This window comes from Nitrospira sp., assembly GCA_030653545.1.
Classification (GTDB): domain Bacteria; phylum Nitrospirota; class Nitrospiria; order Nitrospirales; family Nitrospiraceae; genus Nitrospira_D.
Window position 1 is genome coordinate 227,472 of record JAURZE010000026.1, and the last position, 168,579, is coordinate 396,050.

The 168,579-nt window shown below is 57.2% G+C and carries 146 protein-coding genes (1 of these 146 cut by a window edge); 23 read left to right on the plus strand and 123 right to left on the minus strand.

Annotated features, from left to right (window positions below; translation table 11 throughout):
- The 3 genes from Q7U39_14065 to Q7U39_14075 all read left to right on the plus strand — a co-directional run.
- Positions 1–548: the 3' portion of an isocitrate/isopropylmalate family dehydrogenase gene (locus Q7U39_14065; GenBank protein ID MDO9119080.1), read on the plus strand. The gene continues 469 nt to the left of window position 1, outside the view; 548 of the gene's 1,017 nt are visible here — the last part of the coding sequence; its start codon lies off the left edge, out of view; the stop codon is at positions 546–548.
- A 38-nt stretch (positions 549–586) separates the two neighbouring features.
- On the plus strand, positions 587–937 hold the full coding sequence (locus Q7U39_14070; GenBank protein MDO9119081.1) for an isocitrate dehydrogenase: 351 nt from the start codon (positions 587–589) through the stop codon (positions 935–937).
- 246 nt (positions 938–1,183) lie between these two features.
- The gene (locus Q7U39_14075; protein ID MDO9119082.1) at positions 1,184–1,603 is read left to right on the plus strand and encodes a Na-translocating system protein MpsC family protein; all 420 of its coding nucleotides are present in this window, start codon (positions 1,184–1,186) and stop codon (positions 1,601–1,603) included.
- Between the two features lie 74 nt (positions 1,604–1,677).
- On the opposite strand, the gene Q7U39_14080 is transcribed toward Q7U39_14075, so the two are convergent.
- The 4 genes from Q7U39_14080 to Q7U39_14095 form a co-directional block, all read right to left on the minus strand.
- Positions 1,678–2,109, minus strand: a complete 432-nt coding sequence (locus Q7U39_14080; GenBank protein MDO9119083.1) for a hypothetical protein — start codon at positions 2,107–2,109, stop codon at positions 1,678–1,680.
- A 9-nt stretch (positions 2,110–2,118) separates the two neighbouring features.
- Positions 2,119–2,622 (minus strand): hypothetical protein, encoded by a 504-nt coding sequence (locus Q7U39_14085; protein ID MDO9119084.1) that lies wholly within the window; start codon positions 2,620–2,622, stop codon positions 2,119–2,121.
- Between the two features lie 3 nt (positions 2,623–2,625).
- Positions 2,626–3,402, minus strand: a complete 777-nt coding sequence (locus Q7U39_14090) for a carboxypeptidase-like regulatory domain-containing protein (GenBank protein MDO9119085.1) — start codon at positions 3,400–3,402, stop codon at positions 2,626–2,628.
- A 129-nt stretch (positions 3,403–3,531) separates the two neighbouring features.
- On the minus strand, positions 3,532–8,286 hold the full coding sequence (locus Q7U39_14095) for a multicopper oxidase domain-containing protein (protein ID MDO9119086.1): 4,755 nt from the start codon (positions 8,284–8,286) through the stop codon (positions 3,532–3,534).
- Positions 8,287–9,052: 766 nt separating this feature from the next.
- Here Q7U39_14095 and Q7U39_14100 point away from each other — a divergent pair.
- Positions 9,053–9,814 carry an SUMF1/EgtB/PvdO family nonheme iron enzyme gene (locus Q7U39_14100; protein ID MDO9119087.1) on the plus strand — a complete coding sequence of 254 codons (762 nt, stop codon included), beginning with the start codon at positions 9,053–9,055 and terminating at the stop codon, positions 9,812–9,814.
- An 8-nt stretch (positions 9,815–9,822) separates the two neighbouring features.
- Positions 9,823–10,455 (plus strand): hypothetical protein, encoded by a 633-nt coding sequence (locus Q7U39_14105; GenBank protein MDO9119088.1) that lies wholly within the window; start codon positions 9,823–9,825, stop codon positions 10,453–10,455.
- 56 nt (positions 10,456–10,511) lie between these two features.
- On the opposite strand, the gene Q7U39_14110 is transcribed toward Q7U39_14105, so the two are convergent.
- The 5 genes from Q7U39_14110 to Q7U39_14130 all read right to left on the minus strand — a co-directional run bounded on the left by Q7U39_14110 (position 10,512) and on the right by Q7U39_14130 (position 18,764).
- Positions 10,512–11,720 (minus strand): sigma-54 dependent transcriptional regulator, encoded by a 1,209-nt coding sequence (locus Q7U39_14110; GenBank protein ID MDO9119089.1) that lies wholly within the window; start codon positions 11,718–11,720, stop codon positions 10,512–10,514.
- A gap of 244 nt (positions 11,721–11,964) precedes the next feature.
- Positions 11,965–13,377, minus strand: a complete 1,413-nt coding sequence (locus tag Q7U39_14115; GenBank protein MDO9119090.1) for a sigma-54 dependent transcriptional regulator — start codon at positions 13,375–13,377, stop codon at positions 11,965–11,967.
- Entirely contained in the window at positions 13,356–15,386 is a 2,031-nt protein-coding gene (locus Q7U39_14120) for a sensor histidine kinase (GenBank protein MDO9119091.1), read from the minus strand. Before Q7U39_14120 ends, Q7U39_14115 begins: the two co-directional genes overlap by 22 nt.
- A gap of 58 nt (positions 15,387–15,444) precedes the next feature.
- Entirely contained in the window at positions 15,445–16,833 is a 1,389-nt protein-coding gene (locus Q7U39_14125) for a sigma-54 dependent transcriptional regulator (protein ID MDO9119092.1), read from the minus strand.
- Positions 16,834–16,835: 2 nt separating this feature from the next.
- Positions 16,836–18,764 carry an ATP-binding protein gene (locus Q7U39_14130; protein ID MDO9119093.1) on the minus strand — a complete coding sequence of 643 codons (1,929 nt, stop codon included), beginning with the start codon at positions 18,762–18,764 and terminating at the stop codon, positions 16,836–16,838.
- Between the two features lie 269 nt (positions 18,765–19,033).
- On the opposite strand from Q7U39_14130, the gene Q7U39_14135 reads away from it, so the two are divergent.
- The 7 genes from Q7U39_14135 (at position 19,034) to Q7U39_14165 (ending at position 26,880) form a co-directional block, all read left to right on the plus strand.
- Positions 19,034–19,909: a formate/nitrite transporter family protein gene (locus tag Q7U39_14135; GenBank protein ID MDO9119094.1), complete on the plus strand. Its 876-nt coding sequence runs from the start codon at positions 19,034–19,036 to the stop codon at positions 19,907–19,909.
- A gap of 11 nt (positions 19,910–19,920) precedes the next feature.
- Complete coding sequence (locus tag Q7U39_14140; GenBank protein MDO9119095.1) at positions 19,921–21,519, plus strand: MFS transporter; 1,599 nt, start codon at positions 19,921–19,923, stop codon at positions 21,517–21,519.
- Positions 21,516–23,030, plus strand: coding sequence for an efflux transporter outer membrane subunit (locus Q7U39_14145; GenBank protein MDO9119096.1), 1,515 nt, complete (start codon positions 21,516–21,518; stop codon positions 23,028–23,030). Before Q7U39_14140 ends, Q7U39_14145 begins: the two co-directional genes overlap by 4 nt.
- Positions 23,027–24,550 carry an HlyD family secretion protein gene (locus Q7U39_14150; protein MDO9119097.1) on the plus strand — a complete coding sequence of 508 codons (1,524 nt, stop codon included), beginning with the start codon at positions 23,027–23,029 and terminating at the stop codon, positions 24,548–24,550. The genes Q7U39_14145 and Q7U39_14150 overlap by 4 nt, the downstream gene beginning before the upstream one ends.
- 711 nt (positions 24,551–25,261) lie before the next feature.
- The gene (locus Q7U39_14155; GenBank protein ID MDO9119098.1) at positions 25,262–25,483 is read left to right on the plus strand and encodes a hypothetical protein; all 222 of its coding nucleotides are present in this window, start codon (positions 25,262–25,264) and stop codon (positions 25,481–25,483) included.
- Positions 25,484–25,739: 256 nt separating this feature from the next.
- Positions 25,740–26,495, plus strand: coding sequence for a trypsin-like peptidase domain-containing protein (locus Q7U39_14160; protein ID MDO9119099.1), 756 nt, complete (start codon positions 25,740–25,742; stop codon positions 26,493–26,495).
- A complete protein-coding gene (locus Q7U39_14165) occupies positions 26,464–26,880 on the plus strand; it encodes a response regulator transcription factor (GenBank protein ID MDO9119100.1) in 417 nt (138 codons plus the stop codon). The genes Q7U39_14160 and Q7U39_14165 overlap by 32 nt, the downstream gene beginning before the upstream one ends.
- A gap of 18 nt (positions 26,881–26,898) precedes the next feature.
- Here Q7U39_14165 and amrB read toward each other — a convergent pair whose 3' ends face one another.
- The 8 genes from amrB to Q7U39_14205 form a co-directional block, all read right to left on the minus strand.
- Positions 26,899–28,140, minus strand: coding sequence for an AmmeMemoRadiSam system protein B (amrB, locus tag Q7U39_14170; protein MDO9119101.1), 1,242 nt, complete (start codon positions 28,138–28,140; stop codon positions 26,899–26,901).
- Between the two features lie 132 nt (positions 28,141–28,272).
- The gene (locus Q7U39_14175) at positions 28,273–29,022 is read right to left on the minus strand and encodes a hypothetical protein (protein MDO9119102.1); all 750 of its coding nucleotides are present in this window, start codon (positions 29,020–29,022) and stop codon (positions 28,273–28,275) included.
- 14 nt (positions 29,023–29,036) lie between these two features.
- Positions 29,037–29,879, minus strand: a complete 843-nt coding sequence (locus Q7U39_14180; GenBank protein MDO9119103.1) for a hypothetical protein — start codon at positions 29,877–29,879, stop codon at positions 29,037–29,039.
- Positions 29,880–29,993: 114 nt separating this feature from the next.
- Positions 29,994–30,644, minus strand: a complete 651-nt coding sequence (locus Q7U39_14185) for a hypothetical protein (GenBank protein MDO9119104.1) — start codon at positions 30,642–30,644, stop codon at positions 29,994–29,996.
- Positions 30,641–31,909, minus strand: a complete 1,269-nt coding sequence (locus tag Q7U39_14190) for a hypothetical protein (GenBank protein ID MDO9119105.1) — start codon at positions 31,907–31,909, stop codon at positions 30,641–30,643. The genes Q7U39_14185 and Q7U39_14190 overlap by 4 nt, the downstream gene beginning before the upstream one ends.
- Positions 31,910–32,061: 152 nt before the next feature.
- On the minus strand, positions 32,062–33,192 hold the full coding sequence (locus Q7U39_14195) for a hypothetical protein (protein ID MDO9119106.1): 1,131 nt from the start codon (positions 33,190–33,192) through the stop codon (positions 32,062–32,064).
- A 109-nt stretch (positions 33,193–33,301) separates the two neighbouring features.
- The gene (locus Q7U39_14200) at positions 33,302–35,134 is read right to left on the minus strand and encodes a glutamate mutase L (protein ID MDO9119107.1); all 1,833 of its coding nucleotides are present in this window, start codon (positions 35,132–35,134) and stop codon (positions 33,302–33,304) included.
- The gene (locus Q7U39_14205; protein MDO9119108.1) at positions 35,131–35,502 is read right to left on the minus strand and encodes a hypothetical protein; all 372 of its coding nucleotides are present in this window, start codon (positions 35,500–35,502) and stop codon (positions 35,131–35,133) included. The genes Q7U39_14200 and Q7U39_14205 overlap by 4 nt, the downstream gene beginning before the upstream one ends.
- 150 nt (positions 35,503–35,652) lie before the next feature.
- On the opposite strand from Q7U39_14205, the gene Q7U39_14210 reads away from it, so the two are divergent.
- The 3 genes from Q7U39_14210 to Q7U39_14220 all read left to right on the plus strand — a co-directional run bounded on the left by Q7U39_14210 (position 35,653) and on the right by Q7U39_14220 (position 37,177).
- On the plus strand, positions 35,653–35,886 hold the full coding sequence (locus tag Q7U39_14210) for a DUF433 domain-containing protein (GenBank protein ID MDO9119109.1): 234 nt from the start codon (positions 35,653–35,655) through the stop codon (positions 35,884–35,886).
- A gap of 500 nt (positions 35,887–36,386) precedes the next feature.
- Positions 36,387–36,839: a hypothetical protein gene (locus Q7U39_14215; protein MDO9119110.1), complete on the plus strand. Its 453-nt coding sequence runs from the start codon at positions 36,387–36,389 to the stop codon at positions 36,837–36,839.
- 5 nt (positions 36,840–36,844) lie between these two features.
- A complete protein-coding gene (locus tag Q7U39_14220; protein MDO9119111.1) occupies positions 36,845–37,177 on the plus strand; it encodes a hypothetical protein in 333 nt (110 codons plus the stop codon).
- 383 nt (positions 37,178–37,560) lie between these two features.
- Here the strand turns inward: Q7U39_14220 and plsY are convergent, their stop codons facing one another.
- The 9 genes from plsY to lepA form a co-directional block, all read right to left on the minus strand.
- Positions 37,561–38,166, minus strand: a complete 606-nt coding sequence (plsY, locus tag Q7U39_14225; GenBank protein MDO9119112.1) for a glycerol-3-phosphate 1-O-acyltransferase PlsY — start codon at positions 38,164–38,166, stop codon at positions 37,561–37,563.
- 226 nt (positions 38,167–38,392) lie between these two features.
- Positions 38,393–38,989 (minus strand): CDP-diacylglycerol--glycerol-3-phosphate 3-phosphatidyltransferase, encoded by a 597-nt coding sequence (gene pgsA, locus Q7U39_14230; protein ID MDO9119113.1) that lies wholly within the window; start codon positions 38,987–38,989, stop codon positions 38,393–38,395.
- Positions 38,990–39,215: 226 nt separating this feature from the next.
- The gene (locus tag Q7U39_14235; GenBank protein MDO9119114.1) at positions 39,216–40,250 is read right to left on the minus strand and encodes a KpsF/GutQ family sugar-phosphate isomerase; all 1,035 of its coding nucleotides are present in this window, start codon (positions 40,248–40,250) and stop codon (positions 39,216–39,218) included.
- Complete coding sequence (gene kdsA / locus Q7U39_14240; protein ID MDO9119115.1) at positions 40,223–41,050, minus strand: 3-deoxy-8-phosphooctulonate synthase; 828 nt, start codon at positions 41,048–41,050, stop codon at positions 40,223–40,225. Before kdsA ends, Q7U39_14235 begins: the two co-directional genes overlap by 28 nt.
- Positions 41,051–42,652 (minus strand): CTP synthase, encoded by a 1,602-nt coding sequence (locus tag Q7U39_14245; GenBank protein ID MDO9119116.1) that lies wholly within the window; start codon positions 42,650–42,652, stop codon positions 41,051–41,053. It lies immediately after the preceding gene.
- 103 nt (positions 42,653–42,755) lie between these two features.
- Positions 42,756–43,556, minus strand: coding sequence for a 3-deoxy-manno-octulosonate cytidylyltransferase (gene kdsB, locus Q7U39_14250; protein ID MDO9119117.1), 801 nt, complete (start codon positions 43,554–43,556; stop codon positions 42,756–42,758).
- A complete protein-coding gene (rfaE1, locus tag Q7U39_14255) occupies positions 43,549–44,559 on the minus strand; it encodes a D-glycero-beta-D-manno-heptose-7-phosphate kinase (protein ID MDO9119118.1) in 1,011 nt (336 codons plus the stop codon). Before rfaE1 ends, kdsB begins: the two co-directional genes overlap by 8 nt.
- Positions 44,560–44,574: 15 nt before the next feature.
- Entirely contained in the window at positions 44,575–45,333 is a 759-nt protein-coding gene (gene lepB / locus Q7U39_14260) for a signal peptidase I (GenBank protein ID MDO9119119.1), read from the minus strand.
- Positions 45,330–47,129, minus strand: a complete 1,800-nt coding sequence (gene lepA, locus Q7U39_14265) for a translation elongation factor 4 (GenBank protein ID MDO9119120.1) — start codon at positions 47,127–47,129, stop codon at positions 45,330–45,332. Before lepA ends, lepB begins: the two co-directional genes overlap by 4 nt.
- Before the next feature lie 156 nt (positions 47,130–47,285).
- Between lepA and bioA the strand changes: the two genes are divergently transcribed.
- The gene (gene bioA / locus Q7U39_14270) at positions 47,286–48,656 is read left to right on the plus strand and encodes an adenosylmethionine--8-amino-7-oxononanoate transaminase (protein ID MDO9119121.1); all 1,371 of its coding nucleotides are present in this window, start codon (positions 47,286–47,288) and stop codon (positions 48,654–48,656) included.
- A complete protein-coding gene (lhgO, locus tag Q7U39_14275; GenBank protein MDO9119122.1) occupies positions 48,643–49,842 on the plus strand; it encodes an L-2-hydroxyglutarate oxidase in 1,200 nt (399 codons plus the stop codon). Before bioA ends, lhgO begins: the two co-directional genes overlap by 14 nt.
- A 7-nt stretch (positions 49,843–49,849) precedes the next feature.
- Here the strand turns inward: lhgO and Q7U39_14280 are convergent, their stop codons facing one another.
- The 26 genes from Q7U39_14280 to Q7U39_14405 all read right to left on the minus strand — a co-directional run bounded on the left by Q7U39_14280 (position 49,850) and on the right by Q7U39_14405 (position 78,802).
- The gene (locus Q7U39_14280) at positions 49,850–50,641 is read right to left on the minus strand and encodes an SAM-dependent chlorinase/fluorinase (protein ID MDO9119123.1); all 792 of its coding nucleotides are present in this window, start codon (positions 50,639–50,641) and stop codon (positions 49,850–49,852) included.
- Between the two features lies 1 nt (position 50,642).
- The gene (gene greA, locus Q7U39_14285) at positions 50,643–51,119 is read right to left on the minus strand and encodes a transcription elongation factor GreA (protein ID MDO9119124.1); all 477 of its coding nucleotides are present in this window, start codon (positions 51,117–51,119) and stop codon (positions 50,643–50,645) included.
- Between the two features lie 14 nt (positions 51,120–51,133).
- The gene (gene carB / locus Q7U39_14290; GenBank protein MDO9119125.1) at positions 51,134–54,406 is read right to left on the minus strand and encodes a carbamoyl-phosphate synthase large subunit; all 3,273 of its coding nucleotides are present in this window, start codon (positions 54,404–54,406) and stop codon (positions 51,134–51,136) included.
- Between the two features lie 20 nt (positions 54,407–54,426).
- Positions 54,427–55,389 (minus strand): M48 family metallopeptidase, encoded by a 963-nt coding sequence (locus Q7U39_14295; protein ID MDO9119126.1) that lies wholly within the window; start codon positions 55,387–55,389, stop codon positions 54,427–54,429.
- A gap of 43 nt (positions 55,390–55,432) precedes the next feature.
- The gene (sppA, locus tag Q7U39_14300; protein MDO9119127.1) at positions 55,433–56,398 is read right to left on the minus strand and encodes a signal peptide peptidase SppA; all 966 of its coding nucleotides are present in this window, start codon (positions 56,396–56,398) and stop codon (positions 55,433–55,435) included.
- Complete coding sequence (gene carA / locus Q7U39_14305) at positions 56,391–57,569, minus strand: glutamine-hydrolyzing carbamoyl-phosphate synthase small subunit (GenBank protein MDO9119128.1); 1,179 nt, start codon at positions 57,567–57,569, stop codon at positions 56,391–56,393. Before carA ends, sppA begins: the two co-directional genes overlap by 8 nt.
- Complete coding sequence (locus tag Q7U39_14310) at positions 57,566–58,102, minus strand: hypothetical protein (GenBank protein MDO9119129.1); 537 nt, start codon at positions 58,100–58,102, stop codon at positions 57,566–57,568. The genes carA and Q7U39_14310 overlap by 4 nt, the downstream gene beginning before the upstream one ends.
- A 3-nt stretch (positions 58,103–58,105) precedes the next feature.
- Complete coding sequence (locus Q7U39_14315) at positions 58,106–59,392, minus strand: dihydroorotase (GenBank protein MDO9119130.1); 1,287 nt, start codon at positions 59,390–59,392, stop codon at positions 58,106–58,108.
- Positions 59,393–59,509: 117 nt separating this feature from the next.
- Positions 59,510–60,430 carry an aspartate carbamoyltransferase catalytic subunit gene (locus tag Q7U39_14320; GenBank protein ID MDO9119131.1) on the minus strand — a complete coding sequence of 307 codons (921 nt, stop codon included), beginning with the start codon at positions 60,428–60,430 and terminating at the stop codon, positions 59,510–59,512.
- A 13-nt stretch (positions 60,431–60,443) separates the two neighbouring features.
- Positions 60,444–60,986 (minus strand): bifunctional pyr operon transcriptional regulator/uracil phosphoribosyltransferase PyrR, encoded by a 543-nt coding sequence (gene pyrR / locus Q7U39_14325; GenBank protein MDO9119132.1) that lies wholly within the window; start codon positions 60,984–60,986, stop codon positions 60,444–60,446.
- 308 nt (positions 60,987–61,294) lie between these two features.
- The gene (locus tag Q7U39_14330) at positions 61,295–62,491 is read right to left on the minus strand and encodes a response regulator (protein MDO9119133.1); all 1,197 of its coding nucleotides are present in this window, start codon (positions 62,489–62,491) and stop codon (positions 61,295–61,297) included.
- Positions 62,492–62,728: 237 nt separating this feature from the next.
- Positions 62,729–63,421, minus strand: coding sequence for a hypothetical protein (locus Q7U39_14335; protein MDO9119134.1), 693 nt, complete (start codon positions 63,419–63,421; stop codon positions 62,729–62,731).
- A gap of 48 nt (positions 63,422–63,469) precedes the next feature.
- Positions 63,470–65,173: a hypothetical protein gene (locus Q7U39_14340; protein ID MDO9119135.1), complete on the minus strand. Its 1,704-nt coding sequence runs from the start codon at positions 65,171–65,173 to the stop codon at positions 63,470–63,472.
- Between the two features lie 69 nt (positions 65,174–65,242).
- The gene (locus Q7U39_14345; protein ID MDO9119136.1) at positions 65,243–66,577 is read right to left on the minus strand and encodes a glutamate-5-semialdehyde dehydrogenase; all 1,335 of its coding nucleotides are present in this window, start codon (positions 66,575–66,577) and stop codon (positions 65,243–65,245) included.
- Positions 66,578–66,725: 148 nt separating this feature from the next.
- A complete protein-coding gene (locus Q7U39_14350; protein ID MDO9119137.1) occupies positions 66,726–67,355 on the minus strand; it encodes a type II secretion system protein in 630 nt (209 codons plus the stop codon).
- A 3-nt stretch (positions 67,356–67,358) separates the two neighbouring features.
- Positions 67,359–67,949, minus strand: coding sequence for a hypothetical protein (locus Q7U39_14355; protein ID MDO9119138.1), 591 nt, complete (start codon positions 67,947–67,949; stop codon positions 67,359–67,361).
- The gene (gene pilO / locus Q7U39_14360) at positions 67,950–68,519 is read right to left on the minus strand and encodes a type 4a pilus biogenesis protein PilO (GenBank protein ID MDO9119139.1); all 570 of its coding nucleotides are present in this window, start codon (positions 68,517–68,519) and stop codon (positions 67,950–67,952) included.
- Positions 68,520–69,143 (minus strand): PilN domain-containing protein, encoded by a 624-nt coding sequence (locus Q7U39_14365; protein MDO9119140.1) that lies wholly within the window; start codon positions 69,141–69,143, stop codon positions 68,520–68,522.
- Positions 69,140–70,018 (minus strand): hypothetical protein, encoded by an 879-nt coding sequence (locus Q7U39_14370; protein MDO9119141.1) that lies wholly within the window; start codon positions 70,016–70,018, stop codon positions 69,140–69,142. Before Q7U39_14370 ends, Q7U39_14365 begins: the two co-directional genes overlap by 4 nt.
- A gap of 114 nt (positions 70,019–70,132) precedes the next feature.
- The gene (locus tag Q7U39_14375) at positions 70,133–71,857 is read right to left on the minus strand and encodes an ATPase, T2SS/T4P/T4SS family (GenBank protein ID MDO9119142.1); all 1,725 of its coding nucleotides are present in this window, start codon (positions 71,855–71,857) and stop codon (positions 70,133–70,135) included.
- Between the two features lie 61 nt (positions 71,858–71,918).
- Positions 71,919–73,133, minus strand: a complete 1,215-nt coding sequence (locus tag Q7U39_14380; protein ID MDO9119143.1) for a type II secretion system F family protein — start codon at positions 73,131–73,133, stop codon at positions 71,919–71,921.
- A gap of 38 nt (positions 73,134–73,171) precedes the next feature.
- Positions 73,172–73,855, minus strand: a complete 684-nt coding sequence (locus tag Q7U39_14385; protein MDO9119144.1) for a LysM peptidoglycan-binding domain-containing protein — start codon at positions 73,853–73,855, stop codon at positions 73,172–73,174.
- Positions 73,856–74,031: 176 nt separating this feature from the next.
- Positions 74,032–74,433, minus strand: a complete 402-nt coding sequence (locus tag Q7U39_14390; GenBank protein MDO9119145.1) for a prepilin-type N-terminal cleavage/methylation domain-containing protein — start codon at positions 74,431–74,433, stop codon at positions 74,032–74,034.
- On the minus strand, positions 74,408–74,914 hold the full coding sequence (locus Q7U39_14395) for a type II secretion system protein (GenBank protein MDO9119146.1): 507 nt from the start codon (positions 74,912–74,914) through the stop codon (positions 74,408–74,410). The genes Q7U39_14390 and Q7U39_14395 overlap by 26 nt, the downstream gene beginning before the upstream one ends.
- A complete protein-coding gene (locus Q7U39_14400; GenBank protein MDO9119147.1) occupies positions 74,911–77,256 on the minus strand; it encodes a secretin N-terminal domain-containing protein in 2,346 nt (781 codons plus the stop codon). The genes Q7U39_14395 and Q7U39_14400 overlap by 4 nt, the downstream gene beginning before the upstream one ends.
- Before the next feature lie 250 nt (positions 77,257–77,506).
- A complete protein-coding gene (locus tag Q7U39_14405; protein MDO9119148.1) occupies positions 77,507–78,802 on the minus strand; it encodes a nucleotide sugar dehydrogenase in 1,296 nt (431 codons plus the stop codon).
- 635 nt (positions 78,803–79,437) lie between these two features.
- Here Q7U39_14405 and Q7U39_14410 point away from each other — a divergent pair.
- The 4 genes from Q7U39_14410 (at position 79,438) to Q7U39_14425 (ending at position 84,575) form a co-directional block, all read left to right on the plus strand.
- On the plus strand, positions 79,438–81,567 hold the full coding sequence (locus tag Q7U39_14410; GenBank protein ID MDO9119149.1) for a choice-of-anchor D domain-containing protein: 2,130 nt from the start codon (positions 79,438–79,440) through the stop codon (positions 81,565–81,567).
- Between the two features lie 308 nt (positions 81,568–81,875).
- A complete protein-coding gene (locus tag Q7U39_14415; GenBank protein MDO9119150.1) occupies positions 81,876–82,553 on the plus strand; it encodes a hypothetical protein in 678 nt (225 codons plus the stop codon).
- A 39-nt stretch (positions 82,554–82,592) separates the two neighbouring features.
- Positions 82,593–83,528, plus strand: coding sequence for a hypothetical protein (locus Q7U39_14420; GenBank protein ID MDO9119151.1), 936 nt, complete (start codon positions 82,593–82,595; stop codon positions 83,526–83,528).
- A gap of 120 nt (positions 83,529–83,648) precedes the next feature.
- Positions 83,649–84,575 carry a hypothetical protein gene (locus tag Q7U39_14425; protein MDO9119152.1) on the plus strand — a complete coding sequence of 309 codons (927 nt, stop codon included), beginning with the start codon at positions 83,649–83,651 and terminating at the stop codon, positions 84,573–84,575.
- Between the two features lie 135 nt (positions 84,576–84,710).
- On the opposite strand, the gene Q7U39_14430 is transcribed toward Q7U39_14425, so the two are convergent.
- From Q7U39_14430 to Q7U39_14695, 54 genes are all read right to left on the minus strand, one after another.
- Positions 84,711–85,727 (minus strand): acyltransferase, encoded by a 1,017-nt coding sequence (locus tag Q7U39_14430; protein MDO9119153.1) that lies wholly within the window; start codon positions 85,725–85,727, stop codon positions 84,711–84,713.
- A gap of 59 nt (positions 85,728–85,786) precedes the next feature.
- Positions 85,787–87,703: an asparagine synthase (glutamine-hydrolyzing) gene (gene asnB, locus Q7U39_14435; GenBank protein ID MDO9119154.1), complete on the minus strand. Its 1,917-nt coding sequence runs from the start codon at positions 87,701–87,703 to the stop codon at positions 85,787–85,789.
- A gap of 28 nt (positions 87,704–87,731) precedes the next feature.
- Complete coding sequence (locus Q7U39_14440; GenBank protein MDO9119155.1) at positions 87,732–88,964, minus strand: glycosyltransferase family 4 protein; 1,233 nt, start codon at positions 88,962–88,964, stop codon at positions 87,732–87,734.
- Between the two features lie 18 nt (positions 88,965–88,982).
- A complete protein-coding gene (locus Q7U39_14445) occupies positions 88,983–89,762 on the minus strand; it encodes an FkbM family methyltransferase (GenBank protein MDO9119156.1) in 780 nt (259 codons plus the stop codon).
- 57 nt (positions 89,763–89,819) lie between these two features.
- Positions 89,820–91,880 (minus strand): Gfo/Idh/MocA family oxidoreductase, encoded by a 2,061-nt coding sequence (locus Q7U39_14450; GenBank protein MDO9119157.1) that lies wholly within the window; start codon positions 91,878–91,880, stop codon positions 89,820–89,822.
- Positions 91,881–92,145: 265 nt separating this feature from the next.
- The gene (locus Q7U39_14455; protein ID MDO9119158.1) at positions 92,146–93,102 is read right to left on the minus strand and encodes a glycosyltransferase; all 957 of its coding nucleotides are present in this window, start codon (positions 93,100–93,102) and stop codon (positions 92,146–92,148) included.
- A 301-nt stretch (positions 93,103–93,403) separates the two neighbouring features.
- Positions 93,404–94,729 carry an O-antigen ligase family protein gene (locus tag Q7U39_14460; protein MDO9119159.1) on the minus strand — a complete coding sequence of 442 codons (1,326 nt, stop codon included), beginning with the start codon at positions 94,727–94,729 and terminating at the stop codon, positions 93,404–93,406.
- A gap of 85 nt (positions 94,730–94,814) precedes the next feature.
- Positions 94,815–95,951, minus strand: coding sequence for a glycosyltransferase family 4 protein (locus tag Q7U39_14465; GenBank protein MDO9119160.1), 1,137 nt, complete (start codon positions 95,949–95,951; stop codon positions 94,815–94,817).
- Positions 95,948–96,592 (minus strand): low molecular weight protein-tyrosine-phosphatase, encoded by a 645-nt coding sequence (locus Q7U39_14470; GenBank protein ID MDO9119161.1) that lies wholly within the window; start codon positions 96,590–96,592, stop codon positions 95,948–95,950. The genes Q7U39_14465 and Q7U39_14470 overlap by 4 nt, the downstream gene beginning before the upstream one ends.
- Before the next feature lie 2 nt (positions 96,593–96,594).
- A complete protein-coding gene (locus Q7U39_14475) occupies positions 96,595–97,809 on the minus strand; it encodes an ATP-grasp domain-containing protein (GenBank protein MDO9119162.1) in 1,215 nt (404 codons plus the stop codon).
- Positions 97,810–97,851: 42 nt separating this feature from the next.
- A complete protein-coding gene (locus tag Q7U39_14480; GenBank protein ID MDO9119163.1) occupies positions 97,852–98,901 on the minus strand; it encodes a polysaccharide deacetylase family protein in 1,050 nt (349 codons plus the stop codon).
- A gap of 67 nt (positions 98,902–98,968) precedes the next feature.
- Positions 98,969–99,121: a DUF5989 family protein gene (locus Q7U39_14485; protein ID MDO9119164.1), complete on the minus strand. Its 153-nt coding sequence runs from the start codon at positions 99,119–99,121 to the stop codon at positions 98,969–98,971.
- A gap of 27 nt (positions 99,122–99,148) precedes the next feature.
- On the minus strand, positions 99,149–99,547 hold the full coding sequence (locus tag Q7U39_14490; GenBank protein ID MDO9119165.1) for an SxtJ family membrane protein: 399 nt from the start codon (positions 99,545–99,547) through the stop codon (positions 99,149–99,151).
- A gap of 31 nt (positions 99,548–99,578) precedes the next feature.
- Positions 99,579–100,727, minus strand: a complete 1,149-nt coding sequence (locus tag Q7U39_14495; GenBank protein ID MDO9119166.1) for a glycosyltransferase family 2 protein — start codon at positions 100,725–100,727, stop codon at positions 99,579–99,581.
- Positions 100,727–102,016: a DegT/DnrJ/EryC1/StrS family aminotransferase gene (locus tag Q7U39_14500; protein ID MDO9119167.1), complete on the minus strand. Its 1,290-nt coding sequence runs from the start codon at positions 102,014–102,016 to the stop codon at positions 100,727–100,729. Before Q7U39_14500 ends, Q7U39_14495 begins: the two co-directional genes overlap by 1 nt.
- Complete coding sequence (locus Q7U39_14505) at positions 102,013–103,047, minus strand: FemAB family PEP-CTERM system-associated protein (GenBank protein MDO9119168.1); 1,035 nt, start codon at positions 103,045–103,047, stop codon at positions 102,013–102,015. Before Q7U39_14505 ends, Q7U39_14500 begins: the two co-directional genes overlap by 4 nt.
- A gap of 243 nt (positions 103,048–103,290) precedes the next feature.
- Positions 103,291–104,526 (minus strand): glycosyltransferase, encoded by a 1,236-nt coding sequence (locus tag Q7U39_14510; GenBank protein MDO9119169.1) that lies wholly within the window; start codon positions 104,524–104,526, stop codon positions 103,291–103,293.
- Between the two features lie 38 nt (positions 104,527–104,564).
- The gene (locus Q7U39_14515) at positions 104,565–105,884 is read right to left on the minus strand and encodes a nucleotide sugar dehydrogenase (GenBank protein MDO9119170.1); all 1,320 of its coding nucleotides are present in this window, start codon (positions 105,882–105,884) and stop codon (positions 104,565–104,567) included.
- Positions 105,885–105,940: 56 nt separating this feature from the next.
- Positions 105,941–106,945, minus strand: coding sequence for an SDR family oxidoreductase (locus tag Q7U39_14520; protein MDO9119171.1), 1,005 nt, complete (start codon positions 106,943–106,945; stop codon positions 105,941–105,943).
- Positions 106,946–107,267: 322 nt separating this feature from the next.
- Positions 107,268–109,115 (minus strand): carbamoyltransferase, encoded by a 1,848-nt coding sequence (locus Q7U39_14525; GenBank protein ID MDO9119172.1) that lies wholly within the window; start codon positions 109,113–109,115, stop codon positions 107,268–107,270.
- A gap of 65 nt (positions 109,116–109,180) precedes the next feature.
- Positions 109,181–110,323 carry a glycosyltransferase family 4 protein gene (locus Q7U39_14530; GenBank protein ID MDO9119173.1) on the minus strand — a complete coding sequence of 381 codons (1,143 nt, stop codon included), beginning with the start codon at positions 110,321–110,323 and terminating at the stop codon, positions 109,181–109,183.
- A 222-nt stretch (positions 110,324–110,545) separates the two neighbouring features.
- Positions 110,546–111,550 carry a glycosyltransferase gene (locus Q7U39_14535; protein MDO9119174.1) on the minus strand — a complete coding sequence of 335 codons (1,005 nt, stop codon included), beginning with the start codon at positions 111,548–111,550 and terminating at the stop codon, positions 110,546–110,548.
- Between the two features lie 381 nt (positions 111,551–111,931).
- On the minus strand, positions 111,932–113,083 hold the full coding sequence (locus Q7U39_14540) for a glycosyltransferase family 4 protein (protein MDO9119175.1): 1,152 nt from the start codon (positions 113,081–113,083) through the stop codon (positions 111,932–111,934).
- Positions 113,080–114,387, minus strand: coding sequence for a glycosyltransferase family 4 protein (locus Q7U39_14545; protein MDO9119176.1), 1,308 nt, complete (start codon positions 114,385–114,387; stop codon positions 113,080–113,082). Before Q7U39_14545 ends, Q7U39_14540 begins: the two co-directional genes overlap by 4 nt.
- A 250-nt stretch (positions 114,388–114,637) precedes the next feature.
- Positions 114,638–114,772, minus strand: a complete 135-nt coding sequence (locus Q7U39_14550) for a glycosyltransferase (protein ID MDO9119177.1) — start codon at positions 114,770–114,772, stop codon at positions 114,638–114,640.
- Between the two features lie 78 nt (positions 114,773–114,850).
- Entirely contained in the window at positions 114,851–116,137 is a 1,287-nt protein-coding gene (locus Q7U39_14555) for an SGNH/GDSL hydrolase family protein (GenBank protein MDO9119178.1), read from the minus strand.
- A gap of 190 nt (positions 116,138–116,327) precedes the next feature.
- Positions 116,328–117,602: a glycosyltransferase family 4 protein gene (locus Q7U39_14560; GenBank protein ID MDO9119179.1), complete on the minus strand. Its 1,275-nt coding sequence runs from the start codon at positions 117,600–117,602 to the stop codon at positions 116,328–116,330.
- A 37-nt stretch (positions 117,603–117,639) separates the two neighbouring features.
- Positions 117,640–119,610 carry an asparagine synthase (glutamine-hydrolyzing) gene (gene asnB / locus Q7U39_14565; protein MDO9119180.1) on the minus strand — a complete coding sequence of 657 codons (1,971 nt, stop codon included), beginning with the start codon at positions 119,608–119,610 and terminating at the stop codon, positions 117,640–117,642.
- Positions 119,611–119,736: 126 nt separating this feature from the next.
- Positions 119,737–120,756, minus strand: coding sequence for a glycosyltransferase family A protein (locus tag Q7U39_14570; protein MDO9119181.1), 1,020 nt, complete (start codon positions 120,754–120,756; stop codon positions 119,737–119,739).
- 233 nt (positions 120,757–120,989) lie between these two features.
- Positions 120,990–122,504 carry an SDR family NAD(P)-dependent oxidoreductase gene (locus Q7U39_14575; GenBank protein ID MDO9119182.1) on the minus strand — a complete coding sequence of 505 codons (1,515 nt, stop codon included), beginning with the start codon at positions 122,502–122,504 and terminating at the stop codon, positions 120,990–120,992.
- 40 nt (positions 122,505–122,544) lie between these two features.
- Positions 122,545–122,781 carry an acyl carrier protein gene (locus tag Q7U39_14580; protein ID MDO9119183.1) on the minus strand — a complete coding sequence of 79 codons (237 nt, stop codon included), beginning with the start codon at positions 122,779–122,781 and terminating at the stop codon, positions 122,545–122,547.
- Positions 122,768–124,762 (minus strand): HAD-IIIC family phosphatase, encoded by a 1,995-nt coding sequence (locus tag Q7U39_14585; GenBank protein MDO9119184.1) that lies wholly within the window; start codon positions 124,760–124,762, stop codon positions 122,768–122,770. The genes Q7U39_14580 and Q7U39_14585 overlap by 14 nt, the downstream gene beginning before the upstream one ends.
- A gap of 72 nt (positions 124,763–124,834) precedes the next feature.
- Positions 124,835–125,374, minus strand: a complete 540-nt coding sequence (locus Q7U39_14590; protein MDO9119185.1) for a serine acetyltransferase — start codon at positions 125,372–125,374, stop codon at positions 124,835–124,837.
- 121 nt (positions 125,375–125,495) lie between these two features.
- Positions 125,496–126,803 (minus strand): glycosyltransferase, encoded by a 1,308-nt coding sequence (locus Q7U39_14595; GenBank protein ID MDO9119186.1) that lies wholly within the window; start codon positions 126,801–126,803, stop codon positions 125,496–125,498.
- Positions 126,800–127,753 carry a hypothetical protein gene (locus tag Q7U39_14600; GenBank protein ID MDO9119187.1) on the minus strand — a complete coding sequence of 318 codons (954 nt, stop codon included), beginning with the start codon at positions 127,751–127,753 and terminating at the stop codon, positions 126,800–126,802. Before Q7U39_14600 ends, Q7U39_14595 begins: the two co-directional genes overlap by 4 nt.
- Positions 127,754–127,975: 222 nt before the next feature.
- Positions 127,976–129,193, minus strand: coding sequence for a glycosyltransferase (locus tag Q7U39_14605; protein MDO9119188.1), 1,218 nt, complete (start codon positions 129,191–129,193; stop codon positions 127,976–127,978).
- Between the two features lie 51 nt (positions 129,194–129,244).
- Complete coding sequence (locus tag Q7U39_14610) at positions 129,245–130,708, minus strand: hypothetical protein (protein ID MDO9119189.1); 1,464 nt, start codon at positions 130,706–130,708, stop codon at positions 129,245–129,247.
- Entirely contained in the window at positions 130,705–131,694 is a 990-nt protein-coding gene (locus Q7U39_14615) for a hypothetical protein (GenBank protein ID MDO9119190.1), read from the minus strand. Before Q7U39_14615 ends, Q7U39_14610 begins: the two co-directional genes overlap by 4 nt.
- Before the next feature lie 14 nt (positions 131,695–131,708).
- The gene (locus Q7U39_14620; protein MDO9119191.1) at positions 131,709–132,641 is read right to left on the minus strand and encodes an NAD-dependent epimerase/dehydratase family protein; all 933 of its coding nucleotides are present in this window, start codon (positions 132,639–132,641) and stop codon (positions 131,709–131,711) included.
- 135 nt (positions 132,642–132,776) lie between these two features.
- Positions 132,777–133,745, minus strand: a complete 969-nt coding sequence (locus tag Q7U39_14625; protein MDO9119192.1) for a hypothetical protein — start codon at positions 133,743–133,745, stop codon at positions 132,777–132,779.
- A gap of 31 nt (positions 133,746–133,776) precedes the next feature.
- Positions 133,777–135,108, minus strand: a complete 1,332-nt coding sequence (locus Q7U39_14630; protein MDO9119193.1) for a DUF4910 domain-containing protein — start codon at positions 135,106–135,108, stop codon at positions 133,777–133,779.
- A 28-nt stretch (positions 135,109–135,136) separates the two neighbouring features.
- Positions 135,137–136,372 (minus strand): class I SAM-dependent methyltransferase, encoded by a 1,236-nt coding sequence (locus Q7U39_14635; GenBank protein ID MDO9119194.1) that lies wholly within the window; start codon positions 136,370–136,372, stop codon positions 135,137–135,139.
- Positions 136,373–136,436: 64 nt separating this feature from the next.
- Complete coding sequence (locus Q7U39_14640; protein MDO9119195.1) at positions 136,437–137,798, minus strand: UDP-glucose/GDP-mannose dehydrogenase family protein; 1,362 nt, start codon at positions 137,796–137,798, stop codon at positions 136,437–136,439.
- Between the two features lie 13 nt (positions 137,799–137,811).
- Positions 137,812–138,945 (minus strand): NAD-dependent epimerase/dehydratase family protein, encoded by a 1,134-nt coding sequence (locus Q7U39_14645; protein ID MDO9119196.1) that lies wholly within the window; start codon positions 138,943–138,945, stop codon positions 137,812–137,814.
- 115 nt (positions 138,946–139,060) lie between these two features.
- Entirely contained in the window at positions 139,061–139,831 is a 771-nt protein-coding gene (gene rfbF, locus Q7U39_14650; GenBank protein ID MDO9119197.1) for a glucose-1-phosphate cytidylyltransferase, read from the minus strand.
- A 219-nt stretch (positions 139,832–140,050) separates the two neighbouring features.
- A complete protein-coding gene (locus Q7U39_14655) occupies positions 140,051–141,349 on the minus strand; it encodes an ABC transporter ATP-binding protein (protein MDO9119198.1) in 1,299 nt (432 codons plus the stop codon).
- 74 nt (positions 141,350–141,423) lie between these two features.
- A complete protein-coding gene (locus tag Q7U39_14660) occupies positions 141,424–142,254 on the minus strand; it encodes an ABC transporter permease (protein ID MDO9119199.1) in 831 nt (276 codons plus the stop codon).
- A 170-nt stretch (positions 142,255–142,424) separates the two neighbouring features.
- Positions 142,425–143,324 carry a DUF3473 domain-containing protein gene (locus Q7U39_14665; protein ID MDO9119200.1) on the minus strand — a complete coding sequence of 300 codons (900 nt, stop codon included), beginning with the start codon at positions 143,322–143,324 and terminating at the stop codon, positions 142,425–142,427.
- Positions 143,321–144,394: a TIGR03013 family PEP-CTERM/XrtA system glycosyltransferase gene (locus tag Q7U39_14670; GenBank protein MDO9119201.1), complete on the minus strand. Its 1,074-nt coding sequence runs from the start codon at positions 144,392–144,394 to the stop codon at positions 143,321–143,323. Before Q7U39_14670 ends, Q7U39_14665 begins: the two co-directional genes overlap by 4 nt.
- Positions 144,366–146,672: an AAA family ATPase gene (locus tag Q7U39_14675; GenBank protein MDO9119202.1), complete on the minus strand. Its 2,307-nt coding sequence runs from the start codon at positions 146,670–146,672 to the stop codon at positions 144,366–144,368. The genes Q7U39_14670 and Q7U39_14675 overlap by 29 nt, the downstream gene beginning before the upstream one ends.
- Positions 146,673–146,676: 4 nt before the next feature.
- On the minus strand, positions 146,677–148,221 hold the full coding sequence (locus Q7U39_14680; protein ID MDO9119203.1) for a hypothetical protein: 1,545 nt from the start codon (positions 148,219–148,221) through the stop codon (positions 146,677–146,679).
- Entirely contained in the window at positions 148,199–148,711 is a 513-nt protein-coding gene (locus Q7U39_14685) for a polysaccharide biosynthesis/export family protein (GenBank protein ID MDO9119204.1), read from the minus strand. Before Q7U39_14685 ends, Q7U39_14680 begins: the two co-directional genes overlap by 23 nt.
- A gap of 207 nt (positions 148,712–148,918) precedes the next feature.
- Positions 148,919–149,602, minus strand: coding sequence for a polysaccharide biosynthesis/export family protein (locus tag Q7U39_14690; protein ID MDO9119205.1), 684 nt, complete (start codon positions 149,600–149,602; stop codon positions 148,919–148,921).
- Positions 149,603–149,702: 100 nt separating this feature from the next.
- Entirely contained in the window at positions 149,703–150,206 is a 504-nt protein-coding gene (locus Q7U39_14695) for a transcription termination/antitermination NusG family protein (protein MDO9119206.1), read from the minus strand.
- A 750-nt stretch (positions 150,207–150,956) separates the two neighbouring features.
- On the opposite strand from Q7U39_14695, the gene Q7U39_14700 reads away from it, so the two are divergent.
- Positions 150,957–151,565, plus strand: coding sequence for a LuxR C-terminal-related transcriptional regulator (locus Q7U39_14700; protein ID MDO9119207.1), 609 nt, complete (start codon positions 150,957–150,959; stop codon positions 151,563–151,565).
- A gap of 182 nt (positions 151,566–151,747) precedes the next feature.
- Positions 151,748–152,251: a hypothetical protein gene (locus tag Q7U39_14705; GenBank protein ID MDO9119208.1), complete on the plus strand. Its 504-nt coding sequence runs from the start codon at positions 151,748–151,750 to the stop codon at positions 152,249–152,251.
- A gap of 1 nt (position 152,252) precedes the next feature.
- Here Q7U39_14705 and glgA read toward each other — a convergent pair whose 3' ends face one another.
- The 17 genes from glgA to Q7U39_14790 form a co-directional block, all read right to left on the minus strand.
- Entirely contained in the window at positions 152,253–153,761 is a 1,509-nt protein-coding gene (gene glgA / locus Q7U39_14710; GenBank protein MDO9119209.1) for a glycogen synthase GlgA, read from the minus strand.
- A 21-nt stretch (positions 153,762–153,782) separates the two neighbouring features.
- Positions 153,783–154,268, minus strand: coding sequence for a hypothetical protein (locus Q7U39_14715; GenBank protein ID MDO9119210.1), 486 nt, complete (start codon positions 154,266–154,268; stop codon positions 153,783–153,785).
- Between the two features lie 20 nt (positions 154,269–154,288).
- A complete protein-coding gene (locus Q7U39_14720; protein ID MDO9119211.1) occupies positions 154,289–154,642 on the minus strand; it encodes a DUF971 domain-containing protein in 354 nt (117 codons plus the stop codon).
- 34 nt (positions 154,643–154,676) lie between these two features.
- Positions 154,677–155,435 carry a DNA repair protein RecO gene (gene recO, locus Q7U39_14725; protein ID MDO9119212.1) on the minus strand — a complete coding sequence of 253 codons (759 nt, stop codon included), beginning with the start codon at positions 155,433–155,435 and terminating at the stop codon, positions 154,677–154,679.
- Positions 155,436–155,490: 55 nt separating this feature from the next.
- Complete coding sequence (mgtE, locus tag Q7U39_14730; protein ID MDO9119213.1) at positions 155,491–156,951, minus strand: magnesium transporter; 1,461 nt, start codon at positions 156,949–156,951, stop codon at positions 155,491–155,493.
- 10 nt (positions 156,952–156,961) lie between these two features.
- On the minus strand, positions 156,962–157,846 hold the full coding sequence (gene era, locus Q7U39_14735) for a GTPase Era (protein MDO9119214.1): 885 nt from the start codon (positions 157,844–157,846) through the stop codon (positions 156,962–156,964).
- On the minus strand, positions 157,843–158,202 hold the full coding sequence (locus Q7U39_14740) for a septum formation initiator family protein (GenBank protein MDO9119215.1): 360 nt from the start codon (positions 158,200–158,202) through the stop codon (positions 157,843–157,845). The genes era and Q7U39_14740 overlap by 4 nt, the downstream gene beginning before the upstream one ends.
- A 185-nt stretch (positions 158,203–158,387) precedes the next feature.
- Positions 158,388–159,674, minus strand: coding sequence for a phosphopyruvate hydratase (eno, locus tag Q7U39_14745; GenBank protein MDO9119216.1), 1,287 nt, complete (start codon positions 159,672–159,674; stop codon positions 158,388–158,390).
- A gap of 32 nt (positions 159,675–159,706) precedes the next feature.
- A complete protein-coding gene (gene gatB, locus Q7U39_14750; GenBank protein MDO9119217.1) occupies positions 159,707–161,137 on the minus strand; it encodes an Asp-tRNA(Asn)/Glu-tRNA(Gln) amidotransferase subunit GatB in 1,431 nt (476 codons plus the stop codon).
- A gap of 2 nt (positions 161,138–161,139) precedes the next feature.
- The gene (locus Q7U39_14755) at positions 161,140–161,457 is read right to left on the minus strand and encodes a YtxH domain-containing protein (protein MDO9119218.1); all 318 of its coding nucleotides are present in this window, start codon (positions 161,455–161,457) and stop codon (positions 161,140–161,142) included.
- A complete protein-coding gene (locus tag Q7U39_14760; GenBank protein ID MDO9119219.1) occupies positions 161,447–161,854 on the minus strand; it encodes a DUF948 domain-containing protein in 408 nt (135 codons plus the stop codon). The genes Q7U39_14755 and Q7U39_14760 overlap by 11 nt, the downstream gene beginning before the upstream one ends.
- Before the next feature lie 33 nt (positions 161,855–161,887).
- Positions 161,888–163,354: an Asp-tRNA(Asn)/Glu-tRNA(Gln) amidotransferase subunit GatA gene (gatA, locus tag Q7U39_14765; GenBank protein ID MDO9119220.1), complete on the minus strand. Its 1,467-nt coding sequence runs from the start codon at positions 163,352–163,354 to the stop codon at positions 161,888–161,890.
- A complete protein-coding gene (locus tag Q7U39_14770; protein ID MDO9119221.1) occupies positions 163,351–163,719 on the minus strand; it encodes an aspartate 1-decarboxylase in 369 nt (122 codons plus the stop codon). Before Q7U39_14770 ends, gatA begins: the two co-directional genes overlap by 4 nt.
- A 39-nt stretch (positions 163,720–163,758) precedes the next feature.
- Entirely contained in the window at positions 163,759–164,046 is a 288-nt protein-coding gene (gatC, locus tag Q7U39_14775; protein MDO9119222.1) for an Asp-tRNA(Asn)/Glu-tRNA(Gln) amidotransferase subunit GatC, read from the minus strand.
- A 148-nt stretch (positions 164,047–164,194) separates the two neighbouring features.
- Positions 164,195–166,024 (minus strand): glutamine--fructose-6-phosphate transaminase (isomerizing), encoded by a 1,830-nt coding sequence (gene glmS, locus Q7U39_14780; GenBank protein MDO9119223.1) that lies wholly within the window; start codon positions 166,022–166,024, stop codon positions 164,195–164,197.
- A gap of 7 nt (positions 166,025–166,031) precedes the next feature.
- Positions 166,032–167,558: a bifunctional UDP-N-acetylglucosamine diphosphorylase/glucosamine-1-phosphate N-acetyltransferase GlmU gene (glmU, locus tag Q7U39_14785; GenBank protein ID MDO9119224.1), complete on the minus strand. Its 1,527-nt coding sequence runs from the start codon at positions 167,556–167,558 to the stop codon at positions 166,032–166,034.
- 23 nt (positions 167,559–167,581) lie between these two features.
- Positions 167,582–168,250 carry a DUF502 domain-containing protein gene (locus Q7U39_14790; protein MDO9119225.1) on the minus strand — a complete coding sequence of 223 codons (669 nt, stop codon included), beginning with the start codon at positions 168,248–168,250 and terminating at the stop codon, positions 167,582–167,584.
- Positions 168,251–168,579 lie beyond the last annotated feature (329 nt).

Genomic DNA, 168,579 nt, shown 5'->3' on the forward strand with positions numbered 1-168,579 from the left:
TCAAGTGGGCAAAAGCCAATGGGCGCAAGAAGATCTACTGCGTTCATAAGGCTAACATCATGAAGATGACCGACGGTCTCTTTCTCGATGCCTTTAGAGAGGTCGCCAAGAAATATCCGGATATCGAGTCCGGCGACATCATCGTGGACAATTGCTGCATGCAGCTCGTGAGAAATCCTGCGCAATTCGATTGCTTGGTGCTCCCGAATCTGTACGGGGACATCCTGACGGATCTCTGCGCAGGATTGGTCGGCGGCTTGGGATTCGCGCCGGGTGCCAACGTGGGCGACAACTGCGCGATCTTCGAGGCGGTCCACGGCTCTGCGCCGAAGTATGCGGGGATGAAGAAGGTGAATCCGTCGGCCGTGCTGGTCTCCGGAATCATGATGCTCCGCTGGATGAAGGAAGAAGCGGCAGCCGATCGGATCACAAAGGCGATGTTTGCCGTTCTCGACGAGCGGAAGCACGTGACGTACGACGTCGGCGGGACGGCAACGACAGACGAGTATGCGCAAGCCATCGTGGATAAGATGCACGCGAAGGCCTGAGTTCGAGATTTTTGGCTGAATGAACAAGGAGAACACCCATGCCTACATGCACTGAAATTGCGAAAGCGACGAAGAAGAAGCGTGAGATCAAATTAGTCGGCATCGATATGTACATCATCACCGAGAAGGGGATCCCGAAGTTCGACGACATCGGGCCGTTCAAATGTGAATTTATTTCGAACCGTGGCACGAAGGTCTGGCCCGGCTTCGTCAGTCCCGATCTGCTGCAGGTCAACTGGTATCGCTGCAGGTTTATGGCGACCAAAGACGTGCAAGACGCGGACGTGAACACCTTCTTGGACGCCTTGACGAAAAAGGGCTGGTGGTGGTCTGCCGCGCAGAAGTTATGGAACTACGACGGCGAAGCCGGATTCAGCAAGGCGTACTAGCCTTGGCCCATTGGCTGCCGCTGCGAGAGGGCGTACCTTTCGCAGCGGCGCCTCAGCACTCACGCTAGAGGAACGCAGCTCCTGATTTACCGGCACCTGACGGCGTACGCCCTGATGCCGCGCAACAGCACGACCCCTGAGCCTTATCCCGGGAACAAGAGGCTTTCCCGGATGACCGGCTCAGCCGCTCACTCGCAGCCCCCGGCACCGGTAAACGGATCAGTTGACCGTATGGAGACAAGACCGATGGTTCCCGCTGCAACCAAAACGAAAGCGGATGTGGAATACCAGGTGATGTTGGCGGTCTTGAACTTCCATCGGGACTATCTTGCATTGCACTATTCCCATGTCCGCATTCAGTTGATCGATAATGTGATTGAAGTCACTCTCGCCCCCCGCCGCCCGATCCCGGCAGAGCAACTCCTCGCGCAGTCGCCTGAAGGCAAAGTCCAACTCCAACAGATGCATACCGCAGCATTCCGCTCCGGAGAAGCCCAGCTGCGCGATCGGCTCCAAGGCATTCTGGGCATCGAAGTTGATGAATTTGTCACCCAGCTCGATGCCGAGACCGGAATCAATACGGTCATCATTCGGCTCGCCAAGCGCCTCGACCTAGTCTTACCCCCCGTATCCAGCAATGAATTCGAGGTCAAACATCTGGCATAGCGGCGCACCCCTCCCGACCCGCCAGTCAGCATGACCGTGACGGTGAAAGAATAGCCGCTCCTCAGCACCCCGCCCTAATTCGTCTTTGCCAATCCCAGAGCTTTGATTGAAGCCCTAGCAGCGGCACTGGCTTTACTTGCAGGATTGAGCAACTGACCGGGATCGGCGTGAACGCCGGCGGCCGATACGCGATTGCACTGTTGAATCACATCGGTGAGGGGCACAAGGGCCTGACTCCGGCGGGGATCTGAATCCGGCAGCTGCTTGAGAATGGCTTCGGCGTCACCGGCGGCGGCTTCGCAGTGATGAACGATCGCCTTGGCGTCCCCCATGCCGCCATGGGCCATCATGTCCTCCACGTTCTTCATCAACGCATCTCTCCGTTCTTGCAGTGTCGGCTCGGATGCATGAGCCGTACGAGGCCCGAACGAAAGACCGCCGGAAAAAACGGTAGCAAGAAGACTCGCACACACAATACGACCGACGGATACATGAAGCTTTCTCACCGGCTCTCCTTAATAGCGCCCGGGCGACTCTTTCATGGTCGTTAACGTGCGATATAGTGCATGGAACTCTTCCGTGGTCAACGCAGGATTCTGCAGCTGCGCCAGCGCCGCCTGGTCGATTCTGGACTCGACCGTGTCGTCGTAATTCGACGAGGCGATCGTCACGAAGCGTGGAGGAAACAATCGTTCCGGCAACAGGATCCCCACCCCCAGGTTATACTTCAGCGCCAGACGGATCGCCTCCCGCGCCTTGTCGGCCGGCACGTCCCGACCAAGGCCGATGTTCTGCGGCGGCTGGCCCAGCCTGGCGAACTGAAAATGAACGTTCGTCAATCCTGCCTGAGTAAATTCCTCGGTGAGTGTCGCCGTTTGGCTCCGATACTGATCGGCCAGTACGACCTCGACACGGCTCACAGAGGAAACTGCTGGGCCCTCGGCGATGACAGCCGATGTCACCATCGTGCCGGTACAGACGGCCATTGCAAACGCAGTCACATATGTTTTCAGCGTCATGCCCTATCTCGCGTCGAAGGTAAATCCGACCGACGCGCTCCCATTGTCGGCCACCGTGACTTCCTGCTCTCTCTCACCCAACACGGGATGCCAGGCCTTGATGCGATAGGTACCGGCCGGAAGATCCTTGATGGCAAAGGTCCCCTCCGTTCCAGTGATGGCATAGTAGGGATTGTCCACGGCCAGTCCGTGCCCCTGCATGAAGGGGTGCATGCCGCATTGCATGGTAACCCCGCGCCGGTTTCCGGTGAACCGGACAATGTCGCTGGTCCCGGCTTTCGTCAGGGCCGGCCGGTGAAACATGATGAAAATATGCTCCCGGTCCCGTTCATAGAACTGCAAATCGTGGGCGACTGAATCCAGATTCACCACGCTGAGCGGATGTTCATTTCTCACGACCGAGACGAACGGCACGAATTGGCAGATATTCGCCTCGAGTTTCGTCTCCTGAAACTCGAACGGCTTTCCCTTCGTCACTCCCTCGATCGTCACCACCACATCTTTCAAGCCCTGCTGTTCGCCGACCGCCACCTCACGCAACAGTCGATAGCCCGAGCCGTCGGACAGCGCCCCGCAATAGACCCGATCATAATACCGTCGCAGCTCAAACCGCTGGGGATCCGGAATGTCACCGGCAAATTGCACCTTTCCCGTCACCGTCCCCCCGTTGGATACCGCCGTTTCCTCATAGGCTGCTGCCGGAGCTGCCCCGATCATGGATCCGCTCAGAATCAGAGAGCCGAAGAAATACGTCACGAATCGATTTATACGTGTTGCCATATGTCCCACCGTAAAACATACATGGGGGAGCGTGAATGCTCCCCCATGGTCTGAGTGATTTAGACCGGCCTGGCACACTGTGTCGGCAGCGCCCTCGCTTCGTGAGCGAGGACGCCGCCTGATTGCTACTTACCGTCCACTCATCGATGTCCGCGCGACGCTTCCGTTGTCGCTCCCGCGCTCCGCCTTTTGGCTGGACGGAACTTGCGGGGCCAACGGAAGGACCCGCTGGTCACCGGTCGGAAGGACCTTGAAGAGTCCCCATTGCCCGGCGTTCGCAAAGCCCGGACGTTGGTTCTTCCACATGTAGTCGCCGACGATCTTATTCGGACCGCCTGCTCCTCCCGTCAGATAGGCGTTGATGACTTCTGAACCGCCGAACTCCATGGTGCTGACCTGGTCGGCACCCTGCATGTACGGCTCATGCGGCCATTCGTGTCCGTCCACGGTGAACAACTGCACCTGCTCGCTGAATGCGCCGAGCACGTGCACCGCCACCGGATCGCCGACATGCGCCTGCAACAGCGGCGTCGAGGGCGAGTCGCCGGTCTTCACACAACTGAAGACCTCGGACACGTCACAGCCCTTTTCCATCCGCCACGCGGTCGGTTCAGACCGGTAGTTGACCGCCGTGATACCGGCGACCTGTTGGATATAGGGCATGAAGCTGACACCCACGATGTTGTCCTCGTCCTGGAACATCAACGAGAAATCGCGGTAGTTCTTCCGATTGTCGTTCCCGGGGATCGTCCGATCCACGATCACGTCGGCGCGCCAGCTGCTCTTCATCGTAATATCGTTGCCCGTCACCGGATCGCGGTAGCGCGATCCCTTCGGACCGACGATGATCGACCCGAACAAGCCGTTCCGTGGATTCTCCACCACGTTCCCCCAGTCTTGAATGAGGGCGGCCAGTTCTCCGTACTCCGGATGCGCGAAGTACGTGTAGGTCTTGCTCTGACCCGGAGCGATCGTTTGATCGCCGGGGTTGTTGCCGACATTGGCGCCGAACGAATCTTTCGGATCGAACGCCATCATATCGACGTGGAATCCGGCCCGTTCTTTGGCCATTTCGTTCTTCAGATTGATCTTCACACAATCCCCGACGTTCACGTGCAGCGTCAGCGGGCTCGGCCGCAATTCACCGGCCTTGACCCGTCCACGATCCTCGTCGAGCACGTACATCTTGCCCTGCTGATTTTCGAAGACCATCTTGCGTTCGAGATCGACTTCCATCGTACCCGGCGCACCCTCGTGATACCGGATGACTTGATCGATCGCCGACACGTTGAAGGACTTCACGGGCGCATCCGCCGGGCAGACCGACGGCGCAGACTTCTGGATTTCTTCACGGCTCGGCAAGGGTTTCAGATCCCCTTGCAGTTCGTCGAAGACCCGGAAGATACCCCAGCTGCCTTCCGCGAAGTGGGACGCGCGGCCGCTATAGTAGAGATAGTCGCCGGCCTGCTTCTGCGGTCCGCCCGCGGCAGGAATCGCCGGGTCGTACCGCTCTCCGATCACCAGATGCACCGTACTGCGCGGCATCGCCATGGTGGCGTACCGCTCCATCGGGAACCAGTGCCCGGTCACGTGCCAGGTGTGCACTTCGTTGGCCGATCCGACCAGCGCCCGAACCAGGATCGGATCACCGAGATAGCTCCGCAACAACGGCGTGCCAGGATCTCCGTGAATACCGGACACAAACAGCTTCGACGGATCCGGATTGTTGGCCAGGCGCACACTCAACGGCTCCACACGCATGCTGTAGCCGCTGCCCGTCGTGGCTTCGCCGCCGTTCAGGAACGTCATCGCCGACTTGTTGATGCGCTCCGGGAACTGGTGCGACGGAGGCCCGTCGACCGTGACCGCTCCCATGCGCGCCTGCGGGTTGTCGGTCATGATCAACTCAGCCGACCGCGCGTTGCTGTCCATGATATGCATCATGACTTCGCGGAAACTGCCCCGGATATGGGCCGAGACCGGCTCCAGGGTGTGAATGTCCGCGATAGGACCGCTCCGGAGTTCCTTTCCGGTGTACGGATCATGATAGGTCGATCGCGGCGGTTCGGTGATGAAGGCTGAGAACAGACCATGTCCCCAGGTATCGGTGCCGAACACGTGATCGTGCCAATACACCGTTCCGAGATCCGCATCGACATACCAGCGCTCGCGGATGAACTCCACGCTCGCAATGTCGTTCTTCTTGTGCGCGTACTTCAATGGCGCATCGAAGGTGATGGTATTGCCCTTGATGTCCTTGATCCGCACGATCTCGAAATACTTCGGATCATCCATGCCCACACCGAGTTCGGTATTGACATGGAACTTGGACGAATTCTTCACCGTGATACTGCGTGAACCGGCTTTCGTATCCGCCGTCAGAGTCGTGTTGCCGGGCAGGGGCATTCCCTTGTCCGGTTGCGGATCCTCCAACATCGTGAAAGCCCGCAGCGACATGTCGTACGAGAATCCGATGGTCGGACCGTCGGACGCGCTCGTGTCGAACTGGAAGAAATGCGGATGGAGATTGATCTTGTTGGCCCATCCCGTCCGCGCATCGTCCGGGATTTCGTTCTTGAAGATCACGTCCACGCAATCGTGCACGTTCCCGCGAATCACCAAGGGTACTTGCTTCTTGGGATTCTTGCGGACTTCCTCTTCCTCTTCATGCAGCACATAGATCATGCCGATCGGATCCACGACCGCGGCGGTTTTCGGGGTCGCCGGCTTGAGGGTAATCGGCAAGGTGATCGAATGGATATTGAAATACTTTCTCGGCGCATTTTCCGGACAGAGGCTCCAGGGCCCCTGCGCACCCGGCACGGGCGGCTCCGTGCTTCTGGTGCCGTCTTCACGGACACGGAACGGCTCCAACCATGGCGCGCCGCCGTGATTGGGCGCAAACGGAGGACGCTTCCCGAGGTGCGGACGCAACCAGGGGAATGCCAGCTTGCCCGTCTGCGGATCGAACGTGATCGCCGGACGCTGCAGCGGAGTCGGCGAGACATAATCCGCCCACTTGTGCGGGGTTTCCGGCTCGTTCATCGCCTTCGTGCCGTCCCACTTCCAGTTCACCACCGTCGCATCGTGCGCTTGCGCCTGCTTGACCTGGTCTTCGGTCTTGCCCGGCAACCCCTGCGGCGGGAGCATGTACTCAACCCAATCCTTGATCGACACCTTCACGGGACTGGCCTTCCAATCCGTCTTGTCCTTGGTGATCTCGTACTTCTTCCCGCCGTACCAATCGACGGTGGTCCCGACCAGCTTGTCGGAGCTGACCGCCAACTTGATCTTGCCCTTGCGATCCGGCAGCTCAACGAGCGGCTTCATCACATCGGTCTGGAATCCGGTCGATTGCAGGGTGTTGTACACACGCCAGAATCCCCACATGCCGGTCACATAGTGCTGAGGAATGTGGCAATGGAACACGAACTCACCGGCCAATGCCTGCAAACCGCCCGAGCCGCCTTCGATCACTTCATCGTAGATCTCGGACGGACCGATAGATTGCACATCCAACCGGTCTGACGTGTCGCTGATCGGCGGGAACTTCACGGGACCGCTCTTCGACAGCGTCGGATCGAGCTTGCTCGTGCCGGGCTGTCTGGCCCAGCGGATCGATCCGCCGTGCAAGTGGTGCGAATGCACGATCTCGGACCCTCCGACCATGCGGAACTTGGCCGGATCGCCAAGATAGGAACGGGGAATCGTGGTGGCCGGATCGCCGAATGTATAGGACCCGTAGCCCTGCGACTCGTCGGCAAATCCCACTAGGTGCGCCTGAATTTCCAACCGCTCGCCGTGCGGTTCGCTGCGGAAATTGAGCAATCGCGCGGCCGGACGATAGGTATCCGTATGGGCATCGCGCTGCGGCAACATGTCGCCCTTGCGATCCAGGAGACGGAACGTCTCGTCGCCCGCCTCATGATAGATAATGACGAATTCGCGGAAGTCTGATCCCTTCTCCACATCGATCATGGCCTCCCAGCCGCTCTTCATCTCTTCTCCCGTAAACGGGCTGAGGAACCGTGATCCGCGCGGCTCGACGACGATCGATCCCAACAAGCCCAGTGAATACTGATCGCGGCTTGCATGGCTATGGAAGGCACGGCCGCCTTCCTGCAGATCGATGGGAAGGTACCACTCGAAGTCACCGGTTTTCCCCGCCGGAACCAGCGCCTCGGGGTTCATGGCATTCGCCGGCTTCCCCGTGCTGGCCACGAGCATTTGGGAGCCGTTGATGATCATGTTCGTCGGCTCGTTCTCGATCTGATTGCGCAATGTGACCCGCAGACAATCGCCCTGGTTCACCCGGATCACGAGCGGCTGAATCAGATCGCCCTGCAACCCGTTCGAAATGGCGCCGCCGGCAAACGTCGGATCTTCGCTGTCCCGCGCTGCCTTGTTCTTTGCTTCCTCCTCACGAATACCCGCTACATTCTCGGTCAACGCATACATGTAGCCCGGATAAAAATCGCCGAACCGGTTCACGGTGATCTCGACATTCATCGCCGTGAGATCATACGCGCGGACCGGCGCCGTCACCGGGCAGCGAGCGCCCTGCGTGACTTGCACCTTATCCGGATCCTCCGCCACCAGCAGCACACCCTGCTGCATCGCATGGGCCCCGGCCCCTTGGAACGGCCCCTTACTCTTGACCTCCCGCTCGATCTGCTCGATCGCCTTCGACATCTTGTCCTGCAGCACCGGACCGGCCTGCGCATGCACCGGCGTCGCCACATCGGCATTGTGATCGACGGCGATATGCCCATCATGCGACATGACCGCGCCTGCAGGCATGGTCCAGGCCAACTCAAGACAGGTCGTCAGTCCCAACACTCCCACTCGCACCCACTTCATTGATACACCCATAGATACACCCATACGTCCAGCCTCCTCCATCAAACAAACCGTCTAGGCACCGTTCACTTCTACCGACCGCGTAAACCCGACCCTATCGAATTCGAAGTCTGGTGAAGGCCAACTTTCATCGGAGGGATCGTCAGGAGGCCGGTCCTTTCTTTCCCGCTCCTCCACCAGACAGCTCTCAATTTCATCCACATAGGAGGTTGACTGCGTATACTTATGTGGACAGGGCTTAGAGCAAATTGTGTTCCCCTTGTCCTACAAGGAACGTTTCGGCGATTTGCCAGGAATCGATGGCAAAGTAGAAACACGAGCGCCTGGTGCAATGGGGCGGCACTGCCCCATTGAACCGGTGCCGAACACACAAATATTTGATGTTATGAATGTCTCAGATTTCTATGAAGATAGGCTGAATGGGGCGCTAGCGCCCCACTCAGCCGTCACCTGAACTGATGGATGTGAATAGAAAATGAAGAGACTTGCGCAGCAGTACAGACCGACTTAGAAACCAGAGGAGACACACCGCATTCAGTCGCGACTCATCTTGCGCCGGTGAAACCTCCGCATTATAGTGCCCCTTCTCTTATTCACGGTGCATACTCCCATGCATAGACATCCCCGCTGCTCTGCATACACATCACGACCTGCGAAGCATCGCGACACCATCAGTGCCGTACTCTGCGTGACGCTCGCGGGCACCTCGTGCCTGCTCGCAGCAACCGCGGCGCCGCCCGATGTATCCGGTCACATCGCAGCAATCACGGAACACGCTAAAAGCTCTCCGATGCAGACCGTGGCAGAAGGCCCGTTCTTCATGGGCACGGCCCGAACACACCACGGATCGTTCAGTCTCGATCTTCAATACGACGACACGGAACAACCGCAACGGCGCGTGTGGCTCAACCGATATGAGATCGATCGGGATGAAGTGAGTCTGGGACAATTCCTGCTGTGGCTCAGACAGCAACAGCGCCCGGTCTCCGAGGGCATGCGCAAATTGATTGAGCATGTCACGACTGTCCATGCCCTGCCGCCGGATACCCTGGCACGCTGGCCCGCGCTGTATGTCAGCTGGTCCGAGGCGTCTGATTTTTGCCGTGCACAGGGGAAACGGCTCCCGACGGAAGCCGAGTGGGAAAAAGCCGCCCGTGGCGAGCAGGCGAGCCTCTTTCCCTGGGGATCACAACCGCCCACGCCGGCGCTGGCAATGTTCGGTCAGCATCATGTGAGCGAGATTCCCATCGTAGCGCCCGTTGACAGTGGAGAGACAGGGCGCAGCCCCTACGGCCTGCATCACATGGCGGGCAATGCGGCCGAATGGGTCGAAGACTGGTTCGGGATTGACTATTACATGACCATGCCGGAACGCAATCCGCCCGGGCCGTCCTCCGGACGGTACAAGGTGGCGCGCGGAGGATCCTGGAAGAGCGCGCCCGCATTGCTGCGTGCAGCCACGAGAAGCGGCGCATCGCCGGACCGGCGGACTACGACAATCGGATTCCGCTGCGCGCGATCCATTACGTCTGCCACCCTTCCGACACCATGAGGACCTTGATGTATTGGATGTGCCTATTGTTTACGATCGGGCTCAGCTTCGGCCCGATCACGCCGGCGCTTCCAGCTGCTTCACTCGACCGCGAACTCCCCGGCTGGAGAAGCTACACCAACGCCCGCTTCGGATTTTCTGTCCGCTACCCTGACACCTGGAAACTCGGCAATCCGCTGCCGGACGGCGTTGGCATCACGTTCCAGCCGCCGATCGATCAGAGCCTCGTCGCGTTGTCCGGCCACATGAATATCCTGGAGGGCACAAGCCAGGATAGCCGACAGACCCTCGATGAATTCGCCGCCGCGCATCGCCGGATCATTACGGACCTCTACAGCAAGAAGAAGGTCGAGATCGCGTGGCAACCGGATCAGATGACGACCCTCGCGGGGTTCCCGGCCAAGCGCCTGGCCTTCACCTACCAGGACGACCAGCATCACGCAATGCTGGAGCTCCATATTTTTTCTTTGGGACGCAACGAAGGCCGCGGGGTACGGATCAAGGTGCCGGTCTCGGCACAAGGCCAATTGATGCCGGCCATCACCAGAATGCTGGAGAGCTATCAGCCCGGACGAGATCAGAACGCGGTGAGCCCCCTGGCGCCGAAACCCGATGTTCCCAAAGCTGCGCCCCGTTCATGACCGGAAACCGGCGCAATGTGCCGGCCACTCCATCATATGTCGATACGTCACAAACCTTACCGCGCTGTACGCAACCGATCCGGCAGATGCGTCAGATCAATGAGCGATCGGTCGGCAAGCACCGCCGCGTGTTCGATGACGCTCCGTAGCTCACGCAGATTGCCGGGCCAGGGATAGTGGCGCAGACGCCGCCGTGCCCGGGGTGTGAAATTCTGCCACATGAGTTGGTCGTCCGTGCCGCCCGCCTGACAAGTCTTGAGAACCCAGTGGGCCAAGACATCGATATCGTCGACTCGTTCGCGCAACGGATGCAGCAGAATCGGAACGACACTCAGCTGCCAATAGAGATCCTCACGGAACGTGCCTCTGCCGCAGAGAAACGTCACATCCTGCGTCGATGCGGCAATGACACGCAAATCAACATCGTAATACCCTTCTTGCCCGAGCCGTCGCCCACGGCGTTCTTTTAGGACCCGAGCAACCTTGGCCTGCAGACGGAGACTAAGGCCGCCGACCTCGTCCAGAAACAGCGTGCCGCCGTGGGCCGTTTCCAACAGGCCGGGCTGCTGACCGGTTGATAGCGTTGCACCGAACAACTCCGCTTCCAGAGTCGATTCGTCACCGGCGATGCAACCGACCGATACGAACGGCTTTGACTGGCGTACGCTACGCGCGTGAATCGTTCGCGCCAGATATTCTTTGCCCGTTCCGGCCTCCCCGGAAATCAGCAGTGCCGCGTCCGTCGCCGCCACACGCTCGACAACTTCACGGACCAGCTGAGTGGCGGTGCTGTTTCCGATCAAGACCCCCTCGTACGCGGGAACGTGACTCCCGGCTAAATTCGCGGCCGGAGCGAGCGGCATATCCAGGCAGGCACGCCCGCTCTCCCCTTCTCGGTTGAGAGCACGCTGCACCACCGTCCGAAGTTCCTGCCCGGTAAACGGCTTAGCCAGATAATCGAACGCGCCGTGCCGCATGGACGCCACTGCGGTCTGAATAGACGCATAGGCAGTCAATAGGACCACCTTGATCGCCGGATCGATCAGCTTGGCGGCTTTCAACAACCCGATACCGTCGAGGCCCGGCATCCGGAGATCGGTGAGCAGGACCTGAGGCCGCTCGCGCTCGATCACCGCCAAGGCCCGATTCGAGTCTGCTTCGACCACGCAATGGTACCGATGCCGGCTCAGAATCCGTCGACAGTTCTCAATGGCATCAGGCTCATCATCGACGATCAAAATCTTCTCTGGTGCCACAATCTCCATACGGTCCTCATTCTTTGTCGCAAGTAAATGGGGTCGAGTATGTTCTGCTGTTCAGCACTCGAGTGCATGAAGAGCTCCAGCCTCTCTTGCTAAGCAATTGCGATGCCGCTGAGAACGAGAATATGGGACAATGACGCCCCATCCCCCCATCCGCATGCAGATGTGACTGAGGAACTCTGGCGAGACACACATGAAGAATGGAGCCGTCGGCTCATACTGGCCGAGGAGGCAGATGGGATTCTGACTAGCTGGGCTCTCGAAGACCGTGCCGTTTCACCATCCGTTCGATCGTCTTACGGTCCACGCCGGCTTCCTGCGCCGCATGGCTCATGTGCCAGCCATGACGCTTCAGGAGTTCCAGAAGGAAACTGCGCTCAAACGAACGAACGACTTCCTGCTTAGCCTGCTTGTAAGATCCCGCTTCCTCCGCATCGGGCTCCTCCGATCGCACAGCGCGAATGCGTTCAGGGAGATGCTCGACCTGAATCGTGGGTCCATCGGCCAGCGCAGCCACCCGCTCGATCACATTTTGAAGTTCACGGACATTGCCCGGCCACGTATGCGCCTTCAAACAAGCCATCGCCGCCGGATCGAAGGATGGCTCAGCCTCGGCCCCCTCACCCCCTCGCCCCCGAAACCGGGTCAAAAACTCCTGCGCCAACACCTGCACATCGCCCTCACGTTCCCGCAACGGGGGCAACAGGATCGGAATCACATTGAGACGATAAAACAGATCGTCGCGAAACTCGCCCTTGCGGCAGGCGTCTTCCAGATCGCGGTTGGACGCCGCGATCACGCGCACATCGATATCCGCATAACGTGTCCCGCCCACGCGGCGGACATGGCGTTCTTGCAACACCCGGAGCAGCCGCGATTGCAGCGTCTGGCTCATCCCGCTGACTTCGTCCAAAAAGACCGTACCTCGATTGGCGACTTCGAACAATCCGACCTTCGCCGCATGCGCGCCGGTAAACGCTCCCTTTTCATGGCCGAAGAGTTCAGACTCCAACAAGGAGTCCGGCAACGCCACGCAATCAAGAGGGACAAATGCCTGGGCGGCCCGATCGCTTTCATCGTGAATGGCCCGCGCCACCAATTCCTTGCCTGTTCCGCTCTCACCGTAGATCAAAATGTTGGCGTCCGTCCGCGCGACTTTTCTGACCAGATCCTTCACAGCGGAAATCGCAGAACTGTTTCCCAGGATGAACCCGATGCCGCTCTTTCTGGCCGTATCGACCGCCGCCGGCCGATCGAGCCCCGCCACAGAGGAACTGCCGATACGCGGCTGTCCGGTCTGCTCAAAGGCTCGTTTGGCCACGTCCTCCAGATTCTTACTGGAGTAGGGTTTGAGCACATAATCCAATGCGCCGTACCGCATGGAGGCTACGGCCGTCTGAACCGTCGCATAAGCGGTCATCAACACGACGTTGATTTTTGGATCAACCCGCTTCGCCTCGACCAAGACACTGATCCCGTCGAGACCCGGCATACGCAGATCCGTAAAGACCAGCTCGGGCCGTTCCTGCTGGATTCGCTGCACGGCGCGCAACGGATCGTGTTCCGTCAGGCAGTCGTACCCCAATCGGCTCAAGATGCGGCGACAGTTGTCCAGCGCATCGACTTCGTCATCGACGATCAGTATCTTGCCTGCTGCCATCCGGCCTCCTGCTGCGATTCCGCCACCGACACCAGCGCGGGAAGCGATACCGTTGCTACGGCGCCGCGCCGGCCGTTCGTAATTTCAAGCCGACCACGATGATCGGCGACAATCCCGTAACTCAGGAACAATCCAAGGCCGGTGCCCTGCCCTTCATCTTTTGTCGTAAAGAAAGGATCGAAGATCCTGCCCAACATCTCCTCCGGAATCCCGGGTCCCGAATCGCTGATCCGTACAAGCACCTGGTCACCCTCTTTGCCAGGGCATCCTTCGGAGTGAACCGACACCAGACCGGAAGGACAGCCGTCTGCCGCCGCATCGATCGCATTGTTGATCAAGTTCAACATCACCGTTTCGATCCGGTCACGATCGCCCATGATCGGCGGCAAACCCGGCAATAACGCCGATTCGATGTTCACCCCCTTCGTGGCAGCCCTCTCCTTGGATGCCTCGACACAGGATCGGAGGATGCAATTCACATCCATGGGTTTCAACACCGTGGCCGACCCGCGAGACAACGCCAGCATGCTTTTGGTGATCCGTGAAATGCGATCCGCCTGACTCCGGATCGCCAGCAAGTCCCGCTGCTGCTCATCTGATACCCCCAACTGTGCGGCTTCGACCTCCATGCACTCGATCCGGTTCAGAATAATCCCCAACGGATTATTGATTTCATGCGCGATCCCGCTGGCCACTTTGCCCAGCGTCGCCAGACGTTCGGAGAACTGCAGCTGTTTCATGTGCTCCGTTACTTCAGCGGTTTTTTCCTCGACGCGCCGGGCCAGATCAGCGTTCAGCGTTTCCAGCTCCATACGCGATGCCTTCAGCCGATCGGCCATATGGTGAACGGCGGTGGCCAGTTCCTCGAATTCGTCGCCGGTCCGGATATTCAGCGGACGGTCATAGGTGCCCTGGCTGATCGCCTCCACACCGGCCTGGAGAATCTGAATCGGCCGGGCGATCCTCGCGGCCACATAGCGCCCCATCGCCCAGAGCAGCCCCAGCATCACCAGGCCGATCGCCGCCAAGTTCCGCACCTGATCCCGAATCGGTGCATAGCTCTCCCCCGGCTGTTGCCGCACAAAGATATGCCAGGAGTTATCCGGCAACGGGAGGCCGGTGACCGGAGCGAAGCCCACCACAGTGTCGGTTGCGCCATGCCCATCGTCCTCTGCAATACCCCATCCGGGCTGCGAGGACACAATCATCGTCATCAATTGACCGGGGATACGATGCGCCTGCCGGGGAAGAATCGGACAGACGAGCGGATTGCCCGCCGCATCGAACAGCATGGCGTGGCCGGTTTGCCCGATCCGAATCTGATTGATCATCGCGAAGAGACTGTCAAATCGATAGGAAGCTTTAACGGCTCCGATCACCGTATGCTGCCGGTCGTCAAGAATCGGCACGGCAATGTCGATGGTTTCCTCGGGCGTCCTAAAGGAGCCCTCTTGTGCGGGAATCAATCCGCTGACATAGACCTGATCGACGCCGCCCGCATGAATGGCCGTCCACCAGGGCTCACGTTCGAATGAATAGTGGTCCGGCTCGGAACTCGCCGCCACCAGCGCCCCGTGCTGATCGGCGATCAACAGACCGACGACCTTGTCCCCGTCCCGCACCTTGGTTTCCAGCAGGAAGCGAGAGAGTTCGGCATTCACCAGCCGCCTGACACCGTCTCCCCCTTTTTCCCAGGCCTGCATGCGCTCCGCGATGAGCGCCTGCGTCTTCCCGGGATCGGCCGGATACGATTGGTTGGCGGCCTCCACCGGTTGGCGCACACGCAACGGCGCTGTGCCGAGCAGCCGCACCCCCTGCACTTCGCCCTGCACCAGCATCGTCACACGATCCGCGGCCTGCACCGCCACCGCCTCGAGGTTGCCGCCGATGACGTCGCGCAGCGAACGCATACCTGACACATAGGCCAGCACAAGGCCGATCAGCAGCGGAATGCAACCCACCAGCACGATCGCCAGGACGATACGCCCGCGTATGGTATGGATTCTCATCGCGGGTATTGTAATCACCACACGGGAGAAAACTCTAGTCGGGCGAAAGAGGGGACGGTTACTCGTCGTGGGTTTTTTTGAGCCGGCGATCCAGCGCGAAGCGGGTCAGACCGAGGTGTTTGGCCGCCAAGGTCTTGTTGTAGTCGGCCAGCCGCAAGACTTCGTCCACGATCGCCCCTTCCACATCCGCGAGCGATTGCTGCCCCAGCTTCATCTCGACCCGAACGACCGGCTCCGGTCCCGGCGCCGTGGTGACCGCCACTTGCTTGCCGGTCTCGCGCAGCTCCGCCGGCAGACAACTCGGCGTCAGCGTCCGTCCCTGGCAGAAGATCATGGCCCGTTCGAGAATATTCTGCAGTTCGCGGATATTTCCCGGATAGTGATACCGCTCCAACAATGTGCGGGCCTCCGGATCCATCTCGGGCACCGGCTTGCCGAACTCCTGCGCGAATCGGACCAGCGCGCGCTGGCAGAGCGGGACAATGTCCTCCCCTCGACTCCTCAGCGGCGGCAGCTCGAATGCGACCACGTTGAGCCGGAAATACAGATCCTCGCGAAAGGCCCCGCGCCCCACTTCCTTCTTCAGATCGCGATTCGTCGCCGTGATCAGACGGAAATCCACGCCGATATCATCGGTCCCGCCCAGCCGTCTGAAGGAGCGCTCCTGAATGACCCGCAACAACTTGGCCTGCATCGACAGATCGAGATCCCCTATTTCATCCAGAAACAAGGTCCCCCCCTCCGCTTTTTCGAGGAGCCCGAGCTTGCGCTGATTCGCGCCGGTAAAGGCGCCGCGTTCGAACCCGAATAATTCGCTCTCAAACAGCTCCCTGGGAATCGCCGTGCAGTTGACCCCGATAAACGGCTCCGACGCCCGGGCGCCGTTGTGATGAATCACCCGCGCCAGAAACTCCTTCCCCGTCCCGGTCTCCCCGAGCAACATCACGGACGACTTGGGATTCTCGGCCACTTCACGGACCTGTTCGAGCAACTGTTTCATCACGTGACTCTGCGCGACCAGGCGGCTCAATTGATATTGACTGTCCCGATGCTCAAGCTCGTCGGCGAGGCGACGGCGGAGCGTCACCACATCCAGCACCCGGGCGACTACCGGATCGATGCCTTCGAGATCGACCGCCTTGATCAAGAAATCATAGGCTCCCAGCTTCATCGCCTCCACGGCATCCTGCACCGTTCCATAGGCCGTCAACATGATCACCATGGCGGACGGGGCCAGCTGGCGCAGATGCTTCAAGGTGTCGAGCCCGTTGAGGCCGGGCATCTTCAGATCGAGCAGCACGAGATCGGGCAACTCGTGCCGGAGCGCCTCCAGGAGCGCTTCGCCGGATTCATACCCGACGGCCCGATGACCCTGCCGGCTCAGCCGCTTGACGATCGCAGCCCGAATCGCCTGTTCATCGTCTGTGACAAACACCACCGCACGCATGCTTACACTCTCCCGATCTGAGAATCCTGACTCAGCGGGAGCCAAATCCTCACGGATGTTCCGGCACCTACTTCACTGGTCATATGAATATCCCCGCCATGGCTTTCAATAATGTTTCTGCAGATCGCCAGCCCCAATCCCGTCCCATGTCGTTTTCCCGTCGTATAAAACGGTTCAAAGACGTGGGGCAGCACCTCAGAGGCAATGCCGACGCCGGTATCTTTGACGAGCGCCACGATGCCCGGCCGATTCTGGCTGGACAACTCGAACACCGTCACTTCGATGGCCGCTCCCTCGGCGGGGGACGCATCAATCGCATTGTGAATGACGTTCAGGAGCACCTGCTTGATCTGATCCCGATCGGCATGAATCTGAGCGGCCTTCGGAGACACTGAGGTCTGAACAGTCAGACGTTTGGCCTGCAAAGGGACGTCGAGCGTCTTAACGACCTCGCCGATTAACCCGGACAGGTCGAAACGGACCGGCGCCAACTCGCGCGGCCTCGCATATTCAACGATCTGATTGACGATGCGATCCAACCGCTTCGCCTCTTTCAGAATCACCTCGATGTCGATCCGTCGCGAATCATCCTGCGCAAAATCATCCAGCAAGAGCGAGGCCGTGGAACCGATCCCGACCAGGGGATTCCTGAGCTCATGGGCGATGCCGGCCGCCACCTGTCCCAACATCGCCAGATGTTCGGCCCGGCTCAAGCGGGACTGCAGATCCTCGAGCGCCGTGATATCGACGTTGAATCCCACATAGACCTGAGGGACGCCCTCGCCGCCGACGATAGGCACCCGCCGGCTCAACACTTTTCGCACTCGGCCGTCCTTGTGCAGAAACCGGAACACCGTTTCGCACGACCGGCCCTCCAGCACCGCCTGTGAAAATTCGGACAGAACCCGATCGCGATCTTCCGGATGAATCCGCCCCCGGAACACATCGGGATCCATCGGATCATCGGGATCCAGGCCCGCCAATTCCTGATTGTAGCGATTGCTAAACGTGATCTGCATGCCCTTCGTGGTGAAGATCCCGAATCGCGCATGATCGACCAAGCCTCGATACTTCGCCTCCGACGTCGCCAGGTGCTCGTTCAATCCTCGAAGGGCGAGCTCGGACTTTTCCATTTCGTTGAGATGGCCGCGAATCTGCGCGCTCATATCGTGCATCACTCTCGTGAGATCCCCGATCTCGTCCCTCCGCTCCAGCACGGCGATCGCCGGCACCAACCCGGCGGGAGAAGAACCGACCGTCGTCGCCAGATTGAGCAGCGGCGCCGCAATCGAGCGGGCGATCAGATACAGGGCGCCGACCATCAATCCGAAGGTGAAGATGCCGCCACCCAGCACCACGAACAGCGTGGAGGTGCGGTCCTGACTCAATTGCGCCAACTTTTCGGCGACGCTCTGCTGCCCGAACCGGTCGAAAGTTCCCATCTGCCGACGGATCTCGACCATCAGCTCGCGCCCCCGCCCCTCCTCCATATAGTGAAAGGCGTCCTGTTTATGACCGCCCCTGATCGCGCGGATCAAAGCCTCTTTTTCCGTCACTAACTGAGCCACCAGCGTTTGAATGTCCCTGAAACGATCAGACTGGTCACCTGCTATCCGTCCTGCAAGATCGCGGCCGATGGCCTCGATTCCTTCCTGCGCGACACGATACGGACGGAGATACCGGTGCTGCTCGGTCAGCACGTAGCCTCGAAATCCTGTTTCCAGATCCACGACGAGCCGCATGTACTCGGCCGCATTCTTTTGCGTCACATAGAGACTGTCCAGCTGTTCTTCGTCCTGCGAAAACGTTTGCACACTCTGGTAGGTCATCACGCTCAAGACGATGAGCGCGACCAGCGGAATGAACGACGCAAGCAGGAGCTTGCGATGAATCGGAAGATTGTTGAACAGGCGGGCGGCGCGCTCTCGCATGGAAACTCCATGAAGCTCTGTCATCCTAGGTGTGAGATCCCTGCCCTGTCAAATGTCTCTTCGGCGCGCAGTCAGATCACCCCGATTACTCCCAATCGCACTGTGCGGGCTGTGCGAAACCGCTCAACACGATTCGGAACGAGCCGAAACTCGGACAATTGCCACGCTTCTCCGCGCGACAACAATGGCACCGAGGTTGCTTCAGTGTGACGTGCGCCGCAAAGCGCTCGACAAACTGAACGCAGCTTGAGAGCAGAAGGAGAATCGTGATGGACTACGTCAAACCTCACGACATCGTGGAAAGCATGCTCGCCGGCGGCACCGTCAAGCTGAACGTGCCCCCTCGCCATCTGGTCATCCGAGGCATGCTGGCCGGCGCCTATCTGGGTATCGCAACCAGCATGGCCGTGACGGTCGCCGTCGAAACAGGATCCTGGATTGCCGGAAGCCTGCTGTTCCCCTTCGGACTGGCGTTGGCGATCCTGCTGGGCACGGAAATCATCACCGGCAGCTTCGCGCTCCTACCCTGTGCCGCCGTCGCGAGCCAGGGAGGGGTCGGAGTGGGTCGCGTGCTGGCCAACTGGGGATGGGTCTTTCTCGGGAATCTGCTGGGCGCGACGCTCTACGCGGGACTCTTCGCCCTCTGCATTACGACCGCATGGGACAGCGCGGTCCCTCCGGTCGGCGCGAAACTGATCGCAATTGCCGAAGCCAAAACGAACTACTATGCCGCCCACGGCTCCGCCGGCCTGCTGACCGTGTTCACCAAAGCCGTGCTGTGCAACTGGATGGTGAGCCTGGCCGTCGTCGCGTCATTTGCATCCAACTCCTTCGGGGGGAAATTACTCGCCATCTGGGGACCGACCGTCCTCTTCTTCTCCCAGGGATTTGAACATGCGGTCGTCAACATGTTCGTGATCCCGGTCGGCATGCTGCTCGGCGCCAACGTCACGGCATCCTCCTGGTGGCTCTGGAATCAAATCCCGGTGACGTTGGGCAATCTGGTCGGGGGCATGCTGTTCACCGGCATGGCCATCTATCTGACTCATCGGGCGGCCGCGCCGGCAGCGAGCGCGTCAGTCCCCGTGCCGGCCGTGGTCCCAACCCCAGTGCCTGAGCCACGCGGCTATTCCCCGTCCTTCTAGATAGGAGCACAATGGCAGCGGTGTTTCTCAGACGATTGCGGGGATGGCGGTTCGTGCTCTTCAATGCCGTCCTCGGCTTGGCCCACATCGTCGTCCTGTTCAATGCCGGTTCGTACATCGCGCTGTTGCCGCATGTCTCCGGCGACCTCGGCGGCGTCCTACCGAGTTTTCTCACCTGGGCACAAACCGATTTCATGGTCGGGTTGGCGCTCGGATTTCCCCTAGCGCGCTATCTCTCCGGCCGTGTCGGCGACTATCGCCTGCTGATCGGCGCGTTCATGGTCTACAGCATCGCCTCCTATCTGTGCGGCGCCAGCGAAACGCTCTCGCAGTTTCTTCCGGCCCGGATCGCGCAGGGGATCGCCGGCGGGATTACCCTGCCGATCGCCCAATCGATGTTGCTCAACGAGTATCCCAAGCGGTTGAAAGCCGTGGCCCTGAGCGTCTGGGGATTGTTCAGCATCACGCCGTTTACGATCGGCATGCCGGTCGGCGGCTACCTGGCGTACCTATTCGGCTGGCGCTCCCTCTTTTATCTGGATTTTGTCCTGACCATGATCATCGTCGGGACGCTCGGAGCACTCCTCCACGGACGCGGGTTCCGCCGACGATACGGGCGCTTCGACCTCGTGGGATTTCTGCTGCTTCTGACCCTGCTGCTGGGCCTGCAGACGTTTCTCAACATGGGTAATGATTTCGACTGGCTGGACTCGCCCCTTCTCCAAGCGATCGGCGTCGTCCTGTTGATCGCCCTCCCCTGTTTCGTGATCTGGGAACTCGGCGAGCGGCACCCCACGCTGGATCTCCGGCTGTTTCAGCACCGTAATTTCCTCATCGGCGTCACGTGCCTGACCATCGGATTCTTTTCCATCCAAGGCCTGCTCTCGCTCCTGGTCGTGCAGATCCAGTTAATTCTTGGCTATTCGTCGAAATTGGCCGGCCTCGCGCTGCTCCCGCTGGTTCTCCTGGGCGCCCCTGCGATCGCCGTCATGCACCTGCTCTGCAAATACATCGATGCGCGCTGGCTGATCTGTCTCAACAGTCTCGGATTTGCCGCCACCTTTTACTGGATCGGCTTGTTCGATGACCCCCATTCGTATGACGAGCTGTTCTGGCCGATGGTCGTGGAAGGCATTTTCCTCGGCTCGTTCTTCACGCCGCTGACGGTGCTGATCCTGCACGGTCTGTCAGGTCCTCTGGTGATGCGCGCGGCCGAGGTCGCCAATCTCTTGCGGGTTGCCGCCGGCGCGTTCGGCATCACGTTCCAAGGCATCGTCCTCTTTCGGCGCGCGCACTTTCATCAACTCAATCTGGCCGACCACTTCGGCGGGCGGCTGTCCATCTCGTACGATCCGCTGGGGCAGTTGACGACCAAACTCATGGAGGCGGGACTCGCGCCGTCGCAAGTGAACGCCAAACTCGGCGCGTTGATCAAACAAGAGGCGGCGATCCTGAGCCTGAACGATGCCTTTCTGGTGGCCAGCGGTCTGTTCCTCGGCATCGGGGCGCTGGTCTGGCTCGCGCATCCGACTCTCGTGCCACTCTCGCCGACTCCGGCGGAAGAGTTGCGGGAACTCCGCGCGGAAGCATTGATCGAGGAGGTGCCATGACATCCCGTTGCATCAGGGCACTGCAACTGCGGATCAACCTCGGCATCGCCTGCGCGCTGCTCTTCGGCAGTTGCGCCTGGATTCCGCCGGGGAATCCTCCCGCCGAGTTGCTCGAACCACCGGAAATGCAAGAGACCCTCGCTGAAGTCGCTAGCCGGCTTCAACAATGGCCGGAGGAACACTGGTGGACGCAATTCAGCAGTCCGGAATTGAACGCACTCATCGAAACGGCCCTTAAAGACAATCCCGGCCTCAAGCGCGCATCGGCGCGGTTGCGTGAAGCCGAAGCGCTGGTGAAAGTGGAAGGCGCGCGGCTGCTGCCGTTTCTGGAAGCCGATGCCTCGCTGACCCACGAACGCATTTCGCAACACGGCGTGTTTGCGGTTCTGAATCCGAAAGTGGCGGGAGACAGGATTCTGCTGGGGATCGTCAATCCACTGAGCTTCCGGTACGAGTTCGATTTCTGGGGGAAAAACCGAGCCACGGTCGAAGCGGCGCTGGGACAAGCGGCCGCGGAAGAAGCTGAAAAGGCCGAAGTGCGCCTGCGGCTGACCGCCGCCATTGCGCGGTCCTATTTCAAAGGGCAAGCACTTCAGCAGCAGCTCGGCATCGTGAAGACCTTGGTCGCCATCCGCCAGAACCTGCGTACACTCGCTGAGATCCGGTTCCGTCTCGGCCTGGATAACGAACATCCCGTGAAAATCGCCGTCGCCGATTATGAAGCGGCGGTTAAACGCCAGACAGGCATCCGCGATCAACTGGATGTTCAGCGCCATGTTCTTGCGCGGCTGGCCGGCCAAGGCCCCGATTATGCGCTCCACCTGTTTACAAAACCGGTCGCCGTCATGCCCGAACAGATTGCAGCGCCCGATCATCTCTCCATCGGGTTGCTGATCCATCGCCCCGATTTGGCCGCAGCTCTCTACCGGGCCGACGCCGCCGCGCGGTTGGTCAAAGTCGCCAAGACGCAATTTTACCCCACGATCGATCTCACGGCCTTCGTCGGATTCAACGCGCTCACGCTGATGAAACACGCCGATAAATTATCCAATCTGCTGTTCAGCGGCCAGAGCAACGCCTATGGCTTCGCGCCGGGGCTGCGCATGCCCTGGTTCGAGGGCGGCCGCCTGCGGGGAGAGCTGGCCGCGCAACGGGCGGAATACGACTCGGCCGTGGAACTCTACAATGAGACGCTGCTCGATGCGATGCGCGACGTGGCCGACAGCCTCAGTGCCTGGCAGGCGACGCGCGAGATGATCGAGTCGCACAAGCGCCTGATGGCCTCCCTCGGCGAAGACGTGCAATTGGCGAAGGTGCGGCTCATCACAGGCCTGGATGACGATCGCGAGGTCTTACGGCATCGCCAGCCGGTGCTGGAACAGGAATATGCGCTGAGAGCGCTGGAAAGCGACCAACTGGTCGCGGCCGTGGATCTCATAGAAGCGCTGGGCGGCGGCTATAAGAATCAGGATATCGAAAAGAGACCACAACACAACCCGAGTACACAATGACCACAACACCGCCCCCCTCCACGACGTCACCGGCACCGGGCTCTTCCCGGATCCACCCCAAGGCCATCCGCGCCCGCCGGAACCGGCGGCTGTTGATCGTGGCCGGACTCGTGCTGATCGCCACCGTCGGCTATCTCAACTACTGGTGGACGCACGACCGGTTCTGGGTCCGCACCGACAATGCGTATGTAACCGGCAACCTCGTCCCGGTTGCCGCGCAAGCCTCCGGGATTGTCACGCAGGTGCTGGCCGAGGAAACGCAATTTGTGAATCGGGGCGACTTGATGATCCGCCTCGACGAACATCAGGCCTACGCGGCGCTGGGGCGCGCGCGCGGGCATCTCGGAGAGGAAGTCCGGCGCATCGCGGCCCTCTTCATGACGAGAAAACAGCTGGCAGAACAATTGACCTCACGGTCTGCCCGCGTGAATCTGGCGCTCCACGACATGGCGCGCTATCGGGCGGCGGCGGCGAGCGGTGCCGTGTCCAAGCAAATCCTCCAAAATACGTCTGATAAACTTCTGTCGCTGGAAGCGGACGTACGGGAAACGCAGGCGGAACTCGATACGCTCGATGCGCAGGTGGGCGGCACGACGGTCATGGCGCATCCGGCCGTCGAGTTGGCCAAACATCAGCTCATCGAAGCCTATCTGGAATATACCCGCCAACAGATCAAGGCACCAATCTCCGGCTATGTGGCAAAACGGAAGGCGCAGGTCGGCGATCGCGTGCATCCCGGCGCGCCGCTGATGACGATCGTGCCGCTGGATCATTTGTGGGTTGAGGCGAATCTGCGGGAAACCGAGCTGCAACATATCCGCCCGGGACAGACGGCGCTGGTCAACGTCGGTCTATACGGATCGCAATACACCTTTCACGGCACAGTCGAAGGACTCGTGCCCGGCAGCGGGAGCGCATTCGCCTTATTGCCGCCGGACAACGCCACGGGCAACTTCATCCATATCGTCGAACGGGTTCCGGTCCGCATCGCGCTGCCGGAACAGGAGATTCGTGAGCATCCGATCAGGCCGGGTCTGTCCACCGTCACGACGATCAATATCGGGGAAACCGGGCAGTCTGTGTGGTCGTCTTCAGCCTCGCCCTCGACGGCCGAGTATGCCACCGATGTCTATGCCGACGAACTTCCCACCGCAGAGGCCATGGCGAAAGAAGTGATGACCAATAATCTCGTGATCGCACACCATGACAAATTGAACGACGTGTTGCTGGCGCGGGAGGACGGGAGCAAGCGACCGGCGGACCTGGAACAAGGCACTTGGCGAAAATCCTCCAAGGCCGTGCCCCCCGTTGATTCAGCCGTGAGGTCCGAACACGTCGATCATCTTTCCCGCTCATTTGTTCCGCGGCACAGTCCCGATCTGGGAGTCTCAGCCTCTCCACTGACCCCCTCCATCGGTCCGGGTTCCGGCTTACTGGGACCGGAGGGAGGACGCAGCCCCTCCCGACTCCGCCTGGACATGGATCAGAACTACGGCAGGCAATCCTTCGATTCCAGATAACTGGTGCCGATCCCCCTGTCAGCACTCCCGATTTGCTGAGCAAACTTCAGCCTCGCCCCCCTCCCCGCACCAAGGCCGCACAGTGCGACCTGTGCGGATTCGCTCGGATTGATCAAGCCCCACGTTAAATATGGCCGAAAATTCAGCCTAGAATAGCGGCATTGCCTTTGCTAGAACCCTAGATATAGGCGGTGACATCCACTCTCACGGGAGGTTGACGATGAAAGATCTGGTGAAGTCATTCGGTGATAGAGAATTGGCGTGGGCCATGCTTGCGATCGCCGGAATACTCGCTTGGAGTACATGGGGACTGATTCCGTAGTCGTTTGACCGCTCCTCCCCCTCCCGACGTTTCGCAGCGGATGTTCCCGCTTCCAGATTTCTCGCGCACCACGTCTCCTCATTACCTCACACTCCCGCACACCCTCCCGGCCTGTGGCCCAACCGAATAACCCGACGACCGCTCCGACACAGGCCGAAGGAACAGTTGCCAGGGCATGACCGGATACTACCCGCGACAACCATGGAATGAGCCATTTCGCTCGATGCGCACCGTGCGAATTGCCAGACAAAGAGAGCCTGACGCCTAATGCCTCACGGCTCTCCATGGAAATCGGCTGATTTGGCGCAATCCGTCGAACTCGCTCGCTGGACCCACTCTTGCAAATTCACGAACTGTCAGGGCCCGACGCACCCCACGGAGGAACCGCCATGCGGCCGAGCGGCGCCGACCTTTTGTCTGCAACCATCGAATCCAGAATTCGCGACCTCGTCGTTCGGGAGCGGACACTCACCTTCACCGGTCTCGCGGCTGCTCTTTCCGACTGTCGATGGATCAGCCTCTTGCGAGCGCTGAACCACCTTGAGCAACAGCAGGTGATCAGCCTCACCCCGCTCCCCTGGGATTACCAAATCTGCGTGAGGACTGAGTAGGCGATGAAGATGTCCTGTCTCCGATGTGGCGGGTTACTCGTGAGGGAACGCCTGTTTGAGGTAAACGGCATGAGCTCCGCTGAACAGGTCGAATGTGATCGCTGTGTGAATTGCGGGTCACTCGAGGACATGATCATCCGTGCCAATCGCCGGCCGTCCAGTCGGCCCCTGCTATCGCGGGAACCCCGTGGCCCACGTGACCGTTCCACGGCCCCCACCGGTGCCTCGATCGATCCACACCGCAAAGGAGGAGCCTATGACATCTCTCAACAGCAGGCACACGGCTATTCAATACACCTTGATAACCGGAGTAGCGCTCCTCTTCCTTGCCACTGCGTGGGAAGTGAAGGGAGCCATTCAGCGGAATGAGTTGAATCATGATTTCGACAGCCAGGCTGCCCGCACCATGCTGGAAGCCACCGTCGGCATCTCTGTAGACGGCCGCTCACATGAGTTGGGAACGGGTGGCGGCGTCATCTTTCTGCCATCGGGCACCATCATTACGAATGGCCAGGTCGTGGACGGAGCGACGGCTGTGGATGTCCGCCTCGCCGACGGTCGACACAGGCAAGGGCACGTGGTCCGGCGAGATCCGTTCACCGATCTCGCGGTCATTCAGCTGGTCGATACCGGGGTACGTTGGCCCCCTCTGAAAACCGGGAATTCTGACCGCGTACGGGTCGGAGACCAAGTCTTTCTCATCGCTGCCACCCAATCGGGCGGAGAGCTGCGCAGGGGCCGCATCACCGATCTCTATCCGATGCAGCGCGAAGTGCGGCTCATTCAAACCAGCATCCCCATCCGATCCGATGAGGCCGGAAGCGCGCTGGTGAACGCGGACGGCCACATCATCGGAATCGTCACGACCGCACTCCCCGGAGGCCGCAGCGTGGCCTCCGCCACAGCCGTCAACTCCGCCAAAGATCTCGTGTTATCAATGGTGGCCGGTCCTGCCCCTTCTCCTCTTCAAGAGGTACCCAATGAAACGCCTTCGCATTCTCCTGTGCGATGATGAATCGCAGATGCTCTCGTTGCTTCAATCGGTCCTGGAGCCCGAATACTCTGTAGTCGGGACCGCGGAGGATGGACAGGTCCTCATCGCGGCCGCGCAAGCTCTACGACCTGATCTCGTGCTGACGGATATCGAGATGCCGCGGATGGATGGTATCGAAGCCGTGCGGGAACTCCGCAAAACACTGCCGGACTGTCGCGTGATCTTTCACACCTCCCACACCGAACCGGAAGTAATGGCGGCGGCATTCTCGGCCGGCGCGTCCGGATACCTGATCAAGGGATCCACGCAGTCTTTGGTCTTAGCCATTCGCACCGTTGTGCGACACGCGTGGAGTCGCGACGAGGAGCTTGCCATCGGACAAGCGGCGTTTCACATGAACTAGAGACCGGCGAGGGCTCGGCTAGAAAAAACTCATCGAGGCGTAGGTGACGGTCGAGTTGTACTGATCGGTGATGCCGCGGTCGTAGCGAAGGACCTGGCCTGATTCGGCTTCGATGAGGCGCAAAAGAGCATAGATGGGCGCGAACCCGGAGATGCGGCGCTTATCGTTCTCGGTGATGATGTACTTGGTGAACTCTTCCGGCTTCCGCTCTTCCACCGGCTTCAACATTTCCAGATCGTGCTGCATCGATCGATGGAACGAGAAGTCCGTCGGCGGCTCTTTATCCCCGTAGCGCATCCCGAGATGGGCCAGCTCCGCCGCCGCGACGACACAGTAGCTGCGGCCTGACGTCTTGAGGATGTCGCGCAGCCCGGCCAGAAACACTTCGACCGATTGCTGGATCGGGGCTTCCGCCATGCTCAGCGCGGAAAATGAGCAGAGAATCGGCACAATGGTAAAGGGCTTCTTGGCTCCTACGATCTGCTGGAGAAACGGCAATTGGAACTCAATCGCATGCTCGGCTTGGTGGCAGAGATCCTCTTCGAACGCCACGGGGAACCGTTCTTTGATCTTCGCCAGCAAGGGCTGATCGGCCTTCACCACACCGAGCGGCGTCTCAAAATCCTTGTCCGTGACGGCAAAGAGATTGTCGAGACCGGCGTAGGCCGTGCCGATGACGACATAGACATCCGGCTGCGTCGCCTCTTGCAGTTCCTTGTAGGCCCAGGCGTAGATCGAACCGGCCTGTTTCAGATCGTAGGTCGGCGCAACCAGCCCCTTGATGGGTTTGCCGGCATTCTCTGAGGGTTTAAAGTCCGGGCCTTCTTTCGACGTAAAAAATCCGTCGATCTGCTTCTTCAATTTCAGGCCGTCCGCCTCGTAGGCGCGGCCGGCAAAGGACGCTGTGCGAAGCGGGCTCTCACGATACTGCGCGCGCTGCTCTCTGCGGGCTTCTTCTGCCCGTTCCCCTTCCAGAAACAGTTTCTGATCGAGGTCGGTTACCAACTGCTCAACCTTATCCGGCATCAGGAACTCACCGAACCGTTTCAGATAGAGGGCCCCCACTTGCTGGAGAGAATGCTCGCCGTCGAAATGCTGAATGATGAAGAAGTAGTTGAGCGGAAGCACCAGCCGTTCCTTGCTCAGGCCGGTCGGATCCCACAACACGATGTACTGCTCTTCTCCTTCCTTAATGGGGGAGAACTGGAGATTGCGCAGGGCTGGATAGTGCTTGGGGTCTTTGGCAGTCGTGGTAGTCATAATGCTCCTTGGTCGAGCGCCATTGTAAAGGAGGGAAAGAAGAAGCTGCAACCGGTGGGGAAAGGCTCAGGTAAAATCGAGGTCGAGAGAACGCGGCCCCCCTCACCCTTCAGCCTTGGCCTCAAACCTCAGTCAGTGAGAGTCCGGCGGCTCGCTTCGGCGCCGTAGGCCGAGGGCGATCAAGGTGCCGACCGTGACCAGCGTCAGCCAGAGTGTCGGCCGCCCGTAGGCGGGATCGGAGTATTCAATCAAATCGGTCAGCCGGCCGATCAGGAGCGACATGCGGGCCATAACCGTATAACCGAAGGCTGCGCCGAACGCGATCATCAGGAACAGGACGCCCGTCCTGGCCACCGCCTTTCCCGGTCCGCTGTGCTCCACTGAGAAGAAGAAGTAGAACAGCACCGAACTCACGCCGAGCAGCACGATGATGACATTGATACTGCTGGCCGGATTCAGCAGATTCCAGGAGAAGGTCACGCCATCCCCCGGCACGAGCATCAGCAACGGCCGGACCGTGTCTTCAATCTGCTTCAAGATAAACGATGATACGGTGCGCGGAATCGCCAGCCCCGCCCCCACTCCCACGATAAACGCAAATGCATAGCGCGACAGCCAGGCGGCTTTCGGCACATAGCGAGTGAGCATGAGCAGACCGATCGTGACGGGAATCAGGAGCGTCCATTCCTGATTCTCGACGATGGGTTTCCAGATCAGATGCAGGATCACCGTGTCATAGGTCTTTACGATCGTATAACCGACCGACACCCCGACATAAAGATTCTCCGCCAGTTTAAAGAGCGGATTATCCTTATACAAAAAGGAGAAGATAAACAGAGTTAACCCTGTTGCGACCCACGCCCCGATAATCGTTGCATCCATGCCTGGTCTATCCTCTATGGCTGCGAACCCTGTTGTCGGGCATGACGCCTGAGCGTGAAGTAGAAAATGTTACACAACGCGACCAGGACGATAATCGCGACGTGAGTGGCCGACTGCGCATCCATCCCCGCCACAGCCCGGCCCTTTTGCCCGATCAGGCTTTCGTATTCCGCCGCGCCCCGCAGCCCGCCGATCAGCCCGTTGATCTGGCCGCTCCGCAGCAACGGGTACAAGCCCGGTGCAATCACCCCCGTGCAGCCGCCGCCCAACTCAAATTTGTACTTGTCCTTCCCGAAGACATACCAGGCCTCGACGCCGGGATTACCCGCCCCCAAACTGATCGCATAGGTGACGTCCTTCAAACTGTTGACCCCCTCCAGTACCAGCTGTCCCTTGGTCGGCTTGCCGCCGTAATCACTGGGGAACGCGTTGTAGAGGTCCTGCCCCATGTTGATGATGACCGCCGTCCCTCCCGGGCTCCACCCGAGAAAGACATAGTCGACGCCGCGCTGCTTACCCGATTCGGTCGCCACCTTGGTCAACAGCTCGTCGGCCATGCCCGTGCCGGAGACCCACAGGGTCATTGCGACCACCCGGAGATTCTTCTTGAAGGCATGGCGGAGAATGGCCACGGCCTGCGGATAGAGTTCCGGCTTCGAGGCGGGATCGAAATCGAGGGAGAGGAGCAGTACCGAACGTTCGGGCAGGCTTTCGATATGATCGTAGACCCCGCGCACTTCCTGAGAAATCTTGATGGGCAGGCCGACCGGATAGAGCAGCGGCAAGAGAGTGCACAGCCCGATCACGACAAAGATGATCCGGCGGTCGATATTGAGCATGCGTTCCGCGAAGGTCACAGAAGCTCCTTCGTCGCTATCAAGCATTCGGCCATCAGCAATCAGCCTTCAGGTTACAAAGGAGCCGCCGACTCCTGAGCTGAGAGCTGACGGCTAACAGCTGATCGCTCATCATCACTCTTTTCCTCCGCCCAGATACGATCGCTCGACGCCGAAGATGATTTTAAACGACAGGGCCACGGCCCCCAGGCTGACGCCGATCAAAATGGCACGGCGTACGGAGGCGTTCAGCACGTTTAGAATCCACTGGGAAATATCCCCGCTGATCGGCACCAGATATTCACCCAGCGGAACGCGGCCCATCATGACGATCACGGCCGCGATCAGCAACACGGCGGCTTCCCGGCTTCTGGCGCGGAACGAGCGATAGGCCGCCGAGGCGATGAAGAACGCCAGAATGGCAAACATGGTTCCTTGCAACGGAACCATCATGAAGTTGTAGACCCAACCGAATGCCGTTGAGACCCCCTCGACACTCTCTTTTCCGTTGGCCCATAAGCCGACCGCGATCGTGCCCAACATGCCGGCATAGAGGACTACGCTGTAGCCCCAACCAGCCTCTTTCCGGCGAATCTTGGCCGCATGCACATGGAACAGACTGGTCACGCCCAGCACGAGGGCAAAACCGCCGATAATCTGGAGCCACTTTGTGGCGGAGGTGAGCAACTGCTCGGAGGCGGGATGCGGCACATAATACTGAGCCGCAAAGATCAGCCCGGTAATCATCGTAATCAGCAGCGGCATCTGTCGGCGAAGAAAGATCATTTCACATCCTTGAAGAAGTCGAGCACGTCCTGTGGCCAGGTGGCCTGCGTCACAACGCCCAGTGTCGCCAACAGCACTCCGATTCCGATCACCGAGAGGATAATGGCCTTCCCGATATCCTGCCCGCGCAGAGTCCCAAGCTGGACCGGTTCACGCGACAAATAGGCGCTCGCGGCATATAGCTCCTCCCCGATCAACGTGTAGTCACAGGTCGTCACGAAGAACGGCAACTGGTGGTCCGAGTCGGTTCCCGCAATCTGAATGGCCCCGGTGCTCGCCCCGGTTTCCGTCAGCAGCAGGGCCTCGGCAAAATACGACCCCATGAAGAAATTCGCCGCCGGCTTTTTGCGCAACATGATCCCGTCGACCGCGGCGGTATAGCTGAACTGATCGCTCGTAATGAAAAAATTCGAATCCTCCTTGAACAGATCCGGCTTCCCCGCTTCCAAATACGCTTGCTTGGTGATTTCCTGGCAGACCGCCATGGTAATGGGATCGCGGTGCGGCACGAGCAGCTCCGTTTCATAGGCCGCCGTCCTTTTCGCCACCCGTCCGAGAATCACCGCCGCGGCAATCGTGGAAGGATCGTGCATATCGTGCGCACCGGTCAGATAGAGAATCGGCTTCCCCAGCTCGGTCGCCCGGCCGATCGCTTCATCCACCGCATCGAGACCAGGGATCCGCCGCAGAAAGATCTCGCGGCGCTTCGCTTGCGCAATGGAAAAAAACACCACGCCCCCGAAGAGGAGCGTCAAGACCAGGTTGTTCACCGAGTTCCAGTTGAACCAGTTGGGAGCCGGGGTCGCATGAAGCAAAGGACCAACCGTTCGGTCCTCGCCTTTGAGCATCGCCACGGTCACCGTATACGCAGTCCCGTCTTTGAGCTCGACACCCTTCCCGTTCCGGATGACGAACTGATGCCAGTTGCGGTCTGCCGTTCTCGTCCACCAGGGTCCCTTGAGATCTTTCACCAGGCGAGTCTGGGCCGGGAACTCGGCGATGACTTTCAGTGAAGCCGCATCCGAGGCACCGGCATCGCCGAGCAACACCTGATAGCGGGCCTCAGGGCCATCCAACGGACTCGGCGCCCAGTTGACCGTGAGGCTTTCGCCTCCATCATTCGGAGTGTCGAACGCCTGCACATTCACCGGCGCCGGCAGCATCCCTTCAGCCCACCCCGAAGACGGAACAAGTCCGACTAGACAGGCGCAGATAAAGATAGCCGGATGGAACAGGCCCCATCTTCGTCCTCTGTCACTACTCATTGGCCCCATCACGACATTCATCTCCACAGGATGCTCAAAAAGTTCGTCCAGCAAGGCCGCAGCCGATGAAGGCACCGGAGGCGTACCCTCTGGGGTACGTTGAGGATGCCTTCAAGGTGAGAACGCCGCTGGCGGACTTTTTCAGCATCCTGCTACGAACCTTCGATGACTTCGATATTCGTTCTGGGAATGACGGCAACCTGCCCGTCCGGGAATCGCACTTCCAGCACGCGCGCGTCGCTTTCTGTGGGAATCTTTTGGAGACCTGTGGGCAACGCCGAGACCTCTCCGATCTTGCCGAACAGCGGATCGCGAATGATGCGCACCGGATCGCCGATCCGGATGCCCTCGCGCTGCGGTGCTGCCGTCGCTCCGGCCTGTGCCGCACCGGCAGGTTTCGCGATGATGATCTCGGGCCGAATGACCCCGGCGCGAATCTGCGTGGCCCCGGAAATCGCCGCCTTCTCCCCGGCATGGGCGGAGAGCAGCGTAAAGGTCTTCTGCGCCATGGGGATCGTCCCGAACCCCTCCGTAAGGATCAGCGTGAACCCCACTTGCTCGGTTCCGGTAATAGCCACTCCCAAATCGTATCCCAACAAGGCCCGGAGATCCTTATCATGAATCCCGCCGACGACTAACCCGGCAACGCCGACTTCTTTCGCCTTGGCCATCGTCTCAGCGGAGAGAAACGACCCGCCGACGACAATCTTCCCCTTCATATCGGCGTTGATATGAGCCGGCGTCAGGGCTTCATCCGGCTTCGTGACGGCCATCATCAACAGACCGGACGTCTCACCGCCGATACCAAAGATCCCCTGGACCAGACTGCAGCGCGCCTCGACTGTCACACCCTGACGAGGATGCACCTCCACGACCGTCCCATCCACATACGCCAGCAACTCCAGCACGCGCGGCGGTTCACGGAGCAGCACCTGACCGGTGATGGTCGAGAGCGATTCCACCGTGCCGGTGATCGGAGACTTGATCTCCGTCTTGAACCATTTGATCAGCGGCTTGTTCTCGGCCAGAATTTCATCCTTCTGAACCGGTTCGCCCTCTTTCTTGATCAAATATTCTTTGATCTCATCAGGCGCGACGCCCAGTTGATTGGCCAGGTTCAACGGATAGACCTTGCCGGGCAACTCGGCCCTGGCCACCGGCTGATTCGACTGCACCGTATCGCCGAACGCGACCAAGACCGTGCCGGGCAACGGCAATTGCCGCCGCCGCCTGATGACGGTCTGTTCGGTGACTGTCAGCCCTGGTGTATATGAATGCGCCATGATCTTGAAAGCATTGAGCTGTCAGTCAACAGCTTTCAGCAAAAACCTTCCCACCGTACTGTCCTTCTGCTCCCCCCACTGAGAGCTGATTGCTGACCGCTGATCGCTCTCATCCTGGATACAACTCCACTGCCTTGAACCATTTCGTCAGCGCCGCAACCCGAGCCGGTTCATCGGCCGGCAGCTTCAGCGGCCGGCCGCGGCCGTCCAACAAAAGCCCGACGACCCCACCCTGCACCTCGCGGCTGACCGGCACGCCGGCGCCCTGGCCAAGGTTGACCGTCTTCGCCGGTTGCATCGTCAGCTTGGCCTTCTGATTCGGCCCGAGCGGGAAGAGTCGCAACTCACCCATCTTCAACTGATCCTTCACGGCGCGCCCGTCTGAAAACATGATCTCGTAGTCCACCAACCGTTCGCCGTCTTTCAGCTGCCCGATCGGCGCCACACAGGTGCCGAGATAGACCATGCAATCCCGCACGAACACATCCGTCGCCGCCTTCTCATTGATCGTCGACAAGACACCCAGATGCGGCATCATGAAAATACTGTCCACGGAGAGCATCGTGAACCCAAGCGGCTCATAGGCATCCACCATCATCAGCATCGACTGAATGCGGCGCGGAGCATGCGACAAAATCCCGCCGCTCCCGACGATCAGATCCAGCTTGAGCATGTCCACGAGGCTCTTGCCTGAGATCTGCTGCTCGAATACGTCAGAGATCGTGCGTTCCTGTTGAATACCCTTCAGACCGGTCGCAAGCGACTTGTGATGGATGAGCGCCAGCCGTAACGCTTCACGGGCAATCGCCTGTTCGATCTGCAATTCGTCGAGCGTCTGCGGAATTGTCGTGGGCCGGACCATCTTATTCTTGATGCGATTGCGAAGCGTCTGTTCATCAATGTTGAATGGCACCCAGCGCATGATGTTCGCCAGCCCTGCCTCCGCCAGTACATTGGAAATGCTATAGGACATGCCCAGATTGGCGCTGACCGTGCGGTTGAACACGCCTTCAAAGACTGAGAACACATCGGTCGTCGCGCCGCCGATATCCACGCCGATCAGATTCAGATGCTCCCGTTTGGCGATGGCTTCCATGATGAGGCCCACCGCCGCCGGTGTCGGCATGATCGGCGCCCCGGTCATCTCGATGAGCTTTTTGTATCCCGGCGCCTGCTGCATGACATGTTCGAGAAACAGATCGTGGATCTTATTGCGAGCCGGCGCGAGATTTTCTTTTTCCAACACCGGGCGGATGTTATCCGTCACTTCAAGAGCCGCCTTCTCGCCTAATATCTTCCGTACCTGCGGCTGGGCTTCTTTGTTGCCGGCGTAGATCAACGGCAACTTGTACGTTGCGCCGAACCGCGGACGCGGTTCCGCCGCCGCAATGTATTCCGCCATTTCGACGACATGAGTGACCGCCCCGCCATCCGTTCCGCCGGACATCAGAATCATGTCGGGCCGCATCGTCCGGATCCGCTCGATTTTCTCGTGCGGCAGACGGCCATCATTCGAGGCCAACACATCGATCACGATGGCACCGGCGCCGAGCGCGGCACGCTGGGCGCTCTCCCCCGTCATGTTCTGCACGACTCCCGTGACCATCATCTGCAATCCGCCGCCGGCACTGCTGGTTGAAATGTAGATGTCGACACCGGTCTTGGCATCACGGCACGGCGTGATGATCGTCTCGCCGTCGAGGATCTTCCGGCCCGACAGTTCTTCAATTTCGGCAATCGCGTTGAGCACCCCGCGCGTCACATCCTCGAACGGAGCTTCGACCGTCGTCGGCGCTTCGCCGCGAAACGTCTGGCGGTATTCATCGCCGACCTTTTCAATGAGAATGGCTTTGGTGGTGGTACTGCCGCAGTCCGTGGCAACGATGACATTCAGCGGATGGTCGATCTTCGGTTTTTCAGAAGCGTGAATGGCCGTGCTCATCGAGCTGTCGCCCCCTGAGGAGTCGAAGCCGCTTCGATCAATGCAATGAGGCGAACCGTCGTATCCCGGCGTTCAAGCAGCGCTGCGACCTGCGACACTTCCTGGGCGCTGAACGCCAGTTCAATGATAGGCGCAAAGAAATGCAACGCCTGGCTGCCAAGAAAACTCATCGGCCCGAGTGATTCCAGAAACACGACCGCCGGAGCGGTCATCCTCCGCTGCACCACCGCATCCGCTATACGTTGCAACAGCGCCAGATCTTCAATCGTAAAGGCTTCGGCTTCAGATCGAGTGGAAAACGCATGGGACAGTCCCGCACGGACCTGTTTCCACTTTTCCGTCAGAGAAACCTTGGTGAAGGAAGCCATAAGTGTGTGGAAAGGCAGTCAAAACAGTTATGGAAAGGCATTATAGGAAGGGGGGGGGAGAGAGTCAATTTAATGCTGGAACCGCCGATCCATTGCAAGGTTTGATGGTCCTATGCCAGCATAGCAATACCAATCATCGAGGAGGTCCCTATGACCTGGCGTGATCGCATAACCGTAGACCCCGCTATCTGTCACGGCAAACCTTGCATCAAAGGGACGAGAGTGATGGTGTCGGTCGTTTTGGATAACATCGCGGCAGGCGAAACTCCCGACCAAATTACGACTGCTTATCGTCTGGCAAAAGAAGACGTCCAAGCCGCGTTGCAGTACGCCGCTGAATTGGCGCGCGGGCGTATCGTTTCGCTGGAGACCGGTGCAGCCTAGTGCGATTTAAGATCGACGAGAACCTCCCGCCGGAATCCTCCGCCCTTCTTCAGAACAGCGGACACGATGCACTCACTGTCTGGGATCAGAGACTTCAAGGCCAACCTGACCTCACAATCGCTAGAGTCTGCCAAGAGGAGCAGCGAATATTCATTACCCTCGATCTCGACTTTGCAGATATCCGCACCTATCCACCCGATCAATACTCAGGCCTCATTGTCATGCGGCTCAATAGTCAAAGTCGAACTTCCGTCTTGAGAGCCCTTCGAGGGCTTCTACCCATTCTTGAAAAAGAACGCATCGATGGTCATCTGTGGATTGTCGATGAGACCACCGTTCGAATTCATGGAGAGGGAGAAAACGGTAAGTGAGGAGAGAGCGAGGAGGCTGAACCTATGAGCCTCTTATCTGCCGTGAGTTGAACCAAGCGATGCCTCCCCCTTCGTTCAAGTGGGCACCCGCTTACCTCAAACATTAGGCGTTAACAAAAGGGCTACCGCATGACAGACATAGAGAGAATTGTTTGGGGTGCCTTCGGAGGTCTCACCGTTTACGTCGCTGGTCAGCTCTTGTCGAAGCTCGTTATCGAGCCGCTTCATGAACTTAGACAGACTGTTGGTGAAGTACGTTTCCACTTGGCATTTCACGCTCCGACAATCCACACCCCCATTGGGCGATCGAAAGAAAGTTCCGATGCGGCAAGAGAAGCCCTGCTAAAAAATTCCTGTGATCTCATCGCAAAACTTCACGCAGTGCCGTTTTACACGCTGACACACCTGCTATCTTTCGGTGCTCTTCCAGGCAAAAATGCCGTAGAAAGTGCCGCAGTTCAGCTACGTGGGCTTTCAACCTATATGCATGAAGAAGGTGATAAATCCAACGCTTCTCTTGAGGTAATACGGAAGCGCGTCGCCAAGATCGAATACCTGCTGCGTCTAAAACCCTTGGAGTAGTAAACATGTCCCCTACATATCTAACCACCGCCGCAAGGCTAACTATTTTCGCAGTTTCATTCTGTTCGATTTCGCACGCTGCAACGATGGACGATTATGTAACGTGCGGCCTTGTCTATGGCGCGCTTTTTCAGGCGGCTAAGAAAGCACAGCATGAGAGGATGCTTTCGTACTCAAAACCTCGCTTACAAGCAGTTTTGCCCTATCCACAGGAAAATAAGGACAACCCCAGAGCGAAAGAGAAATTACGAGAAACAGCGACTCACCTTGAGGATGAAGTTAAGAATACATTCGTCAGAGAAGCGACCAATGCCATTCTTGAGGAAGATCCCGTATAACTGAAGACAGCCATGCCACGTGTCTTTCAATGTGATAAAGCATTCGGACTACCTACGCTGCCGCTTCCACTTGAAGCCAAGCATGCTCCTCGATGGAACAAGTTCCTACAAGGTTTCCATGCCGGCTGCCTCGTAAAACAGAGGAAAGCCGCTTCGTCGTTCAGTGATGCTCAGATTCAGAGGTATTGCCAATGCATGACGGACAAGGCAGCCACGAAAGGGGTAGATTCAAGCAGCTCGGAAGAAACCAAGGAAAGAATCATAAATGAAAGCCATGGGGCCTGCTTCGCCAGCATCCAATAGCGGATTAAACTGACCACTCTCAATTGTTTTAGAAATGTCCTAGCTGGCAAGGCAGTGATAGAGGACGGCCTGACTGCTCCCTATACCTTCTTCTGGCCGATCTTACTCTCCGTCCCGTTCCAGAGGCGTTCAATATTCCCCTTGTGCTTCAGCACAATGAGACCGCTGACGATCACGGAGAAGATCACGAATTCAACGGTTGGTCTGGCCAACGAAGCAATCAGCGGGAAGAGGCCGAAGGCAGTCAGCGCGCCGCCGGACGAGTAGCGCCAGAGCGCAACGGCGCCGATCCAGGCCAGGAGCAACAGGAATCCGATCGCCGGCTCCACGCCCAGGACAGAGCCGAGCGCAGTCGCCACGCCTTTGCCCCCTTTGAATCCGAGAAATAGCGAGAAGAGGTGACCGAGAAACGGGGCCAGCGCAACGATGAGAATCATCCACTCCTGCTGAAGCATCTGCGTTGCCGCAAATCCCATCACCCATCCTTTGCCCATGTCTCCGATCAACGTGAGGATGCCGGCTTTCTTGCCGGAAACCCGCAAGACGTTGGTGAAGCCGACGTTCTTGCTGCCGACCGTTCTCGGATCGGGCAACCCCATCGCTTTGGACACGACGATGCCGAATGGAATAGCCCCCAGCAGATAGCCGGCCATTGCCATGAGAACCCAGATAATTTCTTGATTCATGGGAATTCGCCCGAGAAGTCCCGACTAATATATTACAGGATGTTCAAACTAGGCATCCGGCAAGGCCGCAGCGAGCGAAGGGCCGAGGAGGTACAAACCGAGCTTCGCTCGAACCGCTCGCTTCGATCAGATGCGAGCGGATAGGTACTTTGCCTCCAGTAGGCTCGGTACGTTGAGGGTCTGAACGATGCGAGAACGCAGCCGGGGGCTAGTTTCAACATCCTGATCACAGGCCTTTTTCCACCACCTGTTTCCAAAAACTCCACACATACTGACCGCCGGATATATAGCCCAGCACCAGCGACAGATAGAGCGTCACGATGCCGGCCAGGTGCAGATTCCCCAGCGCTGCCAGGCTGGTTCCTTCGAGAATCAGCATGACGATGGCCACAACCTGCAAGGCCATTTTGTACTTGCCCGTCGTCTCCGCGGCAATGATGAATCCTTCACTGGCGGCAATCGCCCGTATACCGGTCACTCCCAGCTCCCGGGCAATGATCAAAATAGCCACTAGAGCGCTGACCCGGTCCACGTTCACGAGCAGAATCAGCGCGGACAACACCAACAGTTTGTCGGCGATGGGATCGAGCAACTTCCCGAGCTTGGTGACCTGACCCGACCGTCTCGCCAGATAGCCATCGAGCATATCCGTCACGGCGGCCACGACAAACACAATGGCGGCCATGAGCGAGCGATCCGGATCCGGCGTGACAAACAACACGACGAACACCGGAATCAAGAGAATGCGAGTAAGCGTGAGCAGGTTGGGCAGATTCAACGAATCCTGCCCGATTTCCCGCCATGCTGCGAAGACGCGATTCATGATGCCATCCTACTCGCTGGAACTTTTAATTCAACACAGAACGATCAAACTGGCGCACTGCAAGGCCGCAGCGAGCGAAGAGGCGAGGAGGTACATACCAAGCTTCGCTTGACCCGCTCGCTTCGATCACTTGCGAGCGGATAGGTACTTTGCCTCCAGTAAGCTCTGTACGTTGAGCCCTCTGAGCGATGCGAGAACGACGCCGAGCGGCAGTTTCATCGTTCTGCTAAACGATGCCGCTCTTCAAGAGATCATGCAAATGAATGACACCGCGGATATTCCGATCGCCTTCGCTCACCACGAGCGTCGTAATGGAAAATCGTTCCATCATTTCGACCGCTTTGGCCGCCAGATCGTCTGGTCCGATGGTCCGTGGCTGTCTCGACGCGAGCACGCTCGCCGTCGCCTTCGTGAAGTCTCCGCCGCCCTGAATGAACCGCCGCAAGTCTCCATCGGTGATGATCCCGGCCAGTTTCCCCGCCTGATCCACGACCGTCGTGATCCCGAGCTTCTTCGCGGTCATTTCCAACATCGCCGTCGTGCCGGGCACCGACTCTTCGACCTTGGGCAAATCGGCCCCCGCATGCATGAGATCTTTCACCCGGACCAGCAACCGTCGCCCGAGCGTGCCGCCCGGATGAAACTGCGCAAAGTCTTCTTCTTTGAATCCGCGCTTCTGCAACAGCGCCACGGCCAGCGCATCGCCCAACGCCAAGGTGGCCGTCGTGCTGGCCGTCGGCGCGAGCCCCATGGGACAGGCCTCCTCCGACACCGAAACGTCCAGTGCGACATCGCTTTGCTTCGCCAGAGTCGATGTCATACGACCCGTGAGACCAATAACCGGAATCCCCATGCGCTCGACATAGGGCAGGATCTGCAGCAGCTCCGCCGTCTCGCCGCTGTTGGAAATGGCGATCAACGCATCGCGACGGGCCAGCATGCCTAAATCGCCATGCACGCCTTCTGCGGGATGAAGAAAGAATGAGGAGGTACCGGTACTGGCCAACGTCGCGGCGATCTTCTGACCGATTAGCCCCGACTTGCCCATGCCGGAGACGACGACCTTCCCCTTGCACTGAGCCAGCAAGTCCACAGCCTTTTCGAACTTGCTGTCCATACGATCGACGAGCGCCAACACCGCGCGCGCTTCGATCTCAAGCACACGCTTCCCGTCACCCAGACTCCCCAGGCTCTTCACTCCCTTGGGCGCGGGAGAACGCTTCGGCTTTGGCTTTAGCTTCGTGGTTTTGCTGCGTCGCATATCCGCATGACCCGTTCGAGCAAAGCTTTCAATTGATGCAGCGGCACCATGTTAGGACCATCAGAAAGGGCCTCATCCGGGTTGGGGTGCACTTCCATGAAAAACCCGTCCACACCGGCGCCGGCTGCCGCACAAGCCAGCGGCTCGACGAACTCCCGCTGTCCGCTGGACTTCGTGCCTCCGCCGCCGGGTAATTGCACGCTATGCGTTGCGTCAAAGACGACCGGGTAACCAAAACTTCGCATAATGGGGAACGAGCGCATATCGACGACGAGGTTGTTGTAGCCGAACGACGATCCACGTTCCGTGAGCACAATCCGCTGACTCCCGCACTCTTCCACCTTCTTCACGGCGTTGGCCATTTCAGGCGGCGAGAGGAATTGTCCTTTTTTCACATTGACGACTTTTCCGGTCTTGGCCGCGGCGATGAGCAGGTCGGTCTGACGACAGAGAAACGCCGGGATCTGTAAGACATCAACCACTTTGCCCGCTTCCGTCGCCTGCTCTTCCGTGTGGACGTCGGTCAGAACTGGGAGTCCTAGTTGCTCTTTCACCTTCTTCAATACCGCCAAGCCATTCTCGATGCCAGGGCCACGGTATGACTTGATCGAAGTCCGGTTGGCCTTGTCGAACGATGACTTGAAGACATAGGGAATACCCAGCGCCTTGGTGATCTCGGCAATCTTCCCGGCCGTATCCAGCACGAGCTGTTCACTCTCGATGACACAGGGGCCGGCAATGAGGAATGGGCGATTCCCCGCGCCGACTTTGAACGAACCGATCTGGACGTCGTGGCTCATTTAGTGGCCCAACTTCTTGCGCAATGCTGCGCCGACGAATCCACTAAAGAGAGGATGCGGATGATGCGGGCGCGAACGATACTCAGGATGGAACTGGGTCGCGAGAAACCAGGGGTGTTTCTTCAGCTCGACGATCTCAACCAGCCGCCCGTCGGGCGACAGGCCACTCAGCACCAATCCCTTGGCCGTAAGTTGCTCGCGATAGGCGTTGTTGAATTCGTACCGGTGCCGGTGCCGTTCACCGATCTCGTTGACGCCGTACATCTTCTGCGCCAGCGTCCCCTCTCCGAGTTTGCACAGATAGGAGCCTAGCCGCATGGTTCCGCCCTTGTCGCTCACGGACTGCTGGTCGGACATCAAGTGGATGACGGGGTGCGGCGATTGCTCGTCGAACTCCGAACTATTGGCTCCCGCCAGGCCCGCCACGTTCCGCGCAAACTCGATCGTGGCGCATTGCATACCCAGGCACAGCCCGAGGAACGGCACTTCGCGCTCTCTCGCATACTTGATGGTGAGGATTTTCCCTTCGACCCCGCGTGTCCCGAACCCGCCGGGAATCAGAATCCCGTCCGCCTCGCGCAAGATCCGCTCGGTCCCCTGGCGCTCGACGTCCTCGGACTCGATCCAGGTGATGTTGACCTTCGTCTCATGGTCGATCCCGCCATGCACCAGCGCTTCGGCCAAACTCTTGTAACACTCCTTCAGCCCCGCATATTTCCCCACCAGCGCGACGGAAATCTCGTGCTTCGGATGCTTGATCTTCTGCACCATCGCATCCCATTCACGGAGATTGGGCGGGCCGGTCTCGATATGCAACAGCCGGACGATCAGTTCATCTAAGCCTTCCTTTCGAAAGACAATCGGCACTTCATAGATCGTCTCCACATCTTTCGCAGTGATGACGGCGTCCTTCTCGACGTTGCAAAACATCGCGATCTTGGCCTTCATCTCCGGCGGAATGTAGCGATCGGTACGGCACAGCAGAATATGCGGCTGGATACCGATTTCACGGAGTTTGTTCACGGAATGCTGCGTCGGCTTAGTCTTCAATTCACCTGCCGCGCCGATGTAGGGCACCAGCGTCAAATGGACGTACAGCACATTGTCGCGCCCCACGTCGTAGGGCATCTGGCGGATGGCTTCCAGGAACGGCAGACTTTCAATATCGCCGACGGTCCCGCCGATCTCGACAATCGTGACATCGATTCCCTGCGAGATCCGCATGATGCATTGCTTGATCTCGTCGGTGATGTGCGGCACAACCTGGACGGTGCCGCCGAGATAATCCCCCCGGCGTTCTTTCGTGATGACGGAATGGTAAATCCGCCCGGTCGTGTAATTACTTTCCTTCGTCAGCGAGAGCGAGGTGAACCGCTCGTAGTGCCCCAGGTCGAGATCCGTTTCGGCGCCGTCCTCGGTGACGAAGACCTCGCCGTGTTGATAGGGATTCATCGTGCCCGGATCGACGTTGATGTAGGGGTCGAGCTTCAAGAACGTGATCTTGAGCCCGCGGCTCTCCAGAAGATTGCCGATCGACGCCGAAGCCAGACCCTTCCCCAAAGACGAGACCACTCCCCCTGTAACAAAAATAAACTTGCTCATGGCTGCCCCCATGCTTTGCCGATCGACGCCGAGGCGAAGTCTTTCTCCAGCAACGAGACCACTCCACCCGTGACGAAAATACACTTGCTCATGGCTGCCCCCATCATCGGCTCGGTGCGGTCCGTTTGAGGTTGAGTTCCTGCTTCAGGGATTCGTACTGCCGCAACTTCTCTTCGGCCTCCGGAACATCCTCCGGCGTATCGATGCGCAGCGAGGCATAGGGCGTCTCCCAGACACGCACACGGACGCCGTTTTCGAGCGCGCGTAACTGCTCCAGCTTTTCTGCATCTTCCAACAGGCCCGTCTTCATCCCGGCAAAGCGCAGCAAGGTTTCCTTGGTATAGATATAGACCCCGAGATGTATGTAATGCAGCCCGCTCACCACACGCCGGCTCGGATCGTCGCGGACCAACGGGATCGGAGCCCGCGAAAAATACAGCGCATAGCCTTTGGTATCCGTCGCCACCTTCACGATTGCCGGATTCTGCAGATCGTCGGTCGCATCCATCTTGCGCTTCAATGTGCCCATTTCGGCGCCGCTCTGGAGAAACGGGTCGATGAGATCCGACAGCAGCTCGGGGTTCAGCGGAATCTCGTCACCCTGCAAGTCCAGAAAACAGTCCCCCGCAAACATCCGCGCCACCGCCGCCACACGATCAGTCCCCGTCCGGTACTCGCCGCCCATCATGATGGCCCGACCGCCGAACTGCTCGACGGCCTGCTTGATGCGCTCATCATCCGTCGCCACCAACACGTCGCTCACGGACCGACAGGCTCGCGCTCGTTCGTACACATGCTGGACCATCGGTTTGCCGGCCAACTTCACCAACGGCTTCCCGGGAAACCGCGACGAGCCGTACCGTGCCGGAATCACCACGATGACCGACGACAATGATTTAGCCATTGCCGACCGCCTCCAGGAGCTGCTTGGGCGAGACCGTCGCCGTGCCGACCATCCCCACGACGATGCCGGCCGCATGATTGGCCAGCGTCGCGGCTTCCCGCATGTTCGCGCCGGTTGCCAGCGCCAAGGCCAGGGTGCCGATCACCGTATCGCCGGCTCCCGTTACATCGTAGACCTGCCGGGCCTGCGTCGGAAGATGCCAGGACGTCCCCTCACCCTCGTACAAGCTCATTCCCTTTTCACCGCGCGTGATCAGTACGGATTGGCATCCCAGCCGTTGTCTGATCACGGCGCCGGCCTGGTTGATGGTCTGATCATCATCGCCATGCAAGCCAGCCGCCTGGGTGGCTTCCAGATGATTCGGCGTCATGACCGTCACGCCCTTGTAGTAGCTGAAATGCTCGACCTTCGGATCGACGATGATCGGGATCTTGCGCAAGGCCGCCATCCGCGTCAATTCGGTCATGAGTGCCGCCGACACGACGCCTTTGGCGTAATCTGAGACAACAATGCAGGACAACTCGCGAATCCGTGATTCGACGTAGCGCAGCAACCGTTTCTGAAGCGTTCCTTTCAGTTCCTGTCGCCCCTCCATGTCATAGCGCACGATCTGCTGATTGTGGGCGATCACCCGGCTCTTCCTGGTGGTCGGACGATCGTGGTCGATAATCACGCCGCCCCGGCCTGAGCGCGACTTGCCCAATTCCTTCAGTAGCAGCCGCCCGCTTTCGTCGGCGCCGATGACACCGCATAAGTCCGCTTTCCCGCCGAGCGCGAGAATATTGTTGAAGACATTGGCCGCCCCGCCCAATCGGAGAGTCTCGGACTCAACATGCACGACCGGTACCGGAGCCTCGGGAGAAATCCGGCTCACTCGTCCCATCACATAGTGGTCAAGAATCAGATCCCCGATGACCAGTAGGCTGGCCTGAGGAAACCGCTGGAGATACTGGCGAAGCGCCTTCTGTGAGACGGATTGATTCTGCGTGGTTTGCGAAGCCATGCCGTGCGCGTCCTTCTATTGAATGGCTTTACCGAACCGATCCCATCGAACCCACTCAGTCCATTGCCCCTGGCCGCTCCAGGACCAGTAGATTCGGAACGCCTTCCCGCGAATCTTCTCCTCCCGCACATAGCCCCAGAACCGGCTGTCGAGGCTCTGGTCGCGATTGTCGCCCATGACAAAATAGGCTCCCTCCGGCACCGTCACCGGACCGAAGTTGTCGCGGGGATTGATCGTGCTATCGATGATGCCCGGGTCGATCCGTTGCGTGAAGGCCCGATCGTCGAGTACCTGGCCGTTGACGAGCACCTGCTTATTGTGGATCTGCACCGTGTCGCCGGGGGTGCCGACGATGCGCTTGATGAAGTCTTTCTCTTCGTCTTCCGGAAAGCGAAAGACGATCACATCCCCTCGCTGCGGCTTGCCGAACGGCATCACGTTGGAGGACGTGTAGCAATTCACCGGGGGAAAGTTCCATTGCAACTTGCAGTCGGTCGGCCATTGCAGCCCGTAGGACAACTTGCTGACCAGAATATGATCCCCGATCAACAGCGTGGGAATCATCGACCCGGATGGAATCTTGAATGCCTGCACGACGAACACCCGAATGGCAAACGCGAGCAACATCGCGACGACGATGGCTTCGGCATACTCCCGGACAATGGATTTCCCGCTCTGACGAGCCTCGCCTGCCGCCGGGGCTTCGGTCGGAACCGTGACCGGGGTTACCCCTGACACGTCCTCAAGATTGGGCGGAGTCGGTTCGGTACTCATTCATCCCCCACTTTCAACAGCGCCAGGAAGGCCTCTTGCGGCACTTCCACGCTCCCCACCGACTTCATCCGCTTCTTACCCTCTTTCTGCTTTTCCAGCAGCTTCCGCTTGCGCGAGATGTCACCGCCATAGCACTTCGCGATGACGTTCTTCTTCATCGCGCCGATCGACTCGCGGGCAATAATCTTCGTCCCGATCGCCGCCTGGATGGCAATTTCAAACATCTGGCGAGGGATCAGCTCTTTCATCTTTTCCGCCATCTGCCGCCCGCGATGGACCGATCGCTCTTTATGCGTAATGAACGACAACGCATCCACCGCCTCGCCATTCAGCAGAATATCCAGCTTCACCAGATCGGATTCGCGATAGCCGAGCAACTCATAGTCCAGCGACGCGTAACCTTGCGTGCGCGACTTGAGCTTGTCATAAAAATCCAGGATGACTTCGTTGAGCGGCATCTCATAGCTGATGACGACACGCGTCGGATCGAGAAAATGGATATCCCGCTGAATGCCACGGCGTTCCTGGCAGAGCTTGAGGATCGCCCCCATGTAGCGTTCCGGTGTAATGACGGTCGCCAGGATAAAGGGCTCCTCAAATGACTCGATGCTGCTGGGCTCCGGCAGATCGGCAGGATTGTCGATCTCCAGTACCTCCCCTTTGGTCGTCATCACACGATAGACGACGGTGGGGGCGGTCGTGATCAACGTCAGACCATATTCCCGCTCCAGGCGCTCCTGGATGATTTCCATGTGCAGCAAACCCAGGAAACCGCAACGAAAGCCGAAACCCAAGGCCAAGGAACTCTCCGGCTCATAGACGAAAGAGGAATCGTTCAATCGCAACTTGACGAGCGCATCCCGCAGATCTTCATACTTCGCCGTGTCGGTCGAATAGAGCCCGCAGAAGACCAGCGGCTTCACTTCCTTATACCCGGGAAACGGCGTGGCCGTCGGGTGCACGGCATCGGTCAGCGTGTCACCGATCTTGACGTCCGCCACTTCACGCATGTTCGCACAGAGATAGCCGACCTCACCGGTCAGCAGCTGGGCCGTCTTCGAGCGCTTGGGAATAAACTTCCCGACTTCCATCACTTCAAATGTCCGGTCATTGGACATCACTTTAATCTTCATCCCCGGCCTGACTTCGCCGTCTACGATGCGGATAAGGACGATCACCCCCTGGTAGTTATCAAACCAGGAATCGAAAATAAGGGCTTTCAGCGGGGCCTTGGGATCACCGGACGGCGGCGGAATCCGCTGGATGATCGCTTCGAGCACCTCCGGCACTCCCTTGCCCTCTTTCGCGCTGATGGGCATCGCATCGCTGGCATCCAGCTGCAACACTTCTGAAATGGAATTCTTGGTCCCCTCGACATCCGCGCTCGCCAAATCGATCTTATTGATGACGGGGATAATGGTCAGATTGTTCGCCATGGCCAAATTCACATTGGCGATAGTCTGCGCCTGCACCCCCTGCGTGGCATCGACCAGCAACAGCGCGCCTTCGCAGGCCGCGAGACTCCGCGAGACTTCATAAGTGAAATCGACATGCCCCGGCGTATCGATCAAATGCAGATCGTAGGTCTTTCCATCCTTGGCCTTGTACCGGATGGCGACAGCATGGGCCTTGATCGTAATGCCGCGTTCCCGCTCAAGATCCATGGCATCAAGGATCTGCTCCTTGGCCTCTCGGGCGGTCACTGCACCAGTCGCATCCAAAAGCCGGTCGGCGAGGGTTGATTTGCCGTGATCGATATGGGCGATAATCGAGAAGTTTCGTATAAGGCTTTGCAAATCCTAGCTCTTTTCAGAAAAAAATCGGTTCATTATAGTAACTGCCCCCCGGGTTGTCAAAGTCAGGACTCACTCGTATAATCGCCGCCGCACCGTGATTTTCGAGCCTTTCTACGCACCTCAACTCCGCCCGGCTTCGCAGGAACTCTGAATCGCATGGCGCCACGCACCCCCCCGGACAGACTCGCCGATTGGGACCGGAAATATCTCTGGCATCCTTTTACGCAGATGCAAGAATGGGAACAGGAGGCCCCCCTCATTATCGAACGGGGGAAGGGCGCCTACCTGATCGATACTCAGGGCAGGAGGTACCTCGATGGAACCTCGTCTATCTGGGTGAATCTCCATGGACATCGACATCCGACGCTTGATCGCGCCATCAAAAGCCAACTCGACAAGATTGCCCACTCGACTTTTCTGGGCCTCTCCAACCCGCCGGCTATTCGCCTGGCGCGCGAGCTGATCCGAATCGTACCCAAAGGCCTCACGCGGGTGTTTTATTCCGACAACGGGTCAACGGCAGTTGAAGTCGCGCTCAAGATGGCAGTCCAATATTGGCAGCAACGCCATCCCGAGGCCGGACCCAAACATACCTTTCTGCATCTCAAGCTGGCCTATCACGGCGACACGATCGGGGCCATCAGTGTCGGGAATATCGAGCTATTTCACGGCCGATTCAAACCACTTCTATTTCCAACTCTCGACGCCGAGCCCCCCTACTGTTACCGCTGTCCGCTCGCCCTCGCCTATCCTTCCTGCCACATGGGCTGCCTCGATCCGATCGAACAGCTGCTCAAAACCCGGCATCGCGAGATCGCCGGATTCGTCATTGAACCATTGGTGCAGGCCGCAGCCGGCATGATCATGTCTCCGCCCGGCTACTTGAAGCGCATCCGCGAACTCTGCACGCAATATAATGTACTGCTCATCGCCGATGAAGTGGCAACAGGATTTGGCCGCACGGGAAAGATGTTTGCCTGTCAACATGAGAGCGTCACCCCGGATCTGATGGCCATCAGCAAGGGGCTGACCGGCGGATATATGCCCTTGGCCGCCACTCTGACGACTGAAGCCATTTACAACGCGTTTCTGGGGAAGTACGAAGAGTTCAAGACGTTCTTCCACGGCCACAGCTATACCGGCAATCCCTTGGGCTGCGCGGTGGCACTGGCAAACCTCGAGATCTTCCGCAAAGAAAAAACCCTTGCAGGACTCCGCCCGAAGATCGCACTCTTGAAACGCCTGCTCAAGCCGTTTGCCGAATTGCCGCTCGTGGGAGATATCCGCCAGCGCGGTATGATGGTGAGCATCGAACTCGTTCGGAACAAAACCACGCGCGAAGTCATCCCCCTGCAGGCCAGAATCGGCCACCGGATCGCCATGGAGGCACGCCGCCGCGGGCTCTTGCTCCGCCCGATCGGCAATGTGATCGTCCTGATGCCGCCGCTGTCCGTAACCCCACGGCAGCTCCAACACATGACAACGATCCTTCAAGAAGCCATCATGAGGGTCCATGCGGATCTGTGATTTTCTCGTGATCGGCGGCGGGGTTATTGGGTTGAGTATCGCCAGAGAACTCAAGACCCGCCATGCCGATGCCCGCATCATGTTGATCGAGAAAGAGTCCGCCTGCGGCGCCCACGCCAGCGGCCGCAACAGCGGTGTGCTCCATGCAGGATTCTACTATTCCCCCGATAGCCTAAAGGCGAAATTCACCAAGCTCGGGAACGAGCGGATGACCGCCTATTGTGAGCAGAAAGGCATCCCGCTCAATCGCTGCGGCAAGCTCGTCGTGGCCAAAGATGCCGGGGATCTTCCCTCCCTTGACGAGCTGGTGAAGCGCGGCCGAGCGAACGCTATTGAGATTCAGGAGCTGACCGAAGCAGAAGCCAAACGGATCGAGCCTCGCGTCAAAACCTACCAGCGCGCCCTGTTCTCACCCCGCACCTCGACCGTGAACCCCTTGCACGTCGTCGACGTCATGCAACGCGATGCCATCCAAGAAGGTATCGAGATACGATTCGACACCGCTTATATCAGCCAAACCGATCAAGGAGTCCGGACCAACTCCGACACGATTACCGCCGGATATGTCGTCAACGCTGCGGGATTGTACGCGGACAAAATCGCAATGGCTTATGGCTTCTCGGAAAAGTATCGGATCCTGCCCTTCAAAGGGCTCTATCTCTATTCCAACGAGCCGCCGGGCGCGATCCGCACCAATATCTACCCGGTTCCCGACCTGAGAAATCCGTTTCTCGGTGTGCACTTCACCATCACCGCTGACGGAAACGCTAAAATCGGCCCCACGGCCATTCCGGCCTTCTGGCGTGAAAATTACGAGGGCCTCAGCAATTTCAAACTGGGTGAGATGATGGAGGTCGCGGGCCGCGGACTCGGCCTGCTGACCAACGCGCAATTTGACTACCGGCGCCTCGCCAGGGAAGAGATTGTCAAATACTCCCGCAGCAAGATGGTCGAACTCGCCTCGGTGCTCGCCGAAGGGGTACAGGAATCGAACTATCAGAAGTGGGGACGGCCCGGCATCAGGGCTCAACTCCTCGACATCACCAAAAAGAAACTCGAAATGGACTTTGTCCTGGAAGGAGACCACCGCTCGATGCATGTCCTCAATGCGGTCTCGCCGGCCTTCACCTGTTCACTGCCCTTCGCCGCTCATGTGTGCGATCAGATCGACCAACGTCTACGCTAACCCTCCATTACCCATTCATCTCGACGCCGGCCCCGACGCCAATCTTCAAGCACTCGCTTGCCGATCGTTCCTTGAGAAATAGCTCCAGCATCCCATTGCTATTGATCAAAGCATGGAGAGCGTCGGCCTTCCCTTCACTATAGCTCCCCACCAAGTTCCCGATGCGATGCTCCCCCACCCGAATCTCCGCCCTGCCGAGCTTGCCGGCTTCAATCTGAGTGTGGGAAATGTTCGAGATCAGATTCCCGAAATGGTCGATGTAGACGATCTCTCCGATAATCGTTCGCGCTGTCACCTTGGGTTGGGGCCAGTTCAATCTGACCGGGTCAGTGACCAATCGGCCGAACGACGACAGCGCCGTACCTTTGGCCAGCCAGGCTGCCGCCGGGGCAAACACATCCCGGCCGTGGAAGGTCGCTCCGGGGGACTGCAATTGATACTGCCGATGTTCAATTTCCCGAATCTCAACATTCTCTTCCAGATTCAAGACCGGCGTGAGCACGCCGTTGTCCGGTGCCACGAAGTAATAGCGCCCAGTTTTGACCAGAATCGGTCGTCGGGTGCTGCCGACGCCAGGATCGACCACAACAACGTGCACAGTGCCTTCGGGAAATGTCCGGTAGCAGGCCTGGAGGCAGTAGGCGGCTTCGTCGATTCGATGCGGGGTGATGTGATGGGATACATCCTCAATGCGTGCAGCGGGGTGGATCGTCAGGATCACCCCTTTCATGCTGGCCACAAAATAGTCTTTCGAGCCGAAATCGGTCAGGAGGGTGATGAGCGGGAGGGCCGGAGGCACGTCACAGTTCCTCGAACTTGATCTCCACGACTTCGTATTCCATGACCTTCGTGGGCGTCGTCACCTCGACGAAATCTCCGACCCGCTTCCCGATGAGCGCCCGGCCGACCGGCGACTGCACGGAGATTCTGTTGACCTTCATATCGGCTTCGTCCTGGCCGACCAGCGTGTACGTTTTTTTCGACTGCGATTCCTGCTCGATCACCAGCACCGTCGCGCCAAAGACCGCGGTGTCCGTCGTCCGACCGGTCGTGTCCACCACCCGGGCCTCAGCAATCTTGGTTTCGAGCTCAGCCATACGCGACGCAATAAACCCCTGCCGCTCCTTGGCCGCGTCATACTCGGCATTCTCGCTCAAATCGCCATGCGCACGGGCTTCGGCAATCGCTTCGATATTCTTCGGTCGTTCGACCTTGCGTAAGCGATCAAGTTCAGCCTTGAGCGCCTCATAACCTTTTTTAGTAATGGGTGTCGGCATCCCGCAGACTCCTTTTACACCTGAGCTCGATGATACTCTTGCAGAGAGCGAATCGACAATTCTTTCTTTGCCAGGGCTTCAATGCCCATCACCGCCGCCAGCGCTCCCCGCATCGTCGTATAGTAGGGCACTCCCCTCTGCAGAGCCTCCCGACGAATTGATAGTGAGTCCGTATGGGCGGAGGCCGTACGCACGGTATTCACGACTAACGCGACCGCCCCGTTCTTAATGTGATCCACGATATGAGGGCGCCCCTCTTTTACTTTATGGACGGTCTCCACCTCAACCCCTTTATCTCTTAAGAAACTGGCCGTGCCGCTGGTCGCCTGAATCTTGAACCCTAGACTGCGCAATCGCTTTGCCACACCCCACGCAGCCAACTGATCGGATTCTTTCACGCTGATAAAGGCAGTACCCGATTGCGGCAGGGTGGCCCCGGCTCCGGCTTGGGATTTAGCAAACGCCCAACCGAAATCGCTGTCGATGCCCATGACTTCCCCCGTCGATTTCATTTCCGGTCCTAACAACACATCGACTCCAGGGAACTTGTTGAACGGGAATACCGCTTCCTTCACCGACAAGTGCGCAGGCTGCGGCGCCTCGGTAAAGCCCAGGTCTTGGAGCGACTTTCCCAGCATCACTTTCATGGCCAGCTTGGCCAGCGGAACACCGATCGCTTTGCTGACGAACGGCACCGTGCGCGAGCCCCGCGGATTCACCTCCAGCACATACACCGTTTTGTCCTTCACGGCGAACTGCGCATTCATCAAACCCACCACGCCTAACTCCAACGCCAAGGCCTTCATCTGGCGTTCAATTTCTCGAACGAGAGCCTTATCCAAGGTGTACGGCGGAAGCGAACAGGCCGAATCACCCGAGTGCACCCCGGCTTCTTCTATATGTTCCATGATGCCGGCCACCACTACCGTCTTCCCGTCAGAAATGGCATCGGCATCGATCTCGATCGCGTCCGAGAGATACTTGTCGATCAACACCGGATGTTTAGGCGAGGCCTTCACTGCCGAACGCATGTACTCCAGCAAATCGGCTTCATCATACACAATCTGCATCGACCGCCCGCCCAACACGTAGGAGGGACGCACCATCACGGGATAGGTAATCTTCCCGGCGATCTGCACCGCTTCATCGACGGAGCGCGCCATGCCGCTTTCGGCCTGGCGCAATCCGAGCTTGTCCAGCAAATCGCGAAACCGTTCCCGATCCTCCGCCCGATCGATCGCCTCCGGGCTGGTCCCGAGAATTTTCACCCCGGCCTTGGACAGCGGCAACGCCAATTTCAACGGGGTTTGCCCGCCGAACTGCAGCACCACTCCGAGCGGCTGCTCCCGATGGATGATGTTCAGCACATCCTCCTCGGTGAGCGGCTCAAAATAGAGACGATCCGACGTATCATAGTCGGTGCTCACTGTTTCGGGATTGCAGTTCACCATAATCGTTTCGACGCCCTCTTCGCGCAACGCCATTGCCGCATGCACGCAGCAGTAGTCGAATTCGATCCCCTGCCCGATCCGGTTGGGGCCGCCGCCGAGAATGACCACCTTGGTGCGATCGGAGGGACGCGATTCACATTCACTGCCGTAGGTCGAATAGAGATAGGGTGTGTTGGCTTCAAACTCCGCAGCACAGGTGTCGACACGCTTATACGTCACGGCCCTGGCCGGTATGGCAGACTTGCCGGTTCCCATGCGTGCCTTGCGAACAACGGCCCCCTCGACGCCGAGCAATTGACCGATCCGGTCATCGGAGAATCCCAACTCCTTGGCCTCCCACAACAGATCGCCTGAGAGAACCTCAGCGGCTTTGTCAGCCTTGCCTACCAACAACTGCTCAAACTGGATCAGCTCGCGAACCTGCTCCAAAAACCAGGGATCGATCTTGGTAATCGCGAACAATTCGTCATTTGTAAGGCCAAGCCTCATCCCGTCTGCCAGATACCAGAGCCGCTCAGGCAATGGGGTTTTCAGAGTACGCCGGATCTTCTCGACCGCCTCGGCACGATTGAACTCGGCAGGAATCCCCCGATCAATACCGACCCGTGAGGCCAGTCCGTTCAAGTCCAGCTCCAACGAGCGAATCGCCTTTTGCAGCGACTCCTTGAACGTCCGACCAATCGCCATCACTTCGCCCACGGACTTCATCTGCGTCGTGAGCGTCGGATCGGCCCCTTTGAATTTCTGAAACGCGAAGCGAGGAATCTTGACCACGACATAGTCGATCGTGGGTTCGAATGACGCCTTGGTCACGCCGGTGATGTCGTTCGTAATCTCGTCCAACGTATAGCCGATCGCCAGCTTGGCCGCGATCTTCGCAATCGGGAATCCCGTGGCCTTCGACGCCAAGGCCGAGCTCCGCGACACACGCGGATTCATTTCAATGATGATCATTTCCCCGTTGTCGGGGTTCAGACCGAATTGAATGTTCGAGCCGCCCGTATCGACGCCGATCTCGCGAATGATCCGCAAGGCCGCATCGCGCATGCGCTGATATTCCTTGTCGGTCAAGGTCATGGCCGGCGCCACGGTGATGCTGTCGCCGGTGTGTACACCCATCGGGTCCAGATTCTCGATCGGACAGATGATGACGACGTTGTCCTTGAGATCCCGCATGACCTCCAGCTCGTACTCTTTCCAGCCGATCAACGACCGCTCGATCAGCACCTGACTGGTCGGGCTCATGGCCAAAGCCCAGTCGATGAGCTTTTCGAACTCCTCCCGATTATACGCAATGTTGCCGCCGGTTCCGCCCATCGTAAACGAAGGCCTGATAATGGCGGGAAATCCGACTTTCTCCAGAATCCTGGCCGCCTCATCGCGGTTGTGCGCCGTCCCGCTCTCCGGCACCTTCAAACCGATCCGCTGCATCGCCTGTTTGAACGCCTCCCGATCTTCGGCCTTGTGAATGGCTTCCGCCGAGGCCCCGATCAGCTTGACGCCGTACTTCTCCAACACGCCTCGCTTCACCAATCCCATCGTCGCATTCAACGCGGTTTGCCCGCCCATCGTCGGCAAGAGCGCATCGGGACGCTCGCGTTCAATGACTTTTTCCACCACCTCCAGCGTGATCGGCTCAATGTACGTGCGATCGGCCAGCTCGGGATCGGTCATAATCGTCGCAGGGTTGCTATTGATGAGGATGACCTTGAAACCCTCTTCCCGCAACGCTTTGCAGGCTTGCGTGCCGGAGTAGTCAAACTCACAAGCCTGGCCGATCACGATCGGCCCGGATCCAATTAACAGAATCGACTTGATGTCAGTGCGTTTCGGCATGCGTCCTCAACAATGTGAATCTAACTCATTTGCGGCATGGGGCCGATCAACGGCCGGTAGGGTGCCGGAGGCGGGGCCGTCGGGGCATTGGCCCCATGATAGTGTTGCATCGCGTCAGGCAACCAGGCCTCGATTTGATTGATACGGGTGAGGTCCGAGGGATGCGTCGAGAGAAACTCCGGAACCGCCTGTTGCGACCGAAAGCACACCTTGCCAATCATCTGCCGGGGGCACCCGCTCATCCGCTCCCAGAATGGGACCGCCTCACGAGGGTCAAATCCCGCCGCCGCCATCAGGCGCAGGCCGATGAAATCCGCCTCCGACTCCTGCTTCCGGTTGAACGGTAATGAGACGTTCACGCCGTAGGCTCCGAGCAACCCCTGCATCGCTCCGCCTCCGGCATGCCCGGCCGCTGCGGCCCCGATCGCACCCAATTGGGCAATTTGATCGATGATACTGCGGCTCATCCGCTCGACCCCATGCCGCTGGAGCGCATGGGCCACCTCATGCCCCATCACCGTCGCCAATCCCGCTTCACTCTTCGTTGTCTTGAGGATGCCCGTAAAGATCGCGACTTTGCCGCCGGGCAGACAAAACGCGTTCACCATCTTGTCATCTTCGATGACCGCAAACTCCCACTGATACTCCGGCTTATTCGCCGCCTTGGCAATCCGCTGCCCCACCTTCTGAACCAGCTCATTGATTTCCGCATTGTCACTCAGGTTCGCCTGCCGCAACACCTCGCGGTACGCGCCAAGACCAAACTCCATTTCCTTTTCTTCCGAAAAGAAAATGAGCTGATCGCGGGCGGTTCCCGGAGCGCGATAACAGCCGGTCAACGACGACAATAGTCCCAGAGCTGTGCAAGCCCCAAGTGCCGCATAAATTCCGGCTACTCCTCGCGCCCCAAGCGACAACACTGCACGACGCCCGACCGGGGTGGCGAGAAATTGGTCCACGTTATGATCAACCTGTTCTGCCATGACGTCACCCAACCGAACCGGCCTGGAACGATTTCAGCCTGGCCTAGGGCATCCACAAATACATGAATTGCGGCGTCCCGCCTCTGACAAACGACATCACGTCGAGATTGCCCAGCGACGCCAGCGGACCAGGAGCCATGAGCTTGGTGTACACATTGTTCGAATAATCGCCCGGGCGGTGATAGGTCACCACCCTCGCCTCGGTCAGTCCCGCTTTCTTCTTGGCTGCTTCAATGGCTTCTTCCAGATAGCCGATCTCATCAACCAGTCCCGCCGCTTTCGCTTGATCGCCGGTATAGATCCGACCATCGGCCAGCTTCTTGATCTGCTCCATCTGAAGATTCGGCCGGCCTTCCTGCACAACGGTCAGGAACCGCTGATAGAACGAATCGATCAACCCTTGGAAAATGCCCCGCTCTTCCGGAGTCATCGCGCGAAACGGTGACCCCATATCCTTCCGGGGGCCGGACGTAATCGCGGTGGCCTCTACCCCCACTTTCTCCAACAGTCCGTGAGTATTCACCGTGAGCATGATCACGCCGATACTCCCCGTCACCGTCGAGGGATGGGCCATGATCCGGTCCGCAACTGAAGCGATGTAATAGCCGCCCGAGGCCCCCACGTCCATGATCGAAGCAATGACCGGAATCTTGCGGGACGCCTTGAAGAGTTTGAGTTCATGATGAATGATATCCGATGCCGTGACCGTGCCGCCAGGCGTATTGATCCGCAACACCAGCGCCTTGACCGACTCATCACGCGACGCCCGCGTCAGTTCTTCCTTGATCGTCGCGATCATGCTGGGATAGGTATAGAAACTCGACTTCTCTTCCGAACTGATCATCCCGGACACATCCACGAGCAGAATCTTGTCCTTGCCGGTTCCGCTGACCTGCCGTTCCTCCAGCGAAGCAGGCGGAGGCGGGATCTGAATATTGACGCAGCCCGTGTGTAACGCGCTCAAAACCACGACGAACACACCGGCGACGGATTGGCGGAATCTATCCATGATGTTTCTCCATGAGCTGCACAAACTCCTCGAACAGGTACGCCGAGTCATGCGGGCCCGGCGAGGCCTCGGGATGATATTGCACCGAAAAGACCGGGTGGTCCAGGCAGACCATCCCCTCAATCGACTGATCGTTCAGGCTCAGGTGGGTAATCGACACCTTGCCGAGCTTGGTCTCGATCGTCATCGGACGATCCGGCACGCCAGCGATCGGGGTCGGGCTCTGCACAGCGAAATTGTGATTCTGCGAGGTGATCTCGACCTTGCGTGTCCTGATATCGATAACCGGATGGTTCGACCCGTGATGCCCGAATTTCAGCTTGTAGGTCTTAAAACCTAAGGCCAATCCGATGATCTGATGGCCCAGGCAAATGCCGAAGATCGGATAACGACCGATCAACGCACGCACCGCTTCCATCGCATAGGGCACACCCTCGGGATCGCCCGGACCGTTCGAGAGAAACACCCCGTCCGGCTTCAATGCCTGCACCTCGGCAGCCGACGTCGACGCCGGCACCACCGTCACATGGCAGCCCACATCGACCAGCCGTCGCAGGATATTTTCCTTCACGCCGAAATCATAGGCCACGACCCGCCAGGGCTTTCGTCGATCGGATCGCGCCCGCGCCGGCACCACATCCGGCATCCATTCCCCCGAACTCTTGTCCCATTCATAGGAACGCTTCGAGGTGACCTCGGCGACGAGATCGCGGCCGAGAATGCTCGGCGCCTGCTTGGCCTTCTTGACGACAGATTCTCGATTCGCGTCGACATGCGTAATCACCGCCTGTTGCGAGCCCTTCTCCCGGAGATGACGCGTCAGCGCACGCGTATCCAACCCCTCGATCGCGACGATCTTGGCCTTGGTCAGATAATCCTGAATACAGTCTTTCCCTCGCCAATTGCTCACCAGCCGGCTGGCCTCCATTACCACGAATCCCTCGGCCCAGACTTTCCGCGACTCGGTATCCTCCGGCGTCACCCCGTAGTTTCCGATATGGGGACAGGTCATCGTAATGATCTGTCCTTTATAAGAAGGATCGGTCAGCACCTCTTGATACCCGGTCATGGCCGTATTGAACACGACTTCCCCGATGGCCTCTCCCTCATAGCCAAGAGCGCGCCCCGCGAAAATCGTTCCATCGGCCAATGCCAACAACGCTTTCTTCATGTCTGCCCCTTGCTCACTCGCAATGTGTGCAACGTATGATTGACCCGCACGCCCATCAACGCAATACCCAAACAGAGATTCACCATATAGAGCGCGCGCACCGGCATATGGAGCTTAAAAAAGGCTTCAAACGCCGCCTTCCTTGCCGCGTCATCTTTGATCGCAAACGCCTCGGCTTGCAGTGCTGCTGCCTGAGGGTGCAAGAACCCGATAATGATCCCCGCAATAAGTACCATCACCCCGAGCAGGACCATTTCAAGAGTAGTGGGAGCCATCACAGGATGCTGAACCCACCGGCGCCAGACCATCCCGGCGATCATCACGACCATCGCCACCATCACCGCTCGATTGAATCCTTCAAAGGCTCTCGTCAGAAAAAATCCCCCGCTATCCTGTCCGCCGAATGTATTAAACACCGCCGGAATCACGGCGGCCACCAGAATCAGCAAACCGCCAACCCAGACTCCCAAAGCCACCCATTCGAGCGTCAGACCGATGCGAGAGATCCACAAGCACGCCCGAGACTCCATCATAGACTACCGCTCCGCTGGAGTCGCTTCAAACACCACCCGCCCGCCGACGATCGTCGTTCTGACCCGCCCCTTCACCTTCCATCCGGCAAACGGCGTGTTCCGGCTCTTCGACTTGAACTTGCTGGGATCGACCTGCCACTGCTCCTGAGGATCGACGATCGCCACATCCGCATCGGCCCCGACGGCCAGCGTGCCTTTCTTGAGCCCGAACGCCACAGCCGGAGCGGTCGCCAGCTTATCAACCGCCTGCTCCAGCGTCAGTACGCCTTCATCCACCAAGGCCAGCGTCAACGAGAGCGCCGTTTCCAAGCCGACAATGCCGAATGGGGCTTCAGTAAAGTCCTGCTGTTTTTCCTGCGTGGCATGCGGCGCATGATCGGTAGCGATGACGTCGATCGTCCCGTCCCGTAACCCTTCTTTAATCGCCTGCACATCCTCGCCGGTTCTGAGCGGAGGATTCATTTTCGCCAGCGTGTTGTAGCCGCGCACCACATCTTCCGTGAGCGTGAAATGGTGGGGGCAGGCCTCTGCCGTCACCTTGATCCCGCGCACTTTCGCTTCGCGCACCATCCGCACCGACCCGGCCGTGCTGATATGGGCCAGATGCAAGCGTGCCCCGGTGAGTTCCGACAAGGACAGATTGCGTGCGACCATCACGTCTTCCGCGGCGGCTGGAATCCCGGGCAAGCCCAACTCGGTGGAGATCAACCCCTCATTCATGCAGCCGCCCTCGGCCAGATGCAGATCCTCGCAGTGATCCACTACCGGGATGTCAAAGGCCACCGCATATTCCATCGCCCGCCGCATCACGAGACTGTTCATGACCGGCTTACCGTCATCTGAAATCGCGACACAACCGGACCGGTGCAGATCGCCGATCTCCGCCAACTCCTTGCCTTCTGAACCCTTCGTGATCGCTCCGATGGGCAAGACATTCGCCAACCCCGCCGTACGCGCCCGATCGATCATGAACTCCGTCACTGCTTGATTGTCGTTCACCGGCTTCGTATTCGGCATGGCACAGACGGTCGTAAATCCGCCAGCTACCGCCGCCGCGCTGCCGCTCTGAATCGTCTCTTTATACTCGAACCCCGGCTCACGGAAATGCACATGCAAATCGACAAAACCAGGCAACACCAGCTGCCCCTTGGCATCGATGACCGTACAACCGGCGGGAGCCTTCAGATTTGCCCCCACCGCCGCGATCTTTCCTTGATCGATCAAAACATCTGCTACACCGTTGACGCGCCCCGGATCGATCACCTGTCCGCCCTTAATCAATATCGCCACGATTTAGTTTGCTCCTGATATAAGATGGCCGCCCATGCGAACGGCAACGCCGTTCGCCGCTTGATCCAAAATCCCGTGATCGATCACCTGCCCACCCTGAGTCACTATCGCCAGGATTTAGTTCGCTCCTGACATGAGATATAAAACACCCATGCGAACAGCGACGCCGTTCGCGACTTGATCCAAGATCACCGATGACAGACTATCCGCGACTTCCGGCGCGATCTCGACCCCGCGATTGATCGGACCCGGATGCATGACAATCGCCTTCGGATCCGCCATCTTCACGCGTTCCGACGTCAGCCCGTACAGACGCGCATACTCACGAATGGTCGGGAACAACGCCCGTCCCTGCCGCTCCAACTGGAGTCGCAGCATCATGATAACCTGCACATCCCGCAGGCCCTCGTCGAGATGGTGGAAGACCCGCACACCCATCTTTTCAATCCCCAAAGGAATCATCGTCGGCGGCCCCACCACACGGACTTCCGCGCCCAGCTTGGTCAAGGCCAGAATATTGGACCGCGCCACCCGGCTGTGCGCCACATCCCCGACAATGGCCACGCGCAATCCCTTGAACGCCATTCCTCGCTCACGAATCGTGTACAGGTCGAGCAGCGCCTGGGTCGGATGTTCATGCCAGCCGTCGCCGGCATTGATCACCGAAGATTTCACCCCGCGAGCCAAGGTCTCAGCCGCTCCCGCCGACGAATGGCGGAGCACGATAATATCCGCCTGCATGGCCTCAATGTTGCGCGCCGTATCGAGCAGGGTCTCCCCTTTGACGACGCTGCTCGAAGAAGGGGAAAAGTTGATGACATCGGCACTCAGCCGTTTGGCGGCTAATTCAAATGACGTGCGCGTTCTCGTGCTCGGCTCGAAGAAAAGATTCACGACCGTCCGCCCGCGCAGCGCCGGCACCTTCTTAATCTCGCGGCCGCTCACTTCCTTGAACGAATCGGCCGTCTCAAGAATGAGCTGTATATCTTCCACCGACAAGGGTGCCAGACTGAGCAGATTTTTATGTTTGAGACTCATGGCATCCTCCGCATCAGGCCTTCAGGATTACCACCCGATCATCTTCGCCTGCTTCTTCCAACAGTACTTGCACTTGTTCGTCGCGCGACGTGGGGAGATTCTTCCCGATGTAATTGGCCTTGATCGGCAGTTGCCGATGTCCACGGTCGACGAGGACCGCCAATTGAATTTCAGCCGGGCGCCCCAGATCCATCAAGCCATCCATCGCGGCACGAATCGTTCGCCCCGTAAACAGCACATCATCCACCAACACGACAATCTTGTCGGAGATATCGAACGGCACCGAGGTTGTGCGCAGCACCGGCTGCTCCTTGCGCAATGACAAGTCGTCACGATAGAGCGTGATGTCGAGATCCCCGATCGGCACAGGCGCCTGCTCGATCTCCTGGATACGTTTCGCCAGCCGATGGGCCAGATGCACTCCGCCCGTGCGGATCCCGACCAACGCCAGATCCTTCACGCCCTTGTTCCGCTCCAGAATCTCATGCGCCACACGGGTCAGCGCCCGAGCGATATCGCCGGCATCCATAATCAACCGCTCTTGCTCACGATTCATTACAGATCCCACCATTCCTGAATTGTGGACATAAAAAAACCCTCTCGCTGTGCTCAGCAAGAAGGTTCGGTTGTGGGAACCGGCCGTAGCCGGAGATCGCCGTCATAGAAGCTCCTTACTCACCTCTCAGGATGAGCATTAAAGGCAGCTGGATCTTACTGGGGCGCGCCCCGACTGTCAAGCTTCGTGATTCTGATCCAAGTGTCGAATCCACGTCATATTCGTACGTAACCGAGCAGCGAAACCCATTCGCCTGATACGTGACGCATCTCCGTCACTGAGCCGGCGCGGGCGAAGAAAAGTCTATCTTACTCTTCGTCCGGCTGACAGGCTTCTTTCCATGCTGCAAGCTGATCCAATTTGCCCAGCTTGGTCAGGTAGGCTTCATCGATGGGGAGAGATGTGGCTCCCTCTCCAGCAGACTGCTCGCTCTCAGCCAGCCCATTGGCCACATGCACCGCGGTGAGGGGACTGAACGCCAACTCGTCGCAGGCGGATGGCCGATGGTGATAGGCGACGGCTTCGACGATCGCTTCGCCGACTCCCCAGAGTCCCAACAGATAGGCACCGACTTCGGCATGGGTGACGCCGAAGACCTCCTGCTCGGCCTGCCAGTCGAGCAGGCCCTTGTCCTTCTGAAGTCCCAACACCTGTTTGTACCCGTCGGGCATGTTACTCGCCAACACCAGCATGCCGATATCGTGCAGCAGTCCCGCCGTGAAGGCATCGTCGATCATGGCCTGCGGGACGCGCTCTTCCTTTGCGATCGCCTTCGCATAGCCGCTGGTTTTCAGTCCATGTTGCCACAAGGCTTCGAGCGAAAAACCCGGCAACGCCTTGGCATCGAACTGGGAGAAGGCCTGCATCGACAACACGAGGGCGCGAATCGTGTCGCTGCCGAGCAACGCGACCGCCTGCTCGGGATTCGAAACCGTCGTGCGCAATCCGAAAAAGGCGGAGTTCACCAATTGGAGAATCTTGGTCACCATCGCCATATCTTTGGAGATGATCTTGGCGATCTTCTTGAGCGAGGCATCGCCGGAATGGATCTCATCCGTCAATTCTTTATAAAGCACCGGAAGGCTGGGGAGGCACTTGAGATTTGTGACGATCTTGCGCACGTTGTCGTCGGACAACAGCGCCCGCAGCCCGCAGGCGCGGATCATGATCGACCGCAGGAGTTGCGCATCGATGGGCTTTTCAAGAAACTGATGCGCCAGATCGGTCGAGCGCAGGCCCAGGCTCTGCCCTTGCTGCCCGGAGAAGGCGATGCGCACCATCTGCGGATACCGGGCCTTAGCTTCCTTCAACAGTTGGAACCCGTCCATCCCCGGCATGATCATGTCGGTCGCCAGCACGTCGAACGCATCCTGCTCCATTACGGCTAGGGCCTCCGGCGCGCTTTCCACAAAGCGCATGTCCCACTCGCCCTTGATCGGATCGAGCGTGCGCTTCAACATGCGCAGGACTTCCGGCATGTCATCCACGAATAAGACTTTCCGCATGGCTCCTCCCCTCCCGGCGTGCCGAACCACTACCAGTATCGGCTTTTGAGAAAAACACTTGAGGGAAGAAAGGTATCGAGAAACTAGCGGACAGGATTGGACCACCGATCACGGCAGGATGCTCAAAATGGCCGTCAGCAAGGCCGCAGCGAGCCCAGAGGCGAATCGTACTTTGTCGCGTACGTTGAGCCTCTGAGCGATGCGAGAACGCCGCTGGCGGACTTTTTCAGCATCCTGCTAGGGGCGCTTGATTTCTTCGAGGGAAAATTGTTTGGGCAGCATGACAGGAAGCACTAATCCGATGGGATCGCCACGCTTGATGGTCGTAGGCTTGTGGAGCTGGAGCAGAAAATTGGCTGTGAAGGCCTCATAGTCCGGCAGCCAATCGTACTGATTCGGGGTTCGCTTGTATTCCTGGGTCTTAATGCCTTCCCAGATGGCATAGGTGCGCTCAGGGTAATGATAGAAGTGGTTGGGAATGTCCTTCATCATCAGCCCGACATGCTTGGGATAGTAAAACCGAATGCCGCAACAGAGCTTGGGATAGCCGCTGTTGAGAATCAGATCGACGTAGGTCCCAGAAAACGATTTGTATCCGAGCAGCCGCTCTTCCGGCTGGATAGGCGGCGATTGCCACCTGACCCCATCAGCCGTCCGCCGCAACTTGATATCCGCCGGGCACCGGATCAGCCAGCCATAACTGCCGACGGTGCGCACCGGCCCGCAGTCGTCCGGCAACACCTTGTACCCGCTGGCGGCGAGCCCTCGCTGCTCATCCAGCGTCATATTGTTCAACATCGGGCGGTGAGGATTGAAATCCAGCTTGAGCCGCTCCGGCGGAAACGCGGTCGAATATTCCCGCTCCCAGTAGATGACGACCTTATCTCCGCCATCCTCAGCCGGAACTTGCTCTGTGGTTGGCTCACTCATAGGCCTGACAGTAATCGAAGGAGACGGATCAGCGCAAGGGGCTATCGGCTAGGCCCGGCGTACATGAAACAGCGTCAGCCCGCTCCGCAATCTGGCTTTCGGCACAATCGTCTTATGCATGGCAAATGTTGGGAGTCGCTCAACCGCTTCGTCCCAGCAGCGCTGCAAGCCGGCTCGGCTCAACTCATCACCCGTTCGCGCCGGCCCTACGATAAACGCATTGCCACCCGTTTTGACCCGCTGCGCGAGCGCGCGTATCCGCATCGTCAGGGTGCTTGCCTGGTCAAACTCGTCATAGGGCATCCAGGCATAGACCAGATCATAGGATTCGGCTTGGGATGTGACGGAAGAGAGCATGAATCGGGTTCGCTGCAGCCACTCCCAACGCTGTAATTCAGCGCACACAGTCCAAAGCTGCTGCGCCTGTTTGTAGGCGAAGGGCGGGTGCGAAATGTGCGCGACAACTTCGCGCGGGCGATCGAACGGCACACAGGTCGAAATCACCGCATCCCCGTTGTCGATCAGGATGCGCTCTGCCCTCATGAGTATCTGCCCGATCTCGCGATCCTGCTCGGCGAGATCCTGCAGATAGTCCGCGACAAACGGTTGGGCCGCCAATTCTCCGACCGGTGTTTCATCCCCCGGATACAAGAGCACCGCTCCAAACACTTCTCCGGGTCGGACAGCGGGAAGACCAGACTGAAATACCGAGCGCCAATCGACGGGACTGGAGGCAGGCACTGAAGATGAAGACCTCACCCTTGCCAGATCGCTCGTGAGCGAGAACGCTCTCCGGTGCTCTCGATCGTTCAACTGTAGCTCACCGTCGACGATGACAGCCGATCGATCCCAGGCCACCATTCGCCGCCCCTTGGGATTCACGTACGACAAACCCATGCCATCATCGGCGCAGGTCGCCTTCAGCAACACATCTCCCTGCACCGTCACACACAGCTGATGGGCCTCATCAAAATAGCGTAGCGGAGGCGACGGCGACGGCAGCCACGTGACCCGATGAGAGCGGGAGGGGTCCATGAATAGCGCGACAGGATCTCCGCCGGCGTCAGCCTGCGGCGTGAAGAAACTGCTGAAGAGACGAAAGGCCGCTTCGGATGGATAGGTCGGAATGCCGCGATAGCGTAAGGGGCGCGGACTGGGCTGCCCCTCGTTCTGGTCGTCGTAGAGTCCGCGAATCAGTTCAAACGCCGCCGACCCGGTGCCCGGCAGGAGCGATTTGAAGAGTTCAACGACGGGCAGAAAATCAATCTGGTCCCAATGCATCGCCCCCATGCAGGACATGAAGCGCGCCGATTCGAACGTGCCGTCTTCCAGCACATAAAACGCATCTTTCCGATGCCGGATCGTCGCCTGTCCATGCGCATCGATGACCAGATCTTCGTCGCCGTAGAAGAACCGGACCTCTTCGATCGGCACCCGCATCGCCTGCGCCGCCATGTGGCGTAGATCTTCCGCTTTCAGGCGCTGCCAGCCCGGTTTTGTCGCCAGATTGAGGCGGGTTTCATTGACCAGTCCGCCGGGTTTCAACCCGACCCACCGCCCCCAATCCAGCCGAAGGCGCGCACGAACCAGTACAGTTCTTCCACGAGCATCCAGGCCCCACTCGCATTCATGTAGAGGATGGCCCTCGGGATCAGTCGCAAGAAACCGCCGGCCATCGGGCCGATAGAAAACCAGATGTCCGGTGGATTGGCGAACGATATTTCCGCCGGACTGGTCAAATTGACGGGTCAACGTCTGATTGGCAGGAAACCGGAGAGAGTCGGAACACGCTAGTGCGGTACGAACAGGGTCGCCAGCCATTTACTCGCGGATCTGGCCGCTCCCCAGGACGATGAACTTCGAACAGGTGAGCTCTTCCAGCCCCATGGGACCCCGGGCATGGATGCGGGACGTACTGATGCCGATCTCGGCACCGAGCCCGAATTGATAGCCGTCATTGAGTCGCGTGGACGCATTCACCAGCACCGCCCCCGCATCGACTTCCCGCAGGAACCGCATGGCCCGCTGATAGTTGGTTGTGATGATGGCTTCGGTGTGCTGCGACCCGTACTTGGCAATGTGCTCCATCGCCTCGTCCATGTTCTTCACAACCCTCACGGCCAGGACCAACTCTAAGAACTCTTTTCCAAAGTCATCGTCGGCCGCCGGTTTCGCGTCCGGCAGCAATTGGCAGGTCCTGGGGCAACCGCGCACTTCCACCTTGGCCGCTTGCAGCTTTTCCATGAGGCGCGGGAGAAACGTCCGTGCGATCGTTTGATGGACCAGCAGGGTTTCCATGGCATTACAGGTCGAAGGCCGCTGGGCTTTGGCATTCACACAGATCGCCTCGGCCATGGCCTGATCGGCATCCGCATCCACGTAGATGTGACAGATCCCTGCATCGTGCTTGACGACCGGAATTGTGGCATGCTCGGCGATCGTCTTCATGAGGGAAGGACCGCCCCGAGGGATGATGAGGTCGATATAGCGATCCTGCTTCAGCAAGACCGGCACAAGTTCCCGATCCGGACGATCGACAAAACTGATGGCGCCTGCGGGAATCCCTGCCTTCTCCGCGGCTTCGGCCAACACGGCCGCAATGGCGGTATTCGAATGAATGGCCTCGCTCCCGCCGCGCAGCACACAGGCATTGCCGGACTTCAAGCAAAGCGCAGCAGAATCGGCGGTGACATTCGGACGCGACTCATAGATGATACCGATGACCCCAATCGGCACACGCACCCGGCCTACCTGCATCCCGTTCGGCCTGGTCCACATCTTCGGCATATCGCCTAAAGGATCCGGCAGCTTTGCGACTTCCCTGATCCCGGCCGACATGTCGGCAATCCGTTGCTCGGTGAGCCGGAGGCGGTCGGCCATCGCAGCCTTGTCCGGGTCCATCCCGAAGGCCTCGACATCCTTTTCATTAGCTTCGATGAGGGCGGCCTGCTTCTCATCCAGCGCATCGGCCATGGCGATCAAGGCATTGTTTTTCACGACTGTGGAAAGCGTCGCGAGACGACCGGCGGCCTGCCTGGCCCGCGTGACCAGTTCATGCACATAGTCGGGTATGGAAAGCGGCGGGACTTCCTGAACGTCCTTCGTCTCGGGAGCATCAACGGGGGCTAATTCCTGCTGTTCCTCGTCGGAGATCATGCGCATCGCCTTCTCTGTGTAAAAGTGAACGGGCGACAGGATACCGCGCGCGTTTGAAGGCGGTCAAGGCACCATCCTGCGCCATCGAAAACCCAATGCAGACAGTTTCAGAGTTCAATCGAAGACTGGCGATGATTCACATGCCAGTTTAGGGAGCGGGTGGGGCGACTGAAGGTCCTGCCTGAGGCAGGGTCGTGCCGACGGGGTTCTGAGGGGACATCGGAGCCATTCCCGAGAAAGCCCCCTGCTGCCCGGCTGATCCTGGTCCCGGGGCCCCCATCCCAGTCATCCCCATCAATATCATAGACGGATTCGGATGCTGAAACACCCAGTCATAATATGATTTGCGCCCGTCAAAATGCCTGACCGCAGGAGGAAAGTTGTGTTGCCAGATCGGCAGGCTCTTGCTCTTGCTCCTCACTCCCATGATTCCACCGGTCGGGGCACGAACCAGCTCCCAGTCGCCATGCCCCACAGGATCTCCATAGACCTTGCGCAGAAACGGCTTGGGCAATCGGGTGAGCTCGGCCAGTGTTTGCGGATACACTTCTCCCGGAACCACTCGTCCCGCTTTCATGCTGGCCGAATAGAACGCCAACGCGTTCTGAATCTCAATGCCTTTAGAAATGAGATCCGCCTCCAGCTCGCGCTGTATCATGACTTTCCACTGCCGTGCCGCCACGGTCATCCCGAGGCCGATGAGCACGATGGCAAACATCAAGACGACATAGGAAAATCCACGCTCAGATCCTCTGCCATTGAAGACAAACCCTCGCATGGGCTATGGCTGCGGTTGTTCCGCATCCTCCGTGAGGGGAACCTTGTGGTCGACCCGCGCCTGAGTATCTCGAAGCGTCACGCTGTCCGGAGTGATGGCTTTCACCTCAAGATGCCGCTCCAAACGCTGGCCGACCCGGCCGATCATCACCTCTTCATTCTTGCTCAGCACGGCCGTATTGCCGGTGCCCTTGGCCGACTCACCCATCCGGACAAATCCCAAATACCGATATTGATCCAATTCTAAGGACGCCGCCTGCTGCTGCAATGCCTGTTCAGAAACTTGAGTCGACTGACCGCCTTCCGATCCGTCACCGGCCGCGGACATCGTTCCATCTAAACCAGACGCCGCAAAGATATTTCGAGGTGCGGTAAACGTCGCCTCGCGCTGGGTTCGTGCGGACGCCAACTGCTCGAGATGGACACGCAATCCACCGGTTCGGGAAAGCGGACGCGCGAGCGACGAGGCCGGGCCAGAGGTATTGGCCAATGGCATGCGAACCGGATCGGGCAACGCACCCCACTGCCAATAGGCCACTCCACCCCAGAGCGCGACCAGTCCGATTGCGATGAGCGCTTTCCGCTTGGCATCCATCTATTGCTGTCCGCCCAATGTAGATTTCACTGATTCTCCGCGCAGATAGGTCACAATCTTAATGTTAAAGGTTAACTGTTGATCGCGCGGACTAGAAGAACCGGCAAGTTCCAGGTCTTCTATAAACAGCAGCTCCTCCGCCGTTTCAAGGTCATAGATAAACCGTCTCAGATCCTCATACCGCCCGGTCATGGAACCCTGGAGCACCCCTTTGCTCGTGTTCGCTACAGTCGTCGCCTCCGTCTTGTAGGACAGCGCCGGCAGCGTCACATGGTCACGTTTGGCCTCTTCGGATATCCCCAAGGCCAGCGGAGCAAAGTCACGCTCGACCGGCAGGACCGCCCACACCTGACTCACATCCTTTCGCGCCTTCCTGGCTTCCCGATGCTGAGCCAAAACCTGGCGCGCAGACACCCACTCTTTTTCGATTTGGACCCGATCGCCTTCGACTCCCCGAACGCCAAACGCATTGACCGCCATCAGCCCCGCCAGCAACAACGCCGCCAGCCCAACCCACGGCAACAGCGGGGCATAGGGTTCGGACAACATGCGCTGCAGCCGATCAGTCACTTACACGCCCTCCCGCCGATAGCGCACAGTCACATCGAACTCCACCAAACCACTCGGCCCGACTCGATGCTGAGCTAGCACCGGGTCTTTGAATTTGGGATGGTCTTGCAACCCCACGGTAAATGCCGTGAGATCTTCCAAACTCGTCGCCGAGCCGGTCAAATGCACGAGAGACCCTCCGGACTCCAACCGGACACTGGTGAGCGCCAACCGTGGCGGAATCGCTTGCTCCAACCCCGCCAAAAACGCCGTCCAAGAAAAGGTCCGCTTCTCAAGCAGCTGATTGGCCAATGCGACTTCTGCAGGCAACTGCTGCAGCGCCCGCTCGGATAGATCGATCCCTTCTTGAGTCGCCTCGGCCATAAGCTGCTGATCCTGCTGCCGAACATGCTCCAGCTCTACGCTCATTTGCCGAACATCTTGGTACCCGAGGACCGTCCGGGCGATACTCCACACAATCGCCACACAGAACGCCAAACAACCGGCCATCAGCCCAAGCTGGAGCGGAAGCAGATACCATCGAAATCGAGTGGCGAGAGAAATCTGAAAATATCGACGAAAGCCCATGACACGCGCAACGCGATCGGCGACGCGGCTCACGCCGTCTCGAAGGGCCGCCATCATGACAATACTCCCGCCAGCGCGGCCAGGGAATCTACGCCTTGACGATGGTCCCCGCTCCCCCATCCACGCGATTCAATATCTTCCCAGCCCAGGGACTCAACGGACAGCGCCAGATGCTCTTCGAGTTTTTCATGCAAGGGCACCATATCATCGGCACACAGCACGGCACGCTTCACCGACACTCCCGAATGGCGCTGCTGGCACATTTCCACCGAAGCGGCACATTCTTCCGCGATCTTCTGCAATCCGGCATCGGTGCCGCTCAGGGCATCAGCGGTCAATAACTTGCAGCGATAGAACAGCAGGCGACCCTGCTGAAACACCATAGCCGTCAACGCTCGATCCAGCAGGCTGATCCACAGAAGATCATCGCCTTCCCATCCGCTCCGCCCGGCCATCTTGACCCATAGATCAAAGAGACGCAGGCTCGTGAGCCCCACATCCCGTGGGACCAAACCGACGCTTTCGCACACTGACTCATACTGACGCAAGACGGATTGATGGACCGCCACGGCCAGGACAGACTGCGCCGAGCCAGTGGCACGTGGGGGTCCGCTAAATACTTGAGAAACCATCGTCGTTCCGGTGAGTGGGAACAGCTGTTCTTGCCCGAATCGCCAGCGAATCAACGCGTCGCGCTCATCCGCTCGAGCAGGCAGTTGGTCCAGATGCAACACCACGGCCCGCACCGCCGCATCCGGAAGCAATAGGGTCACTGGGCGAGGGCAGTTGGCCATCACCGCATGCCCTAGAATCCGAACGTCATGAGGAGGACCGACCAAGGCGTGAATTTTCGCTTCCACGACAGTCAGCTGAGCGAGATTCGGTTCAGCCGGCGAGGGTTTGACCGCTCCATCAGGAAGCGGGGATGTCACGCACCGATGGCCACTCCTGCCACGCCAATCCGGCTGCGCCTCCGCCCATGCCACAGACTCCACACCGATCTTGAGACACTGTCGCGGCCGACCGCTCATCCATCCCCACATCCCTCACCCCTCCTCGCTGAAGGTCACACGATTGATCTCACGCAGCGAGGTCTCTCCCTGCAATACTTTCTTGATCGCGGATTGACGCAGTGTAATCATCCCGTCCGTCACGGCACGATACCGGATTTCAGACAAAGGCCGCTCAGCCAAAATCATTTCCTTGATCTCATCCGTCAGATCCAGAAATTCCGTAATACACTTCCGCCCGCGATACCCGGTCCCCATGCAATTCGAGCAACCCTTTCCCTGATAGAAAGGGGTATCTTTATATTGTTCATAGTCGAGGCCTGAATCCTCCAAAAGCGATTGTTCAGCCACAACCGGCACCCGGCACGAGGGACAGAGGATCCGCACCAGCCGTTGGGCCAGCACGCAATTCAACGCCGCGAGAAAATTGTAGGCATCGATGCCCATGGAGGCAAATCGGCCGATGACATCGAATACATTGTTCGCATGGACCGTCGTCAGCACCAAATGTCCGGTCAGCGCCGACTGAATCGCGATCTGCGCGGTCTCCGCATCACGAATTTCTCCGACCATGATCTTGTCCGGGTCATGACGCAGGATGGATCGGAGCCCTCGCGCGAACGTCAGCCCTTTCTTTTCATTGACCGGAATTTGCACGACCCCAGCCAGCTGATACTCGACAGGATCTTCAATGGTAATCAGCTTATCTTCCGCCGTATTCATTTCTGAAATCGCGGCATACAATGTCGTCGTTTTCCCGCTTCCGGTTGGCCCGGTCACCAAGACCATCCCGTAGGGCCTGACGATCGCCCGACGAAACCGCTTCAGATCTTCAGGATTGAAACCCAACCGCTCCAGGCGAAGGGCCGAGACTCCGGTGGTAATCGCCTCCCGGTCCAAGATGCGGACGACGACGGACTCACCGAATACGCTGGGGAGAATAGACACGCGAAAATCGACGGTCTTCCGATCCAACCGCATACGAAAACTGCCGTCCTGCGGCACACGCCGCTCCGCGATATCCAGTTCCGACATAACCTTCAGCCGGGACACCAAGGGTGCATGCAGGCGGACGTCCAAGGGCTCCATGGCCGGAACGAGAATGCCGTCCACGCGCAATTTGACCTTCGTCGCTCGATCCGATGCTTCGATGTGAATATCGCTCGCGCGACGCTGCATCGCGCTGAGCAGGATCGAGTCCAACAATTTCACGGCCGGGCTTTGATCCTCGGCCACATGATTGACGGTGAGCACTTCTTCCCCGCGGTCGTCCTCCTTGACCAGAACGGACCGGTATTCCGCTTCTAATTCTCGCAACGCCTGGCTCGAACCTTCACTTCGCTCAAGCGCGGAGAGAATCGCGCTCCGCGAACTCACCACACGCGCGAGGGGCTTGCCGATCAGCAATTCCAGCTCATCAAATCCCAGTACATTCTGCGGATCCGCAATGGCAATGGTCAGAACACCTGCCCGCTCCCCCATCGGCACAAACGGATGGCGCTGCATGAGCTTCACGGAGATGGATTCATAGAACTGCGGATCGACGCGATAATCGGTGAGCGGTTCGTAGGGAAGTCCGTACTGCTCGGCCAGAGCCTTGGCCAGCTGCTCTTCCGACAGCACTCCTTCGCTCACCAGCGTTTGACCGAGCGCCAGGGACACTCCACCTAAGCGGCGAAGCGCCTGCTCAATCGGCTCACGAGCAAGGCCATGGCGAACCAAGACCTCCAACAACGTGGGACGGGCCACACTACGAGCCACTACACACCTCACCCCTCCGGACACCATTCTCCGCGCCTATAGAAACGACCTTCATGATGCCCTATCCAATCGTGCCGGCCATCTGAAACACCGGCAGGTACATAACAATGACGATCGCTCCGACGAGGACTCCCATCACCAGCAACAAAACCGGCTCAATCCACGTGGTCAATTGAGACAACCGTGTATCGAGATCCGCCTCGTAAAAGTCTCCGACATCTCGCAACATACTTTCCAACGAACCGGTCTCCTCACCGACCGACACCATCTCGATCGCCAGCTTCGGCAAGATGTGCGGACGCTCGAGCGCAGTCGCCAGCGTGGCCCCTTCACGAATCTCGCTTTCCGCCTCATCCAAACCGGCCTGCACCCAGCGATTGGAGACCGCGCCGCGCGCGATGTGCAACGCCTCCACCAGAGGCGTGCCTCCGGCCAGAATGGTCCCCAGGGTTCTGGTCAGCTGCACCGTGTGATGCTTCACCATAATCGGCCCGATCAATGGGAGCGCGAGCAAAACGCGGTCAATCGTGAATCGCCCGGTCGGAGTCGTATAGTAGGCCCGCAAGGCCAGCCCGCCTACACCAACCAGCAGCAACCCCGGGATTACTTGCGCCTCGCTATGCTGCACGATATCCATCAGCAATTGAGTCGCCCAGGGGAGGGTCTTTGCATTCTCCCCATACACTGACACGAAAGTCGGCATCACATAGGTGAGCAAGAAGGCAATGACGCCCACTCCAATCAACACCAAAAACAGCGGATACGAGAGGGCTTTCGTCACTTTTTGCCGCAGCGCCATCATCAGCTTGAGGTAGCCGATGTATCGCTGCAGAACCTCGGGAAGATTACCCGATTGCTCTCCCGCCTTAACCGTCGCGATATACAACTCAGGGAAATAGGCTGGATGTTTGGCCAATGCGTCGGACGACGCCGTCCCTCCTCGAATATCCTGCCGCACATCCCGCAACGCCTGCTGAAACCCCGTGTGTTGAGCCCGCTCGATAAGCAACTCCCACACTCGCAACACCGGCAATCCCGACTTCACCAGCGCCAGAAACTCCTGGTTGAAAATCAGAAACTCTCCGAGAGGAAGCTTTCCCCAGGACCGACTCGGGGCAGAATGGCCCGAAGCCACACCGCTTCGCTGATGGAGTGTGAAGACCAAGAGGCCTTGAGACTCGAGCTTTCCACGCACCGCGGCTTCTTCGGCCCCTTCGATCTGCCCGTCAACGATCGAGCCGTCAGACCGGGCAACTCTGTAGGTGAAGATGGCCATGAATAGGTACCTGCGTCCCCGGGAGATGGGGCGTCTGGTTACTCAGCCTTATCGAGTGGAGACGTCCCGGATGCGACACGGCTGGGGAGCCGAAGTGCTTGCCCAATGAGAATTCGATTATCGGCTAACTCATTCGCCGCCATGAGTTCCTGTACCGTGGTATGAAATCGCTGCGCAATGCTCCATAGAGTATCCCCCGGCTTCACCGAGAGACTGGCGGGATAGTCGGCCGCCGCCACAGAACGCTCTCCGCCATCAACGATCGCGTCGGATGGCAGCGCCTCAGCCGGAGCCACCGCCACGCGCGTCTTCTCATCGCCATGATGGGATGAATCCATGTTGACAGGACGCACGGCAGGCGGGCGAGCGTTTGTCGAAGATAGATTGGCCGGTGCGGCACCGGCACCGGTTTCGCCTCCGCGTTCAAACTGCTTTCCCATCTTCGCCAGCTGTTTCTGGAGTTGTTTCAACTGGTTCTGGAGCGCCGTGCCGGCCTGCGAGACCCGTTGCCGCTCAGTCCGGGATGAAGACAGTTCTTCGCGCTGAAGGTCAATGATATGCCGCGCCTCCGTCAGCCGCCGCTCCGCCTCTCGAATTCGCCCTTCCATCTGGGCGCGAGCAATTTGGGAATCCGCGAGCTCTTGCCGCCTGGACTCAAGCTCCGAGCGAAGCTCCCCAATCGTGCGCTGAGAATCACGGAGCGAGGTCTTGAGCGTATCCACCGTCAGCTGAAGGTCCGATACCTCCTGCTCAACGATAGGTTCAAGCGGTCCACACCCGACAAGACCTGTCCCCCCGAGCAGAAACCAGATGGCCCATGCCCCCAGTCCTCTCCGCCACCTAAGACGAGGAACCCGGACAGGCGATTCATGAAGCAAGCATGTGCGCATAGACAGCATTACCATTGATTGTAGGCGGTCCCGGTTGTTCCGACAAGATCAGACCCGGAGTAGACATCAAAGATGCCACCCTCCGTAGGCTCAATGATCTCCTGCCACGTCGTGGAAGAACTCGTAAACGGGTCCTTGGGAATCGACCGCAGATATCCGGCCACCACAAGCCCTTCCAGACTGGTTGGATATTTCCCATGGTCGGCCCGATGGTGATCCAAGAGTTCCCGCATCGTAAACAGATCCTGCCGCAACACGGTCTCCCTCGCCTTGATTAGCGAAGACTGATACGACGGCACCGCAAGCGTGGCTAATATTCCGATAATCGAAATCACGATCATCAACTCAATAAGGGTAAAACCCTTTGCGTTGAGTGCGCCACGTCTACCAATCTCGATACTTCGTTCCATCCAGCGCTACGGCCTCACTTTGGGTGACCACGTCATAGACATCCTCCCCGCACCAACTCGACGGCTTCGGACTGTCTTTGTAGCAACGGAGTATCCAGTCGTTCTTCCCGGTAAGCGGGTCGACGGGCAGTCCTCGAAGGTACCGCCGCATCGTCGTTCCGCGAACCGTCGCTTCCTCCCCGGTCAATTTGACCCCGAGAAGCGCATCCAACGTCTTGGGATACCCGTAGATGCTGGTCACATCTTTACAGGTCAGCTTGTTCTTCAGGCAAACAGGCCCAAGCAGCGCATCGCCATCCCGATTCCATTCCAACTTAAAGGTATCAATGGCCGCTCGGATGGTCCGCAACTGCTGGCGCAATTCGATTTCCTGCCGCCGTTGCGTCGTGACCTTGCTCAAAGGCATCGCGATTGAGGCGAGAATCACGACGATCGTCATGGTGACAAGAAGCTCAAGAAGCGTGACCCCAGACTCTTTCACCGGACCCTCACGACCCCCGTCCCGACTTCGGTCGCTTGCGCCCCACCGTCCCGATCAGCCGCAGCAAGCTCGACCCTCACCGGAGAAACACCGACGGCAACAGCCCCAAATGTTACGGTCACAGATCGAGGAGCGCGGCTGTCCGTTTTAGACAGACGAAACGTCAACCTCCCCGCGTCCTCACCCCCACCATCGTTTCCAGAGGCCGCCGCATCAAGCAGCTCCGCATCGCCGATTCGCTTGAAGCGCAACACCAGCGGATCGTATTCCAGCTGAAAGACACCATCGGCCGATGCCTGAAGGCGCCCATCCAAGATCGAAAGCTTGATCTCTTTTCCGACTTGGACCGCCGCATCGCCGGGCTGAATAGAAAGGATCGGGCCACTGACTGCGGCCTTCATCAGAGAAGCAGCTGACGTTTTGTCGCTCTTGGACCGTATACCGTTGGAAGCGAGTGATCCGAGTCCGGTCTGACTGCCGGAAAGATGGGCCAGCGTTTTTTTCGGCGCACTAGAGAACAGCGGCGTGGTCGCATAACTTGTCTCAGTCCCGGACCAGAAGGCCTGGTTGGTTGATCCGGGTGCCAACGGGGATTGCATGATACGAGGGGTAATCGTCAAGATGACTTCGGTCGTCACCCGTTCCGTTTTGAATGAGCTGAGCCAATTCCCGATGAGAGGCAGATCGCCGATCCACGGCATGGTCACGCGAGTCTTGCGATCCTCCTCCTGAATCAAACCGCCGAGCACGATGGTCTCCCCGTCACGCATATTGAGTGTCGTTTCCGCAGATCGATTGCCGAAACGAAACTGCTGGATCGGCGGCGAGGCCTGTAAGGTCACCTGGTCGCCGATGCGAATCACTTCAACTTTCATCTTCAAGGAAAGTTCGTTGCCCAATCGAATGGATGGCTCCACCGTAAGCTTGACTCCGGTGTCCCGAAACTCAATCGACGTGACGGTTGAGGTTGTCGGCACAGCCCCGGTTGCCGCCTGTCCAGGCAACACATTGGTGGTCGACAAGAGAATCGGCTGCTTGTCTCCGATATTAATCTCGGCCTTCTTATTGTTCACCACCCGCACCTTTGGCGCAGCCAGTGTCTTAGCGTCCGATTCCTGCTTGAAAAAATCGAGCAAAACACTCGTTGGAAGACGAAACAGATAGCTGTCAGGCCCAAGGCTCGTCAGCTGGCGATAGGTCATTTGGACGGGATCTGCCGCCAGCGCACCGGTAAACCCGGGAGGAATGAGTCCGGCGCCGGCCTGTTTGGGATAATTCAATCCGTACGTTTGGTTCTTGGTACGATTGACTTCCAGCACTTCAAGATCAAACAGAACTTCCGGCTCTTGCCGGTCGTTGGAAAGAATGATCCGCTCCGCGAGATCCAGCTTCTCCGGTTGATCGCGGATTACGATGGCATTGAGTTGTTCATTGGCATGCATCCGCTTCGAGTCCAGCATGCTTTTGAGCAGCACCAACATATCCTTGGCCTTGGCCGTCGAAAGATAAAACGTCCGGATCATCAGATCCTGATACTGCTCCTGCTTCTGCTTGGTGTTTGGACTGATGATGAGGACTCCTGGCGAGACCTGCCTGGAGAAGAGACTATTGCTGTTCAAGATCAAGTTCAGCGCATCCTCAAATGGCGTATCCTGGACTCCGATGGAAATCGGATCGTTCCGGACATCTTTATCGAAGATCAGAGTGAACCCGCCCACCTTCGCCACCCCCTCCAATACCTCTTTGATCCCTGCGTTCTTGAATCGCATCGTCACCGGCTGCTTCAGGCGGTCGCCGCGCATGGCCGCCTGCTGCTCTTCCGTCAACCGGCTGATACTTTCAAGCGGATCTTTGAAGGTAGGATCCAGCTCCGCAGCTCTGGTATAGCCTCCCATCGCCTCGTCTGTTCGACCGAGCTGGGCCAGCCGCTCGGCCTCACGGAAATGCGAGCGAGACTCTTTCAAGCGGGTCGCTTCTGCCAGACTGGCCTGATGAACAAGATTGGCAGGCTCGATCGTCAGTGCCCGTTTGAACTGCTCAATCGCCAGATCCATTTGCCGTTCTTTGAGAAACGCCTCTCCGCGTTCATGGTAGAGGCCCGCAGCTCGTTCTCGCGCCAGCGCGTACTTGCTGGTGAGACCCGGATCAAACGGATCATTCTTCAGGGCCTCCTTGTAGGCGAGACTGGCCTCCTCCCAATTCCCGGCGGCCAAATGCTGATCGCCGCGTTTCGCGTCCTGAGAGGCGAGACAACCCGCAAGAAGAACAAGAGACAAAAGCACCGGGGCAATTTGCCCTGAGTGGGGGAAAAACCTATCGACGCGAATCAGTAGACTCCACATCACAATGCCAGCAGCCTTTCATTAGACCAGCAGAAGAACAGCCCGGAAGGATGGAAGTTTGATACCAGATACATCTGGCTACTTATACTACATATTGAGAAGTTCAGAAAGAACTTGTCAATAGGCAGTAGCACGAGGAACCCTGTGAAGGTTGGAGCCTACAGGTCCGTCCCCACTCGTTAGTTGAGAGCGTACGAGCAATGATTGAGGGACGGGACGGCTGAAAACCGTATCAGCCGTCCCCACTAATCTAGAGGCGCCAATACTTTATTGAGGAAGGGACTTGTGAAGGGTCAAAGATACTCTTCACATCGATCAGGACTCCGCTCTTCTGATCACGCAAGGGCTTTAACAGTTCACTCAGCCCCATCTCAAGGAAACTCCGGTGAGCCACCGCCACGATCACCCCGTCAACATCCTTGATCTGTTTCAAATCAACCAATTTGATCCCGTACTCATGCACAGCTTCCTCCGATTCTGCGATCGGATCGTGCACAACCACTTGCACACCATACTCAAGAAGCTCGTTGATGATATCCGGGACTTTGCTATTGCGAAGATCAGGCACATTCTCTTTGAAGGTCAATCCGAGCACCGCGACCTTGAGTTCATTGACCGGCCGTGGAAGCCGGCTCAGGAGCTTCATCGTCTGCTCAGCGACGAACTTTCCCATGCCATTGTTGATCCGGCGGCCTGAAAGAATCACCTGAGGATGGTACCCCACCGACTCGGCTTTCGCCGTCAGGTAATAGGGATCCACCCCGATGCAATGGCCGCCGACCAAGCCAGGTGAAAATCTCAGGAAATTCCATTTCGTGCCTGCAGCTTCCAAGACCGACTTCGTATCAATTCCCAACCGATGGAAGATCAATGCGAGCTCGTTCATCAACGCGATATTGAGATCGCGCTGCGTATTCTCAATCACCTTGGCCGCTTCAGCCACCTTAATACTTGACGCGCGGTGGATTCCGGCTTTCACCACTGTCTCATAGGTCTTCGCAACGATTTCCAGCGATTCAGCATCCTGCGCTGATACGACCTTGATGATTTTCTCAAGAGTATGTTCCTTGTCGCCTGGATTGATACGCTCCGGAGAATATCCGATCTTGAAATCGACCCCGGCCTTCATCCCTGACATTTTTTCAAGGATGGGCAAACACACCTCTTCCGTAGCGCCGGGATAGACCGTCGACTCATAAACAACAATGGTGCCCGGAGCCAAGTTCGAGCCGATCAGCTCGGACGACTTCTGTAAGGCTGTAAAATCAGGCTGAAGCGCTTCATTAATAGGTGTCGGTACCGCGACAATAATGAAATCAGCAGCCTTGAGCTCCGCCGGCTCCCACGTATACTGCACCTGTGAAGCTTTAAGATCTGCGCTTGACACTTCGCCTGTTCGATCGACCCCGCGCCGCAGCTCCGCAATCTTGGCCTTGTTTATATCGAATCCAACGACCGGGCCTTGCTTGCCGAACGCCACGGCAATGGGCAAGCCCACGTATCCCAACCCAACGACAGCAATTGACCGAGCCTGCTCTTTACCCATACTTCCTCCAAAGTCCATCTATTGGAGCACCATGGCAGAAGCCCTAAAACCAGTCAAGAAACTATGCGCTTCTTTCCAAATGTTCGATTCTCATTCGGGGCACACCACATAATGAACACACCCGCACAATCACAAACCGTTGCGGTGCCCGCAGGAGAGCGAAGCACGGATCGGCAGGATCAACAAACCGTTCGCGTCTCAAATATTCCCAGAAGATCCCGCACATTGGGCAGTCGAGAGATAGCTCACAGCACTCTCTGAGGGAAGCCCACTCACCATCAAGGAATCATCGACTACCAGTCCCCTGGATAACCATGCGAAGAACCGCAAAGCATCGAACTGACACGATGGCCCCAGCGCCATCTGGGAAACAAAGATTCCCCCCTGAAAAGCACCAGCATGTTCTCCCCCCCCTACGCTTGCGCCCCCATCGGTGCAACACCCGGTCCGGCACCCTCCTCAACACTAGCTTCTAACTACTTGAAAAAACGCCACCTCCGCAAATGGCCATACAATCCTCGAAGCATCTATTACAGGGCACCCATCTTGCTCTAGCTCACCACGGTTGCTGATCATCCACCGTGAGGTAGATGGCTGGCGCGCAGGGCGGTCAAGCAACACGGAGGCCCCTTACTATGTACGCTCCAACGAAATCTTTGAGCGCCAAGATATCGCAACGGTTACTACTCGGCATCGCTGTGGCAGGCGTGATGGCAATGGATATTCAGATACCGACGGCCACCCACGCAGCCACCATCACTCAAGAAAATGCCGCCTTACAGACTCCGAATTCGTCAACGAAGACTCTCTCGGCTCCTGCGAAACCGTCATCGGCGGGGTCACGAAAGTCACATCGCCTGGTCCGCCGCCCGGCCCCCCTTGGCAGCAGCCAGACCGGGGCGATGAGCGCAGCAACATTAAATCAAGCTCCATTGGCACCCGCCATCAGCACTGTCCCTGCAAAGACAGTGTCCCAGGAGCCAGGGACAACCTCGACCAGAGAGGGAGCAGCAGACAAGCAATTGCCTCCGGTCAGCTTCGCTGCACCGATTGCCGGGCCGCTTGCACTCATGCAGACGGCGCCGGTCACCACTTCTGCGGCGGCAGCCCCATCCACACTGATGGGAAGCGCGCAGCCATCGACACGAGTGGCGGCAGCCGCTCCGTCCGGAGCGCGCGGGCCAAGCCTTCCCGGCCGAATGCAGCGGCTTCTGTCTGAGTTGCCCGGCGCGGCGCAAATCGTGGCCTATCAAGAAGAGGATCCTGACCCGACAGTAGTCACCCCCACACTCACCCGCAATCCGAGCGTCCTCTCATTTTCCGCCGTTCAGAACGGATCCAGTCCGGCTTCCCAGTCTCTCACCATTACCAACACGGGACCGGGCACACTGACTTGGACGGCATCCTCAAATAGCGCCTGGCTGACATTGAATAACGCCACCTCGGCCTCGGGTACCAACCTCGGCTCGGTTGGTGTACGGGTGAATCCAGCCGGTCTCTCGGTTGGAACTCATAGCGGCCTGATCACTATCGTCGGGACAGGCGCAGCCAACTCGCCACAGATGGTCACAGTGAGCTTTGACGTCACTGCTGCTCCTACTCCCACCATCGGTTTGAGCGCGACGACATTATCCTTCTCCGCCGTACAGGGAGGAAGCAACCCGGCCAACAAGACGATCTCCGTTTCCAACTCCGGAAGCGGAACCCTGAACTGGACAGCAACTGAAAACGCAAGTTGGCTGAGCCTAAGCCCTGCCTCAGGAACCGGATCCGGAACGATATCGGTCGCGGTCAATACATCCGGTTTATCCGTCGGCACCATCAGCACTCCCATCACCATCACCGCTTCCGGAGCCACCAACACACCGCAAACGGTGACCGTCTCGCTCACCATCACAGCAGCGGCGGTTCCTCCGGCGATTGGAGTCACTCCTGGAAGTCTGACCTTTACGGCGCAACAGGGAAGCGGAAACCCAACGCCACAGTCACTGGCCGTCAGAAACACCGGGGGCGGCACGCTGACCTGGACCGTCAGCAACAATGCCGCGTGGCTCTCGCACTCTCCAACCTCCGGGACCGGAACCGGCACCGTGACGATTAGTCCGGTCACCGGAAGTCTCGCGGCAGGCACCTATACCGGCGCGGTCACGCTTTACGCGACCGGGGCCGCAGCCGTCACTATTCCGATCACCTTCACAATCACCGCGCCGGCCGCTCAACCGACCATCGGCCTGAGCCCCACGAGTCTCACGTTCAATGCCACCGCCGGCGGGAACAATCCTTCGAACCAGACCATCGCGATCACCAACACCGGCACAGGATCCCTGACCTGGACAGTGACGGACAACGCCAACTGGCTGACGGCGACCCAATCGGGGAATTCAGTGGTCACGAGCGTGAATATCGCGGGCCTGGCGGCAGGAAGCTATAGCGGGGTTATCACCGTGGCTGCATCAGGTGCCACGAACACCCCGCGGACGGTGCCAGTCACACTGACCATAGCGGCCGCTACCCAACCGACGACCGGAACGGTTACACTATCCTGGGTTCCCAATAGCGAATCAGATCTCGCAGGATATAAGGTGTATCGCGCAACCGCCTCAGGGGGATATGGCGCACCCATTGCCACGGTACCGGCAGGGACCTCTCAATACGTATCCAGTGGTCTAGCAAAAGGATTCACGTACTTTTTCGTGATCACAGCTTATGACGAGGCAGGAAATGAAAGCCCCTACTCGAGCGAAACAAGTAAGAGCCTCTATTAACAACTGTTCGGAGAGCCAGGTTAGGTGTGGTAGAACTTTCCATGTCTCTGGTGGTACTCGGACAAGCTTCGAAGGAAAAGGAAAGACACATGAGCATGGAAAGCGTTTGTAGAAACCGATTATCAACCGCGGTGCGCGTTGCCTGTTTAGTCCTAAGCTGCATTGCACTAGCACCTTCGTGGTCCAATGCGGCTGTGTATTGGGATGATGAGTTGGAGCCCGGGAATACAGGGTACCCCCTGGTTGGAGGGATGTCGTACTCCAACAACCCTGTGTATAGCGGATCGTACTCTCTGAAAGAGCATTTCTTGGGCAACCATGTTCAAGGCGGGACTTACACCGATCGTTACTTCGGAACAAAGACGGACAATCTCTGGTCGCGCTACTACCTCTACCTTGACAACTTCGTAGTGGATGCAGCAGCAGGAACAAAACTCATGTTGCAGGGTTCAGAATGCTGTTATCCGAGCTTTTGGTGGATCATGCTCTTCGGGAAGGCCTCGCTGAGCGTCCAGGTGCAGGGCGTAAACGGGGGGACGGAAACCTTAAACGTCTACGGTCCGACGATCCCGCAAAATAGATGGGTCTGCATCGAAACCCATATCAAGTTAAGCAGTCCCGGCGTGCACAACGGCATCGTGGAAGCATGGATTGACGGAGTACAGGGACTCGCTCGCTACGATGTCCAAATGCGAGATGCGGTCGCAAGCGGGCGGCATAGCCTCACCGAAAACCTGACATTTAATCGCCTGTATGTCCAGCACGGAGAAGGCGACTTATACATTGACAAGTTGGCCTTTGGCGACCAGCGGATCGGATGCACGGGAAATCCGCCCCAAAGCAGTAGCCCCACTCCAGTAACTCAAACACCTCCCCCGGTTCAGCCAACCACGCCTCCGGCTGAAACACCGCAAGTCCAGGCTCCCTCTCCGGTTCAACCTAGACTTGTACCACCACCTGCTCCCGAGGGATTGATTTTCCGATAGTGAGGGCATGGCACGATGGGAAACGGAGTAATCGACTAGATGCAGACCTCCACCAAAATGATGCACCGCATCTGGCTCCCAACGGTCATGGGGATGGCAATGTCTTTCACCTGTCTCCCCTCAGTTACCGAGGGAGCCATCTTTTGGGAAGATAACTTCGACGACGGCGTCCTGAATGATACCTGGGATGTCTCAGCCTGCGGCCCTCCTGCGAACTACCCACAAGGATGTAATGCCCATATTTCCAACAAGCGCAGCTTCTCAGGTTCTAACAGCCTGCTGTCCGAATATCATCCGACCAATCCTGAAATTCAAATGGGGACATACTACGATCGCACCTTCCCGCCAACTGATGACCTTTGGATCAGGAACTGGTACCGCACCGAAGCAAATCCCCCAGGCACATTGTTTCGGTATGCCAATGCAAATGAGGCCCCCATCTCCCCTGTCGAACAAGTGGCGTCTGGGGCAGGAGGGAAATATCACTACATTAAGGGCACAGGACCGGGAAACCGTATCTCTGGCTTCTTCATCAATTTCTATGGCGACCGGGCGCAAGGCTTTAGCCTTCAAAATCATTATGGGCGATGCCCAAACAGCGGATTTGGCCCCTATGATAGCTGCAACTACTATCCCAACCGTGCAGCAGTGCAGCTTCAGGACAACACGTGGTACTGCGTCGAGTACCACGTGAAACTGAACACACCGGGAAAAGACGACGGGATTATCGAAATGTTCGTGAACGGCATCTTGGCGATGGGGTACTACGATGTCTTGGCGAGAGGGCCAGTGCTCGTAAACGGAAACGGACCCAATTCAATGTTTGATCGTCTAACGCATTACACACAATACAACTCTGGATTGCGATACACCGACGACCTTGCAGTCGGCAATACCCGAATTGGTTGCAACGGAGGCAAAGGATTCGGCGACACTCCCCCTCCGGCAATGCCAAACGGATTGACAGCCCGATGAGTGTGAGGGGGCTCCTTATCACTACCTAACTTACTTGCGGGAAACCAACAGCGAGTTACAGTCGGGCGAGCTATATGTGGAACAGAGCTTACTGCCATGCAATTGAAAGGAGAACAACCGATGGCCCCAATTAAGGCGATTCGTTTCTTAGGAATAGTTGCAGCATCTTGGATTCTTGGGATTTCCTCTGCACATGCCATCACGTTGATCTCAGAAGACTTTGAGGGTAGCGCGGCCTCCATCGCGGCACGTTGGCCTGGCCAAAGCTATTGTTGCTTCCCAAATTCCGGTGGGCCATTTAATCTGGTCCCCTCTCCCGTTGCTGGTGGAACACAGGCGCTTCGCTACAACTACACCGGCTCGCAATACGACAACCCACCGCAAGGGGGTGGCAGTGCAGAATGGGACTACACCGATCAAACCCAGCGCGAGGTTTGGATTACCTGGTACTCCTACATGGCACCAGGCTTCAAGACGGCAGGAGGCAACGGTGTTGGCGGGGTGGCAACAAAGGGCATCTATCAGTACATGAAGTCCCTATCGACCGGACAAGTGAACGGCTGGGTGTTTCACTATTTCTATGGAGGCCGACAACTCACCCTCTCCGCACAAGGCATTAAGGATCACAAGGGACCCAACGGGCCTGGGACCGGCACAGCCATCCCCTATGATACCGAGAATATGTGGCAGAACGTGCAATCCTACGAGCAGCCGGACGGCCAGTGGGTAGGCTACGAGGCCCGTTTCAAACTGAATACGCCAGGACAAGCTGATGGCGCCTATCAACTCTACATCACGCCGCCAGGCAGTACGGCGTTTCTTGCGGCCAGCCACACGAGTCGGGAGTTTGTTGATACCACTCCTGGTGGGCGAATGCCGTCAGATGCCCGATGGTACCGCACTAAGCTCTACCGACAGGATGGCCTAGGCTCGATGTACATTGACAACCTCACCGTCACCACAACGCGGGTCGGTTTCAGCGGCGTGCCCCTTCCACCATCGGATACGACGCCCCCAGCGACGCCAAGTGGATTCACTGCCAGATGAGCAACTATAAGCCTTCAAACCCTCTTAGATTGGGGAAGAAGAAATCTTCTGGCAGTTCGGGTGACAGATGTCCGTGCGCTAATTTGATGCCCACTAAAACCGGTCCAGCCCACCTGGTAGCGCAGCTGCGACGGTTCAGGGTTCGCCGAACAGACGGTGAGCATGCGGCACCTTCATTAGCAATCGGGTAGTCCAGATGGAACACACCAAAGTCCCAATAACCACGAGCAGGTAGCACCACAAGCCCGTGTTATCAAAAACTAAAGCGGAGGCAACGGACATTCCTTTTAACACCACAGGCTGGTGTACCAGGTAGATGCCCATCGTAGAGCATCCAATCCCACCCAACGCCCTGCTGCGATCCCCAATTGCAAAAAGCAACAAATAGGAACCACACAAATAGGAATACTGAGTCAGGGATGGCGAACTATATTCTCCGTAGTAGAGAACTACCAAGCTGGCCAGGACAGTAGCTGCCAAGACTTTTGCGTGCCTGGATAGCCATGGATTAGAGGTGTATAGCGCACAACCCAGAAGATAATACTGCAGCCCCCAGACCGCGTGCAAAAGTGGATCTTGTCCACCACCCCAGCTGGCCTTGAGCTGGAATCCTCCTATCGTCATGCCATTTATGAAACCCCACAGGCCATTCATCATCCACACTGCCGCAAATATAAAAATAGGGTGAACGCCCCGCAAATGTTTTGTGGCAAATGCGAACGAGCGGACGAAAAAGAGGGACAGCAAGAAGTACATCTGTACAGCAGGGGCGCCCACCCATACAGCCACCAGAAGATCTACAGAATCACGCCCCAAGACTACATAGTCCAAGGGGTGACCGAAGTATTCATAGACCAATCGCGTGATGAAATACAGGCCACTGAAAAACACCCATGGCCCAACTAAACGTCTCGCGCTCTCCCCTATATATTTCGCATAGTCCAGCTTTCCTATGCGCTCAAGCTTATGGAAAAAGAGATATCCATCGACAAGGAAAAACACCGGAACCGCAATTTGAAACCAGTACTTGAAGGCTGCCTGAACCTCCGGAGACAGCTGGCTGTAGCCCAACGCATGCTGCCCTATGACCATGACAATAGCTATTGCGCGGAGGGAATCCAAAAACAGGATTCTGCTTTTAGAGGGCGGCATAGGCCTCAGGCCTTTTCAGGTCGGATTCGTAGTCGCAGAAGATCGGGCATAGAACTCCTTCACACGTTAGTAGCTGAAGGACTCCTATTCATGTAGGTCTTAAACCAGAGTACGAAAACTAATATGGCCCATAGCTGCGTTTCAAAGTTTCTCTCGCCTCGATCGTGCTCTTCAAGCATGCGGCGAACTGTCACACCATTGAACAGCCCTATTTCCTTAAGAGACGACGGCGACAGATGCTCCCCAAGGAGGTCACGCAAGGGCCCGCGCAGCCACTTATCCAGTGGGATCGAGAACCCTTGTTTCCTTCGATTGAGAATAGAATGAGGCAGCACACCTTCTAACGACTTGATGAGAATATGCTTCTTCTCCCACCCCTTCAACTTCAGTCCCGATGGAATTGTCGAGACGAATTCGACAAGCTTGTGGTCGAGAAAAGGCACTCGTACTTCCAACGAATGCCACATGCTGAGGCGATCCGCCTTCCGCAATTCGTCGTCCGGCAGATAGGTCTCCATATCCGTCAGCAAGATCCATTCAAGCGGATCCCGGCATTGTTCGACCTTATGCATCGCAAGCTCTGCAGTGGCTACGTTGGCTTTTCTCAGCTCACTCAAGAACTCCTGACTGAAAAGACCTGCCTTATCCGACTCCGTAAACGCCGAGAGGTACTGCTGGTACCGCTCTGGCAGAGGCAGAGCCGCGCCATCGACAAATCGCTTCATCCGATCGATCCAGAGCCCCGCCATATCCCACTGTGGGAGCGCGTGAATCAGCGCGCGAAGACTATGCCTGAGCACGCCGGGCATTCGCTGGTAGGAGTTCGCCGCAAGGGCACCACGATATCGCTCGTACCCGGCAAATAGCTCGTCCCCTCCGATCCCGGACATCGCAACAGTGACCCACTGTCTGGCCGCCTGACACACAAGGTAGTTGGGAATCATCGAGGAGTCCGCAAACGGCTCATCAAACGCCTCAAGCATCAAGGGAAGGATCGACTCAACTTGTGCCTGCGGATTGTCGTAGACGCACTCTGAATGGTCCGTCTTGAACAACTCAGCAACCGTCCTCGCATAGGGACGCTCGTCGGCTCCTGGCTGCCCCTCTCCAAACCCCACGGTAAACGTCTTCACATTTCCCGGACAGATCTTGGCCATCAACGCAACGATGGCACTGGAATCGACACCCCCGCTCAAAAATGAGCCGAGCGGCACCTCGCTCACCAGGTGCAAACGCACCGCTTCTTCCAGATGATGCAGCAGGCCTTCACGATAATAGTCGACCGATTTGTTGTGATCTGTGGAAAATTTGAGCTGCCAGTATCGCCGCGTTATAAGCTCTCCGTTCCTCCATACCGCAGTATGCCCGGGAGGCAACTCCGCGATTCCCCGATAGATCGTGCGCGGCCCTGGCACATACTTGAAAGTGAAGAAGTCTGAGACAGACTGAAGATCCATCTGCCTTTCATAGCGATCGACTGCAAGCAGGCACTTCAGCTCAGACCCGAAATAGAGATCTCGCCCATCCTGCCAATAATACAGAGGCTTGATCCCGAAACGATCTCGAGCGAGCAAGAGCTTTTTTTCTCGGAGATCCCAAATAGCAATCCCAAACATGCCACGCAAATGCGATACATAATCTTCACCGAAATCTTCGTACAAATGGACGATACATTCCGTATCCGAGTGACTGGTCAGGACATGCCCGCGTTTTAAGAGGCCCTCGCGAAGCTCTTGGTAGTTGTAAATCTCTCCGTTGAAGACCACTGCCACCGTGCGATCTTCATTGAAGACCGGCTGCCGTCCGCTGTTCACGTCGATGATCGCGAGTCGGCGCATGCCTAACCCGACCTGCCCGTCGAAGAAGAAACCGTCGTCGTCAGGACCGCGCCGCCGGATCAGCGCGCACATCCGACGGACCAATTGCTGATCGATCCGTCCGAGCTCTGCATGAACACTGCCGACAATACCGCACATATCAGATGTATTCTCCCCTTCGGAAGTCTTATCCGGCTATCGCTTGATTCCTAGAGGCAAATTCGTAGGCCTCAATCAAAGCTTTGGCTACAACAGCCCACGAATAGACCTCATGAACACGATCGGCCCCGGCTCGCGACAAACGTACCCTCAACGCCTGGTCACCAAGCAATTCCAATATGGCTCGGGCAAATTCGACTTCGGAGTCCGCCAAAAGCAAATGCTTGTCATGCCTCAAGGAAAGACCCGAAGCCGCAAACGAAGTTGCTACAACAGGCACTCCCATCGCCAGACTATCCAGGATCTTAAGCCGTGTCCCTCCACCGCTGAGGATCGGACAGATGCATACGGCCGCCTTCTGAAAGTATGGTCTAACATCATCTACGAATCCGGTGATGCAAATGCGAGAATCTGATCTTCCGAGCTGCACAAGCCAATCAGGCGGATTTCTTCCAGCTACACAGAGCTTTACCTCGGGCGACTGTGCGATAAGTCGTGGCCAAATCTTCTGCAGAAAATATTCCATGGCCTCCTGGTTCGGATGCATGTCCATACTGCCGCAAAACAGGATTGTGTTCCCGCCGGGATCAAGCCGGGGAGTAAAGTAGCTCGTATCCACCCCATTTGGCACCACCCGGATATCAAGGCCTGGGCAAGCCCTCGATAACACAGCTCCTTCATCTTCTGACACGACGACATTGGCGCCAAATCGCGGACACCAGATCTGCTCAGCGGACGCCAGTTTCGAGGATTCTAATTCAAAGTATCTTCGCAAGAGCGGATTCGCTGCCTTCTTTGCCCGCACAGCAATTTTACTTGACTCAACGTCATGGTGAGTAAGAACAGTTCCAGCTTGGCCCACCAAATGATGGTACTGAGCCAAACCCAACGCATCGAAATGTACAACATCTGGGGCAAACTCCTTGACCGCCTTCCTTAGTTTCCTCGCCATTTCCTCTGACTTCAGCCAGAGAAAATCATAAGGTTCTCGTGACACCAGCCCCTGAATCGCGAGCCCGTATCGTGAGCGTAAGATGGACGACTGACGGAGGGGAACCCAATCGACCGATGCGCAGAATTTAGAGAGCGCAGCGACGCAATCTTCCGGAGTAATGTGTTCCGGCCGAGTCACCGGTTGATCGAAAGCCAACAGGTGCAACTCACACTGGCTCGCCACCTCGCGAATAAGATTGTAGTTTCGCTGAAGCGCACCACCCTTCGGTGGGTATCCGATATTGTGCCCAAGCCACAACACTTTCATTACCACATCCTCGCCAAATCAATCAGAAAGAAGGTGAGCAACTTGCGGCAGATGAGCATCCTGCAAGAAAAAGTAGTTCACACTCCAATGCCCCTTGACTCGTTTCCGAAGTTTTTTCCCGTCATACGAGTACGGCACATAGCCATATCGAGCCATGATCAAAAAGAATTCGTTATCGGGAGCATCCTGCATCGCCGCAGTTCCAGTAACCTCAATCATCAGTGCAGGTTTTACTCTTGCGAAGAACTGTGAGGCCCCTTTCAACACAGCCAGTTCATGCCCCTCCACATCGCACTTTACGAAAGTCACCCTTTCTGATAACCGTTCTAGAAACAGTGAATCTACCGACCTGAGAGGCACTTCAACCCTGTCAACCCGTGGCTCAGCAGACTTCCCCGAAACAATCCGAGCCATATAATAGTTCGTCCCCCCATATTCATGTTTTGGAAGCTCCATTACCGCAGTCCCATCCTTATCCGAGACTGCGCAATTGAAGAGCTCCACATTGGTCAACCCCAACCTCTTTATGACTGAAGAGAGCAGAGAAAAGGTTTCAGGAATTGGCTCTACTGCATAGACCTTCCCGCGCTCCCCCACCAACCTTGAAAGAACTGCACTGTACCATCCAATATTAGCCCCTAAGTCGATCACGGAATCCCCGGCGTGAACAAAACAGGTAATCGGCTCGATCTCAGCTTCCCAAAACCGTGGAACAACGTAAGCATAGTAATGCTTCTTGCCCCAGGCCAATACGAATTGGGGCAGCAGTGTTACGGCAAGCCTCTTTAAAGTGGACATGATAGAACCTCAAGAACCAGGGTTAGGGTGGTGGCTGTGAAAGATCAAAAAAGGCACTCAGTTACTATTTGGCGAAGAGGACTGAATGCTGCATTCAGAGGCCCCATCCTTCATTCCGAGCCCCTCAATGTTGACGGCAAGCATGGCAATGGCCGATGTATCATAGGCCTGCGCGCTAAACACTTTAGCTACATTGATCGCAGGTTTGCCGGGACGAAGAAGTTTCTGCAACACAGTCGCCACCCACGAGAGCGGCACCAGCACAAAGGTCGGGAGCCAGATCACCGTGAGATCCGGGTTGGCTTTGCGAAGATGATCCAACAACTCGCGTTTGGTCGGAGAGACGGGGTCGAGCAAGTTCAACGGACTCGGTACGCTCTCCCACCTATCGGTCATCCAGGCCAGGAACCGGCCGGCAAACCCCACATCCACAACACCCAGCCTATCGCGCGGCGAACCGACGGCCACAAAGAAATTTCCTAACCGCTTTCCGAGACGGCCCGGAGGATCGAAATCCCGATAATCCACTAAGGCGCCGGGACGAATCACCTTGACCAACAAGCCCAGCTCCTCTCCCAAATCAACGGCACGCCGTTCCGATTCGAGCTTGCCCCACACATAGGGCCCGGATCCCTTGCTATTCGGCTCCAGTGGATGATGGTCCCCGATCGGACCTCCGTGGCCCTGGGCCAACACTGCCAGACTGCTCACATGGATAAAATGCGCGACGCCGGCGGCAGCCGCGCCCCTGACCATGTGCGAAGTGGCATCGAGTGAATTTCGCTGGTGTTCCGGCCATCCGCCGGCAGTCTCTGCTGCTGCATGAATGACCGTATCGACTCCTTTGAACAAATGCGCTCCTGCGCCCGTTGCCACATCCGCCACGACATATTCAGCGCCGGCAATCCGTTCCCAAGGCGAAGGCTCGCGACGCGCCACCACACGAACGGGGCGACCGCGCCCCAGCAAAGCACGGACGATCTCCTTCCCGAGGAACCCGGTTCCGCCCGTCACCAGCACGCCCCGGCTCTCGACAGGCCTGGGGGCTGCCAACGCCAACGCCTTTGCCTCTCCGACCTTGAGCGCCTCGGCCACCCGCTCACAGATGCGAACGGTTTCAAGGAGACTTTCAGGAGAGAGCGGAGAAGGGGTGCTTGTCCGCACAGCCTCGTAGAAGGCACCGAAGAGTTCGGCCAGCCCAGGGTAGCTGCGCTGGCTCTTGAGAAACCGGCGCGCCATTGCCGACGTGGTTCCGGTCAGGAGTTGCCAGGCCTGCCGATAGGGAGCCAAGAGCTTGTCGACGCCCGACGAGCCTGGACCGATCGCCCGCTGCGTGGTGCTCCGGACATAATCGGCGAAGAGTGAGCCGTTTTTCCCGATCACCCGCAGATAGCTGTCAACTGGACGCCCTTCAAGTGTCACGACCAAGGTTCCGGTCACGCCACCGCGCCGGACGAGTGCATGCACCGTCCCGGCTTGGCTCACTTCGAGCGAGACCAGCTCGATGCGCCCCTCCCCCGACTGCTCGAGAACCCGCAACAGCAGATAGACCGGATGGGGCAGGATATCGAGCAATTGATGATCTGCACGGAGCACGGTGCGCCCACCGGGGGCATGTCGGACCGTACGGAAGGAAAAGTAACTCTCGACATGCACGACCCGGCCGATAGAAGGCAGGTATTCGGCAAGGACTGCAGTCGGGGACTCATAGAGTAATTGGTGACCGGCACAGATCAGGAGATTTCTTGCCCGGGCTTCATCCAGGATTTGTTGCGCATCCTCGACTCGCTCCGTAAATGGTTTCTCTACATAGATATGGCTGCCAGCCCTCAGGGCGGCCAATGCCAAAGGCCCATGGGAGGCCGGCGGGGTACAGATATGCACCACATCAGGTCGTTCAGCGGCCAATAGTTCTTCCGGGGTGCCATAACTCTTAACCCCGGGGACAATGCTCCGCATCGCCGCCTGGGCCGCATCAGAAGGATCGGCCACCGCAACCAGCTTGGCACCAGCGCATCTCAGGATGGCCCGGGCATGATGCTGAGCATGACGACCAGCGCCGAACAGTGCGATGCGAAGAGGACTCGTTCGTGAGACTGTTGGGTCAGAATTTGTCACAAGCTGTACCTACTCAGGGGTTCAGGCTGAAGGCTGATACGATATTAGAAGGAACTGACACTGATGCCCGCCGTAATTGAGAAGTCAGTCCAAACAACTCTTCTTTCGGAAACCCTGCGGTTACTCGATACACCAATATGGCTACTTCATCAGCCAACTCAAATGCCCGAAGTTTCGTATGATCACGCACGATGTACCACTAACATCCTTCGGCCTTCCGCCTATCTACCTGAGTAGTTACACAAGCCGTATCTCTTCATTGCTCTCATTGAGACAGCACCAATTCTTTATAGAGTCCTGCAACTCGATCCGCCATAGCCGTCGCAGAAAACTCCTGCACCACTCTCTTTCGAGCTTGCTCTCCCATTTTCATGGCGATCTCCGGGGAATCGATCAATTTCACGCAACTCTCTGCAAGTCGGGGTACATCCATCGGCTCAACGAGAATTCCCTCGACTCCGTCCTCAACAATTTCAGGGATCCCTCCCACCCGGCTGGCCACGACAGCCCGAGACGCCGCCATTGCCTCAAGCAAGGCCATGGGAATGCCCTCGCTCAACGAGGGAAGGACGAAAATATCTAAGGCCTGCAGTAATTCTTGAGTATCCTCTCGATGTCCTAAAAAGACAACGTTTTCGCTAATTCCAAAGTCGCGCGCCTGCGCCTCAAGATCCTTGCGAATCACTCCATCCCCCACGATCAGCAACCTCACATTCGCCCGCTGGCGCAGGAGAATGGAAATCGATTGAAGCAGGTAGGAAAGTCCCTTCACGGGGGTAAGCCGTCCGATTGTCCCGATCAGGCAGGTCTCGACATCAACCCCCAACTCTTGGCGTGTCAGCCATCGGTCAGCCTGAGTAGGATTCAGCTCCAGATCGATCCCATTTCGAATGCACGTAACAAGGGGGGCCGCTTCATCCGTCTTATACCTGCTCTCAATCTGAGATGAGACGCCGATGATGGCGTCGACACAGCATCGATATACTGTGCGCTCCACCAATTCATAAACATTCATCTTAAACGCCTGCAAACCTTTAAACGGTTCGCTGAGGCCATGGACCGTTCGTACAAGATGTGGAATCCCGCACAACTTACTAGCCGGCGCTGCCAGAATCATGTCTTTGTACTTGTGAGTATGAACGATCCTAGCCCGTGACTGTTTGAATTCGCGAACGAGCTCACAAAAGATCTTGCCGCTACTCCATCGATTCTCAGGAAACACCTTGACGCTAATGCCTAGCGCCTCAATCTCTGTCGCCAATCTACCTTCGTTGAATACGATCGCCGACAGTTGAATGTCGGCCCTGCCCACCAATTTTGACAACAGGACCTTGAGCTGAACTTCCGCTCCTGCCCAAAGATCACCTGTGGCAACATGACAGATAGAAATAGGTGTATGGGGGAATTCTCTCGAAGGTGGGAACACCTGCCGCACTCCTTGCGATCACTAGGGCATGGAGATATTCCATGTCCCGCTCTCCTTCACTCGCAATCAGCCTCCCTATATGGAAGCGCCTGAGAACCTATGAGCGAGTGGAAACAGGCCCTCCACCAAAGCGCGGGATCCGAGCCCCCCATGGCTGCAGCGGATGAGCTCCAGCAGGCATTGCTGCAGCCCCCTGCATCTCAGAAATATTTCTGAGTGCGACCACTAATGCCACCATGATCCATAAGCTCGGATACCATAAAATGGAAATGAACACACCGCTCACGATGAATCCGATCAGACTTCCCTCCATAGCCCGAGCAAGATAGACACGAATGTCTTCACGAGCTTGGGCTGGTTGGCGACCTGCCGTCCGCGCAACCGGAAGAGCGAGTTTGCGTGCGACCCATCGCAGGTCCCTGAAACTCTGTAAGATGATGCCTCCGATAAGGACTATTCCAGCGAGGCCCAACTCCGAGATCAAGGTAACCCATGCAGAATGAGCCTGCCGGCCTGCGATAGATTTTTCATGAAAGGTTCGGCTTCCCTGATATTTATCAAAGGTCCATGGGAAGTTGCTCTGCCCGACGCCAATAATAGGATTATAGAAGAACATTTCCATGCCAATCCCCCAGGTATAGAGCCTTTCGCCCCCGGTACCTTCGTTCATCGTCTCTTCACTAGTTGATGAAGTGATCTCATCCCAATACTTTTCAGGTGCCAGGACCGCCATAAACACTACGGCGACGGCAACCACAATCAGCGCATTCAGTTTCTTGGGAGAACGATACCAGCAATAGACTCCGACCGATGCCAGCCCGATAAACCCTCCGCGCGATACCGTTGCCATTGCGGCGAGAATATACGTTCCCAGGAGCGCCAGGTACTTCATCCGCAACGAGAACCCGGTTGCAGAGAGCAGTAGAAAGTAGGCAAACGGCACCGCCATATTCATGACCATACAAAAATCGTTCTCGTCGCCCATCCAGGCCCCAATACCGACTCCTCCTTTTGCAATCCCCATGATGGCCAAGAAGCCGTGGACACCCACCCAAAACTTCATCACCGTCAGCATCCTCTCCGTCGAATTCACGAAAGTTGTAATGCCAAGATAGGTGAAAAATAAGAGCACCATGTCTTTGAACGTCATCAAGGCGTGAAAATTATTGACCGCGATCGGGACATGGATAGCCATGACTCCAAAAAGCACGATCCACAGCTTTGTCTGGAGCCTGGAAAAATCCAGTTTCCCCGACATCAACACGTTGAGGAACAGCAACAGATTAATTCCTAGGGCGATGGGGATAAGCTTGAGTCCGGGAATCAACTCCTGAGGGCGGCCAAACTCAAACAGAAGGTACGCCATGACGAGGTAGAACCCCGCCTTGCTCTCCGAAGCTCCACTCGAACGTAAAGCAGGCATCGGCGTTCGTCCCTGGGTTCGAACAGACTTAAGATCGGGCAGCATTGATCACCACGGAAACTTGCAAATTGAAACGTCTACGCATTCAATTCGCGCCGGACAAAAGCGGCTTCAAGAGACTTGCATATAGAGCCTGATACCTGGAAATCATCTCGGCCTTACTGAAACGGCGATGTACCAGCTCGGCACCAGCCCGGCCAAACGCTCTAATCAATTCAGGATTATCTAGTAAAGCCATGAGCTGATCCGCAAGATCACTTGAGTTCTCCGGCAGAACCAAAAACCCCGTCTTACCGTGGTCAATCAGCTCGGGGTTTCCACCAACTTTCGTGGCCACCGCAGCTTTCCCAGACACCATGGCTTCTAGCAGCGCCATCGAGAGCCCCTCGGATAATGACGGCAACACAAAGACGTCCATGACTGACAAGAGCCGCTGAACATCATTCCTCATCCCCAGGAAACGGACATGCCCATCAACGCCAAGCCGCGTCGCTTGCTCTTTGAGCGTCATCTCCAATTCACCACGCCCGGCAATGAGGAGAACGGTCCCCGGATGTCGCTTAAGTATGGCCGGCAGGGCATCAAGCAGATGACGATGTCCTTTGACCGGATACAAACTCCCAACTGTCCCGATCACAGGAACACCTGCCGGAAGAGCCAACTCCGCTCTGCAGGCCTGCGAAGAGGCATCGCTCTCAACAGCCGGCGACTCTACCCCATTATAGATCACGTGCAGTCGCGACTCCGGAATACCGACCCGCTGAGAAACGAATCGCTTAAGATCCTCTGACACGACGACAAGCCGACCATACCGACTGACTATTCGATAAGCCAGGCGTCTGCGAAACTTCTCCCAATAATAATTTTTCCCGTGAACAGTTCCCACAAACGGCACCTTTGAAATTCTCGCCACGATCCATCCAAACAGAACGGCACTGAACTCATGAGCATGAATTACTGCTACCTGTTCCTCGCGAACCAGACGCAGGCAGTCCCGGAACCAGCCGATCTGAAGACCGCCTGGAAGTGGCAATAGTTTTGTCTCAACTCCCAGACGTTCACACTCGTCCTGGAGCCATCCTGGACGGAAGAGCCCAACAATAACGCGACAGTTTTGTTGGTTGAGGGCTGCCGCAAGACTGCTGATCACTCTCTCAGCACCACCGGGCCCACTGCTGGTCGACAGATGCAGAACCGTCGTCTTGTGTTCACCGGCAGTCATTTAATTACTTGGGTATCTGGAAATAACTGGCGTGTCTTCTGATCGCCCGTTCTCATATCCAATCGAGCTGCTAAGTTCTGGCAACATCGTTTCACTTGCTGATAACAAGTACGGAAATCTTCACTGGTCCCGCTATAAGGATCTGCAATTTCAAGAGGACCGGTAGGATCGAAGCGTCCCAACAACACCACCTTCCCGATCGTTTTTGGGTACAGACTATGAATCCGATCTTTTTGAGCTACCTCCATAACGATGATCAGATCTGACTTATCGAGCAACTCCGCGTGCACTTGGGTCGTCGTATGCTTCTCGAGCGACAGCCCGGACTCGAGCGCCGTGGCTTGGGCTTTGAGATGGGCCGGCTTCCCGGGAGTTGTTTCAAGTCCGGCCGAACGGATTGTGAGCGATCGTCCCGCCTGCATGGCAAGCGCGCGAAAACACACCTCCCCTAAGGGGCTCCGGCAGATATTGCCCTTGCAGACAAAGAGCACTGACTGAACGGATTCCGGCAATCGGACTTCCGCCCACCGCTCATAGCGATGGCGAGCGAAGTTCAGCTTGCCGATGAAATATCCCCCCGTCGCACGGAGCGCCCGCAGAAAGGTCCAGCAATGCGCTCCCACACTTGGCGTGTCACCCATATTCATCGAGCTCCTCTCGCTAACTGGCTCATCCAGGCACGATACTCCACCAATGCCGGGCGAGGATCGCTCAGCGATTCCACTTCATAATGCAGATTCCGCTGAAACAGCTTCGCGAATTCCGCCGCGCAACGCCACCGTGACGGCGCGTGCGGGCCGAGATGAAGCGTGGCGTTCGTTTTGGTCAGACGCATGAGCAGATGGTCCAGATCGCCCAGGAACCATCGGGACTGGGTACCGATGCGATAGGAGTTGTCCGGAATCGCCACAGACTGCCCGCTCGCAACCTGATAGAGGAGATAGGGAATGTTAAGACCCGCATCGATCGCCAACTGCAAGGACCCCCAGAACCGCCCGTTGATCTCCATCAGTCTCGGAATCTTGGAGGTTTGATCGACCTTGAACTCGACCATCGCCACGCCATGCCATTTCACGTGTTCCAATAACTTGACCGCGTAGTCGGTCATGGGCTTGGGAAGCTCGATGCTCTCTCTCAACACGCTCACTCCTCCGGCCGGCGGCTTTTCTCTGATTCGCCGATGCGCAAAGAGTGCGCAGGGTCTTCCATGATCGAACAGCCCGAATACTCCCTGGCCCTCCCCCTCAACCCGCTGCTGAATGAGCGAGGGATTTTTCAAATAAGGGACCCTCCGATACAGATCAATCAACTCATCCACAGATGACACAAAATGGACGCTGGTCTTGCCCCATCCATGGTCGGTCATCAGAAGCGATCGTCCCGGCTTCACCACAACAGGGAATGATGTCACCTGGTCGAGCACGGACGCGAGATCTCCGTCCGGGACATAGACCGTAGTGGGAATCGGCACGCCCAGCTCCTGGGCGACTTTCATCAACCGGTATTTGTCGGATACCAGTTCATAACTTTCCAACTGCGGGATGGCATTCAAGACAGCAGCAGGAAATTGCTCTCGCCTGGCTGCGAGCACCTGAGTCGTAGCATCCGTCACCGGCATAATAGCGGTCACGCCCAACCGGCCGACCCCATCGATCACACTGGACACAAACCGGGAAGGATCTTCCAGCGGCGACGGATACTGCCAGGCCTGATGACAGTACTTCGAAGCTCCAGCTAAGGACTTCAGCGTTTCGGCTCCAACCACCACCTGAATGCCTGCTTGCCCCAAGCTTCGGGTGACAGCGAGGGCGGCACGCTCCTGACCATCCGTCACTAGCACGCAAGGCTTCGACCCCATTACGATTTCGGTCCTCTACGAACATGCTGCTCTGCCATCGGCCTATCGAATACCGGATAGCGCCAATGCGAGCAGCGGATCTGATGAACTGCTGTCCTCATGCAGGCTGACCCTTTTCAGCGCGTACGGATCGCCTGGGCGATCACCCTCCAGCCCTATCTCACAACCCACCGCGGCGCGATACCCGCTCTCTCTGACCAGCTTTTGAATATCCGGATTAAAATTTCCATTGGGATAACAGAATGTCGAGGACGGCGTGACCCCTTGTTGAAGCATCGCATTTCGTGACTCGGTCAACTCGCGGCTGACTTCCGACAACGGAATGTTCGTCAGAATCCTGTGCGAGCAGGAATGCGATCCGAATGACACACCCTGAGCGGCCATCTCGCGCACCTCGGTCCAATCAAGCAGGACCCGCTCCGAAGGAAGGTCCATACCAAGGACACGACCGAGACGGTCTATGAGAGCTTCAATTTCATCGACCGCTCTGTCTTTACAGAGTTCTATGATCCCACCGGCGTCAATCGGCAGACCTGACTTTACGAACATGAAGCCCCCATCGTCAGCGGACTGACGGACTCCGACCGTATCAGCCAAGACCGCTGAGACCTCATCACGGGTCGTCGGGCCGCTCCTCTGGGATCCGGCCTGCGCCAAAACCAACATCATCCGATCCGGCCAAAACCATCGAGGTGTTCCGATAAAATCTGTCGCAAGAAAGATCGTCGCCGGGACCGCATACCTTCTCAGGATAGGAAAGGCGAACTGATAATTATCCCGCCATCCATCATCAAACGTAATGACGCAGTAAGACCGGTCGCGCTTGAACTGATTTGTCCGCCACAGGTCCAGCAGCTCATCCAAGGAGAGAATCCTAAATCGCTCCCGAAGATAGGCGATGTGAGCGGCAAAGGACTCCTCCAACATGTACATGCCGGGCTGAATGTGCTGACGTTCCACTACTTCGTGAGACACAACCCGGTGATAGGTCAACACGATCACGCGCCCCTGATGCCGGAACTGTGAAAGCCCGGAAACAGAATAGAGTCCGCCTAATGCCCTCCAGGTTGCGGCCTTGAGTCGTGCGATCACACCATCACCCCAAATGCGCCATCAGATCGTCCTGCACATAACTCTCATTGCTGGCAACCAACCACGCCTAGAAGAGCGTGTAGATAAACGGCGCAACGGCCGACCCCTGGGTCAAGACAATCAGACTGCCGAGTAAAACAAGCACAAGAATGATCGGTAGGAGCCAGAATTTCTTCCGCTCTTTCATGAACGCCCACAACTCTTGAATAAAATCGCCCATCTGTCGTCCTCCTGGAAATAGATCCGTTCAAAACATGTTCTTCATATGAGCCGCCGGTCTAGGGGTGCGAATCACCCGGTATGTCGGCGCATCGGGGTCAAATCCTCGACACATGGGATCGCGGCCCGCCAGCTTCATCACCAGACCCATCGGCGTCACAATCCCGTAAAATAGGACGCCTAAAATAATGCGGGTATTGATCCATCCCATCACATGCCCGACCCACATCCACCCTTGATACAGGTGCTTCAAGATTGCCGGCACAGCGAGGCCAGCCACAGACAAGAGCGCACCGAGCACCACCGCCCACTCCCGTATGGCCTCCTGCCGCCAGAGAAACGGCCACAGCCCGATCACCAGGAAGACCCCGCCGACCATGAGACCGAACTGGCGGAGCGTTTTGTTCGTTACCTCAACATTTTCCATCGGTTATCCCTTTCTGTACAGGCAAAACACATTATCGCTTAGAAGGAGTCCACGACACGATACGTTCCCCGCGGCAATAGCGGACCCAGGCATCGAGAATCGAGACATTCACCATCACAAAAAACGACGGGATCCGCAGCACCCCGACACTCGGCAAGCGCGTGGTGACAAGATAGGCCAGCGCCATGGCATAAAACCCCGCTTGGGCCATCAACGCTCCTTGATAGAACAGCGACGATGGCGCGAGCATGCCGTTGGCCCCTAACGCCCCGATCATCGCAAAAGGAACCAGCCAACGACACAGTTTATGGCTGATCAGTTGCCAGGCGAACAGGTGATACCGGAACGGGTTGAGAAGAGCCAAGCTCTTCATAAACACGGAAATCCCCCGGACGATCGTACGCACCTTGCGATCGTATTCCTTCTTTGGATCGGCCAGATTCTTGTAGAACCCGATGCTCTCCGGATCCGCCACTCCGCGCAGCCCTAGCCTGACACTATTGAGCAACGTGTTGAAGTCGCTCTGGAGGTCCGGCGCCCAATTCTGGCACACAGATCGACGGGCGGCAAAGAAGGACCCGCTCAGCCCGACCAAGGTATTGACCCGCGTTTCGAGATTCCGGAGAAACATCTCGTAGCGGACGTAGGCACCCTCCCCGCTCACCGCTCCATCCACATCGATAAACCGGTCAACGCTGCTGACACAGCCGACCGTCGGGTCCGCGAAGTTCCGCACCATCGTGGAGATGGCCTGGGGTTCGAGCATCGTGGCCGTATCGGAAAATACTAGAATCTCTCCGGTCGTCGACTCGACGGCAAGTTTCTGCGCCGCCTCCTTCCCGCCCTTCGCGCTCGACCGAACTAATCGAATTCCGGAGGGCCCATACGAGCGGACCAGGTCATCGGTCCCGTCTGTGGAGCAGTCGGACGCCACAACAATATCGAGACGCTCGCGGGGATAATCTTGCCGAAGCGTATTCTCCAACTTTTCTCGAATCCGTTTCTCCTCATTATAGGCCGTGATAATCAAGGAAACCGTCGGGTGGTGCGGGGATTTTCTCACCGGACGATTACGCAGAACGCCTATCGCCATCAGCAGCAACGGATACCCCATATAGGCATAGAATACGAATGCGACCGACAGCCAGAATATCGAGAGCATGCAATTAGAAAGTGTCATCAGGCGCTATTCCGCCAGCTTCTCACCGGGACGTGACGATGCCCGGCGCCTTGAGTAGCTGAATCTCCGTCCCCGGTACTGCCTGGAGCAGAGACCTCCCCTTGGACAGCCAGTATACGGTCGATCTTCCGCCGGTCCTGCTCCGATACAAACTGATGCGTGGGCAGAGTGACGATTCGATCCACGACCTCCTGCGCGCCGGGGTACCTCCGGTCTACCAATTGCCCGGCCAATTCCGGTATTTCCTGAATGGTAGCCGGATAGTTCTGACTCAGTCCTGCCCCCTGCTCGCGACTTAGCCGACAAACCGCCTCTTTAGCTTCTCGACCTTGGACTAACACAGGCAGCCGAAGAAATAGCGAGCCCTCTCCCATGATGGGCTGTACGCCCTTCCGGGCGAGGTTCAGCCCTTCAATGAGCCACCGGGCGCGGGACGACCGTCCCTGATTGGCGCGCGCCAATCTCCCTTGCCAGCCCTTGAGCAGATGCGCCCGAACCTCATCCATTCGACACGCCTGAAAGTCTGTGTAGAACTTGGTTTCACCAAGCCCGAGGAAAGGGAGCCCCGCGGGAAACCAGTACAACGCCGGATGGATAAAGATGCGCATCACCAGGAGCTCTAGCCAATTGCGAAAGACTTCAAGCCGAGGGGCTTCCGACAAGCTCGCGTATTCCGCTTCGATCGCTTGCGCGATCGGAGCAGAGCTGGTCAAAATAATTCCACCTGAACCACACGTCAGATTCTTTCCCCGGCCCAGGCTAAAGAACCCTACATCCCCGATCGTTCCAAGGAGGCGGTTGCCAACCTGACCTCCCATCGCCTGCGCGGCATCCTCAACCACGAAGATGCCCTTCCCCTCACACAACTGTTTTACCCGTTCGGTATCGGCAGGACGGCCAAACAGATGGGTGGACACCACACAGAGGACATTCTCGTCGAGCAATCCCTCAAGCTCGGGAAATTTGAAATCAAGCGTCTCCGGATCCACGTCACAGAGCACCACCTCCAGCCCGGCCTTTACGATCGCAGACGGAACGGAAAAACACGTATAGGCGGGAATGATCACCTGCCGCCTTCGACTCAATACAGATAACGCTTTGAGAATAACCGTCAGGGCCGCTTTCCCAGACGACACCAAAAAGGCAGCGCGCACGGCATAGTGGGCCTTCAGCTCACTGACCAGGCGCGTTCGGTGTTTCTTGCCCCCCCAGAGACTCCCGACGGAGCACAGGAGACTCCCAAACGGAAGCGGAGCGGCTGTCGGTGGAATGGTTCGCTGCGGGGTCATGGCAGATATTTAACCAGATGTGGGCCGACCAGATTTGCGACAGGCACCGGAAGGCATTTCCACGCTGCAATGGCAGCCTTATACTTAGGGTTATCCGGATTCAATTCCGGAATTGTGCGCCCCTCGGAAAGCCAGTAATACCAGTACAACTGATGCGGCTGCGCGCCCCATTGCGCTTTGAACCGATAGGTTCCGCTATCGACTGAGGATCGGCCAAAGTCAAACTCCTTGAATCCCTCGCGACAAGCAAACTCCAGGACCGCCCCATACAAAAGCATGTTCGGAGACAGTCGGCTAAATCGCTTATCTGACGCGGCCCAGGGGATTTCGAGCCGATTCCGAAAACCATACAGGAATCCTGAAGCAAGCGGAGCTCCGTTGAGAGAGACCACGCACAGTCGCGCTTCTTTGGGAAAGGTCTCGAGGATCGCTTCAAAGAACCCTTTCTCATAGACCGGCGTACCAAGGTCCCGCATACATCGGGCAAAGACACGATAATAGTCCCCCAGCAACTCCGCACCACCAATCCTGACCTCCATACCCTCCTTCTGCGCCCGTCGAACCTGGCTGCGCAACTTTGAAGGAAACGCCTTGAGCAAGGTCTCGTAGTCTGGAGGGAGCGCGAGGCGCATCGACACTTTTTTCGATCGGACGGGCCACTCCGTTGCCAGAGACTCCTCCTGCCTCAATTCGATATGAGCTGCGCCGACCTCCTGAGCCGTCACCGCCGCGGCTTTCAGCAGCGTGCAAGCCGCATCCGCATCATCAGCCAAGACTCCGCCATAATTGAAAAATGCCATGGAGGTGAGGAATCGCCCGAACATCGGACTCTTTGTGAAGACAAGGGGAAGGACGCCGCGGACTTTCCCCTCATCATCCTTGGCCATCAGGTAGGGCGAGGAATGGCCGAATACTTTCCGAACGACGCCCCGCCAAGCGAGCAGATGGTAACCCGATGCCCGCGGGTGATTCAGTACGTACTGGTCCCACAAGGCTTCGTCATAAGCATCCTGAAGGAGTACGATGTTCACGGTATCTTGCCTTATCGCGCATTCAGGAACGTGAAGGAGGTTCTAGCAGGATGCTGAAAAAGTCCGCCAGCGGCGTTCTCGCTTCACAAACAGGCTCAACGTACCGAAGCGTACGCCTCGCCTCTTCGCTCGCTGCGGCCTTGCTGGACAGCCTTTTTGCGCATCCTAAGGGTATTCTGGCCCCAACATCATACGGAATATTCCAACCGTATTTTCAGATACACCGAGTTTTTCCGCAGCCTGCTAGACGGCCTGCCGCCCACAGGCCTTGCGAGACTCCATGACAGCCTGAAGGGCTTTCTCGAGCGCCTGGCCCATCGCAGCCCACGAATACTGCTGTTGCACACGGGCCAATCCATTGCCCGCGATCCGGCTGACAGTTGTTGGATCCGAAAGCAACCCCACAACCTTCTCTGCAAAATCCCGCGGTCCATCGGCGAGCAACACCTCACGATTGTCGGCGAGATCCAATCCGTCTATGCTCAGCGATGTCGCGACGATCGGCTTCTGCATCGCCATTGCCGCAAGAATCTTGTTCTTGACTCCGGACCCATATCTCAACGGGCACACGAAGATCCCAGCCTGACTGAGATAGGGCCGCACATCATCCACTCTTCCTGTCACATGTACGCCGGGAATTCGTCCCAGATCCTTGACTCGGTCCGTCGGATCACTGCCGACAATCCAGAATTCCGCCTTGGGCCGTTGTTCAAGGACCAGAGGGAAAATCTCTCGCGCAAAAAATAGAGCCGCATCTTCATTGGGGCCATACCCCATGACGCCGGTAAACACAATCTTGTCAGCGTCGACACTCGAATGGTCCGGAGCGAAGTACTCCATATCGACGCCGTTCGTAATGGTCATCGCATTGCTTGCCGGCGAGACTTCGCGGATTACTTGCTCATCCACAGAAGAATTCGTGACGACAAGACCGAACTTCCGCCCAAGCGACCCCTCGATCTGTTGTATTCGCATCAAGTGGCTGTAGATCGCGAGACGCCGCCGCCCCCCGCGGGTCGTTTTAAGCATCCTCCTCGCCATCAGCGTCATCGAATCATGCAGGTCGATAATTGCGGGAACGTCGAGTCCCGGGTCAACGTACTGCCCCATGGGCAGCAAGTCGACATAGATCAGATCGCAGCGATTCCGGATGCATATCTCGCGAGCCTTGCTGCGAATGGCCTGGTAATACTCCGGAAACCGGAAACGCGTTTCAAAGCTGGCGGCCAAATGCAGTCGATGCCACTGCTGCCCCCACCAGGTCATGGCCGGCGGATCAGGCAATACCTCAACCGTCGAAAAGACTTTGGCTGCGGTTGGATCGTTCAGGAAGGACTGATGTCGTTCGCCGGAGGAACAATAGGTGAGTAGATACAACTCATGCTGCCGGGAGAGTTCCCGGCAGAGATTGAACAGACGCGGAGACCCGGGCATCTTTGACGTCGCGGGAATATCTGGAGCCAATACTAGTATTTTCATCGCAAACTACTCGCCGACAACGCACGGTCCTCGCCTCATCACCAACAAATACCGTCATAGGACGCGGTCAGACCTTCCCGACCTTCGATCCGTGCCAAGTCGATAATGAGCTGGTCTGGCCGCATGCGTTTCAACGCGGGCAGAAACTCGGCCGACGCATATCCGACAACCACGACTTGGGCCGCGTCCACGAGATCTGTTGCCTGATCGACCAGCAATGAAGACAGATGGGGAATATGCTCTTCGATAAACCGCTTATTCGCGCCGATTAAGCGGCTGGTCGCCACATTCTTATCATAGATTTTGACCTGAAACCCCTTGCCGAGCAGAGTCTCGATGACTTCAACCAAGGGGCTTTCTCGAAGATCGTCGGTATCCGGCTTGAACGTCATCCCAAGAAATCCGACTTTCTTCTTCCCCAGGCCCACGATCCGCTGAATGACACCCTTAATGTGAACCGCATTGCTCTGAAGAATGGCGTTCAAGACCGGCACCTCGACATCCGTCCGCTTCGCCTGATAGGAGAGCGCGCGAAGATCCTTGGGGAGACAGGACCCTCCAAATGCAAAACCAGGCTTCAGATACACTTTCGACAGATTCAACTTTGTATCTTGGCAGAAGATGTCCATGACCGCATGGCTATCGATACCGAGTCGCTTGCAGATATTTCCGATCTCGTTCGCAAACGTCACTTTCAAAGCATGAAAGGCATTGTCGGAATACTTCACCATCTCTGCGGCTCGGATCGACGTCCGAATGGTCGGCGCGGTGATACCGGCATAGATTTCTTCCACCACATCCCCCTCGCCGGCCTGCCGCTCGCCGATCACAATCTTCGGAGGATGGTAATAATCTTTCACCGAGGTTCCCTCCCGGAGAAACTCGGGGTTGTAACAGACAAACAGGCCGTTACCGACCGTCTTTCCCGAAAATTTCTCAAGAATGGGGATCGCCACGTCCTCCGTCGTTCCCGGCAGAGTCGTGCTGCGAAAGACCACTGTATGCGGGGTCTTTTTATCGCGTAGGGCCAACCCGATATCCTCGCAGACCCGCTTCATATGCGTGAGATCCAGGCTGCCGTTGGCTTGACTCGGCGTCCCCACACAAATGAATGAGACATCGGTATTCTGAATCCCTTCAGCCGATGACACCGTGGCTTGTAACAAACCTTGCTTCTGAGCTTTGGCGATAAAGTCCGAGATGTCGGGTTCAACGATGGGAGCGGCCCCTGAATTGATCGAGGCCACCTTGTCGGCATTGACGTCGACGCCCCAGACCGTGTGCCCACTGGAGGCAAGACAGCCCGCCGAAACGGTTCCCACATACCCCAGGCCGAAGACACTGATTTTCATCGCCATCACCCTCTCCTCACGCTAAACATACTCGTTCGTTTCGCTCCGCCGACACGGGGCGATCAGATGACCTGACGGAAGTATTCGATCGTCTTTCGCAGGCCGTCCTCCAACTCGACTTTCGGCTCCCATCCGAGAAATTCCTTGGCGCGCCGGATATCCGGCCGACGCACCTTTGGATCATCCACCGGCAAGGGCTTATGCTCGATCGTGCTCTTGGAACCCGTGAGTTTGAGCACCAGATCTGCAATCTGCTTGACGGTCAACTCTCGTGGATTCCCGATGTTCACTGGATCATGCATGGTCTCCTTCAAGGGCTGGTCTGACTTCGTCAGGAAGCTTGATCGGTCGGTCCGCTCAGCCACAGACTTGTCCGAATCGATCAACAGGAGTTCCGTAATGCCCCGCACAAGATCATCGACATAGCAGAAGCTTCGCGTCTGGTTGCCATCGCCAAAAATGGTCAGCGCTTTGCCTTGAAGCGCTTGAACGACAAAGTTTGAGACGACCCGACCGTCGTGCGGACGCATCCGTGGGCCATAGGTATTGAAGATACGCACAATCCGAGTATCCACACCATGATAGCGATGGTAGGCCATCGTCATCGCTTCGGCAAAGCGCTTTGCTTCATCATACACACCGCGCGCCCCGATCGGATTCACATTCCCCCAGTAGGACTCCGGCTGTGGATTGAGCAAGGGGTCGCCATAGACTTCGGACGTACTGGCCAACAACAGCCGCGCCCCTTTCGCCTTGGCCAAGCCCAACACTTTATGGGTACCCAAAGCCCCGACTTTCAGCGTCGCAATGGGCATCTCAAGATAGTCTTGCGGGCTCGCCGGGGAAGCAAAATGCAGAATCGCATCCAGCTGCCCGTCGATGTGAATATAGTCACAGATGTTGTACTTAATAAAACTGAACTTGGGGTTCCCCATCAAGTGCGCAACATTTTCGACGCGTCCGGTAATCAGGTTGTCCATGGCCACAACCTCATGGCCTTTGCCGATCAGTAAATCGCTTAAGTGACTTCCGAGAAATCCCGCTCCGCCCGTGATCAGTATGCGCATGGATCTACACTCCTTCTTCTGGCAACGTCATCGTTCATTCTCGACATGTGTCAGCAACTGGTTCTATTGAAAAAAAACAATCGCACATGAGCCAATTTACACGCGTAGCAGAGGATGCACCATTCTATTCTGCATTCTGAAAACTAACCGGATTCTTGCGAGTCTATGTACGGATCGCCTTCAATGACGCGCCCCCCGAAACAAAGCTGGCGCATTTTGAGGCCACCGTTTCCAGCCCGCTATTTACAGAAACAAAATGATCGGTGGCCCGGTTAGAATCGTCGGCTTAAGCATTCCGTCCGAATTCGTCCGTACAAGGCCCCTAGTCGAGTTCAAACTCATTCTTCCAATCCGAATCTCCTTCAAGCGGCTTCTGATCTGTCTTGTACAATACACAGTTCTCCAGCACGAGGACATCCATCTCCGTCCGCATAAAACAGCGATAGGCATCTTCCGGAGTATGCACAATCGGCTCGCCTCGCACATTGAAAGAGGTATTCACCAGCACGGCATAGCCGGTCTGCGCTTCGAAAGCCTTCAGCAGATTATAGTAGCGAGGGTTAGTCTCTTCGTGGACCGTTTGAACTCTGGCCGAATAATCCAAATGGGTCACAGACGGAATATCCGACCGTTGAACGTTCAAGAGATCGATGCCCCATAAATCCTTTTGTGCGGTCGTCTTGGGACAACGCCTTTTTTCGATAACCGGGGCCACGATCAGCATGTAGGGGCTGTCGGAGTGCAAGTCGAAATAGTCCGAGACCCGCTCTCGCAGCACCGAAGGAGCGAAGGGTCTGAACGACTCGCGATACTTAATCTTGAGGTTCATCACCGACTGCATCTTGGTACTGCGGGCATCCCCCAGAATACTTCGGCCGCCGAGGGATCGCGGACCGAATTCCATGCGGCCCTGCAACCACCCCACAACCTTTTCAGCCGCGAGATCCTTGGCGACCTGCCCGAACAAAGCCGAATCATCAAGGCGGACATACGGCGCCTCTTTTGATCGCAAAAACGCCTCGATCTCAGCGTTGGTGAAGGCGGGCCCCAGATACGTCCCCTTCATCTTATCGTGCTTGTTATCCGAGATGCGTGGCTTGCCCTCAAACTGATGCCACACCGATAAGGCCGCTCCGAGGGCGCCGCCCGCATCGCCGGCCGCGGGTTGAATCCAGAGTCCCTTATGCGGCCCCTCTCGCAAGACTCGGCCGTTTCCCACACAGTTGAGCGCAACCCCCCCGGCAAGACACAAATTCTCCACACCCGTCTCGCGATGAAGCGTCCGGGCCAATCGGAGCATGACCTCTTCCGTTACTTCCTGGACAGATCGCGCCAAATCCATTTCACGCTGCCCCAACTTCGCCTCAGGCGTGCGCGGGGGACCGCCGAACACATGGTCAAACTTCCGGCTCGTCATCGTGAGCCCTGTACAGTAGTTGAAATACTCCATGTTGAGACGAAATGTTCCGTCCGGCTTCACATCGATCAAATGCTCATAGATAGCTTTGACGTACTTCGGCTCGCCATACGGCGCGAGCCCCATCACCTTGTACTCGCCCGAATTGACCTTGAAACCGGTGTAGTAGGTGAACGCGGAGTACAGCAGGCCCAAGGAATGCGGAAACGGGATCTCCCACAATGGCGTGAGAGTATTTCCCTGGCCTTGCCAGGCTGATGTCGTCGCCCATTCCCCCACGCCATCCATGCACAGCACCACGGCCGAGTCATAGGGAGACGCAAAAAAGGCCGACGCAGCATGGGATTCGTGATGCTCTGAAAATAGCAGCTGGGGCAACTCGCTCTTGCTCATTCCCTCCCCATGCTTCAGAAATTCGTCCCGCAACAGCGTTTTCAGCAGCAACTTCTCCTTCATCCACACCGGCATCGCGGCCAGAAATGACTGGAGGCCAGACGGGGCGAACGCCAAATAGGTTTCCAAGAGGCGCTCGAACTTCACCAGCGGCTTATCGTAGAACACCAGCCGGTCGACATCCTTGAATCGAATCCCGCCCGCCTGCAGGCAATAGTCGATCGCCCGATGCGGAAACCCAGGGTCGTGCTTCTTTCTGGTAAATCGCTCTTCTTGTGCCGCGGCGACAATCTCGCCATCGCGCACCAGGCACGCCGCGCTGTCATGATAATACGCTGAGATACCAATGATATTTGTCATAGGCTATTTCCAGGTGAACATCCTCGAGCCGATAGGTTCCTCTATGCTACGGTGGGCCGGCTGGTTTATCCAAGCAGATTCACGAATATCGCTTCGTACCGCCCAGAGGCCACTTCCCATTGGAAATGCTGTCTCACGGTTTCATAACCTGAGTGAGCCAGCCGTTCCGCCAGAACAGGATCGGCCCAGACCTTGCTGATTGCATCACACAGAGCTTGGGGGTTCTCGGGTTCTACCAAAATCCCGTTATGACCGTCTTCAATAATTTCCGGAATCCCGCCGACGGCCGACGCCACGACCGGCTTCTTGCTGGAAAACGCCTCCAATATGGCAATCCCAAACGGTTCAGCGCGGGAGGGCAAGACCAGCAGCGTACATTGGCGCAACAACCTCTTAACGCCGATCCGGTCTTGCGAGCCCAGGAATTTCACCTTCTGCGTCAGACCCAGCTGCGACACGAGATCCTCAAGCTGTCCTCGAAGAGGACCGTCTCCAGCCAGCCACAATTCCATCTCAGGGTGCGTCTGCCCGAGGAGCCGGAAGGCCTTGATCAGCACATCGACCGCCTTCCGTGGCTGAAGCAGAGCAATGCACAAAACAAATCGCCCGCCGGGCAACGCGGCCCGCTCTTCCTCGTCAAACTCCGCAAGGTCGACCGCATTATGAATGGCCGACGACGTGGCACGGAGTCCGGGAAACCTTGTCAACGCGGCATCCAGCGTGCTCTTGGAGGGAGCGACAAGCCAATCGGCGGAGTTGATCAGGACTTCAAGCGCCTTTGGATACCGCGTTTCCGGCACTCCCTTTGGAAACAGATCGCCGCCATGCACCGAGATCACCAGCTTGAACCGGCAAAAGGGGCGAAGCAATGAGAAGTAGACCCCGGATCCAATGGGGTAGTGAATGTTTACGATATCGATATTGTGTCGAACCAGTACGGTGTGGAGTTGACGAAGGGTATGGAAGAGATAAAAGGCAAAGCCCAAAACAGATTTGACTGGGGATTCCGGGACGAAGGGATTCCGAAGATTGAGTTCGTATCCCGGAAAGTTCCACTTCGTAATGGTCGCCTTCAGCGAATGTGCTTCCCCGGGATGAAGGAACCAGACATGGTGCCCGGCCTTCTGCAGCTGGCGAGCCACATTCCCCACGACCGAGGCCACGCCGCCGACCTCTTGATCCCATGGCACAACCAGCAGCACATTCATCGGCGCTCTCCGCGCTGGAGCAGAAAAGGCAGCGGCACTCTCACAATCATCATTTTATCCCAGCTCTGCTTCATCACGCTCAAACTATATTTCTCATCTCGGCTGTTATAAACAAATAGCCGAACTACCGAATGTTCATACCCTCTCCACCCTCCACATAGATAAATGGGCCTGAGCAGATCGACCAGCTCGAAACTGACCAACCAACCCACATTGGATAGATCAGTGGAGCCTTGTTGGAACACCCGAGGTCATCACTCTCTCAACTTCTCGCAGATAGCAATCGACAGTTCTCTCCCACACCCATTCCCGTCTTACGTGCTCGACGGCCTGCCGGCTCATGCGGTCCTGCAATTCAGGATCCCGCAATAGCCGTGCAATCGCTCTGCCTGCGTCGTCAGCATTTCGATCGACAAGGATTCCTGTCATACCATCGATCACGGATTCCCGTATACCTGCTTCCCTCACCCCGATGACAGGAGCCCCACACGCCATGGCCTCCAACGCCACAAGACCGAACGGTTCCATGCGCGGCAAGAATACAAGCGCCGTGACCTCGTTGTACAACTGCACCAATTCATGTTCGGGCGGCTTTCTCCGAATCTGCAAATTCACCTCCAAGCCTTTGGCCATCTGCTCAAGGCGGTGTGCATAGCCTGGATCTTCTTGCCGCTCAATCGTTTCAGGAGTGGCAATAATGACGCAAGGACGCTCCGACTCGGCAATGGTAGCCACCGATTCAATCACTAAGTGATGCTGCTTTTTCTCCACGATGCGGCCCGCACTCAAGACGGCCCGCTTCCGTGGCAAATTTAATGATCTAAACGTATCGACATCTACGCCATATCTACAGACTGACGAATCCATCTGATTCCGCTGGTACAACGCTTCCCTTGAATAGCATGAATTCGTAAGTATTTTACCTGCTGCATGAAGTCCAGCCATATCATGCTTGCGTCGAAGCTCGGCCACTTTGGCAATGGCACGGTTACATAACTCCAAGTATTTGCGCTTCAGCCAAAGCGTCCCTTGAGGACAGTCGAACAATCCTTGCCCTTGAAATCTGGCATCTGTTGCCTCATGGCTGTAAACAATTGACGGAAGCGACAGATGTTCGGTCAATTGAACCGTGTAACTTGGAAAGCAGTGATCGAGATGCACAAAATCATAGCCCCGTGTCTGCAAGACGCTCCCCAGGTCCTGGTACTGCCGGGCTAATGCGTTCATCTGCTGCCCTTCCTGCAGAAGACCCATCCACACCGCCAGGAGATAGGGGCGATACCGATTCACCAAAGGGGGAATACTCACGCGATAACTGTTCCGTACAAACGGCGTCAACGGCCAGTGATTGAGATTCGGCTCTCCGATGCGCAGAATATATTCATCAATCACATGACCGCGTTTGGCTAGGTCGCGCACCATCTCAAATGCCGCCCGCTTAGACCCTCCTGAATCGGCAGTGTGGCACCAGGCTATGGTCCATCGGCGATCTGATACCCCGCCTTGCCCTTCCCGTTCTCCAAGGGCAGTCGAAGGGGAATTGGTATCGTGTGAACTCATAAACTCCTCATAGGCCACGGCTGGAGAAGAAATTCTCCGAAGTATCACTCACGCAACAATAACCGATTGCAGTCGCTGCATGGCCTGCTCGATCTCAAAATGCTCGTGAATGCGTCGTCTTGCCGCTAGCCCCATTTTTTCGCGAGTTCCCGCATTTCCCAACAACTGCCGAATGCCTCTTGCCAATCCTTCAGCATCGCCTCGTCTAATAAGTAACCCCGTCTCATTCTGAACCACAACCTCGCCTGTCCCTCCCACATCTGTCACAATCGCCGGAAGTCCGCACGCCATCGCCTCTAACAGCGCCAGGGGAAGCCCTTCCTTATCCGACGACAGCACAAAGAGATCCGCCTGCCGCAAGTGAGGCCGCACATCTTCCACATATCCCACAAACCTGACCAGCTCTGAGAGTCCCAATTGACTCGCGCGGGCTCGAAGTTCTGCCTCTAGGGGTCCCGCTCCGAGAATACGACAGCGCCATGGAACAGACTCCGTACGCAACATTGCCAGCGCCTCAAGAAGCACATCGATACGCTTTGCGGAGGATAGTCTCGCCGCGCAAACGATCATCACCGGTGACACCGTCGGAGTACCCGATGTGGGCAGGCCTAGGGATGGCTCTTTGGGTTGATACCTCCGGCAGTCGATCCCATTGCAAACCGTGATAGTGCGCGACGCTGGATACCCATACTCATCGACCAGCCTACGACGAACGGCTTCGCTCACACAAATCGTCCCATCAGCCATCGCGCCCTGCCATCGCTTGGTGGCCATATGCCTGGTTCTCCAGCCAAAGAGCCTTCGAAAGCCCCTGGCCAATCCCTGGCCTTCCACTTCGCCAGGAGCGGGATCCGCGATCAGATGTTCAATCACAACCAACCGCCTGCTCCCTGCCAGGCGCGCAGCCACATATGCCGAAAATGGATACTGGTCAAAAATCCCCTTTACAAATACGATGACCGACGGCCGAGAGCGGACAAACAGCCACCAATATTTTATGAAGCGCCAGCCGGTGATCGCAGGAGGGCTAGAAACCTGGACATTGCGTCGACCTCGCAAGGGTTCGCTGAAGAAGTCCCTGCCTAAACAGAGAATTCGAACGTCCAGACGCTCATCCATGCGGCCGACCAGATCGATAAGATGTTTTTCGGCCCCTCCGAATTCCGGCGTGTGCGTGACAAACACAATGCGATCGCTCATACCGCCTGATGCTCCCCCACACGCTTATCCTCCCTTGCCCCCACGGCTGACCGCCCTTGCAAAAGAGCCATTGTCCGATCGGTCGCGGCGTCCCAGGAGAACCAGTTCGATGCCAATTGCCTGGCCCCCTCCCCAAGCTGTCGCCTGAGACCGGGGTCATCGATCACCCGAAGCATGGCGGCAGCCATCTCATCGGGGGACTTGGGCGCACACCACAGAACATTTACCTCTTCCACAAACGGACTCTCCACCATCTCAGCTTTAGTGGCAACAACTGGCAATCCATGCGCCGCTGCCGCGGCAAATGAGCTATTGTTTAAATACAACCCCAGGTCGTGGGAGAACACGCACATGTCTGATGCATAAAGGAACCGTGAAGCTTCATCGCTCTCTGTTTCGAACTCTCCCGTCCACACCACCTTATCCCCAAAGCCAAGACGGTCAGGCATGGCCCGCATTTCCTCAGCAAACCGCGGCCGATCAGGATACTCGTGAGCAACCACCCCTCCCACAAGAAGCAGCCGAGCCTGAGGGCACACCCGACTCACCACACGGAACGCCTTCAGCAGCGTTTCGATGCCCTTGGGAGGATAGATCAGGCCGAAATACACCAGGACAAGCTGATCGGCAGAAAACCCCAATTGGGCCCTCGTAGCACTCCGGGTTCCCTGGTCGGTGCAGGTCGTCATTTTCAAAAGCGGCGGAGGCGGAACGAGCGTGCACTTCGCCGCCACAGATGGATCGCTCTCGCTCAACATGTGTTGATGACGCTGGCTCATGACGATGACCGCATCACTATCCCGCAACAGCGTCCCATACGCGTAATCCACGCCCTGAGTTCCGACCCCCCATTGCACAGCCTTCCGCAAGGCCCGAGATAGAAGGGCTTGGCCTCCGGCCTTGCTTCCCATGGGATAGGCAAACATGGTCACCACACGAGTATTCCGGGAAACCATTTTGCATAGGGACGGGAAAAACGTAATCATAGGGTGATCGTTATAGATCCAACCGATATAATAAAGCAGCACAGCGTGGGGCTTGGATTTCCACACTCGCCACAAGAGCAGCGGGAGGTCCCGCCACGACCAGTCCCGAATCTCACTGCGTACCCGCTCCTGATCCGCCAACTTTGATCCGGCGGTGGTTACAACCTCTACCTGCACTCCGCGATCCACTAATTGGGCAGCGATGCGATAACAATGATCCGCCTCACCGGCTTTCATCGGAGGATAGGCGCCAGAAATAACCACTACCCTAAACGGCTGCTGAGATTGTTCAATTCCCAACGCGACACTCCTACTCACTGTTCAACAATCCTCACAGGCCCCATTTGGGGGAGTTCGATTCCGCCCTTACGCATTAGGCCTGAACTTTCTTCTCTGAGAATATGCCTCACGGGCCAAAATGAGTCGCCTTCATTCAGAAACATCCAACTACGGCGACAGCAGATTTCCTCAGTAAGCATCTATCCCGACTGCATAGTCCTACGAAACAGACCTGGGAGCATGAGAACCCTACAAGTATTCCCCAATCTCCATTTCACCTCACCCGGCCCTACCTAAAGAGCGACGCATCGTCCACAATGATGATCTCTTTCGGATACCCCACATCCACAGCCTGAACTTTGACGATCATCTCTGCAATGGTCGCTGCTTCATTGTATGCCGGCATGATGATTGAAACCTTCATAGCAGCCTCCTGGATATCGACAACAATGCGATCTCCCTGACAAATCTTCGAAGGTAGTGGGGACATCGGTTGAGTGGGTTAGAGCTTTCTCGCGAGTGCCTTGTGGAGAGCCTCCGCGACTATCTTGTGACCTTCTGCCGTCCAGTGAGTATCGTTGGAAATGTAGAGGGATGTTCCTTTGGCAGCCTCCATTCGAAGGGTAGGAGTCAAATCAAAATACTCAAAGTCTGGCGATATGCTCTTCACGACAGTGCGAAGACGCTCCGGGAAATCATTGACCGACCACCATTTGACTTCATCTGAGACTTCAACAAGGGTGGAAAGACCGCTATACACTCTATAGTGCTCAGGAGCGAAAACTAGAACCAGTCGAATGCCTTCCTCACGACTATACTGATAGGCGGCTGCCAGGACCGAACTTGCCGTTTGCAATGCCGCCAATCGGTCTCCATGGAGAGGACGAGTGTCCTCTGGGAAATATATCTTCCGCTGCCGGCCTTCCTTATCGACAATTTTTCCGTAGCGCTTCTTGAGATGTTCATCAGGAACGCATCCCCGCCACAGTCGCATGACCGTCATCAAGGCATTGGTTATAAAGGCACGTTCTGAGTAACGCAGCTCCTCATGCAACCCTGCCAATCCTTGTTCGTAGGCACGCACATCCTTGAGGTCGTTGCCTTCATAGAACATCCATACGATGGTCTTAGGATGAAACTTGGTGGCATAACGCTTGAGTACTACCAGTTCCTGTTGTGGACCATACCCTGAACTCCCAAGGTTCACTACAGTTCGCCCTTCTAAACTTTGCAGCACTGTCGTCAGAATTCCGGAGCTCTCTATTCCTACACCCTCAACGAATGAGTCTCCGATCACAGCGATATCGGCTGTCTCCAAGTCTTGATCATTTCGAAAACCGTGTTGATCATATCGAAGGTTGTATGAAACCGGCGCGATCGATGGAAGGCAGATATACTGCCCAATCATTCCGTCGTATATGGAAGTCATGTTCAACTGAAAATGAGGCTGGCGCCTCCATAGTAATTCGCCATCGAAAACGTTTCCTCGCTGATATACAGGGTTCATAGACGTTGAGAATACCCTCCGGTAGTCTAGCGCGCCAAAGAATGCAGGCGCCTCAAGTGCACCAAGACATATAGCCAGCGTAAAAGACGTCACACAGAAACTGGTTCTTAATTCGCTCTGCTTCCGTCCTGATAGAAACGCGTAAAGAGCCCATAAGACAAAATAGATCGCGAGGAGGTCTGCCACCAGATGTCGAATAGAGGATACGCCAAGCCCCCAAAGAACAATGCCGGCGAGAACGCAAGTTGCCAGAACAAGGCTACCAGTAATTTTCGTATGCACTTACAATCTCTCCTGCCCTCGAAGATGGGGACACTGCGCTCATGATGATCACGATTATATAGAATCTCTCCCCGGAAATTTATTCGACGGTTCAACGAATTGCGCCTCTAGGCTGCACTCGGAAATAAACCGTCGCCACGGACTCGACGCCAAGCCTCCAGGACAATGCTTCGATCGGTAACGCGCAACCTTAATTCGCAAGGTCCGACACAAGAGACCTATACAACTCGGCGTACCGTTCCGCTTGAAGCTGGAGCGGGTATTCGTCGAGAGCAAGCCGGCGACAGTTTTCAGACAATAGCTTGCGGTACTCAGGCGCGTTCATCATCTCCACAATGGTGGCCGCCAATGCGCTGACTTCGAAGGCCAGCACCAACTGTCCGGTTATTCCAGGGCGGACCATTTCCGGAGTCCCTCCCGAATTGAAACTGACCACCGGCACTCCGCAGGCCATGGCTTCCAGTACAGTGTTCGCGAGATTATCCTGCAATGAAGGAAGAACAAACAGGTCCGCGGCACTGTAGACGGCAGAGAGCAATCGATCGTCATGGATGGAGCCAAGATGGAGCCACGGCATACGGCCATCTGCTTGAGGAGGTTGTTGCCCCAGAGACACCAGCAACAACTTCTCTACGCGCTTCGCACAATGCGGGAGTGCCTCCAGCAAGAAAGAAAACCCCTTGCGACGATTATCGACAACATCGGCCAGGAAAAACACGACACGAGCATCCTGCGGAATCCCCAGCAGGTCTCTCGAATACGCCTTATCGCGTGGAGTAAACACGTCAAGGTCCAGTCCATAGGGAATCACGTCAACTCGGATCTCCGACAACAGGCTGCTCTTCCGGGCTTCTTCCGCAAGCCACCGGCTGGGCGTGACAATACGCAGGCGCCCATTTTTCGCGGCCACGATCGCCCGCTTCTTCCGTTCCCACACCGCGCGAGACAGATCCTGCTCCTGGTGCGACCCCAATTGCGGACAGGCGCCGCAGGACCCGGAAAAACGGCCGCACCGATTGTCATAGTGGCACCCTCCGGTAAAGGCATTCATATCGTGTAACGTCCACACCACAGGCGTTGTCCGAGTCATCTGCGGGAGAAACGAGGTGTAGTCCAGCATCCCCGCAACCCAATGGAGATTGACCACATCACAAGACGGTATCTGCGGTACCATCGCATGTGGGAACGGCCCACGATCGTCGCTAAACATTTCGTAGCCCGACGGGCGCGAAGCCTGATACCGGACGAAGTCCCGGGCGATCGCCCCCCGACGCATGCGGGTGCCGACCCGATCCACAAACCCCTGCGGGGGATCGAACCTCACGATCGTCTGATCGGGACACGTTTTGTCCATAACAAACATCGTCGACGGCCACCCGATGCGCTGGAGGCCCTGGTGAAGCCGATAGGCAGAGCGCGCGGCTCCGCCACGTATATCCTGCGTGCTGACGTGTACGATCTTCATTTCAACCTCTTGACCCCATCTGATCTGCCAGCCGCCTTCAACACAAGTCCTTCCACGTGAACGAGGGCTTCTCCGTGCAGGCCTCTTCGATATACACCAGATGCCAGAGCTGAAACATTACCGCAGCCCAGACGTGGACGGCGAAATCGGCCTGCCCCTCAAGATGTGGCCTCACATAGTGGTGATAGAACGCAGGTCGCAACAAGCCTTGCTTCTCCAGCCGTTCCGGCGCCAACAACCGCTCCGCCAATGGGCGAAGAGCCCCTCGCAACCACAATCCAATGGGCATCGTAAATCCGCCCTTTCGCGCCGTCAGCAATGCATGAGGGAGCAAATCACTGACGGCGCGCTTGAGCAGATACTTGGGATCGCCGCTCTTGGTCCGGATCGATGGAGGAATTCGAAACACCAGTTCGACAAGGCGGTGATCGAGGAACGGGGTTCTCGCTTCAATACTATGCGCCATGGAAAACCGGTCCGTCATGAAGAGAAACTCCTCAGCGAGTTGCGTTTGAAAATCCACCACGGCAAGGCCGGTCCGAAGATCTCGCGTGCGCGAGGCATCGTAAATCTGCTGCAAGTACTCAGCGGTACTCTGACAGCCCGGGCCGTCCTGGTCGCACCGCACAAACTGCTCCGTCTGTCCATCAGACACACAGTCCATATTTGCACGGCAATACGATCCAAACGGTGTCTCCAACAGACCGGACAGTTTGGAGAAAAGCCTGCCCCGCCCGATGACGGGCCAGGACGCAGGAAGGCGAGGACTGACGGCCCCCAGCGGACTCGCGCACAGCGCAAGCGCCCCGGCGCCGCTCCTGGAACGCTGACGAAGGGTCACTGCGGCATGCAGGACCGGATCATCCTCAAAACGCCTGAACTTTTCATCATTTCCAAACAGCTCGTCGCCCCCCATCCCGTTGAGCCCGACCTTCACATCCTTGCTCATCTCACGATAGACGTACCAGGCAGGAAGTCCTCCCCCGTAGGGCTCATCCAAATGCCACACCATCTCGACGAGATCATTGAGAAGGTCTGTTGGATTCAAAATAAGTTCGTGATGCAGAGTGCCCCAGCGATCAGCCACCTCCCGCGCCAAATGCAATTCGTTCCAGGCCTGCTCTTCCTTGCCTGCAAAGCCAAGCGAATAAGTGCGCACTTGCGGAAACCCCTGCTCAGCCAGCAAGCCGATGATGGCGGATGAATCAATTCCACCGGACAACGAACAAGCGATTGGGACATCGCTCAACGTCCAGCGGCTCACGGCGGCGCGAAGTTCAGCACGCAAACGTTCCGACCACTCCTGGATATCGTGGTCTTCAAAGCGAGTGCCGTCGATCTGCCAGTATTGACTGAGGGTGAATCGATGGTGCTTCAGATCGTATACAAAGAAATGGCCGGGCGGGACCCGGAAGACGTTGTCGATGATGGCCTCCGGCCCAGGCACATACAGCACCTGCATGAAATGCGAGAGGGCCTGGAGATTGACCGTTCTTGAACGCGCCAGCGGCGAGACCAAGAGGCTCTTGAGCTCGGAAGCGAAAACAAACGAACCCTTCTCGATGGAATAGTAGAGCGGCTTGATGCCCATTCGATCGCGGGCGCCGAACAGCCGGTTGCGGCGTTGATCGTGAATCACAAACGCGAACATGCCGTTCAGATCGTCGACCATGCGCTCGCCCCGCTCCTCGTAGAGATGGAGCAGCACTTCCGTATCGGAATGGGCCGTGACGAAGGTATGGCCGCGGGACTCGAGATCCGCTCTTAGCTCAGGCGCATTGTAGATCTCTCCATTGAAGACGATCCAAACAGACCCGTCCTGACTGCTCATGGGCTGATGGCCGCCCGCGAGATCCAGGATACTGAGCCGGCGCATGGCAAGAGACACGTCCCCCGCAGGGCTGGAATAGATCCCTTGATCGTCCGGCCCCCGATGAACGATCATGCCGTTCATCTCCTGAAGCCATACCGCCTGGTGCGAACCCGCGACACCGACAATCCCACACATACGAACACCGCCTCCTTCACGCGCTTACTGCGCTTACACCAAACCGGCCTGAGTCATTCCGGGCAAAACGATCCCAACAGAGAGGGCTCAATCAGGCAAAACATCCGGGCAACGAGAGCAAGGGCATCATCGCGCATCGTGCTTGATTGAACGATAGAGACGATGGGCCCAAGGAAACAGCTTCTTGCCCCGATCAAAGGCCGCCGCTTTTGCCGCTTCGGCTAGCGTCGACCCGACGGCTGCGTAATACTCAGGAATGAAGGGCATGGCAAAGGCTGAACGGACCCACTCGAATGGGGATAGGCGCTCCCGATACATCCCGTTCCAGCGGTGGAAACAGGTTTTCCAGAGCATTTTGACAATTTGTTGTTTTACCGCGTGATATTGATCGAGGTGGCTATGGGCGTACCGCCGGATGACAGGATCCGAGTCAAGGAACGTAAAGAATTGTGTGTACCCATAGACAAGGGATCGGTAGTCGCACGAAAACCCCATGCTTTCCTCATACGTACGCTTTCGATGGGTACACTGCGTACTGAAAGCCACGTTTCGGCCCAGGCACAATTTCAACAAAAGTGCGTCATCCACCCCATTGCCGCCAGAGAGAGCTATCCGCGGATAACCTCCACAAGCCTTAGCCTCTTCGGTCCGAAATAGGATCGTCGCAAAGCATTCAAATAGATACGAACCTTGGCACCACGCTTTGACAAACTCCTCGCCGGACAGGATCTCGGGAACCACATCCAACGATTTGCGTAAGACCCGCCCGCCAGGATCGACCGCCTCCTGCTTGGAGATGGCGACAGCCGCGGAGGGATGCCGCTCAAGGAGCGCGACAAGGTCGGATACGAAATTAGGACTCATCTCGTCATCGTCTTGAAACAGGATGAAATACTTACCTGTGGCCTCCTGAACAATCTGATTGAAATGCTCACTGACGATAACCGTTTCCGGATTCTGGCGGAACCGGTACGGTCGAGAATAATGTCGGGAGACCAGGTCGGCCACCTTGCTCCCGTTCATGCCATTGTCTGACACGATGCACTCAATCTCCGGGTAGTCCTGCGCAAGCACGACGCGGAGAGCCTGAGGGATAAACTCCAGCCGCTTGTAGATCGGTATGCCTATGGTTACCCGCGGAAACATGCCACCACCCCCATTTCGTTCTCGGCAGCCAATCCTCTGGTCGCATATCTGCAAAGCCTCATCGCGCACCTGTTGCTCCGCGAGAACATCACTGATTCAATCCTCCAATTAGCATCTATTCCAAGGTCGCCAAGAAAGAGCTTTTCTCCTTGTCGTTTTGATGGAACTCATGCCTGGCCTCCTCTCGCGGGAAGGGAGTATATGAAAACATCCAATGGATACCCTGGTCTCACTTAGAAGCTTTCCAACACCACAACCGATTGTGAAGGCTCGGGATTACAGAGCTGTGTGACAATGGCGGCAGCTACTTGCTCTACCCCCATTGCTCCCTGGCGGCCCAATGTCGTGTTTGTCTGATCCGTTAGCAGCTTCGGCGGTCTCACGACCAGTGTATGTATCCTCTTATCATTAGCAGCAGCCCAACGGGCTAGTCCTTCGACAGCGGATTTAGCCGTAACGTAATGCGGCCACTCCGCCGGGAGGTCCCTCACGAATGCCGAAGAAACAACGACATTCCAACCAGACCGCTCTGACAGACAGCTTAGGAACATGGACATTGGCCCGCTCACTAGCGCGACACTCTTCTCGAGAAAATCATGGTATTGATCCAGCTTTTCAGGGGTAAACGGCATAGGATGGATCGGCGGTGACGCATTGCAAATAAGGAAATCAAGTCCCTGGTACTGCTTACAAATACGATCACGCAATTCCCGGCACCAATGAAGGTCTGCAGCATCACCCTGCACCAATTCGAGAAGACCACTTCTGCCGCCAAGGCGTGTCCGAATCTGTTCGGCCTCCGCCTCGCATCGATGATAGCTCACAATAACCGAACAACCTTGCAGGGCAAGAGCCTGACTGATTGCCGCACCGAGGCCACGACTTCCACCTACGACTAACGCCACCTTTCCGTGAAGCTGATGAGAACTCGGCATAAGAGACGAGAGTTTCTCCACAGATGACTGCGGGGAATCTCGACGGGCGAAGGCCCACATGTGCGCCGTCCCATAGGCCTGGGATCCGACTGACAGATCTCCTGCAGTGTGGAGCAACTCCAGCCTTTCGTCGAACTCTTTAATCTTCACATCATAGCGTAGCGGCCCCTCATCCGGTTGGCCATGATCGTTCCGAAATTCAAGTACCAGCCGCCAATAGATTGCCCGCTTTCCAGGAAGTTCCATGCCCACCATAAAACTGGTCCACATCATAGCGGCAATCTGGATGCCCTGAGCGCCCTTCGCAGAAAGCCCCCATCGCTCAACAACCTTGTCGAAGTCTTCTGTCGATACACCATAGACTCCGGCGATGCGACGCCCGACCTCAAAATCCGCTTCCTGTCGGTCAACCGCTTCTCCTATCGAATGCGAATACTCTGATCCAACCGCCCCCGCCGAGCGCCCATCGCCGGCTTGGAATGTAAATCTCGCCTTCATCATCAATCGATCAGCGTCATATATTTTCACTGAGGATTGGAGAGATGCCGTCTCGTCGATTTGAACGGCATAATCTACTCCGACAACCAGAGGATTTCGAAACTCCAGCGATACCTCCCTTAGTATCAGGTCGTTCCTATCAGGAAGACGCGAAAGGGCTGCCAGCGCTCCGAGGATTCCGAAAACGACAGGCTCGCCATAGGGCGTGGCACGTGCGTAGACTTCGGATACATGCAGGGGGTTCTTATCGTGGCTGGCCGCACTAAACGAGGCGATGTCTTCCATCGTAAAACGAATGCTTGCCGCGCGCATCATTATCCACCAAGTCTTTCGCCACAGCATCCATCTGGCAACATTACCGCCCCCTGCTATTGCAGAGAAAGGACTTCAACTCACCGATATTCTTCATCTCCGCCAGTTCATTTCCCTTAAACCGTACCCCAAAAGCCTGCTCGATGCTGAACATCAGATTAATATGCGCCAGCGAATCCCATTTCGGAATGTCGCTCGCGGTCGTCTCATCGGTCAGCACCAGCTTCTCGTCGTCGAAGACTTCGCGAAACAGTCCTTCGAGCCGCTCATGCACCTCCATCCGCCACCTCCCACGCATCCACGGTCTTGATGAACTTATTGACTATGGGCCCCTTGGCCGACAGATCGTAGCTCCACGTCGCTCGCCCATCGGCCCGGCTCACCAGATCGAATCCCAGCTTTGCATACGCATCTTCCGCCATCGCATTCTTCTCGCTGGGAACGTAGGTTCCCCGCAACGACGTGCAGCCCAGTTCTTCGGCCCGCCGGCACACATGCTCCATAATCGTCCCCTCGACTGTGCGACCGATCACTCGGCAACTCATCAGCCAGGTATCAATGTCCAGAACCGTCCCCTCCTGCAGCGCAATGACCAGGGCCACCAGTCCATGGTCGGCGAAGCGATCCCGCAGCCGCAGGTACAGATGGACGCACTTTTGATCACTGACGAAACTCTCCAGCTGCGGCATCCCGTGGCGCTTCGTGGTGAGATTAAACTGATTCGTCTTGCCAATCAGCTGGGCAACTCTGGGCAAATGCAACGCATCGAAGGGGGCCACGATCGCCTGCATATGAAGGCTTTGATAGAACTCCTCGATGGATCCCGCCGTCGCTTCAAGCTCCCGGATTTGCGCGCGGGCCCGGTACTGTTCGGCTCGCGCGGCATCTTCCTGCGTATACGAACCGGTTTCAAACGACAGACACTCTGACAGCGCCCTGACATAGTAAGAGGCGTCGTCTGGAAGCGGAACCACCTCGACCTCAGGGACAAACTGCCTCATCGCTTCACGTTCAACCGGGTTATCATCCACGAATACCAGCGCATCCAACCCTATCCCAAGTTCTTGTGCGATCCTGCGGATATTTTGCGGCTTTGGTTCCCAATTGGCAACAAAGACCGCGATATCGTCACGTTTCAAGCGCATCTCCGGATGCTGCTCGAACGGCTGCAACGCATCGGCGTGATTGTTTTTTGAGCAGACCGCCAAGATCACACCCTTGTGCTTCAACTTGAGAATGTACTCCTGAAATGCGACAAACGCCTCTCCGTCTACCCCGTTTCCCAATTTGATGCCGGCCAGCCCTTCTTCGGCGATCACGCCTCCCCAGAGAGTATTGTCGAGATCCAGGACAAGACATTTCCGGCTCAATCCCAGATCAGCGCCGATGACCGCCGCCGTATGGCGGGCGAGCACAGGGACCGCTTGCAGCGCGACGGCTTGTTTCGCCAGATGCCAGAAGCGGGGATCGAACCACCGCGCTTTCCCCACGAACGACGAAAGTCGCTCGCAGTCAACGATCGACACCGCATTGCCCGCTTCTTCGCCAATCCTGGCATTGACGGCCTGCGCCATCATATAGCGGGACCCCGGAAGGCGCGCCGCAAGATGGCCCGCCGGCACTTCGCACGGCAGCGCAAAATTGTGCTGAACGACCCTCGCCCGGGAACGTTCCTTAACGGTTCGCCAGAGCGAGGTCCAGCGCGCAACTTCCGCACGAATCGATTCCTGCGGCGCGGCGCTGTACTCCGGAAGCCGCAGATCTCCCTCATGCACAGCCAGCACAACGAAGTCCGGATCGAACGCATAGAGGCGACTGTTCGGATCGATGATCTCCTGCTCATACTGCCCATACTCGCTTTCCACGACCTCGAGACGCATACCCCGCCGACCGGCCGCCAGCATCAGCAGCTGGCCCAGTTGAGCGGTCGTATAACTTCCGAGGAGCGCCACCTTGGCGGAGCGGAGCTTCGGCCCGGAGATGTCCGCATAGCGCTGCACCAGCCTGCCGGCCGCCTGCCACGATGTGAAATCGTCTTCGGCGTCGACCACCGTCAGCGCCCAGCGGCAGGCCTCGGGGATATTGCCCAGCTCCTCGTAACTCCGCGCGAGTTTCAAGCAGAGCCCCGCCTGAGGCGGATCGGAGAGCGCTTCGAGATAGAGAGGAATGGCATCCCCGGCCCTGCCGGACTTCCGCAATTCATCGGCGCGGGCCATAAGCGCGGTCGCATCGCGTATTCGGTCGTGTGATTGGTCAGACATTCTATGCGCCATCTGCGCCGCAGACTTGCGGCCTCCTCACTGAGGGAGAGTACTACGATGATCCTCCCTGACCTAGCATTTCTTCATCTGGATCATGCGGGGCGCCTCCACAAAAACCGTCGCGCCGGCCGGAACATTTGTCGTGATCACGGTATTGGGACCGATCTTGGCGCCATCCCCGATGGTGACCTTGCCAAGAATGACAGCCCCGGCGCCGATATCGACCCGGTGTCCGATCTTGGGCGCGTCGTTAAACCGTTCCCAGGTCACCGCACCGATCGTGACGTTTTGACGGATGATGCAGTCATCTCCGATGTGGCTATGGGGATGAAGCACAATTCCGCTTTGATGCGCAATCCGAAACCGGCGTCCGATGACCGTGCTGCGGGGAATCTCAATTCCGTAGTGATTTCTCACATACCGCCAGAGCACTCGATAGAGCAACAGCACGCTCGAGCGAAGCAGTCCCTCGCTTCGTTCCCATCCCCAAAATCCCAGCCGGTGCACAGCAATGGCTCGAAACCCTGGCTCAGTCCAGTCCTTGTGATTGGCGATCCAATCCTCATGGATCTGCCGGCACAAGTCTCTAATAAGATCGTATTGTTTCATCATGCCCCTGCTTACCTGCCAGAGCGCGATGCGCTGCTGGTTCTCACATACCTACACTCTGACGAAAAAGGACAAGCCGGCACCACACGGCGTTTCCGCAGGCCCCATCCCTGCGCTCGAGAATCTACTTCACACTCCGAAGAGATTGCTTAGGGGTGGCTGGTGCTTGCACGAGTGGGGAGGCCCCGGCCTTGTCGGCGTGCAACCGGAAGATACTATCGATCACAGACCGATAGACCTCCGTCCACCGTTCGCGAGTATGGTGAGTACGAGCCGATTCCCAGGCGCCCCGGGCCATCGCCTGCAGCTTGCCGCCGGGAGAAGCAGCGATTCTTTGCACTGCCCGCTTGATCTCGCCCACCGAACAGCGCGGCAACACCACACCGAAATCATCTACATCGACTCCGCTCTCATAACTGATGATCGGAATGAGCCCTGCATGCATGCCTCCGATCACCGACCCGCTTCTGGCTTCCGATGCGGACGCGGAAAGGATTCCCACACAGCGCTCGGCCAACCCCATAAAGCGGTCGCTACTGAGATCCATCCATCCCTCGGTATGAATATTGGGGGTCTCATACAGTTCTTTGAAGTAGGCCCGCTCAAATTCCTTTTCCCCCTTGATAGGACCGCACACCGTCAGGTGACAGCCCGGCATGCCGGCAAAGGCTTCCAGAATCAAGTCGAGCCCCTTGTGGACAAGCCCCCCGCTGTTGATCCACAGGAACTGATTGCGGCAGCCTTGCCAGTCCTTGTCGGCAGGCCACGGATACAGCACCGGAGCAGCGACCGGCACAGGAAAGATCTGTTTCCCCGCGTATCGAAACGTCTCCATGCTGAACCGGTTCCCGTTCATCGTCGCATAGTCTGCATGTTCGATCCCGAGATGCGGCACCTCATATCGCCAGGGCTTCAGCGTCACACCGCGGCGCTGCTGCAAGTCGAGCAGGCGGCTGGCTTCCGCCGCGTTCTGGAAGAGCGGATGCGCCGTGTCGATATGCAACACTTTGATGCAGTCGGGATTCAGGGCGGGAGCCAGCCGTTCAAGATTCCACCGGGTATCGACCATCATGGCGTAGTCACGCCTGGGCCAGAAGGTTTTGTTGTGAAAGTTGATGACGTCGACACCGTACCCGAGGTCTAAGAACGTCTGCGCCATCTGCAGCGCCACCCAATAGTGATGGTGATCCCTCGGGATCGGCTGCCCCGGCGGCAGCAGGAAGGCCTTGACCACATGCGAGAGCAGCACATAGCCTTTCGGTGGCCCCTGCGGTTCGAGAGACACCACTGCACGATTGAGAATCTCCTGGCTCAAATTCTCCCGGGCCTGCAAAGCCGCAGCCTTGACCACACTCCCCAGAATATAAAGCCGGGACGATTTCACCGCAGAGATCAGGCGCGCTCTGTTAATTGGGTCTTGAAAGAAGATCATGTCGCACTCACCTCCCCTCCGAGGCCCTCCACCCCGTCCACGCAGGCCACCCATTGTCCGTCGCCTATGCAATGGGCATCGATGTGAGACAGACGTGATCGGTTCCAGCCATTCCCCCCCGAAGAGAACAAGGGGTCCGGACTACAAGGGGTCTCGCTGTACCGCGCCGTGGTCAACTCCGTAATTGAGAACGCCCGGACGACGGGTCCATGGCCCGGCTTGCAGGCGTACGCAAACCGCATCAAACGGCCCTCATGCGCCACGATTCTTCCCGCCGGTCTCACAACGGCGCGATCCGTGACGCCGATTGGGCTCTGCGGATGTTCTCTCCATGGCCCCAGCAACTCGTCCGCCCAATAGAGCCGAAGAGCTGCGCCCCTGTCCTCTGCATCGGACAACGTAAAGAGCCACCACCGGCCCTCGTGGCGAACGAGCGAAGGAGCGTAAAACCTCCCTCGCAGCAGAATGCCGGCCAGCGCCCAGCGAACAGGAAACTCAAACGCCTTGTAGAGGCGCAGCATCCCCGCCTCGGCACTCTGGGGAAGCATGTAGTAGCCGCCGTTCCACTCGAAGAGGAAGGGGGACGACAGGGGGTACGGTTTAGCGAGCACAATCTGGCGATAGGTCCAATGCTTGGCGTCATCGCTGGTCGCCCACCCGATCTCGCCCTTTTCCGAGTCGCAATTGAGCACTTCAAATAACATGTGCCAGCGTCCGGCGACTTGCAGCATAAAGGGAGTCCGGACGGATGAAGCCCGGCAATCCCCGACGTCCTGAGCCGTGAGCGCCGGTTTGGTCATCCCCGCATGATCCTGCCCCAGATCCAGGGGAGACGGCCCGGCCAGTATGCCGATCGACCACTTCTGCGCGCCGGCAGCAGGACCATGAGCCTGGCGGTAGAAGAAGTCCCGCAACCCCTGCCATACTCCTGAGAGGTTTCTCCGCGGCACTACGCCCTCCGCTCCCGCCACCCATCATGGACCATCATGTCGTGACCGTACGCTCCCCCGTCAATGGAATCAGCCATACTCTCCTCCCGCCTAGCACTACCAACGCAAGCCAGACAACTACGTTGACCGGTTAACCTGAACCGCAAGCCCGCATTCCGCCGGCCTGCAGTCGGACGTCGTACAGTCCAGTTCCGGAAACCACAACGCTGTACAGGCCAGTCTCTAACAAGGGCGGCCATGTTCCCGTAAGATCTCTCGAATGGTCTGCCGGTAGACACGAGAAAAGTGTTCGCGGGTATGATGCGCCCTGACATGCTCCCAGGCGCGGCGCGCCCGCTCCTCCAGCACCGCCGCCGGCATCTCGGCGATCGTCCGGACACCGTCTCGAATATCCTCTACCGAAACGCCCTTGAGGAGCACACCGAAATCGTGCACATCGACACTGGACTCGTAGTTGACGATCGGAATGAGCCCCGCATGCATGGTCTCGATCACGCACGCGGCGCCGCCTTCCGAGCAGGACGTGAACACATGCGCGATACAGCGATCCGCCAGATCGAGAAACTCCCGGCTGTCGATATCGATCCACCCGCGCAGGTGAATATTCGGAGTCTCGAACAGTTCCCTGCGGTACGCCGCCACGAAGTCCGGCTCACGTTCGACCGGACCGCAGATCGTCAGGTGATACTCGGGCATCCCGGCAAACGCCTCCAGCACGAGATCCAGCCCCTTGTGGACCATCCCATAACTGGCGAACCAGAGAAAGTGCCGCCGGCTGGCTGAAAAACTTTTCCCGGCCGGCCAGGGACAGAGCCGCGCGGCAGGGATCGGAATTCGATAGATCGGCTTGCCCGCGTAGCGATAGGTCCCGATGGTGAAGTCGTTGGCGCAGACGGTCGCGCAATCGGCATGCTCGATGGCGAGATTGGGCCGTTCGTATCTGACCGGGAGAAGCGTGCCCCCTCTCCGCCGTTGCATATCGAGCAACCGACTGGCCTCGGCTGCGTTCTGAAACAGCATGTGGGCCGTGTCGATGTGCAGGATCTTCAGGCAACCCCGGCCGAGCAGCGGGGCAAGCCGCTGGAGATTGTATCGCGTGTCGATGATGACATCATAGCCCGTCTTCGGAAGGAAATCGTGATTACAGAAGCTGATGACATCCACGCGATAGCCCAGCTCCAAAAACGTCCTGGCCATATCGAGGGCCGTCCAGAAATTCGTATGCGTGTTGGGAACGGGCCGGTTGGGATTGTTCAAGAAGTCGCCTCTGATGTGCGACAGCAGCACCGTCCCTCGCGGCGATCCCTCGGGAAGGAGAGACGTGACCTCGCTATCCCCCAGTTCCGCCTCCTTGACGATCTGCGGCAAACGCCAATAGACCGCTCTCGCAACCCGATAGACCTTGAACCTGGCGAAAAGGCGCCTTAGGGCGGGAAACATGACGACCTCTTTAGTGAATGGATGAAACTCTCATCTAGCGGAAAGCACACTTTATCGAGCGAAAGAATTCATCTGAGCAGCCGCTCCTGCTCCGTCCAACACTCTCAAAACTTCCTCACCAACCAGCCGATGCCCGGCGGCGTTGTAGTGATTCGAGCGCCGGAATGGAAACAATCCGACAGGATCCGGATGACCGGCGAAGACCGGATGCAGATCGATCAGCGACAGCTTCAGATCGGTGACGAGCCGAAGGACCCGTTCTCGATTCTTGTTGGCAGCCTCCGGCTTGGCATAGCGCTCCCACTGCGGAAGATACACGAAGTGCAGCTCCCCGCCCCACCCGTGAACCGTGGCCATCGCCTCAACCAGCACGTCGCGAAACTGCTGCATCTTTTCATCCGTTGCCTCGGCAGAGAAATATAGCTGGCCCGCGCGGATGACATCGACCTCCTGCAGTCCCGCGCGCCAGCGAGTGAATAACTGCCGGACATGATGTAATTTGACCGCATCTTCCAGTCCGATTTGCGGGCCCAGCGCCTGGCGGGTTTGCGCAATGTAGGCCTTCAACGCCTGATCGATCCTGTCCTGCCGGGCCCACAGCGACTGGGTGTATCCTCCCGTCAGATATCGCCTGAGGAGAGGGCTATGCCATTCATGCTCCAGATCCCCCAGATCATTGCCTTCATAATAGAACCACAAGACCGTTTTCGGTCGAACGCGAGCCCCGTACTCTTTCAAGGAGGCCAGCATCATAATCGGGCCGTTAGAATCCATGCCGAGATTAATGGTCCGCGGATGGCGCGCCCGGATCACTCCGGCAAAACTGTTCTCCGTCGGCACACAGGCGCCGTGCGTGAACGAATCGCCTACCGCGACGACCGCAGGCCGGTCATCATTCCACAGACCCAGTGGATTATTGAATCCACGCTCGTCGCTTTGGTACATCGCGTACTCTCCGCTCTCGTTACAAAACACGGTGAGCACGTTGGCTACACCGCCGAGCGGCAGGGCTTCCTCGCCGTCGAGGGACAGGGCTCGAAGCGTCTTCATGGAATCGGGATTGTCCCATGTCAGAACGGCATGGGGCATGACGGCCGGATACGCGGTACGACCCTCACGTTCGAGATCGGCAATTACCTGCAGTTTGTCCCGGCGGTCGAATGCAGGCTGCGCGGTGGCATTCTCTTTCAGTCGCGCTTGAGTCGATTCCGGAGTGGCGTCCATGGGGAACGTGAGCCAGCGATTCCGCTCGAAGTTGGCGCGGGCCGAGGCGGTGAAGGCCAGCAGCAGCTCACCGGCATAGAGCGAGAGGAGCGAACACAGCACGACGAGCGCAAGATTGACCTTCGCGGCAGGATTCAACCACCTGGTCGCAACGAACCCCGCCCCGACGACGGCCAAACCGACATAGTGCGGAGCCCACCCATGGGTGGCCGTGAGATACGCGACGAACAGAATCATGCCGGACCCGATCCCGGACAGGATCCAATCGGCCGCGCGTATCAGATGCGTCATTGAGGCTCCTTTGACTGTTTTCCAAGCCACATTTTCGACGGGTGAATATTATCGAGCAAACTGGCGACTTTTCTCCACCCGTCGACTGAGGCAATCCATTGCCCGTTGTCCAGTCGATGGGCATCGACATGATGCATCCCGTGTTGATTCCATCCGGTTCCGCCCGGACCCAGGATAGAACCCTGCCCCAGCGGCCGTTCTGCATAGGTTGTCCGGCTCAATTCTGTGATCTCAAACGCGCGCACTTCCGTTCCATAGTCCGGGAAACACTTTTGCGCAAACCGGACCGGGCGACCGTCGACCCTCACCATACGGCCGGCCGGGCGCGCGATATGGGGATTCCACTCGATGATGGGGCTGCGCGGATGTTCCTCCCATGGCCCCAATAAATCGGTCGCGGAAAACAGCCGCAAGGTGTCGGACCGCCCCTGGCTCGACTCCGCCCACATCCACCACCGGTCGTCGTCACGCAGAAACGAGCAGTCGGCGTACCCGTGCCCTCTCAGCACGGTTCCGATACAGTCCCATTGATCCGGAAACCGGCGCGCCCGGTACAACCGGACTTCATGAGCCCGCACCGATTCCGGCACCATATAGTACTCCCCCTGCCATTCGAACACGTAGGGATAGGAGAGGTGATACGGCTCGGCGAGCACGACCCGCTGATACGTCCACGTGAATCCGTCCGGACTGGTCGCACAGCCGATTTCTCCATGGCTGCGCCGGTTATACAGTTCGAAAAACATGTACCAGGTACCAGCGACGTAGATCATGAACGGATCGGCCACCATCACCGCGCACACATCGGTCACATCATCCCGCGTGAGCACCGGTTGCTCGAGGCCTGGCACCGGCGCCAGAGCGAGAGGGGACGGCCCCGTATATATCCCGATCGACCACAGATGAGACCACTCCTCGCTGGTCGTCGAATTCGCTGCGTGCGCCAGATTTGACAGCGACTGTTTGAGAAAACCCCTGATGCCCATGTACGCGAGGCCCCCTACAGGTTGATACCATTCTCACGGGCACTGTACCATTCGACGGTCCGGCGCAGGCCGGCATTGAGGGAGGTCGACGGTTGCCACCCCAGCTTCTGTGCGGATTGGGTCATGCTGGCGGCACGCACCGGTTCCAGAGGCCGATCCGGCAAGGCTCCGAACACCGGCTGCACGGAGGGATGCATGATCGCGACCAGCTCTTCGACAATCGCGCGAACGGACACAAGTGTTCCTGACCCCAATTCAAGCGTGCATCCTTCAAGGCCGGGAGTGTGCGCGGCGGCAAGAAATCCTTCGAGCACGTCGTCCACGTAAACCCAGTCCGCTTGCCAGCGTCCGCTGGCGAGCTGCGGCGGCGCACCTCGTAACAGCGAACCGATCGTCGCAGGGATCAGCTTCTTACGATCCTGCCCCGGCCCATACGTCATGTACGTGCGGAGGATCACGGTCGGAGTCCCGTACAAGGCCTGGAACATGCGGCCGTACCCGCTCGCCGCCCACTTGGCCGCGGCATAGGGAGAAGCGGGGGTGACCACGCCCTGGCTTGCATCCGGCTCCATGAACGATCCACACAAAATGAGGCGACGACAACCGAACTCAGTGACTGCCGCCAGCAGATTGACGGTGCTCGTCAGCAGGCTGTGGAAGGTCGGGAGGACAAATTCTTTGCCCGGCACCGCCGTCACGGATCCGGCGAGATGATAGACGATGTCCGGCCGTACCTCCGACACGAGCCGGTGCGCAACGCCGATGTCCGCCAGATCCGCCTGCCGCCAGCGTGGCTCCGAGTCACGCTGCGCCCGCTCGACTCGCGAGGTGGCATGCACCTCCGCCCCACAGTCCACGAGCCGGCGACAGAGATGGCTTCCGAGAAACCCGCTCCCGCCGGTCACCAGAACCCTTTGTTGTGACCAGAAGGCATTCGCCATATTCATCGCACCCCCGCGCCCACCCGTTCCCGGTCCGCCGCTAGAACAAGGTTGGCGGCTCTGACGATCACGCCCGGTCCATGATTGACGGTGTTGACGCCTGACATAGGCTCACTCTCCGACTGCTGTATTGATGCGTTCTCAAACCTTGAGTCCATACGAGGCCGCGAACGCTTCCGAAAGTCTCTCGAGCGCCAGCGCACCACTTCGGCGGTCCAAACACTTGGGTGGACCGAACGGCGTGTTGTTGATATCGACGACGTACATTTTCCCGTCATCGACGTCTCTCAAGACATCCACTTCACCGTAGTCCAAGCCGACTTTTTGACACAACTGTAAGAGCATACCGATCTCACTGGCCGATAGCAGATCTGACACTTCGCAGACTTGCGCCGAGATATTATCAGCACCAAATCCGAATCTTCGCTCTAGAGGTCGCAAGACCAGGTAGCAGAGTGGAATCGCATCACCAAACACCGGCACGCGAATGTCTTCAACGAACTGCCCGTCACGCGAATTATTGACGACTCTTTGATAGACAGCCTGTTCATCGACTTGCTCGACGGGACACTGGATGATCCTGCCGTCGTGCGTGGCGTTGTCGTTCGACTTCTTCACGCATCGGCCGGCGAACTCCCGGGGATTGACCGCCAATCCGTAGCCGAGTACCGCCTGATGCACCGCTTCCACTTTGCGCTTCGAGATATCCCGGCACCGGAGGTTCAGCACCGGCTGCTTCAGGCTCAATTCTTCCAGAACATCCAGGTGGCGACGGACTGTGCAGTCCTCCCAATTGACCACCAGGTCGGCCCGCGTCCCGACCATATCGGTGATTCGAAATCCAAGCTCATGGCATATTTTATAGAGCACTGAGTCCGGTTCAGGCTTGTGAGGCAGGGTGAGGATCGTTTTCGTTTTACACCCGTTTGCGAGATACCTGGCACAAAACCTGAGCTTCCAGGATACGACGCGCAAGGCCGGTCTGAGGCGAGCGTTATCGAACCACTGGAGCGTTTCCAGAACCTTCCTGCATGTGGCACGAACCATCCGCAGCGGTTTTTTGATCGCTTGCGGAACAGCGGACCTGATCGCATCGGTAACGTTATGCATACGAGCCCTGCCGCCCTTCCTTCCTGTCCGGTTAAGCCGCGGGCGATCGCTCTGGCGCCGGTGCCAGCAGCGCGTGCGCAATTAAATCGGACGCTGCCTGGGCCACCGTCGCAAAGGGGAGTTGCGACCGTTCGGCAATATCGAGGAGCGTATGGTGGCCGTCTGAGAGATTGAGCACCCAGAGCATGGCCATCTCCATTGATTTCTCTCCGGCCTGCCCTCCAATCGCCCGATACAGTCCGCGTTTCCCCAACTGCGGTTCGCAGCGCGGATTCTGGTTGAGGTAGGTCTTGTTGCCTTCGAGGATCTCTATTGTAGTTTGACACACACCCAGCGATTCGGCGAGGGCCTGCGGTTTGACGAAATCCAGATTGTCGGCAGAAGTATGATATTCGGGATATTGGCTGTGGGGCGTCCTACTGAGACAGCCCACTGCGAGATTGAACCCGGGCGAGCAGTATTGACGCTCATCGTACCCGTAGGGAATGAAATCGGTGACATTGTGGGATATTCCAGAGTGGGTGAGCGCATGAACTATCGCCCGGTCGATTTCCGTGTCGCCCCGGCGACTTTTCTTATAGGTACAGGGACCAGCATCTCCGATCCCTGTCAGTACCAGCCCGTGTTTGATGCGCGCCGCCTCATCCTGGTGCCGGCTCAACCAGGTGATAGAGCCGATGGTTGCCGGAATAAACAGGACCCGATAGGAATAGCGCCGCGGTTGCGCGCGTAGCCACTCGGTCAACCATGTGGCCACGGCAATTCCGGACAAGTTATCGTTGCACAACGAAGGATGGCAAACATGGGTGGAAATGAGCACTTCATCCTGAATCCGCCCAGGCAGCAAGATTTCTCCGTATGTGAGATGCCCCTCGGTCAGCGTCGCATCGATGCAGACGTCGTACTCTTCGTCCGTCAGGCGGCGCAACTGATTGTGACTGAGACAGAATCCCCAGCTCTCCTTGTAGTAGGACGTGCGGTAGGGAATCCAGTCCGGATGGTCGGGAAGTGTATGGAGGTGCTGCTTCAACTCGGAGAAGCGCATTCGTCGGCGCACGGGGCTGCTATACCCGACTACATGGAGGTTCGATTGCAGGAAGTCGACGACCCGCTCTCCTCGCAGGTTCTTTATATAGGCGTCGCGGATATTCCACTCCAACGGAACGGTCCAATCGAATACCTGCGTGCCGCTGGGCACCTCATGAATATTGAGGGGAATGCGACTCTGAATACGGCCAAGCGTCTCACGTACGCCTTGGCCTGTGATACTTCGACAGATGGGAAACAATTCGGCCATCAGGCCATGCATGGCCTCCCCGGCCTCCTGTGAAACGTCACGATCGCCGCTCTTGCCTCTATTCACAATATGCCCTTCCGAACATCCAGAACGCTCACGAATGGACCGTAATCTTGGGAATCGGCACGACGAATTTTCCTCCCCAGTCACGAATGAACGCCATCTGTGCCATGACTTCATCCTTGAGATTCCAGGCCAGAATCATCACATAGTCCGGTTTGTCTGCCTTGATACGTTCGGGATCGTAAATGGGGATGTGAACTCCCGGCAGCCAATGCCCCTGCTTGTACGTACTCCTATCGACCAGGTAATCGACTAGATCCGTCCGAACACCGCAAAAATTGAGCAAGGTGCTGGCTTTCGCCGCCGCTCCGTATGCTACGACTTTCTTGCCTTCCCGTTTCGCCTTGATCAGAAACTCCAGGAGCGCGCGCTTTGTCTCGTTGACGCCCTCGGAAAAAGACAGGTAATGGTCGAGTGTTGCAAAGCCTTCCGTCGCTTCCTTGGCCCTAAGAGCCGTCAACCGCTCGGTGACCGGCTTGGACCCATCTCCGTCATGGCGCGCATAGATCCGTAACGACCCGCCGTGCGTCGAGATTTCTTCGACATCAAAGAGGGTCAGTCCATGCTTGCTGAATATCTGCGTCACCGTGGTCAAGGAGAAATAGGAGAAGTGCTCGTGGTAGATCGTATCAAACTGGTTGAAGCCCATGAGCCTCATCAAGTGAGGGAACTCCATGGTGACGACTCCGCTCGGACTAAGGAGAATTTTGAGTCCGCCGACAAAGTCATTCAAGTCCGGCACATGGGCCAACACATTGTTCCCGATCAGGAGATCCGGACGTCGCCCCTTCGCAGCCAGTTCACGGGCAGTCTCGACCCCGAAGAACTTGACGAGCGAGGGCACTCCTTTCTTGACGGCCACCTCCGCCACATTCTTAGCCGGTTCTATACCCAGGACAGGGACCCCTCGTTTCACAAAATTCTGGAGCAGATATCCATCGTTGCTGGCGATCTCGACCACGTAACTGGCCGCCCCCAGCTTGAACCGGTCCATCGCCATGTCCACATACTCTTTCGCATGCTGCAGGAACAGATCGGAGAACGAAGAGAAGTAGGCATAGTCGGAAAAAATGTGATCAGGGCTCTCAAACTCTTCAAGTTGCACCAGGAAACACTGCTCGCAGACAAAGGCGCGCAATGGATAAAACGGCTCCATGCGGTTCAGTTGGTGCGGCTTCAGATATGAATTCGCCATCGGCGACATACCGAGATCGACGAATATATGCTGTAACGCTGTTCCGCAAAACCGGCATCCTGCGTGATCCATGGCCGTCACTCCTTCTAAGGGGGGAATCTGTGTTCGATGCTGCGTCTTGCCGGGACAGGAGTCTCTACCCCGTGGTTGGCGTATAGCCTACGCCGCGCCACCGGACTCCACCCGACGTGAATACCGCCGGGTCATAAATGCCCCGTCCGTCGATGAGGAGCGGCTGCCGCATGAGCCGTGAGAAATCGGACGCGGAGATGCTGCGGTATTCCGGCCACGCCGTCACCAGACAGCAGGCGTCACTTTCTTGAAGCGCCGCCTGCCAGCTTTCTACGAAACGAACCTTGGCGAATTCGGCGCGCTTCTTCGCCTGAGGCATCGCGATCGGGTCGTGTGCGACTACCTGCGCTCCCCTCTTTACCAGTTCTTCCACCAGCGGGAGCGCAGGGGACTCTCGCAAATCATCGGTCCCCGGCTTGAACGCCAACCCGAGAATCGCGATCTGTTTCCCGGAGAGGTTGACTTCTTTTTCCAGGAGCGCCACCATTCGGAGCGGCTGGGCGGCGTTAATTTCCAAGACGGCGTCCAAGATCCTGGTTGGTTCTCCTACCGTGCGGCCGAATCCCCGCAACGCCGCCACATCCTTGGGGAAGCAGCTTCCCCCAAATCCAAGTCCATGCCACAAATATTCGGTCACCCCGGCCGGCCCGCCGGCCTCTCCGCTCACCGGAGTCAACCGTCGATCGAGATGCACCCCTTTCCACACTAGCCGGGCATCCACTCCAGGAAGAGCCGCACACATGTTTCCGATCTCGTTGGAAAACGAGATCAACGTTGCGAGCATGGAGTTCGACACATATTTGATCATTTCCGCCGTTCGCGGTGTCGTCACCAGCTTGGGGCACGTGAACTCCTCGTACACGCGGAGGAACACCTCAGCCGCGGCGGCGTCCGTTGCCCCGACCACGATCCGATCCGGCAACCGAAAATCCTCGACGGCTCGACCTTCTCGGAGAAACTCGGGGTTCATACACAATCCCCATCCCTCTCCGACTTTCCGCCCTGAACGGGATTCGATGGCGCTCTGTACCGGCCCTTCCGTCGTTCCCGGCAAGACGGTGCTTTTCACCGCCACAACATGATACGTGCGCTTCTCTGCCAGCACGGTCCCGATCTGTTCTGCAGCAGCCACAACCTGGGAGAGATCCATCCGGCCGGCTACCGTCGGGGTCCCGACACAGATCAACGTCACATCCGAGTCCAGAATGGCCTGTCGCGCGTCGGTGGTCGCAGAAAGGGTGCCGTTCTTGCGCACCGTTTGCAGCATATCCTCCAAGCCAATTTCATGGATGGGAGGACGTCCGGCGTTAATTTCATTCACCACCTCTGATCGGATGTCCACGCAGGTTACGCGATGCCCTCTCTCCGCCAGACACGTCCCCGATACGAGCCCGACATACCCTGTTCCGATGACTGAGATTTTCATAATCGCTCCGTTGCTACTTGCCTTGCGGTGCCTCGACCAGATTCTCTAATTCGACGAAATGCCGGTACCAGTGCAGCATTCTTCCAAGACCGGCCTGGAGACCGACTAGCGGCTGGTACCCTAGCATCGTATGGCTTTTCTCAAGATTGGGACATCGCCTGTTAGGATTGTCCGTCAAATAATCGGCTTCTGCGCTGGGTTTGTGAATCACTTGCCGTTGGCTTCCGGCGACCGCCAAGAGCATCGCCCCAAGGTCACGCATGGAAATTTCAGGAGCCTCTGAGCCCACGTTGAACGGCTCAGCATGATGGGTTGAGAGTAACGCGAGGAGATATCCCGTCAGAGCATCGGACACATAGCAAAACGTCCTGGTCGGGCTTCCATCCGAATGCAGGACGATATCTCGATCGGCGAGCACGTCCCGGCAAAAGTCGGGTAATACCCGCCCATCTGCCAGCCTCAATCCCGGGCCATAATTGTTGAAGGGGCGCACGATCTTCGCAGGCACACCATATTGCTGCGCATAGAGGTAACACAGCGTTTCTCCCAACCGCTTGGACTCGTCATAACAAGCCCGGGGGCCGATGCACGAGACATTTCCCCGGTATGATTCGCGCGTCGGGATTTCGTGCGCAGGCGGATCGCCATATATTTCACTGGAGCTGAAATACAAAATGCTTGTGCTCTGATGTTGCCTCGCCAGATCGAGCATGTGGCGCAATCCCGAGATGTTGGTATCCAGTGTCTCCAATGGATATTTGCGATAGACCTGCGGGCTCGCGATGGAGGCGCCGTGAATAATGAAATCAAATCGTTCGGTTTCCCCGTCCGGCCAGGGCTTGGTGATATCCTGTCGAATCAGCCTCATGCGCGGAGTTCCGGCGGCGAGTTCGACCAGCCAGCGCGGACAGCCTCTGATGAAGTTATCAGCCGCGAGGAAAGAAAGAGGAGCCGCCTTCAACGCGCTCCGGTTGAGATACGCCAGGAAGTGCAGGAACCCGAACCCAAGAAACCCTGCGGCGCCCGTGACGAGCACCCGCTTTCCCGCGAATGCCTGGACCCGGTCGCCGAGGGTCTTCTCCATTCGCGCCCAGTCTTCATCGAGCCATTCCGTGGCCTTCGCATACACCGACTTCTCAGCACCCATGCATAACCTCTTTTATTGGCGAATTACTCGTCGATACGATCCAGAGTTAGACAGACCTTCATCCGGCACAGGTGCCGTGAGACGCTGAGTGCCAGCACCTCCGACATCCCTTCGGCTACCAGATTTTCCAAGGGGCCTTGCCGGACTGCCACAGTTCTTCCAGGTAGTTTTTTTCCTTCAGCGTGTCCATGCACGACCAAAACCCGTAGTGTTTAAAACCCATCATCTGGCCATCGTGGGCCAGCCGTTCGACAGGATCACGCTCCCAAATTGTGTCATCGCCAGAAATGTAGTCGAGCGCTTTTGTATTGAGCACGAAGAATCCCCCGTTAATCCACCCTTCCCCGGCCTCGGGCTTTTCGAAGAACTCCCTCACACTATCGCCGTCAAACCCGATGCGCCCGAAGCGCGCCGGCGACCGCACCGAGGTCATCGTGGCTAGCTTGCCATGAGACCGATGAAATTCCACGAGTTTCGTGATATTGAGATCCGCCACCCCGTCCCCGTAGGTGAGCATAAACGTCTCGTCGTTCCCCAGCCACTTCCTGAGGCGACCGACCCGACCGCCTGTTTGCGTTCCCGCACCTGTATCTACGAGATGGACCGTCCATTTTGGCTGGATGCCATCATGAATGGTCGCTTTCCCGGTGGACAGGTCAATGGATAGATCGTTGTTGATCGCGACGAAATTGAGGAAGTACTCTTTTACAATCTCTCCCTTATAACCGAGCGCGACCACAAACTCCGTCACCCCGTGCACCGCATGAATCTGCATGATGTGCCACAAGATCGGCTTCCCGCCGATTTCAACCATCGGCTTTGGCTTCAGCGTGGTCTCCTCGGATAGCCGGGTTCCCAAACCACCTGCAAGGATCACTGCCTTCATGACCGTCCTCCTTAGTTGAAAACCAGCTTACCTAACTTGCAGCCTGCGCTCAGTGCGCGCCCACAAGGACAGCGCGTGATTCTCACCTGATGGTGCCTCGACGCAAGGTCGTGCCCGACGCTGCAGCCATCGAGCCCTGAGCTCATCACACATACGCATACGCGGCAGTTCGCTTGCACGGAAAATGGATCTCTGTGCTGAAAAAGCCTGCGGGCAGAACTATTGGCGATCCCCGGAAGAATTGTAGTTGGTGGTCCACTTTAGAAGGGGTCGAATTTTTCCAGGAATGTCACCCGTATGATCGCCGCGAGCCGTAATCCCCTCGTTGCTCTCAGTGACATGAAAGGCCACCGCCTCTGGACAGTCACAATGCTCATGGAATGGAGCCTCTCGTACTAACCCGCCACCCACGATTACCGTTCCCTCACCAAAAAAGTGCCCTGGAACCCATACCGTACTTGAGTACCGTCCCACAGGACGGGGGCGCCGTAACCAGGTTGGGTCTCGATCATTGGACACAAAGAGAGTCTCCCCTTCGTCGCTTTTGAAACCAAAGTTGGGCACCAAGATATGGCCAGGCTGAAGCACTTCATATTCGAGCTCGACCCCGACGGCCTCTCCGATGTCGACGGTATCGGTGACGATCCCCTTTTCCGTCCGCACTCGCACCGCGCACAGGCGCGCAATATCATCTTGAGGGGCCTTTGTCGGATCGAGCCATTCCCGGCACCCGGTGAGAGCTCCGGAGTTGTATAGGTACTCTCCGACGATCTCGTGTGTGGGCCCCTGCTTAATGAGCCGTCCATCCTTCAGAAAGATGGCTTTATTGCATAACCGTGCGACTGCCGACATGTTGTGCGAGACAAAGATCACCGTCCTCCCCTTCTCCCCGATGTCTTGCATTTTATTCATGCACTTCTGCTGAAACTGCGAGTCACCGACGGCCAGCACCTCATCCACAATTAAGATTTCGGGGTCCAGATGCGCGCCGACTGCAAACGCGAGACGAACATACATCCCGCTGGAATAGCGCTTTACCGGAGTATCGATATACTTGTCGATCCCCGAAAACTCGACGATTTCATCAAACTTCTTGTCAATCTCCGCCTTCTTCATCCCGAGTATGATGCCGCTCAGATAGATATTGTCGCGCCCCGTCAATTCAGGATGGAACCCTGTTCCGACCTCCAGCAATGTCCCGACCCTTCCAAACATTTGCGCACGACCGCTCGTTGGTTCGGTGATCCGAGACAGAAGCTTCAGGAGGGTGCTCTTCCCCGCTCCGTTTCGTCCGATGATCCCAACGACATCCCCAGTCTCTACTTCAAATGACACATCGCGAATTGGCCACACCTCTTCTCGTCTCGGCGAGGAAGATGGAGGGGCGCCCTTCATCCGCAGCATCCGCTGAACGCCTTGCGTAAAGCGTTCGGCGAGGCCTGACTCCCCTCGGCTCTTGCCAATCATGATTTCGTATTTCTTGGAGAGCTGTTCAACTCGGATTGCGACATTACCCATACAGAATTACCCTCGATCAATGCTCACGCTAAACTACTGAGGTTATCCTAGCGCTCATGCTGGATTTTGAGTAGCTAAATCACATCGGCGAACGTATTGGCCATCCGGTTGAAGTATGCCATCCCCAACAGTAGAGAGACTGAGATCGTGACGATGTTTACCGCAAGAAACACCGGATCCGGCGCAGGGGTTCCCAATAATGCCCATCTAAATCCCCCGATTACCCCGACCATCGGATTGAGATTATAGAACGCCTGCCAGGCTTGAGGCACCATACTGGCTGAGTAGGCAACAGGGGATCCGAACATCCAGACCTGTGTTAAGAGCGGGATCAGCGCCGCGACATCACGATACTTCACGAACAAGGCAGACAACCATAAACTCACGGACAGTGCCGCCAGGACCGTCAGCGCCAGGAACAGCGGAACGGTTACAAGCTTCCATGTTGGAAGCACACCAAACCATAGCATCATGGCAACCAGCAGCAGGAACGCGATGGCAAAATCAAGGAGGCCACCCAAGGTCGCTGAGAGAGGAATGATCAGCCGGGGAAAGTATATTTTTGTAATCAAGTTTGACTCGGCCACTACGCTGAATCCGCCCCGATCAAGGCTCTTGGAAAAATAGGTCCACGGCACCAATGCCGCATATGCGAATAATGGATACGGGATTCCATCTGACGGCAACTGTGCGATCTTACTGAACACGACGGTAAACACCAGCATCATGAACAACGGTTGAACCACTGCCCAGGCCAACCCCATAACGGTCTGTGAGTACCTGGCTTTGAGATCCCGCCAAGCCAAGAAATAGAGCAATTCACGATAATCCCAAAACGACCTCAACTTCAGGTCAAACCAGCTTTTGTTTGGCTCGATGACAACAAGGGATGAGCTATGTCTCACGGCATACACCTCACTGGTTACGCACTATGGGTTGGAGCCAAGTCACAGGAAACTTGCGCCGACGCGCGGCAGATGGCATCGCTACAGCGCAAGTGCGCTGCCGCGATCTCTCCTTGCTGTCAACACGAACTTTCGACGAGCTGCAACCCAGACTTCCTGACACCTCAGCGTCAGTTATGAATTGCAACGGGAGAATGCGCAGAATACGTTGCACTGTCCCTTTCCCTATGGAAGGCAACGATGTCTCGAATAGATCCAAACTTGAAGTCTGCAAGCAGCCGGCTCAATCGAGCCTGGGTCTTACCGAGATTCAGATAGTGCCTGATTTGTGACAACCACGGCCCATCCATACGAGGCTGTTGAGGATCTATCTCCCAGGGGTGGAGATACATGACCAGAGTCCCGCCCTGGCTTTCGAGTCGACGGAGCAGCGTCCTCGACACCGAATAAGGAAACAACCGAAAATATCCCCCTCCCGCCACAGGAATCTGAAATCCCATCGCCCTATATGTTGAGGGCTGAACTTCCCAGATTCCACCTGCCGGAGTGGTGATTTGAAACATTTCTCCCGGGAGCGGCCCCTTTTCCGTCCGATGAAATCGATCGTACACACTGGAGTCGTATTGATAGCCTTCTTCGACCAGAATCGAGAGCGCCCATTCGGTCTCGGCGGTTATAGAGAAACTGGGCGCTCGATAGCCCACGACGGGACTTCCGGTCAGATCCTCTAGGATATTTTTGGCCATTCGCACATCTTGACGAAATCGCTCCGGAGACTGGGCGGTTACTAATTCATGGCCATATCCATGGGATGCCACCTCATGTCCCTGGGCTGTGAGTGACTTGACCAGCTCCGGATGCCGTTCGGCGACCCATCCCAGGACAAAAAACGTCGCCTTCATTCCATGCTTTTCAAGCAGTTCAGCCAGCCATCGCGTATTTCTCTCGACGCGGCTTTCGTACCGATCCCATTCTTGCCTTCTGGCGTCCGACCAGAATGCCGAAACCTGAAAATGCTCCTCCACATCGAAGGAAAGACAGTGAATGGGTCTCTCTGCTGGCATGCTCATCGAGCACCTTCTCCTCGCAGAATGACTCGTATTGTCTCAAGCAGAATGCGGAGATCCAACCGCAGGGAGAGGTACTTCACATAATAGAGATCATACTGCAACTTGATATGGGAGTCTTCCGCCGAAGCCCCGTACCGAAATTGAGTCTGAGCCCATCCGGTAATCCCCGGTCGAACGACATGCCGGAGATCATAAAATGGGATGACCGATCTCAATTCCTGAACGAAGACCGGTCGTTCAGGACGTGGCCCCACTAGACTCATCTCGCCATGAATCACGTTGATGAGCTGCGGCAATTCATCGAGTCTCCACTTCCGCAAATACCACCCCACCCGTGAGATTCTGGGATCCCGCTCCGATGTCCACCTGGCGCCCCCTTTTTCCGCATCCGTAAACATGGAGCGAAATTTCCAGATCATATAAGGCTGAGCGCGAAGGCCGACCCGCACCTGCCGGTAGAACATCGGCCCAGGAGAATCCAGCTTGATCAGTATTCCAATCACAGCCAACAGGGGAAGGATGAGTGCAAGACCTATCGAGGCAATCAGCAGATCGATCGATCGTTTCATCGTTCTGACGACGATGCCTCGCTTAAATTCCCTGGAGAAAATGATTGCGCTCGGTTTCAAGTCATCGATTGAAAGCCGCCCAGACTCTTCTTCATAGAGATGATTTCCATCCCAGATGTCGACCCCCATCCCCTTCAAATCCAGCAATACTTGGACGGGAAGTACGGCCCGGCGATCCTCCAAGCAGACCGCGATCGTATCGACACGATCGCGTTCAACCACCGAAAGGAGTTGGTCTATGGTCCCTAGAATCTTCACGCCGGATAACTCTGCACCGACTTGCGCGTTTTCCTTGGCGAGAAAACCAATGACATCCGTAAACACTCTGCTCCTCGATACAAGTACCGAGCACAGATTGTTCGCCAGTGACCCAACCCCTAAAATCAGGATGCGCCTCCGAGCCCCAGGCACCCTAAAGATTGCCTTAGGAGCATGATCGACGGGCAAGATCACCAGTTTCTCCGTGCGTGATCTATCTGAGTTGGGTACGGTGAGGTTCATAGACCTTATTGCCATAGCTATAGTATGAATACGGCGAATCTTGCTCTTCCACTCCGTTCAGGATCACTCCCATCGCCCGCTCTTGCCCCACCATTTTCATGGCACTCATGACGGCATCGCGAGGAGTGCTGCGGGCGCGAATCACCTGCGCCACAACGTCTGCCATTCTCACAATCAACAGGGACTCGGCGACGGGCAATAAGGGTGGCGCATCGAGCACAATGCATTCAAACTTTTCACGCAAATTACTAATGAGCTTGGACAGCCGATCCACGTGAGTTAAGGCCGCGATTCCAGATTGGATAATACCGGCAGGAAGGATCCAGACCCCTAGCTGTTCATGATACTCAAGACATTCCTCAAACTGCTTTTCTCCGAGTAGTACTTCACTCAATCCCACGCCCAGTTCCATCCCGGCATAGGCATGCACCATTGGGCGTTTCAAGTCACAGTCCACCAATACCGTCTTCTTATTCAGATCTCTGGCAAAGACATGGGCGAGATTGAGGGCGGTGGACGTCTTTCCTTCTCCCATCAGCGCACTCGCCATAACGATCACGGTGCTTTCCTGCTGGCCTGCCATCAATCCAATTCGTGTTGCCGCGACTCGATACTGCTCTGCGACCGCAGACCTTGGATACCACATCGCGACGAGTTCCGGCCCTACCGAAACCTGCCCACGCTCAGCCAGGGGGCCTCCGTTCGCGACGAGCAGTCCTTCTTTCCGCCCACCTGGCAGGGCCAGCAACCGGTCCTTACGGCGAGCTGTTTCTGCCGTCAGTTTCGCTCCCCCCGGCCAAGCCGACTCAAAATGAGAGATTACCGCAAAGACAGGCAAGCCCAGCGTCACTTCGATTTCTTCGGCAGATACGAACCCCCGTCGAAGCATTTCAATGCCGATCGCGCTGCCGAATCCGAGTGCACAGCCTGCAGCCAAGCCTCCCAACATGACCATGATCAGATTCGGCTTCTCCGGCCATGTGGGCAGACTGGCAGGCTCCACGATGCGCATCTGCGTACCTTGCCGCTTCGTCTCGAGATCTCCGGCCATGCCAACCGTCAATTTCTTTTCCAGAAGCGACTGATAATTTTTCTGGAGATTGTCGTAGTCCCGTTGGATGGACATGAGTTCTTGCTGATGGACCGTGGTGCCTTCGATTCGCGACTCATACTTTCTAATATCCGAGGTGATGCGAGCTTGCCTGAGACGGAGTAATTCCTGCTCACGCAATAAGTCGTCCCGCTGCTTGAGCAATTCGGATTTATATGGATCGACGGGTTTGCGCTTCGGCTTCTTCGGCCCGTCGATTTCGGCCACCTCAGGCTCGATATACAGCGCGATATACTCCTCTGTCGTCATGGCTTGAATCTGGCTCAACTCATTCTTTACCCGGGCGACGTCCGGATAGGTCTCCTTGTACATTGACCGATAGCCGGCCAATGTCCTCTCCAATTCCCGTATCTTCATTAACCGGGGATCTTTTTCGGCTCGTTTTGGACTTACATCACTGGAAGGATCCTCATACTCTCTGATTGCCTTGTCGACGGATTCGAGGCGAAGATTCAGGGTCTTATCCATCTCTTGCTGCGCCGTCATCTCGTTCTCTAGCCGATCAATGGCTCGCATATTGGAATCCATTTGTTCAGGCAACTGGCCGAGATGAGACTGTTTGAACTGCGCGATAGCCCGCTCTTTGATTTCCAGTTGCCCCTTTAGGCCGTCCAATTCGTGCTGCAAGAATTCCGTCGAACTCTGAGCAATCGCCGTCCTCGTCTTTGTATTTTCCTGAATGAAGAGGTCGGCGAATCTTGCCGTCACCGCTTTTGCGATCAACGGATCCGCATCTGAAAAAGAGACTTTCAAAAGACCGCTGCCTTGCGACTCGATTTTCACAAGCTGTCTCAGGCCCGATGCGACACTATTGTCCATGGCCGGCGTCGCGTTCTCTTTATAGTAGCCGTACAGATGAAACTCCTCTGCTACTTGCGTCAACAAATCCTGCCGATATAAGACTTCTTTGAGCGCATCAATGCGTGTCCCCATTGCAAGATCCGGCCGATTCGCGTCCCCGCCCGATTCCGGGGCATCGACACCCTTTATGCCCCGCACCTTCTGTTCTTGATAGTAGAGCAGGGTATTGGAGCGATAACTCTTGGGCAACCATTGACAGAGCAGCGCCGCCAGACCAACGCAGACGACAATCGGAATGACAATCATCCACTTATGATTTTTTATGGCCCTGAAATAGTCTTCAGGAGTACTCAACCCGGTAAACAATCTCTTACTCCTTCTTTAATACGCCGGACCCAGAAGCACCACTTCCTGTCGCTGCGCCAGAGGGAACAGTTACACCTTCTGTGGATTCCGAAGACCCAAGGCTCCCCAATCCGCCCATTTGAAAGAACGATTGACTCGTGAACGCGTAGGAGAGCGACAACATGATCATCTTTTTCGAGAAGGCATATTCAGCTTGGGTCTGAGCTGTTTGAGCAAACGAGTTTGAAAAATACAGCCAGTTATAGGTGAGATTGACCATTACCGGCCCCAAGAGGTAGCTGGCCCCGGCCGTCGCGCCAAGCGTGTCAAAACTCGAGGCAGGCGTACTCGTAGTTCCATGCGAAACGTTCATCCCCGCCTGAGCCGTGAGCTTAGACGTAACTCCCGCACTGGCATTGACACCGACAACGTGCACCTTCATTGGCCCTGCGTTAAGGGAGAAACTTGGAAAGATGCTGAAATTATAGCTCAGCGATGTTGTGAAGGCCCCTGGTGCGATGACCCCTCCCGGAGCGAGGCTGCCGGCCACCCTCGGTAAATTATCAAACGGTCCCGGGGCCGATCCCGCTGCCCGCAGCCCTTCCAAAAATGAACTGTACGTCATTGTGACCGTCCCTGTCGGTGCAAAGGACGACTTGATTGATTGGCCTGGAATGGGTGATTCTATGGGAAGGGTGAAAATTCCGCCTCCACTAAGAGACGTGCTCAATTGCTTTGTCCAGAGCTTTCCCCAATTCGCCGTCCCCGCAATGGTCGTAAACGAACCTGACCCGCCGCCTGAAGCTCCCCCCTGAATAAAGTGAGACATGGTCGCGGTAGTTCCCACCGTGTCTGTCGGCGATACCTTTGTAGTCAGTTGGGTCATCGTTGTGTGGCCTTCTGTATCGAACAGCTGATTATTAACCCCACCTGATTGGTTCCCGAAGGTTAGCCTCATGTAATTGTAACTGGCCGTGAGTGCCGTATTCCTGGAGAGGTCATATCCCCCGGTAATACCACCGTTCATATTATGCATCGACACCCGATTGGTGATGAGCCCTGTATCGACCGGAGAGGTGATGCCGGTTGTCCCGAACCCAGTTCCCAGTGCCCCGCCTGTCGTTGCCCCGAAACCGCTCAATGACGGCGTAAACTGATAGGTACCTCGAACGGACAAGGCCGAGATTCGCTGCGAAAAACTATTGGCCCAGCGCTTCAAATCCAACTGGCCGGCGGCATTGATACCAGTGTAGTCAAGACTGGGATTATTCACGTACTTCGTAATGTTAGCCCCCACAGAAAAACTGCCATTGACGCGCGGGCCGGCGTGAGCAAAATTGATCTGAGGTATCACCGTAGTCATAAAGTCTTCTGCTTTGAAACCGGGACTCAGCAATGTTTTCGGGGTGTAAAACACGTTTGAGTCATAGGTCTCTGAGACCGACAATGTTGGAATGATGATTGTTTGGGCCCACACGGAGGTTCCCGTCGACCACCAGATAACCAGCCCGATCAATAAAACAGCTTTAGCTATTCGCCGGCCGGTATCACGGTACAACAATGACGTCACCAGCCTTCAGAATGAAATTGGCCTCCAGATTCTTCCCTTGCACAATATCTAGATACGGCACGGGAATCATGACTTGCTTGGTTTCCCCTTGGGCATTCTTCACCATACGAAGCACGTGCACGTTATTACGGGAAGCAAATGTCGTAAACCCTCCAGCATACGAGATCCCTTGCACCACACTGGTGAATGACTTGAGAGGAATCTTCCCAGGCTTCCCAACCTCACCGACTGCAAAAATGTGGTAGCTATTGATCTCTTTCACTTGGACAGATACCGTCGGAGTGGACATAAACTCCGCCAATGCATCAGCCACATGTTTTGAAAGAACTTGCGCGGACAATCCCGCGGCCATGATGTCGCCGATCAGAGGCAAAGAAATTTTGCCATCGGGCCTTACAATCACTTCTTTCGACAACTCTTGATTGCGCCAGACAGTGACGACGAGAACATCCTCCGGCCCGATGAGAAACTCAGTCGGGGGAACGGACATGCCCTGATATTGGATATTCTGCTGAGAGCAACCCCCTATCCCGCTAAGAGAACAAATCAGAACCGCCACAGCCGCAAGATTTCGAGCCAACGCCCAAGTGCATACTGTCATCGTCGCCTTACCTCTCCAAGTATCTCAACTACAGCACATGCGGCAAATCGCCAATACTTGATCGCTCGCTGAACTTCAGAACAACCTGTCCACCCACTAACGACTAGGTAGTATTACCATCGTTTCTGACGGCACAACGATCTGATCGCCGGGCTTCAACTCCATATTCTGAACCGATCCGTCTCGCACAACGATGTCGTCATAACTTGCCTTGAGTTTAGTTAAGCCCTCCCCATCTTTGGAGAAGCGAAATACAACGATTTTATTCCTGGCGGCCATCGGTGTAAATCCGCCGGCCACGGTAATCCCCTGCAAAAGCGTGGTCTTGCTTTTGAGCGGAAATTTACCGGGCTTATTGACTTCCCCTAAGACATATATCTGATAACTGTTTACTTCCTTCACCATAATCGAAATGGTTGGATTCTCCATGTAGGCCCTGAGCCCCGTAGAGATCTCTTCAGCCAATTGCACAGGCGTCTTGGCAACGGCCGAAATATCGCCCAGGAGCGGAAGAGAGATTCTGCCATCCGGCCGTACCTGAACTTGCTTGGAAAGATCTGAATTCTTCCACACAGTGATTTCCAAAATATCCTCGGGACCAATAATGTACTCTGGCGTGACTATCAAGAGAGACTTGTCTCCTGATCCTACTGTGGATTTTGTAGAGGAGGAGGCTACTCCTCTCTTGACATCTGTGTCCTGGGGAACCGCCAACGCTGGGCCGAGCAAGACACACATGCTTAACCCGACAATCACAGCGAAAGCTTTAATCCTTTGCATCGTTGTAAACTCCTTTAGCAGGGGCGGACAAACAAGACAAGCTACCGCCCATCCGAGGCACCACCTCTCCGAAAACTCTGTCCCCAAAATCACCTGCCACCTAGACTGCCGCTGAAAACACCTCGATATCCGAGACCTGCACGACTGCCCGACTCTGACAAGAAAGCACATGCAACAATACAACGGCTCGCTCTTTTCTCGGCATGGCAGACTCAAATACTGCTCTTATTCCAGCAAATGGCCCGCTATTTATGCGAACCACATCCCCGGACCTAAAACTCGGCACTTGCACGACGTCTCGCCTTCGAATGCTTTCTTGGATTTCACGAAGCAGGCCCGGATCGACCTCAGCTGGAGTATGTCCAAAAGCTACTACTTTTCGGACCCCTCGGGAATATGAAATGATCCTATATTCTCGTTCATAGTCGAAACGCGCGAAAAAATAGCCTGGGAACAGGCCCGAACGACGAAAGCGACGCTTTCCGCCAACGGTAAAACACTCTTTTACTTCAGGGTAATAGGTCTCAATCCCTGCTTGACCAAGAAACGATGTTGAAGAATGTTCCTGGCGGGGCTTAGCCATGACAATATACCATTTTTGCATCCGCGCTACCCCCCAACTTCCATTACCAACCGCCTACCAAGATTTCCGTACCGTACTGAGCCACTACCCACTCGGAGAGTATTGCACAGCGAGGCTAAATTCAAAAACTATTCATTCAAAACATGAACTTGAGACCGACCAAGTACGGGCCTACCCCTTTTCCAAAAGGGACGCGCCTTGCCCACCGGACTTCAGCCAACGTAGGCGTCTCAGCGACCGTAACCGGAGTCGGCACAAAGACCTTCAACACCTGCTCTACAGGAGGGGCCTGCTCCATCAATATGAGCATTCCCCCGCTGCTGATGTTCAAGGAGAGCGCCTTGCCTTCACGAGCTGCTTGAGCAGGTTCATCCGCAGGTCTAGTCAATTGATAAGGGATAGGCCGCAGCATCGCCACTCGATCCCTATGACTTTCTCCACAATCGGTCATCGGCCATTCCCAGCTTATCTGTCCCACATCACGCCTCCCCTGTAAGGATTAATTCCTTGGCTTCCCTATCCGCAACTTGAGAATTGGATTCTCGAGAGTAGCTAGCCCAACTTGCGCTACTCTTTTTCCAATCATACTGAACTATAGGGAATACCTCTGAGGCGAACAATACCGATGATGTAGGCCAATATTCTCTAACGTAGGTGTTGACTCCCCCTAAAGGGTTAGGTACTCTTTCTAGTGTCGTTTCACTCGCTGCACTCTATCAGAGTTTGTTCAATTGTCTAGCAATACTGCCGAGTCTGTCGTAAAGAGAATCCATGACTGAATCAACTCAGCACGCCGATCAATCAGATGGCCTTGCCGACCAACGTGCCGGTTCAGGAATTGTTGTGTTAACGGCCGCTATGCAACTGCTCCACATGAATCGTCAGGCAACGGAGCTGGCTAAAAAAATCAATGCCGCGGAACAGGCAGGATCGGCTGCTCGATCGGCCCACGGCGTTTTGCCCACGGCCCTCACTGAGCTCTGCGGGGAAATTATCAAGGCGCTCCATGTTCGGACCGAAGCAAAAGATTGGGAGCAATTTGAACTAAAACGAGTGAGCGGGGATCCGAGCCAACCCATTTTGCTTCGCGGATTTGGCCTACCTGATCGTGCCGGGGTGGAGCATGCTCGCCTGGTGGTCACCATGGAAGAGCTCGGAAGAAGGCAGAACCTCAATACCGACCATGCCCGCGAAAAATTCCAGCTCACGAATCGTGAACAAGCCGTAGTGGAACATTTGGCCAAAGGATGGACCAATAAAGAGATCGCAAATGCTCTCCTCATTACAGAGCAAACAGTTAAAGAGCACATCAAACACATTATGCGAAAGACGACAGCGACAACCCGCACAGGCATTCTAGTCCAGATCTTCAACTCATAACTTCCCGCTTACACCTCTGTTGCAAAGACACCACACTGAGCGATCTTCACAACATCCCACTCGTGATCACTGAAATTTACTTCAATAAATTCAGCAACTTGCGATTAAGTAATTCAGGTCTATTGATTGCACAGTACCCTCAGTAAGTGATGCGGTGAATCTTTCACCTGAGGAGCCTAGACTTGAAGCAGACCTTCTCCAAGCAATCTATCGGCAGCGTGCTCGGCTTGGCCCTGCTCATTTCAGGGTGCCAGACCGGTGCGCCTCTCAAAACAGTAGGCCTCGACAACCCTGGATTCATGAACCTTTGGGGAACGTATACGCACTGTAAGTCCACCTCAGATCTGGGCGAAACCCAGCAGGCTATGGGGAAACTCACGATGGCCGCCTTGGCTGGCCAGGGACATGACGGATTTGTGCTCCCGATGCCGCAACAACTGGAACGTTTCGTCGCCACGCCGGCAAGCCGCCTTGCCGTGGACGTTCACGCCATGGCAGCTTCGTGCTCCCTCCATGCTGGACAAGTCGCGTTCAGCTCTGGAAGAGTTGACTTGGCTAGAGAGGCACTCACTAGCGTGATCACGCTCCACAAGGAGAATCAGGAACCAACCTACTACCTCGCACAGGCCCACAAGCTATTGGCTGAGATGGAAAATGGAGTTCAGATTTCGCTTAAAACTCCCTAGGCTATCTCTCCCCTCGTAATTTCCCATACTCTTCTACATATCGCTTAGCCGAACATTCCCAGGAACAATCCACCCCCATGCCAGCCTGCTGAATTGACGTCCACGCCTCCCGGTCTGCATAGACCTTCAAGGCCAGCAGGATTGTCGCCAGCAGAGAGTCCGCTGAAACTCCTTCAAACTGGAATCCCGTCGCATCTCCGGCCAGTGCCGTAGAGGGCCGGTATGGAATAACCGTGTCTGCCAACCCCCCCGTCTTTCGCACAATTGGAATCGTGCCGTACCGCAGGCTATAGAGCTGAGTCAGTCCGCAGGGCTCATACCGCGACGGCATGACCAGCATATCCGCACCGGCTTCAATTCGATGCGCCCGCCCCTCATCGAATTTCAGAGACACACCGATTTGCTGTGGATACCGCTCCCTTTCCGATTGAAATCGATCTTCAAGAATCCGATCCCCCGTACCCAAAATCGCCACCTGAACGCCCACCGCCATCAACTCCGGAATAATCTCCGCCAGCAGATCAAACCCCTTCTGTGACGTCAACCGTCCGATGACTCCAATGAGCGGAACATCACGATTCGGCAAGCCCAGTTCGTGCTGAAGCGCCTTCTTGCAAACTGCTTTGCCTGATAGGTCCGTCCGTGAATAGTTAGCCGCGAGGTGGCTATCCGTCTCAGGATCCCAGGAACCAACATCAATGCCATTGATAATCCCGACCACACCATCCCGACGACCAGCCAACACACCCTCCAAACCAAACCCGCCATCTGAGCCCATGATTTCTTTTGCGTAAGTCGGGCTCACGGTCGACACCTTGTCCGCAAAGAGAATACCTCCCTTAAGCAGGTTCACTGATCCATAAAACTCCAACCCGGCAGGAGTAAACAGATCTGCTGGCAGGCCCGTCTCAGAAAATTGGGAACCGGGGAAGACACCTTGATACCCCACATTGTGAAGCGTCAACAGCGTCCTGACATCGCCGACGAGTGCCCGATCACGCTCCGTGGTTTTCAGATAAACAGCCGCAAGGGCCGTCTGCCAATCGTGCAAATGCAAGACAGAGATCGGCTCACCGCAACTGCTCCGGAGATATGCCAACACTTCAACGATCGCGCGGCTGAAAAAGGCGAACCGAGCGAGATTGTCACTGAAATCCCCGTCTGGCCCTTGATACAACCCAGCCCGGTCAAAATAGGGATCATATCGAACCGCCACCACTCGAACCGATCGTTCCGCCACCCCGACAGGAATCACATCTTCTTCAAGCATCGCATCGATAAACCCCTTGGCAGTCCTGACACGAATCGTCCCAATCTCCCGCAGCGACCTTCCACCCGTCTGAAAACTGCGATAGCGGGGCACAATCAAGGTCACCGTATGCCCCAGCTTGGCAAGCTCCACTGGAAGCGCACCGGCGACATCGGCCAGCCCGCCGGTCTTGACGTAGGGAACCGCCTCTGATGCGGCCATCACAATGTTCAGTGAATCGATGTGGTGAGATCTCGCCATGATGTAAAACGCCAGCTGATCCTAGCGGAGCGGCGCACCTTCCAGGCTCGTCTTAAATCGGTCTTCAAACTGCCACGTCTTTCCAAGCGCATGTACTTTGTCGGCCTTTAACTCTTCCCGATACACCAACCGATCATCCAAAAATACTAACATCCAGCCTTGCTCGGGATAGCCTAGAAACACCCCTTCCCCGGCCTCAAAACTTGCCTCCCATCCCTCCGGAGCCTCACCAATGGGCACCCGCGAACGCGGAATCATCGACTTATCCGGCATGACAAAAAACTGTGTGAACTCACTATGGTGATAGACCGGCTTGCCCCAGACATTCACGAACGCTTTGGGGGAAATCAACTGGATTGTGAGTTGCTTGTTCTGCACCAGGCGTTCCTGCTCTCCCAATGGCGGCATACTCTGGCAACCCGCCATTACAAACAGACACAGGACGCTCCCTAAAACCTGCAGAACCCATCGAGCACTCCCGTCACCTTGCCCAGGCTGTTCCATCATATTCGCCCCCTTCCCACCCGTCATAGAAGCCGCCGACTCTTCTGCTCGGTTGGCTTCACCGGCACACACACATCGCATTGGCACAGCTGCCGCAGAAGCCCGTAAGAATAAATTCCACTATCATGCCCATCGCTCCAGGAAAATTGAAGCGCATACCGCCCGACCGGCTGAATGTCCTGCGCCATAATAAACATCGGCACATCATCAGGCTTCAATCGGCGCACACCCGTCCACTCATCGACGCAGGCCGCACAAGGACATTGCAGCCTCAGCGCACGAACGGGATAGATTCCCTTGTGGCCATCGCTCCACTCGATGCCCAACACACCCTTCTCCAACCATTGCATGTCGATGGGAACCAATGCCGCGGCCATAGTCTCTCCCCTTATCCCCTCATGCTCCATCGACTCAGACCGAAGACATCGACGCCAAGAAATCGACCGGCGGCAACCGCCGACCAGCCACGACCGTCACATAGCCTTCAATCGCCCGCTCCACCTCAGCCCGCACCTGGCCGGTCGCCGTCAGCCGCGTGACCAGCTCGGGAGTCAGTCGAATAGCTTGTTGCAGAAACGACAGGCTCCCGCGTGACATCACGATACACCGGACCATCTGCCGCGTCGCACAGGAGAGACAGACAAATCCGCCGGCCAACGGCGAGAACTGCGGCTCCCCCGTCACACCGGACTTCCCACAGGTCGCACAGTAATCGGTTTGCGGACGAAACCCCGTCAGCCCCAGCAAACGAATCTGAAACAGCAACGCCACCAAGACCGGATCTCGACTCCCCTTGAGAGACCCCAACCCCTGACCTAAGGTCTCGAAGAGTCTGGCATCCGGATCGCCGTCCGGCGTGACCGCCCCCACCACATTGACCATCCGGGCCGCACAGGCCATCAACACCAATTCTTCCCGAAGCGGCTGAAAGGATTCGATCAGATCGACATGAGAAATCCGATAGAGCGAATCGCCCGGTTTCTCGAACAAATCCAGATGACAGCGGGTAAAGGGCTCAAGCGTGGCTCCGAAGTGGCTCTTGAATCGCCGGGCACCGCGCGCCACGCCACGGATTTTCCCGAACTCCTTCGAATAGAAAGTCACAATCCGGTCGGCTTCACCCCACCGACGGCTTTTGAGGATAATCGCAGAGGTTTTTACGAGAGGCATCGCCCAAGCCCTTTTCGCACACGCAATACTCCGGCTCCCCCCGCGGCGAGGCTGATCACCTCAGATGGTCTAAAAACAGCGTGGCCAATGAGAGATAGATCGTGATGCCTGTAATATCGTTGGCCGTCGTCACGAAGGGACCGGCCGCCACGGCAGGATCAACACCCATGCGCTTCAGCACGACCGGCATGATCGTCGCCATGCTCGTCGAGACCAGGAAGGCGATCACCAGCGACGCCCCGACCACCATGCCCAAAAAGGCCTGATGCCAGGCCCATCCGACCAAGGTCAACATCACGCCGCAAGCCAGGCCCATCAAGAGCCCAACCTTGACCTCGCGAAAAAAGACCGTGCGCACGTCCGACAATTCGACCACCCCTGTGGCCAGTCCGCGAATAATTAATGTCGACGACTGCAATCCCACGTTGCCGCCCATCGCCGCAATGACCGGGATAAAGCTGACGATCGCCACCACCTCTTGCAATGTCATTCTGAAGTACCAGAGAATCGCACCGGACAAGAGACTGCCGACTAAATTGGTGAACAGCCAGGGCAGCCGCAACTTTGCCGCGCCGAAACTGGACGACTTCGAGACCGAGTCCTCCTCGATCGCGCCGGCCATTTTCAACATATCTTCCGTGGCCTCTTCACGGATGACGTCCACCACGTCATCGACCGTGATGATGCCCGCAAGCTTTCCGTCCTTCTCGACAACAGGAATCGCCAGCAGGTTGTAACTGGCCACCTGGCGCGCCACCTCTTCCTGGTCCATATCGACCGCCACGCTCATAACATCGCGCATCATGATATTTTTCAGCGGCGTAGCCGGGGGAACCGTCAAGAGCTGGCGTAGCGAGAGGACTCCGACGAGGTGTTCATCCTTGTCGGTCACATAAATATAAAACACCATTTCGGCATCGGTGGCCTGCTGCAGCCGTCGAATGGCCTCCTGCGCCGTCGCATCTTCCGGCAGCGAAAAGAACTCCGTGGTCATGATGCCGCCGGCCGTATCCTTGGGATACTTGAGAATATCGGCGACTTCCGTCGAGTCCTCCGTCTTCATCAGGGCCAGAATGTCTTTGCCCCGCTCTTCAGGGAGGAATCCCAGAATATAGGCGACGTCGTCGGGCCCCAGATCTTTCAAAAGCCAGGCGATATCGGAGTGCAGCAGGTCGGCCAAGACTTGCTGAATACTATCGCCGTCCAGCTCGCTCAAGACCTGTCCGCGCTTGGCTTCGCCGCGAACGAGCTCAAAAACTTCGCGCTTTTCTTTGGGAGAACTCAGGTGAGTGATGACTCTGGCGGCATCGGCCGGATGCATCCGGCCGAGCATCTTCGACAGATTCGTGATCGCCCCGCGTCGCAACAGGCGCTGCACGGACAGCAAAATGATATCCGACTTCGTCTGCCCGCGATCCGACTGATCCCGGAGCGCATCCCGCAACACGTCCCGTTCGGACGCCCGCAGGCGGGCATCGGGTGATTGCGGATCGACTGGTTGTTCAGTAGGCAGCATAGCGGGATCCCTAGTAGCCGAGCTCCATGAGCGTGCGCTCGTCTTCGCGCCAGTCTTCCCGTACCTTGACCCACACCTCCAAAAACACTTTCATGTCGAACACGCGCTCCATATCCTGCCGCGCCTGGGTACTGATCAGTTTCAACCGTTCGCCATGCTTGCCGATCACGATCCCTTTCTGCGTGTCCCGTTCGACGAGAATCGTGGCCCGGATCCTCGTAATCTTACTTTCTTCGACGAACTCTTCGATTTCGACCGCGACGGAATAGGGCACTTCCTGCTCCGTCACGGCGAGAATTTTCTCGCGAATCAATTCCGCCGCCAGCGTGCGCATCGACTGGTCCGTGAGCATGTCCTCGCTATACACCCCTTCGCCCTCGGGCAAATGAGCGACCGTCACCTCCAGCAGGCGATCGATGTTGTCCCCGTCCTCCGCGGACACCGGCACCACCTCGGTCCAGGGGAACAGCCTTCCGTAGGCCTCCAGCACCGGCAGCAACTTGATCTTGTTCACCGCATCAACCTTCGTCACCACCAGAATGACAGGGCGGGCATGCTTCGCCATCGCCGTCTTTACGTGGGTGATCGCCGCCAGATCGCCGGGCCCGGGCAGATGCAGAGACTCCATCAGCACATAGAGCAGATCGGCATCATCCAGCGCTTCCACCGTCGTCCGCACCATCCGCCGGTTCAACAAGTGATCCGGCTTATGCAACCCCGGCGTATCCAAAAACGCAATCTGCGCGCCCGGCACATGCGCCACGCCGAGAATACGAGTCCGGGTCGTCTGCGGCTTATTCGATACAATCGCGACTTTCTCTCCGAGCAATCGGTTCAGCAATGTGGACTTCCCCACATTGGAGCGGCCGATGATCGCTACCGTCCCGAATTTCATGGGGCCTCCTGAAGCGATCGATCCTTCACTGGGTCAGGGGACAACTGATACACCGTTTCCCCCTTGCGCACATATCCCAATCGTTCGCGAGCTAATTGTTCGATCTTGGCCGGATCATGTTGCAACCGGGCGATTTCTCCGCGCAACCCGCCGTTGTCCCGGCGCAACGCGAGCAGATCCCGGTCTAACTGTGCCACCTGCTCGCGCATCGCCAGATACCGAGGCAACCCCATGTTGCCGAAGCAAAAGGCGATCAGGAGCCAGACGCAGGCACCGGCGCCAGCCACCTGGGCCACGGTGCCCATGCGGCGCTGCCAATCCAGCCACACCCGTCCGCGATTCTGCTTAATGATCATAACTGTGTCAGCAACCCTCGTCTCACGAATACCGAATCATCACTCATCAAATGACACTCTCTCGCGGCGGTTCAAAACGTCCGTCCAGCGAGGCCGCAGCGAGCAAAGAGGCGACTCGTACTCTTCCCGTACGTTGAGCCTCTGCGCGATCCGAGAACAAAACTGGCGGGCGTTTTCAGCCGCCGTTAGGATCGACCGGGTACTGCATCCCGGCCAAGATACACCGCTGCGCTTCCCAGCTCTTCCTCGATGCGCAACAGCTGGTTGTATTTTGCAATCCGGTCGGTCCGTGACAACGAACCGGTCTTGATCAAGCCGGTGTTCATGGCCACCGCCACATCCGCGATCGTCGTATCTTCGGTTTCACCGGACCGGTGCGAAATGATCGCCGTATAGCCGGACCGCTTCGCCAGCTCGATCGCATCCAGCGTCTCAGTCAAGGTCCCGATCTGATTCAACTTGATCAGGATCGAATTCCCGATGCCTTCCTTGATCCCCTTGGCAAAGATCTCCACGTTGGTCACGAAAATATCATCGCCGACCAGCTGCACCCGCTTGCCCAGCTTCTCCGTGAGCATCTTCCAGCCCTTCCAATCCAACTCGCTCAACCCATCTTCAATCGAAAGGATCGGGTACCGGTCCAGCAACTTGCCGTAATACGAAACCATCTCCTCGGAAGACCGCTCCGGGTTCTTTTCTGCCTCGAGAATGTAGCGGCCCTTTTGATAGAGTTCGCTCGCGGCACAATCCAACGCCAACGCAATATCTCGGCCGGTCTTGTACCCGGCATCTTCAATCGCTTGCGAGATGAGGCTGAGCGCCTCTTCATTCGACTGCAAGTCCGGCGCAAATCCACCCTCATCCCCGACCGCCGTATTGAGGCCCTTCTTCTTCAACAAGGCTTTGAGCGTGTGAAATACTTCCGTCGCCATGCGCAGCGCATCGCTGAACGTCTTGGCTCCCACCGGCATGATCATAAACTCTTGGAGATCCAGACGGTTGTCGGCATGCGCGCCGCCGTTGATGATATTCATCAAGGGCACCGGCAAAATCCGCGCGTTCGTGCCGCCAAGATACCGATAGAGCGGCTGCCCGGTTTCATTCGCCGCCGCCTTCGCCACCGCCAGCGAGACGCCGAGAATCGCGTTGGCGCCCAACTTGCCTTTGGTCTTTGTTCCGTCCAACGCGATCATGGCGTGGTCGATATTGGCCTGATCGAGCGCCTCGCAACCGAGCAGTTCCGGCGCGATCACTTTCGTGATATTGGCCACCGCCTTGGAGACACCCTTGCCCATCCAACGCTTCTTGTCGCCATCCCGCAGCTCGATCGCTTCCTTCTCGCCGGTGGAGGCGCCCGACGGCACCGCTGCCCGGCCGATCGCGCCGCTCTCCAGCATCACTTCCGCTTCCACCGTCGGGTTGCCGCGGGAATCGACAATCTGCCTGCCCTTAATCTCTCTAATCGCGCTCATACGTCTCTACGCTCCTCGGTTAGTAGCACGTCCTAACTGCTGAACTTCTTCTTCAACAACTCATTCACCTTGCCGGGATTCGCTTTGCCGCCGCTGGCCTTCATCACCTGCCCGACCAGGAAACCCAGCACCTGCTGCTTCCCTTCCTTGAACTGCGCCACCTGTGCCGGATTGTTCGTCAGCACTTCGTCGATGATCTTATCGAGCGCGCCTTCGTCGGAGACTTGGGTCAGCCCCTTTTCTTGGACGATCTGCTCCGGCTGCTTTCCGCTACTATAGAGCTCGGGGAAAATCTCGCGGGCCACCTTCAAACTGATCGTCCCCTTCTCGACCAGTTGCAACAGATCGACCAACCGTTCAGGCGTCACCGGTGACGCCGTGATATCGGTCCCCGAGAGGTTCAACTCCCGCGTCAGCTCCCCCATCACCCAGTTACTGACGGTCTTGGGCTGATTGAACAGCTTTACACTGGCTTCGAAGTAATCCGCGATGCCTTTGGACACGGTCAGCACGCCCGCATCGTACTCGGGCAACCCATAGTCGCGCACCAATCGAGCTACGCGAGCGGCCGGCAACTCCGGCACGCTGCCGCGGAATCCCTCAATCCATTCCTTATCGAGCTTCAACGGCACCAGATCCGGATCGGGGAAATAGCGATAGTCGTGCGCCTCTTCTTTCGAACGCATCACCGCCGTCTCACCGCGATCGAGATTCCAGAGGCGCGTCTCCTGATAAATCTTCCCGCCCTCGCTCAACACCTTAGTCTGCCGCTTGATCTCGTATTCGATCGCATCCTTCACGAACTTGAAGGAATTGATGTTCTTCAGCTCGACCTTCGTGCCGAATTCTTTCTGACCCAGCGGACGGAGCGACAGATTCGGCTCGCAGCGAAAACTGCCTTCATCCATGTTGCCGTCGCACACGTCGAGATACATCAGAATATCCCGCAAGCCCTTCAGATAGGCGACGACTTCGTCGGCCGACCGCATGTCCGGCTCCGTCACGATCTCCAGCAGCGGTGTTCCGGCACGATTCAAGTCGACCCGGCTGCCGCTGGTGCCGGTCTCGTGCACATTCTTCCCGGCATCTTCTTCCAGATGGGCCCGCCGGATCTTGACGCGCTTCTTGTTGTCGCCGACGGCGATCTCGATCCACCCATGCTCGCAAATCGGCGATTCGTACTGCGAGATCTGGTAGCCCTTGGGAAGATCGGGGTAGAAGTAGTTCTTCCGGTCAAATTGATTGTTCGCCCCGATCGTGCAATTCAGTGCCAACCCAGCCCGCACGGCCATTTCCACGGCAGCGCGATTGATAACCGGCAACGTGCCGGGCAGGCCCAAACAGACCGGGCAGGTTTGGCTGTTCGGCGAACGCCCGAACGTCGTCCCGCATCCGCAGAACATTTTGGTCTTTGTGCGCAACTGCGCATGCACCTCGACCCCGATGACAACTTCGTAGATCATCCTCAGCCCTGTTCCTCTCCACGCATGCGGTCACGCTCACGCTTCATCGCTTCACGACCGGCCTCGAAGGCCTCCCGCAGCACCGACTTTTTCGAGTCGACGAACTCCTTGCCCTGATCGACCACTTCCTCGAACGACTCACCGGCCCGGCCGGCCAAATCCCGCAGATTGTCTTCGGCGCGACGTGCATAGCCCCGAAGCTGCTCGCGGGATTCACGTCCCGACTGCGGCGCCAACAGAAGAGCTGCCACTGCACCCAGTGCGGCACCGCTCAGAAAAGCCAGGAGCACTCCGCTTGAAGATCCTCGTTCATCCGCCATTGTGGTGTTCTCCTTCGTGTTTCATTCGTTCGCGCACGACCTGCGTCGCCGCCTTAAATCCCGCAACCACACTCGCCACGTTCGTCAGCAACGTGCCGCTCGACCCGCGCACCACGTTGTGGACCTGCTGCACTGATTCGCCGACTTCGCCCACGGCATGCAGCAACACCGCCGCATGTTCGACACCACCGCGGGCCTGATCGGCCAGGTCGTTCAAATTCTGACTCATGCTGCGCAGGTCGGCGACAAGAGGCGGCATGTCCGCATTCATTCTAGCCAACAGGTGCTCAGACTCCGCCACGGTTTTCCGAAGCTGAATCAACACCGGAACGAGATAGCCCACCAGCACCGCAAAGGCGACCGCGATTAGGATGGCGGCAATTTCTACAATGGTCATAATCCCCTCCCGTACATGCTCACTTCCGACGTCTTACCGTACCGCCGGCTTCTTCGCACGCCATTGCGTCGCCTGTTCATACGCATGGGCGGCTCTCAACAGGGTGTCCTCTTGAAATGCCCGCCCGATGAGCTGCAAACCGATCGGGAGTCCGGCCTTGCTGAATCCACAGGGCAATGAGATGGCCGGTAAGCCGGCTAGATTAACGGAGATCGTGAAAATATCCGAGAGATACATCTGCAAGGGATCTTCACTCTTCTCGCCCAGCTTAAAGGCCGGCGTGGGCGTCACGGGCGTCACAATCAGATCGACCTCTTTGAAGGCCGCGTCAAAATCCTGCCGAATCAATGTCCGTACCGCCTGCGCTTTCCCGTAGTAGGCATCGTAGTAGCCGGAGCTCAGCGCATAGGTGCCCAGCATGATCCGGCGCTTCACCTCCGGACCAAATCCCTCCTGGCGGGTCTTGGTATAGAGGTCCAGCAGATCTTTCGTATCCTTGGAACGCAGGCCGAACTTCACGCCGTCGAAGCGGGCCAAATTCGAACTCGCTTCCGCCGTGGCAATGACATAATACACCGCCACCGCCGCATCGGTGCGCGGCAGCTGAATCTCTTTGATCTCTCCACCGAGACTTTTCAATTCTTCGATCGCCGCACGCACGGCCTGCTCGACTTCCGGGTCAAGACCCTCTGCAAAAAATTCAGCCGGGATCCCGACCTTCAGCTTCTTCAGATCTTTTTTCTTCAGTGCCTTCGTATAGTCGGGCACCGGCACATCCGCCGAGGTTGAGTCCATCGGATCGTGACCGGCAATGACACCCAAGAGAAAAGCCGCGTCCGCCACATCCTTCGTGATGGGCCCGATCTGATCGAGCGACGAGGCGAAGGCGATCAGCCCGTAGCGCGACACCCGCCCATAGGTCGGCTTCAAGCCGACCACGCCGCAAAACGCCGCCGGCTGCCGGATCGATCCGCCGGTATCCGATCCGAGCGCCGCCGCGCACTCGTCCGCCGCCACCGCGGCCGCCGATCCGCCGCTCGATCCGCCCGGCACACATTGCAGATTCCAGGGATTGCGGCTGGGGCCGAAGGCCGAGTTTTCCGTGGAGGACCCCATCGCGAACTCATCGAGGTTGGTCTTCCCCAACAGCACATAGCCCTGCGCCCGCAACTTCGCGATGACCGTGGCATCATAGGGCGGCACAAAGTTCTGGAGCATCCGCGAGCTGCAGGTGGTCGTGACGCCTTCGGTGCAGAGGTTGTCCTTGATCGCCAGGGGCATCCCCATCATCGGCTGCGTTTTCCGCCAACCCTTCAGCGAGTCGTCCAGCGCAGCCGCATCGACCATCGCCTGCTCTTTTTGGGTTGTCACGTACGCCTTGACCTTGGGCTCAACCTGCCCGATGCGCAGGAAATAGGCGCGCACGATCTCCTTGGCGGTGACTTCCCCGGCCGTGAATTTCCGCTGCAGTTCGCAGAGCGTCAGTTTATGCAGACTCATGGGTGCTTGGCCGCCGCCTCAACGATGCGGTTCTTTCCATCCACGCGCACGATCTTCGGCGCGTGCCGTTTGATCTCTTCTTCGCTGTAGTATTCGTAACAGAAGATAATGATCTGATCGCCCGTCGCGCCCTTCCGCGCCGTCGGCCCGTTCAAGATGATTTCTCCGCCGCCCCGCTTTCCGGTGATTGCGTAGGTCATAAACCGTTCGCCGTTATTCAGGTTCGAACAGACGACGGCCTCATACGGAAGAATGCCGGCCGCCTCGAGCAGCTCCTCATCGACCGTCAAGCTCCCCTCGTACTCCAGGTGTGCGCCGGTCACGGTCGCACGGTGAATTTTTGATCGCAGCATCTGTCGAAACATGAGACTCCTTTATGGCTGGATCCCCGCCCGGCGGGGATCTTAATCAATAATCTTCGGCACGCAGAATCCGTCCGCTTCACGCTCCGGGGCATTGGCAAGCGCTTGCTCGACCGACAACGACGGCCGCACCACATCGTCGCGAAACACGTTCACCTGGCCCAGTACCGTCGCCGTCGGCTGAACCCCGTCCGTATTGTATTTCTTGAGCGTCTCAACATGCGTCAGAATCTGGCTCAACTGTTTGGCAAACACGGCCACCTCGCTCTCAGTCACCTGGAGCCGCGCCAGCTTCGCCACCTTCTCAACTTCCTGTTTGGTAATTTCCACTCTGTTATCCTTCCCCACTCTTTGAGGAGTTCAAAATGGTCTTCCAGCAAGGCCGCAGGAAGTCCGTTAACCGAGGCGTACCCACTGGGGTACGTCGCAGGGAGACGGACGACCGAGAACGCCGCTGGAAGCCATTTTCAACATCCGATCACTCCACCGTCACGCTTTTTGCCAGGTTCCGCGGCTGATCCACATCCGCCCCGCGCAACACGGCAATATGATACGCCAACAACTGCAAGGGAATCGTGAACAGAATAGGCGAGAGCAACGGGTGCGTCTCCGGAATCGTGAACACCGCATCCGCGGTCTTCCCAAGTTCTCGCTCCCCTTCCGCCACAAACGCGATCACCGGCGCATGCCGCGCCTTCACTTCCATCAGATTGCTCACCGTCTTTTCATACAGGCGATCGCGCGGCGCCAGCACCACCACCGGCATGTCCTTATCGAGCAACGCAATGGGGCCATGCTTCATCTCGCCGGCCGGATACCCTTCGGCATGGATGTACGAAATTTCCTTGAGCTTCAGCGAGCCCTCCAATGCGATCGGGTAGTTAATTCCACGCCCCAGAAACAGAAAGTTCCGTTTTTTATAATAGCGTTTGGCGATCGCCATGATCTCGGCTTCCCGACCCAGCACCCGCTCAACGAGCGCAGGCAATTGAACCAATCGATCCAACCAGGCCTTCCCGTCGGCCACATTCATCACCTTGCGCACGCGCGCCAGATGGAGCGACAACAGGTACAGTGCGGTGAGCTGTGCGGTAAAGGCCTTGGTTGAGGCCACACCGATCTCCGGCCCGCAATGCGTATAGAGCACACCGTCCGACTCCCGTGCCAGCGTGCTGCCGACCACGTTCACGACGGACACCACGCGGGCGCCCTTCGCCTTTGCCTCCCTCGCCGCGGCCAGCGTATCAGCCGTTTCACCTGATTGGGAAATCGTAATGAATAGATCGTTCTTCCCGACCAGCGGATCGCGATAGCGAAACTCGCTCCCGATATCGACTTGCACCGGCGTCCGCACCATTTCCTCGAAGAGGTACTTGCCGACTAACCCGGCATGCCAGGAAGTCCCGCAGGCCACGATCCAGATCCGTTCCACCGCGGCGAATTCCTTAGGCGTGAGTCCGATGTCCGGCAGATCGGCTTCTCCGGTTTCGTAGGAGTACCGCCCACGCATGGTATCGAGAATGGTCTGGGGCTGCTCATGAATCTCCTTCAGCATGAAATGCGGATACCCGCTTTTCTCCACAGCTGAGGCATCCCACGTGATTTTCGTCGCCTTCCTGGAAACCGGCTGCCCATCCGCATTCGTCAAATGCATCTCGTGCTGCGTCACTACTGCGACGTCACCCTCTTCAAGGTAGGTCACATCCCGCGTATGCGCCAACATCGCCATCACGTCGGACGCGACAAACGACGCCTGCTTGGTGCGCCCAAGCACCAACGGGCAACCGGACCGCGCGGCAACCAAGGTCCCCGGCTCCTTCTCAGAGATCACCGCCAAGGCATAACTCCCGCGCACATCCTTTGTCGCCGACCGAACGGCATCCGCCAATCCCTGCCCCTGCTGGAGATACTTATCGATCAAATGGGCCAGCACTTCCGTGTCGGTCTCCGACTGAAACTTGTAGCCCTCTTTTTCCAACTGCTGCTTCAGCGGCTGATAATTCTCGATGATGCCGTTGTGCACGAGGACACAACCCTTCGATCGATGCGGATGGGCATTCTGCTCAGACGGCTTGCCGTGCGTCGCCCAGCGGGTGTGACCGATACCCACCATGCCGCTCAGCTCTTTCTCTTGAAGCGATTTTTGAAGATTCACCAGCTTGCCGACGCTGCGCCGCACATTGATTTTCTGCCCCTGCTGGATGGCGACGCCCGCGGAGTCGTACCCGCGATACTCCAACTTGGCCAGCCCGCCGATCAGAATTGGAACCGCTTCTTGATTTCCCACATAGCCAACAATGCCACACATCGATCGTCTACCTCCGCTTCTTCTTGCTGGACGCCTTGGTGGCCGCCGTTCGCTTACCGGCCGGCTTCACCGGAGCCTGCTTCTCATTCGCCAACAACGCACGCCGTCTGGCAGCCCATCCGACCCGATTGACTTGCGCCACCCGGGCGATCGCCAACGCATCCGCCGGCACATCCTGCGTCACCGTCGTACCGGCCGCAATAACCGCCCCTGCCCCGATGGTCACCGGGGCAATCAACTGCGTATCGCTCCCCAAAAACACATGATCGCCGACAATGGTCTGATGCTTATGCACACCGTCATAGTTACACGTAATCGTCCCGGCGCCGATATTGACGTCCTTGCCGATCGTCGCGTCCCCGAGATAGCTCAGATGGTTGGCCTTGGCGCCTTCGCCCAAATCCGTCTTCTTCATCTCGACAAAGTTGCCGACCTTCGCCTTCTTGCGCACCCGTACACCGGGACGCAAATGCACGAAGGGACCGATCGTAGCTTGCTCATCGATCTGCGAGTCGGCACAGACGCAATGATCCAGAATCGTCACATGGGACCCGACCGCACAATTCGTGAGCCGCGTGAAGGAGCGGATTTCACCGCCCTCTCCGATGACCGTCTTCCCTTCCAGGGTCACGTTCGGATGCAAGGTCGTATCTTTGCCAATCACGACCTCAGCATCGATCCAGGTGGAGGCCGGGTCGATCATCGTCACACCGGCTTCCATCCAGCGCCGCCGGATCTGCTGGCGAATCACCTGCTCAGCGTCCGCCAACTGCAACCTCGAATTGACCCCCAACCCTTCATCCGGATTCGTCAGCGGGAGCGCCGCGACCCGATGGCCCTGCGTGACCGCCATATCAACGATGTCCGTCAGGTAGTACTCGCCCTGCGCATTGTGCGGCTGGACCTTGTCCAACGCCGCAAAGAGAAAGGACCCGTCGACGACATAAGTCCCGACATTGATTTCGCGGATCGTTCGCTCTTCCGGAGAGGCGTCGCGATCTTCGACGATCTTCACCACGTCGGCGGACGCATGGACGGCACCGGACGCACCCTTCGCCGTCCGCCGCACCACCCGGCCATAGCCGCCAGGATTATCCAGAATCGCCGTCAAGAGGGTGACCGTCGCACCGGCTGCCCGATGCGTGTGCAATAGCGCGCGCAATGTCGATTCTTGCAGCAGCGGCGTATCGCCGTTGAGAATGAGATACGCCGCAGGCGCATTGGCCTTGCCGGGAGCAAATGCCGAACGCGTTTGCAATACAGCATGCCCCGTCCCCAATTGCTGAACCTGTTCGACGATGTGCACCGCCGCGCCGCCCGACTGGCCCGCGAGCGCAGCCTCCAGCACCGCACGGACCTGCGCGGCCTGATGCCCCACGACCACCGCGACAGAATGCCCGGCAACCGCACGGGCAACATCGAGCGCATACCGGATCATCGGCCGCCCGACGATCTGATGCAGGACCTTGGCCTGCTCCGACCGCATACGCGTGCCACGCCCGGCCGCCATCACCACGACACCCAACCCATCCATGGCCATCTCCTGCTTATGCGGCATCATCCGATGGTCACCCCCGCGTCCGGTTGCTTTACCCCGCTCCATTTCGCATCCGCATTCAACACTGAAGCCATCGAGGTGGCCGGCGTATAGAGCCCGCCTGAGACGATCAGCTTCATCGCTTCTTCGACTGAGATATCCACCGACATGACTTCACGTTCCGGAACCAACAGAAAATACCCGGACGTGGGATTCGGCGACGTCGGCACATAGACATGGATCAGCGGCTCCTGTGCCAACGAGGCCGTCTCGGATTTGGTGATCCCTGTGACAAAGGCAAAACAATAGTGGCCGTTCTTGGGGAACTGAATGAGCACCACTCGATGATAGGAGCCTCGGTCAGAAAACGAGAGAATATCCATCATCGATTTCAGTGTCGAATAAATCCCACGAACCAGTGGCAGGCGATTCAACCAGTCTTCCCAGATCCGCACAATCTGCCGGCCGATGAAATTCGCGGCAAACAGCCCGACGGAGAAGATCAGCACAATGAGCGCCACAATCCCCAAACCCGGCACATAGTACTCCGGCACCCACCGAGCCACCGCTTCGCCCAAAATGCCATCCACGGTGACAAAGAGGGCCTTCAAAATAAGGATCGTCCCCCAAATCGGGGTGATGACGAGCAACCCCGTCAGAAAGTATCGTTTCAACAAGGTTTTCAGCATGTCAGTCAGGTCTTGAATGGGGCCCTATAATGTGGTGGCTCATCATACAGAGATTCACCAAGTGCCGCAATCCATTTATGGGTATTTTCAATGGGTTACACCAAAAATATGACGATCGGCGATGAGTTGGAACTCTGCTGCATTTTGGAGACTTCCGCTCTCTCGTACGCTCGACACTCGCACACCATACTAGTGTAGTGTCTCAGTAATATCTTTCCAATATTGGTTGGTTCTGGTATCGTCTGGGGTATGTGGAAACCAACCGACTCGTTGCCGATGACGGGAGAACAGAAACAGACGTTGGAGGCGTGGATGCGGGCGAAGACCAG

Bases quoted from the DNA above. Each gene is read 5' to 3' on its own strand.
- Q7U39_14295 (MDO9119126.1), bottom strand. From the start codon at position 55,389: ATGGCAGAACAGGTTGATCATAACGTGGACCAATTTCTCGCCACCCCG.
- Q7U39_14700 (MDO9119207.1), top strand. From the start codon at position 150,957: ATGACTGAATCAACTCAGCACGCCGATCAATCAGATGGCCTTGCCGAC.
- Q7U39_14160 (MDO9119099.1), top strand. From the start codon at position 25,740: ATGACATCTCTCAACAGCAGGCACACGGCTATTCAATACACCTTGATA.
- greA (MDO9119124.1), bottom strand. From the start codon at position 51,119: ATGCCGACACCCATTACTAAAAAAGGTTATGAGGCGCTCAAGGCTGAA.
- Q7U39_14620 (MDO9119191.1), bottom strand. From the start codon at position 132,641: ATGAATATGGCGAATGCCTTCTGGTCACAACAAAGGGTTCTGGTGACC.
- Q7U39_14740 (MDO9119215.1), bottom strand. From the start codon at position 158,202: ATGATCATTAAGCAGAATCGCGGACGGGTGTGGCTGGATTGGCAGCGC.
- Q7U39_14185 (MDO9119104.1), bottom strand. From the start codon at position 30,644: ATGATCTTTCTTCGCCGACAGATGCCGCTGCTGATTACGATGATTACC.
- Q7U39_14420 (MDO9119151.1), top strand. From the start codon at position 82,593: ATGCAGACCTCCACCAAAATGATGCACCGCATCTGGCTCCCAACGGTC.
- Q7U39_14645 (MDO9119196.1), bottom strand. From the start codon at position 138,945: ATGGGTGCTGAGAAGTCGGTGTATGCGAAGGCCACGGAATGGCTCGAT.
- Q7U39_14110 (MDO9119089.1), bottom strand. From the start codon at position 11,720: ATGGAGATTGTGGCACCAGAGAAGATTTTGATCGTCGATGATGAGCCT.
- pgsA (MDO9119113.1), bottom strand. From the start codon at position 38,989: ATGAATCGCGTCTTCGCAGCATGGCGGGAAATCGGGCAGGATTCGTTG.
- Q7U39_14355 (MDO9119138.1), bottom strand. From the start codon at position 67,949: ATGGATGCCAAGCGGAAAGCGCTCATCGCAATCGGACTGGTCGCGCTC.
- Q7U39_14610 (MDO9119189.1), bottom strand. From the start codon at position 130,708: ATGACGCATCTGATACGCGCGGCCGATTGGATCCTGTCCGGGATCGGG.
- Q7U39_14390 (MDO9119145.1), bottom strand. From the start codon at position 74,433: ATGGAACGAAGTATCGAGATTGGTAGACGTGGCGCACTCAACGCAAAG.
- Q7U39_14210 (MDO9119109.1), top strand. From the start codon at position 35,653: ATGACCTGGCGTGATCGCATAACCGTAGACCCCGCTATCTGTCACGGC.
- Q7U39_14405 (MDO9119148.1), bottom strand. From the start codon at position 78,802: ATGGGTAAAGAGCAGGCTCGGTCAATTGCTGTCGTTGGGTTGGGATAC.
- sppA (MDO9119127.1), bottom strand. From the start codon at position 56,398: ATGGATAGATTCCGCCAATCCGTCGCCGGTGTGTTCGTCGTGGTTTTG.
- gatB (MDO9119217.1), bottom strand. From the start codon at position 161,137: ATGATCTACGAAGTTGTCATCGGGGTCGAGGTGCATGCGCAGTTGCGC.
- Q7U39_14590 (MDO9119185.1), bottom strand. From the start codon at position 125,374: ATGATGAAACAATACGATCTTATTAGAGACTTGTGCCGGCAGATCCAT.
- Q7U39_14140 (MDO9119095.1), top strand. From the start codon at position 19,921: ATGGCAGCGGTGTTTCTCAGACGATTGCGGGGATGGCGGTTCGTGCTC.
- carA (MDO9119128.1), bottom strand. From the start codon at position 57,569: ATGAAGAAAGCGTTGTTGGCATTGGCCGATGGAACGATTTTCGCGGGG.
- Q7U39_14195 (MDO9119106.1), bottom strand. From the start codon at position 33,192: ATGGCGCATTCATATACACCAGGGCTGACAGTCACCGAACAGACCGTC.
- Q7U39_14320 (MDO9119131.1), bottom strand. From the start codon at position 60,430: ATGAGTCTCAAACATAAAAATCTGCTCAGTCTGGCACCCTTGTCGGTG.
- Q7U39_14520 (MDO9119171.1), bottom strand. From the start codon at position 106,945: ATGCGCATACTGATCACGGGCGGAGCGGGATTTCTCGGAAGTCACTTA.
- Q7U39_14575 (MDO9119182.1), bottom strand. From the start codon at position 122,504: ATGATGCGCGCGGCAAGCATTCGTTTTACGATGGAAGACATCGCCTCG.
- Q7U39_14310 (MDO9119129.1), bottom strand. From the start codon at position 58,102: ATGATGGAGTCTCGGGCGTGCTTGTGGATCTCTCGCATCGGTCTGACG.
- Q7U39_14460 (MDO9119159.1), bottom strand. From the start codon at position 94,729: ATGCCTGCTTTACGTTCGAGTGGAGCTTCGGAGAGCAAGGCGGGGTTC.
- Q7U39_14515 (MDO9119170.1), bottom strand. From the start codon at position 105,884: ATGGCGATGAAAATCAGTGTCTTCGGCCTGGGGTATGTGGGAACCGTT.
- mgtE (MDO9119213.1), bottom strand. From the start codon at position 156,951: ATGCTGCCTACTGAACAACCAGTCGATCCGCAATCACCCGATGCCCGC.
- Q7U39_14570 (MDO9119181.1), bottom strand. From the start codon at position 120,756: ATGTTTCCGCGGGTAACCATAGGCATACCGATCTACAAGCGGCTGGAG.
- asnB (MDO9119154.1), bottom strand. From the start codon at position 87,703: ATGTGCGGTATTGTCGGCAGTGTTCATGCAGAGCTCGGACGGATCGAT.
- lhgO (MDO9119122.1), top strand. From the start codon at position 48,643: ATGCGGATCTGTGATTTTCTCGTGATCGGCGGCGGGGTTATTGGGTTG.
- Q7U39_14115 (MDO9119090.1), bottom strand. From the start codon at position 13,377: ATGGCAGCAGGCAAGATACTGATCGTCGATGACGAAGTCGATGCGCTG.
- Q7U39_14205 (MDO9119108.1), bottom strand. From the start codon at position 35,502: ATGGCTTCCTTCACCAAGGTTTCTCTGACGGAAAAGTGGAAACAGGTC.
- Q7U39_14485 (MDO9119164.1), bottom strand. From the start codon at position 99,121: ATGGGCGATTTTATTCAAGAGTTGTGGGCGTTCATGAAAGAGCGGAAG.
- Q7U39_14585 (MDO9119184.1), bottom strand. From the start codon at position 124,762: ATGTCTGACCAATCACACGACCGAATACGCGATGCGACCGCGCTTATG.
- eno (MDO9119216.1), bottom strand. From the start codon at position 159,674: ATGAGCGCGATTAGAGAGATTAAGGGCAGGCAGATTGTCGATTCCCGC.
- Q7U39_14580 (MDO9119183.1), bottom strand. From the start codon at position 122,781: ATGGAGGTGCATGAGCGGCTCGAAGGACTGTTTCGCGAAGTCTTCGAC.
- Q7U39_14365 (MDO9119140.1), bottom strand. From the start codon at position 69,143: ATGATGGCGGCCCTTCGAGACGGCGTGAGCCGCGTCGCCGATCGCGTT.
- Q7U39_14200 (MDO9119107.1), bottom strand. From the start codon at position 35,134: ATGAGCACGGCCATTCACGCTTCTGAAAAACCGAAGATCGACCATCCG.
- Q7U39_14655 (MDO9119198.1), bottom strand. From the start codon at position 141,349: ATGGGTAATGTCGCAATCCGAGTTGAACAGCTCTCCAAGAAATACGAA.
- Q7U39_14120 (MDO9119091.1), bottom strand. From the start codon at position 15,386: ATGAGAATCCATACCATACGCGGGCGTATCGTCCTGGCGATCGTGCTG.
- Q7U39_14215 (MDO9119110.1), top strand. From the start codon at position 36,387: ATGACAGACATAGAGAGAATTGTTTGGGGTGCCTTCGGAGGTCTCACC.
- Q7U39_14530 (MDO9119173.1), bottom strand. From the start codon at position 110,323: ATGAATGTGCTGCTGGTTGTGCCATGGGATCAAGAGGTCGGCGGCGTG.
- Q7U39_14715 (MDO9119210.1), bottom strand. From the start codon at position 154,268: ATGATGGAACAGCCTGGGCAAGGTGACGGGAGTGCTCGATGGGTTCTG.
- era (MDO9119214.1), bottom strand. From the start codon at position 157,846: ATGAAATTCGGGACGGTAGCGATCATCGGCCGCTCCAATGTGGGGAAG.
- Q7U39_14510 (MDO9119169.1), bottom strand. From the start codon at position 104,526: ATGAAAATACTAGTATTGGCTCCAGATATTCCCGCGACGTCAAAGATG.
- Q7U39_14190 (MDO9119105.1), bottom strand. From the start codon at position 31,909: ATGAGTAGTGACAGAGGACGAAGATGGGGCCTGTTCCATCCGGCTATC.
- Q7U39_14770 (MDO9119221.1), bottom strand. From the start codon at position 163,719: ATGTTTCGACAGATGCTGCGATCAAAAATTCACCGTGCGACCGTGACC.
- rfbF (MDO9119197.1), bottom strand. From the start codon at position 139,831: ATGAAGGCAGTGATCCTTGCAGGTGGTTTGGGAACCCGGCTATCCGAG.
- Q7U39_14425 (MDO9119152.1), top strand. From the start codon at position 83,649: ATGGCCCCAATTAAGGCGATTCGTTTCTTAGGAATAGTTGCAGCATCT.
- Q7U39_14665 (MDO9119200.1), bottom strand. From the start codon at position 143,324: ATGAGCATGCCAGCAGAGAGACCCATTCACTGTCTTTCCTTCGATGTG.
- rfaE1 (MDO9119118.1), bottom strand. From the start codon at position 44,559: ATGGCTTCGCAAACCACGCAGAATCAATCCGTCTCACAGAAGGCGCTT.
- Q7U39_14350 (MDO9119137.1), bottom strand. From the start codon at position 67,355: ATGCGAGGGTTTGTCTTCAATGGCAGAGGATCTGAGCGTGGATTTTCC.
- Q7U39_14430 (MDO9119153.1), bottom strand. From the start codon at position 85,727: ATGCCGCCCTCTAAAAGCAGAATCCTGTTTTTGGATTCCCTCCGCGCA.
- Q7U39_14445 (MDO9119156.1), bottom strand. From the start codon at position 89,762: ATGTCCACTTTAAAGAGGCTTGCCGTAACACTGCTGCCCCAATTCGTA.
- glmU (MDO9119224.1), bottom strand. From the start codon at position 167,558: ATGGATGGGTTGGGTGTCGTGGTGATGGCGGCCGGGCGTGGCACGCGT.
- carB (MDO9119125.1), bottom strand. From the start codon at position 54,406: ATGCCGAAACGCACTGACATCAAGTCGATTCTGTTAATTGGATCCGGG.
- pyrR (MDO9119132.1), bottom strand. From the start codon at position 60,986: ATGAATCGTGAGCAAGAGCGGTTGATTATGGATGCCGGCGATATCGCT.
- Q7U39_14400 (MDO9119147.1), bottom strand. From the start codon at position 77,256: ATGTGGAGTCTACTGATTCGCGTCGATAGGTTTTTCCCCCACTCAGGG.
- Q7U39_14235 (MDO9119114.1), bottom strand. From the start codon at position 40,250: ATGCGACGCAGCAAAACCACGAAGCTAAAGCCAAAGCCGAAGCGTTCT.
- Q7U39_14075 (MDO9119082.1), top strand. From the start codon at position 1,184: ATGGTTCCCGCTGCAACCAAAACGAAAGCGGATGTGGAATACCAGGTG.
- Q7U39_14070 (MDO9119081.1), top strand. From the start codon at position 587: ATGCCTACATGCACTGAAATTGCGAAAGCGACGAAGAAGAAGCGTGAG.
- Q7U39_14635 (MDO9119194.1), bottom strand. From the start codon at position 136,372: ATGGATCACGCAGGATGCCGGTTTTGCGGAACAGCGTTACAGCATATA.
- Q7U39_14335 (MDO9119134.1), bottom strand. From the start codon at position 63,421: ATGAGTGAGCCAACCACAGAGCAAGTTCCGGCTGAGGATGGCGGAGAT.
- Q7U39_14685 (MDO9119204.1), bottom strand. From the start codon at position 148,711: ATGTCCGTTCCCCCGACTGAGTTTCTCATCGGGCCGGAGGATGTTCTC.
- kdsA (MDO9119115.1), bottom strand. From the start codon at position 41,050: ATGAGCCACGACGTCCAGATCGGTTCGTTCAAAGTCGGCGCGGGGAAT.
- Q7U39_14525 (MDO9119172.1), bottom strand. From the start codon at position 109,115: ATGACAAATATCATTGGTATCTCAGCGTATTATCATGACAGCGCGGCG.
- lepB (MDO9119119.1), bottom strand. From the start codon at position 45,333: ATGAGTACCGAACCGACTCCGCCCAATCTTGAGGACGTGTCAGGGGTA.
- Q7U39_14105 (MDO9119088.1), top strand. From the start codon at position 9,823: ATGTATTGGATGTGCCTATTGTTTACGATCGGGCTCAGCTTCGGCCCG.
- Q7U39_14245 (MDO9119116.1), bottom strand. From the start codon at position 42,652: ATGAGCAAGTTTATTTTTGTTACAGGGGGAGTGGTCTCGTCTTTGGGG.
- Q7U39_14135 (MDO9119094.1), top strand. From the start codon at position 19,034: ATGGACTACGTCAAACCTCACGACATCGTGGAAAGCATGCTCGCCGGC.
- Q7U39_14410 (MDO9119149.1), top strand. From the start codon at position 79,438: ATGTACGCTCCAACGAAATCTTTGAGCGCCAAGATATCGCAACGGTTA.
- Q7U39_14695 (MDO9119206.1), bottom strand. From the start codon at position 150,206: ATGCAAAAATGGTATATTGTCATGGCTAAGCCCCGCCAGGAACATTCT.
- Q7U39_14220 (MDO9119111.1), top strand. From the start codon at position 36,845: ATGTCCCCTACATATCTAACCACCGCCGCAAGGCTAACTATTTTCGCA.
- Q7U39_14540 (MDO9119175.1), bottom strand. From the start codon at position 113,083: ATGAGCGATCGCATTGTGTTTGTCACGCACACGCCGGAATTCGGAGGG.
- Q7U39_14175 (MDO9119102.1), bottom strand. From the start codon at position 29,022: ATGGATGCAACGATTATCGGGGCGTGGGTCGCAACAGGGTTAACTCTG.
- Q7U39_14470 (MDO9119161.1), bottom strand. From the start codon at position 96,592: ATGGGTGACACGCCAAGTGTGGGAGCGCATTGCTGGACCTTTCTGCGG.
- Q7U39_14560 (MDO9119179.1), bottom strand. From the start codon at position 117,602: ATGAAGATCGTACACGTCAGCACGCAGGATATACGTGGCGGAGCCGCG.
- Q7U39_14145 (MDO9119096.1), top strand. From the start codon at position 21,516: ATGACATCCCGTTGCATCAGGGCACTGCAACTGCGGATCAACCTCGGC.
- Q7U39_14790 (MDO9119225.1), bottom strand. From the start codon at position 168,250: ATGCTGAAAACCTTGTTGAAACGATACTTTCTGACGGGGTTGCTCGTC.
- Q7U39_14625 (MDO9119192.1), bottom strand. From the start codon at position 133,745: ATGCATAACGTTACCGATGCGATCAGGTCCGCTGTTCCGCAAGCGATC.
- plsY (MDO9119112.1), bottom strand. From the start codon at position 38,166: ATGAATCAAGAAATTATCTGGGTTCTCATGGCAATGGCCGGCTATCTG.
- Q7U39_14100 (MDO9119087.1), top strand. From the start codon at position 9,053: ATGCAGACCGTGGCAGAAGGCCCGTTCTTCATGGGCACGGCCCGAACA.
- Q7U39_14165 (MDO9119100.1), top strand. From the start codon at position 26,464: ATGAAACGCCTTCGCATTCTCCTGTGCGATGATGAATCGCAGATGCTC.
- Q7U39_14490 (MDO9119165.1), bottom strand. From the start codon at position 99,547: ATGGAAAATGTTGAGGTAACGAACAAAACGCTCCGCCAGTTCGGTCTC.
- Q7U39_14150 (MDO9119097.1), top strand. From the start codon at position 23,027: ATGACCACAACACCGCCCCCCTCCACGACGTCACCGGCACCGGGCTCT.
- Q7U39_14720 (MDO9119211.1), bottom strand. From the start codon at position 154,642: ATGGCCGCGGCATTGGTTCCCATCGACATGCAATGGTTGGAGAAGGGT.
- recO (MDO9119212.1), bottom strand. From the start codon at position 155,435: ATGCCTCTCGTAAAAACCTCTGCGATTATCCTCAAAAGCCGTCGGTGG.
- Q7U39_14345 (MDO9119136.1), bottom strand. From the start codon at position 66,577: ATGATCTCCGACGAGGAACAGCAGGAATTAGCCCCCGTTGATGCTCCC.
- glmS (MDO9119223.1), bottom strand. From the start codon at position 166,024: ATGTGTGGCATTGTTGGCTATGTGGGAAATCAAGAAGCGGTTCCAATT.
- Q7U39_14330 (MDO9119133.1), bottom strand. From the start codon at position 62,491: ATGCGGAAAGTCTTATTCGTGGATGACATGCCGGAAGTCCTGCGCATG.
- glgA (MDO9119209.1), bottom strand. From the start codon at position 153,761: ATGGCGAGATCTCACCACATCGATTCACTGAACATTGTGATGGCCGCA.
- Q7U39_14495 (MDO9119166.1), bottom strand. From the start codon at position 100,727: ATGACACTTTCTAATTGCATGCTCTCGATATTCTGGCTGTCGGTCGCA.
- Q7U39_14440 (MDO9119155.1), bottom strand. From the start codon at position 88,964: ATGAAAGTGTTGTGGCTTGGGCACAATATCGGATACCCACCGAAGGGT.
- Q7U39_14690 (MDO9119205.1), bottom strand. From the start codon at position 149,602: ATGCAAAGGATTAAAGCTTTCGCTGTGATTGTCGGGTTAAGCATGTGT.
- Q7U39_14155 (MDO9119098.1), top strand. From the start codon at position 25,262: ATGCGGCCGAGCGGCGCCGACCTTTTGTCTGCAACCATCGAATCCAGA.
- kdsB (MDO9119117.1), bottom strand. From the start codon at position 43,556: ATGGCTAAATCATTGTCGTCGGTCATCGTGGTGATTCCGGCACGGTAC.
- Q7U39_14095 (MDO9119086.1), bottom strand. From the start codon at position 8,286: ATGGGTGTATCTATGGGTGTATCAATGAAGTGGGTGCGAGTGGGAGTG.
- amrB (MDO9119101.1), bottom strand. From the start codon at position 28,140: ATGACTACCACGACTGCCAAAGACCCCAAGCACTATCCAGCCCTGCGC.
- Q7U39_14465 (MDO9119160.1), bottom strand. From the start codon at position 95,951: ATGACTGCCGGTGAACACAAGACGACGGTTCTGCATCTGTCGACCAGC.
- Q7U39_14670 (MDO9119201.1), bottom strand. From the start codon at position 144,394: ATGAACCTCACCGTACCCAACTCAGATAGATCACGCACGGAGAAACTG.
- Q7U39_14605 (MDO9119188.1), bottom strand. From the start codon at position 129,193: ATGTTTCCCGCCCTAAGGCGCCTTTTCGCCAGGTTCAAGGTCTATCGG.
- Q7U39_14640 (MDO9119195.1), bottom strand. From the start codon at position 137,798: ATGAAAATCTCAGTCATCGGAACAGGGTATGTCGGGCTCGTATCGGGG.
- Q7U39_14125 (MDO9119092.1), bottom strand. From the start codon at position 16,833: ATGCGTGCGGTGGTGTTTGTCACAGACGATGAACAGGCGATTCGGGCT.
- Q7U39_14380 (MDO9119143.1), bottom strand. From the start codon at position 73,133: ATGGCCATCTTCACCTACAGAGTTGCCCGGTCTGACGGCTCGATCGTT.
- gatA (MDO9119220.1), bottom strand. From the start codon at position 163,354: ATGAGTCTGCATAAACTGACGCTCTGCGAACTGCAGCGGAAATTCACG.
- Q7U39_14090 (MDO9119085.1), bottom strand. From the start codon at position 3,402: ATGGCAACACGTATAAATCGATTCGTGACGTATTTCTTCGGCTCTCTG.
- Q7U39_14755 (MDO9119218.1), bottom strand. From the start codon at position 161,457: ATGGCGGATGAACGAGGATCTTCAAGCGGAGTGCTCCTGGCTTTTCTG.
- Q7U39_14085 (MDO9119084.1), bottom strand. From the start codon at position 2,622: ATGACGCTGAAAACATATGTGACTGCGTTTGCAATGGCCGTCTGTACC.
- Q7U39_14550 (MDO9119177.1), bottom strand. From the start codon at position 114,772: ATGAAGGTTTCAATCATCATGCCGGCATACAATGAAGCAGCGACCATT.
- Q7U39_14475 (MDO9119162.1), bottom strand. From the start codon at position 97,809: ATGGGGTCGAAGCCTTGCGTGCTAGTGACGGATGGTCAGGAGCGTGCC.
- Q7U39_14130 (MDO9119093.1), bottom strand. From the start codon at position 18,764: ATGCGAGAGCGCGCCGCCCGCCTGTTCAACAATCTTCCGATTCATCGC.
- Q7U39_14595 (MDO9119186.1), bottom strand. From the start codon at position 126,803: ATGATCTTCTTTCAAGACCCAATTAACAGAGCGCGCCTGATCTCTGCG.
- bioA (MDO9119121.1), top strand. From the start codon at position 47,286: ATGGCGCCACGCACCCCCCCGGACAGACTCGCCGATTGGGACCGGAAA.
- Q7U39_14760 (MDO9119219.1), bottom strand. From the start codon at position 161,854: ATGACCATTGTAGAAATTGCCGCCATCCTAATCGCGGTCGCCTTTGCG.
- Q7U39_14615 (MDO9119190.1), bottom strand. From the start codon at position 131,694: ATGGGCATCAGGGGTTTTCTCAAACAGTCGCTGTCAAATCTGGCGCAC.
- Q7U39_14535 (MDO9119174.1), bottom strand. From the start codon at position 111,550: ATGAACGCATTAGCCCGGCAGTACCAGGACCTGGGGAGCGTCTTGCAG.
- Q7U39_14500 (MDO9119167.1), bottom strand. From the start codon at position 102,016: ATGACCCCGCAGCGAACCATTCCACCGACAGCCGCTCCGCTTCCGTTT.
- asnB (MDO9119180.1), bottom strand. From the start codon at position 119,610: ATGTGTGGGATTGTCGGTGTCGCGGGTTCGCACCAGGCGGTATGGCTT.